Here is a 226,135-nt window from a genome sequence, read left to right on the forward strand (position 1 = left end):
GCTTTGTCCTCGACGTCCAACGCCAGAGCGCGAGCAATAATATCGCGACGCCGGACGGCACCGCCCAGTTGCGGTGCGTTGTCATCGCCGCGTGAGACGGCCCGTCATGGGCGACGGTGAAATACGCCTGAAAGCCAGCTGCGATAGTTGCAATGATCGCTAGCGCGCCGAAAGCGAGCATCCAGTCAGCTGCGGGGCGAAGCGTTTCACGCCATTTCCCTGACGGTGTAAACGACGCCAAGACATAAGAGATAAACGCCGTTATCGATAACGCATAGGCGAAATGAACAAGTATTGGATGGATGTTCGGTTCAATAATGTTTTCCATTTGAAGTCCCTCCCTAAAACCAAAGTCTCAAACCGGCGACAAACGAAACGCTCGACGGATCGCCGCCATCGGCGCGCACGAAATCGGCGGTCTCGCCAACGGATCGCGTCCAGTCGACGCCGATATAGGGCGCAAATTCGCGCTTGATTTCGTAGCGCAGGCGCGCGCCAAGCTCGGCCGTCGAAAGTCCGGAGCCGACGCCGTATTCGGCGGCATCCTGAATTGCGAAGTTCAGTTCCGTGCGCGGTTGCAAGATAAGACGCTGCGTCAGCATCAGCTCATATTCAGCTTCTATCCGCGCCGAAACGTCGCCGTCATCGCTTACAAAAAGGGCGGCGTCGACTTCGAACCAGTACGGCGCGAGGCCCTGCACGCCGAGGACGCCGAACGTGCGGTCGTCGCCTGGTAAGAAGTCGTGACGGACGCCGGCCTGAATATCAAAGTAGCGAGCGAAGGCGCGCGACCACAGCGCCTGAACCTCCGCTTCTTCAAAGGCGTCTTCCTCGAAGGCGTATTCGCCTTCGGATTTAAGCCACAGTTTGTTGCGGTCGCCGCCCCACCAGCCCTGTGCGTCCCACAGGAACAAGGGCTCGCCTTCATTGCTGCGATACTCAAGTCGGTCGCCCTGAACAAAGTACGTTTTCGACGCGCCATGTTCCTTTTGAACGGCGCGGCGCGCCGCCGCCATTTCCGCTGGGCCCCAATACTCGTCCGCAGCGGACCAGCCGCTTTGGGAATCGTTTGAGTTTTCGCTCTGCGCATAGGTCTGTGCGCCGGCAATGGTCACCGCAAATGCTGAGATGAGCGCTAGAGAGTTTTTCATGGAACGGAACATCAGTGTTTCCCTCCATGATTCATTTTCGAGTGGTCCGCGCCAGTATCATCACCGCTCTCATGGTCCATCGACCCATGATCTGACGCGTCATGCTTCATTTTCCTGTGGTCCATGGACTGGTGATCGCCGTCGCCGTGATCCATGCTGTCATGATCCATCGCCTTGTGATCGTCGCGTTCGTTCATCGCCATGCGTGGACGGACAGAGACGACCTGCATCATGCCGGCATGCATGTGGAAGAGCAGGTGACAGTGAAACGCCCAATCACCCAAATGCTCGGCTGTGACGTCAAAAGAGAGCTTATCGCCGGGTTTGACGTTGACAGTATGCTTGCGCGGCTTGTGATCGCTTTCGTCAACGACGAGATCGAAGAACATGCCGTGCAGATGAATCGGATGCGTCATCATTGTGTCGTTGACGAGCGTGACGCGCAGCCGTTCGCCTTCATGGAATACGATCGGATCGACCACATGGGAAAACTTTACGCCGTCGAACGACCACATGTAGCGTTCCATGTTGCCGGTCAGATGAATTTCCAGTTCCCGGCCGGGTTTGCGTTTGTCCGGGTTCGCTTCGAGGCTTTTTAACTGCGCGTAAGTCAGCGCGCGGTGCGGAACATCTTCAAGGCCGAGACCTGGTTCATTGAGACGGTTGGTCGGCGCCATGGCGACATTATCGACGCCGAAGCCGGTCTTGTGATTGTGCTCCTGCATCGCGTCGCCAAACATGTCATGGGACATGCCGGACATTCCGGTCATGCTCGCCATTTCAGCCTTTGGCGCGGCCGGCGATTCCATGTCGGCCATCGATCCATGGTCCATGGCGCTGTGATCCATCGAAGCAGCTCTCCCAGTACCGTGTCCCATCGAGCCGTGATCCATACCGCCCATGGATCCGTGACTCATCGCCGCCATGCCCATGTCTTTGTGGGTCAGGATCGGCCGCTCTCTTAAGAGCGGCGCCGATGCCCGCATGTCCGGCGATGGCGCTAGGGTCGCCACGGCCTGACCGAACCGATCGATTGCCTCAGCGACAATCGGAAAGGCGCGTTCGCGTTTCGGCTCGACAATGACGTCGTAGGTTTCTGCAACGCCGATCTGGAATTCGTCGGTGTCTACGGGCTGAACATTTAACCCGTCCGCTGCAACGACGGTCATCGGCAGGCCGGGAATCCGGAAGTTGAAGATCGTCATCGCCGACGCATTGATGATGCGCAAGCGAACGCGTTCGCCGACATTATAAATGGCGCTCCAGTTATCCGCGGTCGAATGCCCGTTGATCAAATAGGTGTAGACAGCGCCGGTGACGTCGGAAATGTCGGTGGCTGACATGCGCATCTGCGCCCACATGGAGCGGTCGGCAATGGTCGCGCCGAGCCCGTTCTTGCCCGCGTCCTGAACGAAATCGGCGAAAGTGCGTTCTTGGAAATTATAAATCTCGTTGTTCTTTTTAAGCTTCGCGAACACCTTGTGCGGGTGTTGGAAGAGCCAGTCGGACAGGACCAAGACATATTCGCGGTCGTACTGAACGGGATCAGAGCCCGCAGGATCGATGATCAGCGGGCCGTAGTGGCCCAACTGTTCCTGCAGGCCGGAATGGGAATGATACCAGTAGGTGCCGCTCTGGGGCAGGGCGAACTTGTACTCGAAAGTTTCGCCCGCCTTGATCCCCGGAAACGAAACGCCCGGCACGCCGTCCATGTAGAACGGCACAAGAAGCCCGTGCCAGTGAATCGACGTGTCTTCGTCCAGCGTATTCTTGACGCGCAGGGAAAGTTCCTCGCCCTCGCGAAAGCGCAAGAGCGGTCCCGGCAGTGTCCCGTTGATCGTAATGGCGTGCCCAGACCGACCACCGATACTGACGGCGCTGTGCCCAACGGTGAGGTCGAACGAATTGCCCGCCTGTTCAAAAATGCCCGTGTTGCCTGCATGAGCACTTTTCGCCCAGGCGGGAAGCAGTCCAGGAATGTTGGCGGCGACTCCCCCGGCAAATGTTGATTCCAAAAAACGTCTTCTGGTGAACACGGGGTGATCTCCATTTTTCAATTGTGCGAAAAGGCGGCCCGCCTTAAGAGCGCGGGCCGCTCGCAAGCTCATTGATGTCCCTTGTGCGCGTCTTCGCTTTTTTCATGGGCGGAGTGATCCATGCCCGGCATGTCGCCCATGCCTTCCATTTCGCAGGAGCGGCCTTCATCGGCCGCGGCTTTCATCGCAACGTCATGCATGTGCGTCATGCAGGCCTCGTGTACGCCATCCTCGACGTCGAGCGAGCACATTGCTGCAATCGAATAGGATTTGTCCTTTTCGGCTTTGAGCAGGAAATGAACGCGTTCGCCGGTTGCAAAGGCGCTCAAATCGATCGGCCTTAAGACGGCGAAGTCCATCTTCATTTCCGGCCATCCGAGCGATTCAATTGGCTCGTGGGTGACGTTTATTTTCGACTTCTGCACGTCCATCGCATTGATCACGCCTTCACCCATGGGCAGGCCGCAATGGTCCATGCTTGTCATCATGGAGCTATGGTCCATTTGCGTTTTCTCTTCTGCAGCGAACGCAGGCGACAGGGCCGCTCCTGCGAATATGGCTGCTGCAGTGGCGACTACGAATTTCGACATTGGTGTTTTTCCTTTCACGAACAGAATTCATTGTTAATTGGTTGGTTGGTTGAGGTTGGGACTGACGCGATAAAAATTGGCGACAGTTACCCAAACACCGCCGCCGTCTGACTCAGCCAAGACGGCCGGCGTACGTGCGCGACAGTGAGGACGCGCAGATAAAACTTCTAGACCAGAAGCCGGATTTTCAGGGAAACAGGGGTCGCGTTCGGCGGACCGCGCCACAAATTAGAGAACCGAGTAATTCTGTCTGCAAAAATATTACTGTTCCGCGCGGCGACTATGGCGCCAACCGCTTTTTCGATTGGCGGCGGCGCGAACGAAGCAGCTGTCTCCGCTTTTACTGATGCTTTGAAAAACTGCGCCGTTTTGCAGTGCTGACAATCGTGTTGATCAGGACCACAAGGCGCTGATTTTTTGGAGGTGCGCATGTGTTCGCCATGCTCGTCACCATGGCGAGCATGATCATCGTGAACTGAAGTAGCGTTGTGCTGGTGTTCCGCAACGGGCGCTGATTCAGCGATCATGCCGGCGCAGACACTGTGTCCCGCGCTGAGCAGGATTGCCAACGCCACAAAGAGGGCAGACTTTAATGCGCCAGTGATCACGCCTTGACCAACCTTTCTGACGCGACTATTTATACCCCCAAAGGGTATATGTCAATAACGGATGCTCATGTCTGATTCAGCCGCCATCATCAAACGTTTGAACCGTATCGAGGGCCAGGTTCGGGGCGTCGCCCGTATGGTCGAGGAAGATCGCTATTGCATTGACATCCTGCATCAGGTGCAGGCGATCAAATCGGCGTTATCACGGGCGGAAAGCGAAATCCTTAAAAACCACGCCCATCACTGCGTTGCCGAGGCTATAAAGACCGGCAGCGCCAAGGCGCAACAAGAGAAGTTTTCGGAACTGGTGGATTTATTTGAGAAAACAAAAAGGTAAAGGCGCAAAGAGTGACAGTCCCACGGGAGGGAAATGTGAAAGTATCTAATTTTAGGCGGCGAGCTAAAAGTCAGATGAAAAGTCAGATTCAGCGCAATCGAATTCTAATTCCGGGAGCCGCCTTAGCAACCGCAATTCTGAGCGTTTCCGCACACGCGCATCAGACGTTCCTGCTGCCGGATAAATTCAACTACCCGGAAGCGGAATCAGTCAGCGTTGCGCTGACGAGCGCTCTTGCCTTTCCCAATATGGAAAGCGGGCCGGCTGAGGATCGTATTGCGTATTATTCGGCCTCAATCCGCGAAGAAGGTATTAAAGACGTGTCGTTTGAAGAAGGCGAGACTGCGCTGACAATGCGGTTTGCGGCCGCGCGATCAGGCACCGCTGTTGTCGCCATCAGCAGCAAACCGCGCGCAGGCGAGATTCCGCCTAAAGATGTAGAACTCTACCTTGACGAAATAAAGGCGGAAAAAGGGGTCCGTGAAGCGTTTGACGCATTGCCCGGTTCGCCGCCGCTCCAGCGCAGCTACGCCAAACATGCAAAGACATTTCTCTGCATCGAGAAGTGCGACGATGCTGAGAATCACGCATCGCCGGTCGGTCAGAAGCTGGAGTTCATCGCAAAGGCAGACCGTTCATTTCAATTGCTGCTTGACGGTGAACCGCTCGCCGGCAAGCAAGTAACAATCTTTCCGTTCGATGGAGAAATGTCGTTAGTTGCGACCGATGAAGACGGCAAGATTCTTGTGCCCGATGCGCTGTCCGGCGTCATCATGTTATCGGCCGTCTGGATCACGCTGCCCGATGAACCCGACGGCGTCTATCATAGCGATTATGCGACCGTGACTGTCGATCTTGACCAGCTCCCATAGGCGCAAAGAATGACCGTTCAAAGGTGGATAGTACGCGTCCACAAATGGATCGCGTTGATTGTGGGATTGCAGATCGTCCTCTGGATCGCCGGCGGCTTTGTTATGAGCGCCATTCCAATCGAAATCGTGCGCGGCGAACACAAAATTGCGCAGCATCCGGTTGAGCCGTTTGACGTTGAAGAATTGCTTTCGCTTGGCGATGTGACAATGGCGGCCGAGGTTTCTGTTGTGAAATCCGCAGCGCTTGGCGAGATGTTGGGTCATCCCGTTTGGAGAATAGTCAGGCAAGATGATGGGCTCGCAATTATTGACGCCCGCAGCGGCGCGATTTTATCGCCTGTTGATGAATCGACAACGCGCGCGATCGCCGAACGCGACTACAATGGCGATGCAGAGATTCGATCTGCCGATTATGTTGAATTGCCGCCGACAGAGTACAACAAATCCGGCCCCGTCTGGCGCGTTCAATTCGATGATGACGACAAAACAACAATATATATCGATCCGCTGAAAGGCGAAGTGACTGCACGGCGTTCAGAAACCTGGCGTCTTTTCGACTTCTTTTGGAAACTGCATGTCATGGACTACGACGACGGTGCCGATTTCAATCATCCGTTGCTCATCACCGCCGCCGGCATGGCTATTTTCGTCTCGATATCCGGATTCATTTTGCTGATTATAAGAATGCGGCGGAGCTTCGCCCTATGGAGGCGCAACAGGAAAAAGGCCGCGCCCGCAGACGCCTGATCATTTCATCGATTTGGGCGGAAATCAGAATCCGACCGCCATCGGATCTCGCGGCTCGCCGTCGACAATGATTTCATAATGCAGGATCACCGCCTCCGCATTTCCGGTTTTGCCCGTTTTTCCGATAACGTCGCCCTGGCGCAGGTCGTGGCCGACATGCATCGAAGAAGCGAAAGTTGAAAGATGCGCGTAACGCGTTTTAACGCGGCTATTATGGCGTATTAAAAGCATTTTGCCGTAGCCGCCGGCGCTTCGGATTTCTTCGACGACGCCATCGCCAGCAGCGTACACTTCGTGAGGGTGGCCCGTGGACAGATCAATTCCATTGTGACGTCGCGGCCGATCATGGCGAAAGCCGAACCCTGATGAGAAACAGGCGCGCCGAACCGGCGCGCGCGCCAGTGAAACGCCAGTGACATTTGCGAAAGGACGATAATTGATTATGTGGCGCCCGCTGTCCGTCGGCGGTGCGTTATCAATGTGATCGCCTTTGCAAAGATGCAGCGTTGAAGCGAACTTGCTCGCGGCCATCGGCGTATCGGATTTTGGAGCGCCGACGGTTGGAGGCGTTGCGCACGCGCTCAAAGAAAACGCCGCCAGTATGGTCAAACGAAAACTGTAAAACGAGTAATCAGGCATTCCAAATACGTTTCAGACTGCCAACATCTTCAATCAAGACTATGGAATTCCTGAGGCGGCTGACGCATCAGAAGGCCGTTCTTTGCCCGTTCATTTTTCACATATGGGTGAGCGTAATTGCGAATTACTCTCGTTTCTGCCGGCAGGGGTTTGCCATTCTGCGCCGCATGCCCGTTGACCCGCGCGGCGCGCAGCCACAACAAGGGGGTTTTTACCTCTTGACTTTGCAAAGCACACTTTACAAAGGGTCGCCCTATTTAGAATTTATTCAGCCAGCGCATACATTATCTGCCCGATTGACAATCCGTCTAGGCGGGCAAATATTCAAGTTAATGCGGCTACTGCTGTTCATAACCCTGATGCTGTCGATGGCTGTCGCTCCGGCGGCGGCGCTCGCATCCTGCGTCTCCATGGGTTCCGATATGGAGATGGCGGAAATGATGTCAGATGACGCGCCAATGAAAATGGCCGGCATGATTCCGGACGATTGCGCGGATATGGATGGCGCGCCGCAACAATCACATGACGCCGGCTGTCTGGCCGCTTGCGCGCTTGTCTGCCCGGGCTTTTATTCAGTACCCGCCGTTTCGGTAGATCAAGAACCAGCTTTTCGCTTCGTGCAATATGCAATCCCGCGAATTGACCCTGGACTTGCAACACCGTCACATTTAGACCCGCCGCCTCCTCGAATCTGAGCATGCCCGCAATTTAGTGCGGACGTCGTCACCGTTTCCACGCCTTTGAGGCGCGGGGCGGTTGTTGAACGTGCTCAGATTTGAGAAATATCATGCTGAAGACTATTAGCGCGATGGCTGCGGCTATCGCTGGACTGGCGTTGGCGAATGCACACGCCGCCGGTCAGACGCTAGAGTTGAGCGAAGCGGTCGAGATCGCCGTTACGGCCGAAGATCCGGCCTACGCTCGGTTCGAGGTAAGGGCGGCGGCGCAAGAAGATCGCGCGGTTTCAGATTCGCAATTGCCGGACCCGACTTTGCGGACTGCGCTCGCAAATGTGCCAACCGATACATTCGCGTTCGGCCGGGAACCGATGACGCAGGCGCAAGTGGGGTTGCGTCAGGAAATACCGCGTGGGAGCACCTTGCGGCTCAATCGTGAAAAACGCGAAGGCGAGGCGGAGATCGAACGCATGCGCCGCGAGGCGACGGTGCGCAATGTCGCGTTCTCGGTGCGGCTCGCCTGGCTCGATAAATTTCATGCAGCGAAAGCGGAATCGCTTGTGGGGGAAAGCCGCAACGCCGTCAGCGAGCTCATCGACGCGCTGAGCGCGTCGTTTGCGCAGGGCAAGCTGACGAGTCAGGATGTGCTGCGCGCCGAACTTGAGCTTTCGCTTCTCGATGACAAGCTTGCCGAATTGCAACAACGTCGCGCGACCGCCGAAGGAGAGCTTTCCCGATTTATCGGCTCGAATGCTTCGCGCCCTTCACCGGATAATTTGCCGGCGTTCACATCGCCCGGAACCGTTGATGAAATCGAAGCCCGTCTCGTTCGTCATCCCATTGTGCGAGTGAGCGACGCCATGATCGGCGTTGAAGAAACAGATGTTGAACTCGCAAAGCAAGCCTACAAACCGGCCTGGGCGATCGAAGGCGGATATGGCGCCCGCGGCGCCGACCGGCCCGATTTCGCCAGCGTCGGGGTCAGCCTGACGATCCCGATATTCACGGGCAAGCGTCAGGACCGCGCCTTGTCGGCGGCCCGGAAGGACAAGTCCGCCGCGGAACTCGATCGCGCGACGACATTGCTCGATCTGAGGCGCGACCTTGTTCGCGCTTATGCCGACTGGACGCAATTGGATCGTCGCGTTGCGCTCTATGATGACGCTGTCATCACGCGCGCCAATGAAACGGCAGACGCCTCGGTTTCCGCCTATGGCGGCGGGCTAACGGATTTTCCGGAACTCATTCGCAGCCAGCTCGCCGAACTCGATGCGCAGCTGAAACGCCTCGAACTGCGCGTCGAACGCGCCAAGGCGTGGGCGCGGCTTTCCTATCTCGCAGGAGACGACCAATGACCAAATCTCGCATGATCATTATTTTATTGCTCGTAATTGGCGTATCAGGTGCATTCTTTCTGTTGCGGCAAGGCGGCGGCCATTCATCAATGGATATGGCGGACGGCGGCGAACGCAAGATCGCCTATTGGGTCGCGCCGATGGACCCGAACTACCGGCGCGATAAGCCCGGCAAGTCGCCGATGGGAATGGATCTCATTCCCGTCTATGAAGGCGAAGAAAACGGCGGCGGCCAACCGTCGCTGAAAATAAACCCCGCCGTCGTTCAGAATATTGGCGTCAAGACGGAGCGTGTCATGCGGGAGGATATGGTGCGCGACATCAATACGGTCGGCTCGATCATGATCGACGAGGAAGCGCGATCCGACATTCACGTTCGCGCTGAAGGCTGGATTGAAAAACTTCACGTTGAAACCGTTGGTGAGAAAGTAGATGCAGGCGATGTTCTTTTCGAACTGTACGCGCCGTCGCTTGTGGCGGCGCAGTCGGAATTTATCCAGGCGCAGAAGATCGGGCGGGCGCCGTTGATCGCGGCGGCGAGCGAACGGCTGACGGCGCTCGGCATGAGCGCCGATCAGATCGCAGATTTAAAGCGCACTCGGAAGCAAATGCGCCTGGTAGCGATGAAGGCGCCGCAGTCCGGCGTCGTCACCATGCTGAACGCCCGCGACGGCATGTATCTCAAGCCCAGCGATATGGCCATGCGGCTCGCCGACCTCTCGAATGTCTGGATCATCGCCGACGTGTTCGACACGGAGGCCGCCTGGGTGTCGGCCGGCGATCGCGCGGTCATGACCTTGCCGGCGTTTCCCGGCGAAACATGGGAAGGCGTAGTCGACTATGTCTATCCGACCGCGGAAAAGATGACGCGGACGGTGCAGGTGCGTTTGCGGTTTCCCAATCCTGACGACCGCTTGCGGCCGAACATGTTCTCCAATGTGACAATCGGCGCCGAGCCCAAACAAAACGTGCTGACCGTTCCGCAATCGGCGGTGATCCGGTCGAGCAGGGGCGATCGCGTCATCCTTGCGTTGGGCGAGGGACGCTTTCGCCCGGCAGCAGTCAAAACCGGCATGGAAAGCGGCGGCAAAGTCGAAGTGATTGCAGGTCTCGCGGAAGGCGAACGCGTTGTCGTCGAGAGCCAGTTTCTGATCGACTCCGAAGCGAGCCTCGATTCAGGATTATTGCGCATGGCGGCGCCCGACAAAGAAGAGAACGCGCCGATGGATATGGACGGGATGTCCATGTCGAGCATGAACATGCCGGCGGGTGACATGAAAGAGAGTGATGCCGTCGGCGCCGAAGGCCGTGTCGTTTCCGTCGACATGGACGCCAAGAGCGTCACCATCGATCATGAACCCGTCCCCGAAATCGGCTGGCCGTCGATGGTGATGGCGTTCAAGGCTTCGCCCGAAATCGACTTGATGAGTGTCAAAGCCGGCGAACCCGTACGCTTTGCTTTCCGCGAAACCGAAGCCGGTTATGAACTCGATATGCTCGAACCGATGCCGAAAGACGGCGAAATGGGAGACGAGCAATGATCTCCCGAATTATCCGCGGTTCGATAGAAAACCGTTTCCTCATCATCATCGGGGCGCTGTTTCTAGGCGTCGCCGGCGTCATTTCCTTGCGGTCGACGCCGCTTGACGCGATCCCCGATCTTTCTGACGTGCAGGTCATCATCAAGACCAGCTATCCGGGACAGGCGCCGCAGGTCGTCGAAGACCAGGTGACTTATCCGTTGGCGACAGCGATGCTCGCTGTGCCCGGCGCGAAAACCGTGCGCGGCTATTCCTTCTTCAACGATTCCTACGTTTACATCATATTCGAAGATGGAACCGATCTTTACTGGGCGCGCTCGCGCGTCCTCGAATATCTGAGCCAGGTCGCGCCGCAATTGCCCGATGCGGCAAAGCCTGCATTGGGGCCGGACGCCACCGGCGTCGGCTGGATCTATCAATATGCGCTCGTTGACAAAACGGGGCGGCGCAATCTTGCCGATTTGCGGTCGTTGCAGGACTGGTTCCTGAAATACGAGCTTCAGACCGTCGAAGGCGTTTCGGAAGTCGCCGCCATCGGCGGCATGGTCAAGCAATATCAGGTGGTCGTTGATCCGAACCGGTTGCGTTCCTTCGGCATACCATTAGCTGAGGTCCGCCGCGCCATCGAACGCGGCAATATGGAGTCCGGCGGGCGCGTTGTCGAAATGGCGGAGGCGGAATATATCGTCCGCGCCGGCGGCTATGTGGAATCCATCGGCGATCTTGAACGCATACCGCTGCGGGTGAACGACGCCGGTACGCCGATCCTGCTTCGCGATGTAGCGGAAGTGAGGCTCGGTCCCGAGCTGCGCCGCGGCGTCGGCGAACTCAATGGCGAAGGCGAAGCGGTTGGCGGCGTCATCATCATGCGCGCCGGCGGCAACGCCGAAGCGACAATCAAGCGCGTCAAAAAGAAACTCGAAACCTTGAAGGCGGGTTTGCCGGAAGGCGTTGAACTGGTAACGACCTATGACCGTTCAAAGCTGATCGAACGCGCCGTTGAGACATTGCAGGGCAAACTGCTCGAAGAATTCATCATTGTCGCTCTGGTCTGCGCGCTGTTTCTTTATCATTTGCGGTCCGCGCTCGTCGTCGTCATCAGTCTGCCGCTCGGCGTGCTTGCGGCGTTTATCGTCATGAACGCGCAGGGCATCACCGCCAACATCATGTCGCTCGGCGGCATCGCGATCGCCATCGGCGCCATGGTCGACGCGACAATTGTCATGATAGAGAACGTTCACAAGAAACTGGAAGAGAACGGCGAGGTTAAAGGCGCTGCGCGCTGGCGATTGATCGCCGACGCTTGCGTCGAAGTCGGACCGCCGCTCTTCTTCTCTCTCCTCATTATTACGCTGAGCTTTACGCCGATCTTCGCGCTGCAAGCGCAGGAGGGACGGTTGTTCTCGCCGCTCGCTTTTACCAAAACCTACGCCATGGCGGCGGCGACGATCCTGTCAGTGACCCTCGTACCGGTGCTGATCGGGTTGCTGGTCCGTGGCCGCATCGCCCCGGAGCATAAAAACCCGGTCAATCTTCTGCTCATGCGTGGATATCGACCAATTATCGGGCTGGCGCTGCGCCGCCCCTGGGCGACCATCGGCGCCGCCGCCTTGTTGATGGCGAGCATGGCGATCCCGGCGAGCCTCATCGGCGGCGAGTTCATGCCTGATCTCGATGAAGGCGATCTGCTGTATATGCCGAGCGCCTATCCGGGCATCTCCGCTGGAAAAGTCACCCAGGTCGTTCAGCAAACGAACAAGCTGATCAAGACCATTCCCGAAGTTGAGACCGTTTATGGCAAGGCGGGCAGGGCGGAGACGGCGACCGATCCCGCGCCACTGCCGATGATCGAGACCACGATCCAGTTGAAACCGCGCGACGAATGGCGTCCCGGCGTCACCATGGACTCGCTCAAGGCCGAATTGAATTCGCTCGTCGATGTGCCGAGCCTGACCAATGTCTGGATCATGCCGATCAAGAACCGGCTCGACATGCTGGCGACCGGGATCAAGACGCCGGTCGGCGTCAAGGTCGCCGGACCTGATCTCAACGTCATCGCAGAGGTTGGGCGCGACATCGAGAACGTACTGCAGGGCATCGACGGCACGGCGTCAGTTTACGCAGAGCGCGTGACCGGCGGGCGGTTCATCGATGTTGATATCAATCGCGAAGCGGCGGCGCGTTTCGGTCTCAATATCGCCGATGTCCAGGATATCGTGCGCACCGCGATCGGCGGCATGACCATCGGGCAGAGCGTCGAAGGTCTTGAACGCTATCCGATCAATCTCAGATATCCGCGCGATGTGCGCGATTCGCCAGCGCGTTTGCGCGAATTGCCGATCGTCACAGCGTCGGGCGCGGAGATTCCGCTCGGCCGCATCGCCGACATCCGCATCAATGAAGGACCGGCGATCATCCGCAGCGAGAATGCGCGGCTTAACGGCTGGATCTATGTGGACATCGCCGGGCGGGACATCGGCTCCTATGTCGAGGAGGCCCGGAATGTGGTTGCTGAAAACGTGGACTTGCCGGCGGGCTATTCCATCTCCTGGTCCGGACAGTACGAATACATGCAGCGCGCCAAGGAACGCTTCGCCTATGTCGGGCCCGGCATGCTGCTGATCATCATGCTGCTCTTGTTCTTGAATTTCAGAAATGTCTCGGATGTTGTGATCATTCTGGGAACGTTGCCCTTCGCCCTCGTCGGCGGGCTATGGCTGATGTTCTTACTTGGTTTCAACATGTCCGTCGCCGTCGCCGTCGGGTTCATCGCGCTCGCCGGCGTCGCCGTCGAAATCGGCGTATTGATGATCATGTATCTTAAGCAGGAAGTCGCGGCGGCGAATGCGACGGCGCGCGAGGAAGGCGCGCCGCTTGATGAGGCGCATTTTGCTGACGCTATCGCCAAGGGCGCGCTGCGGCGACTGCGGCCGATCATGATGACCTTCGCGGTCATCTTCGCAGGTCTCCTGCCGATCATGTACGGCCACGGCGCTGGCGGGGAAGTCATGCGCCGCATCGCGGCCCCGATGATCGGCGGCATCGTCAGCGCGACCGTGCTCGCCCTTGTCGTCATCCCGGCGGTTTACTTTCTGTGGAATCGACGGGCGTTGACGGCTTCATCAAAAGCGTCGTCGCTCCCGCGCGGTTTAGCGCCAGCCGAATAAATTCGTTTGGGCGAGCAAATAGATTATGGTCGCGCCTTAATGCTCATGCGCACAGAGCGTGTGATTGGAGAGAATTTCAATCACGCGGCAGTCTGAAATTTTGTCGACGCTGCATTCCTTGATCATCCGATTGAGCTCGCGTTCGAGCGATTTCAACCTCTTGATGCGTTGTCTGACATCTTCGGCGTGACGGCGCGCGATTTCATCAACGTCCGCGCAGGACCGGTTCTCATTTCTGGAGAGGGCGATCAGCTCACGGATCGCCTCCAACGGAAAGCCGAGATCGCGGGCATGGCGGATAAAGCGCATGCGTTCGACGGCTTTGGCGTCATAAATCCGCTGGCCGCCTTCGGACCGATCCGGCGGATCGATAAGGCCGATGCTCTCATAATAGCGGATCGTCGTGACCTTGACGTCCGAGGCTTTCGCCAGCCGGCCTATAGTCACGGGAATTTTTTCGGATTTCGGCATTTTTCCTCTTGAACCTACAGTTGCTGTAGACATTAGGTTAGGCCCAGCGGCAAAGCAATGGAGAGCCGGGATGGCCGGATGCGCGTGCGAGGACAATCAAATTGACGCCGATCAATTCGACGGCCGGTCGCCCGCATATAAGCGGGCGCTGATCGCGGTGATTGCGATCAACGCCGTAATGTTTTTGGTGGAAATGTCGGCTGGCTATCTTGGGAGTTCACAGGCGCTGAAAGCCGACGCTCTCGATTTCGCGGGCGATACCGCGACCTACGCCTTGAGCTTCGCGGTTATCGGCGCGGCGCTGCGCACGCGCGCAACGGCGGCGCTCATTAAAGGAGCCAGTCTTGGCTTGATGGCGCTGTTTGTCCTGACCACCACGGTTGCGAGCGCGTTCGGCGACGCTTCTCCTGTTGCGCCGGTGATGAGCGGCATCGGGTTTGCTGCGCTCGCTGCCAATGTCGCCAGCGTTTTCATTCTCCTTCGCTGGCGGGACGGCGACTCAAATGTCCGCTCCGTCTGGCTGTGCTCGCGCAACGACGCCATCGGCAATGTCGCCGTGATCGCCGCCGGCGCCGCCGTGTGGCTGACCGGATCGTTTTGGCCTGATTTGATTGTGGCGGCATTGCTTGCGAGCCTGTTCGCAAGATCAGCTTGCTCGATTATTGCGCAGTCGATGAAAGAACGCCGCGCGTCGCTGAACCTGGCCGAGGGGCGTGTTTGAGCATGGTGCGGGCGTTACTCATATTGGCGGCGGCCAATGCTTCGCTTTCCATACCGATGGCGATGCTGGTTAAACGGGACTTTTCGAAACGCGGTCGCGTCAGCATACCGATGGCGGTCTCGACCGGCGCCGCCATGCACGGCAATGCTTTGTTACTGCTCGCAATCGCGTGGTTCGATCGGGGTTCGCTTGGCGCCCCAAGTATTTTGACGAGCGCGGCTGGCGGATTTTTTGCGATTGCCGGGGCTGCGCTGATTTATCTGGGCCGGAGCGCCTATGCGGATTTTTCGAGAGTCTATGGCCTCAAGGAAGACGAACTTATTGACCGGGGCGTTTACCGCTGGTCGCGCAACCCGCAATATGTCGGATACGGCTTGTTCCTGGGTGGAGTGTCATTGGCCGCGCTTTCGGTTTGGGCGTTCGTGCTCACCCTGTCATTCGCGCTCTTCATTCATTGTTATATTGTATCGGTCGAAGAGCCGCATCTTCGGGCGGCCTTTGGAAAAGCCTATGAGTCGTATTTCGGCGGACCGCGCGATATGTCAGGCCGCCATCCGGTCGGCGCAACGATGTAAACGAAAAATTATAATGATTTGTCAGGAGTTTTACAGTAGGACGCATTTGAGATGATGTCATCCATTCGACATATGCACCGCGCCATTGCGGTATTGTTGATTGCGCTATGGGGCGCGGTTGGCATCGTCGCGCCTGCGCACGCGGCGGAAGAAGACATCCATCATGCGACGCAACACGACGCGGGCGAAGAGCGCGCCGCGACACAAGGCGAGCCGGCTGACGAAGGTTCCATCCATCCGGAGCACGCCGCGCATTGTCATTCCGGCGCATGTCATTTTCACGCCCTGTCTCGCGCCTCATTGGAGCCAGCGTCCCTGCTGCTCTTTGCAAGCAAGATCAGAGCGCCGGAAAACGGTGTCGTCCCCCAGGCTTCTCTTTCCTCATTATTCCGTCCTCCGCGAATCTGACTGATCGCGCGCCACTGCGCGCCCATCAGTAATTTTGATTCCAAGAGGACAATGACCAATGACCATCAGAATATGCGGGCTTGCGCTCGCCGCTTTTGCGGCGTGGGGGCTCGGCGCTGCGTCCGCGCAGGAGAACGCTGCTGAGCCTGGGCTGACGCTAGGGCAATTTCTTGAAGACGCCGCACGCAATCATCCAAGGCTCGAAGAAGCGCGCGCCGAGCTCGATGCGGCTGAAGCGCGCGGGCGCGCCAATTCGCGGCCGCTCTACAATCCCGAATTCGAGGGCGAATTTTCGGACAGCGAGGATCCAGCGAACGACACGCGCGCTATCGGTCTGTCGAAAGCCTTCGACATCACCAACAAGCGCGCGACGCGGGCGAAGGGCGCGCGCAGCGCCGTCGACGCCGCAAGCTTTACGTTTGAAGCGGAAAAGCGTGCGCTTTTCGCCGATCTCCTGACCGCGCTGGCGGATTACCAGGCCAGCAAACGCCTTTCCGATCTGGCGGCCGAGCGCGCCGACGTCGCGCGCGAGTTTTCTTCGATTGCTGACCGCCGCGCGGAAGCCGGTGATCTGTCGAAATCGGAGCGTCTTGCTGCGCAGCTGAGCTTTTCCCAGGCGATCGCCGAGCAAACGACCGCCCGGAGCGAGTTCTCCGAAGCGCGACAAGCTTTGACGGCGCTTGTGGGCGAAGTCATGCCGGCCTGGCCGGTTCTTCCTGACCCGCCGGCGGCGGCGCCGCCGCTCGATATGACGCTGGTCCGCCGCTTGCCTGAACTGCGCGCGGCGGAAGCGCGCGCCGACGCGCTGTCGGCCGAAATCCGTTTTGCGAAAAAAGCGCGCATTCCCGATCCGACTATCGGCGCCGCCTATGGACGCGAAGGAGACGCCGATTTCGCCGGCGTCCGATTGTCCGTACCCATTCCGGTTTTTGCGTCCGGACAGGCGGAAGTCGACGAGGCGCGCGCCGAACGCATCGCCGCCGAGCAAGCGATTCGCAATCAGCTGCGCAATGCCGAAGCACGGCTCGTCGAAGCCAACGGACGCTTCGCCGTCGCGGCGGGGACGTGGCGCGCGTGGATGCGCGACGGGTCGGATGTGCTTGGCGAGCAACGCCGCGTGCTCGATCAACTATGGCGGTCGGGCGACATCACGGCGGTCGAATATCTCGTGCAGCTCGATCAAACCTACAGCGCGGAACGCGCAGGAATTGAACTTCAAGGGTCTTTATGGCGCGCCTGGATCGATTGGCTCGATGCGTCAGGGACGCTCAATGAATGGATGGAGACTCTGTGATGCGTAACTTTCGAAAACTGAATTCTGGCCTTGGATTAGCGGTCATCGCCCTCGGGGCGCTGACAGTCGCAAGCTGCGGCGCATCGGATGCTGAACAAAAGCCAGCTTCAGCCGAGCAGTCGGAAGAGGGGCACGGCGAAGAAGGCGGCGGTCATATCGAAATGACGGCGGCGGAGCGGAGCGCCAAGGGGATCAAGTCCATTGCGCTCGGCAAGCGAAAACTGACCGGCGAGTTCATTGCGCCGGGCGAGGTGACGGCGAATCGCTACAAGACAGCGCAGGTCGCGCCGCGCATCAGCGCGCAGATTGTCGAGCGACATATCGTGCGCGGAGAGAAAGTCGAAGAAGGCGCGCCGCTGGTCACGCTTTCCAGCGTCGAAATGGCCGAAGCGCAAGGCGCGCTCATCATCAACGACAAAGAATGGCGCCGCGTCCGAAATCTCGGCCGGGACGTCGTTTCTGAAAAACGTTACGTTGAGGCGGAAGTCGCGCGCCAGCAGGCCCATGCCAAACTCCTCTCATTCGGCATGGCGGAACAGGAAGTCGCCGCGCTTCTGAAAACCGGCGACGCCAGCAAGGCGACAGGTCGCTTCGTTCTGTTCGCTCCTCAGTCCGGCACAGTCGTGCGCGACGATTTCACCCTGGGAGAGTTTGTCGATCCCGGCCGGGTGCTGGTCGAAATCAGCGACGAATCGACGGTCTGGGTTGAAGCGCGGCTGACCGCCGAACAGGCGCAAAGAATAGCCGTCGGCGCATCCGCGCGCGTAAAGTCCAGCGCGGGACACTGGGAAGAAGGCGAGGTCATTCAGCTCCAGCACGCGCTTGATGAAACGACGCGCACGTTGATGGCTCGCGTCGAGATCGGCAATGAAGACGATGATTTTCACGCCGGTCAATTCGTCGATGCAGCAATCGCCGCCGGCGCCGGCGATGAAATGCTGGCGTTGCCGGAACGCGCGGTCGTCCTGATGGACGGCGCGCCGACCGTCTTCCGTATCGAAGGCGATGAGATCGAACCCGTCAGTGTTGAAACCGGGACCGCCAGCGGCGGATGGATCGAAATCGCGTCTGGCGTCTCGGCAGGCGATGAGATCGTCACTGAACAAACCTTTCTCCTCAAATCGCTCATTCAAAAGACGAAAATGGGCGAAGGCCACGGGCATTAGGAGCGTGAACCATGTTGAATAAACTCGTTGAATTCTCGCTCCAGTATAAATTCCTGGTGCTCATCATCTTCGCCGTCGTCGGCTTTCTCGGCTGGCGCGCCGTCACAACGGTTCCCATCGACGCCTTCCCGGACGTCACGCCCGTGCAGGTCAACATCTACACGGAATCGCCGGGGCTCGCCGCCGAAGATGTCGAGCAATTGCTGACATTTCCCGTGGAGTCTGCGATGGCCGGACTTCCCGACGTATCGGAAATCCGTTCGGTCAGTCTCTTCGGCCTTTCCTATGTCGCCGTCTACTTCAAGGACAGCGTCGATATCTATTTCGCGCGCCGTCTCGTCATGGAGCGGCTTGCAGAAGTTCGCGACCGGATACCGGAAGGCTACGGCTCGCCGGAAATGGGTCCGAACGCTTCCGGCCTCGGACAGGTCTTCTGGTACACGCTCGAACGCGCTGACGAGTCCCTTAAGGGCGACATCAGCGATATGGATTTGAGAACGCTGCAGGACTGGAACGTGCGCCTCATCCTGCGCACGGCCGCCGGCGTCGACGACGTAATGTCCTGGGGCGGGCAGGAGCGCCAGTTCCAGGTTCAGATCGACCCTTTGCAACTCATCAAATATGAGCTCGGGTTTTCCGATGTCGTCGAAGCGCTTGACGCGAATAACCGGCAGGTCGGCGGGCAATATATCGATCAGGGGCCGGAGCAATATCTCGTTCGCGGCCTGGGTCTCGTCCGGGACGAAACCGATATCGGCAATATCGTCGTCAAGGTGAATGACGGCGCCCCCGTCTATGTTCGCGATGTTGCGAAAGTCGAACAGGCTCCGGCGCTGCGCTTCGGCGCGGTCACCCGCGATGGCGAAGAGGTCGTACTCGGCATGGCGCTCGCGCGCATCGGCGAGAACGCCAAGAATGTCGTCGACGCGGTGAAAGAAAAGGTCGAGACGGTCGAGGGCGCGCTGCCCGAAGGCGTCGTCATCAAACCGATTTACGACCGCACCGAGCTTGTGGAAAAGGCAGTTGGCACAGCGGAGAAAGCCCTCATTGAAGGGTCGATTCTCGTCGCCATCGTGCTGTTTCTGTTTCTCGGCGAAATCCGCTCCGCGCTGGTCGTGATCACGGCGCTGCCGCTCGCCATGCTGATCGCCTTTATTTTCATGGGCCAGGCGGGCCTCTCGGCTAATCTCATGTCGCTGGCGGGTCTCGCCATCGGCATCGGCATGATGGTCGACGGCGCCGTCGTCATGGTCGAAAACTCGTTTCGGATCATGGCGGAACGCAAGGAAGAGGGCGGCGAGGTCAACCGCACCGCCGCTGTTCTGCAGGCCGCGCGGGAAGTCGCAAATCCGATCGCGTTCGCAATCATGATCATCATCGTCGTCTTTTTGCCTTTGTTCAGCCTTGAAGGGCTCGAAGGCAAACTCTTCAAACCCATGGCGTTTAATATCAGCTTCGCCATGGCCGGTTCTTTAATCCTGACGCTGACCATCATTCCGGTTCTGGCGGCGATGATCCTGAAGCCCAAGGAAGAGCGCGACACCATGCTGATGCGCATCGTCAAGCGCGGTTATCTGCCCCTGATCGCCTGGTCACTCGACAACAAGCGCAAAGTAGGACTTGCCGCCGGCGGCCTCCTTGTCGCCAGCCTCGCGCTCTTTCCCTTCCTCGGCAAGGAATTCATGCCGCAATTGCAGGAAGGCTCGATCATGTGGCGGGTGACGTCAATCCCATCGACGTCGCTCGATCAGTCGATCGAGATTTCGAAGGAGATCGAACACGCACTTGGCGAGTTTCCCGAGGTAGAAACCACCATCGCCATGATCGGCCGGGCCGAAAAAGGCGAAACCGCCGACGTCAACTACATGGAAATCTACACGGCCTTGAAACCGCAAAGCGAATGGCCGCGCAAGCGGTCGGTCGCATCGCTCGCCGATGACATGCGCGAAAAGCTTGAAGAAACCGTGCCGACATCGGTCGTCGCCTTCACGCAGCCGATTCAGATGCGCGTTGAGGAGTTGATCTCCGGCGTGCGTGCGACGCTGGCCGCCAAAATCTACGGTCAGGATCTTGGCGAACTCGACCGGCTTAGCCAAGAAATTAAGGAGGCGATATCCGGCGTGCCGGGCGCGGCTGATCTTTCTCTCGAAGCCAATATCGGCAAGCCGCAAATCCGCATTCAGGTCGATCGCGCTGAACTCGCGCGCTACGGCATGAATGCTGACGACGTTCTCAATGTCGTGCGGACTGGCATCGGCGCTGAACCGGTAGGCACGCTCATTGACGGCGTCCGGCGATTCGACATTACGGCGCGTCTTCAAGATGCATCGAAAGCGTCCATGGAATCGATCCGCAATATTCCACTACAGACGGCGGACGGCGCGATCATTCCGCTCGGACGGGTTGCAACGGTCACGTCGGCGGAAGGCTATTCCTTCGTCCGCCGCGAACAGTTGCAGCGCTACGCCGTCATCCAGATGGATGTGCGCGGGCGCGATGTCGACGGCTTTGTCAAGGACGCCAACGACGTCATCGCGGCGAATGTGGATTTGCCGCCGGGCTACTGGATCGAATGGGGCGGCGCCTTTGAAAACCAGCAGCGCGCGCTTGCGAAACTCTCGTTGATTGTTCCGGCGACGATCTTTTTCATCTTCGTGCTGCTCTACACCGCATTCAACTCGGTGAAATACGCCGCGCTGATTATCGCAAACGTCCCCTTTGCAGCCAGCGGCGGGCTCTTCGCGCTCTTCGTCACCGGACAATATCTGTCCGTGCCGTCGGCGATCGGCTTCATCGCCGTCTTCGGCGTCGCCATGTTGAACGGCATCGTTCTGGTCAGTTTCATCAACGAACAGCGCGACGCCGGCTTCAGTGTTCGCGACGCCGTTCGGCGCGGCACCGAACTGCGCTTGCGGCCCGTGCTGATGACGGCGAGCGTCGCTATTCTCGGCCTTATACCGATGCTCTTGTCAACCGGCGTCGGGGCCGAGACGCAAAGGCCTCTGGCCTCTGTCGTCGTCGGCGGTTTGCTGACGTCGACAGCGCTGACGCTGATTCTCCTGCCGGTCATCTATGAGTGGATGGAAACGCGCGGCCGGAAATCTGAGCCGGCGCCGTCTCGGGGCGATCTCGACCTCGCCGACGCGCATGCAAAAGCAGCCGAATGAAAGGAAGCGCATCATGATTGAGATCAAGGCGTTCATTCATCGTAGCCGGGCGGCGAGCGTCGTTCGCGCCTTGCGCAAGGGCGGTTTCACGAACATGACCGCCGTCGATGTCAAAGGCATGGTCAAAGCGCTCGACGAAAAAGAACAGCAATATTCAACCGAGCTTGGCGATCGCGTGATCACCGAGGTGAAGCTGGAGCTTGTCTGCGAAGACGACCGGCTCTCCGAAGCCGCCGATCTGATACGCGCTAACGGGAAAACCGATATGGAGGAATCGGGATTCATTTATGTGAGCAAGATCACGGCCGCTATTCCGATCTAAGTCACTTGTATCTGGTCTCGCAGTTCGTCCTTGTCATTTCGAATTGCGAGCGGGCGATAGCGCTAACTTCCTGCGCGCGTAGTCGTCCGGCGTAACCAGAGGAGCCGCCGGGTTCGTCCCCCTAACCCGGCGGCTCCGCTTGCAACATACAGCTGCATTCGGTGTTCATAGTAGTATCGCTACGAAACACCTGGCCGCGCTGCAGGATTTCCAATTTACCCGGTGAGGGCATTTTTGATGAGTCAAAGCCATAATCATTCTCATGCCGCAGGAGGCGGCAACGAGAAGAAACTTGCGCTTGCCGTCATTTTGACTGGCGGGTTCATGCTTGCGGAAATCGCCGGCGGACTTATTTCCGGCTCGCTTGCCTTGCTCGCTGACGCCGGCCACATGCTCACCGATTTTGCGTCATTGGCTCTCGCCTGGCTCGCGTTGCGCATCGCACGCAGACCCGCCACCTGGAAGCGAAGCTACGGCTTTGACCGGTTTTCTGTGCTTGCGGCTTTCGTCAATGGGCTCGCTTTGTTTCTGATCGCGGTTTGGATTTGCTGGGAAGCCTACAATCGGCTTCGTGACCCGGGGGAGGTTCTTGGCGGGCTGATGTTCTGGGTCGCCTTAGCCGGCCTCGCCGTCAATATCGCGGCATTCTGGATCCTGTCTCGCGGAGAGAAGGGCAATCTGAATGTCCGCGCTGCGACGCTTCACGTCATGGGCGATCTTTTGGGGTCGGTAGGCGCTATCATTGCGTCGATCATCATTATGACGACGGGCTGGACGCCAGCGGATCCGCTCCTTTCCGTATTCGTCGCCCTTATCATCCTGCGGGCTGCGTGGCGCATCGTGAAGGAAAGCGCGCATATCCTTCTCGAAGGCGCGCCTGAACACCTTGACCGGCGCGAAATCGCCGCGGCGTTGACCCGCGAAGTTTCAGGCGTTGAGCGCGTCGATCACATCCATGCGTGGTCCATTACCGAGGAGCGTCCGATGATCACCATGGAGGTCGTGACGGCGGGCGACACAGATATGGACAACATACGGCGGGAAATTAAAGACTATTTACGAAAGAATTTCAGCGTCGATCATGCGACCGTGGAAATAAAACGCAATGACGTTGACTGCGTCGCAGTGAATTTCACCTGATAACCTATGATTGGCTCAGAACTTTGTCGAGTAGTTCGCTTTGAGCCCGATGCTTATCCGGGTTTTCCGCCATCAACTTTTTCAAGTTTAGAATTTTCCATTTTATCGCCGGCAGGTCACCCGCTTGCGGCAATCCGATAAGCGTGAAATCAGGTTCGCCCGCTTGCAGCGTGCGCAGGAGTTCGGCGGCGTTTCCATTGAGTCGCGTCTGGATGTCGCCGATCAGCCGTTTTCGCGCGGAGAGAAGAGCGTCGATATTGACCGGTTCAGCCGTCATGCCGGCGAACTCGCGCGCGAAGTCCTCAGCAATCTCCCTTTCATTAGGGGCGAGCAGTTCATGCATGGGGCGGCTGGAGCAGGCGGCGTAGACGAGAAAAACGCGGAAGAGATTGTCCGTGAGGCCTTCGTTTTCATAAAGAAGTTTGACGTCGAACAAATCCCGCGGGTGCTGGCGTTCAAGCGCCGCGTGCAGTTTTCCCGCGTAAAGATCATCGAACGCCAGAACATTTGTTGCAACAAATCCGAAGGCGTCCTCGACAGCGTCGGTGGTGCGCATCAGTCGCGGTTCGCCAATGACGCCACGCATCACGGGTGAAGTTTCAATTTTGACTGTAACGCCGTCTGCGCTTGCGAGTAAGCGTGTATCGCCGGCGCCGCCGCCGGCGATGCGCTTTGCGGTTACGCCCGGAAGTTTGCTGATCTGCGTCGTGAGCCGATTGAAAGCGTCGTCGATCGCTTTCAACGAAGTTGCGCGATCTTCAATGGGCAGATAGGCGAGATCGACATCAACGGAGAGGCGCGGCATGTCGCGATAGAATAGATTGATCGCCGTGCCGCCCTTGAGGGCGAAGGCGGATTCGGTCGAGACGACGGGCAGGAGGCGCATCAAGAGCCGCACCTGCGCGAGATAACTTTCACGGGCCATCGTCGGACTCATCGCTTTCCTTACCGTCTATCAGCTCTGGCGGTACGGTGATGTCGTAGCGCGGATGCAGTTGTCCGCCGTCTACGAGCGCGCGCGGGCCCGATCCGAGATCGAAATCCTCCGGGTCCAGATATTGTCTCCAAACGTGGTCGTGTTGATCGGCGAAGACGAAGAATAGGCGCTTTACTTTCACGCTGCGGCATTCCTTAAGCAGGCTTTCGAGAAGCCGCGGGCGCAGATTGACGAGGCTTTCAAACAGCATGTCGGCATTGTGAAAACTTTCGTTCGCCGGCAGTTCGTTCAGAAGTTCGAGGATCGCCCGTTCCGGCGTTGAGACGACGAGATCGTTCAATCGTCGGTGCGGCGGGGATGATTGTTTTTCGTCGTCTTTGCCGTCAAGGCCGGTCATGGCGCCGCTGAAGAGCGCGAGGCTTCGGGTTTCAAACAGGTCGGCGTTTGGCAGCCGCGCGAGCCAGGACGGCGCGTCGCCGTAAAGATATACCCGCCGCGGCGCGTCGCCGAGGGTGAGATAATGATCGAAGCCGTGGAGCGACAGAGCGGTGCGTCCGCCCACATGGACTTCGTAATCCATTATCCGTTGCAGGGAGAGAACGAGGCGGCGCCAGTCGCGGCCGCTACCGTCGCGGTGTATGTCAGGCCGGCGGTAAACGCCCCGGGCGAGCTTTTCGAGCCAACCGCGCTGCTCATATTGCAGGATCGATTTGCGGTCGATGCCGCGCGCGGTCAGCCAAGCGGCGTCGGCGACATAGCCGGGCGGCAGGTCGTCGAGCAGGGGCTTTAATCGTTCCTGACGTTGTTGGGTCATAGCCAATAAATTAGGATAAATTCAAAGTTTTGACAAGAGCCAAGTTTAGAAAAATCCTATCACAGGGGTTTAATACCAATAAAGTAGTAAATTATTAAAGCTATCCGCTCGCCACGCCTTCAAAGAGGAGCGGGCCTAGTGCGCGTCGTGTGACGCAGAAAAAGGCGAGAAAAGCCGCTGACCATCAGAGCCGGCAATCCGGTTTCAAAACATCACCCAAACAGGGCGCCACGCTCACGAGAACAAGGTCTTGATGATCGCGCAATCGGGCGTCCTGTTACGGCTGCAGCCTTTGGCGACCGTCGAAAGGGTGCGTTCGAGCTTTTTCAGGTCCGCTATCTTCGTGCGGATCATCTCCACATGCGTGGAGGTGATTTCAAAGACTTCCGCGCAAGTCGGTTTTCGATCCTCCAGCCCCAGGAGCGCGCGGATGTCATCGAGTGAAAACCCGAGTTCGCGTCCGCGCCGGATGAAGCAAAGCCGGTCGGCGAGGGCGCCGTCATACAGCCTGCGACCGCTTTCCGTCCGCGGCGGCGCCGGCATCAATCCGATTTTTTCGTAATAGCGGATGGTCTCGATCTTCACGCCGGTTTGATCGCTCAGCTTCCCGATTGTCAGATTAAATTGGTCCATCACCCTTGATCCTGTAGCGACTACAGAATTTACGATCAACGGCGTGACAGGTGAAGACCAAAACAAGACGAAAGCGCGCAGAAAAGGCGGATGGATCGCCGGCGGCGGGGCCCTTTCGGGGCTAGGAGCGTTCATCGGCGCGTCGTGTTGCATATTGCCGCTCATCCTGATCAATCTTGGCGTCAGCGCGGCGCTTGTCGGCAAGCTCGCTTTCTTTGCGCGGTTTCAACACTATTTCATGGACGCGGCGGTCGTTCTGCTCGCCGTGGCGATTGTCGCGGCGTTCTGGAAAGGGCGGCGGCCTGGCAAACGTGTTGTGATTACGCTCGCCCTTGCGGCGGCGCTTATAGTCGCCGCCTACGTCATGCCGTTCTATGAACCTCAATTGCTTCGCTGGGTGAATCAATGAGCGACGTCATCTCAAAATCGACCATCACCTGTCCTCTATGCAGACATCAGTCTACCGACGAAATGCCGACTGATGCATGTCAGTGGTTTTACGAATGCGAGGGGTGCGGCGCCGTCCTGAAACCGAAGCCGGGCGACTGCTGTGTGTATTGCTCTTATGGCGATGTGAAATGTCCGCCGATACAATTGGGAGCAGCGTGTTGTGGTTGATGAAACGAGAAATGATCACGCCGCGCGCGCACTTCCGTTCTTCTGGTCGTGGGGTCTGCCGCTGGCGATTTTGTTTTCAACGAACTTTATGAGCGGGCTTGTTCCTTTTCCGGTCATCATCATGATGATGAGCGGCTCGTTTTTCTGGATGGGTCTTGCGTGTGTATTAAACGCAACACGATGTCGAAGACGACATTGTTATTATTCCGGACCGATCTTTATCGCTGGCGGCGCCGGCGTCTTGCTGGTCGGCTTTGGGATCGTTTCGTTTGGCGCCGATGGGCTTATTATTATTGTATGGGGAACGCTCGCGCTCGCGCTCCTTACCTATCTGACCGAGCCGATCTTTGGAAAATATGTGAACTGAACGCCGTGGACATCGGGTCTCTTAGCGCATTTTAAGTGTTACGGCGGCCGCCTGACGGCGCCGGGCTCTAGGCGCGCCAATCATGGGTGATTGGCGGCCCGAAGCCGACAAATTCAAAAGATGAATTCGTCGTCTTCGCCGTGCCGGTGACGATCCCAGCCGCAGGCCCGCGCATCCGCGCGGGATAAGGACGCGAGGCTCCGCCCCGCGGCTTTTTAGACATTCCCCTCGGGACAGCGGGGGCGGCGGAACGGAAGACGGGGCGAATAGCGCCGGGCGGCCGCGCCGCAACCGCTTTGGCACTTAATCCGTCTTCGTTGTTTTTTTCATCCTACCAAACCGGTTGCGCCCCGGCCTCCTATGCCCGGCGCTGTTGCTCGCCCCGTTTCCGCCGCCCCCGCCGTCCCGGGGGAATTTGCGGGCGGGAAGGCAAGGAGCGAGCAGCCATGACATCACTTGAAACCGCAACCGATGCGCCCAGCCGCGCCGCCCAGCGAAAGAACGCGGCGAACACCGGCGCGAAGCCGCGCGCGCGTTCCGGCAAGAGAAAGCCGGGCGCCGATCTTTATACAGAGGTAACGGCGAAGATCGTGAAGGAACTGGAAGCCGGACGCTTTCCATGGGCGCAGCCTTGGGCAAACCGAGGCGAAGCGGCGACGATTGCCGCAGGCCTGCCGAAGAATGCTCAGACGGGCCGCGCCTATTCCGGCATCAACATTCTGTTGCTCTGGGGCGCCGCCATCGAAAACGGCTTTTCCGGCCAGACATGGCTGACCTTTCGTCAGGCGAAAGCGCTCGGCGGCTCAGTCATGAAGGGCGAGCGCGGCTCGATGGTCGTCTACGCTGACAAATTTATTCCGAAAGACGAGCAAGTCAGAGTCGAGAAAGAGGGCGGCGACGCCGCTTTCGTGCCTTTCCTCAAACGCTATACGGTCTTTAACGCCGCGCAATGCGAAGGGCTGCCGCCGGAACTGACGGCGGGCGCCAAGCCCCTGCCGGAATGCGATGCGATCCCGCGCGCGGAAAACCTTATCAAGGCGACCGGCGCCGATTTCCGGATCGGTGGCGACAGGGCGTTCTACGTGCCTTCACAGGATTTCATCCGCGTCCCGCCGCAACCGGCCTTCTTTGAACAGATCAATTATTATCGCACTTGCTTTCACGAGCTTGGCCACTGGACCGGCCACGCCTCGCGTTTGAACCGCGAATTCAAAGGCCGTTACGGATCGCACAGCTATGCAAGGGAAGAACTGGTCGCCGAACTGGCGAGCGCGTTTGTTTGCGCCTCGCTTTCCATCACGCCGACCGTGCGCCATGCAGATTATCTGGGCGCATGGCTTGAGGTTTTGAAAGAGGACAACCGCGCGATTTTCAACGCGGCCTCGCTCGCCTCCAAAGCGGCGGATTTCATTCTGGCCTTTGAAACGAATGCGCCTGCGGGATCGACGGCGATGACCGAGCGCAACCCATGAGCGCGCGTGACGAGAAGCCGGAAGCCGAAGAAACGGAGGCCGGAACGCAAACGCTGATGCGCGGCGTCGCGCCGATCACTTTGCGCGACCGGCTGGCGGTTCTCGCGGCGGCGCCCATGGCGCCCCGCACCGCGCAAAAAAGCTGCGACATGGGACTCTTCGACTTGGAATCCCGGCGCCAGATCGACCTTGTCGATGAATTGCGCCGTATCGACCGCGAGGCGGCGCGCAATCCCAAACCATCAGCAACAGGAGAATGAAAGATGGAATTGCAAACAATCCCGCTCGACCAATTGGCGGTCTCGGCGCTCAATATGAGGGCGTCGCGCAAAAAGCCATATCTCGACGATATATTGCCGTCGATCCGCGAACGCGGCGTATTGGTGCCGCTGCTCGTGCGTCCCAACGGGAAGGAAAATCATTTCGAAATCGTCGCCGGACGGCGGCGATTTCTGGCCTCGAAAGCAATCGCAATCGAGACCGGCGAGGCGCGCGATTTGCCTTGCAGGGTGCTTAGCCAGAGCGATGACGCCGCCGCCGTGGAGGCCTCGATTCTTGAAAACACCGCGCGCCTCGAACCCGACGAAATGCAGGAATTCGAGGCGTTCAAAAAATTGAATGACAAAGGCAAGAGCGTTGAGGAGATCGCCCGCATATTCGGGGTGACGGAACTCACCGTGAAGCGCCGCCTCGCATTGGCGAACCTCATTCCCGGCATCCGCAAGGCCTATGCAGAGGACGAGATCGACGGGGCCAGCATCACCGCGCTCACCCTCGCGAGCGTTGCAAAACAGCGCGAATGGTTCGAAATGTTCAAATCGGCGGACATGCGCGCGCCGCGTGGGCCCGCGTTAAAGCGCTGGCTGTTGGGCGGCGGCGAGATCGAAACCGGCGCCGCGCTCTTTTCATTGGAAGATTATGACGGCGACATTTTCGAGGATTTGTTTGGCGAGCGTTCGGTATTCGCTGACGCCGAGAAGTTTTGGGCCCGTCAGGAAGCCGCCATTGAGGCCGAGCGCGAGAAGCTGATTGGGAGCGGCTGGAGTAAGGTGACGATCCTGCCGCGCGGAGAGTTTTTCCATTCATGGGAGTACGATCAACGCCCCAAAAAGCAAGGCGGGGAAGTGTTCATCGAAGTGCGCCATTCCGGCGAAGTGGCGTTCATCAAGGGCTATGCGCCCCGGCGGAAAACCCACGCGGCGAAAGAAAAAGCGCGCGCCGAACGGCCCGAATGCTCAGCGCCTTTGGAGAATTATATGGACCTTCACCGCCACGCCGCCGCGCGCGCCGTACTCTTGAAACATTCTCAAATTGCGCTGCGTTTGCTTGCGGCGCATCTGATCGCGGGCGCGCCGAATATTCGCTGCCAGCCCGACAGACAGGCGACGCGGAAAGAGGAAACGGCGGCGAGCGTTGCGGCGTCGAAAGGACAAAAAACATTTGAGAAAGAGCGCGCCGAAATAGGCCAATTGCTCGATCTTGAAGAGCCGTCCTTTATCACGGGCGGCAATGAAGATGGCTGGCGATTGGCTTGCGTTTTCGCGAAAATGATGACGCTTTCGGACGCCGACATCGCCCGTATTCTGACTTTCGTCACGGCGGAAATCATCGCCGCCGGTCACGAGGCTGTGGACTGTCTCGCGGCGGTCATTCCTATCGATATCGCCGATTGGATGACGCCCGACGACGCGTTTTTCGAGCTTTTGCGCGACAAAAACATGACCAACGCCATGCTCGCCGACATTGCAGGCGATAGCGTTGCAAAGGCGAACAGCGATGCGACGGCGAAAGCCCAGAAAGCGATCATTCGCGACTGCCTCGACGGACGGAACGGGCGCGAAAAAACGCCGAACTGGCGTCCGCGCTGGCTGCAGTTTCCGGCGCTTTCCTATGGCGATACCGGAAAGCCCGGCGCAGTCAAACACGCCGAAAAAATCGCGCCGCTTTTTGCGGGCTAGGCGATCATGGGGCGGAGCGCATTTCGCGCTTCGCCTCGTCATTTTGGAACCTATGGCCGTGATATTCAGATCATCAAAATCACGCCTTCAATCAGCGCCGCCTTCAATTCGCGCGTTGCCGGTCCTGCGTTTCTAACGCCATTCGTCTCCCGCGATTTCGCTTGAGCGACGACAACCATTCCCGGCCTTTATCCAAGCGAAACTGAACGACGACCGGCCCGCCCGAAACCGGCGTTGGCGGATTTTTTCCTCTGGCTGCGCCATTCATCGCGAAACAAAAAATCCGCCCCCGCCGGTCCTCCGCTTCGCTTCGGCCCCCAAAAGTAAAAGAGGGGTTCAGGCGGCCCGGCGCGCCGTTCTCATCGTTTCGCGTCAGGCCGGGGAATGGTTCTCCGGCCAAGCAATAAGGAGACGAAAAGATGGCTCAATCACTTGGAACCGTAACGAAGCGCGAGAATGGCGGCTTTGAAGGCACGCTGGCGATGATGACCTTGAACACGAAGATCACAATCGTTCCCAACGAGGCGAAGGAAAACGAGCGCCAGCCCGATTTCCGCATATATGCTGCGCGCGGCAATGAGATCGGCGGCGGCTGGAACCGCGTCGGGAAAAACTCCGGCAAGCCTTATGTCTCGCTCACCTTCGCGCATCCGGCCTTTGGCGAGAAACGCGTTTTCGCGAATCTCGCCCGCGCCGCCGGACAGGAAGACGAGCGCGTGCTCGCCATTCTCTGGAATCCGCAAAACTAACGCGAGCTTCCACTGCAACAACGCCCCCGCGCGGAATTTCCGCGCGGGGGTTTTCATTATCCGGAACCGTTTCCGCATCGCAAATGAGTCGAATTCTCACCCTCGGATATTCGACTCTGGGCGCGCGCCCTTCGTCCGTTCATTGTGGCCTTCGTGGGATTGGTTGCACGACCTCCCGTTAAGCGGCGAGCAAGACGCTTCGCGGAAAGGCGATGGATGATGACCGGGACGCAAAAGAGCCCCGAAAGCCCGTTTCTCTATGCAGCGGAAGCGGCGCAATATTTGAGATTAAGCGAACGAACGCTCGAATATTACCGGATTTACGGCGGCGGCCCTGTCTATCGCAAACACGGCAACCGCATTCTCTATCATCGCGCCGATCTCGACGGCTGGTCGCAGGGACGCAAATACACGTCGACCGGCGGCGCCGGGGCGCCGGATCGCGACAGAGCGGCTGGGCAATCATGAAAACGGGCCGCAAGAAACCTTTCATCATCGGCGCTGTCGCGGTTGCTGCGCTCGGCGTTGCAAGCGCCGCCGAGTTTGCGCCGCGCTTCGTCTGGAACGCCAGCGCCAGCGCGCCCATTGGGCTTTATTCAGTATCGCGTGAGAGTCTTGAGCGCGGCGATTTCGTCATTGTAGCGCCGACGCCGCGCATGCAGGCGCTGATCGACGAACGCGGTTATCTGCCGCCGGCGACGCCGCTTTTGAAACGTGTCGCGGCCCGTTCCGGCGCTCGGATTTGCCGTAACGAAAACACTATTTCAATTGACGGCGCTGTTGTCGCCCATGCGTTGCTCCGCGATTCCGAGGGCCGCACGCTACCGGTCTGGAGCGGCTGCAAAACCCTCAAAGCCGATGAAATCTTTCTTCTCAATGATCACGCCCAGTCCCTGGATGGGCGGTATTTCGGGTCGACCAAAACCGCTCTCGTGATCGGCGTCGCGCGTCCCGTCTGGACGCGGGGCGAGCGGAACTAATTTCAGGAAATGGAATGAAGAGATGAGACGGGTACGGAAGAAGGCGTGGAGGGCAAGATTAAAGGGGCGGCGCCGCTATGCGGCTAAGCCCTTGTCTGCACATCTTTTTAGGCGGCGCCGTTTTGACGGTGGCGGCGCCAAAATGCGGCGGATGCGACATGCGCGCTGACAGTGATTTCCAGCCGCGTCTGGGGCGCATTCGCGCCCAGGGCGGCAAGGCCTCCAAGCGCTATCTGGCGCGGCTTTACGCGACCATGGAGAAAGCGCGGCCCGGCGTCTTCGCGCGGCGCGGCCGGACGCGTTTTATGGGCGCGCAGATCGGCCGCGGCGCCGGGCTCGGCGCGGCGTTCATTGCGAACGGGCGGGCGTTCGCTCGCCCTCACATGCGGCGCGCCGCCGTCAAGATCCGTTCGGTCCGCCTCGGCGCCAACGGCCTCGGCAAGGCGCGTGCGCATTTGCGGTATATCCAGCGCGACGGCGCCGAGCGAGATGGCGCGCCGGGCAAGCTCTACGGTCCGGATCGCGATCAAGCGGACGGCAAGGCGTTTTTGGAGGAAGGGCGCGGCGACCGCCATCAATTCCGGATCATCCTGTCGCCGGAAGACGCGGGGGAACTCGACGATCTCAACGGCTACACACGCGCCGTCATGGCGGCGGCGGAGCGCGATCTTGGCACGGGCCTCGACTGGGTTGCGGTCAACCATCACGACACCGACCACCCTCATGTTCATATCGTACTGCGCGGGCGCGACGATCAGGGCCGCGATCTCGTCATCGCGCGGGACTATATCACTCACGGGTTTCGCAAGCGCGCCGAGGAAATTGCGACGCTCGAATTGGGGCCGCGACGCGATCTCGATATCGCCCGCAGCCGCCACGCGGAAATCGACAAGGAGCGCTTCACGTCGCTCGACCGCAAGCTGTGTGCAGCGGCCATAGACGGCGTGGTGGCGCCGTCACGAGGGCGGACAGCTTATGAGCGATTTCAAACAAAGCTGCTTTTGGCGCGCCTCAGAACGCTCGAAAAGATGCGCCTCGCTGCGCGCGAAAAAGACGGCTGGCGGCTCGCGCCGGACCTCGAAGAAACGCTGCAGGAATCGGGCCGTCGCGGCGATATTATTCGCTCCATGGGCGCGGCCATGGGGCTGCAGTTCGAGCCCGCGAAATTGCGTGAGTTCGGAGTTGCAGGGTCGCCGCCGCGCATCGTCGGGCGCGTGGTCGGGGAAGGCGCTGCGGACGACGCGCACGACCGGCGCTTTTTGGCGCTCGACGGCGCCGATGGAAACCAATGGCATGTGGCCTTTGATGGCGCTCCCGGAACGGCGCCGCCCGAGGGCGCGATAGTCGAAGCCTCGCTGGCCCCAGCGGCGCCGCGCAAATCCGACCGCACCATCGCTGAAATCGCCGCGCTCTATGACGGGATGTATTCAGACGGATTGCACGCGCGCAACGATCCTTCCGCCAGCCCCGAATACCGCCTTGCCCACAAGCGCCGCCTTGAAGCGTTGCGGCGGGCCGGCATCGGCGAGCGCCTGGCCGATGGGACATGGCGCATTCCGGGTGATTTTGTTGAACGCACAGCGCAGTTTGAAGCGGCGAAGGCGCCAGCGCGGCTGCGGACATTGTCGTGGGTCGGGCTTGATGCGCTGACGACGGCGCCGGTGCGGACCTTTCTCGATGACGCCATAGAGAAGGGCGAAGACACTCACGGCGCGCTTGGGTTTGGCGGTGCAGTTCAGAAGGCGCTTGCGACGCGCCGCAACTGGCTTCTGGCGCAAGGATTGGCGCAGGAAAAAGAAAACGGCTTTTCCATCGATCAGGACAAGCTCGCGGCGCGCTGCGCCGCCGCCATGAATGCGCACGCTGAAACGCTTGGCCGGAAACTCGGAAAGACATTTATTCCAAGCGAAGATGGAGAGCCCATCAAGGGCCGCTTCACCGAGCGGCTTGATCTTCCAACTGGGCGTTTCGCGGTGCTCGAAAAATCGAAGGAGTTTACGCTGGTCCCGTGGCGGCCGGTCATGGAGGCGCGCAGGGGCCGGCTCATCGAGGGCGTCATGGAGCGCGGGCGCGTCAACTGGAATTTCGGGCGAACGCGCAGCGGACCGGGCCGCTAGGAGACAGTCATGCCGATCACAGAAATGTCATCTATTCGCCAGCGCGAAAAACACAAGTTTAACAGGAAAGCGGCGCACCTCGATTGGAGGTTCTGCTTCAGAATACTTGATCAAATCGCTTTCTTTTACAAAAATTTCCACAGTCTTGTTTCGGGCAGGGGGTAGCATGGTTCCTGCACCATTAAAGGATACCAAGCAGGCGATTATCGTCGCCTCCGACATTTTAAGGCCGCTTGCCGCGCCTGCCTCCGCAGCATTTTGGGGAGAGCGATTCAAGATGATTTATTGCGAGACCGGACGCGCGCTTATCGACCGGCTGCGCCGCAGGCCGTTCCACTGCGTGGTCATTCAGGATCAGCTGGAGGATTGCGACTGCTGGCGTCTTGCCAAGATCATCCGCTCAGGACGCTTTTGCGCCCCCGCTCTGCCGATAGTAGTTCTTCATCGAGGCGCCCCAAGCGCCGGGTTCGACGCCATCGCGAAAAGCCTGAACGCTGCAACGGCTTCGCTGTCCGAACCCGATGCGATCCCTCGCATCGTTCAGGCCGCGATCGATCAGCGGCGGCGGTCCAGCGTCCTGATCATTGAAGACGACCCGGACGCCGCCGAAACCGCCCGGCGCGCGCTCGACGCCGACTACAAGGTCCAAATCGCCGTCAATGGCGCGGACGGCCTCACGGCATGGAAAGAAAAGCGCCACGATCTTGTCCTGCTTGATCTCATGTTGCCGGCGTTGCCTGGAGAGGAAGTGCTCAAGGAAATTCTCGCTGTCAATCCGAAACAACCAGTCATCATTGTCACCGCGCACGCTTCGCAAAGCCGTCATTCAAACCTGATGCTGCTCGGCGCCAATGAGTTCGTTGAGAAACCATTCGACATCAATGTGCTTCGCGCGCTCTGTCGAAGCCTGTTTCAGGAAATGGCGCTGGCGCGCGCTGACAGGGAAATCGATGAAATGCGCGCCGCCGCGCGCGAGAACGCACATCGGGCGACCGCCGCATCAATCAGCTTGCGCCAGGGAAATACGTCCGGGGCTGCAATGCAGCTGGACGCCATGCTTGCCGGCGCGCCGCAAGATTTAACCGACGATGAATGGGTGGAGGTGTTGAATGACGTACAAGATAAATAATTCAAAGAAAGCAATTTCCGCAGCGTTTATGGCTTTGCTGCCTGGACAAGTGCTCGCGCAGGAAAATGACTTGGTCCAATCGCTTGGCGGGGATCAAATGTTCAGTTTGGCGGTCGGTTACGAGCAGCCGATCTCAGAAGCGCCAGCCGTCGCGACAGTAATAACTGCGAAGGACATTGAAGCGCTCGGCGCGACCAGAATAGAAGAAGTGCTTGCTACCGTAACCGGTTTGCACATATCAAAAAACCGGGCGCATGACAGCATATATGTAATTCGATCCATAGCGTCGGAAGTAAACCCACACGTTTTGGTTATGATCAACGGCGCACCCATCGGCGACGCCGTGCAGGGCGGCAGGCCGCTCGGTTGGACTTTACCAGTTCAAAATATCTCCCGCATTGAAATCGTACGGGGCCCGGGCTCAGCACTTTATGGCGCGGATGCTTTTGCCGGCACGATAAATATTATTACGAAGACTGCTCAGGAAATCGGACCTTTCTCGGTCGGCGCATTGGGTGGAAGTTTCAGCACCTATGGAGGCTGGATTCAAAGCGGAATAATTCGAGACGGATTTGAAGCGGCGCTTTCTTTCGAAGTGCAAACGACGAATGGCGACGATCCAATCGTGCAGGCCGACGTGCAGACTTTCCTCGACCAACTGTTTAGCACGAGCGCGTCATTAGCGCCTGGCGGCATTAGCCTTGGTAGAACCGATATCAACGCGCGAAGCGATTTTCGCTTTGGAGACAGCTTCACCTGGCGCGCCGCTTATCAGGGCATCATAGACGCCCAGAATGGCGCGGGCGTCGCATTCGCGCTCGATCCAATCGGCGAAAGAGATCTTCACCTGTTTTCTTCGGATATAACTTTCGAAACAGCCCTCACCGAGAATTTGGAGGTGATGGCAACGGCGAGCTTCTTCAGAGAGGATTTCAAGGCATTCTTTCAATCGAACCCGCCGGGCGCATTTGGCTTTTTTCCGGACGGCGTACTGAATCAAATCGATTTCGACCTCACGGAATATCGCGGGCGCGCCGAAATTCTGTATGCGCCAGGAAATGCTCACAAGCTAAAGGCTGGTTTCGGTGTTACATATCAAGAAGCCACGAATATTGTGGACAGCCGTAACTTTCTCCAAGGTCCCGGCGGGGTGTTATTGCCCGCGCCTGGTTTTCTCACAACGGATGAGCTTGGCGTGCTTCCGAACGCCTTTGCTGATTCGAGAACGAATGTATTCGGACTCTTGCAAGATGAATGGTCAGTGGCCCCGGACTGGACCGTGACGCTTGGCGTTCGGTTCGACCATTTCTCCAATTTCGGCTTGACGATCAACCCACGCGCATCTGTAGTTTGGAACGCAAATCCAACACTTACCGTCAAGGCGCTTTACGGAAGCGCATTCCGAGCGCCTACGTTTTTGGAGGAGACAGAGGGATCGGGACAAATCGCGAGAGGCAACCAGAACTTAGAGCCGGAAATGATAGATACGGCGGAAATCGTTTTGGAAAAGCGATGGTCGGACGCGTTCGAAACATCGGTTACAGGGTATGCCTATTGGACTAATGACTTGATCGAGGTCGTCTCTTCTCCAGTGACCGGGATACCGACTTTCGAAAACACGAGCGGCACACGAGGGGCCGGTTTTGAGCTCGATGGGCGATTGGAGATGAATGATAATGTGAGTGTGAGAACGAGCTATGCCTATCAAAGCGCTGAGCTTCGAGATTCAGGACAACGGGTTAGCGGCGTCCCGCAACACCTGTTATATGCTGAAGGACGCTGGATGATGACGTCCGAATGGTCAGGCCTGATAGGCGTCAAGTATGTCGGAAATCGTTCTCGTGCGGCATCAGACATCCGCCCGCCTATAAACGGATATATGCTCGCCAATTTGTCATTGGAATACAGACCACGGCAAATTACGGGTCTCTTTGTGCGGGTCGCTGCAACGAATTTGTTAGACAAGCGGGCTCTCGAACCCAGCCCGAATCTGATTTTTCCAACTGACGATATTCCCCTTGAAGGTCGAAAGATTATTGCTCGAATTGGAGTGTCTAGGTGAAGCGTACCAGCGAAAATACTAGGTCGTCATCAGAAAGAGACAGGCCATATTTTATAAAGGGCTGGCCATTCCTAGGCCAGCTTCCTGCTTTGGCGAATGATCTTATCGGATCGCTCAGAAGGTTTGCCGAGCGAGATGATCGGCCAGTTGAATTCAAAATAATGACTTCAAACGCCTGTTTGGTATCTTCGCCAGACGGCGTGAAAGAAGTCCTGACAAGAGGCGAGCCCGACTTTACGAAAGGGATTCTCACATTCTCAATGAAGGCGGCGTTTGGTGACTCGTTAGCGCTAGAAAATGGTGCTGAATGGCGTCGAAAACGCAAACTGCTGCAGCCGTTATTTTTGAAGAAATCAGTTCGGGCATGGCGTCCGATCATAAACTCAAATGTTGATTTGTTGGTTGAAAGATGGAGTCACAGAGGTGCAGAAGGTTCGGTCGTTAATATATCGACAGAGGCCAACCACCTTATTCTCGATATCATGACAACGATCATGTTTGGCGAAGATATGTCGTCGGAGCGTGCGCAGGCCGCTAGCGAAGCCGTGACCAGTATCAATGAGGCTTTGTTTGGTGTCTTCTGTCGAAGTTTTGTCCTAAGGGGCTCGTTTCAGAACTCAAAACTTGCGCAAGGCAAAAAATTTAGGAACGCCTTGAAAAAGTTTAACGACATAGTTGACCATTCTATCACAAGCAGCACCGCCCAAGCTACTTCAACTCTCATCGATCAATTCCGTTTGCTCAAGTCGTCAGATGGCGATCAATTAAGCGAGAAGGAAGTGCGCGATGAGGCGACAGCATTCTTTTTTGCCGGCTTAGAAACGACTGCAAATGCGTTAGTATGGGCATTCTATTATCTTGCGTCGCATCCGAACTTTGCGGACCGAATTGCTGCGGAGGCATCAGAACTTTCGGAATCGCACTTTCCGGATTTTGATGAGGCTGAGCGATTACCTTTCACGCATGCATTTGTAATGGAGACATTAAGATTGAAGCCGCCGGCCTACGCTTTGGAACGGCGCGCGTCCAGCGAAACGAAACCGGTTCAGGGATGCCCTCTGAGAAAGAATGCAACAGTTATACTTTCACCCGCGGTGACGCATAGGCAGACGGAGTATTGGGAGGAACCGGATAAATTCTGTCCGGATCGGTTTGAGTCGGGAAGTAAAAGTCCGCAGCACCAATTTGCGTTTTTTCCCTTTGGTGGCGGCGCGCGAAAGTGCATCGGTATGCATTTGGCGCTTATGGAATTGATAATGACAATTGCAAGATGCGCGCAGAAATTTGAGTTTAGACTGGTCGATGGTCAAACCGTGGGCGATAAAGTCGGCGTGACGCTTATGCCGGACAGAGATATTCAACTTATTTTGCGCCATAGGCGCCCATCTTAATTGGTAGCGGAATTTTAGCTGTAAATACCGACCCCGCACCAAGCTCACTGCGAACATCAATCTCGCCACCCATTAATTTTGCAAATTGTCGTGAGATAGCCAAGCCAAGCCCGGTTCCGCCAAATGCGCGACTGGCGCTCATATCGACCTGGCGGAAAGGTTCAAAGACAGAATCAATATCCTTTTCAGCGATACCGACGCCCGTGTCTTCGACTTCTAACAATAGCCGGTTGGGGCGACCTTTGCATCTGAGGTAAATCTCGCCATTGTGCGTAAACTTGCAGGCGTTCGTCATAAGGTTGAGCGCGATCTGCTGAAACTTATCGCGGTCAATCAAAACAGGCGCCGGACAGTCGATTTCAGCAGTGAACTTGTTGTTCCTTTCTGCAGCAAGCGGCAGGATCGACTTCTGGGCATCGTGAAGCAGTGCGCTGATGTCGGTTTCGACCAGATTAAGGTCGAACTTTCCTGCTTCTGCGCGGGCCAGATCAAGCATCTGGGTGATGCGGTTTAGGAGTTCATGCGCGCGTCCGAGAATATTTGAAAGTTGTTCGCGTGAGCGATGGGCGGCGTCGTCTTCGACGGCGAATTCCAGCTCTTCTAGCGTCAATTGCGTATAGCCGATTATCGCCTGTAAAGGCGTTTTCATTTCGTGGGTAACCGCGGCCATAATTTCGGACTTCTGCCGGTTGGCGGCAAACGCTGCATCGCGGGCGGTTTTTAGCTCCTGCGTTCGGATCGCTACTTCTGATTCTAGCGCAGCCTGGGATGTCTCGATCTCATCCATAAGCTGGTTATAGATCGCGGCGATTTCCTGAATCTCCTTGGATCCAAATATTCTGGCGCGCTTACGCGGCGCGTCACGCCCGCCATTCGACATCGTTGAACTTAGCGATCTCAATGGATCGGTCAGCACACGCATCTGGAAGGATAATAGTGCCAGGAATATGCCGGCGGCGGCTAACCCCGCTAAACCATTGATGACCCAGATTGTACGAATAGTTTCACGCACCGGCGATTTCGAGAACGCCAGCACAACTGAACCAAGATATTCCGCGTTGACCGATCCGTTATCTAAATCGTTGGGTTCTGGAGAGGACAGAACCGGCGCGGCGACAATCCAATACTCAGAGGACTCCCGTATATCTGTGAGATGACGGATTGGGTTGTCCGTGTCATTGATGGCGTGGCCATTGTTGTATCCTGCCAGCGTCTCGCCGTCGGCTCTAATCAGCCTCGCATCGTCGATATTGGGGAATGCGGTGATGCTCCCAATCGCCTCTTCCGCGACCGTCAAGTCTTCTACGAGAAACGCGAAGACAGAGCGTTCAGCGAATTGCTCGGTCTGCAGTCGGGCGTCAGTTATAGCATTGTCTCGGAGCTGACGTGAAATCAAAGTCGAGGTTATGGCCGTCAGCGTAATCGAGAATAAAATGATGCTGGCTCCGGCAGTGACGGAGAGTTGACGGCTAATTCGCATCTGGCGGAAGCGATTCAGCATCGTGCTCATCGCTCCCCCAGGATGAGATCAAAGGATCGCTCATCCTGCGCCGAGATGTTGACGTCCAAGTGATTTGCAATCCGCTTATTGACCGCAAATTTTACTGCGCCGAGCGGTTCGACCTCCGGGCGCGTGTTAGGATTCTCAGAAATTGCGATGGCTTGATCGGCAAGTTGGGCGCCCATCGCCTCAAGATCAGGATAAATAGCAATCAACGCTCCGCGACGCGCATGATCGATATTGTTGCTGATGATCGTAAAATTACGCCGCCAGCTCTCTTCCACGAGGCGTGGTAGATTGCTGTTTGAGACAAATGACGGGTTGGAAAGAAGCCACAGAACATCGGTTTCGGAGTTGCCGTATTTCAGGATATTCCAGTAGTGGTTTGAAGCTTCCGAGAGTGTCGTGGCTTCATGGGCGACGATTGTAATCCCGATAGATGCCGATATCGCTTTGGCGCGCTCAATGAGCCAACGGTCTTTTGAGGGATCGTAAACGACTATTATTCGCCGTTTTTCCGGCATAAGCGTCTTCAATCGGCTGAGCAGAAAGACGGGATCGGCGGTCAGGGAGACGCCGTCGCGGCTTCCCAGTCCCGGCTCAATATCAAGTCCGCCGACCACTTGGCGGATTTCCAGGCCGCTGTTTCGATAGGATTCGTCTGCTTGCCGGCCGAGCGTGAAAACAATCTCGGGCGCATCCGAAGAAATACCGTTTCGCATCGCTTGCGGCGATGCGAACGAATTTAGCCGGCGCTCTGTTATCGAAAGCGTCGGTTCCCGCGACCGAACGCCCATTTCAATGGCGTTAAATATCTCATCGAATGTGGGGTTTGGGGCGGGTCGAAGAATAACTGCTTCGACGGGGCGTTCTTGTTGCGCTCTGGCGTCTGGTGGGAAGAAGGCGCTAATTACCAGCGCAAGGAGGAGCGAGCCCGCAACAAGGCGGGTCAATGCGCGCCTTTCAACCGGCGCCGGCGTGCCGGCTTTCTCGCGTTCCCGCATCCCATGCCGTCCCGCTTACAAGTCACTCTTGTCGGTGATCTTTTTCTTTCGCCGAACCCGCTTCACATAGGCATCGAGGTCAACGCCCTGAATCATGCGCTTGAACCAGTACCGCTTCATCGTATTGTTGACACGACCTTCAAAAATTTCCGAGTCGCCGCGCATATGGGCCAGAAAAGCCCGCACGGTTCGCGCGCATAGGTCTTCCTGTACCGCATCAATCGATGCAGTTCCCTGGTTCCGGATTTTTTCGACTAGGCTTAAAACGCATTCCACAGGGTCCATTAATCCGTCGCGTTTGTTGCCTTTTTCCTGAGCTAGCTTTTCGAAGAACACCTCGTGCTTTGGATAGAGCGTCAGGCAAATCAATGCGCCCGCAACGACGCCAGTCTGAAAGATTTCTGCGCTCGGCATCGCCTTGTCGAGCAGAAGCAGTTCTTGACGGAATAAGCTGACCGCTCTTCGGAGATCGACCGGCGTTTCGTCTGACGCGACTCTAATTCTTCCGCGCAGCGCCAATGTAAAGGCCTGGACGAGGAGCCCATGCTTCAGGCGTCTGGAATTAAGGCTCATTTCATTTTCACGAAACGCCGCCTGTATGTCATCAAGGCGACTGATCGCAGAGCTGGCGGCGTGATGGGCCCGGTATAGATCGTAAAATTCACGTTCGGATTCAGGAAAATAAATCGTTGCGCGAACTGTCGCCGGCGCTGCGACAGCGCCATTGCGCCACAGTCCAGCCCGCACATGGCCGTCAAGCTTGTAAAGAGCGCCCTCCCATTTACATCCAACGACCTGCCGCAAGGTCTCGCGGAGGGAACCGCTTGCGTTTTTCATAAACGCCCAGTGCCCGTCAGTCGGCCCGGCGCTGTGACTTGGATGATCCAAAGCGCTTGTCCACACTGATGCCGGCAGTTCTAAGGTGGCTGGCGCACCGTTCCTGGTGGGCAGAATATCCGGCATCAAATCTATGTTACTCTTTTTGCGAAGATGATTAGTCATATTTTGTGCTCGGGCGGCAAGTTTATTCAATCTGGCCAGCAAAAAATGCAATAAAATCAAACTATTTCCTGCAAAGCAAAGGCCAGGAAAACCTATATCGCAATTATGCGTGATGTTCCACTGCCTTCCTCTTTCAGCGAAGCAAAAAATGCATTAACATTATCAACGGGAAAGCCAATTTGACGGGTTTAAGGCCTTGGGAACGTGGACAGAGCGGTTCAACAGGCGCTGCCGGTACATATGTCCCTCGCAAACGGCGAGGCGCGGACATCCGCGGGTTGGGCTTTCGAGTTCCTTCGGCGAAACCCCAAATTTATTTCTGCTGTAGAATCGAGAGAAAAGAGAACTCTTCCAAGCAAAGCCATAGGGGGTGTAACGGTTGTTGCGGTCGGCGAGGGGGAGTCGAGGGAAGGGTTTGGGGTTCTTTTTTGCGACCGTTGCGATCGTCCAATCGATAATACGATAGTCTTTTGGGAGCGCGATCTATCCGCAGATATTATAGACGCGCGAATTGTTAATTCGCCTGCCGATGAAACAGAAGACAATGTACTGAAGTTGGAGAAATTTAAGTGCGATAAAATTCTGCTGACCGGGCCAGATCAGACGCCACAATTGCTTCTTAAAACGGGTTCAAAGCAAATTCAGATAAATTGCATAGGCGGAGATTTTGTGAGTGTAGGGCAGGCGATTATTCCTCAAATTGCGCCTGACAGAAATATTGAACGCCAGTTGCTCGTAATGCGTCGATTGTTTCATCTGTACAGCGAGCGCGAGTTTGCAGAAACGCTCTTCAAGCCAGACGCCAAAGGCGCGCGCCTTGGCGAGGTTCTTACCGCGCTTGATCTTTGGCTTCGACAGACTCCGATGCGTGACATCGCGATCGCTCTGTATGGCGAACAGATCGTCACAGATGATTGGGCGCCGGAAGGCGGATATTTGATCGACCGCGTGAGGCGATCGATCCGGCGGGGGAGATTCATGATGGAAAAGGGATATCGTCAGCTGTTGGGATAGTCCTAAATAAGTTTTTCGGTATCCGGCTCTTCGGCGCCCCAGATTTCATGTTACGATTGGCAAATATATGGCATTGGCGCTCGTCAAGAGATGGGACCAACGCGAATCGCCTTCAGATCGCCCGATATGCGTGAATGTACTCTCCCAATGATGGTCAAAATCACTAATAATGCCGCCAATATTCTGAAATACTGATTCTGGGCGGAGACTTTCAATGTGGTGGCTTTTGATCATTGCTGGAGTGGCCTTGTTCTTTTTCTTCAATGGCCGGAAGAAGGCGACGGCCTCACGCCTGAAAAGTGCAGTGCCGCCACAGGCGGTAGCCTCGCCCCGGTTGCAAGCAACAACGCCGCCCCGGAAGTCCGCTTCCAATGGTCGTCCCATGGAATGGGTGCCGAAAGGTGACGCCGTCATCATCCAGGGCGTCAGAATTGAGGGAGGAATGATCTATGTGGGCGAACGCAATCGCCCGGGAGATTCAGACCGCATTCAGAACGCGCTGATCAATCCGTCCTTGTCAGCTTCTGGCTCCGCACGCGATCCCGGCGGAGACTCGATGCCGTATTGGCCATCTTACTCAGAGATCGAGCCGCGGGCTCGGCGAACGTATCTCGAATGGTTGGCGAGCGGGCGCGACGATCCTGAAATTGGCGTCGGTTATGTATTTTTGTACTTCTACGGCCTCGAATACCGGCTGTTCTTTGAACAGGTAGAGGCGCAGGCCGATGAAATTCTCGCTGAAGTAAAACGCCTTCTTTCAATTTACGGCGGCAATAATTCCTTCCGCGGCTATGCCGAGCGCTTACTCGATGCGGCGGGATTTTTGACGACAAAGCTTGACCAAAGACCCCCGGTCGAACCGCCAAGCTCTTCACTTTTCGAAATGCCGTATGACGTACGAGCATATCTTGGCCGAAAGGTGCTGGATGGCGAGAACCTCGACGCCGATGACGCCTTGCTCTGGATGGTCTCATCACCGGCCGTACAGCTTCGGACGCCTGCCATCCGATGTTTCGATGAGCTACGTGCGCTTTGGAATGTCAGGTTTGGCAAACGGTTTCCAAACGGAATAAAGGTCAAGCCTCCGAAAAAGAAACTGTCCTTGGATTACCGGGCTGCGAGTGGACGTTTTAACGCATCCATTTCGGGGAAAGGCGACGATCTGCCGGACGTTGGAGCGCTGACAGCGCCGGTGACCAAGTTGAATGGGCTTCTTGCCGAGTGCACCAGCGATCTTGATGCTTACAGCCGTTTGATTGGGCGTTCGCCGGAAGCGAAAGGCACGATCGACGCTGCAGCGTTACTTCCGGCTGACCTCATGGATGCGCCGTCTGCCAATCCGCTGAAGGAAATCGCGTCTGCAATTGCGGCGCGCCTGTCTGAAAAGAAATCAGGATGGATGCCGGTAAAATCATTGCTTGAGGCGATTGACCTGGAGGTCCCGGCAGGCGGCAAAATTCCTGCGGCCACGCTTAACAAGCTGGGAGCTGTGCTTGACAAGTTGGGATTGGGTTTCGAACCTGACCGGCGGCTGGGAAGCATGCCGCCGGGCCCCGACGACATCGTTGTCCTATTTGAATCGAAGAACGGGGTTATTGACGCCGATGGCGATTCTTATCGCGCGGCGAAGACGATAACGGAAATTTGCGCGCTTGCTGCTGGCGCGGATGGCGAGATCGCCCCGGAAGAGATTGAGCACATCAAGTCTGAAATCCTGTCTGTGCCGGGTCTTTCTGTTGACGAACGCCAGCGCCTTTTCGCTTACGCAAAAGCCCTGTGCCGCAATGCGCCTCGTCACCAGCCGATTTTACGGAAATTGTCCAAGGCTGACGAAGAGACAAGGAAGACGATAGCAAGATCGGCGATTGATGCGGTCCTCGCAGACGGCCGGGTAGAGGCTTCGGAAGTAAAATATGTCGAACAGCTCTTCCGTTCCCTCGGGTTTCCGGCGGAAGACGCCTACGCCGCCTTGCATCGGGGCGCCGCCGGTTCCGATGAGCCGATTGCGCTCAGGCCGGCGACGCGTGAACCCGGTGCGCCGGTGCCTCCTCCACCCGATATGGCGGCTGAGAGAGCAGCGTCAATCGATCGCCAGAAGATTGAGCGCATTACTAAAGAAACAGCGCAAGTCGCGGGTCTTCTCAGCGAGATATTTGCCAATGAAGACGAGGAAATTGTTCAGCCGCCCTCGAGAATTGCAGACAACATATTGTTGCGATTCGAAGGGCTGGATCAGCAGCATGGCAAATTGTTGAGTTTTCTGCTTGCGAATGGCGAACAGTCGCGCCCTTCCTTTGAAAGCGAAGCGAGGCGGCTGCAATTGCTCCCGGATGGCGCGATTGAGACCATCAATGAATGGGGCTTTGACGTTATTGGCGAGCCGGTTCTCGATGCAGTAGAAGACATTTGCGTTGTGAGCGACCTCGTTGAAGAAATTCAAACGCTGGAGAAAAGATGATGGCGAAGTCTCCGAAGATCCGCACACGGGAAAGGGACACGATTGTTCAGGCGCTAGCCGCTGGTGTTGTGCCGCGCATCGGGCTTCAGCACATTCAGGTCGGGCGGGCCGCAGAGCTGAACGCGCTTGTGCGCGATATAGACCGGATTGCCGACGACGGGTCCGCTGTGCGATTCATTATCGGCGAATACGGCGCCGGCAAGACATTCTTTTCAAACCTGGTGCGCTTGATTGCGCTTGAAAAGAAGCTGGTCACCGCGCATGCGGACCTTGCGCCGGATAGGCGCCTTCATGCGACCGGCGGGCAGGCGAGAACGCTCTATGCGGAGGCAGTCAAAAACCTCTCGACCCGCACTAATCCTGACGGGGGAGCATTGCAGAATATCCTCGAACGCTTCGTGACCGAATGCGTGCGACAGGGCGAAGCGCAACAAAAGCCAATCGAAAAGGTCATAGATGAAAGGCTGGCGGCGTTGCAGGACCTTGTAGGCGGTTATGATTTTGCAACTGTTGTTAAGGCCTATTGGCGGGGCAGCGAGACCGGCGACGATGTGCTGAAGGCAGGTGCCCTGAGGTGGCTGCGAGGTGAGTTTTCAACGAAAACAGAAGCACGACAGGCTGTCGGTGTCAGGACCATCATAGACGACGCCTCGATCTATGACGGCTTAAAGCTTCTCTCTGAGTTCGTGAGACTTGCAGGATATGGCGGATTGCTCATCGTATTCGACGAGATGGTCAATCTCTACAAACTCCAAAGCGCGCAAGCGAGAAAGCAGAACTACGAGCAAATCCTCAGAATGTTGAACGATATTCTTCAGGGGAACGTCGGCGGCATTGGTTTTCTTTTCGGCGGGACGCCTGAATTTTTGATGGACCCTCGCCGCGGCCTTTATAGTTATGAAGCCCTGCAATCAAGGCTTTCGGAGAATACGTTCGCCGTAGACGGTCTTGTCGACATGACGGGACCGATCATGCGGCTTCAAAGCCTGACCCCCGAAGAACTCTATGTGCTGCTCCAGAATCTGAGGCACGTGTATTCCGGCGGGAATGAAGAGGCGTATCTTATTCCGGATGAGGCGCTGGAGGCTTTTATGGAACATTGCAGCGAACACGTCGGGGAGGCTTATTTCCGGACGCCCAGAAATACGATCAAGGCCTTCGTTCACATGCTGGCGGTTTTAGAACAGAACCCGCAGACAGAATGGCGGGCGCTGCTCGGCGCTACGGAAATCGCTCCCGATGAGGAGGAGGAAGGGGTGGATGACACCGCATCGGATGGCGACGATGAGCTCACCTCCATCACCCTCTAAGGCGTTCGACCAGCTGCATCCGGAAGTCCAGCGATGGATCTGGGAGAAGAAGTGGCAGGCGCTTCGCGATATCCAGGATCGCGCAATCCCCGCCATCCTTGATGGTGAAGGGGATGTCCTGATTTCCGCCTCGACGGCGGCGGGAAAAACCGAAGCGGCCTTTCTGCCGATCCTGACGGCGATCAAGAACGAAGATGCGCCCGGACTCTCCGTATTGTGCGTCAGTCCTTTGAAGGCGCTGATCAACGACCAGTTTCAACGGCTGGATCTGCTTTGCGAGCGGATGGAGATTCCTGTCGTTCGCTGGCATGGCGACGCCCCCCAGGGAGCCAAGCAAAGAACTCTCAAGGAACCGCGCGGCGTCGCGATCATTACCCCTGAATCGATTGAAGCCCTGTTCGTTCGCAAACCCGCCGCTGCTCGAAAACTCTTTGGCAGCCTGCGTTTTGTTGTCATCGACGAACTACATGCATTTCTGCACGGGCCGCGAGGGCTTCATTTGTCGAGCCTGCTTACGCGTATAAACGAGCTAAACCAATCGAGGCCGCGTCGCATTGGCCTGTCAGCGACCATCGGCGATCTATCCGCTGCCGCTCGATGGATGAATTGGCGGCACCCGGAAGAGGTTTTCATCCTTGAATCTTCTGCTGAAAAGCGCGAGCTACAATTGCAAATCCGAGGCTATGAAGAATTACCGCCGGCTTCTTCCGCCAATGAGATGGATTTGGAGGACGACAAGCACTCGGTGATTGCCCGAATTGCCGAGCATATGTTCGAACGCCTTCGCGGGGAGAACAATCTTGTCTTCGGCGGCCGCCGCGTTGACGTAGAGGTGCTGGCCGACCGTCTTCGTCAACTATCGGAGGATGCCGCAGTGCCGAACGAATTTTTCGCACATCACGGCAGCATCTCTAAAGGACTTCGCGAAGATTTGGAGGCGCGTCTTCGCAGAGGCGATTTGCCGACGACGGCAGTGGCGACATCCACGCTGGAGCTTGGGATCGATCTTGGATCGGTAAAAAGCGTAGCGCAATATGGTGCGCCGAGATCAATCAGCTCCCTGAAACAACGATTGGGTCGGAGCGGACGCCGCGAAGGATCGCCGTCGATACTTCGCATCTATGCGAGTGAGAGGTTTATCCGCAAAGGGGATGATCCTATTGACCAGTTGCGGCTTGAGATCGTGCGGACGGTCGCTGCGGTTCGTTTGCTCATTCGCGACCAGCTTGAGCCGCCTGCTGCAGATAGCTCGACAGCAACCGTCATTCTTCACCAAACGCTTTCGGTCATAACTGAACGGGGCGGCGAACGCGCCAACAGGCTATATAAAGCGATTTGCGGCGCCGGGCCCTTGTCATCATTCTCCAGTCAAGATTATGCGCGGTTGTTGCGCCATATGGCCCATCCAGATGTCAAACTCATCGAGCAAGCGCCCGACGGCGCTGTCATGCTTGGCGAATTGGGTGAAAAGATTGTCGATAGCCGCACTTTCTATGCAATTTTTCCGACAGACCAGGAATGGCGTCTGGTTCACAAGGGGGAAGTGCTCGGGACGCTTCCCTTGAGCAATATTATCAGCGTCGGCGGCCTTATCTTGTTCGCCGGCCGAAGATGGCGCGTCGTCTCCGTCGATGATCCTGGCAAAGTGCTTGACGTTACGCCTCATAAATCGGCGCGCCTTCCGAAATTCGAATCTGCCTTTTCAGAATCAGTCAGCGACGAATTCGTTGCAGAAATGCGGACCGTGTTGCGTGGGGTAGATGAGCCTCCTTATCTTGATAAGGAGGGCTTGCGGCTGCTCGGCGAGGCGAGGGCGGCCTATCGGGAATTTGAACTCGACTCCGTCAGGATTCTGGGTGTTGGCAGAGACACGCATTTGTTCTTATGGCGTGGAACCGCGGTCACGAATGCATTCGCTATTGTCCTGCAAGCCGCTGGCCTCGAATGCGAACCGCATGATCTTGGTGTTACACTTCCAGAGACTGCCGGGGATGAGGCTAGGGCGATTGTTCAACAAATCTCGCACGCAGAGGACCTGACAGCTCAGGAATTATCTGGTTTCGTGGAGAATATCCGATCAGCTAAGTATGACGACCTGATCAGCGAAGAAATTCTGAGAAATGAGTGGCGAAAAAGGAATGAGCCCTACTGTGGTGAGATTTCTGAAGTTGCAAAAGGGCTGATTTAGGCGGCTGTGATGACAATCATCGTGCTAAGCTTAATCAGGAGGTACCGCGAAAGCCAAAGTTCGTCGTGCACATAAAACCGGATATTGTTTCGTTGTACACTGCGGTTTCATTGGACGCTGCGGGAGGGCGTCGAACCTGCGACGTGATGAGCAGATTTGAAGCCGTGACCCGTCCGGTTACAGATTTGTCTTTCAGTGGGGTCTCGCACAGCGACTGAGATTAGACATTGAAACGAAGACCAGCCACATAACCACGATGAGTGGATTGCTCGAAATCCCATTCGTAGACCGTTAGGTCCCTTATGGGCACTGATAGTTGAGCCAAGCAAAAGGCGAGCGCGTTTGGCCCGGCAAAATATAGATGTACTCTGCAGCACGACCCGGCTTTGCGTAGGATGTCTGTGCATTTATCGACTACGGCTTGGCTTATTGCGTACGCATGCGCCGGGCCGCTGACGAAACCTGGAGAGGGGCCATCCGTCGGGCGTACAGAGATCCGGCTCGCGTGTTGAAGCCCCTTTTTCTGCAAATCGAGGGCAACGCCTTCTGAAACATCCCGTGCAATTGAGACGTCGATAACAATATCACTTGTCGCTGAATCGGTCTGCGCCACAATTGAACACCCGTGCTCAACAGGCGACATCTGATCAGGGCAGAGTGTCCACATGCGTTTGGCGCCGGTTCGCTGCTCAAGGTCAATCAACTTGCCGCTTTTGATGCTGAGCGTTCGGCCGGCGGCGAACGCTATCGATACATGCGCGTCCAGGGCAATCTGTAAGTGATCTGATTGTCTTGCCGCGGCAGTGAGGAAAGAATTAATGCGAGGGCCAATCTGATACTGCCAATCGTCGATGTTCCGCACTTGCCGCCCATTAAAATGGCCGGTCAGGTCCAGAAGTCTATCTGTTCGAAGCGCCAGATCATCAAAATCATGAACAAAGGTTCGTATGCCGATTGACAATGGTTTCGGCACGCTCAGGAACAAGTCTTCTTGCCGACATAATGATTCGAGAAGCGTTATGTCGAATTTGCGATGGCCCTGCCCATACCAACGCCAAATGACTTCATCGTAGGTTGCGGCCGACTTTGATCGGTCAATCGGCTTTAGCCCGGCGGCACTTAATGAAAAATTCAAGTTTTCAATGAGCTCATCAATAGGAGGGCTGCCGGCGCGCAGGCGAAATTTGTCCAGCATTTTGCTCAAGGTTTCTTCTGAAACGCCAAGATGATCACACCATGCATTTCGTATAGCACCCATCTTGCCTGTAGGGCCCGTCCCGTCGAAAAGGCGATTAATCTGGAATTCCCTTTCCGAGTTGCCGATCAGTCCAATCAACGGATCACCGGTATGAAGCGACGCCGTCGTTGCGAGGTGAAACCGGTCGCTATCTTCGGCCGTTTCAATTGCATCGCGTAGACGCTCCAACAATGAGACTGAAGTCGCATTGATTGATCTCGGATCAATTAGATCGGCCCACCCGATGCCTTTCCCAATCACTTGCCATTTGCATTGGTAGTGGTCGCGATGGACTTTTCGTCCATTATAGTCCAATCGTTCGTGCCCGGGCCTAAATGTAACAACAACATCGTCAAATGCTTTAGGGCCGTCCTCAAAAGCGACGGTCTGAATCTCGCTATTTTCCCGGAGCAACGAGAGAGCTTTTAGCCAGAAGTAAAATGCTTGCCAGCGTCGCCCGGATTGGCTCGCGTCTAGAGAAGCCGCCATTGCGTCAACTCAGCGGGAAGTAGTCGCCGAGGAGGTCCCGCCAAGCACACAACGCATCTCCTTGTTTGCTCTGGCTTTCAAGCCGTGCTGCTCTTGCGGCCGCTTTGTCGGCGTTTCTTAACGCGTCTTGTGCGGTTATGAGTCTCGCTCCAGTCATTTGGTCGGAAACGGGCGGTCCGTATCCGGCAGGATCAGGCCACTCATTTACAATTGCATCGTGCGCGGCTGCAAAAAAACGGCGGACTTCGTCAGGAAAAGTGGTGAATGGTGGCTGGACAAGATCTAGCGCCATGACTTCGATTAGGAAGGAAGGTTTGATCGGTTTGCCTTGGGCACGGTTCCAAGCTTTCAACATTTTTACAAGTGGCACCCAATCGCCGCCCATTTCCTTATTCTTGTCGCTAGCCTTCTGTTTATGGATCTTGGGATCTGTCTTGATCCATTGCCCGAGATGTCGGTCCGGAATTTTGTATGCGCTGCCCGACGTAAATGCCGGCACTGCATCGATGGATAGGACTTTCCCGTCGTCGGCCGCTGTTGGAACCGCGCTGTCAAATTCGACCGTCACACATCGGCGATTGTCACCGTCAGGATCTACTGCCGATAAGCCATACGCGTCTGTCAGCGTCTTCTTAAAATCATCGAGAATTTCCGCAGGCGGTCGGTCAAGTCGATGGGTTTCATCCGATCCAAGAACGAAAAATATATCTACGTCCTTGAGGGGCTTGGTCTTCGTATGGCGACCGTAGGACCCGGTTAGAAAGCTCGTATCGACGTCAAAGTCTTCATCGATTGTTTCGCGCACATCTTTTTGACGTTTGCTCGCATCTTGTTGTTCGGTCGGACTGAGTTCCAGCCGGGACTTAAACTTTTTGAATGCGTCTGCGGTCGAAAGGGTCATTGATAGGTCCTAACCGAGGCCATAATGTCCCGCGTCGACAGAACCGTTCCCTGTGTTCGAGCGGTGAGCTGTGCCACTGAGCGCAAAGTTGTGTCGCTGACGCCATAAACTTTTGGCGCACCGCTCGCAACAATAAGGACAATGCGATAAGTGCAGTTGGCAGGCGGGCGCTTGGCCTTTAGTACGGATGTACGGAAGAACGCCTTGTCCACCCAGAGGTCTTCATCATCAGAATCGCCGTCATAGGCTATCGGAAAATCCCAACGGGCAACCGCGCTGTCGGATCCCGGTTTATAAAATTCGACGACTACTTCATTGAGGTGGCCCGAAATAAGCCAGGCTTGGGCGGCCTCGCTCACCCAATCGTTCCATGCATCCAGCAGTTTTTCGGTGCTCAGTCCATATTCGACAATCAGAATTCTGATCAGTGTTCGGAGCTTGTCCGCCACAAACACTGCTGTGTGCGTGCGGGTATAAGTTGAGGTAGAGACGTTCACGACCGTCATCAGGCCCTCACTTTCGACCAGTCGATAGCGATATCGCTAGCGCTCTTCGAAGTTGGCTCGTTCTTTGACGGTGCGCCTTTATTCTTGTCATACGCCTTGAAACGCGGTGAACGTTTGCCAAATAGCTCGTTAAGCCAGTCAATGTCAGCCTTGTCAGCCGGCACATCTACAGCCCAGTTTTCGCCCGCTGTCGGATTCCAGTCGATTGGATCGATGTCTGCGCCACGCTCGACTGCGTCTTGATAATATTCGAGATAGATTCGTAGCTGCGGCCCGTTACCGGAAAATATGATAGGATAATCCTTCGGGTGTTCGTCCGCTATGATGTCCTGCATGGTGCCGGCTGCGCCTACAAGCTGCTCCTTGTCGGTCGTGTCGTTTCCGGTGACCAACTCTACAATCTTTTCCCAGGTTTGCTTTGCCGATCGCTCGGGATGCGCGGCGATGTCGCGTCTGATTTTCATGCCGCTACCTTTTTAGCTTGGCGTCCGGCGTGGGCGCGCTTGATCGCGTGGCTCACTTGTTCAGCCGTCATTTTTCCTGGATTCATTGCTGTCGTCGGGGTTGAAGCCGCTGCCGCAATAAGCGCTTTGCGCAGTGCTCGTCCATCGAGGCCTTCCGCTTCGCTCGCAAATCGGGAGATGTGCGATTTAAGCCGATCGATGCCGCTCCACTTCGATCCGAACAAGTCAAGCGTTTCCTGAATGATCGCCTTGCGCGCTTCGGCCGTTGGCGGTCCCATTGTTTCGATCAAGTCGGCGCGCGACAGAAAGGCTCGGTCAACAGCGTCCGGATAGTTCGTGGTAGCGATCAGGAGTGCATTCGGCGCATGACGGGCGACATGATCTGCGCCCGCCAGCGCGGCATCCGTTGCTCGGTGCACATCCACTGGGTTGGCTTCCAGACTCATGCGCTGGCGGTCTGCTGCCAGGGTTTCAACCTCATCAAGCAAGACAATAAGTGCTTTGCCATTGGCGCGTTCTGGAATTGTTTGTGTAAAGAGTTTCGTCACTTCTTTTTGTGACTTGCCAAGGCTAGCGCTTGTCATTGCATGTGCATCGACCTGCATGAAGTTTACGGAATGCCCCGTCAGCGCTTCGGAAATCTTGTGAGCCAGTCCGCGGGCAAGTGTGGTTTTGCCAGTTCCGGGTTCGCCCGAAAGTACGATCAAGCCATGGATCGGCATTTGTTCAAACGTAAATGAGCGCCTGAGCGTGAGCGCAAGTAGGCTCTGGGCGATCAGCCGTTCCTTTTGGGCGGAATCGGTCTTGATTGTGTCCCACGCTGATTTAAACGTTGGGTTAGGCAATATCGCTTCGTCGACGATGACGCTCATGGCTAATACTCTATTTTTGGGATGGGGATAGACGGACGAGCAGGCTTCACCCGACAGACCCCAGCCACCACATATTTGGTGCCTCTATCACTTGAGCGCAAGATATAGCGCTCGTCAAGGAGAAGTTCGTAGTTTGTTCTGGTTCTGTGGCACCGCGGCGCAAATGGCTGCGGTTTTGGCGGCTTCACTTCAACTGAAATTGCTCGTTGAATTCTTGAAATTGTAACCTTCGTGAAGCATATTCTCTATGAACTGCTAAACGAAGGTAGCAAAATGCCAACGCCCCATACCCCGCCTCTGGCGGTTCGCCGGGCGCTAGAAAAGCTCGGCGATGACATATTTGACGCCCGGAAGCGGCGAAAACTCTCGGCTCAGGTGGTCGCGGAGCGCGCCCACACCTCCCGCAATACGTTGAAGCGGATTGAGGAAGGGGATCCCGCCGTCAGCATCGGCATCTACGCCTCGGTGCTCAACGCGCTCGGTCTCCTGCAGGGTGTAGCGGAGCTTGCTGACCCGGCGCGCGACAGGCTGGGGCTTGAACTTACGAGCCCATCGGCGAAACGACGAGCCGGAGAGCGTCGTGGGGAGGATAGATAATGGCCGATCCGGTGGAAGTACATATCAGCCTTCCTAACGGCACGCATCGGGTCGGGACGCTCTATCGCGCGCCGTCTCGCGACCGCGAGACGGTGAGTTTCCAATATCACGAAGGTTGGCTCGGAAATGATGAGCGCTTCGCTCTAGAACCGGCGCTCGCTGTTGGCAAAGGACGATTTTATCCGGACCAAGAACGGGAGATGTTCGGGGCGATCGGCGATTCCGCCCCTGACACATGGGGCCGCCAGCTCATGCGGCGGCGTGAGCGGCGCCGGGCGGAGGCCGAGGGACGTCCTGTCCGGACCCTCCATGAGACCGATTTTCTTCTGGGCGTTGCCGACATTTCGCGGCTCGGGGCGCTGCGCCTAAGACGCGAAGGCGAAGAAGAATTTCAGGCGCCAAACGAAGCGGGTGTGCCGGGCTTCATGATGTTGGGCCGCTTGCTCGAAAGCGCGGATCGGATTGAGCGCGGCGAGGAGACGGATGAAGACCTTCAGATGATCTTCGCGCCCGGCTCGTCTTTGGGCGGCGCACGCCCCAAGGCGTCCGTTAAGGACAATCAAGGAAGACTTGCTATCGCAAAGTTTCCCAAAGAGACGGACGAATACAGCGTCGAGGCTTGGGAACATATCGCACTCACATTGGCGAATGAGGCGGGGATCAAGTGCCCTGACCATGACCTCGTCCAGCTTGGCGGCAGGTCAGTGCTTCTTTCCTGGCGGTTTGACCGGGAAGGCGACGGGCGCATTCCATTCCTGTCTGCGTTGTCGATGCTGCAGCTGAAGGACGGCGACCGTTCCAGCTATCCGGAGATAATGGACGAACTGGCTCGCATCGGCGCTGGTGTGAAGAGCGATGCGCCCGAATTATTCCGCCGAATGGCATTTAACATCCTGATTTCCAATGTTGACGATCATTTGCGCAATCACGGATTCCTCTTTCGAGGAAAGAAGGGTTGGGCGTTATCGCCTGTCTATGACCTAAATCCCACGCCACAGGATTTGAAGCCGCGCGTTTTGACGACGAATATCAGTCCCGATGATGGAACGTGCTCTGTCGGGCTTGCCATCGAACAGGCGGAGTATTTCGGACTCAAAGCAGATCAGGCGACTAAAATTATAAGCGAGATCGGAGAAGCTGTCAGTCATTGGCGAGAGGTTGCTTCCCGCGCCGGTCAAACGAAAGCCCAGATTGATCGCATGCAGAGCGCTTTCGAACACGAGGATCTTACGAGGGCGAGGGCGCTTTCGAGCTGATGTTTTTCTATGTCGATGAAAGCGGAAACACAGGGTTGAACCTGTTCGATGCGGCGCAGCCGACTCTTTATTATGGCGTGCTCGGATGTGTTAAAAATCTCGACACGGCAGCGGAATCTCTATTGACGAAACTGCGTACGCGTCTCGGCGTTAAACGTTTGCATGCGAGCGAGCTCGGCGTGGGGCGATTGGCGGAGATCGCGGGCGACATTGCGGCTTTCAGCAAGAAGAATGACGTTAGGTTCTTTTTCTATAAGGTCGAGAAGCGCGATCATGCAGTCATCCTGTTTTTCGATCAGGTGTTTGATGCCGGCCTCAATGAAGCAGTAGCCTGGGCGCACTATTGGACGCCCATGCGCTATCCGTTGCTGTTCAAGGTCGCTTTTCTCTTTGACGAGGATTTGGCCCGTCGGGCTTGGGCCGCGCGCCGTGAGCAAAATCCTGACAGATGCGCCGTGCAATTGATAGAATTATGCGACGATCTTCTGGCGCGCATTCCGCTACTCCCCGATGCACGGTCGCGCACTCTTATTGGAGACGCGCTGACATGGGCGAAGGCGAATACGAGTGAAATCAGCTACGGATCCAGCAATCGCGAAACGACGCTTCAGATTTCCCCAAATCTTGTTGGCTTTCAACAGGTTCTGCAAGGGATCGCGATGCATACAGACAAGCGTGGCAGGAAGGCGCGCTGGATCACCGTCGATCGGCAAACTGAGTTCAATACAGCCCAAGATGAAATTGCAGATATCTACCGGAAATTGCGGGGTCATAAAACGTCCTTGGGACCAGGCATGCCGAAAGCGGATTGGAAGACAATGCCGGAAACGCCGCCTGTCTTTATGCCCGGCGACGAAAGCGCAGGTCTTGAACTCGTTGATGTGACCCTGTGGTGTGCGAAAAAACTGGAAGAGGGAAAAACACTGCCTGCCGAACTTCATGAGATGTTCTGGTCTCAGGCCCGTCGTGGTTACAGTGACGAAGTTTCATTTCGAGGGCTTGAGAAACGGTGGTCGTTTCTAGCTGATTTGCCATTGCCGGAAGGCGCCAAGCGCGAAGAGATTGAACGGCTTATCGACGAATTTGATCAGCGGAGACTCAATTCTATGGCCAAGCTATGAGTATCTGCAAAATGTAATGAAAATGCGATCATAGCTACCAGACCAATTTTTTCATATTCAAAGTAAGCATAACGAACTCGTGTCTGGTTTGACGCATTCGTCCCGCGTCCAAGGCTGAACCCGTATCATCCCTAACAATCCCTACATAAACGCGAGTGACTTTTTACGCTCAGTAAGTCGATGATTGATTCGCGAAACACCGCAGAGCGGTTGCGAGAATTCAATCATGACGCCGACAAAGATACTCATTGGTCAAGCGATAATCGTCTTTCTTATTGTCGGCGTCGCGATGTGGATTGCGACAGCTTATGTCGCCGGCGCGTTGGGGTTTGACCGTGCGCTAGGCGCGCCGTGGTTCGTCGCTTTCGACTTGCCCGTCTATTATCCCTGGCGGCTTTTTGAATGGTGGTACGCGTTCGAACCTTACGCGCCCGATGTGTTCATGCGCGGCGGAGGAATTGCAGCCTCCGGCGGAATGCTGGGCGCTGCCGCCGCGATAGCCGGTTCCGTTTGGCGTGCGCGCCAAACAAAAAATGTAACGACTTTCGGTTCTGCGCGATGGGCTCGCCGCCAAGACATCGCGCATGCCGGCCTTTTCGATGCCCGAGGCGTATTCTTGGGCAAATGGAAAGGCCGGTATCTGCGCCATGACGGCCCCGAACACGTCATGGCGTTCGCCCCGACCCGGTCCGGGAAGGGAGTGGGACTGGTTGTCCCGACGCTCCTCTCCTGGACCGGGAGTGCGGTCATTCACGATATCAAAGGCGAAAACTGGCAGTTGACCGCCGGCTGGCGCTCTAGATTTTCACATTGTCTTCTGTTCGATCCGACCAATCCGCTTTCAGCAAAATACAATCCCATGCTTGAGGTGCGCCGCGGCGACCAGGAGGTGCGCGATGTTCAGAACATAGCGGACATTCTTGTCGATCCGGAAGGATCGCTGGAACGCCGCAGCCATTGGGAAAAGACAGGCCACGCGCTTCTTGTCGGCGTCATCTTGCATGTTCTTTACGCAGAGAAAGAGAAGACCCTGGCGCGCGTTGCCGCTTTTTTATCCGACCCTTCGCGCAGCTTTGAACGCACGCTCAAAGTGATGATGATCACAAATCATCTCGGAACGGTCGAGGCGCCGAAGGTTCATCCGGTGGTGGCGCAAGCCGCGCGGGAGCTGCTCAATAAGTCAGAAAACGAACGTTCCGGCGTCTTATCGACGGCGATGAGCTTTCTAGGGCTTTACCGCGATCCTACCATCGCGCGCGTGACGAGCCGTTGCGACTGGAAGATCGACGATCTGATGAACGCTGAGCGGCCGGTCTCGCTTTATCTCGTTGTGCCGCCTTCCGACATATCGAGAACCAAGCCGTTGGTGCGTCTTATCTTGAATCAGATCGGTCGTCGGTTGACGGAGGAACTGGAGAGCAACGCTCGCGTGAGAGCGCATCGGTTGCTAATGATGCTTGACGAGTTTCCGGCGCTCGGGCGGCTCGACTTCTTCGAATCGGCGCTTGCTTTTATGGCCGGCTACGGCGTGCGCGCTTACCTGATCGCACAGTCGCTGAACCAAATCGAGAAAGCGTACGGCGCCAATAATTCCATATTGGACAATTGTCATGTGCGCATCGCCTTTGCGGCGAATGACGAACGCACAGCCAAGCGCATTTCGGACTCGCTTGGTACGGCGACGGAATTACGCGCCCAGAAAAACTACGCAGGCCACAGGCTCGCCCCATGGCTCGCACACGTCATGGTGTCGCGTCAGGAGACAGCACGTCCGTTGCTGACGCCCGGCGAAGTCATGCAGCTTCCGCCAAATGAAGCGATTGCGATGGTGTCGGGCATCGCGCCGATTCGCGGACAGAAACTTCAATACTTCCGGGATCAGAATTTCACCGCCCGTTGCCTCGCGCCGCCTGACATCAGAGCCGAAGATGATTTCTACACAGATTCGCCGAAGCCCCGTGATGACAATTGGTCCGGCATCGTCGCCAGGACGGATGCGCGCCTGAGCCAACCCTGGTTCGATATGGTCAAAGGCGAGGGCGAAAATGACGATGGCGGACACGCCATGCAGCATGAATTCGCCATGCCGATCCCGAACAAGTCCGACCCTGAATCGCTTGATCCATCACGATTAGAGAATGATGACGACGCTGCGCAAGCCAAGAAGCTTCAGGATATCGCGAGGGCGGCGACGCAGCGCGCGGCCGTCATGGATCGCCATCCCGACAGCATTACGCCGAGTTTTTAAGCCATGAAAAAAGCGAGACTGCAGGTTCGGTTGGGAGAAAAAGCGGAAACGCTCTTGTCGCGCGCCGCGGCAAGGCCCGGCGTCACCAAGGCGTCGATTGTGGAAGCGGCGATTGTCGAGCTTCTAAATCCCAAAGAAGATTCTCAGGAATATGCAGCGCTCATAAAACGGCTCGATAAGTTGACGCGAGCGATGGATCGTCTTGCCGATGACGCATCCGCGCAGACCGAAACGCTCGCACTCTACATTCTCTATTATCTCTGTATCACGCCGCCACTGCCGGAGCAAAACCGCGCAGCCGCGGAAGCGTTGGGTCAAAAGCGGTTCGAGCGGTTTATCTCGCAGGTCGGCGATCGCCTCATAGGACAGGAGCGATTTACCGACACGCTGCTCGAACATATGGGCTTGACCGCGGCGACGAGCGAACAGCGCGGGGAGGCGGTGCAATGACCAACGTTCAGGGACAACACCACACCGCGCGGGTCGCGTTTCGTCGGATTTCGATGCTCAAGACTGCATTTGGACCGGTTATCGCTTGTGCGCTTGACGATGATAGCGTGACCGAAATCATCGCCAATCCCGACGGCGCGTTGTGGATCGAGCGCGCCGGAATTGGTCGTGAACGAGCGGACGCGCCTATGGCTGCGGCTGATGTCGAGCGGATTATCCGTCTTGTCGCATCGGCTCTCGATACGGTCTGCGACCAGGAGCACCCGATTATCTCCGGAGAACTGCCGGGAACCGGCGAACGTTTTGAAGGCGTCCTGCCGCCAGTCTCAAACAACCCTGCGTTCACAATCCGAAAACCCTCGAAGATCGTCATTCCTCTCAATGATTATGTTGTTTCGGGAGTCATGACGCAACGCCAGGCGCAGGTTCTGAGATCAGCCGTGCGCATGCGGAGCAGCGTTCTAATCGCCGGCGGTACGGCGTCCGGCAAAACGACACTTGCCAACTCACTACTCGCCGAAATCGCAGAACACAATGAGCGGGTCGTCATTCTCGAAGACACGCGGGAGCTGCGATGCGAAGCGAAAGATTCGATCGCCTTACGCACGTCGCAACGCGTCACGCTTGAAGCACTTGTTCGTTCGACCATGCGGTTGCGACCGGATCGGATCATCGTCGGGGAGGTCCGCGGCGGCGAGGCGCTCGACCTCATGAAAGCCTGGAACACGGGCCATCCGGGCGGCATCGCAACTATTCATGCGAATTCAGCTGCCTTGGCGCTCGCACGTCTGGAGCAACTGATCGGAGAGCGGTCTCAAAGCGCATCGCAATCCTTAATTGCAGAAGCCGTCGATGTCGTCGCCTTCATCGAGAAGACGCAAGAAGGGCGTCGCGTCACCGAGATCATTCGCGTCACAGGGCATGACCGACAGCAAGGCTACATGCTGGAGCCAGCCGACGCGCCTGAACTTTTTATCGTCAATAACGGAGACCATTCATGATCGCTCGCAACTATTCTCGCGCCTTTCACCTGTCGGCGTTGCTTGCCGTCGCCCTGTTGTTCTTCAGCGGACATGCGCACGCTGCGGGATCCGGCATGCCGTGGGAAGCGCCATTGACGCAAATTCTCGCCTCGATTGAGGGACCTGTCGCGCGCATCGTCGCTGTCATCATTATTATTATCACCGGACTGTCGCTGGCATTCGGCGATACGTCCGGCGGATTCCGCCGCCTTATTCAGATCGTTTTCGGGCTCTCGATCGCATTCGCGGCGACGAGCTTCTTCCTCGCTTTTTTCTCCTTCGGCGGCGGCGCGCTGGTTTGAGGGGAAGACGATGATCGAAGGTTACTCCATCCCCATTCATCGCAGCCTTACGGAACCGCTCTTAATGGCGGGCGCGCCGCGCGGCATCGCCATCATCAACGGCACCATCGCCGCCGCCGTCGGTCTTGGCATGCAAATGTGGGCAGCCGGCATCGTGCTCGGACTGATCGGACACGCCGCCGCTGTTTACGCCGCGAAGAAAGACCCGAAGTTTCTCGAAGTGGGCGTCAAACATTTGAAGCATGGGCAATATCTCTCATGCTGAATCTCGCCGAATATCAAAAGCGTCCGAAGCGCCTTGCCGATTATCTTCCCTGGGCGGCGCTCGTCGCGCCGGGCGTCGTTCTGAATAAAGACGGCGCGCTGCAACGGACTATCCGTTTTCGCGGACCTGACCTCGAAAGCGCCAGCCCTGAAGAACTTCTTAGTTATACAGCGCGCATCAACAATGTTCTGCGCAGGCTACGATCAGGCTGGGTGCTGCATTTTGAAGCGGCCAGGGTTCCCGCGGCGGATTATCCGACGAGCGAATGGCCGTGCCCCTTGTCATTCCTCATCGACGAGGAGCGCCGTGCTGCGTTTGAGTCGACTGCGGAATATTATGAATGCGAATATTATCTCACCTTTGCTTATATGCCGCCGGCGGACAGGACGGCGCGAGCCGAGCGAGCCTTCCTAAAGCAAGATGAGCTTAAGAACCCGGACCATGCTGGCGATCGTCTTGGCTATTTTGTCCGGGAGACAGACAAAGCGATCGATCTCTTGGCGCTGGCGATGCCGGAATGCCGACCGCTTGATGATGACGAGACGCTTTCCTATCTACATGCGTGCGTTTCATCAAAACGGCACAATATCATCGGGCCGGAAACGCCTCTCTATCTTGATGCCCTGCTGGTCGATGAATCGCTCACAGGCGGTCTTGAACCAAAACTGGGTGAAGCGCATTTACGGGTGATTTCCGTTCTTGGATTCCCGCCGGCGAGCGAACCGGGTTTCTTGGACAGCCTCAACGCGCTCGCATTTCCGTATCGCTGGACAACGCGGTTTATCACTATGGACAAGGCGAGGGCGTCCGCCGAACTCGCCAAATACCGCCGCCAGTGGTTCGCCAAACGCAAATCCATCGCCGCAATCATCAAAGAGACGCTGTTCAATGAAGCCAGCGCACTCGTTGACACGGACGCGGACAATAAGACGGCGGATGCGGATGCGGCGTTGCAGGAACTCGGCGCCGACGACGTTTCTTTCGGGTTTCTAACGACAACGATTGTCGTACACGATCAGGAGCGGAGTGTCGTTGATCAACGCGTCCGGGAAATCGAACGCGTCTTGAACGAGCGCGGCTTCGTGACCATTCGCGAGTCGGTGAACGCCGTGGATGCATGGCTCGGCAGCCTGCCCGGACATCTCTACGCAAATATCCGTCAGCCGCTCATTCACACGTTAAACCTTGCGCATATCGCGCCATTGTCCTCCGTCTGGGCGGGGCCGGCGCGTAACGATCATCTGGACGGACCACCCCTGGCCCTGGCGACGACCCGCGGCCATACGCCGTTCCGGTTGTCGACGCATATTGGCGATGTCGGTCACACCCTGATCGTCGGGCCAACCGGCGCCGGGAAATCGGTGCTTCTGGCCTTCATCGCCGCGCAGTTTCACCGTTATGAGAATGCGCAAGTTTTCGCATTCGATAAAGGCCGCTCGATCCGCGCTGCATGTCTCGGTCTCGAAGGAATCGTCTATGATCTCGGGTCCAAGGCAGATCTTTCCTTCCAACCCTTGCGCGATCTTGATACGCCGGAAGACAAGGCGCGCGCCCAACGCTGGCTGCTCGGCTTGCTGGCGCAGGAAGGCGTGACGGTCGATCCTCCAATCAAAGAGGCGGTTTGGTCTGCGCTATCCAGTCTTGCCGCGGCGCCGACCGCCGAGCGCACGCTCACTGGCTTCTCACTCCTGGTCCAAGACCGGAGTCTTCGCAATGCGTTGAAGCCTTTCACCGTTGAAGGCGCATTCGGCGATCTCTTTGACGCAGATAATGAGGCGTTTTCGTTTTCAAATCTCGTTTGCTTCGAGATGGAGGAGCTCATGCGACAGCAGTCGGCTATCGCACCGGCGCTCACCTATCTCTTTGATCGACTGGAAGAACGGTTCAACGGAAATCCCACGCTGTTGTTGTTGGACGAAGCCTGGCTCTTTCTCGACAATCCAATGTTTTCAGGAAGAATCCGAGACTGGCTGAAGACGCTTCGCAAGAAGAATGTTTCTGTCATCTTTGCAACCCAGTCACTGAGCGACGTGCAAGCCTCCGCGATTGCGCCAGCTATTATAGAATCTTGCCCATCGCGAATATTTCTGCCCAATCCGCGGGCGCGAGAGTCGAGCATCTATTCGGCATATTCGAACTTTGGGCTGAACGACCGGCAAATCGACATCATCGCAAGCATGACGCCCAAGCAGGAGTATTATTACCAGTCTCCCGTTGGCAATCGGATTTTTGATCTTCGGTTGGGAGACATTGCGCTCGCTTTTTGCGGGGCGTCTTCGCCGCAGGATCACCAGCTCATGGACAAGTTACTACGCGAGGCGAGCGACGCGCCCTTTGCACAACAACTGCTTGCGGCGAAGGGGCTCGACTGGGCCGCCACTCTCTTGCCGGAACCATCATCATCGAAAGGAGAAAGAGAATGAAACGAAAAATGAAAACCGTTGTTTCAACGCTTGCGCTGGCGATCTCGGCAAGTATCGCGCAAGCGCCCGAGGCCAACGCCTTTATCCTGGGCGGGATCGTTTATGATCCGACGAACTACGCGCAGAACCTTCTGACAGCCGCGCGCACGCTTGAGATGATCAACAATCAAATCAAGCAGCTTACGAATGAAGCAGCGATGATCGCCAATCAGGCGAAAGAGCTGACACAGCTTCCCTATTCCGCAAAGGCGGCGTTGAAAGCGCGCCTTGTCGAGATCGACAAGTTGATAAAGACCGCCAACGGGCTCGCCTATGATGTCGCGACCATCGACGCCGCCTTCAAAACGCTCTTTCCTGAAGATTACTCGGCCTTTTCCAACCTCGCCATGGGCGCCGCCGCGAACGCTCACTGGAAAGAAGCGAGCAGGGCGCTGAATGACGCGCTCGTCATGCAGGCGAAGGTGGCGGAAACGATTGCACTTGATGTTTCGACGCTGGAAGAAATCGTAACTGAGAGCGAAACCGCCGTCGGCGGCCTGCAGGTGGAGCAGGCGGGAAACCAGCTGCTCGCGCTTCAAACGAAGCAATCCATGCAGACGGCGCAATTGCTGGCGGTTCAGTATCGCGCTGAGGCGCTTGATCGCGCGCGCCAGCTTCAAACGGAAGAGCGCGCCCGCATTCATCGCGGACGATTCCTCGGCGACGGTTCCGCTTACACGCCCTCTTAATCTACGAGCACGCCCGTAGAGTAGAGATGAAGCGCTTTATCACCTTACGGAGACAAGTTTCTCCATCCCCCTCTCCGAACCGGACGTGCAGGTTTCCAAGCATCCGGCTCTCCCTGCATGGGCGTTTGCGCGCCCATGGGTGGTCCTCAAATATGTTTGAGGCGTCGGAACGAGTCCTGGAAGTCATACATGCTGTCACGCTGTCTGGTCTTCCACTTCGCGTTCCATCCGTTCGGTTTCTCTATGCTCTGGTTCGGGTAACGCATCGTCCTTCCTTCAGTGAGGTGACGCAGGCGTTTGGGCTTTTCAGTCCATTGCCGCCGTTTACCCGGAGCGCTGAGATGATAGCGTCGTCGCAGCACTGGCCACGATGCGTTTCCGTGCTTCATCTTCAGCCAGCGCCCGACGCGCTGCCATATCCAAAAGTCGAGACGGCTGAACTCCCGATAAGCGCCAGTGGCGTAGCGGTAATAGTTCCTCCATCCCAACAGGATTGGATTAAGTCTATCGATGACGTTGGCGAGCGACCATCCCGTAGGGATGCTCTTCACCAGACTCTTGATCGTGTAACGCAGGTCGTTCAGCTTGCTCTTCGGAATGAAGAGTTTGCCGACTTGGGGGCGTCGCCCGTGTTTGTTTGGGCGAGCCGCCTTTTCCTGCACCACCCGATAGCCAAGGAAGTCGAAGCCCTCCCTGACATCGGTGATCTTCGTCTTTTCCATCGACAACTCCATGCGAAGTTCCTTCTTCAGGAACTCCGCCAGCGCGCGCTTTTCAGCTTCCGCTTGCTCCCTCGCGCCTTCGACGAGAACGACAAAGTCGTCCGCGTACCGAACCATGTAAAACACCGGCCTGCCTCGTCGGTGGTCTCTGACCCGTCGAGCGGCGGCGTTTATACTTGGTTCGCGAGGTCGCATGGACCATCGTCCGTACCGCTCGTCGATGGCTGTCAAATAGATATTCGACAGCATCGGCGAGATGATCCCGCCTTGCGGCGAGCCTGTGACGGAATGACGAACGGTCCCTTCGACCATCACGCCGGCTTTCAGGAAAGCGAGGATCAGCTTCAGCACCTTGCGGTCGTTGATGCGCCGTCGCACGCGCTCCATCATGACATGATGATCGATGGCGTCGAAACACCCCTTGATGTCGCCTTCGATAACGTAGCGGTAGACCGAAGGTCCACGCTTTGTCGGGTGAAGGCATTTCTGGATTCTCTCCAGAGCATCATGAGCGTTTCTTCCTCTTCGGAATCCGAACGAGGTCGGATAAAAATCCGCCTCGAAGACGGGCTCCAAGATCAGCTTCAAAGCCATTTGCACCAGACGGTCGGTCAGCGTCGGAATGCCGAGCGGCCGGAACTCTCCGGGCTTGCCGGGCTTCGGGATAAGCCGTTGCCTGACAGGTTCCGGGCGATAAGTTCCGTCGCGGAGACGTCCTCGAATGTCATCGAGGAGTCCCGCTGCGCCGCCGGGGCGCTGTTCGACCGAACGCCGCGTCATCCCGTCCGTTCCCGGTGTTTGGCTGCCGCTATTGCGGGCGAGCCGTCGCCAGGCTTCGTTCAGGGTTCTGCGGTCGCAAACGAGATTGAACAGATCAGCGAACACCTTGTTAGGGTCTTCGCTGCTCCACCGATACAGCTTGCGTTGCATGTCGAGGACGAACGACGTATTCACATCGCCGGTCATGACCCTTCCTCCTGCTTGCTTGCCGTATCCACTGCCTCCCTTCGCCATGTGGACGGCTTTCCCGTCCCCGGACTACTACGAAGGCTCCGCCCCTCGTCATCGCGGTCGCTGGTCGCTTCAGCCATCCGGCGTCGGAACGCACCGGAAGCGATCACAAGGTTCTTAGGTTCCGCAACTGATCTCTCGCCTGCTTTAGGCGCCGACTTTACCCCGTGTGGAATCCGGCCCCGGCGCCACGCAAACCCACGCCGGGGCTGGCGCGCAGCGAACTGCGCGCCTCCAGTCCGTACATCCATACTACAGACCAACGCTCCACAGACTGGCGGCTTGCGCCGCAAATGTCCCCGCCCACTTCCGAGTTGGCGAGTGTTAAGAGGTAACGAGGCTTCCACCATCGGTTCGGTTTCCCTCGCCATGACAGGCTCGCTGGCCGGACCAGCCACGAGATCGGAAGTTCCCGTCTGTCCGGCTTTGATGGGTTCTGCTGATTTATGGCGAACCGAAAGCACTCGGCTTGCCTCACCCATCTGCTCATCGCCGCATATTGCGTCATGCGGCGTGCAAGGTTTCTCACCTTGCGAGATCAGTAACGACTTTAAAATCAAAGCACTCCTTTCTTTGACTAGGACCTAACGCACATGGACGACCTTAACGTCATCGACGATTTCACCAGCACGTTTATTGCTTACATTGATAGTGGCTTTGGACTGCTTGCCGGTGACGTCGGTTTTCTGACCGCTGTCCTGATTGGCATTGATGTCGTCCTTGCGGGGTTGTTCTGGGCGTTTGCCGGCGAGCAGAACGTCCTGGGTCAATTTGTCAAAAAAGTGCTTTATGTCGGCGCGTTCGCTTTCATCATTAACAATTTCGCGTTGCTCGCGAATATCATCTTTTCGTCTTTTGCTGGGCTCGGCCTTGTGGCGACGGGAACGTCGCTTACCGCAGCGGACCTTCTAAAGCCGGGTTTTGTTGCGGCGACGGGATATGACGCGGCTTATCCGCTTCTGGAGGAAGCCAATTCGCTGATCGGTTTCCCGAGTTTCTTCACCAACTTCGTCACGATCATGATCATTTTGCTGTCATGGGTGATCGTACTCTTCGCGTTCTTTATTCTCGCCATTCAGCTTTTTGTCACAATCATTGAATTCAAGCTGACGACGCTTGCGGGATTTGTCCTCGTTCCCTTCGCGCTCTGGAACAAGACATCATTTCTGGCGGAGCGGGTGCTGGGCAATGTTGTCGCGTCCGGCGTCAAGCTCATGGTTCTCGCCATTATCATCGGCATCGGCTCGACGATATTCGGATCGGTCACGTCTACGTTTACGCCTGGGTCCGTCACTCTTGAGCAGGCCGCGTCAACGATACTCGGTTCTCTTTCGTTATTGGCGCTTGGTATTTTCGGACCTGGGATCGCGACGGGGCTCGTCGCCGGCGCGCCGCAACTCGGCGCAGGCGCAGCGGTTGCTACGGCTGCGGGCACTGGCGCGGCGGTGATTGGGGCAGGCGCGCTTGCGGCGTCTGGCGCCCGTGCGAGCGTCGCGGCCGGTCAATCGGCTGTGCGCGCCGGAGCGTCCATGGCCGGCGGCGCGAGCGCTGCTTACTCTCTAGGTCGCGTCGGGTCCGGCGAAAGCGGATGGCGTTCAACCGCCGCTGGCGTCGGCGCTGTCGCTCAGGCGGGCGCTGCTGGAGTTGCGGACCGCGCTCGCAGTTCCGTATCGCGCGCAATGGGCTCGCCGGGCGAAGCCTTTCGGTCCGGCGCGCGGCGCGCATTTACGTCAACCGGCGGATCAATCAACCAGGCGCTTTCGGCGGCGAAAGACGTACCCGGCGTGAAAGACGCAGCGGCAAATAACGCGCCGGATTGGGCGCAACGCATGCGCCGCGAGCAGGGATTGCGGGACGCGAGCCTGACGGCGACGCACATGATCGCTTCGGGAGACCGTCCGGGTTCAGGCGATGCGCCAAAACTTCGACAGGATGAGGACTGAGATGATGTTCAAGCGCGCTTCCGTAAAATACGGCGAAACCCCGGCGCCGGAGACTCCCTACCAACGCGCGCAAGCGATCTGGGATGAGCGGATCGGGTCCTCGCGCGCACAGGCAGCGAACTGGAGATTGGCGGCATTCGGATCGTTGATAATTGCATTGTCAGCAGTCGGCGGGCTCTTATGGCGATCGACGCAATCGATTGTGACGCCTTATGTCGTCGAGGTAGACGCGGCAGGGACAGTCCGCGCCATCGGCCCGGCGACTGAAACATACAAACCGAAAGATGCGCAGATCGCCCATCACATCGCGAATTTTATCCGCAATGTGCGCTCCATTTCGATTGACCCCGTGGTGGTCCGCGAAAACTGGCTGAAGGCTTATGACTTCGCCACGGATCGCGGCGCCGTCGCATTAAATGATTACGCGCGAGCGAATGATCCTTTCGCCGAAATCGGCCGTCGCAGCGTCAATGTGGAAGTGACCAGCGTGGTGCGCGCTAGCGATAATAGCTTCGAAGTGCGCTGGATAGAAAAGACTTACACCAACGGCCAGTTTGAGAGACAGGAGCGGTTTACCGCCCATATCACGGTTGTCCTGTCGCCGCCGCGTACAGCGGAAGCGATCCATAAAAACCCGCTCGGAATTTACGTTCACGGAATCAACTGGTCGAAGGACCTCTCATGAGGAGGCTTGGTATGAGGCGTTTATTATTAGCTGCGAGCGTCGCCGGATTAGCTGGGTGCGAAACGGCGACGTTTGAGGCGCCGCTTGATCCTGCGCCAATGAAGCCCGCGCGAGAGATCGCCTTTGGCGCGGACGAACCAGTACGCGAGATTGTCGAGACCGCAAGGCCTTATCCTTTACCTGGACAATTGAAACCGAAAGAGGAACCCGCGCCGCCGCCATCGCTCGCCCCTTTCGAACGGATCGACGCCGCAAACGACCGCGCCAAGGTGGAGCCCGACCTCGACCGGTTTTTCAATGCCGTACAGGTCTATCCCTTCATGGACGGCGCCCTTTATAGACTTTATGCGGCGCCGGAGCAGGTGACGGATATCGCGCTGGAGCCAGGCGAAATTCTCAATTCGGTTTCCGCTGGCGATACGGTTCGCTGGATTGTCGGCGATACGACCAGCGGCGGGCCTTATGGAAATAATGGCGGCGAGCGCGTGCATATTCTCGTAAAGCCTATTGCGCCGGACCTGAAAACGAATCTTGTCATCACCACGGACCGTCGCGCCTATCACCTCGAAATGCGCTCGTTTCGCGAAACCTACATGGCCGCGATTTCCTGGACCTATCCGCAGGACCAGTTCAAACGCCGCCGTGACGAGAACGAACAGTTGCGCAAGCGCGACGAAATGATCGTCGCTGCAGGCGTATCGCCTGGCGATTTGCAGTTTCGATATGAAATCGAAGGCGACAAACCCCATTGGCGTCCCGTCCGCGTTTTCGATGACGGGCGACAGGTGTTCATTCAGTTCCCTGAGAACATATCGCAAGGTGAAGCGCCGCCGCTATTCGTTCTCGGACGCAAAGGCGATCCTGAACTCGTCAATTACAGAATGCGCGGCAACTACTATGTCGTCGATCGTCTCTTTGCGGCTGCTGAATTGCGTCTCGGCGGGAAGAAACAGGATGTCGTCCGGATTGTAAGAACCGACCTGAAGAGGCGGTCGTGACCGAACGTGAAAAAGTAGACCCATCGACGCTCGAACTGCGGCCCAGCCCGCGGCCCGTCACGCGACTTAACAAGAACGCGCTGATGCTGGCGGCTGGCGGAGCGGCGCTACTCATCTTCGCCGCAACAAGCATTGCGTTGAAACCGCCGCGTGCGGCGAGCGATGCGCGCCCTCAAGAGCTGTACAATGTGGATACGAAGCCGACCGCCGAAGGGCTGGAGGCTTTGCCGGCGAGTTACGCCGATATTCGCCCGTCGCTTGGCGACCCGTTGCCTGGCGATCTTGGCGCAGCGCTTCTTCGCGCACAGCAGGCGGCGCAAGGCTCGGACCAGTCGGGAATAGACCTCTCGGCGCCTCCGCCCGTCGCGCCGTTTCGGAATTCACCCGAGGCTGATGCGGCGAGGGAGGCAGCGCTCAGGGAAGCGCAAATGGCCGCCGATGCGCGAGAGGCGGGGGTGTTCTTCCAATTATCGACTCCCGCAGTCCAGGCGATCAGCAGAGAAAGCGCGCCGGAACGCGTGTCGCCTTTTGATATTGCATCAGCCTTTCAAGGCGCCGCAGCGACGCCGGCGCCGTTCGGCAGCGAACGGGAAAACGATCCGAGCCGACAGTTCCGCAAACTTCAGTTTCTGGAGGGTGATCTCGATTCCGCAACTGACATCAGCCATCGTCTCGACGACCCGGAAACGCCGTTCGAAGTTATGGCCGGTTCGATTATCCCGGCAAGCCTGATCACGGGCGTCAATTCTGACTTGCCGGGAACGGTCGTTGCGCAGGTCACGCAAAATGTTTACGACACAGTGAGCGGCCAATATGTGTTGATCCCTCAAGGCGCTAAAATTATCGGCCGGTACGACAGCGTCATCGCGTTTGGGCAGTCCCGAGCTCTTTTGGTCTGGTCACGAATAATCTATCCGGACGGCGCATCCATCGTCATCGAAAACATGCCGGCGAGCGACGTATCCGGTTACGCCGGTCTCGCCGACAAGGTGGACTTTCATACATTCCGCTTGCTGAAAGGCATCGTCCTTTCAACGCTGCTCGGCGTCGGAACGGAATTGTCTTTCGGCGACTCTGAAAGCGATCTGGTTGAGGCGCTCAGAGAGTCCGCGCAGTCATCCGCTAATCAGGCCGGCCAAAGAATTATCCAGAGAAATCTCGACATCCAGCCGACAATCAGGATCAGGCCAGGATGGCCGTTCCGCATCATCGTTCACAAGGATCTCGTCCTTCGCCCGTATCAAGAAGAAGGAGCGATTCGATGAGTCTTAAGCTCGGCCCGATTCCTGAACGCGCTCCGATCAAGCTCAACATATCGCTCGCGCCTCCCGTTCACGAAGCGCTTGTCGATTATGCGGCGCTTCACGAGCGCGCCTATGGCGCGAAGGCGTCGATCCCGGAAGTTGCGGCCCTGATGATCGAAAACTTCTTGGAAAGCGACCGGTCCTTTCGGCGCGCGCGCAAAACCCTTCATCAACCCGTGAAAACAAAGGAGACTTCAAAATGAGCGTAATCGGCACATTTTCGAAAAGCCAGGATGGATACGCCGGAACAATTCGAACCATGACGATCAATGTGAAAGCGAAAATCGTCGCCAACGACAAGAACGGCAATGACAAAGCGCCGGATTTTCGAATTATCGCCGGTGGTGCAGAGCTTGGCGCCGCCTGGCGTTCGAACAGCTCCGGTGAGGACAAGAAGTCGTTTCTGAGCGTTGAACTCGATGATCCGAGTTTTGCAGCTCCCGTCCGCGCGGCGTTTTTTGAGAATGCGGACGACGGGACCGGCGCTCTGGTTTGGAGTCGCAATCGATAAATTTTAAGTTGGTAAGGTGGCGTAGATCGATGAAAACTCCAAGACGGCAGTTGCTTAATTCAGGTTTGGGAGACGCCAACCGCTCGCCCCTTCCTCGGGCTCGTAAATTTCCTAAGCCGGAATTGATTCGCAGAACAATGGATGAATGGCAGCCGCACTACGCACACAGGCTGACACAGGAAGACGCCCGGGAGATCGTCGATAACGCCGTTGGCTTTTTTCGGATTCTTCGAGAATGGAAAATTGCGGAACAGAAGGCGCAAGCAGGACATTCGAAGCACAATTAGAAAATGTGCGGCCCTTCAATGAAGCGCGTTCTGTTCTAATTGCGGCCAACCGGTTGATTGGCCCGCAATTTTCCCAAAGTTGATTCGTCGAACACTTTAGGAACAAGCCATTCGCACCGAGCCCGAATGATGCTAGAGAATCTATATTTCTCGTGAAGCGGAACGGACGGACCAATGGCCTCTCGAAACTGGGGAAAAACGCAATCAAAGCAGCAAACTGCGCCGCGCGCCGTAGTTTATGCACGCGTTTCCTCTAAAGAGCAGGAAAAAGAAGGGTTTTCGATTCCCGCGCAGTTGAAGCTCTTAAGCGAATACGCGGCGATAAACGGTATTCGCGTGGCTGAAGAATTTGTCGATGTTGAAACGGCCAAGAAAAGCGGCCGCACGCATTTCGACAAAATGATGACTTATCTGCGTCGCCATCCGACTGTGCGCGTTTTGTTGGTCGAGAAAACGGACCGCCTTTATCGGAATCTAAAGGATTGGGTGACCGTCGACGATTTGGACGTCGAGATCCATTTTGTAAAAGAGGGAACGGTTCTTTCCTACGACTCGCGGTCGTCCGAAAAATTCATGCACGGCATCAAAGTTTTGATGGCCAAGAATTACATCGACAATCTTTCGGAGGAAACCCGGAAAGGAATGCTGGAAAAGGCGGAACAGGGGATTTGGCCATCCTGCGCCCCGCTGGGCTATCACAATACCGACGGACCGAATGGGAAGAAGATAATCGAAGTCGATCCCGTCGCTGGACCGCTCATTGCCAAAATGTTTGAATGGTATGCAACGGGCCGTTACTCACTTCGGCAGCTTGGCGTTAAAGCACGCTCTCACGGGTTGACGTTTCGGAAGAGCGGCCAACCTGTAACCAACAGCACCATTCATAAAATTCTCCGCAATCGAATTTATACGGGCGAGTTCGATTGGAAAGGGAAGCGATATCAGGGCAGCCATGAGCCACTCGTAACCAGTGAATTGTGGGCGCGCGTCCAGGGCGTATTGGATGGAAGACACACATCCAAGCTGCGGGGATCATCCGCGCATGACTTCGCCTTCACCGGGCTGATAACCTGCGGCCATTGCGGCTGCGCCATGGTCGGAGAGCTGAAAAAGAAAAAATATGTCTACTACCATTGCACCGGGTTTAAGGGGAAATGCGGCGAGCCCTATACGCGTGAAGAGGTGTTGGAGGAAAAATTCACTTCATATTTGCGTAAGCTCCGGTTCGATGACGACGTTTTTGAGTGGGTGAGCCGGGCCCTTAAGGACAGCTGCGCTGACGAGAAGCGCGAGCATGCCGAGGCTATCGCTAGGCTTGAGAAGGAGCGAAATCGGCTGCAGCAGCGAATTGACGCCATGTATATCGATAAGCTCGACGGGCGGGTGTCAGAAGAGTTTTATGACCGAATGCGGACCCAGTGGCGTGACGAGCAGGCGCGTTGTGCGAAGGACATCGAGCGTCATGAAATGGCTGACGATTCCTACATGGACGAGGGTATCGAACTGTTGAAATTGGCGAAGGACGCCCATCGTCTGTTCGAAAAACAGTCGGCAAAAGAGAAGTCGAGGATGCTGAATTTCTTACTTTCGAACTGCACCTGGGCGCACGGAGAATTGAACGCAGAATTCCAGCAACCTTTTGATTCTCTTGCGGAAACGGCAATGATTGCAGCGCAAGCCTCGGCACCGAAAATGGGCGATTCGGCTCGTTTTGAGAAATGGCTCCCCGAACTGGACTCGAACCAGTGACCCGCTGATTAACAGTCAGCTGCTCTACCAACTGAGCTATCGGGGACCGCCTATAAGAAGCGGCGATATAGCAAAGGCGAGAGGCATAATCCACACCCTTTTTGCCGCGCGCGAATTTTTTTATCAGCAAGGAATGGAAAAAGCGTTACGAAGCTGAGACGGCCGCGTTTGGGGGAAACGCGGCCGGTACTCACTGTCGTGGGGTATGGTGGGGTATCTTCTCGGGAGAAGACAAGAATTAAGGTCTCATCAAGATATTAACATAAGGTTAACGTCCCGCCGAAGACGACGTCCATATTATTCGGCTGGCCCCCATAACGGATTTTCACGTTGTTTTCGGTCGAGATCCGGCCGGCGTCCATCATCGTCATGTGATTCGGCGTAGTCGCTTTCGGCTGACGCGCCGTCGCCAAGCGCAGGCTGTTTTTCGCCGCTCCACGCCCAGCGGTAGAACCGCGCGATATCGGCCCCGACGGCGTACATGGCGGGTACGAAAATCAGGGTCACGAATGTGGCGAAGAAAACCCCGAAGGCAAGGGCGACGATCGTCGGTTTCAGAAACTGGGCGTCGGTCGAGCGCTCGAACATGATAGGCAAAAGGCCGACAAATGTTGTCACCGAGGTCAGCATAATCGGGCGGAAACGGCCCACGCCGGCTTTCACAAGCGCTGAAAATGCGCCTTCGCCTTCGCCGCGCAGCCTGTTCACCCGGTCGATCAGCACCAGGTTATCATTAACGACAACACCAGCTGCCGCGCCGACGCCAAAGAATGAAAAGAGCGCAAAGTCGAGACCGAATAAAAAGTGACCGAATGCGGCGCCCATATAGCCAAACGGAATGGCCGTCATGATCAGGGCTGGCTGCCAGTAAGAGCCAAACGCAATCGCCAGCAACATATACATGGCGAAAAGAGCCACAGCGTAAAGGGCAAGAAAATCGCTCATGAATTCGGCTTGTTCCTCGGCGTCGCCGCGTTGGACGAGAGAAGCGTTTGGATGACGGCGTTTCCACTCCGGAATAAATTCCTGATTGTAGTTTTGCATGATTTGCGCGCGATCCGTGCCTTCACGCAGTTCAGCCGTAATGCGCGCTGACCGCTGGCGGTCGCGCCGGTCAATGCGCTTGAAACTCGGCGCAAACTTTGCGTCCGCCACCGCAGTGAGCGGCACTTCGCGCCCGTCGGGAGTACGAATACGCATCTGGTCAATGGTCGTCAGCGATTCTCGCGCCGACTTCGGGTAGCGCACCATGACGCGAACATCCTGGCCTTCACGGGGGAGACGCTGGACTTCTTCGCCATAAAACGCCTGGCGCACCTGCCGGGAGACTTCGGCGAGCGTTAGGCCGAAGCGCTCGGCGCCGGGTTTTAACTCGATTTGCAGCTCGGGCGTGGCTGATTGCAAATTGTTACGCACGTCAAAAACACCGGGCAGCGTGCGCAGGTAGGTTTGCACATCGACCGTTGCGAGACGCAATTCTTCCAATTCGTCCGCCTGAACGCCAAATGAAAGGTCAGGTCCGCCTTCGTTCTGGGTAAAGCCTATATTTATTTCCTCGGCGTCGGGAATGGGCCCCAGTTCGTCACGGAACATTTCCGCGACGTCTTTTGTGGACTGCTTTCGTTTGCCGGCTTCGATAATCGTCATATAGGCGGTGACTTCGCCCTCATCAGCGGCGATATAAATCGACTCGATAAAATCTATGTCATCGACTTTGCCCAGTTTTTCTTTCAGATTGGCGCCGGCGCGGGAAACCTCGTCGTAAATCTGCTCGGTTCGCGTGAAAGCCGATCCTTCGGGTAATCGCACGTTGAGTGAGATGAACGTGCCTTGAATTTCAGGCATGAATTTAAACGAAATCCAGCCTTGCGCGAGCAGCGCAACGGCAATCGCGAATGCGCCGAAAAAACCGACAACGGTAAAATACCGGAATTTCAATGCCGTTCGAATGATTGGTCTGTAGACTGTGTCTGCAACCTTGAGAATGCCTTCTGAAAACCCGCGTTGCAGTTGATAATAAACGCCGGATTTGTTTTGCGGCTTCATGTGAGACAGGTGCGCCGGCAAAATCAAGAACGCTTCAACCAGCGAGAACGTCAACGCGTAAATGATTGTCAGGCTGATCTGGCGGGTGAATTGCGCAGCGCCGCCGCCGATAAACAGCCATGGCGAAAACGCGATCATGGTTGTGATAACCGCAAAGAAGACCGGTTTCATGACAAGCTGTGTGCCAAGAATCGAGGCGTCAGGGCCAGTTCTGCCTTCTTCAACTTCGTTATGTATGCTTTCGCCGACAATAATGGCGTCGTCCACCACAACGCCGATAACAAGCAAAAAGCCGAAAATCGAAAGGAAGTTGAGCGACACGCCAGTCATCGGCATGAAGATGAAGGCGCCCGCGAATGATACAGCGATGCCGATTGCAGTCCAGAAAGCAACGGCGGGACGCAAAAACAACATTAAAATGATGAGTACCAGGATCAAACCGACGACGGCGTTGGATGCAACAAGACTCAACTGACCGTTAAACGGTTCGGCGGCGTCAAACCATATGTAAATTTGCGCTTCGCCTTCCAGTTCTTTGTTTTTTTCCTCGACCCATTCTGTCACTGCCGCTGAAAGTTGCGTGACATTAGATGTCTCAGGCGATTGAACAGCGAGTGTGATTGACGGCTTACCGTTAAGCGTGCGTATCTGCCGGCGGTCCTCGAAGCCGTCTACCACATTTGCGACATCCATCACCCGAATGACAGAACCGTCGGGGTTCTGCCGCACGACAATGCGTTCAAATTCTTCTTCCGTATCCGCGAGCGCGCGCGCGGCGATCTGGAGATTGCCGGTTTCCGTGCGCACCTGGCCGCCAGCGAGATTTAACGATGAACCCCTGATCGCCTGTGAAACATCGTCGAAAGTCAGGTTATAGCGGCGCAGCGCTTCTTCGGAGACTTCAATGGAAACTTCTTCTTGCGCGTCTCCCCAGAGATTGACGAGCGGAGAGCCGTTCGGAAGCTGTGAGAGTTCGTCGCGCAGGTCTCTGGCGAGCCGGTTTAGCTCGCGCTTGGGCAAATCGCCATATAGCCCCATAAAGACGCCGGGGCTGCGGTTTTGCCACTGGGATACGACAGGAGGAAAAGAATCGCGCGGCAGATTCGAAACGCCGTCTACGCGGTTTTTGACTTCATTTAGAAATCGCGTTGTGTCGATGTTATCATCGCCCTCGACATTCAGGGTTGCTCTGCCTTCACGGGCGGTAGAATCGATATGAACGACACCGTCGACATTGGCGAGCGCCTCTTCGATCCTCAATATGATTTGTTCTTCAACTTCCTGCGGTGAAGCGCCCGGCCAGGCCACGTTGATGGACGCGCCGGTGAACGTCGCCGACGGATCAAGCTCGCGTTCGAGATTCATGAAAGCGATGGCGCCCGCGACAAAACAGGCGACCATCAAGAGGTTTGCTGCAACAGCGTTGCGCGTCCACCAGGATACAATTCCGGTCACAGACTATCTCCCGACGTGTTTTGCGCGGTCGCGTTAGCGGAGGGCGGCGTCTCATCGTCTTCGTTAAGCGTTGGTGAAATCGCATCCGGGTCAGCAGGCGAAACCTTGTCGCCGTCATCGGCGCCGCGGAGCGGCGAAGTGACAATGCGGTCGCCGGGCGACACGCCGCTGGCGAGGGTTATGGTGTCGCGATCGGCCGAAACGATGCTTACGGTGCGCGCCTCAATCGTATCGTCCTCAAGTATCCGGTAAACCGTATCGCGTCCGTAAAGCGCGGATCTGGGTAACACGATCGCATTGTCATACGGCTTTCCTTCGATGGCGGCGTCGACGAAGAGGCCCATGGCCAGCGGCGTGCCGTCCTGCGCTGCGCCTTCGCCGTAGGGGTCGTCAACAACGGCGATCGCGAAGACCTGACGTGTCGCTGCGTCAATGGCGCCTTCTGTCCGGGCGATCCGGCCTTTCCATTCGTGATTTTCATTGGCGATGAACGCGGTCATGATCACGTCAGGGCCGGGGTTGTCGGAGGTTTCCACAAAAGCAAACGGCAGCCCGAGCTTCGCCAGATCATTATCCGTCAAGGCCAGACGGATTTCGGCGATGTCGGTTGAGAATATCCGGCCAAGCTGCGCGCCCGGCGATACGAACTGACCAACGCCGGCAATGCGCTCGCGTACACGGCCTTCGAACGGCGCGCGAATGTTTGTTCTCTCAAGGTTGAGACGGGCGGCCTGAAGCTCCGCCTGTGCGGCTTCAAAATTGGCGCGCGCCTGCGCAAGCTGGGGGATCCGCAGCGTCAACTCGGACGGCTCATCGCCTGAGCCGAGTTCGTCAAAGTCACGGCGGGCAAGCGCGGCTTCCGCTTCTTCCATACGCAGCGCCTGTTCGGCCTGCGCCACTCTGGCGCGGGCGCCCGCGGCGGCGGCGCGATATTCAGCGTCTTCGATTTTGATGAGGATATCGCCTTCGTCGAAAGCGCCGCCGTTCACAAAATTATCAGATGTCGAAATAACGCGGCCTGAAACCTGTGCGGTGAGGTTAATATCCGTACGCGGCCGAACTTCGCCTTGCGCGCTGACGTCAAGCGTCACGGATTGCGATTCGGCTGTAGTGTAAAAAACCGTGGGCGGCGCAATTTCCGGCGCCTGGCGTTCCAGGTTGGGGCGCAAGGACCCCATAAGGAAAATGAGTGCGATTATGCCGACGATGCCGCCGACAGTGCCTATCAATGTGAAAAACTTGCGAAACATGATTGCTATTTAGTCCCCGTATCTACGGCGGAAAGCGCCGCTAGCTTGTCTTGCGTCAGGAAGTCCCCGCCGATCGCAAGATAAAGCTGAACGCGATTGGAAACGCGTTGTTGTTGCGCCTGAATAAACTGGCTTTCCGATGAAATGCGGCGCGTCTGCGCGTCCAGCAGGTTAAAAATCGTTGCAGCGCCGCTGTTGTAGCGCCGTTCCGTCAATTCCTCCGCCGCCGCTGCTTCTTCATAGGCGAGACGCAAGGCGTCCTCACGTGCGGCCAGAAGGGTTTCGGCGGCCAGCGTATTCTCCGCTTCTTCGTAAGCTGTCAGCACAGTCTGCGCGTAGCTGTAGAGCGAGCTTTGCGCTGCTGCGCGGGCGCGTTTGGAATTCGCCAGCAGTCTGCCGCCCTGGAACAGAGGTTGAAAAAGGCCGCTTGCGATATTGCCGGCAAGACGCTCAGGATCAATCAAGTCCGCCAGTTGCGGTCCGGACGTGTTGATCTGTGACGACAAAGTCAACTGCGGCAGCATTTGTTTACGGGCTGCCCGCGCGCGCAATCCTGCAGCTTCCATTCTTGCTTCAGCCGCAATGAGGTCCGGACGCCGCGCCAGCAAATCGCCGGGCGCGCCGGCGCCGGCCAATGCCGGCAATTCGGGTAGACTTTCCGCCGCTTCAAGCTCGGCCGCAGGGTAGCGTCCCAGCAATACTTCAAGACGTCGCGAGGCTTCCAGTTCCAGCCGCTGGCGCAGCGCCAGGTTGGCCTGGCTGGAGCCTAAAGCCGATCGCGACAGGCGAACATCGAGGCTGGAAGAAACGCCGCGTTCATAGCGCCTTTCGGTGACGCGCAAGTTGCGCTCGCGCGCCTGCGTGTCGCGTTCAGCAAGCTCTCGTTGCTGGCGCGCTTCAATCAGCGCAAACCACGCCTGCGAGACGCGCGCGCCAATCGAAAGCCGCGCCGCTTCCAGATCGGCGTATGCGGCTGCGGCGTCCTTATATGCAGCGCGGGTCTGATCAGTCAGACGGCCCCAGACATCGAGCTCCCAATTGATCTGTGCGCCGATTGAAAAATTGTTGATGTAAAGACGCCGGTCGGGAAGGTCCTGTTCCGCAATTCCGTCGCCGTCGAGATCAAGACCGTCGAGGCGGCCGTCATTGTTAGAGTCAACGCCAAACTGGTCTTCCAGATCACCGGCCGACAAACCGCTCAAATCGGCGTTGCCGCCCCCGCCGGCTTGCGCAGCCGCTGTCGGGTCGGTGACAATGGCGTTGCGGCTTGCATTCGCGCTGGCGTTTAACGTCGGAAGCATGTCCGCGCGAGCAATGCGGGAGTTGGCCCGCGCCTGTTCAAGATTGGCGGCGGCGGCGAGAAAATCGTTATTATGGGATACGGCTTCATCGATCAGGCCGCGCAGTACCGTATCGTCGAATGCGGCAACCCAGTCGCCGGTCGGGGCGTTTGCGAAACGCTCGTCGGCTGTCCAGGATTCCGGCGGCTCCGGAAGCTGACTGTTGAGCAGTTCCTCGTCCACCGTGGCGCATGACGCCGTCATCACTGCAATTAGAGCTACGCCCCCGAATCGCATCCGGCTTCTCCTTTTCTTTAGCGGCGCCAGGCCAAATACGGGCCTTGCATCTTCATTATTATTATTCATTGTTACGATCTTACCTGACTTTTATCCGGCGCCGCCGCAAGGCTTAAGCGGCGGACAGTTGCGCGAATGCGGCGAATGGGGCGTTTCACGCCTTCATTATGAAAGAAACAGGACCAGAAGTCGTTAAAACTTTAATGACTAAATAAACGCAGATTCATCGGGCGCCAGTGTCAATTCTGAAAAAAAAGAAACTATTTCAAGGTGTTGTATGGAGGCCACGGCCGGAATCGAACCGGCGTACACGGCTTTGCAGGCCGCTGCGTCACCACTCCGCCACGTGGCCGGGAATTGAACCGCACAAAAATACAGGCGGTTCAGGAGGGAGCGGACCTCATAGCGCGGGCAAATCCTGCGGTCAAAGGCGAAATTAACCGGCGCTGAACTGCCGCGCGGGGCTCATGTTCCAGTGCGTTGCGCACCGACCCGGCCAGTTGTATGCCGGTCCCGTACTTAGTCGATTTTTGAGAGATCCAGATGGATTTTAAGATAGCGCGCCAGCGCATGGTGGATAGTCAGGTTCGTCCGAACGACGTAACGGATTTGCGAATTCAATCTGCGATGGAAACGATCCCTCGCGAGATATTCCTTCCTGTGGAGTTCAGGCCTCAGGCCTATGTTGAGCGCGAGATTGCTTATGCTCCCGGCCGGTCTTTGATTACGCCGCGAGATTTCAGCAAGCTCGCCGCCGCCGCCGATCCTCAGCCGCATGATCTCACGCTGAACGCCGTATGCGGCTCAGGTTATTCCACCGCCGTTCTGGCCAGTCTGGTGGAAATGGTGGTCGCCGTTGAAAGTGATGAGGCGATTGGCGCGGCGGCGCAGGAACATTTAACCGCGCTCGATATTAACAATGCCGCCGTTATCGCCGGTGATAGTTACAAAGGTGAAGCTGGTCAGGGCCCGTACGACCTGATTTTCATTGATATGGCGATCGAAAAAAAGCCGGCCGCATTGCTGGACCAGCTCAAGGACGGTGGCCGGCTGGCGGCGATTTTGCGCGAGAACGGGGTCTCAAGCGGCGTTATCTTCCGGCGGAACGGCGATGTGTTTTCCTGCACGAAAAAGTTCGATGCTTCCGCAAAGACCGTGCCCGATGGCTTCGGAACGGAAAAAGCGTTCGTTTTTTAACAGGATCTTCACGCTCTAAGCTGTGGAATCGTCTTGAACAAAGTGATTTGACGCTCAGATTGCGCATAAGCGCTTTCAAAGCGTCTTCGTAAGTTGCGAGAGAATGGGCAAGGGGCTTTCCGTGCGAGTTTCAATGTGTCTGGCGCTTGTCGCTTTTATTACGGCGCCGGCGTCATCATCGGCGGAGACGTTGAAAGACGCCTTGGCGCTTGCTTATGAAACAAATCCCACCATTCGCGCAGAGCGGGCGCGGCTTCGCGCCACGAAAGAAGCAAGGGCGCAAGCCTGGGCCGGCGCACTGCCGCAGATTTCCGCATCCGGCGCATATTCAAAAGTCGACACCATGCAGAGTTCGTCGTTTTCGGGCACGCCGCAGGTTTCAGAAAGCAAGCTGGATACGCTGACCGCAGGCGTTTCGGCGGAACAGCCCGTATTTACAGGCTTTAGAAATTTCAACGCGATCAAACAGGCAGGCGCGCGCATACGCGCCGGCGGCGCGCAGCTGGTCGGCACCGAACAGCAGGTGCTCAGCGATGTCGCCAGCGCGTATTTTAATGTTCAGCGCAATATGGCCGTGTACGAATTGCGTAAACAAAACGTCACAGTACTGATCCGTCAACAGGATATGGCGTCGGCGCGTTTCGAAGTTGGAGAAATCACGAGAACCGATGTCGCCCAGGCCGATGCGCGATTGGCGGAATCGCGTGCGCGCCTGTCGTCGTCGCAAGGCGAGCTTGCGGTCGCCCGTGCGGCCTATGCGCAGCTGGTTGGCAGAACGCCCGGTGATCTTGAGCCCGTAGAGACGCTGCCGGAATTGCCTGAAACACTTGAGGCTGCGCAGGCGATTGCGTTTGAATACGCGCCGACTTTAGTAGCCACCCGTGAGCAGGCGGAAGTGTCGCGAAGGCAAGTCAAAATTGCGCGCGGCGCGATTTTGCCGTCGGTATCGCTGACGGCTGGATATCAATATGCGGAAGAACCCAGTTTCTTTGTGGATAACAGCGAAGAATTCAGTTTCGGCGCCAGGGCTAGCGTTCCCTTATTTCTCGGCGGCGCCAATTTTTCGCGCATTCGAGAAGCCAAGGCGCTGCATACAAGCGACCGCGCCCGTCTCGTAGAAGCCGAGAGGCTTGTCGAGGCGCAAACCATTTCCGCCTGGGAGCGCCTTGTGACGGCCCGTGCTGTGGCGGTCTCGGCTCAAGCCTCCGTCGATGCAAACAATTTGGCCCTGGAAGGCGTAAGGCAGGAAGCGCTTGTGGGAACGCGAACGACACTGGATGTGTTGAACGCCGAGCAGGAACTGTTGAATGCGGAAGTTACTCTGATTAACGCTCTGCGCGACACGCAGACAGCCGCATTTGGGCTTCTGGCCGCGATAGGCGTCCTAACGCCTGACGCCATTGGAATTGATGTTGAGAGCGGTGAAGACCGCCTCAAACTGTATGAGCATTAAGATTCAGGTAAGGAAAGCCTTGATAAGTGTGGCGAAGCGGCTGAAAACAGACTGGGAGCGGTGATTTTCCGCCTGTCCTGAGCTATTGTCGCCCGATATTAGGGATCGTTGGATACATGGAAAACGCTCAACCTGAACCGAGCATGGAAGAAATCCTCGCGTCTATCCGAAAGATCATTTCGGAAGATGAGGAGGATCAAAGCGCGCCCGAGGCGGTGCCTCCCGCCGCGTCGCCAAAGCCTGCGCCCGCGCCGGTCGAAATGCAAAACGAAGAGCCGCTTGAAGAGCCCAAAGATCATACTGAGGAGCCCATGCCGCTGACCTCTCCAAAGCCTGTTGAAGCAATGGAGCCGGCCCCGGAGACTGCGTCGGCGAGGGATGATTCGATGAAACATGAATTGGCCGCCGCGATGCAAGACGAGGGCGAAGAAGAGATTCTCGACAAAACCACTGCCGAGGTCGCCTCGCAGGCTTTCAGGAATCTGTCACAGTCGGTGCGCGTATCCGAAGGTCCGGGCAAAACGCTCGAAGACATTGTCACCGAAATGCTGCGCCCCATGGTCAAGGAATGGCTGGATGCAAACCTGCCGGCGATTGTTGAAGAAAAAGTCGAAGAGGAAGTGCAACGGGTCGCTCGCCGCCGGCGATAGGCAGTTTTTTCCTTATGCGAATGAAGCCGGCTTTCGAGCCGGCTTTTTTGTAGGTTGCAAATGAAAAACAACTATCCGGAAACCAGAACAATAGATCAGATCGATGAGATGTTTGGCGTTAAGGTGGCGGACCCATTTCGCTGGCTTGAAGCGGATATCCGTGAAGATGCTGACGTTGCGGCATGGGTAGCCGCACAAAACGAAATAACGTCGGAATATCTGAATACGCTTGAATGTCGCGCGGGCATTCAACAGCGCCTGAAAACACTCTGGAATTATGAAAAATTCACACTGCCGGTGAAACGCCAATCGCGAATTTTTTTCGGCCATAACAGCGGATTGCAAAACCAGTTTTCTCTGTTTGTACAGGATAATGAGGATGAACCGCGCCTGCTGCTGGATCCAAACGGCTGGTCGGAAGACGGCGCCGCCGCGCTTGCTGATTACAAGCCGGCGCCGGACGGCGGACTTGTCGCCTATCAGGTGCAGGAAAGCGGTTCTGACTGGCGGACGATCAGGATCATCAATGCCGGCAGCGGCGAAAATCTTCCGGACACGCTCGATGGCGTAAAATTTTCAGGCGTTTCCTGGGCGAAGGACGGTTCGGGCTTTTTCTATTCGCGTTATCCGCAACCGGAAGACGGTGAAGCGCATCAGGCGATCAATCACAACCAGGCGGTTTATTTTCATCACATCGGCGACGATCAATCGAAAGACCGGAAGGTTTACGCGCGACCCGATTTTCCCGAACACGGGTTTGCCGCTACGGTTTCCAGCGACGGCGAAACCCTCGTTATTACCGTGTGGAAGGGAACCGACGACAAGTATGAAGTCGTTCTGATCGATCTTGCGAAGCCGTCTTTAGAACCCGTTGCGCTCGTGAAAGGGTTCGAAACGGCGATTTCGTATATAGCCACAGCTGAGGGGCGTCATTATTTCTTGACTGACAAGAATGCCCAGAAAGGCCGTATCGTTTCAACGCCGGTGAGTCATCCCGGTTCGGAATGGGCCGAAGTTGTAGCGGAGACAGACAGCGCTATCGCCGCAGCGAATATCGTCGGGAACCGCCTTTTTATTCACTATATGGAAGACGTAAAATCCGCCGTGCGGATGTACGCTCTCGACGGCGCGCCCATAGGCGAGGTCGCGCTGCCTGGTATTGGCGCGGCGGGGGGCTTTACCGGGGAGCCCGGCGACGCGGAAACGTTTTTCAGTTTCGAAAGTTTTAATCAGCCGCCGACCTTATACCGCTTGCATGTTGCAACCGGCGAGCGCGAAGTCTTCAGGCGGCCGGACGCGCCTTTCGATCCGGCGCTGTACACCGTGCGGCAGGTTTTTTACCCAACAAGGGATGGAACCTCGATCCCCATGTTCCTCGCGCATCGCAAGGATATTGATCTATCGCGCGGGGCGCCCACGCTGCTTTACGGCTATGGCGGGTTTAATGTTTCTGTGCCGCCGGCGTTCAGCGTCACCCGGTTGCAATGGATGGAGATGGGCGGCGTTTATGCGTCCGTCAATCTGCGCGGCGGCGGCGAATACGGCAAGGCGTGGCATGATGCCGGGCGGCTCTTGAACAAGCAGAATGTCTTCGATGATTTCATCGCCGCCGGCGAATATCTGATCGGCGAGGGGGTGACGTCGAAAGAGCAACTCGCAGCTTTCGGCGGATCAAACGGCGGCCTCCTTGTGGGCGCAGTGGTCAATCAGCGTCCTGACCTCTTCGCCGCAGCGATCCCCGCCGTGGGTGTTATGGATATGTTGCGTTTTCATCAATTCACTGCGGGGCGGTTCTGGATTGACGATTACGGAAACCCTGACGAGGAGACGCATTTCGCCAATCTTCACGCCTATTCGCCTTACCATAATATCCAGAGCGGGCGGGATTACCCGGCGATCCTGGTGACGACGGCCGATACTGACGACCGTGTGGTGCCGGGTCACAGCTTTAAATACGCCGCCGCCCTGCAGGCGGCTGACATCGGCGATGCGCCGCATCTCATCCGGGTGGAGACCCGGGCGGGCCATGGCGCGGGCAAACCGACCGGCAAAATCATTGAAGAATACGCCGATATGTGGGCGTTTCTGGCCGAGCATACAGGTCTTGCGCCGCAACTCGGCTAGGATGGAAACAGGTTGTGGATTTGGCGTTCGCCGGATAAACCGGCGTTTCGCATCCGCAACAAGAGCACTGTCAACGACCAAGGCCGCCATGCTTGAGAAGAATTTCGATTTTCAGTCCGCCGAAAAGCGCATTTATGACGCTTGGGAGACATCCGGCGCCTTCAAACCGTCCGACGAGGGCGAGGCCTATTCAATCGTCATCCCGCCGCCGAATGTCACCGGCTCGCTGCATATGGGTCATGCGCTGAACAATACGTTGCAGGATATTTTGTGCCGGTTCGAACGCATGCGCGGCAAGTCGGTGCTGTGGCAGCCGGGCACGGACCATGCGGGCATCGCCACGCAAATGGTGGTTGAGCGACAGCTCATGGAAAACCAGGAGCCGTCGCGCCGGGAGATGGGCCGCGAGAAATTCGTCGAGCGCGTCTGGAAATGGAAAGAGGAATCCGGCGGTCAGATCATTAATCAGTTGAAGCGGCTCGGCGCCACGTGCGACTGGTCGCGCGAGCGCTTCACCATGGATGAAGGACTTTCCAAAGCCGTCATCAAGGTGTTCGTTCAACTGTGCCGGGAAGGCCTTATCTATCGCGACAAGCGGCTCGTGAACTGGGACCCGAAATTCGAAACGGCGATCTCCGACCTTGAAGTGGAAAATATCGAAGTCGACGGCCATTTCTGGCATTTCAAATATCCGCTGGAAAATGGCGAGACATACGAGTTTCCCGTCGCTCATGACGAAGAGGGCAATCCGACGGAATGGGAAACGCGCGATTACATTTCCATCGCGACGACGCGGCCTGAAACCATGCTCGGCGATGGCGCGGTTGCGGTGCACCCGTCAGACAAACGCTATGCGCCGATTGTGGGCAAACGCTGCCTGTTGCCGCTGGCGGAACGCTATATTCCGATCATCACGGACGAATATCCCGATCCGGCATTCGGCTCCGGCGCTGTGAAGATCACCGGCGCGCACGACTTTAACGACTACCAGGTGGCCAGACGCAACGACATCCAGATGTATGTGCTGTTCGATACAAAAGCGCGCATGGTGAATGAAAAACATGTGCCGGAAAAATATCGCGGGATGGACCGGTTCGAGGCGCGAAAAGCTGTAGTCGAAGACATTGATGCGCGCGGTCTGCTCATTCAGGTTGAAGACAAGAAGATCATGCAGCCTTTCGGCGACCGTTCGAATGTTGTCATTGAGCCGATGCTGACGGATCAGTGGTATGTGAATGCGGAAGAGCTCGCCAAGCCCGCCATCATGGCCGTTGAAGTCGGCGACACAAAATTTATTCCGGAAAACTGGACCAAGACGTATTTCCAGTGGATGCGCAATATCGAGCCGTGGTGCGTTTCCCGCCAGCTCTGGTGGGGGCACCGCATCCCGGCGTGGTATGGGCCCGACGGCTCGATTTTTGTGGCGGAATCCGAAGCGGAAGCCAACAAAGATGCGATCGCGCATTATGTGGCGGACGGAACAATTACTACCGAGGAAGCCAACAAGATACTGAAAGACGCTGACGAAAAGGGAGAAGCCATTCATCTGTTGCGGCGAGACCCTGACGTTCTTGATACATGGTTTTCATCCGCCTTGTGGCCGTTTTCAACGCTGGGTTGGCCAGATGACACTTCGGAACTCAAAAAGTTTTACCCGACATCCACGCTGGTGACGGCGCACGACATCATTTTTTTCTGGGTGGCGCGGATGATGATGGACGGGCTTCACTTCATGAAGGAAGTGCCGTTCAGGGATGTCTACATCCACGCACTGGTCCTCGACGAAAAGGGCCAGAAGATGTCGAAGTCGAAAGGCAACGTCATCGACCCGCTTGTCCTGATCGATAAATACGGCGCCGATGCGCTGCGCTTTACGCTCGCCGCGCAGGCGGCGCAGGGGCGTAATATTCGCCTGTCGGAACAGCGCGTTGAAGGCTACCGCAATTTTTCAACCAAGCTTTGGAACGCCGCGCGCTTTTGCGAAATGAACGAGTGCAGGCCGGATGCTTCTTTCGATCCGGCGAAAGCGGCGTCCACTATCAACCAGTGGATCGTTCATGAAGCGAATGTGTGCGCCGCCGCGGTGACGCGCGAGATCGAGGCGTTCCGTTTTAACGACGCTGCGGGCGCGATCTATAAATTCACATGGAATGTTTTCTGCGACTGGTATCTTGAACTCGCCAAGCCGACCCTTTTGAGTGACGATGAGGCGGCGAAAAAAGAAACGCGGGCCGCTGCGGCTTGGGCGCTCGACCGAATTCTGGCGCTTTTGCACCCCTTCATGCCGTTCGTCACGGAAGAGTTATGGGGCGCCTTTTCAAAAAGGGATGCGCTCATCGCCAGTGATTGGCCCGCCCACGACGCCAGCCTTGTCAATGAAAGCGCGGCCAGCGAAGTCAACTGGACGGTGGATCTGATCACGGGCGTCCGCTCCGTTCGTCAGGAAATGAACGTGCCGGCGGCGGCGAAAATCCCGCTGGTTTTTATGGGCGGGGACGCGGACGATAAAAAGCGTCTTCAGGAAAATGATGAAGTTCTGAAACGGCTGGCCCGGCTTTCGGAAATTACGACTGATGACGCCGCGCCGAAAGGCGCTGTGCAGATTGTGCACGGGGGCGGTGTCGCTGCGCTTCCCGTGGCTGACTTTATCGATATCGCGGCGGAAAAATCCCGTCTTGAAAAAGAAAAAGCGAAAATTGAAAAAGAAATCGCCGGCATCGACAAGAAACTCGCCAACAAGAATTTTGTCGAACGCGCGCCGAAAGACGTCGTTGAAGAACAGCACGTCCGCCGCGCGGATTATGCAGCCCAGATTGAAAAGCTGGAAGGTGCGCTGGCGCGGCTGAAAGGTCTTTAAAGCGAGGTATCGGCGGCTGTAAACGCGATGCGCGGGTCGTTAATCGAGATGGTTTCATTCAACTCGTAAATGTTTTCATATCCGTAGCCGTAAAGATTGATGAATGTCGGTATGTTAAGCGCCAGCTCGACCCGCTTTTTCAACACAGGTTCAATATTGTCCGTAAAATTATTATTGCAATAAATCAGGATGCGGCGATTTTTATCGCCAAGCAAATTATCGAGTTTGCCTTGTGTAAAATCAGCAAATGCAAGATTGATTGCGCCGTCTATATGTCCCGCCGCATAGGCGTCTGCTGATCGCGCATCGAGAATGATTGTATCTTTCTCCTGGGAAAATTGCAGAAATGTATCGAGCGAAATAAGCCGTTCCGATCTGACGGGCGCCAATTCTTCAACCAGCATTGAAAACCCCTGATAATCTACCGCGCTATTTTCCATTTGCCGGGGCTCACTGGCGAGACTTGCGCTTAGCAAGAGGAAAAAAGCTGCTGCCGCAGCGCAAGTGTTTTTTATCATTTCTTATCTCCCGCGAACGATCGTTGCAGCGGTCACGGTGCGCGAAAAATGCGGCGGAAATTTGCCGGCGCTTTTAACCAAACGCCACCGCTGCTATGGGCGGCAAAAAAGCGCTTTGCAGCGACCAGCGCTCGCCGCCATCGTCGCTCGTCCACAGATTGCCGGTGGTGGACCCCATGACGAGGCGTTCGCCGGTTTCATCCACATCGAGGGCGTGGCGGTAAATGAGATCGTAGCTGTCCTCGCGCGGTAATCCGCTATCTTTTGCGGTGAAGGAACCGGCGCCGTCAGTCGTTTTGTTGACGACCAGTTTTGCATCAACCGGCACACGGCATTCATCCTTTACACCTGGCACAAGCCACGCCGTATCGGGATCGTTTGGATGAGAGGAGACAGCAAATCCGAATACAGCAGGCGGAATATTCTTGATCTCGGAAAAAGTCTCGCCTGCGTCGCGAGACAGGAATACGCCATTGTGATGCTGGCACCAGATGGTGTCCGGGTTGCTCGCGCACATGGCGAGACGGTGCGGGTCTTGCGTATTCAGCTCTTCTGACTGTTCCGGCGGCGTATAATCGGACCGCAGGCCCTTGCCGGTGAGCCGCCATTCCTCGCCGCCGTCGTCGCTCTTCCAGACGCCGCCGCAGGAAATGCCGAGCGTCAGTTTTTTTGCATCTCGGGGATCGACAAGAACGGAATGGATGCCCGGCTTATCAAAACCGCCGCCGAACCAGCCCTCGCGTTCCGGCCGGCGCCAGAGGGATTCGTTGAGCGACCAGCTTTCGCCCCTGTTTGCGCTTTTGAAGAGCGCGCCGGGAATCGTTCCCGCCCAGAGGACGCCGGGTTCGCTAGCGCCGCCCGCCTCAAGCGTCCAGATCATCTCGACGGACGGCGCCTCGTCATTGTTGTTTTCCTCTTTCGGAAAGGCGGGGGGGGCCAGTTCTTTCCAGGCGGCGCCGTCATCATCGGACCGGTGCAGCTTGCAGCCGAAATGGCCGAGATTGAGAGCCGCATAAAGTGCGCCGTCACGGCGGTCCTTCAGTACGGCGCTTACCGGTTCGCCGAGAAAGGCTGGCGTCCCGGTTTTCCAGCCGTCGCCGTCCCGCCGGTATGTAAAAAGACCTTTGCGCGTTGCCGCGTAAAAAACATCAGCCATGTTTTCCTCCGCTTTAGCCCCCCGAAAGAGCCTGGAAGACGAATACCTGATCTTCCTCCGCCACCGGATCGCTGAGGCGCGCCCGGTCCGAGATCATGTCGCCATTGATGAAAATGTTGACGTGCTTTCTGAGACGGCCCTGGTCGTCCAGCAGATAGGATTGCAATGGCGCGTTTTCTTCAAAGACCGATTCAAGCACGGCGCGCACGGTTTCGCCCGGCGCTCTTCTAGGCGGGCAGGGCAGGTGTTTCTGTAAATTATCGGTGAACTCGATACGCGCCATAGCCGCCGCCTCCTTGCGATTGCCTAGCGTCTCAATATTCGAACCTGGCGCGGCAGGGAGTCAATATGCCGGTTAGCTCGTCTCCGCCAGAAATGAAAGCTGCGTCACCATGGCGTTGCGCGCCTCGGCGTCGCGGTCAGTGAGTTTTGTCGGATAGTCGCCGGTGAAACAGTGATCTGTAAACGCCGGCGCCGATTGATCGCGCTTGCCCTTGCGGAAAGCCTTGTAGAGGCCATCCAGCGACAAAAACGCCAGGCTGTCCGCGCCGATCATTTTTCGAATGTCCTCGATGGAATGATCCACGGCGATCAGTTCTTCATAAGACGGCGTGTTGATGCCGTAAAAGTCCGGGTGCAGAATTGGCGGGCAGGCGACGCGCATATGCACTTCCCGGGCGCCCGCATTCCGCAGCATTTCAGTAATCTTGCGCGAGGTCGTACCGCGCACAATGGAATCGTCGATGAGAACAACCCGCTTGCCCTCTATCAGCCCCCGGTTCGGCGAATGCTTGCGCTTGACGCCGGCTTCGCGGATTTTCTGTTCCGGCTCGATGAATGTGCGCCCGATATGATGGCTGCGGATCAGCGCCATTTCATAGGGCAGGCCGGTTTTCTGCGCATAGCCGATGGCGGCGGGTACGCCGGAATCGGGAATGGGCGACACCAGATCGGCCTCGCAGGGCGCCTCCTTGGCGAGCCGCTCGCCAAGTCTTTTGCGCAGTTCGTAAACACTTTCTCCGTCTACGATGGAGTTTGGTTTTGCAAAATAAATCAGCTCGAAAATACAGGGGCGCGCCTGCGCCTGAGCGGGAAAAATCTGCCGGCTTTCAATTGTTCCATCCGCCTTGCAGACCACCACTTCGCCCGGCTTGATATCGCGAACGAATTCGGCGCCGATGATATCGAGGGCGCAGGTTTCAGACGCGAGTATCGGCGCGCCTTGTAAATCACCGAGCACAAGCGGGCGAATGCCTACAGGATCGCGGGCGCCGATCAGGCCTTCGGGCGTTAACACCGTAAGCGCGTAGGCGCCTTCAATCTGTTTCAGGGCTTCGATCAGTTTGTCCGTAACGGACAGATATTGTGAACGGGCGGTCAATTGCAGAAAAATTTCTGAATCCGATGTCGATTGAAAAATACAGCCGCGGCGAACGAGGTCTGCGCGCAGGGTTTTCGAATTCGTCAAATTACCATTGTGGGCGATAGCAACGCCGGTCTGGTCCAGGTCGGCGTAAAGCGGCTGCACATTGCGCAGCACGGTTTCTCCTTGCGTTGAATAACGCGTATGGCCGATTGCGCAGTCGCCTTTCAGGCCGCCGAGCGTCGCCGCATCAGAGAAATTATCGGAGACAAGACCCAGAAAACGCTCATTGTGAAAATGCTTGCCGTCAAAACTGGCGATGCCCGCCGCTTCCTGGCCGCGGTGCTGTAGGGCGTGCAGCCCCAGCGCCGTCAGCGCCGCTGCATCCTTCGTCCCGATCACGCCGAAGACGCCGCATTCCTCTATCAGCTTGGGCGGACCGACAACGGCTTCCAGCGCCGCCTTGTGAGCCCGAAAGCCCGGACCTTCTGCTTTGAGAAATCTGGCGGCGCGTTGGGTGAAACTCATGGCGGCGTCCTGATCCTCTGCGGGTAAGGTCACTGAGGCGTTTCCTCTTGGATAATGTCTGCGATCGGATCGAGTTCTTCTTCTTCGATCCCGGATGCGTCGCTCGCTTCCGGGGACGTCGCCGCAATTGTCGGATCTGTTGTGGTGACCGTTGTGACGATTTCATTCAGACCGTTGCGGTCGCTGCGATCATATCCGCTGATCGCCGCGTCCACATCGTCTTCCGGCGACTGTTTGACGGGCGCGTCAAGGTCTGCGGCGTCCGGCGTGAAGCCTTCGAACCAGTTCGCCATGCCAGCGGCGATGGGTTGGGTCATGGCGGTTCTGACGCCATCTGGCTGACTGGCTTCATCCAGATAATATGTATATCCGAGATAGCCGAGGCCGATCAGCACGAGACCGCGAAAAAAACCAAAAGCCCCGCCGCCAATCCTGTCGGCGAGACGGGCGCGACCTTCCAGCGGGATGCGCTTCAGGCCGAGATGCAGGCCAATATGCGCCGCGAGAAAAAACACCGCGACAAGAACGGCTACAATAAAAGCAGTGCCAAAAAAGCTGCCGTCCTGACCGGTGACAGCGAGGATCGGTTCGATCAGCAAAAGCGTTAAACCGCCCGCGATCGCTAACGCTAAAAGTGTTGAAAGTTCGCGCAAACCGCCGCGCAAGACTGCAAACGCGGTTGAAAGACCGACAACCACGATAAACAGGAGATCAAACATTACAAAGCCTGCCTAAACAATGCGCCCGCGCACAGCCAATTCAACCCAATCGAACCTAGACTGAGTCGCCGCTTCTCCCCGCCGGTCTTTCCTAGCCTTGATAGCAGGATATCTCAACAGTTTTGCCGCTTTAATCGCGCGCCCAGGCGACAAGATCGGCAAGGGTCGAGGCTTGGGATATTTTCAGGGCGTCATTGGCTGCGCCAGCGGGCGCCAGCGCCCCGGAAAAGCCAAGTTTGCGGGCTTCTTTCAGGCGCGCTTCCGTCTGGTTAACGGGCCGAACGGCGCCCGACAGCGCCACCTCACCGAACACGACCCTGTCATGGGGAAGGGGCGTATCGAACAGCGAGGAACACAGCGCGGCGGCGGCTGCGAGATCCGCGGCCGGCTCGCCGATCCGAAGGCCGCCCGCAACGTTGAGAAAAACATCATGCCGACCGAAATCTAGCCCGGCGCGCGCGTCGAGCACCGCCAGCAGCATTGAAAGCCGCGCGCTGTCCCATCCGACCACTGCGCGGCGCGGCGCGGCGAGCGTCGAGGGAGAGACCAGCGCCTGGATTTCCACCAGCACCGGGCGCGTGCCTTCTATGCCGGCAAACACGGCTGCGCCGGAAACATCGCGGTCCACGCTGGTCAAAAACAGTTCCGACGGATTGGCGACTTCTTTCAGACCGGCGCCGGACATTTCAAAGACGCCGATTTCATGGGCCGCGCCGAAGCGGTTTTTCACTGCACGCAAAATGCGAAAATCGCGTCCCTGTTCGCTTTCGAAATACATCACGGCGTCGACCATGTGCTCGACGACGCGCGGGCCTGCAATCTGCCCGTCCTTCGTGACATGGCCGACAAGCAGGAGAATGGCGCCGGAAGATTTTGCAAAGCGCACAAGCTCCTGCGCGCAGGAGCGCACCTGCGTGACCGTGCCCGGCGCTGCGGGCAGGGCGTCGGACCATAGCGTCTGAATGGAATCGATGATGACAACGTCGGGCTTCTCGCTTTTCAGCGTCGACAGAATGTCGCGCAGCGCTGTGGCGGAGGCGAGATTGACGGGCGCCGTTTCCGCCTCAAGGCGTTTGGCGCGCAGGCGGATTTGCGAGGCGGATTCCTCGCCGGAGATATAGGCGACATTGGCGCCCCCGCGCGCCAGTCCCGCAGCGATCTGCAGGAGCAGCGTGGATTTGCCGACGCCGGGATCGCCGCCGATCAGCAGCGCTGAGCCGGACGCCAGTCCGCCGCCGCAGGCACGGTCAAACTCGGCGTTGCCCGTAAGCAGACGCGGAATATCTTCGGACGCGCCGGAGAGCGAGGTGAAATCGAGTTTTTTGGCTTTTGATTTTGCCGGCGCCGCGCTCAAGGAACCAGGCGGACCGGCCTCGGACGCCTCTAGCTCAATCGTGTTCCATTCGCCGCAGGCCTCGCAGCGCCCGGCCCATTTACCGTAAATGGCGCCGCAGGACTGGCAGACATATGTGTCGTTATTTTTGGCCAATAGTGTTTCCTCTTGAGATTGTTTGGTACGTTCGACGCTGCGGCGCAAGTGTAGAGTTTCATCGCCACATCGCTTCAATCTGCTATGATCAGCGCATGAGCGACATCAATTCAAAAAACCCCTACCTGAATGGCCTGTACGCGCCGATTAAAGACGAAGTGAGCGCGGACGACTTGCCTGTGACAGGCGAGATTCCGCGCGATCTTCATGGCGCTTATTTCAGGAACGGGCCCAACCCGGCAGCCCCGCCGCGCGGTATGCATCACTGGTTTGACGGCGATGGCATGCTGCACGGGATATGGTTCGAAAACGGCAAGGCGCGCTATCGCAACCGTTATGTGCAAACACAGGACCTGTCAGCAAACGGCGCATCGCCTCTTGGCGGCATTTTCGAGCCGTCCCGCGATGCGCCAGACCGCAAAGTCAGTTACCGTGATACGGCGAATACGGATGTTGTCTTTCATAACGGCAAGCTTCTGGCGCTCTGGTATATTTCAGGTCAGCCCGTGGCGGTGGACGCGCAAACGCTGGAAACCATTCGCACCGAGACATTTTCAGGAAAGCTGCCGCGGAATATCTCGGCGCATTCCAAGGTTGATCCCGAAACAGGTGAGCTCGTCTTTTTCGATTATGCTTTATACGAGCCGAAAATGTGGACCGGCACGGTCTCGGCCGCCGGCGAACTCACCCACTTTCAGGAAATTCAGCTTCCGGGCCCGCGCCTGCCGCACGATATGGGGATGACGGAAAACTATGTTGTCCTGCATGACCTGCCGGTGGTTTTTTCAGACAGCGCCATCCGCAACCGGATGTGGCAAATCCATGTGGCGGATCAGCCCACGCGATTTGGCGTTGCGCCGCGAAAAGGCGGCGATCCCAAATGGTTCGACTTCCCGACATGCTATATCTATCACGTCATCAATTGCTGGGAAGAAGGCGACGAAGTCGTCATGGCCGCGTGTAAAATGGTCGAAAACGGTTTTCAGCCGGACAGCAAATACGGGCCCTACGCCGCCATGGCGGATGTTCTCGCTTTGCGTGCGCAACCGTTTATGTGGCGTATGAATATGAAAACGGGTGCGGGGCGCGAAGAGCAGATCGACGATGCTCTTTCCGAATTTCCGGTTGTGAATAACGCTTTCGCCGGGCGCAAAACCAGATATTCCTACCACGTTATTTTCGATGATTGCATTGAGCAGCGGTTTTCCGGAATACTGAAATATGATCTGGAAACCGGCGCGAGCGAACGGCACGATTTTTCCGGCGGCGTGTTTGGGTCTGAGCCGGCATTCGCCCCGCGCCTCAATTCAGTCAGCGAAGACGACGGCTATCTTATTACTTTCACGCATGATCTGAATGGTCAGTCCGAAGCGCATGTCATTGACGCACGCAACATGAAAGCGGAACCGGTTGCGCGCATCAAGCTGCCCCAGCGCGCGCCGCTCGGCTTTCACGGCGTATGGGCTCAGGGCGTTTAACGGCCTGTTATTCGGCGGCGAGTTGCTCGTTCGATTGCGATTCTTCCACCGGACGTTCGGCTTTGGCGGCGTTGCGCCGGCGCCACGCACGCTTCCAGCTTTTCGGCCAGAAATGCGTTGGGTACGGAACAACAGTGCGTTTCAGGAACGATTTACGCTTGCGGGGTTCTTCTGTTGCGTTCGCGGCGTCCGATTCATTTAGATCGCCGATAAGCGTATTTGTCGTATGTTCCGGTTCAGCGTCATGTTCCGTGTTGTCCGCCGCCGATGATTTTTGAATAGGCGAATTTTCAGGCGCAAGCGACGCCATCGCCCGCTCAACTGTGCTGAGCTGGGCGTTGCCGGACTGAGGCAGGTCAGTCTCGTCATCTTCCTCAGGTGGTTCAGCGTCTGCGGTCAATGCTGGCTCTTGTTCGGTCTCTTGCGCCGCCGTTGGTATGTTTAACCCTGCGGGCGCTATTGTTTCGTCCGGCGTTCCCGGAAGGGCCGGGGCCCCAACGCGAATGCCCGGTTGAAAATAAGCCGAACTCGCGCCCACTGAAAGCGTCACCGGTTTTGACATGCCGCCGGAATAGTCGCTTCTGGCGATTTTTGTCTGCGGCGCCCCTGGCGCTGGTGTTTTCGTTTCCGCCGCAACCGTGCGTTGCGGGCCGGCGATTTCATCCGTTGAGAATAAAATAGGCGTTCCTTCGCGCTTTTCGGCCGGTTTCACCGTTGAATTATCCTCTTGAGGTGCGGCGTCTTCCACCTCCTGTGCGGGGTTGGCGTGAATTTCCGGCTTGAACGCCGCGCTGAGACGTTCCTGCAATTCGCGGGGCGCGCTTGCGCCGGGAAGGGCCGATTGCTCATCGCGAACGTCTTCGGCCTTGTCGGCTGCTTTGGCTTTGGCCCGTTCGATTGCGGCAGTCTTGCGGGCGGCGCGGGCTCTGGCGCGTTTCGCCAGAATCAAGGCTTTTGCTTTTTCCCGTGCTTTTGCTTTTTTGTCGGCCTCTGTTTCCGCTTCGACATTATCAGCTTGGGTTTTGGGCTCTTCTGCCGGGTCTGGTTCTTCAACGTGATCGAACTGCGCCACGCGCTCGTTCAGCCGTTCAATGAGCGCATCTTCATTGTCCTGGGCCGTCGCCGGCGTATTTTCTTTTGATTGCGATTGCGTCGTCGGCAAAGACGGCGCCTCGGTGCGGAACAGCGCAGCGATGTTTTCAGCGCTTAACGGCTCAAGCTCCAGCAATTCGCGCACTTCGTTGATCCGGTGCGGCCGGAAATCCCTTAAGTCGCCGACCTTGCCTAAATGATTGCCCTGGGCCGCCGTAAAGCCGAGCCCGCGCAGGGCTGCCAGCGAAGCCTGATCTTCGACGCCTACAGCGGTGATGGCGGCGTTAGCCTCGCTGGCGACGTCAAGTAGATCGGCAATTGCGGAAAGCCCTGGTCCCCGCACGGTGCGCGCAAAGCGCAAAATCGCCGAGCCGCCGGTCTTGATCTCATCAAACGGAAAGGGGTCCAGCGACCGCAACAGATCATTGGCTCTGCCGCGCACTTCAATCGCAAGACGCGCGCCCGTCTCGGACAAACGTTTGAAATGTTCCGACGCTTTTTCCATCGGCATATCGACGGGCGGCATCGGACATTCCAGCGTGATCAGGTCAGCGGGAAACTCATGATCGCGCAACAGCTTCACAAAATGCGATGCGAACGCGTCGTCGCTGAGATCACTGAGCGCCAGATTGACGGAAAGCCCGGGAGGGAAGGGTCCGCGCCAGCCCGTGTAAGAGGCGATCGCATTGGCGAGCACGTAGCGCGTAAGCTCGCTCATGCGCCCCTGACTTTCAAAAAATGAAATAAATGCGCCCGGCGGCAACAAGCCCAGATTTGGATGCCGCCAGCGCACGAAGGATTCAACGCGTGCTAAAGCGCCGTTGCCCAAATCAAAAATTGGTTGAAAAAGGACCTCAAAGTCCTTGTTTTTCAACGCATTATCTATATCGACATTGGAAAGTCGAACCGCTTGTGCGCCCATCCGAAAGCCCTTCCGTCAGCCGATCCGGCCGCGCCCCCGTGTTTAACATTCCGTCCATCATCCGTGGCGCGGGTTAATTCTCGCTGAACAGAACCGGGGAGTCCTAATTAAAGACACCATGCGGCGATTCACGCGCCAGCGTAAACAGTTCATTAGTACTGATTTTTTGCAAACCGAATCACGGCGGCGTCAATAATCAAATTGTTCACGCAAAATTCGCTCGTCAAGGGATTGGCCGCGATCGAACAATAAGGTCATGGCGATATCGCGGCTTTCGCGCACTTCGACTTTCACAACATCCCGGACTTCCTGATTGTCGGCGACAGCGGAAACGGGACGTTTCTCGCTTTCTAGCGCTTCGAAAACAACGACGGCGTCATGAGGAAGTATGGCGCCGCGCCACCGCCGCGGCCGAAACGCGCTGATCGGGGTCAGCGCCAGCATCTGCGCGCTGATCGGCAGGATCGGACCATGCGCCGAGAGGTTGTATGCGGTGGAGCCCGCCGGCGTCGCGAGCAGGACGCCGTCGCATGTCAGCGAATCCATGCGCACTTTCCCGTTGACTGAGATGCGTACGCGCGCCGATTGCCGGGTTTCGCGAAACAGCGAAACCTCGTTGATGGCCATGGCGGTTTCCGTTTTGCCTTCAATCGTCGTCGCTTTCATTTCCAGGGGATGAATCATGGTGGCTTCGGTATCGCCAATACGCTCGATAAGACCGTCAATTGACGCATCGTTCATCATGAAGCCGATGGTGCCCCGGTTGATGCCGTAAATCGGTTTGCCGGCGGTCATGTGCGAGCGCAGGACATCAAGCATAAATCCATCGCCGCCGACAGCGACGATCACATCGCAATCATCGATTTCATGATTGCCGTATTTATTCTTGATGTCGTTTGCGGCCTCTTTTGCGGTGGCCTTTTCGCTGGCGAATACGCTGAGGCGCACGCTGGACACATCACGAAACGGTTCCCGCCCGGAATCATTGGAACTTAACTCTTGCCCATGGGTTCGAGTTATGTTCCGGTTCCGTACTCGATGACCAAAAAGTTTCATTGACGCCATGCCTCTTGATCTACCTGATGCTCACGCAGCCGTAACTATACGGGATTGTTTTATCCGCGTCAGGGGCGATAGCGAAACGCTTGTCCAGCCATTGAGCCCTGAAGATTGTATGATCCAGTCGATGGAGGAGGCGAGCCCTGCGAAATGGAATCTCGCCCATACGAGCTGGTTTTTCGAAACATTCATACTAAAGCCTCATGCGCCGGCGTACCGACCCTATCACGATGACTTCAGCTATTTGTTTAATTCCTATTACAATCAGATCGGCGACCGGCACCCGCGCGCTGATCGGGGGCTGCTTTCCCGGCCCTCGCTTGAGAATGTCATGGCCTACCGGCGCCATGTGACCGAAGCGGTGGTTCACCTGACCGACACAGGCAATCGTGAAATTCTGGAGAAAATTGCGCCGTTGCTCATCATGGGCTGTGCGCACGAACAACAGCATCAGGAACTGCTGCTCACAGATTTGCAGCATGGCTTATATCAAAATCCGCTATTGCCAGCCGTTTATGAATGGCCCGGTGATGTTAAAGATTCGGCGCCGGCGCTCGCCTGGCGTCAAATGGAAGGCGGGGTCTGCGATATCGGATGGAACGGCGATGGATTTGCGTTTGATAACGAAGAGCCGCGCCACAAGGTATATCTTCATCCATTTGAACTCGCCAACAGAGCCGTGACCAATGCGGAATTCATGGAGTTCATGGAAGACGGCGGTTATGAAGAGCCGAAACACTGGCTTTCCGACGCTTGGGACGCCGTCAATGCGGAAGGCTGGCGTGCGCCGCAATACTGGCGAAAAGCTGACGATGGCTGGCGGCAATATACGTTGTTCGGAGAGCGGCCCGTGAACCCTGATGCGCCGGTCTGTCATATCAGTTTTTATGAGGCGGATGCGTACGCCAGTTGGGCGGGCGCGCGGCTGCCGACAGAATTTGAGTGGGAGGCGGCGGCGTCGCTTTTTCCACTGGAGGGACGGTTTCTTGAGAACGGCAAGTTGAAATCTCCGGCGCCGGCCGCCGGCGACGCGCGTCTGCTGCAGCTTTTTGGCGATGTGTGGGAATGGACGGCGTCTCCATATGTCGCCTATCCCGGCTACGCGCCGCCCGCCGGCGCAGTCGGCGAATATAATGGCAAATTCATGTCCGGTCAGATGGTGTTAAAAGGCGGATCATGCGCAACTCCCGCAGGGCATGTGCGCGTGAGCTACCGGAATTTCTTTCCGCCGTCCGCGAGATGGCAGTTTTCCGGTTTCCGTCTCGCGAGGGACTGCACGTAACCAACTGCGCTTCGCCGATGCAATTCGCCGCCCAGACGTTTATCCTGTAGGCAAGAAACACCGGAGGATCAAAACATGAGCGCTGACGGCCACGCAAATGACGCTTTGGGACAATCGCCGGGTTTTGCGGTTCCCGACCCGGTCAGCCTGCCTTCTATAAAAGGCAAAATCAGCGATGAAGAATGGCGCCTGCGATGCGATCTCGCCGCCACTTACCGGCTGACCGCCCTTTACGGCTGGGACGATATGATTTTCACGCATATTTCGGTGCGGTGCCCTGACGAGGGCGGCAAGCCTCGCTTTCTGATTAATCCGTATGGGGTGTTTTTTGATGAAATGACGGCGTCGAGCCTGCTGAAAATAGATGTCGACGGCAATAAAGTTGATGAAAGCCCGTATTTCGCGAATGCGGCGGGTTTTACAATTCACTCTGCGCTGCACATGGCGCGCGATGACGCCCATGCCGTCCTGCATCTGCATTCGCCTTACGGCGTCGCTGTCTCAGCCCAACAGGGCGGATTGAAACGCTATACGCAATTTTCCATGATCGTTCATGATGACCTTGCGTATCATGACTACGAAGGGATCGCGACGGACCTCGATGAGCGTGAACGACTGGTAAAGGATCTTGGCAACCACAATTTTTTCATGCTGCGCAATCACGGGACATTAACCGTCGGCGCCAATTGCGCTACGGCGTTTTTGCGCATGTATTTTCTGGAACAGGCGTGCAAGACGCAAATCCTTGCACAATCGGATACCAAGGAGCCGCTGGAAGAGGCGCCGGCCATGGGGGCTAAAGTGCTGCAGCAGGGCGCGCCCGCATTTGTTCCGGGCCTTGGCGACAATCTCGCCTGGCCGGGACTGATCAGAAAACTGAATCGGGAAAACCCGGGTTACGATATTTAGTCGGCGTCAGGGTTCAGGGTTTTCAGATATGCGATGAGCGCTGCGCGTTTTGCCGCGTCCCGCTGGCCGATATACGCCATGCGGTTGCCGCGCATGAACCCTTGCGGATTTTCTATAAAAGCGTCGAGGTTATCGTCGCTCCAGAGAACGCCGGATTGCGCCATGGCCCGCGAATAGGCAAAGCCGTCTTGCTTGCCGGCTTCTGCGCCTACGATACCGAAAAGATTGGGGCCGACGCGGTGCGCTTCGCCGTTATTCACTGTATGGCAAACGGCGCACTCATTAAATTGCCGGCGGCCCTGATCGGCCATTGAAACGGTTTGCGTCTGATCGCCGGCGGCGTTCGCCCGCGCGTTCGCCGCGCCATCGCCTGCGCTTGACGCGTCCTGGCTGCATCCGGAGAGGACGAGAATGGCGGCGCAGAGATACATTTTGTTCATTTCGGCTTCTGTCCCCCGAATTTTGCGAATTCGCTTTATAAGCCTCTAGTCAATGCGCGCGCAATCCGTTAAGAGGCCCGCCTTGGCCAGCCCCTATAGCTCAGCTGGTAGAGCAACTGATTTGTAATCAGTAGGTCCGCGGTTCGAGTCCGTGTGGGGGCACCAGCCAAACCAAAAAGCGGGCCCCGAAGCGGCCCGCTTTGTGATTAAAATCCCGTTCTTATGACTGCGCCATTGAACGAAGCATCCAGGCTGTCTTTTCATGCGTTTGAATGCGTACGGTTAAAAGGTCGGCGCTGGCGGCGTCGCCGGATTCCTCCGCCGTCGATAAACCATCGCGGGCGCGCTTGATCAGCGTTTCATGATCAGACAATAATCGCTTCACCATATTGTCCGCGGAAGGCGGCTTGGTGTCCGCGTTATCAATATCAGAAAGGTCGGCGAACTGTTTGCCGCTGGTTGGCGCGAAAACGCCCAATGCGCGTACGCGCTCTGCGATTTCATCCAGCGCATCCCACATCTCGCGATACTGTTCCTCGAACATCACGTGTAACGTATGGAACTGCGGTCCCGTAACATTCCAGTGATAGGCGTGCGTTTTCATGTAAAGAGAATAGGTGTCCGCCAATGTCGCATTCAGCGCCTCAGCGACGGCGTTTCGTGCATTTTCCGCCAGACCAATATCAACGCTCGACATAGTTACAATCTCCTCTTTCAGTGTTGTTTCATAGAATAGATAGGGCGCGCGCGCCCTTCAATCAAATTGATAATGACGATGAGTTTGTTCAAAATAATCGATAGCGCTAAGCCAGCGATTCTGCGAACCGTTTTATCCTCGCCCCTGCCTCGCGAAGATCATGCTCAGCCGCCGCATAGGAGACTCTGAAGAATGGCGACAGGCCAAAAGCCGCGCCGAATACGGCGGCGACGCCTTCGGCCTTCAATAGTTCAAGGACAAAATCTTCGTCATTTTTTATGACGGCGCCGGAGGGCGTTTTTTTGTTTATAAGACCAGCGCAGGACGGATAGACGTAGAAAGCACCCTCAGGTCTGGCGCAGTTTATACCTTCGACCTCGTTCAGCATTTTCACCACCATGTCGCGCCGGGATTTGAAAGCGGCGTTGCGATCCGCAAGAAAAGACTGATCGCCATCGAGCGCGGCAACGCTCGCCCATTGACTGATCGAGCATGGGTTGGAAGTCGACTGCGACATGATTTTCGCCATCGCTTTAATCAAGCCTTGCGGGCCGCCGGCAAAACCGATCCGCCATCCGGTCATAGCGTAAGCTTTGGATACGCCGTTGACCGTCAGCGTGCGATCAAGAAGGCCTGGTTCAATTTGTGCTGGCGTGGTGAATTTGAAATCATCATAGATAATATGTTCGTAAATATCGTCCGTCATCACCCAGACATGCGGATGTTTCAATAAAACATCCGTAAGCGCCTTAATTTCGCCGCGTGTATAGGCTGCGCCGGTTGGATTTGAAGGGGAGTTGAAGATAAACCATTTTGTACGCGGCGTTATTGCATTTTCAAGTGCGGCTGGCGTCAGTTTGAAATTGGAATCTGCGTCAGTCTTCACGATGATCGGCGTCCCGCCTGCAAGCAATGTCATGTCAGGATAAGAAACCCAGAAGGGGGCGGGAACGATCACTTCATCGCCGGGATTTATCGTTGCAAGAAGGGCGTTAAAAATAATCGCCTTGCCGCCCGGCGCCACCGAAATTTGAGAGACGTCATATGTCAGATTGTTGTCACGGTTGAATTTCGCAGCGATGGCGTCTTTCAGTTCAGGCATGCCGTCGACGGCGGTGTATTTGGTTTTACCATCGCGAATGGCCTTGACGGCGGCGTCTTTCACAAAATCAGGGGTGTCGAAATCGGGCTCGCCGGCGCTGAGCGAAATAACATCGCGCCCTGCAGCTTTCAGTTCGGCCGCTTTTTGCGTCACCGCCATGGTTGGCGACGGCTTGATCCGGGAAACCGCCAGTGAAGATGTAAATTCGCGCATGAGGCGCGCTCCAGCTTCTTTAGATGGCTATGTGTACTCTTTTGCTGCGCCGCAACCAACTGATTTTCTTGGCGCCGGCTAAATCGCCATGACGCGAGTGAATGCTGCGGAATTCGTCGGCAACGCGAAGAACTGAAAATTGAAATATCCTGCCGATAAGTTATAATGCATTGTTTATATTGGAAATTTTTAATCTTTGTGGAAAAAATATTCCGGCGTTTTCGTAGATTTTTTGGTTTGCTCTTCTCCCGTGATGTGATTTCATACGCCTCAGCGGGGGCAACATAGGAGAGCCTATGATTGCGGAATTGCAGACCGCAATTTCACAAGTTCCGAGTAGAAAGGCGCGGCTGAACGGTTTGACGCAAGTTGAAAGCGTCAGGGTGAAAGTCGAGCGCGCGGCGTTGCTGTTTCGCGGCGCGCCCGTCGCTATAGCGGCCAGCGCGCTGAACGGCGTCATTGCAACGGCTGTCGCGTGGGCAAGCGTTGACCGTACCGTCATGCTGGCCTGGCTCGGCGTTATCATGACGATTGCGCTACTGCGCGGCGTTCTCTGGCTGCGGTTCAAAATGGGGGGCGTTTCCGCCCGAAACCTGTCGCGCTTTGCAAAATTGCATGTTGCTTTCATGGCGATCAACGGCGCCGCCTGGGGCGCGCTTGCGCCGATCTTTGCCTTGCAAGGGTTTATCGGGCACGCATTCCTGGCCTTCGTCATCGCCGGCATGACGGCTGCTTCGATTGTTTCCGCGGGCGCTTCCTGGCGCGCCGTGCTGGCTTTCAATATTCCGGCGCTTGCTCCTTTAGCTGTGACCTATGCCCTCACGGCCGGCGCAAACGGGGCCGCGATTGCAGCGGTAGTAGTCCTCTACGGTATAGGCACGGCGTATCTGGCGTTGTCGATACAGCGGATGATCGACCGGTCGATTCTTTTGCACACGAAAAATGACAAGTTGCTGGCGGTTCTGCGCCGCCGCATAGACGATACGCATACGGCAGAACAGCGCTTTCGCGCGCTTGTGGAGTCCTCGCTTGATATTACCCTTATCTTTTCGCCGGAAGGGAAAATCGTTTACGCCAGTCCTTCCGCAGAGCGTGCGTTTGGCGCTCCCATCGGGCTCTTGATAGGCAAGACGACGAAAGAAATTGTCCATCCTGACGACATGCCGTTTTTCAGGGCGGTTGGTGAGAAATCCCTGTCACAACTAGGCGAAGTCAAACCTTTGCCGCATGTCTGCATGCGCGGTTCGGCGGAAGGCGAATATGTAGCGCTCGCCGGTCGATTGACCAATATGCTTTACGTGCCCGGCGTCGAGGGCTTTGTGTTCAGCGGCGGACGCCTTGAAGGCGAATATGCGCGGCGGCATATTCACGCGGCGGAATAGTATTCACCAGAGCGCTTGCGTCTCGTTCGAACTATCGGCAATAGCTGGTGTTACCCTCATGAGCGTTTGCCGGAGATTTTCCATTTGACGCCAACCAAAGTATCGCCCGGAATGCCGGCAAAGAAAACGAAACGAAAGCCGCGTTTGCGCATTGGCTGGCGGGAATGGACCTCGCTTCCCGATTTGAACGTGGAAAACATAAACGCGAAAATCGATACGGGTGCGAAAACGTCGGCAATCCATGCTTTTCGCATTCGGGAGATTGACCTTGAAGGCGAGCCGCATGTGGAATTTTTTCTGCATCCGGTGCAACGCCGCAAACGACCGGAGGTTTATTGCTGTGCGCCGATTGCAGACCGGCGCGTGATCAGAAGTTCAAACGGCCAGGAAGAGGAACGCTATGTCATCTCCACACGATTGCGTATGGGACCGCGCACCTGGAAAATCGATTTGACCCTGACGAACCGGGACGCCATGGGCTTTCGTATGCTGATTGGCCGCGACGCGCTGCGTCGCAAATTTTTGATCGATCCGGGGGCTTCATATCTTCTCGACAAGAATAATGTGAAAGGAGAGCCGCAATGAAACTGGCTCTGATGTGCCGAAACGCTGAATTATACTCACACAAACGGATCGTAGAGGCGGCGGAGGCGCGCGGTCATGAAATCGATGTGATTGATCATCTGCGTTGCTATATCAATATCACGTCCCACCGGCCGACAGTGCGCTATCGGGGAGAAGAGCTTGCGTATTTCGATTGCGTGATTCCGCGCATCGGCGCATCCGTCACATTTTACGGCACCGCCGTGTTGCGGCAATTCGAAATGATGGGCGTTTATCCGGTCAACGAATCCGTGGCGATCAGCCGTTCGCGCGACAAGCTGCGTTCATTGCAGCTATTGGCGCGCAAGGGGATCGGTCTGCCTGTAACAGTTTTCGCCCATCGCACCAGCCGGGCGGAAGAAATTCTCGACATGATTGGGGGCGCGCCCGTTGTGATCAAATTGCTGGAAGGTACGCAAGGCATTGGCGTCGTGCTCGGTGAAACGCAAAAAGGCGCGGAATCGATTATTCAGGCGTTTGGCGGCGTCAACACCAACATCCTTGTTCAGGAATTTATTAAAGAGGCCGGCGGCGAGGATATCCGCTCTATCGTGGTCGGTGAAAAAGTCGTCGCCTCAATGAAACGCAAAGGTAAGGAAGGCGATTTCCGCTCGAACATCCATCGCGGCGGCACTGCTGAGAAAATCAAGATTACGCCCGAAGAGCGCTCGACGGCTGTGCGTGCAGCGCGCGCCATGGGCCTGAATTTTTGCGGGGTTGATTTGCTGCGTTCAAATCACGGTCCGGTGGTGATGGAGGTGAATTCATCGCCCGGCCTTGAAGGCATTGAAAAAGCGACCGGCGTAGATGTCGCCGGGCTGCTTGTTGATTTCATCGAGAAAAACGCGAAATACGGAAAAACCAAGACCAAGGGCAAGGGCTGATTGCCCGAGTTTGAATGTTGCGCCTTACCGCACATTCTCACTCACCCGGATGGGTGATTTCCCTATTTTCCGGCGCCCGTCTCTTGATGCGGCGTAAAGGCCATGCTGCTCTTTTCCTTCAAACAAGGGAGCGGTCATATGCAAAAAGTCGACGGTATCGGCGGGTTCTTTTTCAGATCGAAAGACCCCGAAAATCTTGCAAAATGGTATGAAGACAATCTGGGCGTTCAACTCGTGCCCGGCGATTATGATACGCCCGCCTGGCGCACGAACGCCGGAACCACGGTATTTGCGCCGTTCAAGGAGGATACCGCCTATTTCGGCGATATGAAAAACCAGTGGATGATCAATTTTCGCGTAAAGGATCTTGCGGCCATGGCGGCGCAACTCGAAAAGGCCGGCGTCAAAGTAGAAATCGATCCTGAAGAATACCCGAATGGGCGTTTTGCAAAGTTGAACGATCCGGAAGGCAACCCGATCCAGTTATGGCAGCCGGGCGGCTGCGATCCGCATTAGTCGAACAAGCTGGAAACGGATTCCTCATTGGCGATCCGCCGGATGGCCTCCGCCAGTAACGTCGCGATCGAAACCTGCTCGATTTTTGGACACTCGGCGACGCCGGGCCGCGCTTCAATGGAATCGGTTACCAGAAGGCGCGTCATCGCTTCAGACGCCATGATACGCTTTTCTGCGTGGTCAGAGAGGACGCCGTGCGTGATGCAGGCGGCGACGCTTTTCGCGCCTTTTTGCATCAGGGCTTCAGCGGCGTTGCAAAGCGTGCCGCCGGAATCGACAATGTCGTCGAAGATAACGCAATGGCGGTCTTTAACATCGCCGATAATATTCATCACTTCTGAAAGGCCAGGGCCTTCGCGGCGCTTGTCGACGATGGCGAGCGGCCGGTCTTTCAGACGTTTCGCCAGCGCCCGCGCGCGCACAACGCCGCCGACATCGGGCGACACTACAGTCACCTGTTCGATATCGCCATTGTAAATCTCACGAATACGGCGGTCGAATTCCTTGACGGCGTAAAGATTGTCCGTGGGAATGTCGAAAAAGCCCTGAATTTGCCCGGCGTGCAGATCGACCGTCAGCACACGGTCGGCGCCGGCGGTGGTGATCAGGTTGGCGACGAGCTTTGCGGAGATTGGCGTTCTCGGACCGGCTTTGCGGTCCTGCCGCGCATAGCCGAAATAGGGGAGTACGGCCGTTATCCGGCTGGCGGAGGCGCGGCTGAGCGCATCCTGCGTGATGAGCAATTCCATCAGATTGTCATTCGCCGGCTGCGATGTGGACTGGATGACAAAAACATCCTCGCCGCGCACATTTTCCTGAATTTCAACAAAGACCTCGCCATCCTTGAAGGTCTTGATTTCAGCCTTGGCGAGCGAGGTGCCGAGTCTTTCGCAAATGGCTTCGCTTAACCGGCGATTGGAATTTCCGGCGATCAGTTTCATGACATCCGTCCCCTAAAACCCCGCGACAGCAAAGGTTTCATGACGGTTTCTTGACGGTTGCGCAACCCGAAAAACCTGCGTTTTTATTTTCACGTTGCTTTCAGGGCGATAGCCGAAAGATTGCGGCCGTAATCTGAAAGATTATCGCGGCGCATCGCGCGATAGCTGAAAAACCGATTCGCATTGGCGAGCGTGCACAGCCCAATGTCGTCCACATTGTTGACGCCGCATGTGGAAAGCCGCCACAGGCCGAATGAGACGAGATCAAACTGGCGCTTATCCTCAGTTGCGCCAGGCGCAAAAAACCGTTCTGCGTCAGGATATTTGCCGAGAAAATTATCCACCAGGTCGAGCCCGACTTCAAAATTCGGCTGGCGCAGACAGGGACCGACAGCGGCGCGAATGTTTTCAGGTTTCGCGCCGAGTTCCTGCATTTTCGCCACGGTGTTTTCAAGAACGCCGGCGAGCGCGCCGCGCCAGCCCGCATGAGCGGCGCCGATAATGCGGGCGCTGGCGTCTATGAACAAAAAGGGCATGCAATCTGCTGCGAGAACGCCGATAGCCAGATCCGGCGTACTGGTCACCAGGCCGTCAACTTTAGCAGCGTGTTCATTCCAGGGCTCTTCGACGACCATCACATCCGCAGAATGCGTCTGATAGCCGGTAAGCAAAAATCTCTCGTCAACGCCGAGCGCGCCTGCACACAAAACCCGGTTTTTCCGAACTGCGGCAGGATCGTCGCCAGAACCCGGCCCCGTGTTGAGGCTGTCATAGGGCGCATTCGAAACGCCGCCGTCCCGCGTGAAAAAGCCGTGCATGACGGCCGGCAGGTCCAGCGCAGGCGAAACCAGAAAGGGCGGCGTCATCGCCGTCATGATTCAAATCCGGCAGGGGTCGGCAAACCGGACGATGAAAGACAAAGGACCTTGAAGATTTCACCCATGGCCTGCGGCGCCGCGATGCGCGCGGCGCCTGCGCGCACCTCTTGCGCCGTTGCTTCGTCTTTGCCTTTGCACAGTGTTTCAACGCGCAATGGCAGGCCGAGCCGGTCAAGAAAGCGGCCCTGCGTTACCGGCCCATGCGCATTGACGCCGGACTCGATCGCAATTTTTGCAAGCGATTCGAAATCCACATGCGCCGTCAGGTCGGCCCGGCCGGGCGAGGCGAGCGGCGCCCAGTATTCATGGTCGCGCACGGCCTGTAGCGTATCGCCAAAGCCGCGCTCCATATGGCCGTAATCGATTATCAGCGCGTGTCCGCCATGCTCGTTTAATGTGTCGCAAATTTCGCTGGCGAAAGTCTGGATCGGATGCGAGATTTCGAAAATATCGCCCACATCGCTTTGCGTAATCTCCGGCAACTGAAATTCGGGCGGCGGCGGCGTTGAAGCCAGCGTAAAGGCGAGGCCGGTTTCAGCTTCATTGAGGCCGATGAGACGCTCGCGCCAGCCGGACTTGATCCGCTCAAATTGGCGAATGGGCAGGCAATCGAAAAATTCGTTGGCCACAATCAGCGACGGTCCCGGCGAGATATCTGCATATTCATCGGCCCAAAGGGGTTTCGCCTCGGTGGCTTTCAGCCGCTTTTGCTGTTCCAGCCGCAGCCGTCCGGATGTCTCCAAGAGCCAGACCTGCGCCGCCTTGCCGAAACCCGGCCGCGAACGCGCCGCGCGCAAAATGTCCTCCATCAGGACGCCGCGGCCTGGCCCCAACTCGATCAGATTGAAACTTTCAGGCGCGCCCATGGCCTGCCAGGCTTCAACCAGCCACAAGCCGATCAGTTCTCCAAAAATCTGGCTGATTTCCGGCGCCGTCGTGAAGTCGCCTTTTTCGCCGATAGGGTTTTGCCGCATGTAATACCCTTCATGCGGATGGCCGAGAGCGTCGGACATGTAATCGGCTATGGTGATCGGACCTTTCAGTTTGATCAGGTCGATCAGGCGTTCTTCCAGCGGCGTTGTTTGTGCTGCGCCGGTCTCGCTCATGAAGCCGCCTTTTTATTCGCAGACGTTGGCGCCGTACGTGTGCGCCATATCAACCAGAGCCCCAGCGCCAGCATGGGCGCCGAAAGCATCATGCCCATGGTCAGGCCTAGCGGGAAGTCCGGCAAATGTGCGTCAGGTTCACGGAAATTTTCAACGAAGATGCGCGACGCCGCATAGCCCGCGATAAAAAGCCCGATGGCGGCGCCGGGGCGTTTCAATAACCCGAAGGAATGAGTGGCGATACGGATGACAATGAAGAGAAGTATGCCTTCCAGCGCCGCCTCATAGAGCTGGCTTGGGTGACGGGGCAGGCGGTCCGGATCGGTCGGGAACACCATGGACCAGGGGCCGTCCCATGGGCGGCCGTAAAGTTCGGCGTTGATGAAGTTGGCGATGCGTCCGAAAAACAATCCGATCGGGGCGGCGCAGGCGAAAAGGTCCCCCAAAGAAAGCGGATTGAGATTGTGTTTGCGCGAAAAGAAATAACCGACGAGCGTCACGCCGATCAGCCCGCCGTGAAAAGACATGCCCCCGTTCCACATCATCAGCGCCGGCGGGAAGGGAAGGAAGCCGAGTATCGGCTCCCAGGGCGCCAGCAGAATAGACGGCTCATAAAACAAGACATAACCAAGCCTGCCGCCCGCCATGACGCCGATCGCCACCCAGAAAATGACGTCGTCAAGCAGCGCCCGCGTGATCGGCGCGCCGTCCTTGCCCCAGATTGACGCATTCTTGAGCAGTCGCGTCAGATACCACCAGCCCGCCGCCAGGCCGCCAATGTAAGCGAGCGAATACCAGCGGATCGGCAAGGGACCCAATTGCACGGCCACAGGGTCGATATTGGGATAGGGAAGGCTCATGGCGGTCTCTATTACGGAAATTGCGGTGGTCGTGCGTCTCAATAGCGCGCTTTGACGCCCCTGTCGCCCCGCCGCCAGCGCTCCTATATTCAATACAGATGAGGAGTTCGATGATGCAGACCCAGAGCGCTATTTTTGACGAGATCGCCAAATTGATGACCGAAGCCGCAGGCGCCGCCGACGGCGTGCGCCGGGAAGCGGAAACCGTTTTCAAAAGCCGGCTGCAATCGCTGCTTGCCGATATGGACCTTGTGACGCGTGAAGAGTTCGAGGTTGTGCGCGATATGGCGCGCGCCGCCCGTGAAGAAAACGAATCACTGAAAGCGCGCCTCGACGCGCTTGAAAATCGTTAACGTCCACAGGCTGTTGCGGAAAACCAGTTCAATCGAATCATTTCTCGCCGCTCCGAATCGCCGCGTCATGCTGCGTGCAAGCGGCTGAGAAAAGTCGCGCTAACCGGGAAACAAGGGGCGCCGATGTCGATCGAGCTTATCCGCAAACCAAAACAGAGTGAAAACCCATTGCGCGTATTGGAAACCGCAGCCGCCGGGCTTGAGTTTGAAATCGAGCGCGCGGGTGAAAATGAGCTGCATGTGATGCTGCCGGGCGTATGGCGGGACATCGGTCTCTGGTTCACATGGCGCCCGGAGCTTTCCACGCTGCAAATGGGCGCGCCGCTGGATCTGAAAGCGCCGGTCGGCCGGATCGACGAAGCGAGCCGTCTGGTGGTGATGGTCAATGAACGCCTGTGGATCGGACATTTCGATTTGTGGGCGGACGATCATTCGATCGTTTACCGGAACGCATCGCTCTTACCGGCGGAAGGCGGCATAGACGACGCGCAGGGCGAAGCGCTGATCCGAGCGGCGAGCGAAGCCGTCGACCGATTTTATCCGGCGTTCAATTTCCTGATATGGGGCGGCAAGTCGCCGGATGAAGCGCTGCAGGCGTCGCTGTTCGAGACCGCCGGCAACGCGTAACAACATTTTGCAACCGCTTCGGTGTTTCCAATAAGCGCTCGCCGCGCTATCTCTAATGGATGACCAACAAACCTTCTGTCGCGCTGATCGGCGCCGGTTCCATGGGCGGCGCGCTGATGAAAGGCTGGCTCGCCGCCGGCACAATTGACGCGTCGCGTTCCGCTGTTTTCGATCCCGGCGTCAACGACGACATGAATGCGCTCTGTGAAAAGCACGGCGTCGGCGTCAATCCTGACATCAAATCCGGTTTTGACGCTGTCGTCATCGCCGTTAAACCGCAAATGGCGGACAGCGCGCTGCCGGCATATGCGCCGCTGGCGCAAAACGCCATCGCGATTTCCGTGATGGCTGGAACCAGCATCGCGAAAGCCGCCACAGCGCTCGGCGGCGCTGCGCAAGTTGCGCGCGCCATGCCGAACCTTCCCGCCGCGATCGGCCGGGGCGTTTCCGGACTTTATGCGCCGGAGACGATCAATGAAGAAGGGCGAGACCTTATCGAAAAGTTGATGCGCGCCGCAGGCGACGTGGTCTGGGTGGAGAGCGAAAAAGATATTGACGCCGTAACCGCGGTTTCCGGCTCCGGTCCCGCCTATTTCTTTTTGCTGACGGAGGCGCTGGCCGATGCAGGAGAGGCCGCAGGTCTCGACAGGAGTGCTGCGGCGTCACTGGCCCGCGCAACGCTCGCCGGCGCCGGGGCGCTGATCGATGTGGAAACCCGCTCGCCGTCGCAGATGCGCAAGGCCGTGACGTCGCCCGGCGGCACGACCGAGGCGGCGCTGCAAATTCTTGATGGCGAAGACGGCGCGTTGCGCAAGCTTGTAAAAGAGGCTGTCGCCGCTGCGGCTCGGCGGGCGGCGGAACTGACAAAATAAACCTAGATCGGCAGTCTGATGGTGGCTTTCAGTCCGCCATAGGCTGACGCCGCGAGGTTGACGTCGCCGCCATGCGAGCGGGCGACGTCGCGCACGATTGTCAGCCCCATGCCGACGCCTGTTTCATTCTGGTTACGCGCTTCGTCAAGCCTGACAAACGGTTTGAAGACACCGTCACGGCGTTCCGCTTCGATGCCGGGCCCGTCATCTTCAACCAGAATTTCGATGTAACGGTCTGTGCGTTTTGCTGAAATCCATACATGATCAGCATACCGAAGGCCGTTATTCACAAGATTGCCGACTGCGCGCTTCAATGCGCTACGCCGCGCGGTCATGGAAACGCCAGCAGGCGCAGTTACATGTAATTTGTGTCCCGCTCGTTCTACGTCGCTTTGAATCTCCCTGATAAGTTCGCCGACGCGGACGGGTTCAGGGTCTTCGTCAGCGGCTTCGTTGCGGGCGAAATCGAGATAGGCTTCGACCATCTTTTCCATTTCCAGCACGTCTTTGTGCAGCGCCGCGACGTCTTCGTTTTCAGGCTGTATCGCGAGCGCCAGTTTGATCCGCGTGAGCGGCGTTCTGAGGTCGTGACTGACGCCCGCCAGCATCGCCGTTCGCTGCTCAAGGTGCCGTTTAATACGCTCGCGCATGGCGATGAAGGCGTAACCGGCTTTTCTGACTTCTGTCGCGCCGGTCGGCCGGTAATCGGGAGAATCCCGGCCCCGGCCAAAGGCTTCGGCGGCGGAGGCGAGGCGCAGGATAGACCGCACCTGGTTACGCATGAAAATAATGGCTGTCGCCCCCAAAAGAACGGATGTCGCAATCAGCCAGAATAAAAAAATCGGACCTGTCGTGGCGAAAACGCGATCGCGCCGGGCGAGAAAAATCAATGCGCCGTCGGTCAGCTGAACGCGTATCTCCACATCGTTCGGCCAGCTCTGGGTGTTCAGCCAATAGGGTTGTTCAAGCGCCCGTTGCAAACGCTTGTCCAGCGTGGCGTTATAGACGTTGAACAGCGCCAGCCGGTTGTCTTGAGGGATCTGCGTATCCGGCGCGTGTCGCACACGGATGGACAGATCATTCAGCGCATTGGCGGTGATGTTATCGCGTTCCGCATCGGAATTTGCGTTTTCATAAAGGCGCGTCACCAGCGCAATCTGGCCTGCGACATTTTCAGACAGGTTGGCGGTGACGAGGTCCCAATGGCGGGCGAAAAAAATATAGGTGACGACCGATTGCGTTATAAAAATCGGCAAAATAACGATGAGCAGAATCCGCGCATACAAACTTTTCGGAAAATAGCGGCGTATCATTTTAGTCGGCCATCAATGCGTAGCCGACGCCGCGTACCGTTTGCAGAAAAATCGGCGCGCGGGGGTCTTCCTCTATTTTTTTGCGCAGCCGCGTCACTTGCACATCGACTGAGCGTTCCATGCCGGCTTCGGATTGCTCGGCCAGCGCTTCACGGCTGATCGCTTCGCGCGGCTTTTGCGCCAGCGCGCGTAACAGATGCGTTTCTCCGGCTGTCAGGCGCACAAGTTCTCCGTTTTTGCGCAGCTCGCCGCGGCCTATGGCAAATGTGCAATCGCCGAAACTGATTTCCTTGTTGGAAAGCTGTACCGGACGCGACCTGCGCAGCAGATTATTCGCGCGCAGCAAAAGCTCGCGGGGTTCAAACGGCTTTGACAAATAGTCATCAGCGCCAGCCTCAAGTCCTTCAATGCGGTCTTCGGGCTGGCCTTTCGCCGTCAAGAGGAGAACCGGAACGTTGGACGCGGCGCGAACGAATTTCGTCAGCGAATAGCCGGACTCGCCGGGCATCATCACATCGAAAATAAAAAGATCGAAATCAAACGAGTTCATGAGCGCGCGCGCCTCCGCCGCATTGGCGGCGACTGAGGTTCGGTAAGTATTTTCGTTCAAATAGCGCTTTAATAACGTGCGGATACGGTCGTCGTCGTCAACGACCAGAATATGCGAGGCGTCGTCTTTTGTCTTTGGTGTTTTCATCGCTTTCCAAATTACTCGAGACTGCCGGCGCGCAGCAACCCTGCCGCCTGACGCACATATAATGCGCCTGTCCAGAATGTCAGAACCGCCGCAAGCCACAAAAAGCCGCTCGCTGCAGACCGCAGGCTTTCACCGACAATCCCTGTAGGCGCGGCGGCGAGCATGAGTCCCGCCGCGACCAGTTGTGTCGTCGTTTTCCACTTCGCTAACATGCTTACCGGCAGTGAGCCGCCGCGCGCGCCCAGCGCTTCGCGAAGACCGCTGACGAGTAATTCGCGCAGCACGATTATCAGAACGGCGATCACGCCAAATCCATGAATGACGCCGTTGCGCGTCAGCAGGATCAGCGCCGCAGCCACCAGCAGTTTGTCGGCCAGCGGGTCTAACGCCGCACCGAGCGCGGAGGTCTCGCCGCGCGCACGGGCGACGCGGCCGTCAATAAAATCGCTCAACGAGGCGATAATGAAAACAACCAGCGCCGCTTTTAAATTCCAGGCCGCGTTAGTGAGAAAAAACGCGGTAAAGGGAATGATCAGCAAAATGCGGGCGAGCGTGATAATATTGGCCATCCCGGCAGTTTAGGCTGCGCCGCCCGAGGTGGCCAGCCGCGCCGGCTAGCCTTTCCCGCCGTCATCGCCCCACAAGCGCTTCCACCAGGGCTCCGGCTGCGGCGGACTGAAATTTTGCGACCCATCGTTCATTTTTTTGCGAATGTCTTCAATTTCCCAGCCCGTCAGGTTGGCCAGCGTCTGGGCTTCTTTTTCAAACCGTTCGGGCAGGTTGGCGCGGTAAACTTCCGCAGCTTCACAAGTCGCATCGCCTTTGTAGGGGTGCCGCAAGACATAGCGCCCCTGAAAGTTTGATTTGTCGCCGGTCTCCTTGAACACCAGATCCTCCGGAAAAGTCTGGGCGTCATAAGAGACATGCAGACGCGTCACATAGACATCCTGCGCCTGCGGGCCGGGCCGGCGCGGCTGGACGGCGCCGCCTGAACCGTTTTCCAGCCAGTAAACGCCGAGTTCGCGCAACTCCTGCGCGGAAAGCGGATCGGCCGCACATGGATCGCACCAGTTCATATTCCAGGCGTATTCCATAAAGACCGCGCGGCCGTTTTCTTTTTCGACCTGCTCCTGAAACATAGATTTATAAAAATCGCCGAACTCGTTTTTCACATAAACGGGAATATCCATCCCTGTGGGCAGGTTTACGGTGCGGTAATTCGTGGTTTCGATGCGGCCGGAACGCGTCAGCCCGAACACGAACAATTCCTGCTTCCCGTCCGCGTTCACGGTGCCGAGCCGGATCGGCAACTGAAATTTTGGCGACTCAAATGCGATCTGCAACGGGCGCAGATATTTCAATCCTGTCTGCGCCTGTTCCTCCAGATTGACCTTCGCGACGAAGAATTTCGTATTCTGTTTGATATAACTGCCAAGCGTCGCTTCCGCGTCTTCAGGAAGCTTATAGCCGTTAGCGACAAGCCACTGGGCGAGGCCGTCAGACTGTGCGGCGGAGAGAATCTGGATGTCATATTCGCCGACGGTGTATTCAGCTTCGATCGTAACGCCGAGGCTGTCGGCCCGCGAACCGGTGACGGTGATTTCTTCTTCAATGGCTGACGCATTCTGGGCCATCTCGCGATACTTGTATTGCGTGCATGGATCTTCATCGAAATATTCAACGAGTCGCGGCGACGTATAGGCGTCAAGATGATCGATGATGGCGTTGTCGGTGACGTGTATCTGTTCTTCCTGCAACACGACCGGCACGGGGATGACCATGGCGAATTCTTTTAAATCGCCCTGATAATCGTTCGCCATGGTGATAACCGTGCGGTTGTTGTCGCGCATGATCGCGACTTTGGATGCTTTGTTGAAAAGTTTCGTGTCCGCCTTGGCGACGTAAAACCCGCAAAACGCCACCGCGCCGCCGGTAAGCGTGATGGCCGCGGTTGCGGACGCAGCGGCGAAGAGGGTTTTCTTGAGCGTTCTGTGCATGTGAAACTCCTTGAGCGTTATTCAGCAGGGAATGGGGGCAGGACGGGCTTTTCTGACCGGTTGGCGAAAGGCTTAAGGTCTGGCGCTCGCGATACGCGATCGCCCCATTGGTATTGAGGCGCGGGGTTGAGCCATTCGAGAACCGGCCGGACGAGGCATATGATGGCGAGCGAATAAAACAATCCGTCTGCAATGTAGAAATGATACGTCAGCACATACGCCGCTAGCGCTGCGCCTGCGGAAAAGACCATCCGGGCAAGCGGCCCGTCCGGCGTCGTCTTCGGGTCGGATATCATGAAGAATGCGAACAGAATCAGCGCGCCATTCTGAAGGCGCAACAGCGGTATCGCCAGCGGATCACCAAGCCAGATCGCCCGAGCGAAAATCAATGCGGCGAAGACGCCGAGAAAAATGAGCGGTACGTCAAAACGCGCGGCGCGATAGGTCACGAACAGTCCTGCGCCGGCGAGCAGCATGGCGAACCATAGTGCTGTGCCCCATTGTCCCGGCGTCGTCCAGGCGGTGTCCAGCATTGGCCCCTCGGAAAGCAATAAAAGCGCGACAATGCCCGCATTCGCCGGATTGAATATGTGTTTGTTGTTGATACGGAACATGAACTTCGAGCCGACGCCGATGAGAGCGGCGATAATAAGCGGCGTCACGCCGTCAGCGCGCAGCAATAAGGACAGCGACAATGTAGTGACGAGGGCGCTGCGCGGATCAAAGCGTGCGGCGGTCATGAACGATCCGAGAAACTGCGCGAAAAGCGCGGCGGCGGCGATGCTGGCGATTTGAATTGGTGTGATCGCAAAGGCGCGCATGGCGATCCCAAAAGTCAGAACCGCCGCCAGTGTCGCGATCTGATAATGACGAGGATCTTTGAAGATGGATCGCGTAAGCAATGTCTTCCCTGACTTCGGATTTTAGCGCGAAAGGCAGTAACAGAGATTTCGTTTCTGCTGTATTCAAGCCATTGAGTGCGGCCGAAAAAGGGCGCCGGCGCGTTCAATTTTTGGTTTGTTCTAATGAAAGGTTTGAGGGTTTTCGATATCCGAAGAACGGGCGCTTACGCCAAATCGCGACGGTCTTCTTCGTTCAGATAACCGAAGTAGCTTATCCATGGCGTGATTTTATCCATATGCGGGCGCAGGGCGTCCTGATAATTCAACCAGAAATATGCGCTCTGTTGGTCTATCGGGTTATAAACCTGCCGGTAGCTTGGCGTCAGGACATTAAGATTGATAATGTTGTTATCCATTCGTTGAAAATAATCAGTTCTCCAATCAAGCCCGATAAATGCCGCAAGTCTTGACATTGCATTGGGCGTATTTTCTACAAACGCCTCGTAATACACATAATGAAAAGCGATTGGAGAACGCTCTGTAAAAACCCGCCAGAGCGACATCATATTATGATACAAATTCGCTGTATCCTCTAACGTATAGAAATTTGAAACAGCATGATTGGGTTGAAAATGATTTTTAAAACTACTGAAAATTGCGTCGCAAGGAAGGCGTAAACAAAAAATGAATTTTGCACCGGGAAATACATGGTGTAACTGCGCCGCGTGAATAATATTGAACGGCATTTTGTCAATTATGACTTCGCTATTTTTATCGGCGCCTTCCGCATAACAATTGTTGAAATACTCTGTTTGCAACTCGCGCCGCTTATCTGTCGTCAGGTGAGGGAACAGCTCGCCATTTCTATTTACCGCTGAGAGTGAATTCAGCAACTGATTTGAAACGGGTCTCTCATCAAGGACGCTGATATCAGGATGTCCACTGAGGACTTTATTGAGCAGTGTGTTGCCGGAACGCGGGAAGCCGATAAGAAATACAGGCCCGTTTCTTTCTCGATCAGCATGAATGGTATTATCAAAGTTATCGAAAGCCTTTCTGATACGCTTGATTTCATTGAGGTAGGTCAACTTGTTGAACTGTTCCGCCTCGGTGGTGGCGGCGCGGGCTGAATTCGCCAATCCGTATTCACGCAAGGCGCCGGTAAAATCGGATGTTTTCTCCCGGCTTGCGCCGAGTAGGTAATGAATTTCAGCACGATCAATAATAGCAATGTTGCTCGAAGTTCGTAAAACACGATCTAATTTGTCGATAACATCAGAATATTTTCGCCGTCTATAATCCAGACGCGCTTTTGCAATTGTAGACTTAATCATTGTCCTGATGTCATCGGGAATTATTTCATAAAACGCTTCCGCATCGTCCAGCTTGTTCTGCAATTCTAGGACTGAAATTTTCAGCATATAGGCGTCGATAGATGATCCATCCATTTCCAACGTTTCATCCGCCGAGGCTAATGCCTGATCCAATCGACCAGACCTTATAAACAAGAGCGCCAAATTATTTCGCGGCGGTGAGAATCTTGGCAGACGCTGAATGGCCTTGCGGAAATAGAGTTCGGCCGACTCGTGTTGACCCGTCAGGGCTAGGGCGTTGCCAAGATTATTTAAGCCGATTGCATCGTCCGGATTGAGATCCACAGCTTTTTTTGTATATCGAATGGCCTTGTCGATTTTGTTGGCGGCTAAATGCAATGAGCCGATATTACTGTAGGCAGGCGAAAATAATGGATTTAGCTTCACCGCCTTTTTGAAATATCGCAGAGCTGGCTCAAGCTTGCCCTGCTGCTGCATTATCACGCCCATAACATTATGAAGCTCTGCGGAGTCCGGCGTGGACTTTAAAAAGATCCGCGTATTTTCTGCGGCGAGATCCAAATTTCCTTGATTTATGAGCTCGATTAACTCGTCGATTGCGGCGCTCACGAACTAGGCCTCCCTCGCCAGGCCCCGGACAAACGCCTACAGTCTGCGACAATCGACAAATTCATAAACTCACCTTCTGCTGGGATCTCCAGCAGTTGCTGACGCTGTTCAAAGTCGCGCCCGGTGAGTGTTGCGACTGATTTTCTCTATCGGAGACTGGAAACGCCGCCTAGCGGAGAAAACGATCCTGCGATAAAGCGAAGCTAAAACAGGACAAACCGTTTAGGGCGATGCAACCGCGCCATCGCGTATTATGGCCCGTGAAAATGATCGTAAATCTTTTGCGCAAGCGCTGCGGAAACGCCTTCCACCGCTTGCAGGTCTTGCGGTTTGGCGCGCGCGATTTCCTTTGCTGAGCCAAAATGGTTCAACAGGGCGCGTTTGCGTTTCGCGCCGATGCCGGAGATTGCGTCGAGCGGGTTGGCGGCGATCGCTTTTTTGCGCTTAGCGCGGTGCGCGCCGATCGCGAAGCGGTGGGCTTCGTCGCGCAGGCGCTGCAAAACAAACAGACCCGGATCGCGTGGAGGCAGCGTGAATGGCTCTCGGCCCGGCATGACGATCTGTTCGCCGCTGGCGCCCATGGTCCGGTCTATTCGCTTGGCGCCGCTTTCGGTCTCGCGCCGGCCCTTGGCGACGCCGATAATCGCGACGCCTTCCGCTTCCGGATCGACGCCGATTTCTTTCAATGCGTCGAGGACAACGCTTAGCTGACCTTTGCCGCCGTCGATAATCACGAGATCCGGCCGCTCCGCGTTCTCATCTTTCATCAGACGGGCGAAACGGCGGGTAATCACTTCGCGCATCATGCCGAAATCATCGCCCGGCGCGAGGCTTTCAGTCTTGATATTGAATTTGCGGTACTGGTTTTTGACAAAACCTTCCGGCCCGGCGACGATCATCGCGCCAACGGCGTTCGCGCCTTGAATATGAGAATTGTCATAAACCTCGATGCGCTCAGGCGGCGCCTCCAGCCCCAAAATATCGGCCAGTTGACGCAGGCTTTTTTGCTGGCTGGCGGATTCGGCCATCTTGCGGGAGAGCGATTCGCGCGCGTTCATGACCGCCGCTTTGACAAGCTCGCGTTTTTCACCGCGCCGGGGTTCCGTGATTGTGATCTTGCGCTCTGTCTTCAACGACAATGCTTCGGACAGCAGCGCAGCCTGCGGCGGTGTTTGCGATACAAGTATCAGTTTCGGCGGATCGCGTGAATCGTAAAACTGCGCAATAAAAGCATCTAAAATCGCCGCCGTCTCATCTTCTTTGTCATGTTTGGGGAAGTAAGCATGATTGCCCCAGTTCTGGCCGCCGCGAAAGAAAAACACCTGCACGCAGGACTGTCCGCCTTCGGAATGAATGGCGAAGACATCCGCCTCCGATACGCCGCCGGGGTTTATATCCTGCGTTCCCTGAATATAAGAAAGGGCGCGAATTCGGTCACGCAAAGAGGCGGCGCGTTCAAAATCTAGATCGGCTGACGCCTGTTCCATCTGACCCGAGAGCATGCGTTGTATTTTGGCGTTCTCGCCTGAGAGGAACGTTTTCGCCTCATCCACGAGTTCGCGATAATGATCTTCACTGACAAGGCCGACGCAAGGGGCCGAGCAGCGCTTGATCTGGTGCAACAGGCAGGGGCGTGTGCGCCCCTCGTAAACACTGTCGGAACACGAACGCAACAAAAACGCCTTTTGCAAGGTGTTCAGCGTCCGGTTTACGGCGCCGGCGGAAGCGAAAGGCCCGTAATAGACGCCCTTGCGTTTTTGCGCCCCGCGATGTTTCAGAATTTGCGGCGCTTCATGATCTTCTGCAACGAGGATGAACGGAAAGGATTTATCGTCGCGCAAAATAACATTGTAGCGCGGCTTTAGTTGTTTGATGAGGTTGGCTTCCAGCAACAGCGCTTCTGTTTCGGTCGCCGTGACGACAAATTCCATCGTCGCCGTTTCTGAGATCATCCGCATGATGCGGTTGGAGTGTCCGCCCGCCTTGGCGTATGAGGAAACGCGCGCCTTGAGACTTTTCGCCTTGCCGACATAAAGAACGTCGTTTTTCGCATTGATCATCCTGTATACGCCGGGTTTGGCGGGCAGACGCTTGACATGGTCGGCGATGAGCGAAGCGCCGGCAAGCGCGCCGTCCTGGCTGTCTGAGATATGCGTCTGCGAGGTCATATCGTATTGGTTAACCGGGTGTTCATGATCAGGGGCGTATTTTACATTGAGCTAAGCATGGGTGCGCCAGAGGTCAAATGTCAGAAGAGCTGAAAAGCAAATCGGACATTTCTATCGTCCTTTTCTTTTTCACCGCGCTTGCCGTTTTCGGGATCGCAGGGGGCGGTTTTGTCGTGCACGACTACGCCAGAGCGCGCGCCAGCATTTCATGGCCTGCCGTTGAAGGCGTCGTTCTCAGCCAACTCGAACCGCAGCAGTCCGGTCTGAGATATGTATATTCCATAGACGGCCGCAGCCATGAATCGACCCGGGAGAGGGTTCTTCTCGCCAGGTTTTTTCATATGTCGACGCCGGACTATAGGCCTGGCGAATCCGTGACGGTCTATGTGAATCCGGCAAATCATTCCTATGCGGTGTTGCAGCCGGGAGGGGCTGGCGCGGCGTTCGTTTTCTTTTCGGTTCTCAGCGGCGTCGCTGTTTTCTTCGGGCTTGGCGGCGTTGTCTGGACGTTGTCGCGCGGCGGGGATGGAAACTTTATCATCGCCCGGGACACCGCCTGAACGGTCTACTTTGTTCTTGTAATTTCAACCCCGGCAGCCGCAGCTTCCGGTATGGCGTTCGGTTTGGTGATCCGCACGGTTACCGCGTGCACCATTGGATGCGAGAGCGCGAGATCGGCGACGCGTTCGGCCAGCGTTTCGACAAGCTTGATGTGGCCCTCGGCGAGAATGGCTTTGACGCCTTCGGTCATGCGATCGTAACAGACCACATCCTCCAGCCTGTCGCTCACCGGATTTGAGGGCTCCACCACATCAAGATCCAGATCAATCCCAACTGGCTGGGCGACGCCCTGTTCCTTGTCATAAGCGCCGATAAAAGCGTCAAGCACGAGCCCATGCACGAAGACGCGCCGGCGGGGCGCATTCGCGGTTCGCGGCAGCGGCGTAATTTCGGGCGGTGTTTTTTGCTGCGCCATAATTTATTCTTCCAGCAATACGTCAGGCGTGCGCCAGGCCAGGTGCTGGCCGCCGTCAACGGCGATCATCTGTCCTGTCACCGCGCTGGCGTCAATGAGGTAAGCCATCGCAGCACAGATATCTTCAGGCGATGCGCCGCGGCCGAGAATTGTCGCAGCATTCTGGCGCTCCCAATCATCGTCAGACTGCCGCGCATTTTTAAGGGTGGGGCCGGGACCAATGGCGTTGACGCGAACGCCGCTGGGGCCAAGCGCCTGCGCAAGCGTTACCGTCAATGTACTGAGCGCTGCTTTCGATAGCGTATAGGATAAAAATTGCGGTGTCAGTTTCAGAACGCGTTGGTCCGTGATGTTGATGATCAGATTATCGGCGTCGGCTTGCGCCTGGCTTGCAAAATCCTGAGCCAGTTTCAGCGGCGCCCGTAAATTTGTCTCAATATGCGCGTCCCAGCTTTTGCGGGTCATGCTCTGCACATCGTCGTATTCAAAGACGGAAGCGGAGTTGATGAGCAGGGTGAGGGGCCCAAGCGCACCGGCGGCTTGTTGAATTAATGCCGCCGTTTCAGCTTCGACAGACAAATCGGCTTTGACGACGAAAGCTTTTCGCCCGCGCTCTTGGATTAATCCGGCAACCGCGTCCGCTTCGGGCTTTGAAGTGTGGTAATGTACGCCGACATTGTAGCCTTTATCGGCGAGCGCAATCGCAAGCGCGCGACCAATGCGTTTTCCGGCGCCAGTCACCAGCGCGTTCTTCATGATCTAAAGCCCTCCGGCGAGCTTTGTCAGCAACAGGATGAAACCGATATAGCCGGCGAAAAATATTCCGCCTGTCAGGCGGCCGATATTGCGCCGGGTCAGTACATAAACGCCAAGCGCGATGGTGGCGATGATCATGATCGGAATATCAACGCGCATCGACTCCGGGTCGAAAACGGCGGTGCCGGCAAGACCGGCGGCGCCGCCAACGGCGAGCAGATTAAATATATTCGAGCCGATAACGCCGCCGATGGCGACATCGGATTTTTTATGAAACGCTGCGGCGATAACAGTGGCGAGTTCCGGCAGCGACGTGCCGAACGCAATAATGGTCAGCCCGATCAGTTCTTCGCGCACGCCCAGTCCCGCCGCCAGCGTGGCGCCGTTGGAGACCAGAAGATGCGCGCCTAAAGGAAGACCGATCAGCCCGGCGATAAGAAAGCCGATTGTTTTCGCTGTAACGCCGCCGGCCGCCTGATATTCCTCCACCTCGTCGATAACTGGATCGTTCGCCTTGCCGGTGCTGGCGCGCACCCACATATAGGCGACATAAAAAACTATGCCTGCGAACAGGCCGGCGCCGATGGACGTATTGATATATCCGGGGCCATACGCGGCGGCCACGAAGACCGCAGTGGCCGCTAGCATGAAAGCTGCGTGCCGGCGCAGCCCCAAAACATGCGTGGTGATCGGATAAATCAAAGCCGGCAGGCCGAGAACCAGAAAAATATTGGCGATATTCGAGCCAATGATATTGCCAAGCGCGATGCCGTCATTACCGGACAGGACGGCCTGGATCGAAACCACCATTTCCGGCGCGGATGTACCGAACGCGACGATCGTAAGGCTGACGACAAGAGCAGGCACCTTTAACGCGGCGGCAAGCCCCACCGCGCCCCGCACCAGTAAATCGCCGGCGATCAGCAAAACGCCAAGACCTAAAATGAGGAACGCAATTTGCTGGTAAAGCACGGGGATCATGAAAGCGCCTTTGCCGTTATGCCTGTAGCGTCAAACGCCGTTTCGGGACGTTGTTTTTTCGGGGAATAACGATTTGGGGATATAGGAAACTGCAATGCGCGTTAAATCCAGCCCCCGAAAATATTTTACAAATACAGGCCTTTCAGCCTGCTCCAGTGATCGAACACGCGGTGCGCGTCAATCGACGCTGCCTTTTTCGAGCAAATTCAGCACGGAAAAAACAATAATAAAAACAACGATCAAGGAAACTGCGACCCATCCTGGACTCATCTCGAAACCCCTCAAAATTTGAAATCGAAGGTCCTTATAGAGGCGCCCGGATGCATCGTCACCCGCCAGCGACAAGGAAAATGGCGGTTTTAAATGAAAGCGCCTCAAATTTTGGAAAAACTGGAGCGTCTGCGCAAACCGGTTTTTCATTCTGAAGGGCTTAGCGTCGCCCATCAGGAAAAGGGCGGGCGATATGCAAATCGAAGTGCTGGATAAACCGGTAAGGGTCACAGAGCGCCGGTTGACGGAACGCATCAGGCTGAAATGGGCGAGACTGGCGGACGGGCGAATCCCTTCGCTGCGCGAAGTGGAAGATCTCAATCTGGGGCTCGACCGGGAATATTGCTTTGCGGTGGATCTGCGCCTTTCCGACATCCTGCCGTATTTCATTTTTATGGGCGAGCAGCTGTCCCGTTACGCCGCCCTTTATCCGATGGATGACCCGCATCGTGAAAAAACGCTGCTGGACACCGCGATTGCCAAAATGGATGAAGCGGCCCTTACCCGGCAGCCTGTAACATACAGCGCGATAACGCGGCTCAGCGCAGGCAAGCGGATCGGGTTTCGAAGCATTTTGCTGCCGGTCTCTGAGGACGGCCTTTATGTTAGCCATATCTTTGGCGCGGCGAAGGGAAAAGGGCTCTAAACGTGGCGGCGCGTACTGGGCATGGTTACCGGCCGCCTCAAATTTTATGTAAATTGCAGGGCGGGAAAAAATCGTCAGCTTACGAACCTGTCCTATTGTTCAGATATATTAAAAAGGCTGGAGATGCGGGGCGGGAATGCTGAGCGACGTTGCGGAACTTTTTGGAGAAAATGCAGTTGCGCCCGCAGCTGACAGACGCTTGACCCGGCGTCTGGTTGACGTTTGGGCGCGCTCTGCGCGCGGCCAGTTCCCGAGCTGGGACGCGCTGCAGGAGGCCGATCTCGGCGAAGACTGGGACTGGGCGTTTGTCGTCGATCTGGAAAAAAGCATTGGCTTTCCGTATTTCATATTTGTCGGCGAACGTCTGGCGCGTCTTTCGGATATTTACCTAAGCGGCGAAGACGACTGGACCCTGACGGTGCTCGATAAAGCGACAGCGGATGTATACGCCGCGGTTGCGGGAGAGGCGCCGCATTTCCGTGACGATACGCTTGTCTTGTGTGACGGCCGGCGCTTGCTGTTCCGCGCTGTTACTGCGCCGCTGGCCGCTGACGGCTCTACAATCAGCCATGTTATCGGCGTTGCAAGCGGGCGTCTCGCCAGCGAGATTGAGCCAGGCTTGAATCTCGTCACCTCCTGACTTTACCCCCCTATAGCGCCTGCGGGCGGATTTTCTTGAACGGCGCCAGTCTGGCGACTAGGCTCGCGCCAATTCAATAGCGCGCCGTGCCTGCGCGATGACAGCGGGTGAGATGCGCTCGCCGCGGGGCGGTGAAATCCCGGCTGTGCTGCGCGGCGAATTGCAACAAATCGATAATAGGGAACGGGATTGATAATTTCGTCAATGAGGTCATGAACATGCCGCAATGGCAATCGCCGAATCGCTCGACCGTGACTCCGATCATCATGGTGAAAGACGCGATAAAGACAATTGAGTTCGTCAAAGATGTTTTTGGCGCAGAATTGGTGGGAAAGCCGCTGATGCGCGGCGATGGTTCGCTCTGGAACGCCGAAGTCAGGATTGGCGACACGAATATTATGTTCAATGCGCCGCCGGAAGGTCATGAAATTCCGGCGTTCATTTACGTACACGTGCCGGACGCGGATGCGGTCTTCGCCAATGCCGTGAAGCGCGGGGCCGAGCCGATTATGAAGCCAGAGGAACAGTTTTACGGAGAATATGACGGCGGTTTCAAAGACGCACAGGGAAACATCTGGTGGGTGTCGACCCATCGCAAGGTCATGCCGGCAGGGGAAATTGAAGCAGCGGCGCGGGCTTTCGAAAAACGTATGGAGACGCGGGACGAATGAATAACAAAACCGGCCGATGCCTGTGCGGCGCGATCGAATATTCGTTTGAAGCCGACCGAAACGACGTCATCGTTTGTCATTGCAGCCAATGCCGGCAATGGAGCGGGCATTTATGGGCGTCGGTCAATGCGCCTCTCGAGGGGCTGTCTGTAACAAGCGGAAAGGACAAGCTGGCGTGGTTCCGAGCTTCCGGGTCGGCGCGCCGGGGTTTTTGTAAAGATTGCGGCTCGGCGCTGTTCTGGCACGGCGACAGGCATGAAAACCGCAAGCACCGGATCGCCATCGCCGCCGGTACGGTAGACGCGCCGACCGGGTTTTATCTGGCGGAGCATATTTTCATGGACGACAAAGGCGACTACTACGAACCGGACAATGACGCTGTAAAAACATCGCAACCATAAAGGGCAGGGGTTTGTTTTTTGGGATCGAAGCATCCGACGTGACGCATATGAGCGCCTGGCTATTGTTTGGCCTGCTTTTTTTGTCGCCGTTTTTGCAGGAGGATTTCGGGGTTATTCTGGCTGCCGCGGCGTCGCTTGCCGGGGCCGCGCCCGCGCCATTTTTGATTGGCGCTATTCTGACCGGCCTTGTAGCGTCTGACGCCTGGAAATACTGGATGGGACGCCTCGCCCGCCGCTACGACTGGGCCCATAGATTTGCAGAAAAACCGGGCGTCTCGGTTGCGGGCGATCTCATCCGCCGGGAATTTCTGCAAACGATGCTGACGGCGCGCTTCGTACCGGGAACGCGCATCCCCACCTATATCGCGGCGGGTTTTTTCAAGGCCGATTATCTAAAATATATTCTGACGCTGATGTTCACCGCCTCGCTCTATATTGCGGTCGTATTCACCCTCTTTCATTCCGTCGGCGCCGTCGCCGGCGAAGAAGCGATTGTCTGGCTGCCCGCGATCGCCATCGGCATCCTTGTTTCTTACATCATTTTCCGATGGCTGAATCATAGGCGCAAGAATGAAGGCGTAATGACGCCGCTTTCAAAAGAGCTGGATCATCCGATGCCCGACATGCCGGGGTTCGAGGGAAACCCGCTGGAGACCGATGATGACGACGATACGGCTGCGAAGGGCGGCGGATAGTGAGCGCTGCTGCAACGGTCGAGATGGATCAATGCTGGCAGGCGGCGCGCGACGACACGCCCGGTGCAAACAAGGTCGCTCATTTTAATAACGCCGGCGCAGCATTGCAGCCTCAGCCTGTTATCGACGCGCAAAAAAATCACATTGATCTCGAAAGTGAAATCGGCGGCTATGACGCTGCGCGCCAGGCTGCGCAGGAAATAGAAAATGTCTATCGGCATGTGGGCGCCGTTATAGGCGCAGCGCCGCAAAATATTGCACTGACCTCTAGCGCCACGGACGCTTATGCGCGCGCGCTGTCATCCATACCGATTCAGCGCGGCGACGTCATCATTTCGGATTGGAGCGAATACGCTTCGAACCAGATACAGTTTCTATCGCTGGCGCGCCGGTTCGGCGTAGAGATCGTACCCGCGCCGCAACGCGCCGGCGGTGGAACGGATATTGACGGGCTGGAAGATCTTGTCGTCAGCCGAAAACCGAAACTTGTCGCCGCAGTGCATGTGAATACAAGCAGCGGCTTCGTGGAAGACGCAGCGGCGATCGGCGAGGTGTGCCGGCGCCGGGATGTTCTCTATCTTCTCGACGGTTGCCAGTCCTTTGGCCAGATGCCGGTTGATGTTCAAAAAATCGGCTGCGATTTTTTCAGCGCCGCGTCGCGAAAATTCCTGCGGGGCCCGCGCGGCGCCGGTATGCTGTATGTTTCCGAAAAAGTGCTGAACGACGGCATGGAGCCTTTGTTTATCGACCTGCGGGGAGCTGTCCTGGAAAGCGCGCATCATTACAAGCCCCGCGAAGATGCGAAAAAGTTCGAGGAGTGGGAGCATTCTTACGCTGCCCAATTGGGTTTTGGCGCCGCCGCGCACTATGCGCGTGAGATCGGGCTTGAGAAAATTGAGCGCCGTTTGTCGGTTTTAAGCGGCGATATCCGCGCAAAAATCGCGGAACTTGACGGGTGGCGTGTTTGTGATGAGAACACGCCATTATGCGCCATTATTCCTGTCAGCGCGCCGGAACTGGACGGCGAGCGCATACAGGCAATGCTTGCCGCAGAGGGCGTGAACACCAATTACACGCCCGCGGCGTGGGCGCCGATGGATGAAGGCGTCAGGAAGGCGGGATGGGCGATCCGTATCTCGCCGCATTATTATAATTCGCCTGAGGATATTGATCGCCTGTTTGATGCGCTGTCGGCCGCATCTGAAAAAGCCCGCGCCGATTAAAACAGACCGAAGGAGTGCGAGGTATGACCGGTCAGGTAATTTTCGAAAAAACCGGCGACTGGGGCGTTATCACGCTCAATAATGCAAAAGCGTTAAATGCGCTCAGCCTGGACATGGTGAAAGCCATGCGTGGTCAATTGCATGACTGGTCGGGCGATCAATCGGTGAAAGCGGTAATGGTGAAAGGCGCCGGTGAGAAATCCTTTTGCGCGGGCGCGGATATTCGCTGGCTGCACGATACGGCGCGGGACGATCCTGCTTATGCGTCCGGATTCTTTCGCGAAGAATATGCAAACAACGCCCTGATCTACCATTACTCAAAACCTTATGTCGCGCTCGTTAACGGCATCGTTATGGGCGGCGGCGTTGGAATATCTGTACACGGAGACTTTTCCATCGCCGGCGACGCCACGCTTTTCGCCATGCCGGAAACCGCGATCGGTCTTTTTCCGGATGTTGGCGGGGGCCATTTCATGCCGCATATGCATGACGGGCTTGGTCTTTATTACGCTTTGACCGGTGCGCGCGCCAAAGCCGCCGATTGCATGGCGGCTGGGATTTTCACGCACTATGCGACGGGCGATAAGTATGATGAGCTGGAGCGGACGCTTCTAAAAACGCCGCTCGGAAATCATGCGCACGCTGACATAGAAACCATTCTGGACACCTATGCGGGCGATCCCGGCCATGCGGCGGTCAATGACATCAGGGCCGATGTCGCGCGCCTCTTCCAGGGCAGGGACTCCTTCGCAGCGCTGATGACCGCGCTTGAAAACGATGACAGCCAATTTGCAAAGGATACGCTGAAAACCCTGTCAGCAATGTCGCCGACATCACTGTTGTTGACTTTTGAGCAGATGAAGCGCGGACACAATCTCGATTTTGGCGATGTGATGAAAATGGAATTCCGTATCGCCCGCCGGGTGATGCAAGGCCATGATTTTTTTGAAGGCGTACGCGCGTTGATTATCGACAAAGACAGGAACCCGAAATGGTCGCCGGCGAATCTCGCCGAAATCGAACAAAACGACATCCTGAAATATTTTGAACCGCTCGGGAAAGAAGAGTTGATGCTGCCGTAGCGGAAAGAAACAACATGGAGGAAAATCTCATGCCGACCGTTGTTGTCACAGGCGCTAATCGCGGGATTGGTCTGGAATGTGTTAAACAATACGCCGCCGACGGGTGGAAGGTTCACGCTTTATGCCGCCGGCCCGAAAAAGCCGCTGAACTTGAAGCCGTGAGCGGCGCTGTTGAAATTCATGCGGCCGATGTCATGCAGCATGCTTCGATAAACGAAACCGCGAACGGGATTACAGATCCGGTGGATGTCTTGATCGCCAATGCCGGCGTGCATGGAAAAGCGGCCGGGGAATTCGGCGCTCTCGAATATGATGTGTGGCGCAGTGTTATTGAAACGAATGTTTTTGGCGCAGTCGCCACCGCCGAAGCTTTCGCGCAGCATGTTAAAAAGGCGAAGGGAAAAATTGCTTTCATTTCATCGAAAATGGGGTCGATCGGGGACGCTTCCGGCGGCGGCATGGCGTACCGCACGTCGAAAACTGCGCTGAATATGGCCGCAAAAGTCATCGCCGCCGCTCTCGCCGGGGATGACATCGCGGTTGCGCCGTTCCATCCCGGCTGGGTTGAGACCGATATGGGCGGGCCAAACGCCCTGATCGATACTGGCGAAAGCGTCAGCGGCTTGCGCAATCTGATCGGCGAGATGACCGTCACGGCTTCGCCGAAATTTCTGTCCTATGACGGCGCGGAAATTGAGTGGTGAAAACCGGACGTAAATACTCTCGGCTATTGCAGCCATATCCGGCGGCGTAATTGTTCCGGCGTTTATTTCGGCGTTTCGTCCGCACCGGCGCTCGGAACGATAAACTGAAGGCCGGCCTCGACGTCATCCTGCCAGACAACGCGCGCTTTCTTTACGATCCCGGATTGCTCAAAGCGCAACACGACTATTTTGGGCAAAGGGTGCGTGCCTTCGATATGCACATTCGCGCCGGTTTCGCTGATGTCGCGAATGACGCAGCGCGCGAAGTTGGATTTTGATAGGTAAAGTTTTCCCGGCCGGAAGACCTGACTGCGCTCGGCGCGCTCCGGCCGCTCCCGCCCTTTCAGGACAGGAATGCGCACATCCTTAACGTCTGACGTCGTGCTTGAAATCGACGCCAGCCGGTTCGCAATATGCTCCTTTTGCTTTTTCTTCACCTACAACACCAACGGCCGCCGCCGAAAAAATTCCCGGCGGACGCAAAAGCCTAACAAAATCAGAATGCATTAGTACTAAATGCGCGCTTTAAAATTCGTTAGGTTTTTCGCCCGTAGGCCGAAATTTATCAGGCCGGGGGCTGGCTTTTCAGGAGCCGCGTAGCCATTTTGCCCTGATGCCGCCGGAAACCGAAGAAGATCAGCCATCTGCGCCGACCCCTTTCGGGCGCTCCATCGCCCGGATGTTTTCTGTCCTCTTGCGGCCAGAGCTCAAAAAATGGCGTTTTCGGATTGGCCTTGCCTTCGCGATCACCGTGGCGGCGAAGGGCCTTTCCGTTGTGGCGCCCGTATTCATGGGCGAGGGCGTTAACCATTTGCTGGACGGCGATGATTCGAATGTCGCCGCGGCGGGCGGCGCTTTTGTCATGTTTTTCGTCCTGTTTGCAGCGGCGCGGTTTTCCGCCAGCGCTTTGCCGGCAATCCGCGACGGATTTTTCTCGGCGGTAACGCAGGATGCGCAACGGGTCGTTGCGGTAGACGCTTTCCGTCATGCGCAAAATCTGGACCTTCAGTTTCACTTGACCCGCCGTTCCGGCGCACTCAACCGGATCATCGAACGCGGCGCCGGGGCGATGGAATATCTGTTCCGGTTTCTTGCGTTCAATATCGGGCCGACGCTGGTGGAGCTTGCGTTCGCGGCGGTCGTGCTTGCGGTTATGTATGGCGTTCAGTTTTCGATCGCCGCCATCGTTACGGTCGCGGTTTACGGCGTCTTCACGATCATCGTTACGGAGTGGCGCAACAAGCAGCGTCGCGCGTTCAACAAGGTTGACACGCAACTGCGCGGCATCGCCCTCGATACGCTGGCGAATTTTGAAACCGTAAAATCCTTTGCGGCGGAAAATCGCGAAGCGGACCGCTACGATTCCGCGATGCGCGATTACAATTATCATTATGTCAAAATCATGCAGTCCCTGTCGGCTTTGAACGCCGGTCAGGAACTGATTATGACCGGCGGTTTGCTTGCGGTGGCGATCATGGCCGGCTACGGCGCCGTCAACGGCTCCATGCAGGCCGGGGATGTAACCGCGATCATTCTGATGCTGATCAATATTTATCGGCCGCTGAATATTCTTGGCTGGGCGTGGCGGGAAATCAAACAGGGCACTGTGGACGTCGAAAAGCTTTACGATCTGATGGATCGGCGCGCTCTCGTTGAAGACGCCGCCAATGCAAGACCTTTTGAGGCGGACGCCGGCGCCATTCGTTTTGACGAGGTCTCGTTCGCCCATGAAGGCCGTGCAAGAGGGCTTTCGGATGTCAGCTTCGACGTTCCAGGCGGTGCCTTCGTGGGTATCGTCGGGCCGTCCGGCGCAGGAAAATCAACCATACTGAAGCTTCTGTTCCGGTTTTATGACCCGGAGAGCGGCCGGATTTCAGTGGACGGCCAGGATGTGCGCGATGTCAGGCAAAATTCTTTACGCGCCGCGCTGGGGCTGGTCCCGCAGGAGGTCGTGCTTTTCAACGATTCATTACGGTTTAACCTCGGCTATGCGCGACCGGACGCCAGCGACGAGGACATCATGCAGGCTGCGGAACGCGCACAGCTTGGCGCCTTTATCCGCACGTTGCCTGACGGACTGGACACGCGCGTCGGTGAGCGCGGCCTGAAGCTTTCAGGCGGAGAAAAACAGCGCGTCGGCGTTGCGCGCGCCGTCCTGCTCGATCCGTTGATTCTCATTCTGGATGAGGCGACGTCATCGCTTGATTCAACAACCGAGAGAGAGGTACAGGCGGCTCTCAAGGAAGCCGCCCGCGGCCGGACCACGATTGCGGTAGCGCACCGTCTTTCAACAATTTCCGCCGCAGACGTCATACTGGTGTTTGACGAAGGCAGGATTGTGGAGCGTGGAACTCATGACGCCCTTATTGCCATGGACGGGGTTTACGCAAGCCTGTGGCGCCGGCAGATTGGCGAGAGCGCGCAATTCGATACGATGATGGAAACGGTTTAGGCGCCTGCTGCGGACTGTGCGTCGCCGCCGGCAGTCCATTGCGACAAAACAGCCTTTAGCACATCCTGTTTGACAGGTTTTGGTATATAGTCGTCCATGCCGGCGTCGAGACATTTTTGCCTGTCTTCACGCAAGGCATGCGCCGTAACGCCGATAATCGGAACGGACAGGCTGTCCGAGCGCTGAATTTTTCGAATGCGACCGGTTGCTTCTTCGCCGTCCATTTCCGGCATCGACATATCCATCAAAACGATATCGGGTCTGTTATCCTGATATTTCTCAACAGCCGTTTTGCCGTTAGCCGCGAGCGTGACGTTGCAGCCCAGATTTTCCAGCATGGTTTTGATCACCATCTGATTGACGATGTTGTCTTCCGCCACCAGAACGCGCAAAGCGGATCCATCCTGCGTAAATGCGCACTGGCGCGAAGCCGGATCACGCTCAACTTTTTGCGTTTTGGCGCGCAACTGGGCGACAGCGCCGTCATTGAGCGCTGTCAGGATGGAATCCAGTAATAATGAAGATCTGGCCGGCTTTACCAGATAGGCGGAAAAGAGATTGCCAGAGAGACCACCGGGGTCGCCTTTGCGCCCGGCCGAGGTCAGCAGGATCAAGGGCGTCGCCGCCGTTGCGGCGTCCTGCTTGATCATGCCGGCAAGTTCGACGCCGTCGGCGCCCGGCATTTGAAAATCCAGGATTGCGATGGAATAAGGGCTGCCGGCGCCTGCGCGCGTGCGCATTAACCTGAAAGCCTGAGCGGCGTTTTGGGCGACATCCGCATCAAGCCCCCAGGATGCAAACTGTTCTTTTAAAATCCTGCAGTTGACAGGATTATCATCGACGATAAGCGCGCATTTGCCCGCAAACGAGAATGCAGATTTTGTATGTGTTCGCCGCGCCTCTTCGTCAATCGCCAGGGGCAAGCTGACTGTGAATCTGGAGCCTTTGCCGGATTCACTTTCTACACGGATTGTTCCGCCCATGGCCTCAATCATCTTTTTGCTTATGGCGAGACCGAGGCCCGCGCCATTATGCTTGCGTGCGGAAGATCCGTCCACCTGCTCGAACTCTTCAAAAATCGCCTTCAGTTTCTCTTCAGGTATGCCGCACCCTGTGTCGGCAACGCTGATTTCGACTTCCGCAATCTCGCCGCGCGGCACGCCGCTGACTTCCAGCAGAATATGCCCATGTTCTGTGAATTTAAACGCGTTGCCCACCAGATTTGTAACAACCTGACGCACACGCCCGATATCGCCGATGAAATGCGTGTCCAGCTCTGGCGAAACACGCACCATGAATTCAAGATTTTTTTCCTGCGTGGGCACCGCGAGCAATGCGGCGACGTCTTCGATGCAATCGCGCAAGTTAAACGGCTCGTTCACCAGACGCAGTTTGCCAGCCTCCAGCCGTGAAAAGTCGAGTATGTCGTTGATGATTTTCAAAAGCGCGTCGCCGGAACTGACGATAACCTTCGCCATGTCTTTTTGTTTTTTGTCGAGTTCCGTTTCCAGCAACAATGAAGCCATTCCGATAACGCCATTCATGGGCGTGCGAATTTCATGGCTCATATTCGCCAGGAACTCTGACTTGGCGCGATTGGCGGCGACCGCTTCATCTTTTGAAGCGTGCAGTTGTTGCGATAACGCGCGCAATTCATCTTCTCGAATCTGCGCCTGGGTAATATCGCGATAGGTTATGACGCGGCCGCCATTGGGCCGAATGCGAACGCTTTCTTCGATGATCACGCCGTCTTTCTGGCGACGGATTGCGCGAAAATCATTTTCCTTTTTTATTTTTTGATCGCAGTCCGCAAAATATTCATCAACGGAGGAATATTCGTACATGCCATGATCAATCCCCAATTGCAGTAATTTTCGTATATCGTTGCCAACCGCCCATACGTCTCGCGGCAAACCGGACATGCGCCAGGTCAATTCATTGAGCTCGATGATCGTCGCGTCATCCTCATCAAGGACGACCATCCCATGCGCCATGGACTCCAGCACCTCTCTCATGAGGTTCGATTGTTTCTTGATGTCCGCTGTTCTTTTCTGGACGGTTTCTTCCAGATGCGCGTTGACGTCTTCAAGCTGACGCAACGCGTCGGTTGCTTTTAGTTCCGCAGTCACGCGTTTGGTAACGTCACGCCCGGTCCCCCGGTATCCGCGAAACGCGCCGTTTTCATCGAAAACCGGCCTTGCGCTGCGTTCCAGCCAGAAGGATACGCCGTCGTTGTTTTTTATATAGGAGATGAAATGCTGTAACGGTTCGCGGCGCTCAAGCTTTTCGCGGAACTCAGCCCAGTTCGTGTGCTCACAGTCTTCGCCAGTCACGCTCATGGGTTTTCCCAGGAATTGCGAATGATCGAGACCCGTAATTGACCATGCGCGATCCGAAATATGCGTATAGCGAAGCTCTGCATCGACCTCCCATATCCAGTCGCCGGCTGTTTCGGAGAAATCCCGGTACCGCGCCTCGCTTTCCCGGAGGAGTTTTTCGGCCTCAACCTCGCGGGTGATATCTCGCGACCATCCGACATAGCCGGCGAAGACGCCTTCCGCATTGAATTGCGGCATACCGCTCGCGGATATGGTCAGCGTTTCCCCGTCACGCGTGATCATGACGTAGCGGACATCTTTGATGGGGCGCTGTTTTTTGAATGCGTCTGCGAAAGCCTGGGCCGCGTGGTTGTTGTCGCCGCCGGTCAAAAGGCTTACAGCCTGCTCGCCAATGAATGGTTTTGCGGACGCGCCGCTGATAGTTTCAAAATTGGGCGAGACGTAGGATAAATTTCCAACCGCATCGATTTCCCAGGCCCAGTCCGATGCGGATTCGATAAACTGGCGAAAACGCTGCGTCACCCGGCTGGCGCTTTTCCTGATTTCTTCTCTCTTCAGCGAAAGTTCGGCCAGTGCTTCACCGTTGCGCGTAATATAGAAATGGCAAATCACAATAGATAGAAACAGGATGCCTGCGTACATCACCAGCGTTGCATCGGATGAAAACAAAGTGCTGACTGCGAATGGCGCAATGCAAAGCGCCATCGGAATTGTAGGCAGACGTGGAATGGCGGAAATCCCCATGGCGCCGCCGACGCCGCAGAAAAGACACCAAAGCGCAAGCAGCATATGGTGTTCGCGATCGGCGAACTGGGTCATGCCGATTGCAATCGTGCAGCACAGGAGCGCATTCAGCGACGCCAGCGGCAGAACGAGGCCGTATGTATGAAACCGTTTCCGCGGCGCTTCGAAGCGGTCAATGTCGAGACGCAAAAGGGCGAGCGCAAAAATAATTTGCAGGGCCGCGAATGTGCACATAAACGACAGCCAGAACCCGTCTGCTTTTCCGATGAAGCTATAGGCGGTGAAAAGGGTCGCCCCTGCAACGCCAAAAAGGACACGCGGCAGTTGAAGTTTGATTTCCCTCAACTGGCGATCCACGACGACGTCAGGCGCGCTGGCGGCGGCAAAATAGCGCTGTGAGATTCCTTTCAGAATCTTTTTCATCAAACCGATTCTCCGGCGTATTCACGCGCCAGCATCGGTCTATATGGTTAAAGCCGGGTTAGATTTGCGGCGTTCCGCCCTTGGGGACGGGCGGTTTTCGGCGCACTCGCTCTGCAAACAGCAATAGTTAATAATTAGCTATTACAAGCGCATGACCGATAAAACGCCAATGAGGCTCGAAACGATGTTTACATCGCCAGCGACGCGCAAGGAATTTGAAGGCGTTTCCGCCTTTTATCAAACTGACATTCACCCCTATTTGCAGCAGAAAGAAGACGTCAGGCAGCAAGCGGTAATGCAGGCCGGACTGATTATTATTGGCGCATGCGTTGCGTGCGCTGCTGCAATCCGGTTCGGCCCGTTCGGTGAAGCCAATATTCAGATCGGTTTTATCGTCGCCATGATCGGCCTTGCCGCCGCCGGGTGGCGCGTCAACAAAACCAGAAGCGATATTACGCACGGGCTCCTCGAGCGGCTATCCGGGTTCTTGAACCTTGCCTATACGCGCACGCTGTCCCGGCCAGATTACTGGCCGGATTTCGACAGGCTGAAGCTGCTGCCGAATTTCAACCGCGAAAGCTGGGAAGATGAAATTCGCGGGGCGAGACACGGCGCGGATTTCATTCTGTGCGAAGCGCATCTGAAATATAAAAGCTCCGGCAAGAACAGCAGTACGCGCACGGTCTTCCATGGACAGCTGATGGTTATTGACTATCACCGGAAGTTTTTGGGCGAGACCGTCGTAAAGCGCGACGCCGGTGTTTTTAACCGTTTGATGAAACCGGGAAAACAGTTTCAGCGCGTTGGCCTGGCGTCGCCGCGATTTGAAAAAATCTTCGAAGCCTGGTCCACAGACCAGGTGGAAGCGCGCGAACTTCTTGACCCTATCGTCCTCGAACGTTTTGCCGAACTGGACCGCCTTTTCAAAGGCGCGAAACTGCGGGCTGCGTTCTCCGGCGGCGCGCTGTTTCTGGCGCTTGAGACCGGTGACAAATTGAATATGGGTTCGATGTTTAAGCCTTTGAACGGCGCCGGCCGGGTTGAAAATATTCTTCGCGAGTTCGACCTTGTGTATGATTTGATCGATATATTGCTGAAACGCATCGACGGGCGCATGGACGGCGCTTTCACTGTCGATGCGGTGCGCGAGGCGTAAGCGGGGTATTCAGGCGCGCGCCGGCGCGCGGGGAGAAGGCTCTTCCCGCTCCACGACGACGGTGCGTTCAGCGGACCGGGCGTCGGTGACCATCCGGCGGAACGCGACCGGATTGGCCATGGGATGGGTTCGAATTTCGCCTTCGCCAGTGCCTGAAACTTCGATCACGCCAAACCCGAAGATGCGCCCCCAAAATCCCTGATGCAATTCGATTTGCTCAACGGTGGAAACGCCAAGCTCAATCGTTTCACGGTGAAAAAGCCCTTTTTTGTAAACAACGCGCCGGCTCGTCAGCGCCGCCTCGGTGGTTTTGAAATGAACGAGCATCAGCACCCAGATGATTATGCCCACGATAAAAACGCCGAGAAAAATCAGCGCGCCCCACGCCGCCACATGATATGGCCAAGGAAAGCGCGCCATCATCAAGACTTCTTCATTCGATCCTAAGCTGGATTTGACATAAGACATGCGCATTCCTCGCAAGGCGTAAAAGCTGCTGTAGCGCAAACACCCTGCGCGTGGTTTGGTTTCACCGCATCGCGCAAGCGCCGCAGACGCAAATAAAAGGGCTGCGCGCCCCTGGAGCGCTGCAACCCTTTGATATGCCTGGCGGATCGGACCCGCCAGGGTACAACCTCAGACCTGGAATCAGGCTGGCGGCGCCGGCGGCGTCGTAGGAGGCGTTGTCGGGGCGGCGGGACCTTGCGGGCCTTCGCCATACTGGTTCGGCCCGTCAGACGGCTTGGTCAGGAATATCAACGCAATGACGAGATTGACCAGCGGAATAAACATCAAGATCACCCAGAGCGCCGGTTTGCCGATATCGTGAAACCGGCGAATCATCACCGCGACATTGGGTACGATCAGCGCCACCCAGTAAATGAAGCCAAGCAGGCCGCCCATGCCCAGTGTGCGGCTGACGGCTGCGACGACGATGTACCCGACCACATAGGCGAGCACCCACCACCAGAATTCGGGCCGGCCTGAACGGCCGTCAAAATTGGCGTAATTGCCAAGCACGGTTTTCACCGCCTGCTGAATATCCATGAGGGCTCTCCCTTGCGTGTCAAAATCGCAAGTGAGTCTACTCGCATTCGTTTTGGGTTCAAGGTCCGCTCAGCGCACCAGGGTAAGGCGTTCCGCGGCCCGCGTGACGCCGGTGTAAAGCCAGCGCGCGCCATGTTCGCGGAACATGAAGCTTTCATCGAAAAGGACGAGATTGTCCCATTGGGACCCTTGCGCCTTGTGCACCGTGAGGGCGTAGCCATAGTCGAATTCATCGGCGCCCTTGCGCTGCAGCCACGGAACGTTTTCAGGCCCGTCAATGAAAAAATCACGGGGTACGGAAACGGTCACCGCCTTGCCGCCTTCCTCCGGCCGAACGGCGAAACGCACGCGTTTGCCCTTCGGTTTCATATTGCGGTCAACGGTCCAGATGCCGCCGTTGAGGAGTCCCTTTTTTTTATTATTACGCAGGCAGACAAGTTTTTCGCCCGCTTCCGGCTTTTGACCGGTAAAATTGTGAAGTTCGCGCAGCCGGTCATTATACCTTTTGCGCGTGCGGTTGGCGCCGACTAGAATCTGGTCGGCGTCCATGATCGCTTCCGTGGTGATTTCCTTGCGCGAGAGGAGCCGGCATTCATCGGATTGCTCGTCAAACGGTTCGCCCCGGCGGATCGCCATGGACAGCCGGATGATCGGGTTGTCCGCCGCCTGGCGATGAATGTCCGTGAGCATGAAATCCGGTTCGCCTTCGGTGAAGAACCCGCCGCCCTTGACCGGCGGCAATTGCGCCGGATCGCCGAGCACCAGCACGGGCTTGTCGAAAGAAAGAAGGTCTCTGCCCAATTCTTCGTCGACCATGGAGCATTCATCAATGATGATCAGGTCCGCATCGGCGGCGGGCGCATCGTGACGAATGGCGAATTGCGGTTCGTCGCCTTCCTCTCCGCCGGCCGGGCGATAGATCAGCGAGTGAATGGTGGTTGCGCCGTAGCATCCCTTTTGCCGCATGACATGCGCGGCCTTGCCAGTGAAAGCCGCAAAGGCGACGTCGCCGCCGGCGTTTTCCGCAATGTGCCTCGCCAGCGTTGTTTTGCCGGCGCCGGCGTATCCGAAAAGCCGGAAGACCTGCGCCTCGCCGGCCTTGCGCCAGCGCTCGACCGCGACAAGCGCGTCATCCTGTTCGGGGGACCATTTCATGAGAGGCTTATTGAACGCACGCCCGCTTCATCGCAAGTCCCGGCAAATGGTATTTTGGCGCCAGGGGGTCAACGCTTCGTCGATATTGGCGTTCCGCTATGTTTTCCTATCGGATATATTCTTTGTGTCGGCTTACAGTCTCCCTTTATTTTTTCATGCAGAAGGAAACCCGGCGCATGACTTTCATTCGAAACAGCATCGCACTCGCAATCGTTTTCGCCATATCAGGCCTCGTGTCTTCCGGGGCCGTCCCGCAAGCCGTTGCGCAGACCGTCGCATCCAGCGAAAACGCGGAGTATTCCCGTCTCGAACAGGACAATAAAGAAACAATCGAAGCGCTGTTCGCCGCGTTCAACGCTCATGATATTGACGCGCTTGCCGCGCTTTATTCGGAAAAAGCGAAACTGATCTCGCCGGATTTCGCTGCGCCCCGGACCGGTCCCGACGGCGTTCGCAAGACCTATGGCGATCTGTTTTCAATGTTCCCAAATATCCGCGACGATGTGCAAACGATTATCGTGGACGGCGACAGGGCGGCGGCGGAGTTCGTTTCCTATCTGGGCGTTAACGGTCCGGACGGCGCTGAAATCAGCGTACCCATAGCGACATTCTTCGTTATTGAAGACGGCAAGATCGTGCGCGACACGACCTACTACGATGTTCAGTAGGCATATTTTTTGAAACCCAACAAGGATAGCTTCAAATCAATTTAATTCATTGTACGAGGATACTAATTTAGGAGCACCACCGACTGGCGAGATCGACAATTTATCTAAGTTGCCGAGTGATAGCTGGCCTTCTGGTGTAACTTTCTATGTTCGTGTTCTTGGATATTTATCGCCTAGAGGTGAATATGGTCATTTGGGCAACTCGAAAAAACAATTAACCGTCAAACATTTTTATTCGGTACGTCTTCCCACAGAACAAGATATTGAATCGTGCAAATGACGTCCTAACGCAACTCCACCCACGCCGGCACGTGGTCTGACGGTTTTTCCTTGCCGCGTTCGGCGCGGTCGACGCCCGCATCCTTGAAGCGGTCGGCGGCCTGCGGGCTCATCAGCAGATGATCGATGCGGATACCGTGATCTTTCGTCCAGGCGCCGCGCTGATAGTCCCAGAACGTGTAGCAGGGCGCCGTGGGCTGCGCCTGCCGGACGGCGTCGGTCAGACCGAGATATAAAATCTCGCGGAACGCCCCGCGCGTCTGCGGCAGAAACAGCGCATCGTCGGCCCAGGCGGCGGGATCGTGCACATCCTCCGCTTGCGGAATAACATTGTAATCGCCGGCGAGAACGAACGCCTCTTCCTGTTCCAGGAGTTTTTGCGCGCGCTTTTTCAGGCGCTTCATCCATTTCAGCTTATAGTCGTATTTCGGCCCCGGCGCGGGGTTGCCGTTCGGCAGATAGAGGCCGCCGACGCGCACGGGCCCGGCGTCATCCGGCGTTACCAGCGCCTCGATATAGCGGGCCTGCTCGTCGTCCTTGTCGCCCGGCAGGCCGCGCATGACGTCCTCCACGGGAAATTTCGATAGCAGCGCCACGCCGTTGTAAGTCTTCTGGCCGTGAACCTCGACATTATAGCCGCGATCTTCAAACTCGAGCGCCGGGAATTTTTCATCGATGCATTTGATTTCCTGCAGGACGGCGACATCCGGTTTCGCGGCGTCAAACCATTCGAGGATGCGGGGCAGGCGCGCGTTGATGGAATTGACGTTAAAGGTCGCGATTTTCATAAAAATAACTTTATTCCGGGAGTAATGAGGTTTGTCATGCATAAAGACGCCGCGGCGCCGCCCGGTGAGCCAAAAAAGCCCGCTGCGACAGGCTGCGATAGGGTGATTTCGCGCTGCGGCTTCATCGTGAATTCGCTTCCGCTTTTTCTTTCACGCGGGAGAGCGCAGCTTTCAGGTAGCCGGGCCAGAACAGCTTGACAAAAAACCAGAGCACGCCTTCAGCCGCAAGGCTTGTGGGCGTGAATGCGTAGGTCCAGTCGATTTTCGTCCGCTCTGCGCTCGATTGGGTAAAATGCCAGTCGGCGCGCGCGCCCTTGACCAGCGGGGCCATCGCGCCTTTGAAATTCGTCAGACGATAACCGAAGGTTTGCGGCGGGGTAAAGGCGATCAATTCTTCGTCCACGGATGAGTTGTCGGAGAGGGTGTGACGGCGCTTGTCGCCAATTTTTTCCCAGGGGGCGTCATGTCCTTCCACATTGCGGATGCCGGGCATGGGCCCGTGCGCCTTTATCAATTCGCGCGCGTCCATGCTGACGGCTGCGTCGAAAACGTCGCTGGCCGGGGCGTTAACGGTTTCGCAAACGGAAATCTGAACGGGCATAGGGCGTCCTTGCTAGCCGAATTCAGCCGATAACCCAATGCGCGCGGAAAGAAAAGCGTCCGCAGCGGCGCTAGACCCGGTCGTTGAGTCCCTTGACGCCGGATGATTCGGCGCAGTGGTCGCAGCAATAATAAACGCCGTCCGCCTCGAGCCCGTGTCCGATGATCCGGCAATCGCAGTGCGCGCAGGTCGGCGCAAGTTTCTGAATGGCGCACTCAAAGCTGTCGAACGTAAAGGTTTCGCCGGCTTTCGTGACATCGAACGATTTGTCGTATGTATTTCCGCAAGTGACGCAGGTTCCCATGACGATCTCCTTTCACCTTGGCGAACAAAAGGAGCGGGCCGGCGGTTCCGTAAACCTGGCTCAGTCCGTCAGGAAAGTCGCGAATTCCTCGACCGGCGCGCGCGAAGAGCGCAATTTGTTGACCGCCGCCGTCTTGTCGGCGTAACCGAGCGCCATGCCGCAATAAAGCTGCTGGTTTTCAGGCAGACGAAGGAATGCGGATACGGTTTTTGCGCGCGCCGTCCATGATTCCTGCATGCAGGTGGCGAGGCCGCGTTCTTCCGCGACGAGCGCGATCGACTGCATGAGCATGCCGAGATGCGCCCACTGGCCCTTGTCAAAGCGCCGGTTCAGGGAAAAGAACAGGCCCACGGGCGCATCGAAGAATTCATAATTTTTTGCAAATCGCGCGAGCCGGCCCATCTTGTTCTCGCGGGCGATGCCGAGGAATTCGTACATCTCCTCGCCCAGCTGATAGCGCCGCGTGCGCCATGGGTCTTCGAGTTTGGGCGGATAAATGTCGATTTCAGACTCGTCCGCAGACGGATCTTCCGTAATGGCTTTCCCGACGATCTCCACCAGCCTGTCGCGCGCAGGCCCCATGACCACATCCACGCGCCAGGGCTGGAGGTTGCCGCCGGACGGCGCCCAGCGCGCAATGTCGAGAATGTCGCGGACTTCGTCTTCGCTCACCGGCGTGTCGAGAAAGGCGCGGGTGGAAATACGGGCTTTCAGGATATCTTCAACAGTCATTGTTCTCATAAAGTTGTCATCGCCGGGCTTGTCCCGGTGATCCGGAATTACATATCGTAAAGTGTCTGGCTAGCCGGGTCACGCCCGGCCATGACATAGAGGGCGAAAACAAGAATTGACAATGACCGGCCACAGTGAATCAGCAGAATAAAAATCACTTCATGCTCGCCGCGACGATCGCCATGCTGGCGGCGACGGCGTTTCTGATCGCGCGCAATGAGCAGTTCATTTTCCGCGACGAGGGCCGGCTGGAGGTGGTGCGCGATCAGGCGGACCCGCAAACGTTGATTTTCAAATGGCGCAGTCCCGTTCAGGTTCCCATGGCGCGCCGCTACGCCGAGGCCTATGAGAAATGGAAGGGCGAGGGGGATCGCATCATTCTCGATCTGCACTCGCCTGGCGGCGCCGTTGGCGAGGGCGAGCAGGTGATCCGCGTGATCGAGCGGATGAAACGCACCCATAGGGTCGATACCCGGGTGGGGCGCGGCTATAAATGCTATTCCATGTGCGTCCCGGTCTTCCTCACCGGCGAGGAGCGCTATGCGGGCGCCAATGCGCTGTTCATGTTTCACGAGCCGAGTTTGCGCGATTTCTACACAGAGGAGGAGGTGCGCCAGCCGGCCTTCGAAAAGGCGCGCGCGACGCAGCGCTTCGTTGATCGCTATTTCGTCAATTCGCCGATTAACGCAGCGTGGCTCGAAGGCTTGCTGGCCGAATGGCGGGGGCGCGACGTCTTCAAATCCGCGCGGGAGCTGGTGGATGAGGAGGCGGGTATCGTGACGGTGTTGGAGTAAAGGAAAATACAAGTCTTTCCCATGTCGTAAAAATACATCTCTAGTTTGCCTTTATATTATCGACACGTTGGATATTTTTGGTAAGGTGCGTTTGGGGAAGTGAGGGTATTCGGGGCAATAATCATGAAATATATATTGTTATTGGCGGCATGGCTGTCTGTGTCAGCGTGCGCGACTGTCGTGCGGGGCACGAAAGATACGGCGAAATTTGAAAGCGCGCCTGAAGGCGCCATGGTCACAACGGAATCGCAGAGTGAAGACATGCTTGGCCCGTTCACATGCGTGGCGCCTTGTGAACTAGAACTAAAACGAAATCGCACATGGAAGGTCGATTTCGAGCTCGAAGGATACAAACCGGTATCGGCATTGCTGAAGCCTGTCGTGACTGGCGGAGGTGTCGCCGCCGGCGTTGGAAACGCATTGCTTGGCGGCATTGTTGGAGTTGGCATTGACGCCGGAACAGGCGCGAATATGGATTTGAGGCCAAATCCGATGGTGGCGCAACTAGCGCCCGTTGATTCAGACGTGGAATCGACTGTCGTTGATGCGGAACTCTACGTGGAAGAGTCGCCAATCGACGGTGACGATTCAGAGGTGGGAGAAAAATCGTCCGGAAACGGAGAGCTTAAGGACGGGCATATGGAACCGGAAACCGGCGGCGATGCGGAAATTGATGCTTCGCAGCATGATGAAGCGCCGCCGTCGTCTGAAACTTTGAGCTCAGACGACTTGATGACTGACGTGAGCGCAAGTGCTGAAAGTTATCGATATAAGCCGGGCGAAGTGGCGCCGAATGATAAAGTTGCGAATGATCTCAACCGGCAGCAGCTTGAATCCGCGATAAAGCAGCATAGCGATCAATAAAAAACGCCGGGCTTATAAAGGTCCGGCGTTTTGAACCAGGCAAAGCAAAAAGCCTAAAGCGAAAAACTCGTGCCGCAGCCGCAGCTTGCCGTGGCGTTCGGATTGTTGATCTTGAACGCCGCGCCGATAAGTTCGTCGGAGAAATCGATTTCCGATCCGGCCATGTAGTCGACCGAGACGCTATCCACGAGCACCGAATAGCCTTCCGCATTAAGGACGAGGTCATCGTCCTCGCGCTCGCTGACGATGTCGAACTGGTACTGAAATCCGGAGCAGCCGCCGCCCTCCACCGCGACGCGCAGCATGGCGCCTTGCGGTTCTTTCGACAGGATCGCGGCGATGCGCTTTGCGGCGCGGGCCGACACGGTGACGGGGGTCTTTTCAGCGACAGTCATAAATAAACACGGCTTTTTTGCTCACTGGCCTCTAACTAGTGCTTTTCGCGCGCAATTTCGAGGCCCTGGCGGAGCGGAACGCCGCCCGCCGGTCGAAATATCGTCGAATTCGCCTATATCGGCTGGTAATATACGGTAAATCGGCGGAAACAGGTGGCTCTGGCGTCCGACGAGAAAGGCCTTATGAACTTCAACCATTTCGAGAAGAACCTTTTCCGGATCACCCGCCTGTTCACGCTGATCGCCGTGGCGGCCTCGCTCGGCGGCGCGCTTCTCATGTTCTATATCGGCGCTGAGAGCACTTACGCGGCTTTCGCCCAGCAGTTCACGCCCGCGCCTGAGCCCGTTGAGGGTCTGCCTGAAGACGAATCCACCGTCGTCAGCCTCATGGTCGCGCTCGACAATTTCCTCATCGGCGTGGTGCTTTTGTTTTTCTCCTACGGGGTTTACGGGCTTTTCGTCAGGCCGGATTTCAACTCGCGCGATCTCGGCCTGCCCGAATGGCTGCATGTTGAACAGATCGGCCAGCTCAAACAGACCATCGCCGAGGTGATCATCGTCGTTCTGTTCGTTCTGTTTCTGCGGGTGGCGCTGCAGACCTTTCAGGGCGGCGCGCCGAGCCCGACTTTCGAAAGCATGGCGTGGTTTCTGTTATTGCCTGTTTCGATTCTTCTGCTGGCGGCGGCCTTGCGGCTCGTTGAACTGCATCCCAAGCAACGGGGCGCGAATCCGGTCGCGAATCCGGTCAGGCAAGACGCATATGAAATCACATCCGAACCGGTGAAAAGGGCGGGTGAGCGGACGGAATAGAGGCCGGACAATGGGCGTGCATGAAAAACCGATAAGCGATGCGGGCGCGCGCGCGAATGCGCCAATGGCCTTTCCGGGGCCGCTCGCCCCTTATGCGGCGCGGGCGGAGGAAACCCGCGGGCGGCTCGTCACCGAAGCGGAAAGTTCGATCCGCACGCCGTTTCAGCGCGACCGCGACAGGGTTATTCATTCCGTTGCGTTTCGCCGCCTGAAGCATAAAACCCAGGTTTTCATTTCCCATGAAGGCGATCATTACCGCACGCGGCTGACCCATTCGCTGGAGGTGGCGCAGATTGCGCGCACGCTGGCGCGCGCACTGCAACTCGATGAAGATCTGGCCGAATGCGTGGCGCTCGCTCACGACCTCGGCCATCCGCCTTTCGGGCATACGGGCGAGGATGTTCTGGTGGAGTGCATGAAGCCTTACAATGGCTTTGATCACAATGCGCAAACCCTGAGACTTCTGACCAAACTTGAACACAGGCATGCGGCGTTTTCCGGCCTCAATCTGACATGGGAAACCCTGGAAGGCGTCGTTAAGCACAATGGCCCGTTGACCGGGGCGCTGGCGGCGAAAGACGAAGCCTTGCCCGCCGCCATTGTGGAATATGCGCAAAGCCACGATCTCTGGCTCGACACGTTCCCTTCGCTGGAGGCGCAGGCCGGCGCCATCGCGGACGACATCGCTTATAATAATCACGATGTGGATGACGGGCTTCGGGCGGGCCTGTTTGATTTCGAGGAAGCGCGGGACCTGCCGCTGATCGGTCCGGCGCTGAAAGCGGCCGAGACCCGTTATCCGGCGGCGCCGCGCGATGTCCTGATTGCTGAAGCGGTCTCGGACCTCATCGGCGCCATGGTTGAGGACGTACTCGGCGAATCGCGAAAACGTCTGGCGGCGTTGAAGCCTGAAAACGCCGACGCCGTGCGCCGCGCCGGCCGCGCCATGGTTGCGTTTTCCCCAGGCATGGAGAGCGATCTCGACGGCCTCAGAGCCTTTCTTCACGCCAATATGTACCGGCATCACAAGATAAACCGCGCCCGCAGCCAGGCCAGGCGAATTGTTAAATCTCTGTTCGATTTGTTCTTTACCGAACCGGAGACATTGCCGCCGGAATGGCGCGAGCGTTATGAGGGCGCCGATGAGGCGCGCCGCGAAGCCATATTGGCGCGAATCGTCTGTGACTATATCGCCGGGATGACCGACCGTTACGCCATGCGCGAATATCGCCGCCTTTTTGGCGTCGAATTTGATGGCTAACGTTCCGCGAATCTGCGCATCGGTGCTACAATAGACGCCTGACAACGATTCGCTGGACAGGGCCGGACGGAAAATTTAGGGCGTAGTCGGATGTTTGCCTGAAGCTTCGGCGCCGGAAAGCAGACGACCAGAACGCTGACGACCAGAACGCAGACGACAAGACGAAGCGGGCGAAAATACCAAGACGGCGCGCCGCAAGGATTTGAACAGGACGGGCGCTTGCCAAGGAGCGGTTATCGATGACCAACGTAGCTGAACAGACAACGGAAGAACCATACGAAGAAGAAGAGTATCAGGAGTACGACGAATTTGACGAAGACGACGAGGACCGGGGCCTGTCCGGCTTCGCGGTTCTGATCATGGGCATCATCATGATCGGCGCCTTCGTCTCGGTCGTCTGGATCGCCTACAAGCAGGGCATGAAAGTCGGCGGCGATACGTCGATTGAAGCGCCTTATGTGGCCGCGGACCCTGATCCGATCAAAATCGAAACCACCGAGAACGGCGCGGCGGTTGAAGACCGGGAAGTCTACGACGCGCTCGACGGACAAAACGATGCGCCTGTGACAACGCTCGCGGAGGGACCGGAAGAGCCCGTCAACCGCACGCCTGAAGACACGATCGGCTCGATCGCCGCTGAAGCCGAAGCGGCCGCCGCCGATATGAGCGGCGAGGTCGAGGATCGCCTTGCGGACCTTGAAGCGCAGGACGACGCCGTGCTTGGCGACGCTGGCGACGCAGCCGCCGATGAACCGGTCGCTGACGATCCGGCGCCGGAGACCACGAGTGTTGCGTCCAATGTACGGCCCGCCTCCCGTAATAATGGGTCGTCTTCGGAAACGTCATCGCCAGCCGCCTCGCCGGCTTCAGCAACGGCGTCATCGACGGCGGGCGCGCTTTCCGGCGCCTATGTCGTGCAGGTCGGCGCTTTCCGCTCCAACGACGAAGCCATGGCGCAATGGGGCCGCATCCAGAATAATCTCGGTGATTATGTCGACGGCAAATCGCCGGATGTGGAGCGCGCCGACCTTGGCGACCGCGGCGTTTATCACCGATTGCGTATCGGGCCGTTTGCGTCGTCCGACGCGGCGAAGACATATTGCGCCGGCCTGAAGGAGCGCGGTCAGGACTGTCTGATCAAGGCGAACTAGGGTCACTCTGGCCCCTCCCGGCAGCGTCCTTCGAGACGTAAAATTCCTTCACCCTCAGAAGGCGCGAATGCGCCGTCTCGAATGGCGAAGGAATTTTTGCTCCGCATGACGCAAGCGCCGGGGCGAACGGCAACGAACTGGACGGTAAGCACGTGCCCACGGCTGCGATCTTTGACTGCGAGGGCCCGCGCCTTTCGGCGGAAGAAAAAGCGTTTTTTAAAGACGCCGATCCCTGGGGCTTTATTCTCTTCGCGCGACATTGCGAGGATGCGGACGCGATACGCGCCCATTGCGACGAGTTGCGCGACTGCGTCGGACGCGACGACGCGCCGATTCTCATTGATCAGGAGGGCGGGCGCGTTGCGCGGATGAAGCCGCCTGTCTTTCCGGCTCATCCCGCGCCGGCGGTCTTCGGCGAATTATGGAAGCTCGATCCCGAAAAAGCGAATGAAGCAGCAAAGCTGAACGGCTACTTGCTGGGGCGGCTCGTTTCCGATTCCGGTGTCACCGTCAATTGCGTCCCCATGCTGGACGTGCCGCAAAAAGACGCCGACGCGCAAGTTATCGGCGACCGCGCCTACGCCAAATGGCCCGATGTTATCGCCGCGCTCGGCGAAGCAACCATGGACGGGTTGATGGAAGGCGGCGCGCTGCCCGTGATAAAACATCTGCCGGGCCATGGGCGTTCGCTCTGCGACAGCCACCACGAACTGCCGCGGGTCTGCAATTCGCAACGCGACCTTAACAGCGTCGACTTCCAGCCTTTCAAATCACTGCGCCATGCGCGGATGGGCATGACCGCGCATATCGTCTACGAGACTTATGACGCGGAACGGCCCGCGACCCTGTCGCCGGTGATCGTCAATGACGTTATTCGCGGCGAGATCGGTTTTGACGGTCTTCTCTTTACGGACGATCTGAAAATGAAGGCGCTTGGCGGGGCGCTTTCGGACCGGATTACGGGTGCTTATGACGCGGGCTGCGATATTGCGCTCAACTGTAATTTTTCCATGGATGAAAAGAAACAAAGCGCGGCGGCCCTGCGTCCGCTTGAGGGCAAATCCGCCAAACGCGCGGCTGCGGCGCTGGGGCAGATGCGGACTGTTGACAGGGGCGATACGCGCGAGGCTTATGAGCGGCTTAATGCGCTGATTAAACCGGCGCTTGTATAAATTTTCATCAGGGCGATATTGCCGATAGGCGCAATACAGAATCGGCCCTAAAGTGGCGCGCATGGCGGATGGTGAAACGATTATCTTGGCGGCAGGCATGAGCGACGACGCATTTGATGCGCCGGTGCGCGTTACCGCAGATGCGGACGACTCCATCGATGCGCTGATCGTCAATATCGAGGGTTACGAAGGTCCGCTCGACGTGCTGCTCGATCTGGCGCGCCGCCAGAAAGTCGACATCCGCAAGATTTCCATGGTGGCGCTGGTCGATCAGTATCTTCTGTTTGTCGACGCCGCCAAGGAACGCAATCTTGAGCTGGCCGCAGACTATCTGGTGATGGCCTCGTGGCTCGCCTATCTCAAATCCAAATTATTGCTGCCGGCGATAGATGATGACGGCGACGAGCCCACCGCCGATGAAATGGCGGCGCGTCTTGCGTTCCAGCTTCAGCGGCTGGAAGCCATGCGCAAGGCGGTGGAGGATCTGCAGGGCCTGCCGCAAGAAGGCGCCGACTTTTTCACGCGCGGCGCGCCTGAAGGCGTACGCGTCACGCAAAAGCCGGACTGGCAGGCGGACCTGATCGATCTGCTAAAGGCCTACGCGACGCAGCGTATCGCCGCCGTTGACCGCGAATATCATCTGGAGCCGCCGGCGGTGTTTTCCGTTGAGGCCGCGCGGATGCGTCTGGAACGCATCCTCGGCGCCATCCCCGACTGGACGGAATTGCGCGCGCTGTCGCGCAACGCCGACGTGGATGCGCCCGACGTTTCCGTGCTGGCCAGTTCTTTCAATGCGGCGCTGGAATTCGCAAAGGCGGGACGCATCGATTTGCGCCAGCTTGGCGCATTCGAGCCGATTTATATAAAAGCCCGTCAGTCTACGGATGAAGAGGGAAGCGCATGATGGAATCGGATGCCGGACGGGATTTCAGAAATCTCGATGCGCGCGGCGCTCAAGAGGCGCTGGCGGATGAATTAAGCGATGAAACAGAAGTGGCGAGTGTGACAGACGGACAAGACGATATCGAAACCGGCGGCGAAGACACGCAAAGCGCCGCTGACCCTGACATAACTGCAGCGGGCGATGACGCAGCCGGCGATTCCGAAGACGGCGCCCCGGCGGGGAGCGAACCTGCGGACAGCCAGGCGGCGGCGGTCGAGTGGGACGAAGAGGACATGGTCGAGCACACGCGCATGCTCGAAGCGCTGTTATTCGCAGCCGCAGAACCGCTGGACAGGAAAAGCATCGCCGACCGGCTGCCGGCGGGCGCTGATATTGCGGCGCTGATCGAGCGGCTGAAAACGCACTATGAGGGCCGCGGGGTTGAAATCGCGGCTGTTGACGGGAAATGGCGCTTTGTCACGGCGGCCGATGTGGCGCATGTGCTGCGCAAGGAGAAGACGACGCAGCGCAAGCTGTCGCGCGCCGCGCTGGAGACGCTGGCGATCATCGCCTACCACCAGCCCTGCACCCGCGCCGACATCGAGGATGTGCGCGGCGTTCAGGTGGCGAAGGGCTCGCTCGACCAGCTCCTTGAAATCGGCTGGGTGAAAATGCGCGGCAAGCGCCGCGACGTTCCGGGCCGGCCGACCCTTTACGGGACAACGCAGAGCTTTCTTGAGCATTTCGGGCTTGAGACGGTCACAGACCTGCCGGGCCTTGCAGATCTGAAAGCGGCGGGCATGCTCGACGCTCGTCTGCCGCCGGGTTTCGCCGTGCCGTCGCCCGTCGACAGCGATGATGACGACGATGGCGGCGAAGACGGCGAATCCGGCGAGTTCGCGCAGGATTTTCTGGATGAGGAAGCCGACGAAACCGCCGGAGCGTAAGGACTGCGCATTCGCCGTTTGCTTCCCGGAGCCCGGCGCATTACGTATAGCCTCAAGTAATCGTTGGAGACGCGCGACATGGGCGCAATCGGACCCTGGCAAATTGTCATTATTCTTGTGCTGGCGCTGCTTCTGTTCGGCGGCGGCGGAAAGATTTCTTCCCTTATGGGCGATTTCGCCAAGGGGATTAAGTCGTTCCGCAAGGGCCTGCAGGAAGACGATAAATCCCTCGACGATCGCAGCGATGAGGCGACGGACGTAACGCCGACCGCCGAACCCGTCGCGGAAAAAGAAAAAACCCGCGCGAAATAATCGCCGTCGGCGACGACTGGCCAACAGGATTGGGCTGACATGAGCCTCATGCCGCAATTCGGGTTTTTCGAGCTGATGCTCATCGCCGTGGTGGCGCTGATTGTCGTCGGCCCTAAGGATTTGCCGAAACTGATGCGGTCGGCCGGGCGGATGGCGGCCAAGGCCAGAAAGCTCGCCGGCGAATTCACCGCTGCGTTCGATCAGATGGCGCGTGAAGCCGATATGGAAGATTTGCGCAAGGAAATCGACGATCTGAAAAAGAACAATCCCGTCGCCGACGCCAAGCGCGCTTTCGATGAAACAACAGCGCCCATCGACAGCGAGTTGCGCAAGGAAGCGCGCGAGCTGAACGAGGCGGTGAACAAATCCATCGGCGATGCGCCTCAAGACGCAAAAGAGTCCGCCGATGAAAAACCGGATGCTGCGCCGGAACCGGATTCTGCGCCGGAAAAAGGCGAGGCGGCGCGCTCGTGAGCGAAGTCCAGAAGAAAAAAACGCCGTCTGAGGAAGATGAGCTGCAAGCCTCGTCCGCGCCGCTCCTGGATCATCTGACGGAGCTGCGCAGCCGGATCATCGTTTCGCTTGCCGCGATCGCTGTGGGTTTTGCGATCTGTTTTGCGTTTTCCGTGCCGCTCTATGAGTTTCTGGTGATCCCGTTCAAGAACGCTGTGCTCGCCGCCGGGGCCGAACCCACTTTATATTTCGCGCCGCTCGAATTCTTTTTCACGCGCGTGCGCCTTGCAGTCCTCGGCGGTATCGTTCTGGCGTTTCCTGTCGTCGCCTATCAGATCTATATGTTCGTCTCGCCGGGACTTTACCGCCGCGAGCGCAAGGCGGCGCTTCCGTTTATCGCGGCGATGCCGGTGCTATTCAGCGCCGGCGCTGCGCTCGTCTATTTCGTGATGATGCCGTTCGTCATGGCGTTCGCCGTGGGCATGGAGCAGCAACCGGCCGGCGCCAGCGGGGTCAAGATCGAGCTTTTGACCCGCGTCGGCGATTATCTGTCGCTGTTAACGACGCTGATCATGGCGTTCGGTTTTGCGTTTCAGTTGCCTGTATTCCTGACGCTGCTGGCGCGGGCGGGACTCGTCACGGCCGATTTTCTGAAACGCAACCGCAAGGTGGCGATTGTCGTCATTTTTGTCATGGCCGCTTTTTTGACGCCGCCGGACCCGTTCAGCCAGATGGTGCTGGGCCTGTCGATTATCGCGCTTTATGAGATTTCAGTGTTCTGCGTGAAGCTGGCCGAGCAAAAGGCGAAGGAAGCGTCCGAAGAAGCGGCGGCTTGATGATGACAAATTCCTCTCCTTGGCTGGGGGAGGCGACGCTGCTTCTGGACCGTTGCAGAAAACCCCGCTACACCGCGCTCCATGTTTGATATCAAATGGATCCGTGAAAATCCTGAACGCTTTGACGCCGGTCTTGCGCGCCGCGGCCTGCCGCCCCGCGCCGGGGAAATTCTCATTCTCGATGAGGAGGCGCGCAAATTTACGCACGCCCTGAATGAGTTGCAGGAACGCCGCAACGCCGCGTCGAAAAAAATCGGTCAGGCGAAAGCCAAAGGCGACGAGGACGAATTCAACCGTCTGCGCGAAGAAGTCGACAGCATCAAAAACCAGATGCCCACCGCGGAAGCCGAGCAGAAAAAAAAGCAGGACGCGATCCGCGATATTTTATCGGGCCTGCCGAACATTCCCGCAGATGATGTACCGGAAGGCGAGGACGAAGCGGCGAATGTCGAAATCCGTAAAGGGGGCGAGCCTAAACGTCTGAATGACGCGAAAGAGCATTTCGATATTGGCGAGTCCCTCGGCCAGATGGATTTCGAGACCGCTGCGAAAATGTCCGGCTCGCGTTTCGTGTTGCTGAAAGGCCAGCTGGCAAGGCTGGAGCGCGCCATCGCCAGCTTCATGCTTGATCTGCATACGGGCGAGTTTGGCTACACCGAATGCCAGCCGCCGCTGCTGGTCAAGGACGATGCGCTGTACGGCACCGGGCAGTTGCCGAAATTTTCAGAAGATCTGTTCAAAACGGGCGACGATCACTGGCTCATCCCCACGGCGGAAGTCTCGCTCACCAATATCGTCAGCGGCGATATTCTGTCGGAAGAAGAATTGCCATTGCGGTTCACCGCCTGGACGCCGTGTTTCCGGTCCGAAGCCGGCGCGGCGGGGCGCGATACGCGCGGCATGATCCGCCTGCACCAGTTTTCGAAAGTCGAGCTTGTGTCGGTCACGACGCCGGACCAGTCGGACGCCGAGCATGAGCGGATGACCGAATGCGCCGAAGAAGTCCTGAAACGTCTCGACCTCGCCTACCGCACCATGATCCTTTCCACAGGCGATATGGGTTTCGGCGCGCGCAAGACCTATGACATCGAGGTCTGGCTGCCTGGTCAGGCGCAATATCGCGAGATTTCATCCTGTTCCAACTGCGGCGACTTTCAGGCGCGGCGCATGAATACGCGCTGCCGCCCGAAAGGCGAAAAGCAGACGCAATTCGTGCATACGCTGAACGGCTCGGGTCTCGCCGTCGGGCGCACCCTCGTCGCCATTCTTGAAAATTATCAGCAGGCGGATGGATCGGTCGCCGTGCCGGATGCGCTGAAGCCCTATATGGGCGGCGCCGAACGCATCGAAGCGGCGTCGTAACCGCCTATGTTGCAAAAGCATCCGCTCATCCGCGCGGCGCTGGAACGCGCGCGCGGCGAACTTGGCGCGCTGGCGGCGCTGACGGTGGCGGCTCTCGGGCTATTGGTCTTCGCCGAAATCGCCGACGAAATGGGGGAAGGCGACAGCCACGGTTTCGATGAGTCCATCTTGCTGGCGTTGCGCTCCCCGGCGGATACGAACGATCCGATCGGGCCCGGCTGGGTGGAGCTTGGCGTCGCCGATATCACTGCGCTTGGCGGCTACATCGTGTTGACGCTGCTGGTCTCAAGCGTCGTCGGCTATCTTCTGATCAGGAACAAATGGAAAAACGCGCTGATTGTCGCCGGCGCTTCCATCAGCGGCGTTTTTCTCAGCGAAGCGCTGAAAGTGCAGTTCGGCCGGCCGCGTCCTGAGCTTGTGCCGCAACTCACTGAAGTGCATTCATTGAGTTTCCCGAGCGGTCACGCCATGCTGTCGGCGGTGATCTATCTGACGCTCGGCGCCTTGCTGGCGCGGTTCCACGAACGCCGCCGCGAGCGCGCGCTGATCATGTTTTATGCGGTGCTGGTGACGATCATGATCGGCGCGAGCCGTGTTTATCTGGGCGTTCATTGGCCAACCGACGTGCTGGCCGGCTGGGCGCTGGGCGCGGCATGGGCGGCGCTGTGGTGGCTTGTGGCCTGGCGTCTGGCGCGTTCCGGCCAGAAAGAGAATTAAGGCTGTATATGCGTATTCTTTGTTCCAACGACGACGGCGTTCATGCGCGCGGGCTTGAAAGCCTTGAAAAAATCGCGCGCGCACTATCCGATGATGTCTGGGTTGTCGCTCCGCAGGAGGAACAGTCCGGCGCCGCGCGCGCGCTGACGCTCGCGCATCCCTTGCGTTTCCGCCAGTATGACGAAAGACGCTTTTCTGTTTCCGGCACGCCCAGCGACGCAGTGGTGATGGGCGTGACCCGCATCATGGGAGACAAAAAGCCCGACCTCATTCTTTCCGGCGTCAACAACGGTCAGAATCTCGCCGAGGATGTGACGGTTTCCGGCACGATCGCAGCGGCGTTCCAGGGCATGTCGCTGGGCGTGCCCTCCATCGCTCTGTCGCTTTCGCGGCTGGAGCGGCATAACGCCAGATGGGAAACACCCGAAGCGCACGGTGCGCAGATCGTGCGCGATCTTTTAAAAGCCGGCTGGCCGAGCGACGTTGTCGTCAATGTGAATTTTCCGGACTGCGCGCCCGACGATGTCGCGGGCGTCGAAGTCACGCGCCAGGGCCATCGCGACGCGTTTCAGCTCTTCGCCGAAGAACGGCAGGATCTGCGGGGCGGCACTTATTACTGGTACGGTCACACAGGCGCACGCTCCAATCCGCCGGAAGGGACGGACTTGCGCGCGGTTTATGACGGAAAAATCTCCATCACGCCGCTGCATCTGGCGCTGACCCATGAAGACTCTTTCGCGTCGCTCACGAAAGCGCTGATGAAATCTTAACAATCTTTACCATTCTTAACGACTTGTTAACCAAAGAAGTCAAACGTCGCATCGAATCGGCGGTATTCAAGTTTTGAGGAGGGGCGATGAAAAGCGTACGCGCGGCGTTGCTAGCCAGTTCTATTTTTGCAGTCGCGGCTTGCGGTTCTCATAACCAGGCGCCGGTCGTCTATGGCGGCGGCCCGGACAGCACAACACGCATCTACCATTCTGCGGACGAGATTTATCGCGAACAGCGCATGGCCCGGCAAACTTCGGCGCGCACCCGCGCGGCGGAGTATCAAGAGCCCGTCTATCAGCCGCCGGTCCGGCAGACCGCCGCGGCAAGACCTGCGCAACTGACGCCGGTGTCGGCTGTCTATCTGGACGAGCCGCAAAAAGCCCGGACTGTTTCCGTGCAGCCGCACCCGCATAAGGCCAAGGGCTATATCGAAGTGCGGCGCGGCGATACGGTCTACGCCATTGCGCGGCGGTTTTCCGTCGCGCCTGACGCGATTATTAAGGCGAATGATCTGAAAGCGCCTTACGCGCTGCAGGTCGGTCAGGCGCTGAAATTGCCGTCAGGCTCCACGGTCATGGCGGCGGATGCGCCAACACGGCGCGTGGCGGCGAAAGATCAGCTCTATTCAGTCCAGCGCGGCGATACGCTCTATTCTATCTCGAAACGGGCCGGCGTAAGCGTCGGCGATATCGCATCCGCGAACCGTCTGCGTGCGCCTTACAATCTCGATATCGGTCAGCGTCTCTTAATTCCGCAGGCCCCGGTGGGCGCGCTCCGGGTCGCAAAAGCCGACCCCAAATCCGAACCTGCAAGAGCGGCGGAGCCTGAGACGAAAGACGTCGCCGAAATCGCGCGCAATGTCGCCTATACGCCGCAGCCGGCGACGTCATCAAAAACGATGTTTGACTGGCCCGTGCGCGGCAGGATCATTTCAGAATACGGCTCCGGCAATCTTGGCCGGCGCAATGACGGCGTCAACATCGCCGCGCCGGTCGGCGCGCCGGTGCGCGCGGCGGCGGACGGCCAGGTTGTTTATCGCGGCGCTGAGCTGGAAGGTTTCGGCAACCTTCTTCTCGTCAAACACGCAGATGGGTTTGTCACCGCCTACGCCCATAACGACACCATGCTGGTGAAAAAAGGCGATCAGATTCGTAAAGGGCAGGTGATCGCGAAAGTCGGTCAGACCGGCGCCGTGACGACGCCGCAACTGCATTTTGAAATCCGCCAGGAGCTGCAAACCGTCGATCCGGTTGCGCTTCTGGGCAATCCATAACAACCGCTGCGAAAGCGGGGAGGGTGAAGCGCGTTCAGTAAAGAGTATCAGTATAAAGAAGAAACTATGTAGCGTACTTCAAAGCGGGCCTTCGCGCCCGCTTTTTTCTTAGCCGATTTTTCCGGGCCGGCTGGCGATCAGACGGCGCGCCAGAAATTCCGGCGTGGCGTCGAGGACGCCTTCGGAGATAAACGCGGTCTCTGAGAAATGCGCGAGCGCCAGTCCCGCCTCGAACGCCGCCCTTAGCCCCGCGCCAACGCGTTTGGTGGCGTCGAACTTCGTCAAGATACAGCGTTTGACGCCGATCTCCTTAAACGCCAGCGCCCAGTCGACATATTCGTCAGCGTCGCCGCTGGCGGGCAGGACAAGCACCGGCTCGGCGTCGGCCGCTTCGCGATAGCTGCGCAGCGCCGCAACGTCGCCGCTGTCATAAGGGCTGACGCCCGGCGTATCGAAAATAACCGCGCCGGTGGGCCGGTGGCTGCGTAAAATCTGCGCCACATCCAGGGGGCTTTCGGCGATGAAATATTCCGCGCCAAGCGCGTCCCCATAGGCCCGGATCTGATCGACGGCGCCGGCGCGGCCCACATCGGCCGTGATCATGAACGCCTTTGCGCCCTGTCCTTGCGCCAGCGCGGCGAGTTTGGCGCCGCTGGAGGTTTTGCCAGCGCCCGTCGGGCCTACCAGCATCACCGGATTGGAGGGCGCGAGCGACAGGGGCGCAAAAGTAAACGCCTTGCTGAAGGCCGTCTCCAGCCGGTAGAGATCTTCATCGATATCGGAATGGCGCGCGCCCTCGATGAGCGCGGCGAGCAGCGCCTCGCCGACGCCGTGCGGCGCCAGGATTTCCGCCATGGCGCGCACAGTGGCGTTGCTCATATCCAGCGATTTTCTGGATTTCCCGCCGGTGAGCGAACTCGACAGCTTCGACAGGGCGTCGGCTGAAAACTTGGTTTCAATGGTTTCGTTCAGACGGGCCCCGGCGCCCATCTTGAACGGGCCTTCATCGACCGCGTCTCTCGCCGCGCCGGCGAAGCTCGCTTTGGGCGCGGGCTGGGGCGCGGCGGGCGCCGCCTTGTCGGACGCGGTCACTTCCACGTCGCCGCTCGGCAGTTCCCGCACGGAAACAATCGTGGCCTGCTCGCCAAGGGCTCTTCGCGCTTTGTTTTTCGCCGCGTCAAGATCCGAGGCGATGAATTTCATCATATGAACACAACCGACGGTATTGGGCCTGCCGCCAGCGAGGGGGCGCTGGCTTTCGGCGTTCGTCTTGCCTACCTCGGGCGATGGTAACGGTTTTCAGTCCCGCATGCCAGCCGGGCGGAAATTCCGGCCGGTTCGGGCGCCGGATAAGAAAAACCCGCCGGACTGGCCGGCGGGGCATCGAAATAACCGAAAAGTTGGAGGGGTTATCGGTATTGCTGCACGCGGGTTGCGCGCAAGCCCGGCAGGCCGAACTGATCGATTGCCTTTTGCCAGGATAAAAATTCTTCAACCGTGAGCGTGTAGCGGTCACAGGCTTCTTCAAGGGTCAACAGGCCCCCGCGCACGGCGGCCACGACTTCCGCTTTTCTGCGAATGACCCAACGCTTCGTGGTTGGCGGCGGGAGATCCCGTAAGGTGAGCGGCGTGCCGTCCGGTCCGATGACGTAAGCGTCGGAATTTACGGGCGGCGCGGCATTGTCAGCAGCGACAGTCATCAAAGTACAAGTCCCCATATACGCAACTATGTTCTGACGCAGATTAGGCGCACCGCTTTTAAAAAACGGCTAAACATCATGGTAAAAGCTTCTCTAAGTGGTTGATTATTCGTGAAAATTAAAGCTCGAACCTGTACAGGTTCGAAACAATTTTATCTTTAGTGGCTCATTTCGATATAATTGGCGCGCGCGCCGCGCTTTTCCCGGAAATATATCCAGCCCAACACCATCAGCCTTTGCGCCCCCCGGCCCAGCGTGCGCGTCAAAAAACTTTGGGTTTAGCAGCTAAGGAACGCCGTTTTATGCGAAAGCGCATTGCGCGGCATGCGCACTGAGGCTGCCCGGCGCACAACGAACGTATCAAAACAGGACAAGCGCGGCCGGATACGCCGGAAAACTGAAAGTTAATGTCAAATACGGACTTTTCAAAATAATTGAATGCGTCGGCTACTTAAAAATGATGCGTGCTGACGCTGAATATACGCCATTCGCGACCCTAAAACAAAAAACGCACCGGCCGCTACAGACGCAGCCGGTGCTGATTTGTATTCATTGGATGGTCGGAAGTGTCTTACGCGCGTTTTTTGCGCGTGGTTTTTTTCTTTTTCACCGTACGGCGTTTTTTCGTCGCCGCCGTTCCCAGCCCAATGTCTTTGGCAAACTGAGAGCGTCTTTTAGCGTAATTCGGCGCCACCATGGGATAATCCGCAGGCAGGCCCCATTTGCGCCGGTATTCTTCAGGAGACAAATTATAATGCGTCCGCAGGTAGCGCTTTAGCATTTTTAATTTCTTGCCGTCTTCGAGGCATATAACGAAATCGGGTGTGACTGACTTGTTGATCGGCACAGCCGGTTCGCGATTACTGATGAAAGCCGCGCCTTCTTCAGCAAGACCGGAAACAGCCGTATAAACATCGTGTAAAAGTGCGGGAAGCTCTTCTGTTTTAACCGAGTTGTTTCCGACATAGGCCGCGACGATGTCGCTGGCCAGATGGATCGCACTGACTGCTTCAGGCGAGTCCGGTTTTTTTGTTGCCATTCTGGTCTACTCCATATCGACCGGCCCCGTGCGTCCGCAGTTTAACGAACAACTGGTTCTCCCGTCGCAATTCAACTTTACGCACAATTGTACGCATTTGGCACCAGCCCGCCGAAGGCGGTAGCGGTGAATCGGTTTATTTTCAAGCTTTATTGACGTGAAGTTTAAGATAATTATGGCGAATCGGACTTCAACTTATGATGATTTACCAGGATTTTCTTTTGTCGATTCTTTATCAGAAAAACTAACAGACCAGTTAGGACGACCGCACTATTTATTCGCCAAAACAAGCTTCGTTGCCGCACCCGGCGCTTGCGCCTATATGTCGGCCGGGTTTGAAGCGCGGCCGTTCCGCGCTACGCCTGCGCCGCCGCTGGAATTGTAAGGAGACGTCTTGATGAGCGCTGTGGACGAATATCAATCGCCGGAAGGATTTTTTCAGGATTCGCTGGCGCAGGCCGATAATGATCTTTTCGGCGCCATGCAGCGCGAATTAAAGCGTCAGCAGGAGCAGATCGAACTTATCGCGTCTGAAAATATCGTCTCGCGCGCAGTGCTGGAAGCGGCCGGTTCGGTGCTGACGAACAAATACGCCGAAGGCTATCCGGGGCGGCGCTATTATGGCGGCTGCGAGTTTGTCGATGAGGTTGAGGAACTCGCTATCGCGCGCGCCAGAAAGCTCTTTGATTGCGAAGAGGCTATCGTGCAGCCGCATTCCGGCAGTCAGGCCAACCAAAGCGTTTTCATGGCGGTCATGAAACCTGGCGATACGTTTTTAGGCATGGATCTGGCGTCCGGCGGTCACCTGACGCATGGCGGCGCCGCCAACCAATCCGGCAAATGGTTCAATGCTGTTTCCTATGGCGTGCGAAAAGACGATCATCTGATTGACTTCGATGAGCTCGAAAGTCTGGCCAAAGAGCACAAGCCCAAAGTTATTATCGCCGGCGGCAGCGCCTATTCGCGCATTATCGATTTCAAACGGTTTCGCGAGATCGCCGATTCTGTCGGCGCGGTTTTCATGGTCGACATGGCGCATTTCGCCGGTCTTGTGGCGGGCGGCGTTTATCCCAATCCCATGGAGCATGCGCATGTGGTGACGACGACGACGCACAAGACGCTGCGCGGACCGCGCGGCGGGCTGGTGCTGACCAATGACAAGGCGCTCGCCAAAAAAATCCGTTCGGCGTTGTTTCCCGGCATTCAGGGCGGTCCGCTGATGCATATCGTGGCCGCCAAGGCGGCGGCGTTCGGCGAAGCGTTGCAGCCGGAATTTCGCAGCTATGCGCGCGCCGTCGTTGAAAATGCGCAGGCGCTGGCCGCCGCGCTGGTCGAGGCTGGTTACGCCGTCATATCCGGCGGCACAGATTCGCATCTGGCGCTGGTGGATTTGCGCCCCAAAGGCGTCAAGGGCAATGCTGCTGAAGAAAGTCTGGAGCGCGCCGGCATCACCTGCAATAAAAACGGGGTGCCGTTCGATCCTGAAAAATTCACGGTGACGTCGGGGCTGCGCGTCGGCTCGCCGGCGGGTACGACGCGCGGATTCGGCGCCGCTGAATTCCGGGAGATCGGCGCGATGATGGCTGAAGTGCTGGATGCGCTGGCGGAGAAAGGCGAGCCCAGCGCCGATGCCGAAGCGGCTGTCGGCGCGCGCGTCAAAGATTTGACAGCGCGCTTTCCAATTTACAATTGATCGGCGCCGCAAAAAGGCGGGGAAGAGAATATGCGTTGTCCTTTTTGCGGAAGCGATGAAACACAGGTCAAGGACTCCCGGCCCGCAGAGGATGGCGCGTCTGTCCGCCGCCGGCGCGAATGTTCGGCTTGCGGCGGCCGGTTCACGACATTTGAACGGGTGCAACTGCGCGAATTGATCGTTTTGAAAAGCACCGGCAAACGCGCGCCCTTTGACCGCGACAAGCTGATGCGGTCTGTTCTGATTGCTCTGCGCAAGCGCGAGTTCGAGCCTGAACGTGTTGAACAGATGGTTTCCGGCATAGTACGCCGGCTTGAAGCGACTGGCGAAAGCGAGATTGAGTCCAAAAAGATCGGGGAGCTAGTCATGGAAGGGCTCGCAAAGCTCGATGACGTCGCTTATGTGCGGTATGCATCCGTTTATAAAAACTTCCGGGAAGCCAAAGACTTTGAGCAGTTTTTGGGCGGTATGGATGAAGCAGACCATGAGTGAGGCAAGCGCAATGGCGCCCGCAGACAGCGGCCATCCGAAGACTGGCAAAGAAAACGCGCCGTCGCGCTCCGCGGCGCGGCTCGCCGCCGTGCAGGCGCTCTACCAGATGGAAAGCGCCGGGCAGGGCGTGGAAGCGACCATTCGCGAATTCAAGGATCACCGCCTCGGCGCCGAGCTTGAGGGCGAGCGCATTCACGCGGCGGATGCTGCGTTCTTCTCCGATATTTTGCGCGGCGCGGTGGAGACGCAGGCGCGCCTCGATCCTTATCTGCAGCGCCAGCTTTCCACCGGCTGGCGGCTTTCGCGCCTTGACGCAACCGTGCGGGCGATCCTGCGCGCCGGCCTTTACGAACTGATCCGCCGGCCTGACGTGCCCTATAAGGTTGTGATCAACGAATATGTCGACATCGCCAATGCTTTTTTCGAAGACGACGAACCCGGTTTCGTCAATGCGATTCTCGATGCAGCCGCAAAGGAAGCGCGCGATGACGAAATGCGCGTATAAGCTGCAAAGCCTTTATGGGTGAATTCGATATTATACGCGAGATTTTTGCGCCGCTCGCGGCGGATGCGCCGGAAGCGTTTGACCTGACAGACGATGCCGCCCTGTTGCAGCGCCAGGATTATGTCGTCACGAAAGATCTGATGGTCGCCGGCGTTCATTTCCTGCCGAAAGATCCGCTTGACCTCGTTGCGCGCAAGCTTATCCGCGCGAACCTTTCCGACCTCGCCGCGAAAGGCGCCAAACCTGTCGGGTATTTTCTCGGATGCGTGTGGCCTGCGAATGCGAAACGCGAACAGATAGAACTGTTCGCACAAGGATTGAAGGAAGATCAGGAAACATTCCGCATTTCGCTATTTGGCGGGGATACGACGGCGCATAATTTGAAGACCGCGCCGCTGACATTGTCGGCGACGTTTTTCGGCACGCCGCCGAAACAGGGCGTGACGCGCCGCAACGGCGGCTTGCTAGGCGATGATTTATACGTATCAGGAACAATTGGCGATTCCGGCCTTGGCCTGGCGGCGCTGAAGAAAGAGTTCAAGTTCACCACCGTGGACAAGGCCTCGCTTGTCTCGCGCTATCAACTGCCCGAGCCGCGCCTGACGCTGGGAACAGCGATCGCCGGCCTCGCAACGGCGGCGATCGACGTGTCTGACGGCCTGCTGGCCGACGCGGGTCATCTGGCGGAAATGAGCGGATTGCGCGCAGCGATCGACGCCGTGGCGGTGCCGAGATCCGCCGCAGCCGGCGCATGGATCGCGGCGCAGGATAATCGCTGGCGTGCGCTGGCGGCGCTGGCGACGTCGGGCGACGATTACGAAATACTGTTCGCCGCGCCGCCGGCCATGCGCCGGTCCGTTACCGTCGCCGCCAAAGCGTCGCGTACGGACGTCACGCGGATCGGCACGCTGACCCGCGGCGCCGGCGTTGGTCTTTTAAACGAGAGCGGCGCGGAAATCGCCGCGCCGGCGTCCGGTTACGATCATTTCAAAAAGTAGAAACGGCGTTCTTACTGGCCGGGGGTCGGGCCTTCTTCGCCGATCGCCGCCGGCAGCGCGCCCACATTGCCGAGAAGCTGCTCCCAGAAGTTGAGCGTCTTGCCGCGTGTCGGGGTTTCCCGGGAAACCGTGCGGATTTCTTCGCCGTCCGCAAGATCGTACTCATCGATTTCCGTAACAGAGCCATCTTCATCGAATTTGATCGCGACGACCCTGCGTGCATTTGTGCGGGGCTTGAAAAAGGCGCGGGTTTGCGTGGTGGAGTAGAGATAGTACCAGGCGTTGCGGTCGAAAACGCCAATCATCGACGGCTCGCCATATTTCGCGAGAATAGAGTCTTTCGTGTCGAAACCGGCTTCCGCCGTCAGATCCTGCTGGTCGCGCTCCAGAACATAGCCATGACTGGACCGCACGGAAACGCAGGCCTGAAGGCTGGCGAAAACAAGGGCGAGGAGGAGAATTCTCATCATAACGCTTTCTCTATACTCAGCGGCGGCTGTTCAACGCCAAGACGCTCGATCTTTGCGCCGGGCTTTACGCCGGGGGGCGCGGAAGGTCTTGATCCGGCGGGCCGGGCGGCATAATTGGCCTTTCGATACCAGCGATTGCAATTTGTCGCAAATCCTTTGGATCGCGCTTTAATCCGCGCGGGGGACGCCAGGCATGTTGAAAGCCTTTTTCAGAAAAAACCCCGCTCTGGAAGCCGGCGGGGCGCTTTACGCAAAAGCCGTCGAACAGGCGCGGCTTGAACGCTTTTACACCGATCATGGCGTGCCCGACACCGCCGAAGGGCGCTTTGAGATGGTGGCGCTGCATGTCTACCTGTTGATGCGCCGGTTGAAGGCGAGCGATGGCGACGACGCCAGGCGGCGCAAGGACGTCAGCCAGTGCCTGTTCGATACGATGTTTCAGAATATGGACGATTCGCTGCGTGAAATGGGCGTGGGCGATCTGGCGGTGGCGCGAAAAATCAGGGCGCTGGCGGAGAATTTTTACGGCCGCCTCGGCGCGTATGAAGCGGCCCTGAAAACGGATGCGCCGGTTAGCGCGCTCGCGGAAGCCTTATCGCGCAATGTCTATGAGGAAAAAGCCGCGCCGCAGGCGCATGCGCTGGCGCAATATGTAATCCGCGCCGACGGCGCGCTCGCCGGCCAGCCGCTGAACAGAATTGCAGGCGGGATCGCGCTTTTTCCTGAGCCGGAAGAGGTGAAAAGCTGAACATGTCCGATACGCGAAAGCCGGAATTATCACACGAAATCGACATAACCGCGCTGCCGCGTCACGGCAGATCGGCGCAACTTCGCGCGGATGAAAATGCGCGCCTTGATATTGCCCGCAGGCTTGGCGTGATTGCGGTGAACAAGCTGGAGGGCGACCTCAATATTACGGCGTCGTCAGCGGAAATTTTAGTCGCGGGCGCGCTGAACGCGTCGCTGACGCGCGAATGCGTCGCCAGCCTTGAAGAGATGACGGAAGAGATCAGCGAGACTTTTGAAGTCTCATTCCTGCGCGGCGGCGAATATGGTTTTGCGGCGGGGGGCGCCGCAGACGAGAGCGCCTGGGACGGCGAGACGACGCCGCCTGAAATTCATGAAGGCGATGTCTTCGATCTCGGCGAATTTCTGGTCCAGCAACTGGCGCTGGCGATGGACCCGTTTCCCCGCAAAGCCGACGCTACGAGCCTGGCGGAAGTCTATGGCGGCGGCGGCAGCGTTTCCCCGTTTGCCGAATTGGGGGAAAAATTGAAAAAAAGCGACCAAAATCAATAGTTTTACCTTCGTCATACTTGTCCTATATGATTTGTCTGCGTTTCGTTGCATGACGCGCCGGGCGCTCATATTCTGCGCCGCACGCGCGAACCGGCCATGAACAGCGCGGGCGGGCATGAGGAGTTAGCAGGTTGAACAAGCACGCGGCCAACGGTCAGGGAACGGTGCTGGCGATCGACGCGATGGGCGGCGACGCCGGACCCGAGGCTGTGATTGACGGCGCGGCTTACGCCGTGCGCCAGGGCGTGAAAGCGCGCTTTGTTTTTTTTGGCGACGAGACGAAACTTCGCCCGCTGGTCAGCGCGGCCCGCGAACTTGCCGGCTCGGAAATTCGTCACGCGCAGAACGCCGTCGCCATGACCGACAAGCCCATGCATGTTTTGCGGCGCGGACGCGATACCTCCATGTGGCTGTCGATCGCCGCGGTTGAAGCCGGTGACGCGCAGGCGGTCGTCTCCGGCGGCAATACGGGCGCGTTGATGGCTGTCGCCCGCAAGCAGCTCGGCATGATCGAAGGCATTGACCGGCCGGCTGTGACGGCCCTGTGGCCGACGCCGCGCGGGCGTACTGTCGTGCTTGACGTGGGCGCGAATGTTGAAGCGGACGAAGACCTGCTTGTGCAGTTCGCCATTATGGGAGAGGCGTTTTTCCGTTCACTGATGAAAGTGGAAAAGCCGACCGTCGGCCTTTTAAATGTCGGCGCCGAAGATCTGAAAGGCCATGAACTGATCCGCACCGCGGCGCGCGTTCTTCGCGAGGCTGATCCCGACATGGCCTTCAAGGGGTTTGTGGAAGGCAATGACATATCGAAAGGCACGGTCGACGTTGTCGTGACGGACGGATTTACCGGCAATATCGCGCTCAAATCCGCGGAAGGCGCCGCACGCCTGCTGGGTCAGTGGATGAAGGAAACCCTGACGGGTACGTTAAACGCCAAGCTGGGCGCCTTGATGATGGCGCCGGGGCTTCGAAAACTGAAGGACCGGATCGATCCTTCTTCGAATAACGGGGGAGTTTTTCTCGGCGTTAACGGCGTCGTTGTGAAAAGTCATGGCGGCTCGGACGCGCGCGGCGTCGCCAGCGCAATCAAGATGGCGGCGAGCCTCGCCAAACGGCCGTTCCATGAGGAAGTGACAACGACGGTCAAGGCGGTCATGAAGCGGCGCGAGGAGTTGTCCGAAAAACTAACCGAAGATATGAATGTAAAAGCGGCGGTGGTATGAGTTTTAAAGCGGTTCTGCGAGGTTGCGGCGCTTTTCTTCCTGAAAAAGTTCTCACAAACGATGATCTGTCAAAGCGCGTGGATACGAGCGATGAATGGATTCGCGAACGCACAGGCATTCGCGAACGTCACGTTGCGTCTGAAGGCGAACTCACCTCCGATCTTGCCGCCCATGCCGCGCGCGCGGCGTTGAAAGACGCCGGTCTTACCGCCGACGACATCGATCTGATTATCGTGGCGACGACGACGCCGGACCTTACATTTCCTTCCACCGCGGCGATTGTGCAGGCGAAAATCGGCGCCGGCGCGGGCGCGGCGTTCGATATTCAGGCGGTGTGCACCGGCTTTGTCTACGCCCTTTCGACGGCGGAAAAATTTCTCTGCGCCGGTCAGCACAAGCGCGCGCTTGTCATCGGGGCGGAAACATTTTCGCGCATTCTCGACTGGGAGGATCGCGGTACATGCGTTCTGTTCGGCGACGGCGCGGGCGCATTCGTTCTGGAAGCGCAGGAAGAAAGCGAAGCGGGCGATCGCGGCGTCATGGCGAGTTTTCTGCGCTGCGACGGCCGCCTGGTGGACCTGCTTTATGTGGACGGCGGCGTTTCCGCGACGCAATCCACCGGATATGTGCGCATGCAGGGCAATAAAGTATTTCGCGAGGCGGTGACGCGCATTTCGCAGGCGATGGTCGCCGTGTGCGAAGAGGCCAATGTGCCTGTTACCGACATTGACTGGTTCGTGCCGCATCAGGCGAATGAGCGGATCATTCAGGGCGTGGTGAAAAAGCTGGACCTGCGCAACGATCAGGTGATTTCCACCATTGCGGGCCAGGGCAACACCTCCGCCGCTTCCATACCGCTCGCCTATTGCGCGGGCGTCGCCGATGGCCGCATCAAAAAAGGCGACCTTGTGCTGTTTGAGGCGATGGGCGGCGGCCTGACCTGGGGCGCGGCCTTGATGCGCGTCTAGGTTTTACGCCTAACTTACTGAAAAATAGGCAACATATTGCACGGCCTTATTGACCGGGGGGGCGGTCCGACGTTAACCTTGCAAACCGTTGGGATCGATATGCCGGAAGGGCGAGCATGACGGGAAAAACAATCACGCGAGCTGACCTGACTGACGCGGTTTACCGCTCGCTGGGGATTTCGCGAAACGAATCGGCGGCGTTCGTTGAACGCATTCTCGACGAGGTCTCGGGTACGCTCGAAAAGGGCGAAACGGTGAAAGTGTCGTCATTCGGCACGTTCTCGGTCCGGGATAAAAAACTCCGTATGGGGCGCAACCCCAAAACCGGCGAGGAAGTGCCGATCGCGCCGCGCCGCGTCATTACGTTCCGCGCCTCCCATGTGTTAAAAGACCAGATTAATGCGAGCCACCGTCAGACTGACGCGGCTGAATAAATTTCATCAGGGGCGCGCCCCACACATAAAGCGGTGTATATGTCCGTCGCGAAATCCGCCGATGCCTTCCGAACCATCTCAGAAGCGGCCAGGGAACTGGACGTGCCGCAGCATGTGCTGCGCCATTGGGAGGAAGTGTTCGGGCAGGTCAGGCCCATGCGGCGCGCCGGCGGGCGGCGGTATTACCGCCCGCTGGACATCGACCTGTTACGCGGCATCCGGGTTCTGCTCTACGACCAGCGCTACACGACCAAGGGCGTGCAGAAGATTTTCAAGGACGAGGGCGTTAAATATGTCTCGGAGCTCGGCCGCCGCGCCGCTGCTGGGGAGTCGATCGACGTGCGGCCGATTATCGACGATGAAGACGCGCCCGCGCCGGCTGAAGAAGACGTTCTGGAACTTGGCGCTGATGCCGCCGTAAAATCGGCTTCGCTGGCGCCGGAAATCCGGCGCACCCTGAAAGCGCTGCTTTCCCGGCTCGAAACCGTGCAGGACGCGCTGGACGAAGCGACCCTGGCGCTGGAGGCGATTGACGCCGACGATGACGGGCGCATGCCGCAAAAGGCGCACGGCGCCGCGGCGGAGTAAACTTTTCTTATTGAGCGTTCATTCGCTTTGCGCGCCGATGCGTTGGCCAAGCCAGCCATTGATCGCGTCCAAGACTTCGTCAGAGAGCGTATTCTCAAGCGCCGCATATTCTGCGGGCGACCCGGTTTTCGCGGATTGCATCAAATGGTTGACGTCCGGAAAAATGCGCACGGTTACGTCGCGGCCTGGCGCGCGCGCCAGATAGTTTTCTATCGCCGCCAGATGCTGTTCCGGCGGCGCAACCGGATCAAGTTCGCCGCCGATAGCCAGAACAGGCGTGTCGATCGCCATGTAAACGGGCGCCGGATCGAAATGAACGTTTGATTGATACCAAGGGCCTAACAGCATCTCCACGCGGCCCTCAACCGTTTTGGGAACGAAGGAATAAGGCGGAATTAACGCGGCGCCGGGGCCCTCCAGAAACTCTGTAAGACGCGCGCGCGTTTCCGGCGAAGCAGGGTCGCTCGCGACGATGTCGATATAGTCATCGAAAAGCTTGCGATACTGGTCGGCGCGCTGGCCCGTGACGCCCGAAAGTTCCAGCGTTTTCTCGAGCTGCAGCGCGAGCGCGTCCCGTCCCGTCAGTCCCGGCGCCGATAGCAAAATGGCAAAGCGCGCTTCGCCGATCGCGTTGACCGCCATGGCGGCGACGGCGGCGCCTTCGCTGATCCCGATGAAACCGATCCGCGCGGGATCTATCCGCGGATCGCGGGAAATCGCCTCGTAGATTGAAACGGCGTCATCGCGCAGCGTCTCCCAGCTCGCCTCGAAATAATCGCCAGTCGAGCCGCCGGCGCCCCGGTCGTCAAAACGCGCCGCCGCAACGCCGTTCCGCGCCAGCGCGTCCGCCATGACGGCGAAGCTTCGATGGCCTGCAAAATGCTGATCGCGATCATTCGGCCCGGCCACGGATAACAAAATTGCCGCCGGCGCTGGCGTATCGCCTTCCGGAAGGGTCAGGGTTCCGGCCAGCGTCACGCCGCCTGTTTCAACTTTCATCTCTTCCACCGTGTACGGAAATGGCGGCCGGGGCGTTTGCGGCTTTTCCGTCGCGGCGCTGAACGGATTGAAAAACACGAACGCCGCGCCGGCGGCGATGACGAGAATGAAAGTCACACTGGGTGCAATTCGCAACATCGGTTATCTCTCTTCCGGCGTAAAAACAAAAGCTTCAGTGATCGTGGCGTCAAGCGCGGCGGCGATGCGATAGGCGAGGGTGATGCTCGGGTCATGCTTGCCGTTCTCGATCGTATTGATCGCCTGGCGGGAAACGTTTACGGCCTTGGCCAGTTCGGCCTGTGACCATTTCTTACGCGCACGCAATTCGCGCAGATGATTTATGACCGCGCGCGCCATGACAAAAATCCGTATACGATTAGAAATACAACGATGGCGGCTGTCCATGTTTCCACAGCCGCCAGTGAAAATGCGTGCGCGAGATAGGAAACCAGCGTCGCGATCAGCGCGCTGACGGCGCCGGAGATCAGCGCCATTCTCTTTTTAACTTCATCCCGGGTGGCGATATGCGCGCCCACGAGCGTGAACAACCCGACAAGACAGAGAAGCGCCAGCATGCGGGCGGTCTCAACAGAAAAAGGCGCATCATACGCGCCGCGCGCCGCCAGACTGGCGCTGGCGAATCCGGCATATAGCGCCAGAAAACCGGCGACCCATCTCATCTTCATCCCTCCGCTAAATGTCACGGCGAGGGATATCGCATATGTTTGACAATATGTCAAGAATACACGACATTAAGTCATAAATACTGGATTTATGGCGATCCGCTGCCGGCGGGGCCTCAATTTTTGAAATTCGGGTTTTTTTTTGCGCGCGCGTCACTATAGTCCGCGCTCTTGCGGTGGCGCTTGCGCCTTTCACGCATGAGGTCGGAGCGTAGCGCAGCCTGGTAGCGCACTTGACTGGGGGTCAAGGGGTCGTGGGTTCAAATCCCGCCGCTCCGACCATTTAAAACAATAGCTTATCATTTTCTCGTAAAGCGTTTTTGGGTTCCGGGGCGGGTTCATCAGACGAGCACAAATGAAGACCGCCGCCGACACCGGCCCTTACCGCGGCGGCGACAGCATTTTTTTGAAAAATTCCGTACACGCATAAGGCGAGCGCGCTGCGGAAAAATACATCAGATCCGATGAAAATCGCAAAATTTCCCAGTGTTGGTGGATAGTTATCCACGGGGTGCGCGGGCGGGTTTATGATGCCTTTCATGAAGTTGGATTTGGCAATCAGCACGATCGCGGTCTTGGGCGTTGCACAAAAAGAGTGTGCAGCCGCGCCCGGCGGCCGTTTAAAAATGTTGTACAAAAGTTGTGGCGAAGTTGTGCAAGATCTGGCTGCACGCCTTGAAACAAGCGGGATGGACGCGGCGCGGAGCGCGGGGTTGTACAACTTTTCGTCAGGCCGCCGGCGCAGCGCGCGCAATAATCGCCCTCGCATCGACGTCCGGCGCTATTGCGCCGTAGACGAAGGATTTATGCGCCGGATCAAGTCGCGCCTTGCAAAACCCGTCAAAAACATAGTCCGGGGCGGAGGCGTGCAGCGCGGCGGCCTGAAGCGCCAGCGCCATCGCCTCGGCGAAGGTCCGCGCGGTTCCCTCGTTCAGGGCGCCGGGTTTGAACCATCTGTCGAGCCCGGCCAGATGCGCGTCAAGATGCGCATTGGCGCCGCGCGCAGCCGCGATTTCCGCACGAACGGCCTCAAGGCTTTCCGGTTCGCGGCCGAGCGCGCGCAGGATATCCAGCGCGATCACATTGCCGGACCCCTCCCAGATGGCGTTCAGCGGCGATTGGCGAAACAGGCGCGGCATCGGTCCTTCTTCCACAAAGCCTGCGCCGCCATGGCATTCAAGCGCCTCGTAAACGGCGCCGGGCTGGCGCTTGCAGACCCAGTATTTGGCGATGGGCGTCGCCATGCGCATGAATGCCGCCTCGGTTTCGTCATTGGCCGCGGCGTCGAAGCTGCGCGCAATACGAAAGGCGAGGGCGGCCGCCGCTTCCGCTTCCAGCGCGAGGTCGGCGAGGACGTTCGCCATGGCCGGCTGGTCGATGAGCTTTTTCTGAAACGCCGTGCGGTGTTGCGCATGCCAGAGCGCTTGCGCCACGGCCGCGCGCATGCCCCCGGCGGAACCGGCGATGCAGTCAAGGCGCGTATGCTGCACCATGTCGATAATGGTTCTGACGCCGCGGCCTTCCTCGCCGATGCGGCGCGCGTAAGCGCCGTGATATTCGATTTCGGACGAGGCGTTGGAGCGGTCGCCAAGTTTGTCTTTCAGCCGCATGATATGAAAGGCGTTGCGCGCGCCGTCCGCGCGCGAAGGCGCGCCGTTAGTCAATTGATCGCCTTCGCGATCGGGGCGCCAGCGCGGGACGAGAAAACAGGTCACGCCCGCTTCCGTCTGCGCAAGCGTCAGAAAGGCGTCGCACATGGGCGCGGAACAGAACCATTTGTGCCCGGTCAGCTCATATTCGTCACCGCCGATATGCGTGGCGAGCGTCGTGTTGGCGCGAATATCGGAGCCGCCCTGCTTTTCCGTCATAGCCATGCCCATGGTGGCGGCTTTTTTATCAGCAGCCGGAATAAATCGCGGATCGTAGGCTTGCGCCGTGATGCGCGGTCCCCATTCTCTGGCGAGATCGGGGGCATGGCGCAGCGCCGGAAAGGCGGCGTAGGTCATGGTCATGGGGCAGCCGACGCCGGCTTCGGTCCCCGCCTGCAAATAGACCATGGCCGCATGCGCGGCGTGGCCGCCCTCTTTCGCCGTCCAGGCGATGGAGGCGTAGCCGGCCGAAAGGCCGAGATCCATCAACTGATGATAGGCGGGGTGAAACTCCACCTCGTCGAGACGGTGGCCATAGCGGTCGAAGCTTTTCAGTTGCGGCGGGTTTTTGTTGGCCTGACGCGCCCATTCTGCGACCTCGGCCGAGCCGCAGCGCGCGCCGAATTCAGAAAGATGCGCCGCGTGGCAAGCCCCGCCGTTTTTTTCGACAGCGGTTTTCAGCGCGGCGTCGGTTTCATAGAGATTGATGTTTTCAAACGGCGGCGGCTGGTTCGCCACATCATGGGTTTCAAGATTTGCGCTGGGGCGAAAATGGGTCATGCGTGTGACCTTACACCAGCTCGAGGCGTGCGGAAACGAATGAACTCAGTGATAAAAATAGGAAAAGGGGCGGGGAAAACGTTGGTTCGGCGCACGCAGGCTCAACTGAACATAAAATCGTCTTCATGGAGATCGGCGACCACGACGTTCTGCAACACCAGCATGTCGCCTCCGCCAAAATCGATCGTCGTATCCGCGCCGTCGTCGCTCGCTGCTGCGATGACTTCGGCGAAACTATCGAACGCCATTCCGAAACCGGAAAGTGAGATTACGTCTTGCGTGCCGCCTCCCGCTGTGAAGTCGGTTATCGTGTCTTCGTCGTCGCCGGCGCGGAATTCAAAAACATCATCGCCGGTTCCGCCAGTGAGGGTGTCTGTATCGTTGCCGCCGCCTAAGGTGTCGGAATCTGACCCTCCGTTAAGCGTGTCCTTGTCATCGCCGCCGAATAGAAAGTCACTGCCGGAATCGCCACGCAGAAAATCGTCGGCGCCTGAACCGTATAAAGAATCATCTCCCCCGCCGCCTTCTAGAATGTCGTTTGCATTTCCGCCGTATAATCTATCGTTTCCATCACCGCCGAAAAGCGTATCGGGCGCATTTTGACCCGCCAGCGTGTCATTACCTTCTTCGCCATAGAGCGTGTCAGATGCATTCCCGCCCGCAAGAAAATCATTTCCAGCGCCGCCTATGAGTAAATCGAAGCCCTTTTCGCCGCTCAAGACGTCATGGCCGGCAAAACCTGAAATTGTATCGTTGCCGAATTCACCGATTAGCGTATCGGCGCCGGCGCCGCCTTTTAACATTATATCTGCGGTTAACAGAAAGTCGTCCGCGTGTAAGTCGGCCAGTGTTACATCTTCAAGCGTTAGTGAATCGCCGCCGCCGAAATCGATGACAACATTTGCACCATCCTGCGCTGCAGCCGCAAAAATCTCCGCAAACGTATCAAACGCAGACCCCAGCCTCACAGCGATCCTGTCGACGGTATTCACGCCCGCGTTAAACCCTGTGACAACGTCGCTGTCATTACCAAGATCGAAATTGAATAAATCATTCCCGGCGCCGCCCGCGAGCAGATCCGCGCCCGCGCCGCCAGAGATCGTATCATTGCCGCTAGCGCCCCAGATACTGTCATTGTCCTCGCCGCCGGTCATCAAATCAGCGCCGCCGGCGCCGCGTATAATGTCATCGCCGCTGTCCCCTGCGAGCGTGTCTGATCCATCAAGGCCGTATAGCCGGTCTGCCCCCGCTTCTCCTTTGAGGAGGTTGTCGCCGCTATCTCCCGACAGCGTGTCTCTTCCCTGTGTGCCTATAATGTTCTCAATGCTCACAAGTTCGGCAAGCAGAACGGGCCCGGCAGTAAACACACGATTTACCGGCGAAAGATCGATATGCAATATTGTATTTAATGAAGAAAAGTCGACAGTATCGTTGCCCGCGCCGCCGTCCAGCGTATCTAGTCCGTTTTGCATTACAAAACTGCTGGAGAGCGTGTCGTCACCGGTTCCCCCAAACAGGAGATCGTTATTTTCGCCGGCAATCAGGCGATCATTCCCGGCGCCGCCCATGAGGGTATCATTTGCAAGACCGCCATCGAGAACATCTGCGCCAAAGCCGCCGATTAGAAGGTCCTCGCCGCCATCACCCAAAAGGGTGTCATCACCGTCGTCGCCATGCAGTTCGTCGCCGCCGCCGCCGCCCCGAATGAAATCATTGTCTCCAGCGCCATATAAAGTATCAAACTCGCCAAGGCCGTTTATCGTATCGTCGCCGCCAAGCCCGTCGATCGTGTCGTTTCCGGCAGTTCCGTCGAGGCTGTCAGCGCTTTGCGTTGGCGTCATCATGAGGGTCCCGATTTCTGAATTTCAAGTAAAGCAGAAGTGAAAGGCTATGGCCATGAAATACTGATTGGCAAATGGCGCATTTTACGCGCCCGGATCGATTACGATCAAAGATTGCAATTCTTCAATCGCCGGCGCCACATCATCGAACGGCACCTTGATGGTGGTCATGCCCATCGCTTTGGCGGGCTTCAGATTTACGCCAAGGTCGTCAAGAAAAATGCAAGCCTGCGGCGGCGCGCTCAGCGCTTCGCACATCATTTCGTAAATGCGCGGCTCGGGTTTCCTGACGCCCGCTTTCGCCGATTCAATAATATGATCGAAATTGGCGTGAATGCTTTCAATCGTCTCGCGCTTTTCGCTCGGCGCCAGCATGCCGCGCGAATCTATTCTGGGCAGGTTGTTGGTGATGCAGCCGGTTTTATAACCGGCCTTTTTCACCGCCGCGAGCGCATCAATCATGGCGTGATTGAAGGTGAGCGACAACAGATCGACCAGCGTACGCCCGCGGATTTCAAAACCCGCGGCCCGGCTCTCCTCGGCGAACGCCGCGTCAAACGCATCGATATCGATTTCCGCCCGCTCGAACCGCGCCCAGGCGTTATCATTGATGTTGGTTTTGATGACGGCGCCGATGAAGCGTTCCGGCAGATTGTTTTCGCGTTCGAAAACAGCGAAATTCTGCACAGGCGATGTCGTAAAGACGCCCCCGAAATCGAAGATGACAGCTTCAAACTTCACGCGGGTTCAGGCTTTCGGTCTTGCAGGCCGCACATAAGAGAAGGGCAGGGCTTCATCCGTGAACACTTCGCCTTGCGGTGTGTAATGGCCCGGATGATCGAAAACGCCGATCAGGAGGTGGGTTTCGCCGGGCCATTTATCGCTGGCGTAGGAAAGCGGCGTACCGCAAGCCTGACAAAACCCGCGTTGCACGCCAGGCGAGCTTGCAAAAAATTGAGGGCGCCCCGCCGTCCACGCGACCTTCGGCGCTTCGAACCCGACCCATGTGGAATAAACAGCGCCCGTCGCCTTGCGGCAGGCGGCGCAATGACAGTTGCCGACGAATTTCGGCGCGCCGTTCGCTTCGAAGCGAACCGCGCCGCATTGGCAGCCGCCCCGGTGGATATCACGCGCGCCGGCCATCATTCCATTCCGAGCTCTTTCATATATTCCGCATCTTTTTCGAGCGCGCTTTTAAAGCCGGGCCGGGACGTCAGGCGTTCAGTGTACGATATAAAAGGTTCGATCTTTTCAATCGCGCCGAACATCAGGGCGAAATTGAGCGTCGAGCCGAACACCACATCGGCGGCGGTGAATTTCTCACCCAGTAAAAACGGCCCGTCGGAGAGCGCGATTTTTACCGCGTGCAAAACATCTTTTTCCGAACCATATCCGACGGACGATGTGTTCTCGCGCTTAATATCGGCGAACTTGTCCAGCATCATCGGCTCGATGCAGCTTGGCGCAAAGAACATCCACCGGAAATACGCGCCGCGCTTGGCCTCGTTGGCCGCCGGCGCCAGCCCGGCCTGCGGAAACGCGTCAGCAAGATATGCGCAGATGGCGGCGACTTCCGTCACGGCGACGCCGTTATGAACCAGCGCCGGAATTTTACCCATGGGGTTGATCTTCAGATAATCCTGCGACTTTTGCGCGCCCGCTTTCATATCGATCAGTTTGATGTCGCAGACGTCGCCGAGCTCTTCGTTCATCCATGCGGTTGTGGCGCCGCGTGTCTGCGGCGTGTGATAAAGTACCGGTTTGGCCATCGGGCGTTCCTTTTTCTACCGTGTAAAAGTCTAGCGCGCGCGCCGCGCTTCGTACAAAGAAATTGCAGCCGCGTTCGATACGTTGAGGCTTTCCATGCCCGGTTCAATCGGGATGCGAAAAAGGCCGTCGCATGTTTCGCCGACAAGCTGGCGAAGCCCCGCGCCTTCCGCGCCCATGACGAGCGCCAGCGGCGCGGCTGGCAGGGCGGTGATATCGTCCTGCGCCTCGCCGGCGAGACCGGCGCAGAAATAGCCAAGCCCCTGCAAGCCTTCCATGGCTCGCGCGATATTGACGACGCGCACGCACGGTATGGTTTCCACAGCGCCGGCTGCGGCCTTGGCGAGCGCGCCGGAGAGCGGCGGCGTCTTGCGGTCCTGCACGATGACGGCGCGCGCCCCGAACGCGGCGGCGGACCGGAACAGCGCGCCAATATTCTGCGGGTCCGTGATCTGGTCGAGAATAACCACCGGACGGCCAGGCTCGGCGGGCGCGCAGGCGTCTTTCAGACGGGCCCGGGGCAATTCATCCACTTGCGCGGCAAGTCCCTGATGCACGGCGCCCGCATGAAGCAGGCGGTCAATCGCGTCCGGGCGGGCGTCCTCCAGCCGCGCCAGGGCGTTCGCATCGGCGCCGTTCTTTTCCAGCCAGTCCCGCGCATTTTTGGTGGCCGCAACGCGGCGGATCCGGCGCGCCGGGTTGGCGAGGGCCGCCGCCACGGCGTGCCGCCCGTAAAGCCAGACCGGCTGATGCGGCCCCGGGCGTGCGCCTGGGCCGTCCCTGCTGCTAGCCGGTCCGCCAGCCGGCCTTGCGCGCGGCGCGCCGGATTTTCCTTGTCTGGAATGGTTCATGACTATCGCCTAGCCGTTTCTTTTCATTCGGGAAACAACAAATCGGAGAATGCGCCCGCCGGACCGGTTGCGAACCCGGTTCGGCGCGGTTATAGACGCCGTTCTCCCGGCGAGGGCGCGGGCGCGGGCGCGCCAATATCTTCGCCGCAAGCCGCTGGCCGGACCAATTCGGTTCCGCTTCCGGCGCCTCGTGGAGGGGTGGGAGAGTGGTTAAATCCAGCAGACTGTAAATCTGCCCGCTTATGCGTACGCTGGTTCGAATCCAGCCCCCTCCACCATATTGAATTTATTTAATAAATTTACTTTATCCCCAAAATTATTGATACTGTTAAAGGCCTTAGTTACTTATAAATTACTTACGACTTCGGCGGACTTGGGCGGATAGCGCCGGACGGTGACGGAATTTTTTGAAAGCGAGCGGTTGAAATAGGGCGCTCACTGATTACTTAACGATCACCACGGCGAGGTGGCTGCGTAATCGAGTCATAGATGCGCGGCTGTGGGCTGCGCCCGTGAGCTATTTTTGAATCCTGCCTTTGGCGACGCCGCCGGATCGTGACCGCAGAACCGGCGAGATAAGACAACAGGCTCAACCGCTCCTGCTAGGGGCGAGAGAGTCCTATGTCTGAACAACATCCTTTCTCTAAGCTTCTAAGTCGCAAGCAAGTCGCAGACCTTCTCTGCCTCCATCCGAAAACTGTCGATAAATGGTGCAAGTCGCGCAGTCGAAACTTCCCAAAACCTGTGATGCGCTGGGGCCGCTCTCCGATGTGGAGCGAGGCTGAAATCGAAAAATGGCTTGAAGAGCTTATCGCGCAGGCGAACCAATGACTGGTGCCGCGAGCGAAAGTCTCAAGTGGTTTGAAGCTGCATTCGTGGCGTATGCTGATGAGCGTGATGGACCGGATGCGTTGATGTTAGAAACAATGCTGCGCGTCATGCGTGCGCCGGAGGATGAAATCTTCATATCGCCGAATCCGATGGCGGCGACGCGGGTATTGCCAATGGGCGCGCCACGCATACGCCGCGCGCGTGATCTAATGTTGAAAAAAGGGCGCCTAGTTCAAACCCATAAAGGTGGGTCTGGCCCCGGCGACGCAGATCGGTTCCGATTTCAGGAAAGCGTAGCGGTAGGTAAAAAACTTGGCGATCCCATCTATTCAGATACGGAACGAAACCCCATTTATAGAGCTTCAGACGGGAACCCTTCGTTGTAAGGGTTTTAAACTCAAACCCCAATTGGAACCGAAAGGACAAAAAAATGCCGGAATTTATGACTCTCGATGATATTGCGATAGAACTAGGAACAACATTGGGAACAGTACAAGATCGAATAAAAGTCGGAAATGATAATAAAAAATTTGAGATCGAAATTTTCGACGTAGAGCGTTCGGAATCAGGAATAAAGAAAAAATATGAAGCGATCAGTATCAAAGATGTTGTGACGCTTTACAAAGAAGAAAATTGGCAGCTTCCCAAGGCGTGGAAGGCGACGGCAACGTCCGGCAGAGGAAACTCAATGAACTGAATATAACAATTCGCAAAAAATATTCGAGCGTGTGATAGTACGCTTACATATCTATAAGAAACGTGTTAAGATCATCTGTATACAAATAATAAATTGACTAAGTGCAATGAAAGATTCAAGACTTCTCCTAAAGGAGAAGATATACAATGATGTTTCACATATTGAACCGCGCATCGTTCGCCTAACCGAGAAGCAAAAAGCTCAAGTTATTCACGCTGCGTTTGATGCAGTTTGCACGCTGGCTGCAATGCGAGAATATAAGGCCGCCAAGGTTTTATTAGAGTCCCTTCGTGGAAAAATGAACGATGTACAAAACAACAAAGACAAATATTTTCGACGTAACCGCAAACAATTTTGAAAAATTCTGTGTTTTCTTGATGGGGCCGCCTCAAGAAAAAAAAGAATGGACTCGGTTCGGCTGGAAGGGCGGCAATCCGAATGACCTTCGCGGCGCCGTTACTGTGAATTTTGCTAAGCGCCGATGGGCCGACCATTCACAGCGCCCGGCGAAAGTTGACTCGATTGATCGCAATTACGGCCTAATCGAATTTGTCACACATATTAAGCGCTGCACGCCGCGAGAAGCGACGCTGATAATAAAAGAATTTGTTGAGGTTGAATGCAAAGCGCATGGCTAGGGAAAATTGGCTTATGCCGGGCTGGACGATATCAGAAAACTTAAATGATCTTGCAATCGATTGGCTACTAGACGGCTGGGTTGAGCGCGGGGAACTGACTCTTATTGTTGGCGGTGAAGGAGTCGGCAAAACTCGATTGCTTAATGCGCTCGCAGGATATGGCGCTGTGCCAGAAGCCAGGTTTGAAGGCTTACAGAAATCAAAGCCGATAAAGACGCTCTTCTTTGCGCCGGAAGGTGAGGCGAGCATAAAAAGGCATCGGCTTGCGCTAATTCATCACTACGGACCGGATGCTCGCGAACACATTCGGCAGAATATCCATTATGTAAATCTTCAAAAATTGCCAGAACCGTTTGAGCTTCATAATGCGAGTGGCAAATCGATAATTCAAGATTGCCTTCATCGTCTTTCGTATGAGCATGAAGTTGAAATTGATTTGATTGTCTTAGATTCTATTTCGATGACGACAAGCGGCGAACAATTGAATCCGGCCATAGTCTATCCGGCGCTCGACAATCTCAAAACTATTTGTGCGGAACAGAACATCGGCGGAATTGTCGCGCATCATAAAAATAGAGCCGGATCAATGGAAGGTTCCTCTATGTATCGTAGGCCGCCGACAATCATTCGCGAGATAGACGGAACGGCATTAAGCAAAGTGTACACAATCAAAGAGACAAAATGTCGTGATGGCGTTCCAAATTGGAGAAAAGAATACAAGATTGAACCTGTTAAAATCGCGGGAAAATATGTGTCTGGTGTCGCTACAATTACCGCTTTTAAGTCCACAAAAGAGAAGGCGAAGCAAGCGCCTGTTAAAGTGACAGGAAAGGCTCCAGATAAACGTTCAAATGGATTTCGCGTGCACAACTATGCGCTGGAGAATGGCTATGAGAAGCTAAAATTAGACGATCTAGAGCGGGTTGCGAAAATGGCAGGCGCTGTGACAGATGGTAAGTCTCTAAACAGCGGACAGATTAAACGGATAGTCGATAGCTTAGTTAGTGCAAACTGGAATTTAGAAGGCGATTATTTAGTTCTTGTAGGGGGCTAACACTTAAACACTTACACCCTTAAAAAGGGGTGTATATGTGTTATCTGTGTGTTGCTTATCTTTCCCTGATCCCTACGGGGTTAGAATAGCGGGTGATAGGTGAAGGAATAAGGTATCTATACCGATAATACGTAGGCTTGATATTTTAAGATACCAACGCGGCAAGCTTCCAAATCTAATTGTCATTCTGATACAGCGAGCTTTGCGGCTGTCACCGAAACCTCGCTGTAAGCCATAAGGCTCAAATTATCTTAAGAAGCTTGGTGAAATTAGAATATGATAACAGGCGATAGTTGGCGTAATGCGGACACTGACAAGAATATAAACCGCTAGATAGGTTCAATCAAAACTTCTTTCCGCTATTCCTACTAATGGATTGTTGAAGAGCAAAGCATATAGATACGTAAACAGATAATCAGTAAAAAACGAATAAGTAAGCGATAAGTAAGAATCAGCAAATTCAATAGGTTACAGCACAGAATCCAGATTGTGAATCTGTCGGATTACGCAACCGGCGCCACCCAAAAACGATACTCACTAGCGGCGCCTCCGACTACTCGCTCTATTTTATAACAAAGGAATTACTACAATGAATAAACCAAAATTTGACGGCGTTTTCTGGTATTCACATGGCTATATGCCACAGCCGGAAGCGTACAAGAATTCAAACAGCGAAATCTCCAAAAAGGTATTTGAAAAGCAAGGCGCGGCAAGGGCTACACTTGAACAGCTAGAGAAGTTTGAGAATGAGCAAGCCAAGGATTTATCGAGGCCAATTCAAAGCAGAAAACAGCTAGTAGCAAATTTTGCACGCCAGCAAAGCGCTGAATTAAGCAATGAGCTATTGCAACTTCAAACAGACTACACAAAGCAGATAGGCCGTTATCTCGCCAAGCTGGAAGCAGCATATCAACCAGATTCGCCAGCCTTAGAGCAAAGACGCGCATCGATAAGACGCGACTTAGCGACATTAGATCGCGTTGAACGCGATAAGCGAATTCGTGCCGCATTAAATAACAATGAGCAAGATGTTATCGCGGCAATAGCGACAAGTCCGCAAAATGATAAGACTTGCACCACCTATCAATATTCGGAAGCGCGAAAAGCCTTTGATGAAAATACACTAGGCCATGAAGCAGCGACTTACCATGATCTAACAGTCGGCTTGTACGTTCTAGAAGAGGTTACTCATAATCTTGACGCTGATGTGAACAGACACTTCATACGGCCCGCTATTGTCAAACAAGAGAATGAAGACGCCGCTATGAAAGAATATTTCGCAAAGCAATAGGGTGGCGTCATGTCCTGTAAAATATGTGAAGCCGGAAAGGCGGACGCTGTAAACGTTTTATTTGCGCAAGGTGTAAGCTTCGCCAAGATCGCGGCGTTATCGGGATTTTCTATACAGAATTTACGTACACATCGTACGAAACACTATGACGAAAAAGCATATGAAAGGCTTGAAGGTCTTGATGCGGATTACGGCAACACGATCATAAGCGAGCTTAAGCTTATGCTGGATCGTGTGAGGAAAGAAGAACCGGAAGCCTTCGATCTGCAACTTAAAATCATAGCGGAAATTCAAAAAGCGCTGCGCTGGCAAACAAATAACAGCGAAGCACGGCTTCTCAAGGGTTCATTAGACGAAAAAGCAAAGTCAGAAGCCCAAATTAGAGCGCTGATTGCCAAAATTATTGAGGCGACTTCCGACTATCCGCAAGCGCAGAAGCAAATCAGAAACGCAATTAGGGAATTCAGTATGTAATTTCATGCCGCTTAATAATGACGTTTTGAGTCGCTTAGATCGCGGCTTGAATCCAACTTTCATATTCGAAGAAAATAATCTCACAGCACTACCATATCAGATTGAGCTTTTAGAATGCGTCGCTGATACATGGCTGGTTCTTGCAAGTCGCCGCGCCGGTAAATCGACTACTGTAGCCGCTCTTGCCGCTCATACGGCGCTAAGCCTGCCGGATCAGTCGATACTGGTTTGTTTGCCAACGGAAGCGCAAGCCGAAATCATAATCAGGATGGCTAAGAATCTTATTGTCGGTGCCGGACTTGGCAGCGAATGCAAGCCTTTTCGGAAGCTTCTCATTGAAGGTAAGAACAGCTCCAGAATTGAAGGCCTTTCAACTCATAATCCGAATAATCTTCGCTCGCGTGGCGCAACGATGCTGATTTTCGATGAGTCGCAAAATATCAGCGATGAGGCGGCTAACGTAGTGTTGCCGATGATCTCGAATGTAGACCGGCCAAAGCTTATCTGTATCGGCACGCCGGGGCCGAAACGCTGGTTTTATCGCTTATGGAAAGACGAAAGCGAAGAGGCGAGGCGGATTAAACTACCGGCAACAAAGATTCCGTTTATCAATCAAAAGACGCTGGATCGCCAAAAGTCTATCATGACGAATAATGCCTTCGAGGCGGAGTTTAATGTGAATTGGGACTCAGCTGAAGGTAGCGTTTTCAGCACTGAAATACTCAATCAAACATTTAAATCGTGTGGCCGCTTATTCGCGGATTCATAATGCATGTTATTAAAACAAGAAAGCTCATATTCAGAATGGTTAGATGATACGGCAAGACGCGAAGGCATAGAGGCAATTCGTGAGTCGTTGCCAGTACGCTACTCTTATTCTATCGGCGCTGATATCGGTAAAAGCCTAGATCGATCTGTTTTGACAACAATCGAAACCGAAACAACCGACAAAGCGACTAATCACTACATTCGAGATATTAGAGCGCTTCCAAAGAACACAAATTTTGTCACACAGGCAGAAATGATAGCGGAGTTTATGCAAAGGCCTAATTTCACATATTGGCCAGCGCAGTTAGTCTTGGACGGTTCCGGCATTGGCGCCGTGGTTAGCGACATACTCAGAACTGAATACGATCTAAATTTCAAAAAGGTCGTTATTACGTCCGGCGAAAAGCGCTATTCAAGAAACTGGCTTATCAACACGTTGAGAAAATGGTTTGAGAAGCCAAGCTTTCACATATCCGATCAAATTAGAGGCGCTAAAGAGCTACGCGATGAATTAGAAGCCATAACAAGCGAGCAAAGGCCAAGCGGTTTAGTTTATTTAGGTGGAAAGCATGATGATTACGTGCTTTCAGCGGCGTTGGCTGTCAGTAACTTGGAAAACAAGGTAGCGTTGACTGGCGGTTCAACGGATATATTTTTTTCGGATGTTTTCAAGGCTTAACAATTACAATATACAATCCAGATACAGGAAGGATTGTTATGATAAAAAGCCCAAGCGATGACTTAATTCATTCAACCGTTCTTATATCAACTAAGAATTCACAAGGCCAGTGCGGAAGCGGAACAGGCTTCTTAGTTCAATGGCCTCTCGATGATGAAAAACAATATTGCCTACTGATTACAAACCGGCACGTAGTGAAGGATGCGGAGCAGGTTCAATTTGAAGTAATAGGTACTAGATATGAAGATGGAGTACCTTATCCAGATTTATCCAAAGTATACAATTATAATCTGAATACAGCAAAAGATACGTGGTGGTTTCACCCGAATGAAGACATCGACCTTGCCGCATTTCCGTTTGGAAAGGTAATTAACTCTATAGTCGCTGAAGGCGAGACGCCATATGTACGAGTGCTTGCTAGCGATCTAATTCCAAACGATCAGCAATTTGGCGAATTAGATGCGGTCGAGTCTGTTGCTATGATCGGGTATCCAATCGGGCTAATGGATAGAAAAAATAGGTTACCCGTTTTCAGAACGGGAGTAACAGCGACTCCCGTATATCACGATTATAACGGTAAAAATGAGTTCTTAATTGATTGCGCATGTTTTCCGGGGTCAAGCGGGTCGCCAGTTTTTTTATATAATCAAGGATCGTATTTTGACAAAACAAAAAGCAAATTTTTGTTTGCAAGCTTAAGGGTTCGTCTTCTTGGGGTATTGTACGCGGGTCCCCAGCTTGCTTTGAATGGCGAGATTCACGTCGAACCAATTCCAATGACGCGTATTATCACTAAGACTAATATTATGATCAATTTAGGGAACTGTATTCGCGCCGATGCATTGAAAGATCTGGCAGAATACGCAATGAGTACTGATAATACGGTTTGATATAAAAAACCCGCCTCGGGCTGATGCATATTACCGAGACGGGCCGTCGCCATAGTAGGCGCCTTATGGAGAGCAGGCGGCATGGATTAGTCCGCCCATACTAGTATTCTAACATATATTCAGTATACGGTCAAATGTTTCGCGATTGATCCAATTCTGCCAATCTGGCGCGCATAATCGCTATTTCCTCGTTGGATAGCTTGTTTAGCAAAGCCTCTTTTTCCTTCGATAGCTTCACACCGTCCGGCGCTTTTTTGTACTTTTCCGGCTCTACAATCTTGAGAATTTGAGACTCTAGCCTTGCAAATAATACCTTCTTGCGTGGTATGCGTTGCTGAGTCGAATAAGCCTTCCGTTGTGCTTTGCCGCCGCTGATATCATGGCCTAACAGCAAATCTTGATCGTCAGTTGTCCAGTCATAATGATATTCGTCTTCCATGATCTGAACGGCTGTATCGCGAAAATCATGGAATCGCCAATCAAACGGCCAGTGATCTTCTCGCTTTCCGCTAGGTGCTTCATATTTCATGCCGCGCGCCGCGAATTCTTTCGACAGGTAAGGCTTATCCAAAATGATATGATCGATATGGCGCATTAAGTGATCGTGATTGCTCTTTTTGCCTCGCGAGCTTGGAAATACATAATCGCAGTCCTTAAGGCGTGGCGTCGATTTGAGTAAATCCGCAACGGCGGGCATTAGCGGCATGATGAAATCATTGTCGCGTTTACGATCTTCAGCGTCGAATTTGATAAGGCCGCGCCTCCAATCGATGTTGCTCCATTTTAGGGTTTCTAATTCATTCCGCCGTCGCGCCGTTAAGAGTAAGGCGCTAACTAGGTTTTTCTCAATCAGGTTTATTTTCTCCGTAGCATCCCAAATCGCTTTTAGCTGATCTGGTTCGAGCGGATTATTGCGAACCAATTCTTTGCTACGAAATTCTAGCGGCGGTGTTTTCGGAAGCATTAGGTCTTGATGAAGGCCGCAATGCCGATGCAGGTAGTTAAACATCGAATTGACGTAGGAGCGGGTGAGGCGGGCTGAGTGCTTGCTCCGATTTACGGCAATTCGCACGAAACAATCTGAGACGGTTTGAAAATCCAATTCGCCCGGATAAGCGTCTCCAAAGGCCTTTTTATCAGCCGTCACCATATCCGCAGGTAATGGCGTGGCCAGAAAGCGCGATATGTAGCTTCTTCTGTCTGCCGATGTCTTTAAATTCGAGTGCGCCGCTATGAGGTCGTAATATTCATCCGCCCATACTCGGAGCGGCTTTTTCGCCTGCTCTTTTCGTCGATCATCCGCTACCGATTGCGCGCGAGTCTTCGTGCTTGAAGCTTTGGCAAGCGCTTTAGCGCGATCAAGGGCGTCATCCAAAGCGTTATCATTGATGAGTTTTGTATCATGCGGAATTTTCAGAAGCGTTTCATAGCCCATATAGCCGCGTGATCTGAGGAGCACATTGGCGCGCAATAGTATCGAGTCGCCGGACTCTGTCACAATGAGAGGCGTTTTGACTGCGCCGTCGCGGAAGACGCGAAACCGGTTTTTGATTTTGATCGTTTCGCCTCTCTTTTTGCGTTTCAAAATTTCGTCCCTCAGCGCTTCCAAATTCTGCGCAGTCAAGGCGATTGGCGGCAGGCTCTTACGGCCCTTTTTTGTCATCGAATCGATCTTTCAGTTACTTCCGATATTTACTTACTAGCCTTCAATATGGGGCCGAGTCGGTCTGGAGTCGAGTCCAAAATGGCCGCTCATAAGTAACTGGTCTGAGTTACTTATTTTTACTCATTCAGGCCAGAATATCGTTCAAAAACAGTGATTAATGGCCGTGTGGCTTCCGGGGCAAGAAGGCTAAATTCTTGTGATTTCATAGGAGCTTAGCGGAGTAGGGCGGACTAGGACTCCTTTCGACGAATTACTTATCGGGGACTGTAAATCTGCCCGCTTATGCGTACGCTGGTTCGAATCCAGCCCCCTCCACCACTGCCGGCCTCGCATTCTATTGCTTTTCTATCGTCCCCGGCGGTCCGGCCTTCGTTGGGACGGCCTGACCGTGCGGCGCGCAGTCGCGTGCGAAAAGGCCGGGGCGCGACATTTCTTCGTCCAAGCACAAAACTCATATTTGACGCAACAGGCGCGCTTCGGCATGCCTTTGTTTTCGATAGCCAGCGGCGGAATATTATGAAAATCGGCACCAGAGCGAGCGCAATGGCCATCGCGCAGACGACGGAAATCGTGGCGCAATTGAAAAAGGCGGCGCCGGGCGTTCAAGCGGAAATCGTGAAATTCAAACCGCGCGGTGATCGGGACCAGATATCCAGACTTGACCGTCATGGCGGCAAGGGCGGCGCATTTGTTGCTGAACTGAGAGACGCGGTTCGTCAGGGAACGCTGCAGGCGGCGATGCATTCCCTAAAAGACGTTCCGGGCGATGAGGAATGCCACGGACTTGTCCTTGGCGCTTATCTCAAACGCGAACAGGTTGAGGATACGCTTGTATTACGTTCCGATCATTCGCTGGAGGCTTTTGAAAAGGCACGCGGCGCCGGCTATAAAATCGGCACCAATTCTGTTCGCCGCGGCGCTTTTCTGAAAAAGCTGTATCCGGCATGCGATATTATTCATTATCGCGGCGCCGCCAATACGCGTATTCAAAAACTTGAAGATAAGGCGCTGCAAAAACTGCCCGGCGGCGGCGCGGTGGGGCCTGCCGATGGTCTTGTCATGGCCCGCTGCGGGCTGGAGCGCGTCGGCCTTGCGCAGAATATTTCAAAAATCTTTTCGGCCGCCGAAATGCTGCCTGCTATCGGGCAGGGAATCGTGACGGCGGAGTGCGCTCGAACGGACTGGGAAAGCCGTAAATTGCTGGCGCAGATCGATGATGCTGAAACCAGGATATGCGCGCTGGCGGAAAGGGAAGTGCTGTGGGTGTTGAACGGCCATTGCAATACGCCGATTGCAGGCCGCGCGGAAATTTCAGACAGTGTCCTTAGACTTCGCGCGGCGGTTCTCAGTCTTGATGGAAAAACAAACATCGAAACGTCGCTCGAAGGCGATCCGCTGCGCCCTCGGGAGCTGGGCCGGGAAGCGGGACTGGCGCTGTTGAATAAAGGCGCGGCAAAGCTGATTGCCGAAGCGAACCAGTGATGCAGCTATGCTCTGCTTTCGATGCGTCGTCCCGAGTTGTGTTTTTCGTGTCTTTTGATTTTTACAAGGCCTTATACGGAACTGCATGCGCTTAAAATATGTTAACAACTGTCACGATCTTTGCGCATGTGCAACGCATCGTGCGGCTATATGTAAAGCGTTAATGCGGCGTCAGTTGCAATGGTGGTAAATTCCGCTAGACATGCTCTTATGTTCCTGTTTCAGGACGAATTTTCAGGCGCCCGGCAAGAATGGGACGCCATGATTGGGGCCGCCGTAGAATTTCGGCGGACACTGCATGCGAATCCGGAACTGAGCTGGCGCGAGCATAAAACGGCGGCGGCCATACGCAGCGCGCTTGATGCGCTGCAAATCCCCTGGCGCGCTTGCGCTGAAACCGGAACCATCGGTTTATTAGCCCCGCATGCCGCCGGACGGCGCATTGCATTGCGCGCCGATATTGACGCGCTGCCGATTGATGAAAAAAGCGGACGCGAATGGTCATCGCAAAATGACGGCGTCATGCACGCCTGCGGTCATGATGGTCACGCCGCGTCGCTCATGGCGACGGCGGTCTGGCTGAAACAGTTCGAGGATCAATTACCGGGTCCCGTCAGTCTTCTTTATCAGCCTGCGGAAGAAGGCGGGCATGGCGCGAAACGCATGATCGAGGACGGCGCGCTTGAGGCTGTGGACGTTATTTTCGGATGGCATAACTGGCCAGCCATCCCGTTCGGAAAGGCGGTCTGTCCGGACGGCGCCGTTATGGCGGGCAATGGTACATTTCGCATCACGCTGGCTGGAAAAGGCGGCCATGCGAGCCAGCCGGAAGCCTGCCGCGATCCGGTTCTCGCGGCTTCGGCCGTGACGCTCGCGCTGCAGCAGATCGTCAGCCGGCGGATGGCGCCGCAAAGCGCAATCGTTGTCAGCGTGACCTCCATAAATGCGCCCGGCGGCGATACAATTATTCCGGAAACTGCGACGCTTGGCGGCGGCATCCGGCTCGCGCGCGCCGGCGACCGGGAAGTCGTCAACGCCCTTATCAGCGACATTGCGGAAAAAACCGCTGCAACCTATGGCGTGATCGCCAGCGTCGAACATTTTCCGCGTTACGATGCGACGGTGAATGAGCCGGCGGCCGCGTCGCAGATGCGCGCCGCGCTCAAAGCTGAACTTGGCGTCGATTGGACAAGCGCCGAGACGCCGCTCCCGATCATGGCGTCTGAAGATTTCAGCTACTATCTTAAAGAAAAGCCCGGCGCCTTCGCGCTTATCGGCGCCGGCGATGGCGACCCCCATCATCATGTATCGTGTCACAATCCTGAATATGATTTTAACGATCGCCTGATACCGGTCGTTGCAAAGCTCTTTGCCCGACTCGCCGGTTTGCCGGAACAAGCGATACCGCATGCAGATACAAGTAACGGCGCTCTTTCATGACGCGAGGGTAACTGAACAGTAAGGAGACGATAATGGACGTTTTTGAGCAATGGGAATCCGAAGTGCGCGGATATTGCCGTACTTTTCCGACGGTTTTTAAGTCGGCTTCGAATGCGCGTCAGGTCGACGAAAATGACAAGTCCTATATCGACTTTTTTGGCGGCGCGGGCGTCCTGAATTTCGGACACAACAATACGCGCATGAAAAAAGCGCTGATTGAGTTTATCGAATCGGACGGGCCTGCACACAGCCTGGACATGTCCACTAGCGTCAAACGCGAATTCATTCAGGCGTTCGTCGATACGGTTATGAAACCGCGCAAGATGAATTACAAATTGCAGTTTACCGGCCCCACCGGGACAAACGCCGTTGAGGCCGCGCTGAAGCTGGCGCGCCGCGTTTCGGGGCGGCGTTCGGTGATTGCTTTTACGCACGGCTTTCACGGAATGACGCTCGGTTCTCTCGCCTGCACGGCGAATGAATATTTCCGTAACGCCGCGGGCGTGCCGCTAGAGCATGTCATGCGTCTGCCCTTTGGCCGCTCGCTGGAAGGTTTGTCGGATGCATTTGCGGATCCGTCGTCCGGTTACGAGAAACCTGCGGCGATCCTTGTGGAAACAATTCAGGCTGAGGGGGGCGTCAATGTCGCTTCCGCCGAATGGCTGAAAGAGCTACGCCAGTTTGCAAAAGATGCAGGCGCGCTTTTTATTATTGACGACATTCAGGCCGGGTGCGGGCGCACCGGCGACTATTTCAGTTTTGACGGCATGGATCTCGATCCGGATATTGTCTGCCTAGCAAAAGGCATTGGCGGTTTTGGCACGCCCTTGGCGATGAACATGATCAAACCCGAACACGATAAGCATTGGTCGCCGGGCGAACATACCGGAACCTTCAGGGGGCAGGGCTTTTCTTTCGTGGCGGGCCGCGAGGCGCTGCGCTATTTCGAAAACGATGCGTTTTTGAAGGAGGTCAAAACCAAAGGCGCGCATATGGCCAAGCGTTTACAATCGATTGCTGACGAGCACGCGTCGCATAAATTCGAGGTGCGCGGCCGCGGCATGATACAAGGGCTCGATACGCACAATCCGGATCTTGCGAAAAAGGCCGTATCCCTTTGTTTTGAGAATGGCTTGTTAATTGGCGGTTGCGGCCCCGGCGGCAGGGTTTTGAAACTGATCCCGCCGCTGACAATTTCTGATGACGACCTGAACGAAGGCGTCGATATTCTCGCCAGTTCGATCAGTAAAATTGTGGGGGCGTCATGAAAAATCGCGACGATATGACGTTTCCGATGGAGGAATATGAGCGCCGCTTGTCGGATTTGCGCATGCGTATGCGCGAGCGACTGCTTGATGCTGTGATTATTTCCGATCCTGAAAACATAATGTATCTCACTGATTATCAGACGACGGGTTATTCTTTCTTTCAGGCGTTGATTGTGCCGCTCGACGGCGAGTGCTTCATGATCACCCGGAACATGGAAGAATCAAATGTGCATGCGCGCACATGGGTGGAGAAAACCCGTCCGTACCCAGATAATGGTGATGCGATTCAGCGGCTGGTGGAATGTCTGCGGGAATTCGGCTTGTGGAAAGCCACTATCGGTTATGAACGCAACAGTTATTTTCTTCCGGCCTATCAGCAGGACCGGTTCCGAACGGCGTTCACGAGCGGCCATCTGATCGACTGCTTTGGTATTGTCGAAGAAGGCCGGGTCTGTAAGTCGCCTGCGGAAATCGACATAATGAAAAAAGCCGCCGCCGCGACCGAGGCCGGTATGCGTGCAGCCTATGACATCATCGAGCCCGGCGTGACGGAAAACGAAATCGGCGCTGCAATCAGCAACGCCATGTTCCGCGCCGGCGGCGAGCCTCCCGCTGTCATGCCCTATGTGACGTCTGGGCCGCGTTCGATGATCGGTCACGCCACATGGGAAGGGCGCACAGTCAAACCCGGGGATCATGTTTTCCTGGAAATTGGCGGCTGCTACAGGCGTTATCACACCGCCATGATGCGCACCGTTGTGCTCAATGAACTATCCCCCGCGATGGAAGTCGCAGAATGGAGAATGATGGAAGCGCTGCGCCAGGTCGAAGCGGCTATACGACCGGGCCTGACTGTTTCCGATGCTGACAATATCGTGCGCGACATTATCAATAGCGGCGATCACGGCGGGCACTTGATTACGCGTTCCGGTTATTCAATTGGCATCGCCTTCCCACCGAGTTGGGATGAGGGCTATATTCTCAGCCTCATGCAAGGTGATTCCCAAACGCTGAAAGAGGGCATGACTTTTCACATCATTCCGTGGATATGGGGCGTCGAAGGCGACAAGACGGTCGGCATCTCGGACACTATTCATGTCACAGCGACCGGCTGCGAATCATTTTTTACAATGGACCGCGAGTTTGTCGTGCGGCCGAATAGTAGCGCCGCCGGATCCAATATTCACTCAATTTCCGATAATCCGCAAAATGCAACAGCGTCCAACGATTAGGTCATGATGTTAACTGTCACCAATCCAGCAACCGGAAAAGTGGTTCGCGAAGTCGAAGCGGCCAGCGACGAGACTGTCGAGCGTAAACTTGCAGCAGCGCAACGCGCTTTTCTGGACTGGCGCAATGTTTCATATACAGACCGTGCGGCGGTCGTGAAAGCGGTGGCGGACGACATGCGCCAGCGCGTTGAAGACCTCGCACCGTTAATGACGGAAGAAATGGGCAAGCCCATTCGTGAGGCGAGAGCCGAAGTTGAGAAGGCGGCATGGTGCGCCGAGCACTACGCTGAGCATGCGGAGCAATATCTGGCGCCGCAAAGTCTGCCGTCTGACGCTGCAAACAGTTATGTTCAGCATTTGCCGATTGGACCGGTGCTTGGCGTCCTTCCGTGGAATGCGCCATTCTGGTTGGCTTTTCGTTTTTGCGCCCCCGCGCTGATGGCGGGAAACACATGCCTGATGAAACATGATCCGCATGTCCCCGGCTGTGCGCAGGCGATTGCAGATGTGTTTGTACGCGCCGGTGCGCCCGGCGGATTGTTTGACGCGCTGCTGCTTGAAACAGAGCGTGTTGAGCCGGTGATCCGCGATAAGCGCATAAGGGCTGTCTCGTTTACGGGTTCGTCGAAAGGCGGCGCCGCCGTCGCCTCGATCGCAGCAAGCGAAATCAAACCTGCGGTGCTGGAATTGGGCGGGTCGGACCCTGGCATCATACTCGCCGACGCCGATCTTGAGAAAGCGGCGGAGATTTTGAAAATCTCGCGGATTATCAACGCCGGGCAATCATGTATTGCTGCAAAACGGCTGATTGTCGAAGCGCCGGTGTATGATGACATGGTCGCGCTATTGAAGGAAAAGTTTGCGTCGTTAAAGGTGGGCGATCCGGCGCTGGAAGAGACTGACGTCGGTCCCATCGCTCGTGAAAATTTGCGGGCTGAGCTTCATCGACAAGTGGAAACAAGCGTCAAACAGGGCGCCCGCCTGTTGATGGGCGGCGAAATCAATTCCGGTCCCGGTTATTTTTATCCGGTTACGCTGCTCGCCGATGTAGAGCCGGGTATGTGTGCGTTTACCGAAGAAACCTTTGGTCCGGTCGGCGTCGTGATACGCGCTGAAAATGAAGCGCATGCGCTTGAGCTGGCAAACGACAGCGAATACGGCCTGGCGGCGAGCGTATGGTCGAGCGCGGACCGCGGCGAAGCGCTCGCCAAGAAAATTGAGGCCGGACAAGTTGCGGTTAACGGCATTGTAAAAACCGATCCGCGATTACCGAGCGGCGGAATAAAGAAATCAGGCTATGGGCGCGAGCTTGGACCGCATGGCATTCATGAATTTGTCAACGCGCAGCAGGTCTGGGTCGGGCCGGTTCGCGACTAGCGATGAAATTTTTGCTCGTAATAGGAATTGCCTGGCGCTGTCATTTAATCGTAAAGTTGAATTGTACTGAGAAATAAGCAACGGACGAACTTATGCGCACATTTTTTGTTTTTATAAAATGCAAACTCGGCAGGGCGTACGACGTGGCGGCAAATGTCGTGGAAAATGTCGATCCGTGTCCGTCAATATTCTCGATTTCCGGCGAATATGATCTGATTGCGCATTTCAGTGTGGACAATAATCTCGATATTGGCCGGTTTGTGAATGAGACTTTGCATCAGGTTCAGGATATCGTCGATACAAAAACAATAATTGCGTTCAACACATTTTCAAAAGATCAGGGGTTTGATGGAGACGATGGTTGAACCCTATTCAGCCCTTATCTCTATTCGGCCCTTGTATAGTGACGACGGTTGGGGCGCGCTTTTCTCGCCTGTTCCAGGGCCTTTTCATTTACTTTTTCCGCTTCCCGGTAAAGCTGGTATTCGCCGGACTTTAGCGGCTCCGGCCACCCAAGCGGGCGCCCGGCGATTTCTTTTACGCCGTAATGGCCGGCGGCGGCTCTCGTAAAAAACGGGTGATTGAGATGCGGCCGTCCAAGGGCGCAAAGGTCGGCGCGTGACGCCGCAATAATCATGTTGATTTGCTCGGGCAGTGTTATATCGCCGACGGCAATCGTCGGTATGCCAACCGTTTGTTTGATGAATTCAGCAAAAGGGGTTTGCCACATGCGTCCGTAAACCGGCTTCTGCCAGGGCGCCGTCTGTCCGGAGGAGGCGTGGATAATATCAACGCCGGCGTCCTTGAAGGCCTGCGCGATGATCTGCAGATCATCGAGCGTCATGCCGCCTTCGACCCAGTCGCTTGAGGAAAGGCGCACGGACATAGGGCGGTCTTCCGGCCAGACGGCGCGCAGCGCTTCGAAAACTTCAAGCGGGTAGCGTGCGCGGGCAAGCGCCCCTCCGCCATATTTATCCCGTCTGTGGTTTGTCACCGGCGAAAGAAAACTCGCCAATAAATAGCCATGCGCGCAATGCAGTTCCAGCATGTCAAAACCGGCTCGCGCGCCGCGTTTGGCCGCAGCAACAAAGTCTTCAATCACGGCGTCCATTTTTGCGCGATCCATTTCGACGGGCGTCCGGGAGACGCCGTCAAAATAGGGAAGCGGCGACGCCGAATAAATCGGCCAGGCGCCGTCTTCCAGCGGTATATCCATGCGGTGTTTTTCATCAGCTTGAGGCGTCTTCGTTGCGCCCTTCCGGCCCGCATGGCCTAATTGCAAAGCAAGTTTTGCGGGCGTCGATGTGTGCGTAAAATCGACAATGCGTTTCCAGTCTTGCTCTTGCCGGTCGCTCCACAGCCCCGTGCAGCCGGGCGTAATACGCGCATCTGGGGTTGGGCAGGTCATTTCCACGAATACGAGACCAGCGCCGCCGCGTGCAAAATTTGTGTAATGAGATTCATGCCAATCGGTAATATCGCCGTCCATGGCGGAATATTGCGCCATGGGCGCAACCGCAACGCGGTTTGCAACCGTCATACCGCGCAAGGTAAAAGGCGTGAACATCGGCGTAGGGCGACCTGACCGCACCGACGGACCGCCATTCAGTTCGTATCGATCGTAGAATTCCGTCTCAACCTTATTGAGGAAATCATTATCGCGGAGTTTGATGTTATCCCAAGTGAGAGACTTCGCGCGCGACATGAGCGAAAACACAAACTCATACCGCGCTTTACTCCAATGAAGATCCATATCTTCAAACCATCGCAATGAAACTTGCGCGTTGTGCTGCGTTATTTCCACAGGCGTACGGCGTTCTTTCTCATACACTGCGAAGGCTGCGCCAGCGGCGGGCGCATAGTCGACAATGGCGTCCGAGAGCGCAGATGCGCATTCCATAGCGAGTTTTGTTCCGGACCCGATTGACCAATGCGCCGTTGCTTTCGCATCGCCCAACAGCACCATATTGTTGTAGCTCCACTTGGCGCAGGTGATCGTCGGAAAATTCCGCCATAGGGATTTGTTGGTGATAAAGTGATGGCCCTGCAGATCTTCTTTAAATACCTTTTCAAGAAACCGCGCGCTTTCAGTTTCATCCATGCGATCAAGTCCGCTTGCCGCCCAGCATTCAGGCGTTGTCTCGATAACCCATGTGGAGCGCCCTTGCTCATATTGGTACGTATGGGCGCAAAATAGCCCATGCGCTGTTTTCCGGAAAAAGAAAGTGAAAGCGTCGAGCGGGCGTTCTGATCCCATCCAGCAGAACTTGTTTCGCGTCTCGGCGGCGTTAGCGCCAAATTCCTCAGCGTATTTTTCCCGAATGGGACTGTTCACGCCTTCCGCAACGACAATAACGTCTGAATCTGAAAATCTTTCTTCTATTATTTCAGGCGAAACTCTTTCAGAAAAATGTAGCCCGACCCCGAGCGCAGCGCAGCGGTTTTGTAAAAGCTGCAGCAGCGTTTTGCGCGAACAGCCGGCAAAGCCGTTACCGCCGACAATCGTTCGCGCGCCCTTGTGTTCAACGGCGATATCCGTCCAGTAAGCGAAATTATCTCTGATTGCGTCATAGGATTCAGGATCTGCGCTCAAAAATTCATCAAGTGTTTCGTCAGAAAAAACCACGCCAAAACCGAACGTATCGTCGGCGCGGTTTTGCTCATAAACGTCGATGTCGCAATCGGGCAATCGCTTTTTTGTAAGCAGGGCGAAATAGAGTCCGCCGGGTCCCCCGCCGATAACAGTAATTTTCATGAAGCCGCCACCCCCGCATCATTCATGAGGAACGACCGCCGTGGTTTCAATTTCAATCTTCGCTTTTGGCTCTACGAACCTCGACACTTCTATTACAGACATGCAGGGAAAGACCTTGCCAAAGATATCGCGCCACGCGGCGCCGATCTCTGTGAGGCTACTGCTGTATTCCGTACAGGACGACACATAACAGGTCATTCTCACAATATGCTCAGGCCGCGCGCCGCCTTCCTTCAGTATTGCCTTGATGTTTGAAAGCGCCTGACGAAATTGCCCGGCCAGGGTTTCTTCTACGAATTCTTCTTTCGCGTTCCAGCCGACCACACCTGCGGTGAACACCATGCGACCTTCTGCGGAGACGCCGTTTGCATAGCCCTTTGGGCGCGGCCAGCCTTTCGGTTGCAAGACCCGTCTCATGTCATCTCCTTGGGCTTTTTCAGAATTTGTCGTGCGATGACGAGCTTTTGCACTTCCGACGCGCCTTCATAGATCCGCAAGGCCCGGATGTCGCGATAAAGCTCTTCTACTTTGACGCCCTTTTTTACGCCAAGCCCGCCAAACATCTGCACCGCTTTATCGATGACTGTCTGTGCGCGATCGGTTGCATAAAGCTTCGCCATAGCCGCTTCTTTAGTAACGCGGCGCTTTTGCACATCTTTGATCCAGGCGGAGCGGTAAATCAGCAATGCAGATGCATCGATATCAAGCGCCATTTCAGCGAGGCGTTCCTGCGCGATCGGCATGTTGGCAAGTGTGGAGCCGAACATTTCCCGGTTCACCGCGCGGTCCGTCGCTTCGTCAAGCGCGCGCCGGGCGAGCCCGAGTGCTGCTGCGCCGACGGTTGTACGGAAGACATCGAGAGTCGCCAGCGCGATTTTAAATCCTTCGCCTTCCGCGCCAATGCGCGCGGAAGCGGGAATTTGCGCTCCCTCAAAATTAAGCCGCGCCAGCGGATGAGGGGCGATAACGTCTATGCGTTCCGCGATAGACAAACCGGGGTTGTCAGCATCTATGACGACGGCCGTGACGCCGCGCGCGCCCTCGCCGGTGCGTGCAAAGAGCGTATAAAAATCCGCGATACCGCCGTTTGAAATCCATGTTTTTTCGCCGTCGGCTGCATATCCGTCTGTGGTAGGACGCAATGTCATGCTCATTGCGGCAGCGTCCGACCCTGCGTCGGGTTCGGACAAGGCGAAAGCGGCGATTTTTTCTCCGGTAACAACTCTTGGAAGATACGCGGCTTTGAGGTCTTCCGAACCGAAAAGACTGATGGCGCCGGAACCAAGTCCCTGCATGGCGAAGGCAAAGTCGGCGAGACCGGAATGACGCGCCAGGGTTTCACGGATCAGGGCGAGCGACCGCACGTCCAGTGTCTCTCGTGCGCCGCCGTAAGACGCGGGCGCGCAATATTTAAGCCAGCCGCCTTCTCCAAGCGCGCTGACAAGCTTGCGGCATGTATCGTCAACATTTTCGTGGGCGCCAGGCGCATCAATAATGGCTGGAAGGGTTGCGGCGGACCATGCATCGAGTTCAATTGCGAGCTCTCGATGAAACGCTTCGAAGAATGGCCAGTCGAGAAAATCGCAGTCGGCCATCTAATCACCCTCAAAGACAGGTTTTTCCTTTGCGATGAACGCATTATAAGCGCGGTGAAAGTCTTTCGTTTGCATACAGATCGCCTGCGCCTGCGCTTCCGCTTCAATCGCCATATCAATACTCATGCTCCATTCCATGTTCAGCTGGTTCTTGGTAATGCCGTTGGCGAACGTCGGTCCGCTCGCCAGCTTTGCGGCCATTTTCATGGCGTGCGCTTCCAGCTCGTCTACCGGCAGAACAGCGTTAAAGAACCCCCAGTCCAGCCCTTCCTGCGCGCTGAAACTGCGCCCGAAAAATAATAGCTCACTGGCGCGGCCCTGACCGATTATACGCGGCAGCATGGCGCATGCGCCCATATCGCACCCCGCCAGCCCCACGCGGTTGAATAAAAATGCAGTCTTGGCGTCCGGCGCAGCGTAACGAATATCAGACGCCATGGAGATAATGGCGCCGGCGCCAACGCTGACCCCGTCAACGGCGGCGATTATTGGCTGCGGACAATTTCTCATGGCTTTGACGAGATCGCCGGTCATGCGTGTAAAGTCGAGAAGACCCGCCATATTCTTCTCAGTCAGTGGTCCGATGATATCGTGAACATCGCCGCCAGAGCAAAAATTACCGCCTTCACTGCCAAAGACAATCGCCTTGACGTCTTGCGTATACACAAGAGCACGAAACATGTCGCGCAGTTCTGCATAGGATTCAAATGTGAGGGGGTTTTTGCGCTCAGGACGATTGAGCGCCACGCGCGCAACGCTATCTTTGTATGACCAGAGGAAATGTTTCGGAGAAAAATTTTCAGGATTCATTGTGCGCCTTTATGCATGCTGGTTCTATCTCATCGCATTGTTTCGCCGCCGTCGATGGCGATGGCCTGGCCGTTAATCGTGCGCGCCGCGTTACTGGCAAGCCAAAGGGCCGTTTCAGCGATTTCAGCCGGATCGACAAGGCGGCTCATGGGCTGGTCTTTTAACAGCAATGCGGCGGCTTCCTCTGACGTGCGATCTGTTTTCCCGGTAATCCTGCTGACGGATTGTTCAAACATCGGCGTGTCCGTAAAGCCCGGGCAGATCGCATTTGCCGTGACCCCGGTTTTGGCGAGCTCAAGCGCGAGTGTTTTGATAAGACCAAGGACACCGTGTTTGGATGCGACATAGGCGCTGGAATAATGATATGGCTTTATAGAAGCGGTGGATGCGATCGCAATAATCCGTCCCCAGTTATTTTCGACCATTGCGGGCGCAAAAGCGCGCGCGCATAAAAATACGCCTGTGAGATTGGCGGCAAGGACGGCGTTCCAGTCTTGAAGCGAAGTCTTCACGAACGGCGCCGTTGCCGCGATGCCGGCGTTCGCGATGAGTATATCAACGGGTTTTATCGTCGCCGCAGTCTCAGCAACAGCATTTTCATCTGTAACGTCCATGATTGCATAGGAAAATCCTGTATCCTTCAAACGATTTTCATTACGCCCGCTAATGGTGACGTCATGCCCGGCGCCGGCGAAAGCGCGCGCCACAGCAAGGCCGATGCCGGAACCGCCCCCCGTTATAAAGATATGTTTTTTTTGCGTGTTCATTCGGTTCACAGATTATGCCGTTGATTGATCTTTCAATTTGTATCTCTGCAATTTTCCCGTATGCGTTTTTGGCAGCTCTTTTACAAATTCAATTTCCCGCGGATATTTGTAGGGCGCTATCAGGCATTTGACATGCTCTTGTAATTCCCGTGTCTTCGCAGCGACATTATCGCAGTCATTGGCAAGAACAATAAATGCTTTGCAAATCTGACCTCGTTTTTCATCGGCGACGCCGACAACGGCGGTTTCTTCGATATCTGGATGAGACAGCAAGGCGTTTTCAACTTCTGGCGCGGCGATATTATACCCTGACGAAATGATCATGTCGTCGCTGCGAGAGACATACCAGAAATAGCCGTCTTCATCCTTCCGGAACAGATCTCCTGTGAGATTCCAGCCTTCTTTGACATAATCTGTTTGCCTTTTATCCGCGAGGTAGCGGCAGCCTGTGGGGCCGCGCACGGCAAGGCGGCCGATTTCTCCGTCAGGAACAATATTCATATTTTCATCTACAATCTGTGCAGCATATCCCGGCACAACCTGTCCTGTAGAGCCCGGTCTGACGGCGGCGCCGGATGCTGAAATAAAAATATGAATCATCTCTGTAGCGCCGATGCCGTCGATCAGGCGTATATCCGTAAGTTCATGCCAGCCTTCTGAAATTGCCCGCGGCAAATGTTCTCCGGCGGAAACGCATGTATGCAGATTGGCGAAATGCGAAGAGGGCAGGCTCAACATCCCGCGATATGCAGTGGGCGCGGTAAAGAGGGTCGTTACGCGATGACGTTCAAGCGCTTCAAGCAATGGTTCAACCCCGGGTCCGCTTGTTATAGCGCTCGCGGCGCCGCAGGCGGCTGGAAATACGACAGAGGCGCCGAGGCCAAAAGTGAATGCAAAAGGCGGCGTCGCGCAAAACACATCATCGGATTTCGGTTGTACCGTATGGCGAGAAAACGTTTCAGCCATGGCAAGAATGTCGCGATGAAAATGAACGCAACCCTTCGGCATGCCTGTTGTGCCGGATGTAAATGCGATTAGGGCCGGATCATCGCTTGCGGTGGGCGCAGGTTCAACAAAGCTCCTCAACGCCTTAAGTCTTGTTTCCAACGCGCCGCCATCGTTGTAATATTCCGTAGCGCGAATAAACGCCGACTTTTCAGCGGCGCTGTCATAGTCGTCCGCGAGCCGGCTATCAACGAATGCATGGCTTATTTCGGCTTTATTGATAATGGTCAGCAATTCGGAGGGTCGTAGTAGCGGCATTGTAGTTACAGCAACGCCTCCGGCGCGCACAACGCCCCACCAGATAGCCAAAAGCATTGCTGAATTCAGCCCGTGGATCATAACCCTGTTGCCGGGGACGAAACCCGCTTGCGTTTTCAGGAAGTCGGCGATTTGACACGCCCGCATCAGGAGATCGTTATAACTCCAGCGCCCGTTATTCCATAAAACTGCGTCTTTATCGCCATGGCCGGCGGCGACGGCGCGATCTAACAATATGGAAGCATTTAACCGCTCGGGGAATTTAAGTTCAGGGCGATCGAACAGGAATGTCGGCTGTAGCGCCGGTTCGGGGATATTGTCGCGAACGAAGCTATCCTCATGTGCCGTTCGGGGAATATTCATATTATCATTGTGCGTTGCGAAAAGATTGACCGGGAACCAAACTTCGTATGAACAATGGCATGTTCTCAAACGATTTTCGAGAGCCCGAACTTTCGGCCACGTCAACCGCGAAAGGCAAGCAAATGAGCATGGATCCGGACAGTTTTGAGTTGTTGCTGTCAACAGTAAAGCGGTTTGTGGAGAATCGATTACGTCCACTCGAAGAAGAGGTTGATCGCACCGATTCCATGCCGTCCGAAATCGTCAGTGAAATGCGCGATCTTGGATTGTTTGGATTGACCATCGGTGAAGACTATGGCGGTCTCGGCCTGAATATGGAGGAAGAGTGCCGGTTTGTTTTTGAAATGGGACGAACTTCGCCTGCATTCCGGTCCGTTTTCGGCACAAATCTCGGTATCGGTTCGCAGGCCATCGTGTTTGGCGGTACGGATGAACAAAAGCAGCTATATCTGCCAAAGCTCGCCTCCGGCGAGATTGTCGGCTCATTTGCATTGACGGAACCGGATGTCGGGTCCGACGCTATCGCGGTGCAAACCAGAGCCGATAAGGATGGTGACGACTATATTCTAAATGGCGTTAAACGTTACATCACCAATGCGCCGCGCGCTCAACTATACACCGTGATGGCGCGAACTGCGCCGGAGAGAAAAGCCGATTCGATTTCCTGTTTTCTTATCAACGCTGACAATCCGGGCATTAAACTTGGCAAGCCGGATAAAAAGATGGGTCAGCATGGCACCACGACTTGCGATATTATTTTTGACGATTGCCGGGTCCCGAAAGGCGCCTTGCTCGGCGGCGTTGAAGGCAATGGTTTCCGCACGGCGATGAAGGTGCTCGACAAGGGCCGTTTGCATATTTCAGCGCTTTGTGTCGGCGTAGCGGACCGGTTAATCGAGGAAATGGTTTCATTCACGACGAACAGAAAACAATTCGGCCAGCAAGTTTCGGACTTTCAATTAGTTCAGGCGATGATTGCGGATAGTCAGACGGAAATGCTCGCCGCCAGGGCCCTTGTCCTTGAGACGGCGCGCCGTCGCGACGCAGGTGAACGCGTTGTGCTTGACGTAGCGGCGACAAAACTCTTTGCATCCGAAATGGCGGGCCGTGTGGCCGACCGGGCTGTTCAGGTACACGGCGGCGCAGGCTATATGTCGGACTACGCCGTGGAACGCTTATACCGCGATGTCCGGCTTTTCCGAATCTATGAAGGCACATCGCAAATTCAGCAACTTATTGTTGCACGCGAAACGATAAAAAAGTTTTCCTCTCAATAGCAAGCTAATAAATTATGTCGGGTTATCCGACTGATTGTCTCCCTAATAAGTTCAGGATAGGATGAAATTACCGAACAGGAGTGTTTTCATGCGTATGAACAAACTGACCGTTATAAGTGCAATAGCAAGTATGCTGTTTCTCTCGGCATTTGTCCAAGCTCCTGCAGGTTACACTGAAGTTTACAATGACGCCACAAACGTCAATTTAGGCGGACGCTGGGTTGTTGCTGATATCGCATTATACGCAGATACGCCGCAGACAAATCAAATCAGTCTGGCGCTTGTCACTGACGTTACAAAATTCATTGAGCAAACGGAACAGGATCTGGAGAACTGGATTGCAACGCATCAAGACCGTTGTGGTGAACGATGGGGCGCCGGAGATCCGGAAATCTCGTTTCCGGGCGATTCCATCCGTTTTGTTTTGGAGCTGGAATATGAGCTCTGGAATTGCGGTCTTCGCGGGAGAGGGGAACCGCGTCGCATGGCGCGAGAAGCCGGGCGCATTGATGTTACCCTTGACCCTTATATCGAAAATGGAAAATTGCAGGCGCGGCTTGGCGCCTTTTCTGTAGACGACCGAGAAGGCATATCCAGATATCTGCCGCTCGAATTCGTTGCGCAACGGGTTATCGATTCCGAGCTGGCGAACCTCAACAAGAACCGAAAATTTTATCGCGCGCCAAACCCGCTTTATACCGAAGGGTTTGAGTATGAATCTTTAGAAGCAGAAATACAGACGGATAGTAATGTTGTCATCACTGCGCGATATGGTGCGGCCGGGGGCCTCGCGAAACTTGACCGGGTTGTGGAAGCGATCGGCGCCGAGGGCATAACGCAATAGCCGATCAGCTTGCTGACCAGAACGTATCGTCCGCGCATATTTTTGCTGTCTACATTGCACGAAGCTTCTTCATGATATTATCGAACCGTTTTTTGACGGCGTCGCGCTTGACGTGCTTGCCATCGCGCACAACATGGCGGCCGGCAGACCAGACGTCCGATACGTTCTCATCATCTTTTGCGAATATCCACTCATCCAGCAAGGTGTCACCGCTGTGCGTTTGCGGCGAAAAATATGCAGCATTCAATGCCGTCAGGTCCGCCAAATAACCAGCCTGAATGCGACCGCTTTTGCGGCCCAGCGCCTGTGCGCCGCCAGCTGCGGCATCCTCATACAAACAACGACCACAGGATCGGGTTGCATCAGCAATTACATTGCGCCTTCTATGTGTAAGGCGCTGACTGTATTCCAGCATTCGCAATTCTTCAGACAGTGAAATGCGCAAGTTGGAATCTGATCCGACGCCGTACTTACCGCCCGCCGCCAGATAATCAGGTGCGTTAAAAACACCGTCGCCGAGATTTGCTTCCGTAATTGGACACAGGCCGGCGATGGCGTCGGATTTTGCAAGCTCAAACACTTCGCCTTGAGACATGTGCGTTGCATGCACCAGACACCAGCGTTCGTTTACAGAGATATTGTCCAATAGCCAGCGCACCGGCCAGGCCCCCAAGGCTGCTTCCACCTCTTCGATTTCTTTTGTCTGTTCCGCAATATGTATATGAAGGGGTGCGGCGCCGGCCAATTTTTCAGATAAGAAAAGCCCTTTTTGATCCACCGCGCGTAAGGAATGCGGCGCTACGCCAAGTACGAAGTCGTCAGGACAGGCTTTTAACGCCGCTTTTATATTTTCATGGATAAGCGCAAAGTTTTCTAAACTATTGCCAAACCGCAACTGTCCGCCTTGCAATTGACGGTCATCCAGACCGCCTCGCATATAAAGCACCGGCAGGTGCGTGAGGCCAATGCCCGTCTCTATCGCTGCTGATAGAATGCGCAGACTTAATTCGGCTGGATTATCGTATTGAACGCCGGCATGTTGATGGTGGAGATAATGAAATTCTCCGACCGAGGCATAGCCAGCTTCCAGCATTTCCATCTGCACCTGGGCGGCGATTGCTTCGATATCTTCCGGGCCCAGTATTTCAAGAAACCGGTACATCACGTCGCGCCAGCTCCAGAAGTCATCGTTTTGAGCGGAGCCGCGGTGTTCGGTTAAACCAGCCATAGCCCGCTGAAAACTATGACTGTGTAGATTAGCCGGCGCCGGAAGCAGGACGTCAACATTGATTGCTCCATTCGAAGCGCCGTCGCCAATGCTATCGATGTAACCGCTGGCGTCTACGACAAGATGACTGTTTTCGCGCCAGCCCATATCCGTAAGCATCCATTGCGCATGAATGATTTGATACGTCACGTCTTGCCGCTCCCTGTCGTTGTGTCTTATGCCTTAGTATCACGTAATACTTTTTAGATGCGAGCTTTGGGATAGTAAATCGAATGAAACCGGTCACAGTCATTCGCGGGCGTAGCCCTGTTATTCTGGGGCAGCCGCATAGCGGCGTATTCATTCCGCACGATATAGAAATGAAATTGAACGACCGGGGCCGCGCACGTGTTGATACAGACTGGCATGTTGACCGGCTTTATGACGGACTGCTTGATGACGCGACGGTCGTTCGCGCCGAGTTTCATCGATACGTCATAGACGCAAATCGCGACCCGTCCGGAAAATCTTTATACCCTGGCCAGAACACGACAGGGCTAGTCCCGCTTGTATCATTTGAGAATACGCCGATCTGGAATGAAGCGCCGCCGGAACATGAAATCGAGATGCGCCGCAGCTTATTTCATGCTCCTTATCATTCAGCGCTATCGGAGGAAATTGAACGCGTAAAGGCGCTTCATGGCGTCGCCGTTTTGTATGATTGTCATTCCATCCGTTCGGAACTTCCGTTTCTGTTTGATGGGCGCCTGCCGGACCTCAATGTCGGCGATAATAACGGCGCGACCTGCGCTGCAGCGCTGACTGAAACGATCGATATGCTTTGCGCGCGTCAAAAACGATATTCTCATGTGGTGAATGGCAGGTTTCGCGGCGGATGGACTACACGTCATTATGGCGAGCCGGATAATAACGTTCACGCGGTGCAGATGGAGCTGGCGCAACAGAATTATCTGAAAACCGAGTGCGCGCCATTTGAATATGACGAGACAAAAGCGTCGCACCTTCGCTCGTTTCTGCAAATAATATTGCAAAACATTGAACAAATGGCTTTGCACGGTCTGCTTTGAATCTGCGAGTGTGCAGGGATATTTTTTGTCCGTTCGAAATCATTTATATTGAACAGACCATAATACAATGAGGAGCGGGTGATGACGGGACCCCTTGCAGGCGTTCGCATAATTGAATTTACCGGAATTGGTCCCGGTCCCTTTTGCGGCATGATGCTTGCCGATCATGGGGCCGAAGTTATCCGGATTGATCGTCCCGGCGGTTTTATGTTACCCGGTGACCCGTTAGCCCGATCTCGAAAATCCATTGCGATTGATACAAAAAAACCGGAAGGTGCGGCGCTTGCCCGCGAGATTGTCAAAACTGCTGATGGTTTGATTGAAGGCTATCGGCCAGGCGTGATGGAGCGGCTGGGGCTGGGCCCGCAAATTCTGCATAAAGATAATCCCAAACTCGTCTATGGGCGCATGACGGGCTGGGGACAAAACGGGCCGTACGCCAGCGCAGCTGGTCACGATATTAATTACATAGCGTTGAGCGGCGCGCTGCACGGATGCGGGCGCAAGAACGACAAACCAACGCCCCCCGTCAATTACCTTGGTGACTTTGGTGGCGGCGCAATGATGCTTGCATTCGGTATGGTCAGCGCAATTCTCGCCGTTAAAAACGGTGCAAAGGGCCAGGTGATAGATTGCGCCATGACTGACGGATCAGCGCTGTTAACAGCGATGACTTATGGGCTCAAAGCAGCCGGTCAATGGCGGGACAAGCGCGGCGTAAACCTGCTGGATACTGGTGCGCATTTTTACGATACTTATGAGACAAAAGACGGAAAGTGGATTTCAATCGGCGCGCTGGAGCCGCAATTTTATGCGTTGCTTCGCGAAAAACTCAACCTCGCGGAGGATAAGGCGTTCGACGCTCAACTTGATCAATCGAAATGGGATTTGTTGAAGCAAAAATTGACAGAGATATTCAAAACACAAACACGAGATGACTGGTGCGCGCTCTTGGAAAATACGGATGTCTGTTTTGCGCCAGTGCTTTCCATGGAAGAGGCGCCATTACATCCGCATAACGTCAGCCGTGGCGCGTTTATCACTGTTGACGGCGTGACGCAGCCAGGTCCAGCGCCGCGTTATTCAGATTCAAAAAACGATCATCCAACCCCGGCACCGGATGTCGGCGCTGACGCTGTAGAAATTTTATCGATGATTGGAAGGCGCGAAGACGAAGACAAGCTGCGCCAGGCCGGCGTGATCATCTGATTTACTGGTAGAGTACTCCCGGCAGCCACGTAGCGATATTAGGGTAAAGCGCTAAAACGCCAAGCGCCAGCAACTGAATGAATATATATGGTATCGCCCCGCGGTATATTTCAGCGGTTTTCACTTCCGGCGGCGCCACGCCGCGCAGATAGAACAATGCAAACCCAAAAGGCGGCGTTAAAAAGGACGTTTGCAGGTTGATCGCCATCATGACGCCCAGCCAGATCGGGTCGAGGCCCATCATTAACAGCGGCGGTCCCACAAGCGGCACGACAACAAGCGTTATCTCGATAAAATCGAGAAAAAAGCCTAGGATGAACATGACCAGCATCACAGTAATGACAGCGCCGGTGACCCCGCCCGGCGTCGCCGCCAACGCTGCGTGAACCGTCTCGTCGCCGCCCAGGCCGCGAAAGATGAGTGAAAATAACGCGGCGCCGATCAGTATGGTGAAGACCATCGTCGTAACGCGCGCCGTCTGGTCAAGGATTGGCGCCAGCGTTTTCTGCCGGCGCAGTTGCACAAGGCTGGCGACCACGCCCCACGGCGTCAAAGCAAACAGGAACATGGCCGCAATCACGCCGGCCGATTCTAGCGGCTGCGCATTCTCCCGGCCGATACGCAGATCAAGCATGCCCGAAAGCACCACCAGCCCGGCAATGGCGAATGCGGTAACGTAAATAGGCAGTCTTCCTGATAACAAAGATCCTTTCGGCGCCATGCGTGCGCCGGCGATCAGCATCGCGCCGATGACGCCGACGCTCGCGGCTTCGGTCGGCGTTGCCGCGCCGGCGAGAATAGAGCCAAGGACTGCGATTATCAGCAATAGCGGCGGCGGAAGCACTTTTAATGCATCGAGCCAGACCGTTCTGACGTCGCCGCGTTCAATGGCGGGAATGGCGGGCGCTTTCTGGGGTTGGGTGACAGCGACAAAAACTTGCCAGAGCAGATACATCCCGACAAGCATCAATCCCGGCAATAATGCGCCCGCGAAAAGGTCGCCCACGGATATAGTTTCCGGCGCAAACACGCCTTGCTCCAGCTGCGCTTTTTGATACGCGTTGGATATCACATCGCCAAGCAGAATCAGCACAATGGATGGCGGAATGATCTGGCCCAATGTGCCCGCTGCAGCGATGGAGCCGGCCGAAAAAGCCTGGTCGTAGCCGCGCCTCAACATGGTGGGCAGGCTAAGCAAACCCATCGTTACGACGGTCGCCCCGACAATCCCCGTGGACGCCGCAAGCAGAGCCCCGACAACTGTCACCGAAAGCCCCAGCCCGCCGCGCAACGAACCGAAAAGTTTCGCCATCGCTTCCAGCAACTCTTCCGCGATTTTCGATTTTTCTAAAATGACGCCCATAAAAATGAACATCGGCACAGCGATCAGGGTTGTATTGACCACCGCCCCGAAAACGCGTTGAGGGAAGGGACGTAAAAATGAAATATCGAAAACGCCGAAAACCATGCCCAGAATGGCGAAGAGAAGCGCCGTTCCTGCGAGACTGAACGCCACGGGGTATCCCGCCATTAGAAGCGCGCACAGAAAGACGACCATGGCGATGTCCAGCCATCCGGCGAACCAGCAACCGCAGACCGCGATATCCCCAATGGCGAAATCCATCACGCGCGCTCCTTTAGGACCGCGCCGGCGCGTAAGGCAATCGAGAATCCTGCTATCGCCAGCAACATGGCGAAGGCAGGTATGAAGGATTTGATAATGAACACCGCCTGAATGCCGGAAGATTCATTCGAGCCTTCGCCAACGGCCCAACTGTTTCCCACATAAGGCGCTGCGGTCCATAATAATAACAGGCAAACCGGGAAAAGAAAAAGATAGGTTCCGAGAAAGTCGACCAGCGCCTTTCGTTTTGGAGAGGCTTCGCGATAAATAATATCGACACGCACGTGATCGTTCGTGAGTAGCGCATACCCCGCCGCCAGCAGGAACACGGCGCCATGCATGTAAGTAATGGACTCCTGCATGAAGATGTAATTGAGTCCAAAAACATAGCGCAACACAACGACGGCGAACTGCACCAGCGCCATAAACAGCAATAGCCACATTACAATCTGCGCTGTTATGCGTGTTACGGCTTCCAGCGCAGGTCTTATGGCTACAGCAAAATTTGCAACGCCGCCTGAGATGATGACAATCGCTATGAACAAAAGGCAGACGCCGGCGAATTTCATGAGTTGAACGCTCGAAGGCGTCAGCGACAACACCGGTGTAAATGCAGAAAACAAGACGCCGGCTAATATTGAAACAACAATCAAGACCAGCCAGGCCGTCGTTGCGTTCAGCCGGTTTCCTCCGGCGTAAACAGCCAGCGGTATCAACATTGATGGAAAAACAACGCCTGCGGCGAGCCAATTCAAAATATCGCCGGTCAGCTCAAGCATTGCTAGAGTGAAAAGATTTCGCGGCGGATATTCATGTAAGGCTCATCGGAAATTCCGCTCCATGCTTGCGATCTTGCGAGCGAAGTTTTGTAACTTTCGAAAATGCGTCCGGTAATGTCATCGGTCTGCGCTGTTTCCTCGAGTACGTTTTTGGATTCGCGGGCGAGGGCGCGCATCACATCGTCCGGCATTTGGCGGAGTTGAACGCCATGATCAGTGACCAGTTGTTCAAGCGCAACGGCGTTGTGGTGAATATATTCAGCGATGGAAAGGTGGTTTGCCCGGTGGCACGCCCCTTCGATAATGGATTTTTCCTGCAGCGTCATGCCTTCCCACAAATCCAGATTCACACCGACGCCGAGCTGCGCGCCTGGTTCGTGAAAACCGGGCCAGTAATAATATTTTGCTTCGCGATATAAGCCGAAAGCAATATCGTTCCATGGTCCGACCCATTCTGTCGCGTCAATGGCGCCGGACTGCAGCGCCTGATAAATTTCACCGCCCGAAATGGCGACGGCAGAGGCGCCTATGCGGCGCAGCACCTCCCCGCCCAGGCCGGGCATGCGTATCTTCAACCCACGCATGTCTTCCAGGGAATTTATTTCCCGTTTGAACCAGCCGCCCATTTGATGGCCCGTATTGCCGGCGGCGAAGGGTTTGATATTGAAGCGGCTCGATAATTCATCCCATAATTCCTGCCCGCCGCCAAATTCCGTCCACGCCATAATTTCATTGGCGGTCATGCCAAACGGAACCGCTGTGAAATAGGCGAATGCCGGAGACTTTCCCACCCAATAATATTCTGCGCCATGATAAAGATCAGCCGCACCATTAGCGACAGCGTCAAAACTTTCAAAAGCGCCGACAAGCTCGCCCGCTGCGAAAACCCGCACGCGCAAGGCGCCGCCTGACATTTCCGTGATGAATTGCGCCGTGCGCTCGGCCATTGTTCCAAGGCCGGGAAAGTCTTTGGGCCAAGTGGTCACCATTTTCAATTCGCGCGATTCAATGGAACCGGGAATGGCGGCGCCGCCGGCCGGAACACCGCATTCACACCCCGTTGCAAGACCGGCCGCGCCTATGGCGCCGCCTTTTAGAAATTGCCGCCTTTTTATCATCCGCCCCTGTTTGTATTTACTTTTTTAGTTGTTGTCTTGGTCGCGTTCGATCACCTGAATTTCAACATCGCTTTCGCCGGTGGCTGCGCGTTCGCGCTGCTTGGCGGCGCGCCACCGTTCATAAGCATCTTCTTTTTCTGACCGGCTGCGCGCCGCGCCAATTGCTTTATCCGTAGCCAATGACGAACCGTCGCCGCTCGCGCCCGTCGCGTAACAACGCGTCTCGTTGCTGTAACAACGCTGGATACAGGCGGAGCGCGCCGGGCCGTTTTCAATATCGGTGCAAGCGGTTTGACACTGGTTATGCTCCCCGACACAACGGTCTTCGGCATAGCCAAACGGCGCTGACGTACATGCTGGCATGATTAAGGCCGCTGCGGCGACAAGCAAAACTTTCAAGGTGCTGCTCCCTGCTGAAACAATGATCCCCGCATGCAGCAAAAAGATACACTGTCTCGCCTGTCAGCGCAAAGATTAACTAATGGAACAGGCGTCAGGAGCGCGTGGATGCGCCCATACGGGACCAGCCCCGCGTTCCCAATGTCTCTAACGGCTGGAACTGTTTTTTATAATCCATCTTGCCGGATCCGTTCACCCAGTAGCCAAGATAGACGTAAGGGAGTCCAAGCTCTTGAGCGAAAGAGACATGATCCAGGATCATGTATCGTCCAAGTCCTCTGGCGCTCTCCTCCGGTTCAAAAAAGCTGTACACCATGGACAGCCCGTCCGTCAGGCGGTCGGTCAGCGCCGCGGCGATGAGGCGCTCTTCCCGGGAATGCCTGTCGCGAACGAGATATTCGATGATCACGGTATCGACACTCGTTTCTTCAACCATTGACGCATAATCAAGTACAGTCATGTCCGCCATCCCGCCATCGCTATGCCGCGTGTCGAGGTAGGCGCGAAGCATGGAGAATTGCTCACTGGTGGCGCTGGGTGCGCGTAAGCGGCGGATGACATCGGCGTTTTTAGCAATCGTTCTTTTGCGAGAACGCGAAATATCGAACTCATCTACGACGATGCGAACCGGCACGCATGCGCTGCATGCTTCGCAGGCTGGCAGGTAAATCAGATTTTGCGACCGGCGGAACCCGCGTCGCGTCAGCAATGAATTTGTAGCCGACGCCGTTTCTCCAGAGAGGTAGGAGAAAATTTTCCGCTCGCGACGGCCTTTCAGATAAGGGCAGGGCGCCGGCGCCGTGATGTAGAATTCACCGCCTTCAAGCCCGAACCGCCGTGCAAAATCTTCGTTACTCATGTTGTCCGTTCTAACAACAAAACCTTAGCGGGCGATTATCAATCCCGCAATGAATCCCTGAATCCGTTCTCATCGCGTGTCAATTCAACTCAAAGTAGAACGGCGCGACGAAGGTATAGACCGCCCACAGGAGTAAAATGAGCGGTCCGCCGACGACCAGAAAATCCTTAAATTTGTAATGACCCGGCGTCATCACCAGCAGGTTTGTCTGATATGCAATCGGTGTTGCAAATGAGCAGTTTGAACCGAAAATGACTGTTAAGACCAGTGCATGCTCATCCATGCCGACTTGTTGAGCGGCTGCGACGGCTACGGGTGTGAAAAGAACGGCGGTGGCGTTGTTGGACAATACATTCGTCATCGCCGCGCACATGATGAAAAACGCCGACATCAGCACCATAGGTCCGAAACTGCCGGCGCTGGAAGCGAGCGCATCGCCGAGAAAGGCGGCGCCGCCCGTGCGTTCAAGCGCGGCCCCCATGGCCAGTGAAGCGCCGATCAAGAGGTATATGCGCCGGTCCACTGCGCGCGCCGCCTGACGGACATTCAAACATCCTGTCGCCACCATCGCCGTCGCGCCGACAATCGCCGATACGGCGATGGGAACGAGCCCGGTTGCCGTAAAACCGATCACGCCGGCGAAAATCAGCGCCGCAATGCGAGCATTTCGCTGGTCGGGCAAATTTTGCATGGAATATTCCAGCAACAGGATATCGCGGTCGGAGCGCAAGGCGCGGATATCTTTCAGGTCGCCAAGAATGAGCAATACATCGCCGGCTTCGAGACGTATTGTGTTCATCTGCGTTCGTATCATGCGGCTTCGCCGCTCAATGCCGAGAATGACGCAGTTGGTTTGTGCGTGAAAACCGATTTGAGCGACCGAACGGCCGATCAGGCGAGAGCCGGGAGCGACGATCGCTTCAACAAGCGTTAACTGGGTTGAGCGTTGGACCGATCCGTCTTCATCGTCGGCGATCGAGGTTTCCGCCATCAATCCCTCGAGCATATCGGGGTTCGACTTCAGCAGCGATGTCAAGGATGAACGCGTCGCCGCGACAATCACCACATCCCCTGCGCGGAAGGCGAAATCTTCAAAAGGCGGCAGGATCGCCCGCTCGCGCCGCTGAACCATGCGAACGGTGATATCCGGCAAATCGACAAAAAGTCCCGCCACCGGCCCTTTGCCGATCAGCGGGTGGCCGCGATTGATTTCAATCTGCGCAATAAAATGTTTGCCTTCGCGTTCTGTCACGCCCGGCTGATTTGGGTTGTCGCGCTTGGGCAACAACCAGCGTCCCGCCGTCGCCATATAGACTATGCCAGCGCTGGCGAGGATGAGCCCCATAGGCGTCAATTCAAAAAAGCCGATTTCGCCGCCGGTCGTCGCCCGGTAGGACTGCGCCGCCAGTAGGTTTGTGGATGAACCGATCAATGTCGTCATCCCGCCAAGGATGGAAAGATACGAAAGCGGCATCATAAAGCGGGATACGCGGATTTTGCTCTGTTGCGCGATCGCCGCCATGATGGGAATAAACATCACCACCACGGGCGTGTTGTTCAGAAACGCGCTGACCACCATGATAAAAAGAAAAACAAGTCCGGTGACCAGCAACGGCCATTTATCAAATGCGCGCAACAGATATTCCGTAGGATGTTCAAGCGCGCCCGCCTGAAACATTCCCTGTCCGATAATAAGCAAACCTAAAATGGCGAATAGCGCGGGACTGGCGAAGCCCGAGAGTAATATTTCCGTCGATAGCAGGTTGGTTCCGTCGCCGCTTTCCATTGGCGCGGCCAGGAACAGGATAAGCAGCGCGACGATTGCGCCGGCGGAGACAAGCTCCAAGGGCAGACGATCGGCGGTGTAAAATACGATCGTCACGGCGATAATGGCGAGCGTCGCCCACATCTGCCAGGGTGCTGCGAGAAAGGTTTCCATCATGTCAGATTGTCTTTAACCGGCCCTGTTGTGAACCATCCATTGATATAAAAGCCGTCTAAAGCTTTGTATTTTCGCAATTTAATGCTAACGCCACAACCTTAGTACGATTTTCTGAATGGCGGAAATGGTCCGTATTTGGCGGGAAAGCAATATCTATGACCGATAAATACAGGCCCTTAAAGGATGCATTTGGCCGTTTCGCCACCGGAATTGCCGTGGCCGCCTGCCGCACCGCGGAGGGCAATATAAATGCGATCACTATCAACTCCTTTGCGTCCGTCTCCCTCGAACCGGCGCTTTTATTATGGTGTCTTGAAAACCGGGCGTCGACATATAGCGCCTTTATGGCCGCCGACGCTTATTCCGTAAATGTATTGCGTGCAGATCAGCAGGACGTATCCGACTATTATGCAGGGTTTTTAAAAGACCCGATTGGCGAGGAAAAATTCCAATCCTGGGTTACGGGCGCTCCCGTCATGAAGGACAGGCTAGCTGCGTTTGATTGCAAAATTTTCAACCGCCATGATGCGGGGGATCATGTAATACTCGTCGGGGAAGTTGTTCGCTTTGAAAGCGGCGAGGGCGAGCCGCTGGTGTATTACGCCAGTCAGTATTATCAGGGAACAAAGTAAGATGCAGCGGCTCGCTTTTCTTGGTCTAGGCGTCATGGGTTATCCCATGGCGGGACATCTTTTAAAAAGCGGTCACAGTACAATTGTTTATAATCGCACAGCGACAAAAGCCGAGCAGTGGGCGTCGGAATTTCAAGGCGAGATAGCCCTGAGCGTTGTTGATGCGGTAAAGGGCGCCGATATCGTTTTCGCCTGCCTTGGCGATGATCCGGATGTTGCGGCTGTCATAGAAGAAGCTGTGGAGGGGTTGCAGCGGGGCGCGCTTTTTGTTGATCATACAACTGCATCGCCGTCGCTTGCGCGGCGGCTACATGCTCAATTATCCGAACTTGATGTCGGCTTCGTTGATGCGCCTGTTTCGGGCGGTCAGGCGGGCGCTGAAAATGGAAAACTTTCCATCATGTGCGGCGGCGAAAATGCGCATGTCGCGAAAGCAAGACCGATCATGGAGAGTTACGCAGCGCGGATCGTGCATATCGGGCCGCCCGGCCACGGCCAGCTATGCAAGTCGGTCAACCAGATCTGTATCGCGGGCGTGCTGCAAGGATTGTCAGAGGGCGTTCATTTCGCGGCTCGGGCCGGCCTCGATATCGATAAAGTGCTCGAAGCGATTTCCGGCGGCGCCGCACAAAGCTGGCAACTGGAAAACCGCGCGAAAACCATGGCCGCAGACGAGTTTGATTTTGGTTTTGCAGTCGACTGGATGCGCAAGGATTTGCGAATTGCGCTGAACGAAGCCCGTGAAAATGGATCACGCCTTCCTTTAACCGCGCTTGTCGATCAGTTTTACGCTGATGTGCAGGCTATGGATGGTGGAAGATGGGATACGTCCAGCCTGATTCGCCGGTTAAATGATATTGACTAAAGTTAACGCGCATCATCAGGTTGTGCGCGGAAAAACCATATGTTCAGCTCTTCATTATTCACAGAATCGAAAGCATGATCGTCGATCTTGCGCGCCAGAATGCTTGGCAACGGCCCAAACTTATTTTTTGCGATGGCAAGTATTGAGATGGTTAGAGTATTGCAATGAACGCCACTTTTTTAAAATCCGCGATTTTCGCCGGTGCAATGGTTTCGATCACATCCGGAACCGTCCACGCCTCCGCATTTGTACTGAACACGCAAAGCGCGAAAGCCCTCGGGTCGGCGACGGCGGGCGCGCAAGCGTCAAAAGCGACGCCGGGAAACGCCTATTTCAATCCTGCGTCGATTGTGGGTGTAAAAAATATCGAAAGTTCTTTTTCCATCATCGGCGTGATTGCCGACACATCCTACAAGGATGCGTCGGGCAGGCTTTTCGGCGCTGTGCCCGTCACGGGAGATACGGCCGGAGAGAATGTCGTCGATGACGCCGTTTTTCCATCCGGCGCGGCATCCGTGAAATTGAACGATTACCTGTATGCGGGACTAACTGCGTATGCGCCAGTCGGATTTAGCACATCCTACAGCGATACATCCATAATACGCTATCACGGTACGCTTTCGAAAGTCGTATCCGGATCAATCTCGCCGATACTCGGTATTGATCTGGGGGGCGGCTGGTCAATTGCGGGCGGGCCGCGGCTGCAATATCTGGATATTGAAATCGACGGCGCCATCGATGCGGCGGGAATTGAATCCGCTTTGCTGATGACCGCTACACCGCCTGGCGCACAGGATGTTTTTTTCGATCTTGGCGGCGATGACTGGGCTTTGGGCTACGCCGTAGGGTTGCAGGGCGATCTCACCGACAGAATTCATTTCGGCTTCAGTTTTACATCCAAAGTCGACCACCGCGCGCGGGGGCAGGCGCAATTTGATCTTGATGGTTCGGCCGCGGGGCAAAATCTTTTTGCAACAGTCGGATTATTTCAGGACACCGGTTTTTCAATGGATTTATCGACTCCCGCCATTATCCAGGCTGGCGTCGTGGCGGATGTAACGCCAGAAATAAGATTGCTTGCCTCGGTCGTGCAGACGCGCTGGGACAGTCTTGGCGAACTGGCCGCTGAATTCGACAATCCGGCCCAGCCAACAGAAGTTACAACGCAGAACTGGAGCAATGCGTGGTCAGGCGCGGTAGGCGCGGAGTTTGATTTATCCCAGAACGACACCATCCGTTTCGGGGTGATGCTTGAGGAAGACCCGGTCAACGCGAACTTTTCAACGGCGCGTATTCCGGGCGCAAGCCGTGTGTACCTCGCCGCCGGCTATTCGAGAGACTTGTCCGATAAAGCCTCGTTGCACCTGTCAGCCTCATACATCAACAATAACGATCAGCAGATCAATCATAACCCGGCTCTGCCCGAAAACCTGTTTCGCGGATCGCTGCAGGCCGATGGTCATTTTAATATCCTGGCGGTTAGCGTTGGGCTGGACTGGCGTTTCTAACACTCTCTTCAAAAAGCTGGCCTCTGCTACTGATCATTGCTGCAATTCTGGCGATGTGCAAAATACAAGTTGCATTTAGCCTGGGAGTTAGCGCATGGGGCCCGTTCAAACAGCCAAGCCCGACTGGAAGACGGATGATCTGGAGCTTTTTGAGAATGAAGCTTTCAAGTTTTTCTCCCGGGAGCTGACGCCGCATGTCGAAAAATGGCGCGACCAGGGATGTGTTGACCGCTGGGCGTGGACCAAGACCGGGGAGGCGGGACTTTTGTGCATGTCAATGCCTGAAGAATACGGCGGCGCCGGCGGAACATTCGCGCACGAACAGGTTTTCATGGAGCAGCAGATACGCGCCGGCGTTGAAGGGTTTGGCGCGGGCTTGCATAATTGCATTGTCGCCCCCTACATTCTTCATTACGGCACGGAAGAACAAAAAAAACGATGGCTGCCGCGCATGGCGTCAGGCGAGCTTGTGGGCGCAATCGCCATGAGCGAACCCGGCACGGGTTCCGATCTGCAATCTGTACGTACAACTGCTTTGCAGGAAGGCAATCAATATGTGGTGAATGGACAAAAAACATTCATCACTAACGGTCAGACGGCGAACCTTATTATTATCGTATGCAAGACGGACCCCAAAGAAGGCGCAAAAGGCGTTTCCTTAATGGTTGTGGAAACGGACGGCGCCGACGGCTTCGAACGCGGGCGAAATCTTAAAAAACTTGGCCATAAGGCGCAGGACACGTCCGAATTATTTTTCAACGATGTAAAAATACCGACTGAAAACTTGCTTGGCACTGAAGAAGGGCAGGGATTTTACCAGCTCATGCAGCAATTGCCTCAGGAGCGCCATCAGATAGCGGTGCAGGGCATGGCGGTCATCGAACGGGCGCTGAAGTTGACCATTGAATATGTCAAAGACCGGCAGGCTTTCGGCCGTCCGATCATGTCTTTTCAAAATACGCAATTCAAACTGGCTGAGTGTAAAGCGCGCGCAACAATGGCCCGCGTTTTCGTGGATTATTGCACCGGGCAGCTGATTGACGGGAAACTCGACGCGGTTACGGCGTCCATGTCAAAAATGCTGCTTTCCGATCTGGAAAACGAAATTGTTGACGAATGCCTCCAGCTTTTTGGCGGCTACGGCTATATGGATGAATATCCCATCAGCCGGATGTATACCGATGCGCGCGTTCAGCGGATTTATGGCGGCACAAACGAGATCATGAAGCTGTTGATTGCGCGATCCTTGTAGTCCGGCTTGTGCTGAACTAGAAATGGACGGCTTGCGGGAAAGCATTGAATCGGCGCTAAAATCCCCTCATGGATACCGCCGCGGTCTTCGCCGCTCTCAATATAATCGGCCTGTTCGTATTCGCCGTTTCCGGCGCGCTGACGGCGCTGCGCAACGATATGGATATTTTCGGCGTCGCCATGATAGCGTTCGTTACCGGCGTCGGCGGCGGCACTATCCGTGATATTATGCTTGGCTCTTTTCCGGTCTGGTGGATAGCCGCCCCGTCTGCGGTGTTTATCTGCCTTTCGGGCGCTGCTGCGGCGACTCTTGCCCAGCCCCTGATTGTCTCCCGTTTGAAAGCGCTCATCTGGGCTGACGCTGTCGGTCTTGCAGTGTTTTCGGTGCTTGGCGCACAGGCGGCGCTGGCGGCGGATGCGCCGGCGATCATCGCCGTCTTCATGGGCGCCGTGACCGCAACTTTCGGCGGCGTTGTCCGCGATGTTTTGCTGAATGAGCCGCCGCTTATTTTAAAGCAGGACATTTACGCGACCGCCGCACTCCTCGGCGCCGGCGTCTATGTGGGCTTGCTCACGCTCGGACTGGGCTCTAGCCCGTCCGCGATCGCCGCAGCGTTAACGACCTTCGCCATTAGGGCCGCGGCCATCATCTTTGACATTCCGTCGCCAAAATTTGCGCGTGCACGCAAAAACGAGCTGGAATGACGCATGACCAAAGGCCCCTTGCACAGGCTGCGTTTTTCGCTATCTAGGGAGGCTCCGGTCCCCGGGGCCAGCGGGTATAGCACAATGGTAGTGCAGCAGCCTTCCAAGCTGAATATGCGGGTTCGATTCCCGCTACCCGCTCCAGAACACCATTAATCCCAGTCAAAGTCCCCGGAGGTGAGCTATGGCAATCGGCGGCCAGCGGCCTACCCTTGGAGTCAAAAACGCCCACGGAAAGACAACGAACGCACCGATCCGGCCAACGATGCCGGCGCGCGGGACGACAATCGCCTTTCGCTCCCGGTCGATCTCGTCGGCCCGATGCAAAAGCGGCTTTGGAAGCAATTCATTGCGCCCGCCCACTGGCTCACGAAGTTCGACACGCCGAGGGCTTACATGTGGGTTGTTCTTCAATCAGACTTCTGGCTGATCTGAAAGCGTTCAACGCGGCGATGATCTCTCAACTACGCACGCTCGGCAGCGAGCTTAGACCCTTCCTCGCGCGCACGCATGGGGAAGAAAGTCATCAAAACGCCGGTCGAGACCGAGGGCGACGAGTTTTTTACTTAGTAACCAACTAGCCCATCGCTGAAGTCCCGAAAAATCCTCAAGGCACGCTGGCGCGACTGTGCTGAGGATGAGGAAGAAGAAACTCCGTTGGATAAATATCAACAAGCAGCTATCACTCTGGCTTGGGGAGTAAGGATGAGAGCGCGTCTCTCAGCGCGGGGATTTCATCATTCCCAAGCATGCGGACAAACCAAGTCTTGAATTCGGCAACATTTTGTTTTCGCATTAGGCTAGAAGTTTTTGCGACAATACCTTTATGAGAAAATAAGGATAGCAACTTGGACAAGTCAGATTGTCGTACAGCTTCTATAATCAAGCTTTTCCGCTCTTCTACTATGCTCTCAACCGATAAACCCTCGATGGCTTCGTTTAGTTTCGGAGCGATATCTGATGGATCACTAATTCCGCTTAAGTCTATTTTCTTGAGCTTGTGATCGATTCGGCGTGCAACATGCTCACAAAGAAACTCCGACAATACCTTATCATCGTTAGCGAACGAAGAAATCCACTCCAGCAAAGCGGACTGGCGTTCTTGAAGTTCTGCACTGGGAAGTTTATCGATTTGGGCTATGGCGGCCAACACCTTCGGATGTGCATATAAATTTTCAATTTCGCAAACAGGCAGGCAATAAATTCCGCGTTCTTGAAAATACTCTATATCGGAAGGGCTATAGCTATCAGCATCAATCAAGCCGGCACAATGTACGCGTGTCAGTTGTGGATTGCGTCTAAAGCTTGCTACCGCATGAATTATTTCTGTGCACGAATTACGCGGTAATACTGTCCATTCCTTATAGATGCGCCTATAGATCGCATAATCGGAGGTGTTAGACTGGCTTCCTTCGATCAGCAGTATTGGTCGCCTGCTTCCTAAAATTAGTGCGAGAGTTTCTTCGCTGAACCACTCATCTTCGTTTAGTTCTTCAACGTCCCACGTTGCGCCTGGGGTAAAGCTTTTTGCAACATACTTCTTTCCTTGCCGACCTGATACAAATTCGATGTCGTGGGATATTACTAAGAAATAACAGTCGTCTCTAAGTGATTCGACTTCATCCCAAAGTTTACCATGTACGGAACGATGAATATGTAGCTCAGGCTCGTCAATTATTATTAGAGTCCCTGGTCGAGCGCATAAGACTTGTCCCAAAAGATAGAAAGTGGCACGTTCACCATCGCTAAGTTCGGATGCCTCGTAGCGGGCTTGATCATTATTTTCTTCGTTAGTAACTGGTACTGCAAAGATTTTGTCCGCATTAAATTCCAACTTACGATGAGGATGTACAGCTTTCCAAGCGGCAACAAGTTTTGTCATTCTACTCGGAGGTGGAGGGGTGCCGGGCTGCTTCTTACACAAATCATAATAAGCAGTAGTCACGTTTAGGTGGTCGGCAAACAGCGTCTGAATCAATGCGTCGAAATCATTTAAGATTCTTGTTACTTCACCTCTGCCCCATCTTTGTGCACTCCGAATTTCAGGATTGACAGTTCTTGCATGGCCACCAACCAGCACGTTTTCGGCAACCTCTTGGCTTGTCTTTGGGAGTTCCAGATTGAGAAACAGATTTCGCTGAGCAGAGATGCGATGAGCTGACATACCAAGATTTTTTTCAAGATATGCGGCTAATCGGGATTTTCCGCTCCCATTTGCGCCAACGATGAAGGCCGTCTGACCTTCTTCTAGTTCAATCGGAAGGCTTCCATGAGCCAAAGGGATGTCTATTTTCATCATAGGAACAAATTGAATTATGAGTTGGCCGAAAGTCAATCGACAATTCGAAAACTGAGATAGTAAGAGATGTCTACCACGAATATGAAATCCGCTCTCGACGTGAATGGCCTCTTCATACCTCACTTGCACTTATTCAAAGCTCTAAGGCAGTATGTTTCGCCAGTTTACTTTAGCAATGATGAGGTCGAGGCCGCCCCTAGATTCGCAGCAATTGGTTCATCAATAAATTTGCACTACCGCAGTCGGTTTTTCCAAGTCACCTGCCGTCACGTAGCGGAGGATCAAACACGGGACTACTTCTCCATTGGTCAAAACTATTATGACCCTGCGCTCGGATGGCGATTTCAAAGTACGAAAAGGATTTACGGAAAGGGAGATACGCCGCGCAAAGTGGATACGCCCGGCGAGGATATGCTTATCGCGGAATTTGAAGAGTTGCCTGAGGCAGCCAAGCGCAATTTTCTCAAGATTGAAGACAACTTCTTTATGGACGAAGGAAATCAGAGACAGGTCAGGACAGTGGAATGCTTCATCGTGGGATTCCCCAGCCAATCGGTCATGCCTGAATGGGGTGAGGTAAGTGACGACAAGCTAGAACTACTTTCATGGAAGCTTGCCCCCGCTTTTAAAGGAGATGCGTTTTATCGTGATCGAGATGGCTTTGATGATGACCAGCTAATTCCAATGGAACTGCCTGATGGGTTTGGAGAAATTGACCCGAATGGATTGAGCGGCTGCCCTTGCTTTCATGTGTATGTATTAAATGACGGAAGATTTCGTTTCGGGCTTAACGGAATTGTGGTGGCTGCAAATCGAGAGTTGGGAAAAATTGGTCTACTGCCCGCCCGCGCTCTCCGCCTTCGATTTGAAGATCTATTTGCTAAATGAAAACTTTAGCGGGAACGTTAAATTGGGCTGACTTCTGCCCCCTAATCCCCAACTCGAAAGTCGCACAAAGGGCGCACGGTGAAAGCCAAAATTTTTTTCCATATATAACAAGTACTTACGGAAAAGCATGGAGGGCGTTACCCGCTCCAGAAAATCAAAAAAAGACCAGTGTGTTGAAGATAACACCCGGTCAAACATGAGTTCTCGCCTGATATGTTGGGCGTCGTGCGCGCAATCGACTGATGTGACCGGCGCGACTGCGTACGGGTTTTGGGATGGCTGCCCTCAAAATTCTTCTGTGTCGATTTCTTTCTGGGTGCCTGGCGGATAGCGCCCGCCGCTGACGGTTTTTTCGTTTAACAGTTCGTCAAGTCGCGCAACGACATCTTTCGAGAGTACGACATGGCTGGCGCCAATGTTTTCTTCCAGATGGACTTGCGAGGTTGTTCCCGGAATCGGAATGATGTGTTCGCTTTGCTGCAACAGCCAGGCGAGCGCGAGCTGCGAGGGGGTGCAATCAGCCTCTTTTGCAAGCCGCCGGTATTCGGGCAAAAGTTTTTGATTTTCAGAAAAATGCGGTTCGTTGAAACGCGGCATGGCGCGGCGTATGTCTTTCTCCGCAAAATCCTCCGGAATAATGTCAGCGCTTGTCAGAAACCCGCGCGCCAGCGGCGAGAAAGCAATAAACGCCGCGCCGATTTCTTTAGCGGCGTCAAGCGCGCCGATTTCCACATTGCGCGACCAGAGTGAATATTCTGATTGCACCGCTGCAATAGGGTGTTCACCATGCGCATTGCGAATTGTTTCTGCCGAAACTTCCGACAGGCCGATATCGCGCACTTTGCCTGCTTCAACCATACGGGCCAATTCACCAACGCTTTCTTCAATCGGTATTTCGTTCAGCTTGTCGTAACGATGAAGATAATAGAGGTCGATGGTATCCGTCTGTAAACGCTGGAGGGATTCGTCGATGGTCTTTCGCAGCGTTTCCGGCCGTCCGTCTATAACGCGTTTGCCGTCAACGCCGGTCATGCCGCATTTCGACGAAAGGTGGATTTTGTTGCGGACGGATTTGAGCGCCGGTCCGACCAGCGCTTCGTTTTTGCCGAAGCCATAGAGCGCAGCGGAATCGAAATGCGTGACGCCGAGATCCACGGCGCGATGAAGGACCTTTATCGCGTCTTCCGGCGCAGGCGGGACGCCGTAAGCGTGGCTCAAATTCATGCAGCCGAGGCCGATTTCAGCGACCTCGAATTGACCGATCTTTCGCGTTTTCATGTCGGACCGCTTAACCTTGCGCGTTCAGTTTTTCTTCAAGCTGGTTCAGCACATCGTAGCAGGCGAGGACCTGCCCGACGCTGGAATTTGGCTCGCGCCCTTCTTTGATAGCGGCAAAGAATTCACGGTCCTGTAATTCAATGCCGTTCATGGAGACATCTACATTCGACACATTTATCGGCTCTTCGCGGCCGTCAACGAGATCGTCATACCGGGCGATATAGGTGCCGTTGTCGCAGATATAGCGGAAGAACGTACCGAGCGGCCCGTCATTGTTAAACGACAGCGATAGCGTGAGGATTTTTCCTGTTTCAGTTTTGAGCTGGATCGACATATCCATGGCGATGCCAAGTTCTGGATGGGTCGGTCCCTGGATTGCGTTTGCGACAACAACTTTTTCGCCGGTCTGATATTGAAATAAATCAACTGTGTGCGCCGCGTGATGCCAGAGCAGGTGATCGGTCCAGGACCGCGGCTCTCCTTTAGCGTTGATGTTCTTGCGGCGGAAGAAATATGTCTCAACATCCATCTGCTGAATCGTTAGTTCGCCCGCCTTGATTTTATTGTGCACCCATTGATGGCTGGGGTTGAACCGCCGCGTGTGGCCGACCATGCAAACACGACCGGTCTCTTTTTGTTTGTTTGCTACCGACTGCGCGTCGCTCCATGAGTCGGCGAGGGGTATTTCAACTTGCACATGCTTGCCCGCGTCCATGCACTGTATCGCTTGTTCGGCGTGCATCTGGGTCGGGGTACACAAAATCGCAGCGTCCACGCCAGGCTGGGCAAGGGCTTCGCTGAGGTCTGTTGCGGCGTGCGGAACGCCATACTCGTCCGCAACCTTTTGCGTGGGTTCGAGCCTGCGGCCGACGACTGACACAACCTCGACGCCGTCAATATTCTTGATGCCGTCCAGATGTTTCAGCCCGAAAGCGCCGGCGCCGGCGAGGACTACCTTGATTGTCATAGGATAAACTCTCCTTTCGTTATGAAGCCGGTTCAAGAACGATATGTCCGACCGCCGTATTCGAAGCGGGCACGTGATAATGCCGGTGCAGTGCTTTCGGGCTCGCTCCAAGCGCGCCGGCCATAATCAGCCACATCACCATTTCGATGCCTTCTGATCCGGTTTCGCGCAGATACTCAATATGCGGAATATTTCGTAGGCGCTCGTGGTCTTTCGAGAGATCGTCAAGGAAGCGCTGATCCCATTCTGCATTGATGAGACCTGCCCGCGGCCCCTGCAGCTGATGGCTCATGCCGCCAGTGCCCCAGACGTGCACATTTAATTCTTCTTCATAGCTTTCGATAGCGCGTCTGATCGCTTTGCCCAGATTGTAGCAGCGATTACCGGTCGGCGGCGGGTAGGTAACGACATTGACCGCCAATGGAACGATTTTGCAAGGCCACGCGTCCGGCTGGCCGAACATCAACGATAGAGGAACGGTAAGACCATGATCGACATTCATTTTGTTAATGATGGTCATATCGAATTCATCAAGGATGCACGATTGTGCAACGTGCCAGGCGAAATCAGCGTCATTCTTTACCAAGGGAACCGGTCGCGGCCCCCAACCTTCATCGGCAGGTGTAAAGGTGTCCGCGCAACCGATGGCAAAGGTCGGTATTAAATTCATGTCGAATGCGGAGGCATGGTCATTATAAACAAGCACGATGACGTCTGGCTTGTTTTCCGGCTTAGCGATCCAGTCTTTTGTCCATTCATAGCCAGCGTAGATCGGCTTGAAATATGGATCATCCATTTTCTTCTGATCAATCCCGACGCCAAGCAGCGGGACATGACTGGTGGCGATGCCGGCGGTTATGCGCGCCATATCATTTTTTCTCCCTGATCGAGCGAACGCCGTCTGGCGATCTGCCGCCTGAATTCATCATCTCTTTGTATTCTTCAACGCTCATGCCGGTCATCGTTGAAACCGCCTGCACGAAGGACAGTCCGTCAGTCGAAAATATTTTGGCGAGAAAATAGATATTACCGCCGAGATCGAGCAAGCGATTGTAGTCGCGCGCCAGTACGGCAGCTTTTTGCTCATCAGTCATCGGCCAATCATTGAGATATTTTTTTTCGTCCGTCTTCCAGCGATCGCGGTTTTCTTTGCTCATCAGGCTCATGGCAAACTGATTGAGCCAGTATCCTTGACGGGCGCGCGACGTCGTAAACACGCGCGTTCCGGGGATATCTTCGAGCTCCGCGAGATAATCGCGTACAGATTTTTGCATGTTCAGCTTTCCTCCGGCCAGTAAAGGCGCATCGGATTATCGACGAGCAGCTTATGTTGAAGCTCTTTTGTCCGTGCGATGCGGGGAATCATATCCACCAGCCATGCGTCGTCCGGCATGTGGCTTTTTAGATTGGGATGCGGCCAGTCGGTGCCCCACAAAACCCGGTCGGGAAAGTCCTCGACGACCTTTGATGCGAAGGGCGCGAAATCATCATAACTCGGCGGGCCTGAAACCGATAACCGTTCCGGGCAGGTGACTTTCGACCAGACATGATCATTGTGGCTCATGAGTTTCAGGAAAAGAGAAAACTCGGGTCCCTCCAGAGATTTGGTTAGATTGGGGCGGCCCATGTGATCGACGACAACGGTCGTATCGATTGAGGAAATAAAATCAAACAGGTCCGGAAGATCCGGTGCTTCGAAATAGATGACGATGTGCCAGCCGTATTTGTTGATCCTCTTTACAAGCCCGGCGAGGGCCTCCGGCGCAATAGGATCGACGAGGCGTTTGACAAAGTTGAACCGAATGCCTTTAACGCCGCCATCATTGAGCGCATCCAGTTCCTCATCGGTCACTGACGGTTTTACCGACGCGACGCCCTTCGCGTTGCCATTGGCGTGTACAATGGCGTCAAGCGTCGCGCGATTATCGGCGCCATGACAGGTCGCTTGCACCAGCACATTGCGTGAAAAGCCGAGATGATCGCGCAAAGCAAAAAGCTGGTCTTTCGACGCGTCGCATGGCGTGTATTTGCGTTCCGGCGCGAAGGGGAATTCGGCGCCCGGACCGAAAACATGACAATGGGCGTCAACCGCGCCGGGCGGCGGCTTATAGGACGGCGTTGAGGGATTGGCGCGCCAGTCAAGCCAGCCTTCGGTTTTCTGGAACGCCGCGCTCATGAGGCCCGCTCCCTCAGGATGCGGTCAAGGCGCGGATAGACGCGCCGTGCATTGCCTTCGAAGACCTTTTGTTTGTCTGCGTCTGAGATATCGAGATTATCGACATAGCGCTTGGTGTCGTCGAAATATTGCCCCGTCTGCGGATCGATGCCGCGCACGGCGCCAATCATTTCCGAGCCGAAGAGAATATTGTCGACGTCGATCACATCAAAGAGAAGATCGATGCCCGGCTGGTGATAAACGCAAGTGTCGAAATAGACGTTCTTCATAACGTGGCCGTCCAGCGAGGGCTGTTTCAGCATGTCGGCAAGGCCGCGATAGCGTCCCCAATGATAGGGAACAGCGCCGCCGCCATGGGGGATGATGAGTTTGAGGTCAGGAAAGTCCTTGAACAGATTCCCCTGGATGAATTGCATGAAAGCGTTGGTGTCCGCGGCGATGTAGTAAGAGCCCGTGGCGTGAAAAGCCGGATTGCATGAGCCCGATACGTGGATCATCGCCGGAACTTCAAGTTCTACGATTTTTTCGTAAATTGGATACCAGTATTTGTCTGTGAGCGGCGGCGCCGTCCAATGACCGCCTGAAGGATCGGGATTCAAATTCACGCCGACGAAGTCCAGTTCCGTAACGACCCGTTCCAATTCTTCGATGGCGTCGTCAAGCGGCGCATCGGGGCGCTGCGGCAGCATGCCGACGCCGATGAAACTGTCAGGGAAAAGTTCGGTGACTTTGTGAATGAGATCGTTGCAGGCGCGGGACCAGTCGATGGCGGTTTCGCGATCGCCCACATGCGGCTCCATGGCGGATGCGCGCGGGCTGAATAGTGTCATGTCGCCGCCGCGTTCTTTTAAGAGTTTCAGCTGATTGTTTTCGATAATCTCGGCGATTTCATCATCGGCCATGCCGGGAAGCGGCGGGCGCGGCAGAGACGTATCTTCAATCCGTGATTTTTGCGCGGCGCGAAAATCCGTATGCGCTTTGGGAACAAGTGTCTGATGACCATGACAGTCGATAATCATCGGGTCATCTCCAATTTTTTGTTCTTTTTTGCGGCTTGCGTGTGAATGACGGCGAGCAATTGATCCAGTTCATCAACAGCGCCATCCATATCAAGACTTGCAGCATAGGCCTGGCGCATAACCGTCGCGTTCGCCATCCAAGGATCAATACCGGCGTCGGCGACCGTGCGCGCGGCTTCCTGCATCTCCTCCGCGCGCCGGGTCCCGTGTTGCAGCGTACGCGAAATCATATAGCGTGCGTGTTCGCGCCAGTTCGGATGCGGGAACAGATTCTCAAGCGATGCGATGACGTCGTCTTCAACGCCGTAATGTCGGGCGGCGAGTAGCGACTCCGAGATCAGCGCTTCCATTCCCTTGATCACCACGCTGCGGCAGAGTTTCGCTGCCGCGGTTTTGCCTTGGATTGCTGAATAGAACTTGGCGTCTGAAAAGCCGAAATCGGCGGCGACGCTTTCGAATTCGCGCGCGTGCCGTCCGCCGAGAAGAATGGGCGCGGCAAGGCGCTTTGGCTCAATCGGAGACATAACCGACGCTTCGATGTAGCGCCCCCCGGCTTGTTCGATCGCCGCGGAGGCTTTCGCTTTGGCGGCTGGCGATGCAGAGTTCAAATCAAAATACCAGGCGCCCTTTTTAAGCGCGGCGCTAGCCGCTTGCGCCGCCGCAACTGTCGAAGCCGCTGTCACTGCGGAAATCGCAATGTCCGCATCGATTACACAAGCGCTTGTTGACGCTGTTTTTCGAGCCGCGCTGTTGGCGATCGCTTTGGACGGTGATGAGTGGCCATCATCGAACTTAATGTCGAAAGCGGCGA

At 56.2% G+C, this 226,135-nt stretch carries 221 protein-coding genes and 6 tRNA genes (2 of these 227 cut by a window edge); 131 read left to right on the forward strand and 96 right to left on the reverse strand.

Annotated elements, in window-relative coordinates; all coding sequences use genetic code 11:
* From ACQK2Q_RS02815 to ACQK2Q_RS02835, 5 genes are all read right to left on the reverse strand, one after another.
* Positions 1-328, reverse strand: the 5' portion of a protein-coding gene (locus ACQK2Q_RS02815; RefSeq protein WP_425408236.1) for a DUF2231 domain-containing protein. The gene continues 731 nt to the left of window position 1, outside the view; 328 of the gene's 1,059 nt are visible here — the first part of the coding sequence; it begins with the start codon at positions 326-328; its stop codon lies beyond the left edge, outside the window.
* Between the two features lie 13 nt (positions 329-341).
* The gene (locus ACQK2Q_RS02820) at positions 342-1,163 is read right to left on the reverse strand and encodes a copper resistance protein B (RefSeq protein ID WP_425408237.1); all 822 of its coding nucleotides are present in this window, start codon (positions 1,161-1,163) and stop codon (positions 342-344) included.
* Entirely contained in the window at positions 1,163-3,187 is a 2,025-nt protein-coding gene (locus ACQK2Q_RS02825; protein WP_425408238.1) for a copper resistance system multicopper oxidase, read from the reverse strand. The genes ACQK2Q_RS02820 and ACQK2Q_RS02825 overlap by 1 nt, the downstream gene beginning before the upstream one ends.
* A 68-nt stretch (positions 3,188-3,255) precedes the next feature.
* Complete coding sequence (locus tag ACQK2Q_RS02830; RefSeq protein ID WP_425408239.1) at positions 3,256-3,777, reverse strand: copper-binding protein; 522 nt, start codon at positions 3,775-3,777, stop codon at positions 3,256-3,258.
* A gap of 167 nt (positions 3,778-3,944) precedes the next feature.
* Positions 3,945-4,385, reverse strand: a complete 441-nt coding sequence (locus tag ACQK2Q_RS02835; RefSeq protein ID WP_425408240.1) for a hypothetical protein — start codon at positions 4,383-4,385, stop codon at positions 3,945-3,947.
* A 67-nt stretch (positions 4,386-4,452) separates the two neighbouring features.
* Here ACQK2Q_RS02835 and ACQK2Q_RS02840 point away from each other — a divergent pair, with 67 nt between their 5' ends.
* The 3 genes from ACQK2Q_RS02840 (at position 4,453) to ACQK2Q_RS02850 (ending at position 6,341) form a co-directional block, all read left to right on the forward strand.
* Positions 4,453-4,722 (forward strand): metal-sensitive transcriptional regulator, encoded by a 270-nt coding sequence (locus ACQK2Q_RS02840; RefSeq protein ID WP_425408241.1) that lies wholly within the window; start codon positions 4,453-4,455, stop codon positions 4,720-4,722.
* 74 nt (positions 4,723-4,796) lie between these two features.
* A complete protein-coding gene (locus tag ACQK2Q_RS02845; protein ID WP_425408242.1) occupies positions 4,797-5,594 on the forward strand; it encodes a DUF4198 domain-containing protein in 798 nt (265 codons plus the stop codon).
* A gap of 9 nt (positions 5,595-5,603) precedes the next feature.
* Positions 5,604-6,341, forward strand: coding sequence for a PepSY domain-containing protein (locus ACQK2Q_RS02850; RefSeq protein ID WP_425408243.1), 738 nt, complete (start codon positions 5,604-5,606; stop codon positions 6,339-6,341).
* Positions 6,342-6,365: 24 nt separating this feature from the next.
* Here the strand turns inward: ACQK2Q_RS02850 and ACQK2Q_RS02855 are convergent, their stop codons facing one another.
* On the reverse strand, positions 6,366-6,980 hold the full coding sequence (locus ACQK2Q_RS02855; RefSeq protein WP_425408244.1) for a M23 family metallopeptidase: 615 nt from the start codon (positions 6,978-6,980) through the stop codon (positions 6,366-6,368).
* Positions 6,981-7,021: 41 nt separating this feature from the next.
* Here ACQK2Q_RS02855 and ACQK2Q_RS02860 point away from each other — a divergent pair, with 41 nt between their 5' ends.
* The 4 genes from ACQK2Q_RS02860 (at position 7,022) to ACQK2Q_RS02875 (ending at position 13,720) form a co-directional block, all read left to right on the forward strand.
* Positions 7,022-7,675 (forward strand): hypothetical protein, encoded by a 654-nt coding sequence (locus ACQK2Q_RS02860; protein WP_425408245.1) that lies wholly within the window; start codon positions 7,022-7,024, stop codon positions 7,673-7,675.
* A gap of 92 nt (positions 7,676-7,767) precedes the next feature.
* Entirely contained in the window at positions 7,768-9,012 is a 1,245-nt protein-coding gene (locus tag ACQK2Q_RS02865) for a TolC family protein (RefSeq protein ID WP_425408246.1), read from the forward strand.
* Entirely contained in the window at positions 9,009-10,553 is a 1,545-nt protein-coding gene (locus ACQK2Q_RS02870) for an efflux RND transporter periplasmic adaptor subunit (RefSeq protein ID WP_425408247.1), read from the forward strand. The genes ACQK2Q_RS02865 and ACQK2Q_RS02870 overlap by 4 nt, the downstream gene beginning before the upstream one ends.
* Positions 10,550-13,720: an efflux RND transporter permease subunit gene (locus ACQK2Q_RS02875; RefSeq protein ID WP_425408248.1), complete on the forward strand. Its 3,171-nt coding sequence runs from the start codon at positions 10,550-10,552 to the stop codon at positions 13,718-13,720. The genes ACQK2Q_RS02870 and ACQK2Q_RS02875 overlap by 4 nt, the downstream gene beginning before the upstream one ends.
* 36 nt (positions 13,721-13,756) lie before the next feature.
* Here ACQK2Q_RS02875 and ACQK2Q_RS02880 read toward each other — a convergent pair whose 3' ends face one another.
* Entirely contained in the window at positions 13,757-14,191 is a 435-nt protein-coding gene (locus ACQK2Q_RS02880; protein WP_379881079.1) for a MerR family transcriptional regulator, read from the reverse strand.
* Between the two features lie 70 nt (positions 14,192-14,261).
* Between ACQK2Q_RS02880 and ACQK2Q_RS02885 the strand changes: the two genes are divergently transcribed.
* The 8 genes from ACQK2Q_RS02885 (at position 14,262) to ACQK2Q_RS02920 (ending at position 22,984) form a co-directional block, all read left to right on the forward strand.
* Positions 14,262-14,912 carry a cation transporter gene (locus ACQK2Q_RS02885; protein WP_425408249.1) on the forward strand — a complete coding sequence of 217 codons (651 nt, stop codon included), beginning with the start codon at positions 14,262-14,264 and terminating at the stop codon, positions 14,910-14,912.
* 2 nt (positions 14,913-14,914) lie between these two features.
* Positions 14,915-15,487 (forward strand): methyltransferase family protein, encoded by a 573-nt coding sequence (locus ACQK2Q_RS02890; protein WP_425408250.1) that lies wholly within the window; start codon positions 14,915-14,917, stop codon positions 15,485-15,487.
* Positions 15,488-15,538: 51 nt separating this feature from the next.
* Entirely contained in the window at positions 15,539-15,895 is a 357-nt protein-coding gene (locus ACQK2Q_RS02895) for a hypothetical protein (protein WP_425408251.1), read from the forward strand.
* A gap of 58 nt (positions 15,896-15,953) precedes the next feature.
* On the forward strand, positions 15,954-17,189 hold the full coding sequence (locus ACQK2Q_RS02900) for a TolC family protein (protein ID WP_425408252.1): 1,236 nt from the start codon (positions 15,954-15,956) through the stop codon (positions 17,187-17,189).
* Positions 17,189-18,355, forward strand: a complete 1,167-nt coding sequence (locus ACQK2Q_RS02905; protein ID WP_425408253.1) for an efflux RND transporter periplasmic adaptor subunit — start codon at positions 17,189-17,191, stop codon at positions 18,353-18,355. The genes ACQK2Q_RS02900 and ACQK2Q_RS02905 overlap by 1 nt, the downstream gene beginning before the upstream one ends.
* A gap of 11 nt (positions 18,356-18,366) precedes the next feature.
* Positions 18,367-21,522 carry an efflux RND transporter permease subunit gene (locus ACQK2Q_RS02910; RefSeq protein WP_425408254.1) on the forward strand — a complete coding sequence of 1,052 codons (3,156 nt, stop codon included), beginning with the start codon at positions 18,367-18,369 and terminating at the stop codon, positions 21,520-21,522.
* A 13-nt stretch (positions 21,523-21,535) separates the two neighbouring features.
* Positions 21,536-21,844 (forward strand): P-II family nitrogen regulator, encoded by a 309-nt coding sequence (locus tag ACQK2Q_RS02915; RefSeq protein ID WP_274493828.1) that lies wholly within the window; start codon positions 21,536-21,538, stop codon positions 21,842-21,844.
* A 237-nt stretch (positions 21,845-22,081) separates the two neighbouring features.
* Positions 22,082-22,984, forward strand: a complete 903-nt coding sequence (locus ACQK2Q_RS02920; RefSeq protein WP_425408255.1) for a cation diffusion facilitator family transporter — start codon at positions 22,082-22,084, stop codon at positions 22,982-22,984.
* 4 nt (positions 22,985-22,988) lie between these two features.
* Here the strand turns inward: ACQK2Q_RS02920 and ACQK2Q_RS02925 are convergent, their stop codons facing one another.
* The 3 genes from ACQK2Q_RS02925 to ACQK2Q_RS02935 form a co-directional block, all read right to left on the reverse strand.
* A complete protein-coding gene (locus tag ACQK2Q_RS02925) occupies positions 22,989-23,909 on the reverse strand; it encodes a nucleotidyl transferase AbiEii/AbiGii toxin family protein (protein WP_425408256.1) in 921 nt (306 codons plus the stop codon).
* Positions 23,899-24,735: a type IV toxin-antitoxin system AbiEi family antitoxin domain-containing protein gene (locus ACQK2Q_RS02930; RefSeq protein WP_425408257.1), complete on the reverse strand. Its 837-nt coding sequence runs from the start codon at positions 24,733-24,735 to the stop codon at positions 23,899-23,901. Before ACQK2Q_RS02930 ends, ACQK2Q_RS02925 begins: the two co-directional genes overlap by 11 nt.
* Before the next feature lie 234 nt (positions 24,736-24,969).
* On the reverse strand, positions 24,970-25,368 hold the full coding sequence (locus tag ACQK2Q_RS02935; protein WP_425408258.1) for a MerR family transcriptional regulator: 399 nt from the start codon (positions 25,366-25,368) through the stop codon (positions 24,970-24,972).
* A gap of 43 nt (positions 25,369-25,411) precedes the next feature.
* Between ACQK2Q_RS02935 and ACQK2Q_RS02940 the strand changes: the two genes are divergently transcribed.
* The 13 genes from ACQK2Q_RS02940 to ACQK2Q_RS03000 all read left to right on the forward strand — a co-directional run bounded on the left by ACQK2Q_RS02940 (position 25,412) and on the right by ACQK2Q_RS03000 (position 38,211).
* A complete protein-coding gene (locus tag ACQK2Q_RS02940; protein WP_425408259.1) occupies positions 25,412-25,777 on the forward strand; it encodes a mercuric transporter MerT family protein in 366 nt (121 codons plus the stop codon).
* Positions 25,774-25,986: a GDCCVxC domain-containing (seleno)protein gene (locus ACQK2Q_RS02945; protein WP_425408260.1), complete on the forward strand. Its 213-nt coding sequence runs from the start codon at positions 25,774-25,776 to the stop codon at positions 25,984-25,986. Before ACQK2Q_RS02940 ends, ACQK2Q_RS02945 begins: the two co-directional genes overlap by 4 nt.
* Entirely contained in the window at positions 25,979-26,353 is a 375-nt protein-coding gene (locus ACQK2Q_RS02950) for a hypothetical protein (RefSeq protein ID WP_425408261.1), read from the forward strand. The genes ACQK2Q_RS02945 and ACQK2Q_RS02950 overlap by 8 nt, the downstream gene beginning before the upstream one ends.
* Positions 26,354-26,799: 446 nt before the next feature.
* Positions 26,800-27,825, forward strand: a complete 1,026-nt coding sequence (locus tag ACQK2Q_RS02955; RefSeq protein WP_425408262.1) for an ArdC family protein — start codon at positions 26,800-26,802, stop codon at positions 27,823-27,825.
* Entirely contained in the window at positions 27,822-28,085 is a 264-nt protein-coding gene (locus ACQK2Q_RS02960) for a hypothetical protein (RefSeq protein WP_425408263.1), read from the forward strand. Before ACQK2Q_RS02955 ends, ACQK2Q_RS02960 begins: the two co-directional genes overlap by 4 nt.
* A 3-nt stretch (positions 28,086-28,088) precedes the next feature.
* Positions 28,089-29,783 (forward strand): ParB/RepB/Spo0J family partition protein, encoded by a 1,695-nt coding sequence (locus ACQK2Q_RS02965; RefSeq protein ID WP_425408264.1) that lies wholly within the window; start codon positions 28,089-28,091, stop codon positions 29,781-29,783.
* Between the two features lie 419 nt (positions 29,784-30,202).
* Positions 30,203-30,532: a DUF736 domain-containing protein gene (locus ACQK2Q_RS02970; RefSeq protein WP_425408265.1), complete on the forward strand. Its 330-nt coding sequence runs from the start codon at positions 30,203-30,205 to the stop codon at positions 30,530-30,532.
* Positions 30,533-30,751: 219 nt separating this feature from the next.
* A complete protein-coding gene (locus ACQK2Q_RS02975; RefSeq protein WP_425408266.1) occupies positions 30,752-31,000 on the forward strand; it encodes a helix-turn-helix domain-containing protein in 249 nt (82 codons plus the stop codon).
* Entirely contained in the window at positions 30,997-31,512 is a 516-nt protein-coding gene (locus ACQK2Q_RS02980) for a S26 family signal peptidase (RefSeq protein ID WP_425408267.1), read from the forward strand. The genes ACQK2Q_RS02975 and ACQK2Q_RS02980 overlap by 4 nt, the downstream gene beginning before the upstream one ends.
* Before the next feature lie 158 nt (positions 31,513-31,670).
* Complete coding sequence (locus ACQK2Q_RS02985; RefSeq protein ID WP_425408268.1) at positions 31,671-33,629, forward strand: DUF3363 domain-containing protein; 1,959 nt, start codon at positions 31,671-31,673, stop codon at positions 33,627-33,629.
* Between the two features lie 166 nt (positions 33,630-33,795).
* The gene (locus ACQK2Q_RS02990) at positions 33,796-34,758 is read left to right on the forward strand and encodes a response regulator (protein WP_425408269.1); all 963 of its coding nucleotides are present in this window, start codon (positions 33,796-33,798) and stop codon (positions 34,756-34,758) included.
* Complete coding sequence (locus ACQK2Q_RS02995; RefSeq protein WP_425408270.1) at positions 34,739-36,820, forward strand: TonB-dependent receptor plug domain-containing protein; 2,082 nt, start codon at positions 34,739-34,741, stop codon at positions 36,818-36,820. The genes ACQK2Q_RS02990 and ACQK2Q_RS02995 overlap by 20 nt, the downstream gene beginning before the upstream one ends.
* The gene (locus ACQK2Q_RS03000) at positions 36,817-38,211 is read left to right on the forward strand and encodes a cytochrome P450 (protein ID WP_425408271.1); all 1,395 of its coding nucleotides are present in this window, start codon (positions 36,817-36,819) and stop codon (positions 38,209-38,211) included. The genes ACQK2Q_RS02995 and ACQK2Q_RS03000 overlap by 4 nt, the downstream gene beginning before the upstream one ends.
* Here ACQK2Q_RS03000 and ACQK2Q_RS03005 read toward each other — a convergent pair.
* The 3 genes from ACQK2Q_RS03005 to ACQK2Q_RS03015 are packed head-to-tail and all read right to left on the reverse strand — an operon-like array spanning position 38,183 to position 41,679.
* The gene (locus ACQK2Q_RS03005) at positions 38,183-39,721 is read right to left on the reverse strand and encodes a sensor histidine kinase (protein WP_425408272.1); all 1,539 of its coding nucleotides are present in this window, start codon (positions 39,719-39,721) and stop codon (positions 38,183-38,185) included. The genes ACQK2Q_RS03000 and ACQK2Q_RS03005 overlap by 29 nt on opposite strands.
* Positions 39,718-40,716, reverse strand: coding sequence for an ABC transporter substrate binding protein (locus ACQK2Q_RS03010; RefSeq protein WP_425408273.1), 999 nt, complete (start codon positions 40,714-40,716; stop codon positions 39,718-39,720). The genes ACQK2Q_RS03005 and ACQK2Q_RS03010 overlap by 4 nt, the downstream gene beginning before the upstream one ends.
* 15 nt (positions 40,717-40,731) lie before the next feature.
* The gene (locus tag ACQK2Q_RS03015) at positions 40,732-41,679 is read right to left on the reverse strand and encodes a hypothetical protein (RefSeq protein ID WP_425408274.1); all 948 of its coding nucleotides are present in this window, start codon (positions 41,677-41,679) and stop codon (positions 40,732-40,734) included.
* A gap of 243 nt (positions 41,680-41,922) precedes the next feature.
* Here ACQK2Q_RS03015 and ACQK2Q_RS03020 point away from each other — a divergent pair, with 243 nt between their 5' ends.
* The gene (locus ACQK2Q_RS03020) at positions 41,923-42,732 is read left to right on the forward strand and encodes a DNA -binding domain-containing protein (RefSeq protein ID WP_425408275.1); all 810 of its coding nucleotides are present in this window, start codon (positions 41,923-41,925) and stop codon (positions 42,730-42,732) included.
* Between the two features lie 45 nt (positions 42,733-42,777).
* On the opposite strand, the gene ACQK2Q_RS03025 is transcribed toward ACQK2Q_RS03020, so the two are convergent.
* Positions 42,778-43,116 carry a hypothetical protein gene (locus tag ACQK2Q_RS03025; protein WP_425408276.1) on the reverse strand — a complete coding sequence of 113 codons (339 nt, stop codon included), beginning with the start codon at positions 43,114-43,116 and terminating at the stop codon, positions 42,778-42,780.
* On the opposite strand from ACQK2Q_RS03025, the gene ACQK2Q_RS03030 reads away from it, so the two are divergent.
* Genes ACQK2Q_RS03030 through ACQK2Q_RS03040 form a run of 3 tightly spaced genes read left to right on the forward strand, consistent with a single transcriptional unit; the run spans position 43,115 to position 48,688 of the window.
* Positions 43,115-45,190: a TerB N-terminal domain-containing protein gene (locus tag ACQK2Q_RS03030; RefSeq protein ID WP_425408277.1), complete on the forward strand. Its 2,076-nt coding sequence runs from the start codon at positions 43,115-43,117 to the stop codon at positions 45,188-45,190. The two genes, ACQK2Q_RS03025 and ACQK2Q_RS03030, sit on opposite strands and share 2 nt — an antisense overlap.
* Entirely contained in the window at positions 45,190-46,500 is a 1,311-nt protein-coding gene (locus ACQK2Q_RS03035; RefSeq protein WP_425408278.1) for an ATP-binding protein, read from the forward strand. The genes ACQK2Q_RS03030 and ACQK2Q_RS03035 overlap by 1 nt, the downstream gene beginning before the upstream one ends.
* Positions 46,475-48,688: a DEAD/DEAH box helicase gene (locus ACQK2Q_RS03040; protein ID WP_425408279.1), complete on the forward strand. Its 2,214-nt coding sequence runs from the start codon at positions 46,475-46,477 to the stop codon at positions 48,686-48,688. Before ACQK2Q_RS03035 ends, ACQK2Q_RS03040 begins: the two co-directional genes overlap by 26 nt.
* A 220-nt stretch (positions 48,689-48,908) precedes the next feature.
* On the opposite strand, the gene ACQK2Q_RS03045 is transcribed toward ACQK2Q_RS03040, so the two are convergent.
* From ACQK2Q_RS03045 to ACQK2Q_RS03065, 5 genes are read right to left on the reverse strand one after another with little or no spacing between them, the layout of a single operon-like run.
* Positions 48,909-50,414: an SAVED domain-containing protein gene (locus ACQK2Q_RS03045; protein ID WP_425408280.1), complete on the reverse strand. Its 1,506-nt coding sequence runs from the start codon at positions 50,412-50,414 to the stop codon at positions 48,909-48,911.
* A gap of 4 nt (positions 50,415-50,418) precedes the next feature.
* Positions 50,419-51,315: a CBASS oligonucleotide cyclase gene (locus ACQK2Q_RS03050; RefSeq protein WP_425408281.1), complete on the reverse strand. Its 897-nt coding sequence runs from the start codon at positions 51,313-51,315 to the stop codon at positions 50,419-50,421.
* Positions 51,312-51,821: a hypothetical protein gene (locus ACQK2Q_RS03055; protein ID WP_425408282.1), complete on the reverse strand. Its 510-nt coding sequence runs from the start codon at positions 51,819-51,821 to the stop codon at positions 51,312-51,314. Before ACQK2Q_RS03055 ends, ACQK2Q_RS03050 begins: the two co-directional genes overlap by 4 nt.
* On the reverse strand, positions 51,821-52,285 hold the full coding sequence (locus tag ACQK2Q_RS03060) for a hypothetical protein (RefSeq protein ID WP_425408283.1): 465 nt from the start codon (positions 52,283-52,285) through the stop codon (positions 51,821-51,823). Before ACQK2Q_RS03060 ends, ACQK2Q_RS03055 begins: the two co-directional genes overlap by 1 nt.
* Positions 52,282-53,157 (reverse strand): AAA family ATPase, encoded by an 876-nt coding sequence (locus ACQK2Q_RS03065; protein WP_425408284.1) that lies wholly within the window; start codon positions 53,155-53,157, stop codon positions 52,282-52,284. Before ACQK2Q_RS03065 ends, ACQK2Q_RS03060 begins: the two co-directional genes overlap by 4 nt.
* Positions 53,158-53,430: 273 nt before the next feature.
* Between ACQK2Q_RS03065 and ACQK2Q_RS03070 the strand changes: the two genes are divergently transcribed.
* The 10 genes from ACQK2Q_RS03070 (at position 53,431) to trbJ (ending at position 63,569) form a co-directional block, all read left to right on the forward strand.
* Positions 53,431-53,754, forward strand: coding sequence for a helix-turn-helix domain-containing protein (locus tag ACQK2Q_RS03070; protein WP_425408285.1), 324 nt, complete (start codon positions 53,431-53,433; stop codon positions 53,752-53,754).
* Complete coding sequence (locus tag ACQK2Q_RS03075) at positions 53,754-55,010, forward strand: type II toxin-antitoxin system HipA family toxin (protein ID WP_425408286.1); 1,257 nt, start codon at positions 53,754-53,756, stop codon at positions 55,008-55,010. The genes ACQK2Q_RS03070 and ACQK2Q_RS03075 overlap by 1 nt, the downstream gene beginning before the upstream one ends.
* A complete protein-coding gene (locus ACQK2Q_RS03080) occupies positions 55,010-56,131 on the forward strand; it encodes a DUF3800 domain-containing protein (protein ID WP_425408287.1) in 1,122 nt (373 codons plus the stop codon). Before ACQK2Q_RS03075 ends, ACQK2Q_RS03080 begins: the two co-directional genes overlap by 1 nt.
* A gap of 226 nt (positions 56,132-56,357) precedes the next feature.
* Entirely contained in the window at positions 56,358-58,379 is a 2,022-nt protein-coding gene (locus tag ACQK2Q_RS03085; RefSeq protein WP_425408288.1) for a conjugal transfer protein TraG, read from the forward strand.
* A 3-nt stretch (positions 58,380-58,382) separates the two neighbouring features.
* Positions 58,383-58,829 carry a CopG family transcriptional regulator gene (locus ACQK2Q_RS03090; protein WP_425408289.1) on the forward strand — a complete coding sequence of 149 codons (447 nt, stop codon included), beginning with the start codon at positions 58,383-58,385 and terminating at the stop codon, positions 58,827-58,829.
* Positions 58,826-59,830, forward strand: a complete 1,005-nt coding sequence (gene trbB / locus ACQK2Q_RS03095) for a P-type conjugative transfer ATPase TrbB (RefSeq protein WP_425408290.1) — start codon at positions 58,826-58,828, stop codon at positions 59,828-59,830. The genes ACQK2Q_RS03090 and trbB overlap by 4 nt, the downstream gene beginning before the upstream one ends.
* Positions 59,827-60,153: a TrbC/VirB2 family protein gene (locus ACQK2Q_RS03100; protein ID WP_425408291.1), complete on the forward strand. Its 327-nt coding sequence runs from the start codon at positions 59,827-59,829 to the stop codon at positions 60,151-60,153. Before trbB ends, ACQK2Q_RS03100 begins: the two co-directional genes overlap by 4 nt.
* 10 nt (positions 60,154-60,163) lie before the next feature.
* Positions 60,164-60,418, forward strand: a complete 255-nt coding sequence (locus tag ACQK2Q_RS03105) for a VirB3 family type IV secretion system protein (RefSeq protein WP_425408292.1) — start codon at positions 60,164-60,166, stop codon at positions 60,416-60,418.
* Positions 60,412-62,841 (forward strand): conjugal transfer protein TrbE, encoded by a 2,430-nt coding sequence (gene trbE / locus ACQK2Q_RS03110; RefSeq protein ID WP_425408293.1) that lies wholly within the window; start codon positions 60,412-60,414, stop codon positions 62,839-62,841. Before ACQK2Q_RS03105 ends, trbE begins: the two co-directional genes overlap by 7 nt.
* Positions 62,838-63,569, forward strand: coding sequence for a P-type conjugative transfer protein TrbJ (gene trbJ, locus ACQK2Q_RS03115; protein ID WP_425408294.1), 732 nt, complete (start codon positions 62,838-62,840; stop codon positions 63,567-63,569). The genes trbE and trbJ overlap by 4 nt, the downstream gene beginning before the upstream one ends.
* A 146-nt stretch (positions 63,570-63,715) precedes the next feature.
* Here the strand turns inward: trbJ and ltrA are convergent, their stop codons facing one another.
* Complete coding sequence (gene ltrA / locus ACQK2Q_RS03120) at positions 63,716-65,257, reverse strand: group II intron reverse transcriptase/maturase (RefSeq protein ID WP_425408295.1); 1,542 nt, start codon at positions 65,255-65,257, stop codon at positions 63,716-63,718.
* Positions 65,258-65,895: 638 nt separating this feature from the next.
* On the opposite strand from ltrA, the gene trbL reads away from it, so the two are divergent.
* The 8 genes from trbL to ACQK2Q_RS03160 all read left to right on the forward strand — a co-directional run bounded on the left by trbL (position 65,896) and on the right by ACQK2Q_RS03160 (position 72,779).
* Positions 65,896-67,245, forward strand: coding sequence for a P-type conjugative transfer protein TrbL (gene trbL / locus ACQK2Q_RS03125; RefSeq protein ID WP_425408296.1), 1,350 nt, complete (start codon positions 65,896-65,898; stop codon positions 67,243-67,245).
* Between the two features lies 1 nt (position 67,246).
* Positions 67,247-67,930 carry a conjugal transfer protein TrbF gene (trbF, locus tag ACQK2Q_RS03130; RefSeq protein ID WP_425408297.1) on the forward strand — a complete coding sequence of 228 codons (684 nt, stop codon included), beginning with the start codon at positions 67,247-67,249 and terminating at the stop codon, positions 67,928-67,930.
* Between the two features lie 11 nt (positions 67,931-67,941).
* Entirely contained in the window at positions 67,942-68,928 is a 987-nt protein-coding gene (trbG, locus tag ACQK2Q_RS03135; protein WP_425408298.1) for a P-type conjugative transfer protein TrbG, read from the forward strand.
* The gene (locus ACQK2Q_RS03140; protein ID WP_425408299.1) at positions 68,925-70,193 is read left to right on the forward strand and encodes a TrbI/VirB10 family protein; all 1,269 of its coding nucleotides are present in this window, start codon (positions 68,925-68,927) and stop codon (positions 70,191-70,193) included. The genes trbG and ACQK2Q_RS03140 overlap by 4 nt, the downstream gene beginning before the upstream one ends.
* Positions 70,190-70,435, forward strand: a complete 246-nt coding sequence (locus ACQK2Q_RS03145; protein WP_375204045.1) for a DUF2274 domain-containing protein — start codon at positions 70,190-70,192, stop codon at positions 70,433-70,435. The genes ACQK2Q_RS03140 and ACQK2Q_RS03145 overlap by 4 nt, the downstream gene beginning before the upstream one ends.
* Positions 70,432-70,743 (forward strand): DUF736 domain-containing protein, encoded by a 312-nt coding sequence (locus tag ACQK2Q_RS03150; RefSeq protein ID WP_425408300.1) that lies wholly within the window; start codon positions 70,432-70,434, stop codon positions 70,741-70,743. Before ACQK2Q_RS03145 ends, ACQK2Q_RS03150 begins: the two co-directional genes overlap by 4 nt.
* A gap of 29 nt (positions 70,744-70,772) precedes the next feature.
* Positions 70,773-71,030 carry a hypothetical protein gene (locus ACQK2Q_RS03155; protein WP_425408301.1) on the forward strand — a complete coding sequence of 86 codons (258 nt, stop codon included), beginning with the start codon at positions 70,773-70,775 and terminating at the stop codon, positions 71,028-71,030.
* Between the two features lie 174 nt (positions 71,031-71,204).
* Positions 71,205-72,779 (forward strand): recombinase family protein, encoded by a 1,575-nt coding sequence (locus ACQK2Q_RS03160; protein ID WP_425408302.1) that lies wholly within the window; start codon positions 71,205-71,207, stop codon positions 72,777-72,779.
* On the opposite strand, the gene ACQK2Q_RS03165 is transcribed toward ACQK2Q_RS03160, so the two are convergent.
* The 5 genes from ACQK2Q_RS03165 to ACQK2Q_RS03185 all read right to left on the reverse strand — a co-directional run bounded on the left by ACQK2Q_RS03165 (position 72,750) and on the right by ACQK2Q_RS03185 (position 79,459).
* Positions 72,750-72,825, reverse strand: a tRNA-Asn gene (locus ACQK2Q_RS03165). The genes ACQK2Q_RS03160 and ACQK2Q_RS03165 overlap by 30 nt on opposite strands.
* Before the next feature lie 251 nt (positions 72,826-73,076).
* Positions 73,077-76,280, reverse strand: a complete 3,204-nt coding sequence (locus tag ACQK2Q_RS03170; RefSeq protein ID WP_425408303.1) for an efflux RND transporter permease subunit — start codon at positions 76,278-76,280, stop codon at positions 73,077-73,079.
* On the reverse strand, positions 76,277-77,530 hold the full coding sequence (locus ACQK2Q_RS03175; protein ID WP_425408304.1) for an efflux RND transporter periplasmic adaptor subunit: 1,254 nt from the start codon (positions 77,528-77,530) through the stop codon (positions 76,277-76,279). The genes ACQK2Q_RS03170 and ACQK2Q_RS03175 overlap by 4 nt, the downstream gene beginning before the upstream one ends.
* Positions 77,531-77,535: 5 nt before the next feature.
* Positions 77,536-79,107, reverse strand: a complete 1,572-nt coding sequence (locus ACQK2Q_RS03180; RefSeq protein ID WP_425408305.1) for an efflux transporter outer membrane subunit — start codon at positions 79,105-79,107, stop codon at positions 77,536-77,538.
* 278 nt (positions 79,108-79,385) lie between these two features.
* Positions 79,386-79,459: transfer RNA gene (locus ACQK2Q_RS03185), tRNA-Cys, on the reverse strand.
* A 191-nt stretch (positions 79,460-79,650) separates the two neighbouring features.
* Here ACQK2Q_RS03185 and ACQK2Q_RS03190 point away from each other — a divergent pair.
* The 5 genes from ACQK2Q_RS03190 to ACQK2Q_RS03210 all read left to right on the forward strand — a co-directional run bounded on the left by ACQK2Q_RS03190 (position 79,651) and on the right by ACQK2Q_RS03210 (position 87,388).
* Complete coding sequence (locus ACQK2Q_RS03190; protein ID WP_425408306.1) at positions 79,651-80,304, forward strand: protein-L-isoaspartate O-methyltransferase family protein; 654 nt, start codon at positions 79,651-79,653, stop codon at positions 80,302-80,304.
* Between the two features lie 121 nt (positions 80,305-80,425).
* Positions 80,426-81,757 carry a TolC family outer membrane protein gene (locus tag ACQK2Q_RS03195; RefSeq protein ID WP_425408307.1) on the forward strand — a complete coding sequence of 444 codons (1,332 nt, stop codon included), beginning with the start codon at positions 80,426-80,428 and terminating at the stop codon, positions 81,755-81,757.
* Between the two features lie 116 nt (positions 81,758-81,873).
* Complete coding sequence (locus ACQK2Q_RS03200) at positions 81,874-82,407, forward strand: DUF2497 domain-containing protein (RefSeq protein WP_425408308.1); 534 nt, start codon at positions 81,874-81,876, stop codon at positions 82,405-82,407.
* A gap of 60 nt (positions 82,408-82,467) precedes the next feature.
* The gene (locus ACQK2Q_RS03205; RefSeq protein ID WP_425408309.1) at positions 82,468-84,531 is read left to right on the forward strand and encodes a prolyl oligopeptidase family serine peptidase; all 2,064 of its coding nucleotides are present in this window, start codon (positions 82,468-82,470) and stop codon (positions 84,529-84,531) included.
* Positions 84,532-84,619: 88 nt separating this feature from the next.
* Positions 84,620-87,388 carry a valine--tRNA ligase gene (locus ACQK2Q_RS03210; protein ID WP_425408310.1) on the forward strand — a complete coding sequence of 923 codons (2,769 nt, stop codon included), beginning with the start codon at positions 84,620-84,622 and terminating at the stop codon, positions 87,386-87,388.
* On the opposite strand, the gene ACQK2Q_RS03215 is transcribed toward ACQK2Q_RS03210, so the two are convergent.
* The 6 genes from ACQK2Q_RS03215 to radA all read right to left on the reverse strand — a co-directional run bounded on the left by ACQK2Q_RS03215 (position 87,385) and on the right by radA (position 93,161).
* Positions 87,385-87,828, reverse strand: coding sequence for a rhodanese-like domain-containing protein (locus ACQK2Q_RS03215; protein WP_425408311.1), 444 nt, complete (start codon positions 87,826-87,828; stop codon positions 87,385-87,387). The genes ACQK2Q_RS03210 and ACQK2Q_RS03215 overlap by 4 nt on opposite strands.
* A gap of 151 nt (positions 87,829-87,979) precedes the next feature.
* Entirely contained in the window at positions 87,980-89,062 is a 1,083-nt protein-coding gene (locus ACQK2Q_RS03220; RefSeq protein WP_425408312.1) for a WD40/YVTN/BNR-like repeat-containing protein, read from the reverse strand.
* Between the two features lie 13 nt (positions 89,063-89,075).
* On the reverse strand, positions 89,076-89,345 hold the full coding sequence (locus ACQK2Q_RS03225; RefSeq protein ID WP_425408313.1) for a MoaD/ThiS family protein: 270 nt from the start codon (positions 89,343-89,345) through the stop codon (positions 89,076-89,078).
* A 72-nt stretch (positions 89,346-89,417) separates the two neighbouring features.
* Positions 89,418-90,953: an amidophosphoribosyltransferase gene (gene purF / locus ACQK2Q_RS03230; RefSeq protein WP_425411110.1), complete on the reverse strand. Its 1,536-nt coding sequence runs from the start codon at positions 90,951-90,953 to the stop codon at positions 89,418-89,420.
* Between the two features lie 29 nt (positions 90,954-90,982).
* On the reverse strand, positions 90,983-91,672 hold the full coding sequence (locus ACQK2Q_RS03235; RefSeq protein WP_425408314.1) for a CvpA family protein: 690 nt from the start codon (positions 91,670-91,672) through the stop codon (positions 90,983-90,985).
* A gap of 130 nt (positions 91,673-91,802) precedes the next feature.
* Entirely contained in the window at positions 91,803-93,161 is a 1,359-nt protein-coding gene (gene radA / locus ACQK2Q_RS03240; RefSeq protein ID WP_425408315.1) for a DNA repair protein RadA, read from the reverse strand.
* A 95-nt stretch (positions 93,162-93,256) separates the two neighbouring features.
* Between radA and ACQK2Q_RS03245 the strand changes: the two genes are divergently transcribed.
* On the forward strand, positions 93,257-94,639 hold the full coding sequence (locus ACQK2Q_RS03245; protein WP_425408316.1) for a carotenoid oxygenase family protein: 1,383 nt from the start codon (positions 93,257-93,259) through the stop codon (positions 94,637-94,639).
* A gap of 7 nt (positions 94,640-94,646) precedes the next feature.
* Here ACQK2Q_RS03245 and ACQK2Q_RS03250 read toward each other — a convergent pair whose 3' ends face one another.
* Together ACQK2Q_RS03250 and ACQK2Q_RS03255 are read right to left on the reverse strand one after the other, a co-directional pair.
* Entirely contained in the window at positions 94,647-96,653 is a 2,007-nt protein-coding gene (locus ACQK2Q_RS03250) for an EAL domain-containing protein (RefSeq protein ID WP_425408317.1), read from the reverse strand.
* A gap of 189 nt (positions 96,654-96,842) precedes the next feature.
* Positions 96,843-97,610, reverse strand: coding sequence for an NAD kinase (locus ACQK2Q_RS03255; protein ID WP_425408318.1), 768 nt, complete (start codon positions 97,608-97,610; stop codon positions 96,843-96,845).
* A gap of 106 nt (positions 97,611-97,716) precedes the next feature.
* Between ACQK2Q_RS03255 and egtB the strand changes: the two genes are divergently transcribed.
* Positions 97,717-98,994, forward strand: a complete 1,278-nt coding sequence (egtB, locus tag ACQK2Q_RS03260; RefSeq protein ID WP_425408319.1) for an ergothioneine biosynthesis protein EgtB — start codon at positions 97,717-97,719, stop codon at positions 98,992-98,994.
* Positions 98,995-99,069: 75 nt separating this feature from the next.
* Positions 99,070-99,903, forward strand: a complete 834-nt coding sequence (locus ACQK2Q_RS03265; protein ID WP_425408320.1) for a class II aldolase/adducin family protein — start codon at positions 99,070-99,072, stop codon at positions 99,901-99,903.
* On the opposite strand, the gene ACQK2Q_RS03270 is transcribed toward ACQK2Q_RS03265, so the two are convergent.
* Complete coding sequence (locus ACQK2Q_RS03270; RefSeq protein ID WP_425408321.1) at positions 99,900-100,343, reverse strand: c-type cytochrome; 444 nt, start codon at positions 100,341-100,343, stop codon at positions 99,900-99,902. The two genes, ACQK2Q_RS03265 and ACQK2Q_RS03270, sit on opposite strands and share 4 nt — an antisense overlap.
* Positions 100,344-100,432: 89 nt before the next feature.
* Here ACQK2Q_RS03270 and ACQK2Q_RS03275 point away from each other — a divergent pair.
* Positions 100,433-100,508 (forward strand) — tRNA-Thr (locus tag ACQK2Q_RS03275).
* Between the two features lie 55 nt (positions 100,509-100,563).
* Here the strand turns inward: ACQK2Q_RS03275 and ACQK2Q_RS03280 are convergent.
* Complete coding sequence (locus ACQK2Q_RS03280) at positions 100,564-101,040, reverse strand: Dps family protein (protein ID WP_425408322.1); 477 nt, start codon at positions 101,038-101,040, stop codon at positions 100,564-100,566.
* A gap of 106 nt (positions 101,041-101,146) precedes the next feature.
* Positions 101,147-102,355 (reverse strand): pyridoxal phosphate-dependent aminotransferase, encoded by a 1,209-nt coding sequence (locus ACQK2Q_RS03285; protein WP_425408323.1) that lies wholly within the window; start codon positions 102,353-102,355, stop codon positions 101,147-101,149.
* Between the two features lie 296 nt (positions 102,356-102,651).
* Here ACQK2Q_RS03285 and ACQK2Q_RS03290 point away from each other — a divergent pair, with 296 nt between their 5' ends.
* From ACQK2Q_RS03290 to ACQK2Q_RS03305, 4 genes are all read left to right on the forward strand, one after another.
* Positions 102,652-103,737 carry a PAS domain-containing protein gene (locus tag ACQK2Q_RS03290; RefSeq protein WP_425408324.1) on the forward strand — a complete coding sequence of 362 codons (1,086 nt, stop codon included), beginning with the start codon at positions 102,652-102,654 and terminating at the stop codon, positions 103,735-103,737.
* A 111-nt stretch (positions 103,738-103,848) separates the two neighbouring features.
* On the forward strand, positions 103,849-104,322 hold the full coding sequence (locus tag ACQK2Q_RS03295) for an ATP-dependent zinc protease (protein WP_425408325.1): 474 nt from the start codon (positions 103,849-103,851) through the stop codon (positions 104,320-104,322).
* Positions 104,319-105,224: a 30S ribosomal protein S6--L-glutamate ligase gene (gene rimK / locus ACQK2Q_RS03300; RefSeq protein WP_425408326.1), complete on the forward strand. Its 906-nt coding sequence runs from the start codon at positions 104,319-104,321 to the stop codon at positions 105,222-105,224. The genes ACQK2Q_RS03295 and rimK overlap by 4 nt, the downstream gene beginning before the upstream one ends.
* Before the next feature lie 138 nt (positions 105,225-105,362).
* Complete coding sequence (locus tag ACQK2Q_RS03305) at positions 105,363-105,740, forward strand: VOC family protein (protein ID WP_425408327.1); 378 nt, start codon at positions 105,363-105,365, stop codon at positions 105,738-105,740.
* Here ACQK2Q_RS03305 and ACQK2Q_RS03310 read toward each other — a convergent pair.
* The 4 genes from ACQK2Q_RS03310 to lgt form a co-directional block, all read right to left on the reverse strand.
* Positions 105,737-106,681, reverse strand: a complete 945-nt coding sequence (locus tag ACQK2Q_RS03310; protein ID WP_425408328.1) for a ribose-phosphate pyrophosphokinase — start codon at positions 106,679-106,681, stop codon at positions 105,737-105,739. The two genes, ACQK2Q_RS03305 and ACQK2Q_RS03310, sit on opposite strands and share 4 nt — an antisense overlap.
* A gap of 89 nt (positions 106,682-106,770) precedes the next feature.
* A complete protein-coding gene (gene pgeF / locus ACQK2Q_RS03315; protein WP_425408329.1) occupies positions 106,771-107,556 on the reverse strand; it encodes a peptidoglycan editing factor PgeF in 786 nt (261 codons plus the stop codon).
* Positions 107,553-108,665: a class I SAM-dependent methyltransferase gene (locus ACQK2Q_RS03320; RefSeq protein ID WP_425408330.1), complete on the reverse strand. Its 1,113-nt coding sequence runs from the start codon at positions 108,663-108,665 to the stop codon at positions 107,553-107,555. Before ACQK2Q_RS03320 ends, pgeF begins: the two co-directional genes overlap by 4 nt.
* Positions 108,662-109,525, reverse strand: coding sequence for a prolipoprotein diacylglyceryl transferase (gene lgt / locus ACQK2Q_RS03325; protein WP_425408331.1), 864 nt, complete (start codon positions 109,523-109,525; stop codon positions 108,662-108,664). The genes ACQK2Q_RS03320 and lgt overlap by 4 nt, the downstream gene beginning before the upstream one ends.
* Positions 109,526-109,635: 110 nt before the next feature.
* Between lgt and ACQK2Q_RS03330 the strand changes: the two genes are divergently transcribed.
* The 3 genes from ACQK2Q_RS03330 to proC all read left to right on the forward strand — a co-directional run bounded on the left by ACQK2Q_RS03330 (position 109,636) and on the right by proC (position 111,377).
* Positions 109,636-109,878, forward strand: a complete 243-nt coding sequence (locus ACQK2Q_RS03330; protein ID WP_425408332.1) for an accessory factor UbiK family protein — start codon at positions 109,636-109,638, stop codon at positions 109,876-109,878.
* Between the two features lie 123 nt (positions 109,879-110,001).
* Entirely contained in the window at positions 110,002-110,505 is a 504-nt protein-coding gene (locus ACQK2Q_RS03335; protein ID WP_425408333.1) for a YbjN domain-containing protein, read from the forward strand.
* A 59-nt stretch (positions 110,506-110,564) separates the two neighbouring features.
* A complete protein-coding gene (gene proC, locus ACQK2Q_RS03340; protein ID WP_425408334.1) occupies positions 110,565-111,377 on the forward strand; it encodes a pyrroline-5-carboxylate reductase in 813 nt (270 codons plus the stop codon).
* Between the two features lie 2 nt (positions 111,378-111,379).
* On the opposite strand, the gene ACQK2Q_RS03345 is transcribed toward proC, so the two are convergent.
* From ACQK2Q_RS03345 to uvrC, 7 genes are all read right to left on the reverse strand, one after another.
* On the reverse strand, positions 111,380-112,690 hold the full coding sequence (locus ACQK2Q_RS03345; RefSeq protein ID WP_425408335.1) for an ATP-binding protein: 1,311 nt from the start codon (positions 112,688-112,690) through the stop codon (positions 111,380-111,382).
* Between the two features lies 1 nt (position 112,691).
* Positions 112,692-113,387, reverse strand: coding sequence for a response regulator (locus ACQK2Q_RS03350; protein WP_425408336.1), 696 nt, complete (start codon positions 113,385-113,387; stop codon positions 112,692-112,694).
* Between the two features lie 11 nt (positions 113,388-113,398).
* Positions 113,399-113,956 carry a CDP-diacylglycerol--glycerol-3-phosphate 3-phosphatidyltransferase gene (gene pgsA, locus ACQK2Q_RS03355; RefSeq protein ID WP_425408337.1) on the reverse strand — a complete coding sequence of 186 codons (558 nt, stop codon included), beginning with the start codon at positions 113,954-113,956 and terminating at the stop codon, positions 113,399-113,401.
* Between the two features lie 45 nt (positions 113,957-114,001).
* Positions 114,002-115,384, reverse strand: coding sequence for a DUF2330 domain-containing protein (locus ACQK2Q_RS03360; RefSeq protein WP_425408338.1), 1,383 nt, complete (start codon positions 115,382-115,384; stop codon positions 114,002-114,004).
* Positions 115,385-115,401: 17 nt separating this feature from the next.
* A complete protein-coding gene (locus ACQK2Q_RS03365) occupies positions 115,402-116,286 on the reverse strand; it encodes an RnfABCDGE type electron transport complex subunit D (RefSeq protein WP_425408339.1) in 885 nt (294 codons plus the stop codon).
* 164 nt (positions 116,287-116,450) lie between these two features.
* A complete protein-coding gene (locus ACQK2Q_RS03370; RefSeq protein ID WP_425408340.1) occupies positions 116,451-118,169 on the reverse strand; it encodes a tetratricopeptide repeat-containing sulfotransferase family protein in 1,719 nt (572 codons plus the stop codon).
* A gap of 251 nt (positions 118,170-118,420) precedes the next feature.
* Entirely contained in the window at positions 118,421-120,337 is a 1,917-nt protein-coding gene (gene uvrC, locus ACQK2Q_RS03375) for an excinuclease ABC subunit UvrC (protein WP_425408341.1), read from the reverse strand.
* A gap of 77 nt (positions 120,338-120,414) precedes the next feature.
* Here uvrC and ACQK2Q_RS03380 point away from each other — a divergent pair, with 77 nt between their 5' ends.
* Positions 120,415-120,897 carry a DUF3592 domain-containing protein gene (locus ACQK2Q_RS03380; RefSeq protein ID WP_425408342.1) on the forward strand — a complete coding sequence of 161 codons (483 nt, stop codon included), beginning with the start codon at positions 120,415-120,417 and terminating at the stop codon, positions 120,895-120,897.
* Between the two features lie 5 nt (positions 120,898-120,902).
* Here the strand turns inward: ACQK2Q_RS03380 and folB are convergent, their stop codons facing one another.
* From folB to ACQK2Q_RS03395, 3 genes are read right to left on the reverse strand one after another with little or no spacing between them, the layout of a single operon-like run.
* Positions 120,903-121,313: a dihydroneopterin aldolase gene (gene folB, locus ACQK2Q_RS03385; RefSeq protein ID WP_425408343.1), complete on the reverse strand. Its 411-nt coding sequence runs from the start codon at positions 121,311-121,313 to the stop codon at positions 120,903-120,905.
* 3 nt (positions 121,314-121,316) lie between these two features.
* Positions 121,317-122,069: an SDR family oxidoreductase gene (locus ACQK2Q_RS03390; protein ID WP_425408344.1), complete on the reverse strand. Its 753-nt coding sequence runs from the start codon at positions 122,067-122,069 to the stop codon at positions 121,317-121,319.
* Positions 122,070-122,072: 3 nt separating this feature from the next.
* Positions 122,073-123,050 (reverse strand): calcium/sodium antiporter, encoded by a 978-nt coding sequence (locus ACQK2Q_RS03395; protein WP_425408345.1) that lies wholly within the window; start codon positions 123,048-123,050, stop codon positions 122,073-122,075.
* A gap of 463 nt (positions 123,051-123,513) precedes the next feature.
* On the opposite strand from ACQK2Q_RS03395, the gene ACQK2Q_RS03400 reads away from it, so the two are divergent.
* The 8 genes from ACQK2Q_RS03400 (at position 123,514) to ACQK2Q_RS03435 (ending at position 129,382) form a co-directional block, all read left to right on the forward strand.
* On the forward strand, positions 123,514-123,966 hold the full coding sequence (locus ACQK2Q_RS03400) for a hypothetical protein (RefSeq protein ID WP_425408346.1): 453 nt from the start codon (positions 123,514-123,516) through the stop codon (positions 123,964-123,966).
* Positions 123,967-124,102: 136 nt separating this feature from the next.
* Positions 124,103-124,606: a hypothetical protein gene (locus ACQK2Q_RS03405; protein ID WP_425408347.1), complete on the forward strand. Its 504-nt coding sequence runs from the start codon at positions 124,103-124,105 to the stop codon at positions 124,604-124,606.
* A 218-nt stretch (positions 124,607-124,824) separates the two neighbouring features.
* Positions 124,825-125,277, forward strand: a complete 453-nt coding sequence (locus ACQK2Q_RS03410; protein WP_425408348.1) for a VOC family protein — start codon at positions 124,825-124,827, stop codon at positions 125,275-125,277.
* Entirely contained in the window at positions 125,274-125,678 is a 405-nt protein-coding gene (locus ACQK2Q_RS03415) for a GFA family protein (RefSeq protein WP_425408349.1), read from the forward strand. The genes ACQK2Q_RS03410 and ACQK2Q_RS03415 overlap by 4 nt, the downstream gene beginning before the upstream one ends.
* Positions 125,679-125,689: 11 nt before the next feature.
* The gene (locus ACQK2Q_RS03420) at positions 125,690-126,373 is read left to right on the forward strand and encodes a DedA family protein (protein ID WP_425408350.1); all 684 of its coding nucleotides are present in this window, start codon (positions 125,690-125,692) and stop codon (positions 126,371-126,373) included.
* On the forward strand, positions 126,373-127,596 hold the full coding sequence (locus ACQK2Q_RS03425; RefSeq protein ID WP_425408351.1) for an aminotransferase class V-fold PLP-dependent enzyme: 1,224 nt from the start codon (positions 126,373-126,375) through the stop codon (positions 127,594-127,596). Before ACQK2Q_RS03420 ends, ACQK2Q_RS03425 begins: the two co-directional genes overlap by 1 nt.
* Positions 127,597-127,619: 23 nt before the next feature.
* Positions 127,620-128,678, forward strand: a complete 1,059-nt coding sequence (locus ACQK2Q_RS03430; RefSeq protein ID WP_425408352.1) for an enoyl-CoA hydratase/isomerase family protein — start codon at positions 127,620-127,622, stop codon at positions 128,676-128,678.
* Between the two features lie 29 nt (positions 128,679-128,707).
* Positions 128,708-129,382 carry an SDR family oxidoreductase gene (locus ACQK2Q_RS03435; RefSeq protein ID WP_425408353.1) on the forward strand — a complete coding sequence of 225 codons (675 nt, stop codon included), beginning with the start codon at positions 128,708-128,710 and terminating at the stop codon, positions 129,380-129,382.
* 62 nt (positions 129,383-129,444) lie between these two features.
* Here the strand turns inward: ACQK2Q_RS03435 and ACQK2Q_RS03440 are convergent, their stop codons facing one another.
* The gene (locus ACQK2Q_RS03440) at positions 129,445-129,819 is read right to left on the reverse strand and encodes a PilZ domain-containing protein (RefSeq protein WP_425408354.1); all 375 of its coding nucleotides are present in this window, start codon (positions 129,817-129,819) and stop codon (positions 129,445-129,447) included.
* Positions 129,820-129,995: 176 nt separating this feature from the next.
* Here ACQK2Q_RS03440 and ACQK2Q_RS03445 point away from each other — a divergent pair, with 176 nt between their 5' ends.
* Positions 129,996-131,834, forward strand: coding sequence for an ABCB family ABC transporter ATP-binding protein/permease (locus ACQK2Q_RS03445; protein WP_425408355.1), 1,839 nt, complete (start codon positions 129,996-129,998; stop codon positions 131,832-131,834).
* Here the strand turns inward: ACQK2Q_RS03445 and ACQK2Q_RS03450 are convergent.
* The gene (locus tag ACQK2Q_RS03450) at positions 131,831-135,340 is read right to left on the reverse strand and encodes a response regulator (RefSeq protein WP_425408356.1); all 3,510 of its coding nucleotides are present in this window, start codon (positions 135,338-135,340) and stop codon (positions 131,831-131,833) included. The genes ACQK2Q_RS03445 and ACQK2Q_RS03450 overlap by 4 nt on opposite strands.
* Positions 135,341-135,524: 184 nt before the next feature.
* Between ACQK2Q_RS03450 and ACQK2Q_RS03455 the strand changes: the two genes are divergently transcribed.
* Positions 135,525-136,496 (forward strand): DUF3137 domain-containing protein, encoded by a 972-nt coding sequence (locus ACQK2Q_RS03455; protein WP_425408357.1) that lies wholly within the window; start codon positions 135,525-135,527, stop codon positions 136,494-136,496.
* 9 nt (positions 136,497-136,505) lie between these two features.
* Here the strand turns inward: ACQK2Q_RS03455 and ACQK2Q_RS03460 are convergent, their stop codons facing one another.
* The 3 genes from ACQK2Q_RS03460 to ACQK2Q_RS03470 form a co-directional block, all read right to left on the reverse strand.
* Positions 136,506-136,964 carry a PH domain-containing protein gene (locus ACQK2Q_RS03460; protein ID WP_425408358.1) on the reverse strand — a complete coding sequence of 153 codons (459 nt, stop codon included), beginning with the start codon at positions 136,962-136,964 and terminating at the stop codon, positions 136,506-136,508.
* A 180-nt stretch (positions 136,965-137,144) separates the two neighbouring features.
* Positions 137,145-137,543, reverse strand: coding sequence for a DUF805 domain-containing protein (locus ACQK2Q_RS03465; protein WP_425408359.1), 399 nt, complete (start codon positions 137,541-137,543; stop codon positions 137,145-137,147).
* A gap of 69 nt (positions 137,544-137,612) precedes the next feature.
* The gene (locus ACQK2Q_RS03470) at positions 137,613-138,698 is read right to left on the reverse strand and encodes an ATP-dependent DNA helicase (RefSeq protein ID WP_425408360.1); all 1,086 of its coding nucleotides are present in this window, start codon (positions 138,696-138,698) and stop codon (positions 137,613-137,615) included.
* Between the two features lie 176 nt (positions 138,699-138,874).
* Here ACQK2Q_RS03470 and ACQK2Q_RS03475 point away from each other — a divergent pair, with 176 nt between their 5' ends.
* Positions 138,875-139,366 (forward strand): nuclear transport factor 2 family protein, encoded by a 492-nt coding sequence (locus ACQK2Q_RS03475; RefSeq protein ID WP_425408361.1) that lies wholly within the window; start codon positions 138,875-138,877, stop codon positions 139,364-139,366.
* A gap of 284 nt (positions 139,367-139,650) precedes the next feature.
* On the opposite strand, the gene xth is transcribed toward ACQK2Q_RS03475, so the two are convergent.
* From xth to ACQK2Q_RS03495, 4 genes are all read right to left on the reverse strand, one after another.
* Complete coding sequence (xth, locus tag ACQK2Q_RS03480; RefSeq protein WP_425408362.1) at positions 139,651-140,433, reverse strand: exodeoxyribonuclease III; 783 nt, start codon at positions 140,431-140,433, stop codon at positions 139,651-139,653.
* Between the two features lie 121 nt (positions 140,434-140,554).
* Complete coding sequence (locus ACQK2Q_RS03485; RefSeq protein WP_425408363.1) at positions 140,555-141,034, reverse strand: SRPBCC family protein; 480 nt, start codon at positions 141,032-141,034, stop codon at positions 140,555-140,557.
* A gap of 70 nt (positions 141,035-141,104) precedes the next feature.
* Positions 141,105-141,338 carry a hypothetical protein gene (locus tag ACQK2Q_RS03490; RefSeq protein WP_425408364.1) on the reverse strand — a complete coding sequence of 78 codons (234 nt, stop codon included), beginning with the start codon at positions 141,336-141,338 and terminating at the stop codon, positions 141,105-141,107.
* Between the two features lie 60 nt (positions 141,339-141,398).
* Positions 141,399-142,079 carry a nitroreductase gene (locus ACQK2Q_RS03495; protein ID WP_425408365.1) on the reverse strand — a complete coding sequence of 227 codons (681 nt, stop codon included), beginning with the start codon at positions 142,077-142,079 and terminating at the stop codon, positions 141,399-141,401.
* Between the two features lie 125 nt (positions 142,080-142,204).
* Here ACQK2Q_RS03495 and ACQK2Q_RS03500 point away from each other — a divergent pair, with 125 nt between their 5' ends.
* Together ACQK2Q_RS03500 and ACQK2Q_RS03505 are read left to right on the forward strand one after the other, a co-directional pair.
* Positions 142,205-142,864: an ATP-dependent Clp protease proteolytic subunit gene (locus ACQK2Q_RS03500; protein ID WP_425408366.1), complete on the forward strand. Its 660-nt coding sequence runs from the start codon at positions 142,205-142,207 to the stop codon at positions 142,862-142,864.
* A gap of 123 nt (positions 142,865-142,987) precedes the next feature.
* Positions 142,988-143,728 (forward strand): hypothetical protein, encoded by a 741-nt coding sequence (locus ACQK2Q_RS03505; protein WP_425408367.1) that lies wholly within the window; start codon positions 142,988-142,990, stop codon positions 143,726-143,728.
* Positions 143,729-143,781: 53 nt separating this feature from the next.
* Here the strand turns inward: ACQK2Q_RS03505 and erpA are convergent, their stop codons facing one another.
* The gene (gene erpA, locus ACQK2Q_RS03510; RefSeq protein ID WP_425408368.1) at positions 143,782-144,123 is read right to left on the reverse strand and encodes an iron-sulfur cluster insertion protein ErpA; all 342 of its coding nucleotides are present in this window, start codon (positions 144,121-144,123) and stop codon (positions 143,782-143,784) included.
* A gap of 183 nt (positions 144,124-144,306) precedes the next feature.
* On the opposite strand from erpA, the gene ACQK2Q_RS03515 reads away from it, so the two are divergent.
* From ACQK2Q_RS03515 to ACQK2Q_RS03575, 13 genes are all read left to right on the forward strand, one after another.
* The gene (locus ACQK2Q_RS03515) at positions 144,307-144,933 is read left to right on the forward strand and encodes a YqhA family protein (protein ID WP_425408369.1); all 627 of its coding nucleotides are present in this window, start codon (positions 144,307-144,309) and stop codon (positions 144,931-144,933) included.
* Between the two features lie 64 nt (positions 144,934-144,997).
* On the forward strand, positions 144,998-146,194 hold the full coding sequence (locus ACQK2Q_RS03520; RefSeq protein WP_425411111.1) for a deoxyguanosinetriphosphate triphosphohydrolase: 1,197 nt from the start codon (positions 144,998-145,000) through the stop codon (positions 146,192-146,194).
* A 239-nt stretch (positions 146,195-146,433) separates the two neighbouring features.
* On the forward strand, positions 146,434-147,345 hold the full coding sequence (locus ACQK2Q_RS03525) for an SPOR domain-containing protein (protein ID WP_425408370.1): 912 nt from the start codon (positions 146,434-146,436) through the stop codon (positions 147,343-147,345).
* Between the two features lie 152 nt (positions 147,346-147,497).
* Positions 147,498-148,517 carry a beta-N-acetylhexosaminidase gene (gene nagZ / locus ACQK2Q_RS03530; protein WP_425408371.1) on the forward strand — a complete coding sequence of 340 codons (1,020 nt, stop codon included), beginning with the start codon at positions 147,498-147,500 and terminating at the stop codon, positions 148,515-148,517.
* 61 nt (positions 148,518-148,578) lie between these two features.
* The gene (locus tag ACQK2Q_RS03535; protein ID WP_425408372.1) at positions 148,579-149,421 is read left to right on the forward strand and encodes a segregation and condensation protein A; all 843 of its coding nucleotides are present in this window, start codon (positions 148,579-148,581) and stop codon (positions 149,419-149,421) included.
* Positions 149,418-150,347 carry an SMC-Scp complex subunit ScpB gene (scpB, locus tag ACQK2Q_RS03540; RefSeq protein WP_425408373.1) on the forward strand — a complete coding sequence of 310 codons (930 nt, stop codon included), beginning with the start codon at positions 149,418-149,420 and terminating at the stop codon, positions 150,345-150,347. The genes ACQK2Q_RS03535 and scpB overlap by 4 nt, the downstream gene beginning before the upstream one ends.
* Before the next feature lie 78 nt (positions 150,348-150,425).
* Entirely contained in the window at positions 150,426-150,659 is a 234-nt protein-coding gene (gene tatA / locus ACQK2Q_RS03545) for a twin-arginine translocase TatA/TatE family subunit (protein WP_425408374.1), read from the forward strand.
* A 39-nt stretch (positions 150,660-150,698) separates the two neighbouring features.
* A complete protein-coding gene (tatB, locus tag ACQK2Q_RS03550; protein WP_425408375.1) occupies positions 150,699-151,133 on the forward strand; it encodes a Sec-independent protein translocase protein TatB in 435 nt (144 codons plus the stop codon).
* Complete coding sequence (gene tatC, locus ACQK2Q_RS03555; RefSeq protein ID WP_425408376.1) at positions 151,130-151,948, forward strand: twin-arginine translocase subunit TatC; 819 nt, start codon at positions 151,130-151,132, stop codon at positions 151,946-151,948. Before tatB ends, tatC begins: the two co-directional genes overlap by 4 nt.
* Positions 151,949-152,029: 81 nt before the next feature.
* A complete protein-coding gene (serS, locus tag ACQK2Q_RS03560; RefSeq protein ID WP_425408377.1) occupies positions 152,030-153,310 on the forward strand; it encodes a serine--tRNA ligase in 1,281 nt (426 codons plus the stop codon).
* A gap of 6 nt (positions 153,311-153,316) precedes the next feature.
* Positions 153,317-154,027: a phosphatase PAP2 family protein gene (locus tag ACQK2Q_RS03565; RefSeq protein ID WP_425408378.1), complete on the forward strand. Its 711-nt coding sequence runs from the start codon at positions 153,317-153,319 to the stop codon at positions 154,025-154,027.
* An 8-nt stretch (positions 154,028-154,035) separates the two neighbouring features.
* Positions 154,036-154,797: a 5'/3'-nucleotidase SurE gene (surE, locus tag ACQK2Q_RS03570; protein ID WP_425408379.1), complete on the forward strand. Its 762-nt coding sequence runs from the start codon at positions 154,036-154,038 to the stop codon at positions 154,795-154,797.
* Between the two features lie 86 nt (positions 154,798-154,883).
* The gene (locus ACQK2Q_RS03575) at positions 154,884-156,071 is read left to right on the forward strand and encodes a peptidoglycan DD-metalloendopeptidase family protein (RefSeq protein ID WP_425408380.1); all 1,188 of its coding nucleotides are present in this window, start codon (positions 154,884-154,886) and stop codon (positions 156,069-156,071) included.
* Positions 156,072-156,179: 108 nt separating this feature from the next.
* Here ACQK2Q_RS03575 and ACQK2Q_RS03580 read toward each other — a convergent pair whose 3' ends face one another.
* The 3 genes from ACQK2Q_RS03580 to ACQK2Q_RS03590 form a co-directional block, all read right to left on the reverse strand.
* Positions 156,180-157,277, reverse strand: a complete 1,098-nt coding sequence (locus tag ACQK2Q_RS03580) for a hypothetical protein (protein WP_425408381.1) — start codon at positions 157,275-157,277, stop codon at positions 156,180-156,182.
* 203 nt (positions 157,278-157,480) lie between these two features.
* Positions 157,481-157,771, reverse strand: coding sequence for a DUF1153 domain-containing protein (locus ACQK2Q_RS03585; protein WP_425408382.1), 291 nt, complete (start codon positions 157,769-157,771; stop codon positions 157,481-157,483).
* Positions 157,772-158,342: 571 nt separating this feature from the next.
* Positions 158,343-158,810, reverse strand: coding sequence for a MucR family transcriptional regulator (locus ACQK2Q_RS03590; protein ID WP_425408383.1), 468 nt, complete (start codon positions 158,808-158,810; stop codon positions 158,343-158,345).
* Positions 158,811-159,207: 397 nt separating this feature from the next.
* On the opposite strand from ACQK2Q_RS03590, the gene glyA reads away from it, so the two are divergent.
* From glyA to thiL, 4 genes are read left to right on the forward strand one after another with little or no spacing between them, the layout of a single operon-like run.
* Positions 159,208-160,503, forward strand: a complete 1,296-nt coding sequence (gene glyA, locus ACQK2Q_RS03595) for a serine hydroxymethyltransferase (protein WP_425408384.1) — start codon at positions 159,208-159,210, stop codon at positions 160,501-160,503.
* A 30-nt stretch (positions 160,504-160,533) separates the two neighbouring features.
* Complete coding sequence (gene nrdR / locus ACQK2Q_RS03600; RefSeq protein ID WP_425408385.1) at positions 160,534-160,995, forward strand: transcriptional regulator NrdR; 462 nt, start codon at positions 160,534-160,536, stop codon at positions 160,993-160,995.
* Between the two features lie 10 nt (positions 160,996-161,005).
* Positions 161,006-161,500 (forward strand): transcription antitermination factor NusB, encoded by a 495-nt coding sequence (gene nusB / locus ACQK2Q_RS03605; RefSeq protein WP_425411112.1) that lies wholly within the window; start codon positions 161,006-161,008, stop codon positions 161,498-161,500.
* A gap of 14 nt (positions 161,501-161,514) precedes the next feature.
* Positions 161,515-162,498, forward strand: coding sequence for a thiamine-phosphate kinase (gene thiL / locus ACQK2Q_RS03610; protein WP_425408386.1), 984 nt, complete (start codon positions 161,515-161,517; stop codon positions 162,496-162,498).
* Positions 162,499-162,509: 11 nt separating this feature from the next.
* Here thiL and ACQK2Q_RS03615 read toward each other — a convergent pair whose 3' ends face one another.
* Positions 162,510-162,968 carry an outer membrane protein assembly factor BamE gene (locus tag ACQK2Q_RS03615; protein WP_425408387.1) on the reverse strand — a complete coding sequence of 153 codons (459 nt, stop codon included), beginning with the start codon at positions 162,966-162,968 and terminating at the stop codon, positions 162,510-162,512.
* A 193-nt stretch (positions 162,969-163,161) separates the two neighbouring features.
* On the opposite strand from ACQK2Q_RS03615, the gene ACQK2Q_RS03620 reads away from it, so the two are divergent.
* The 6 genes from ACQK2Q_RS03620 (at position 163,162) to ACQK2Q_RS03645 (ending at position 167,480) form a co-directional block, all read left to right on the forward strand.
* Positions 163,162-163,716, forward strand: coding sequence for a ubiquinol-cytochrome C chaperone family protein (locus ACQK2Q_RS03620; RefSeq protein ID WP_425408388.1), 555 nt, complete (start codon positions 163,162-163,164; stop codon positions 163,714-163,716).
* 2 nt (positions 163,717-163,718) lie between these two features.
* Positions 163,719-164,267, forward strand: a complete 549-nt coding sequence (locus tag ACQK2Q_RS03625) for a YceD family protein (protein WP_425408389.1) — start codon at positions 163,719-163,721, stop codon at positions 164,265-164,267.
* Between the two features lie 131 nt (positions 164,268-164,398).
* The gene (gene plsX / locus ACQK2Q_RS03630; protein WP_425408390.1) at positions 164,399-165,490 is read left to right on the forward strand and encodes a phosphate acyltransferase PlsX; all 1,092 of its coding nucleotides are present in this window, start codon (positions 164,399-164,401) and stop codon (positions 165,488-165,490) included.
* On the forward strand, positions 165,487-166,458 hold the full coding sequence (locus ACQK2Q_RS03635; protein WP_425408391.1) for a beta-ketoacyl-ACP synthase III: 972 nt from the start codon (positions 165,487-165,489) through the stop codon (positions 166,456-166,458). Before plsX ends, ACQK2Q_RS03635 begins: the two co-directional genes overlap by 4 nt.
* Positions 166,459-166,574: 116 nt before the next feature.
* The gene (locus ACQK2Q_RS03640) at positions 166,575-166,892 is read left to right on the forward strand and encodes an integration host factor subunit alpha (RefSeq protein WP_425408392.1); all 318 of its coding nucleotides are present in this window, start codon (positions 166,575-166,577) and stop codon (positions 166,890-166,892) included.
* Between the two features lie 39 nt (positions 166,893-166,931).
* Positions 166,932-167,480, forward strand: a complete 549-nt coding sequence (locus ACQK2Q_RS03645) for a MerR family transcriptional regulator (protein WP_425408393.1) — start codon at positions 166,932-166,934, stop codon at positions 167,478-167,480.
* Between the two features lie 18 nt (positions 167,481-167,498).
* Here ACQK2Q_RS03645 and ACQK2Q_RS03650 read toward each other — a convergent pair whose 3' ends face one another.
* Genes ACQK2Q_RS03650 through ACQK2Q_RS03660 form a run of 3 tightly spaced genes read right to left on the reverse strand, consistent with a single transcriptional unit; the run spans position 167,499 to position 169,159 of the window.
* Complete coding sequence (locus tag ACQK2Q_RS03650; RefSeq protein WP_425408394.1) at positions 167,499-168,617, reverse strand: alpha/beta hydrolase family protein; 1,119 nt, start codon at positions 168,615-168,617, stop codon at positions 167,499-167,501.
* A gap of 3 nt (positions 168,618-168,620) precedes the next feature.
* Complete coding sequence (locus ACQK2Q_RS03655) at positions 168,621-168,836, reverse strand: helix-turn-helix transcriptional regulator (protein ID WP_425408395.1); 216 nt, start codon at positions 168,834-168,836, stop codon at positions 168,621-168,623.
* Positions 168,818-169,159, reverse strand: coding sequence for a hypothetical protein (locus tag ACQK2Q_RS03660; protein WP_425408396.1), 342 nt, complete (start codon positions 169,157-169,159; stop codon positions 168,818-168,820). Before ACQK2Q_RS03660 ends, ACQK2Q_RS03655 begins: the two co-directional genes overlap by 19 nt.
* Before the next feature lie 208 nt (positions 169,160-169,367).
* On the opposite strand from ACQK2Q_RS03660, the gene ACQK2Q_RS03665 reads away from it, so the two are divergent.
* A tRNA-Pro gene (locus ACQK2Q_RS03665) sits at positions 169,368-169,444 on the forward strand.
* A 1-nt stretch (position 169,445) separates the two neighbouring features.
* Here the strand turns inward: ACQK2Q_RS03665 and ACQK2Q_RS03670 are convergent.
* The 7 genes from ACQK2Q_RS03670 to rlmB form a co-directional block, all read right to left on the reverse strand.
* A complete protein-coding gene (locus tag ACQK2Q_RS03670) occupies positions 169,446-169,916 on the reverse strand; it encodes a hypothetical protein (protein WP_425408397.1) in 471 nt (156 codons plus the stop codon).
* Positions 169,891-171,591 (reverse strand): acyl-CoA dehydrogenase family protein, encoded by a 1,701-nt coding sequence (locus tag ACQK2Q_RS03675; protein ID WP_425408398.1) that lies wholly within the window; start codon positions 171,589-171,591, stop codon positions 169,891-169,893. The genes ACQK2Q_RS03670 and ACQK2Q_RS03675 overlap by 26 nt, the downstream gene beginning before the upstream one ends.
* Before the next feature lie 101 nt (positions 171,592-171,692).
* A complete protein-coding gene (locus ACQK2Q_RS03680; RefSeq protein ID WP_425408399.1) occupies positions 171,693-173,435 on the reverse strand; it encodes a calcium-binding protein in 1,743 nt (580 codons plus the stop codon).
* Positions 173,436-173,516: 81 nt separating this feature from the next.
* A complete protein-coding gene (locus ACQK2Q_RS03685) occupies positions 173,517-174,173 on the reverse strand; it encodes an HAD-IA family hydrolase (protein WP_425408400.1) in 657 nt (218 codons plus the stop codon).
* A 6-nt stretch (positions 174,174-174,179) separates the two neighbouring features.
* Positions 174,180-174,575: a GFA family protein gene (locus tag ACQK2Q_RS03690; RefSeq protein WP_425408401.1), complete on the reverse strand. Its 396-nt coding sequence runs from the start codon at positions 174,573-174,575 to the stop codon at positions 174,180-174,182.
* Complete coding sequence (locus tag ACQK2Q_RS03695) at positions 174,575-175,201, reverse strand: glutathione S-transferase family protein (RefSeq protein WP_425408402.1); 627 nt, start codon at positions 175,199-175,201, stop codon at positions 174,575-174,577. The genes ACQK2Q_RS03690 and ACQK2Q_RS03695 overlap by 1 nt, the downstream gene beginning before the upstream one ends.
* Before the next feature lie 30 nt (positions 175,202-175,231).
* Positions 175,232-176,050 carry a 23S rRNA (guanosine(2251)-2'-O)-methyltransferase RlmB gene (gene rlmB, locus ACQK2Q_RS03700; RefSeq protein ID WP_425408403.1) on the reverse strand — a complete coding sequence of 273 codons (819 nt, stop codon included), beginning with the start codon at positions 176,048-176,050 and terminating at the stop codon, positions 175,232-175,234.
* A gap of 192 nt (positions 176,051-176,242) precedes the next feature.
* On the opposite strand from rlmB, the gene ACQK2Q_RS03705 reads away from it, so the two are divergent.
* From ACQK2Q_RS03705 to ACQK2Q_RS03750, 10 genes are all read left to right on the forward strand, one after another.
* Positions 176,243-176,328: transfer RNA gene (locus ACQK2Q_RS03705), tRNA-Tyr, on the forward strand.
* 343 nt (positions 176,329-176,671) lie between these two features.
* Complete coding sequence (locus ACQK2Q_RS03710) at positions 176,672-176,881, forward strand: helix-turn-helix transcriptional regulator (RefSeq protein WP_425408404.1); 210 nt, start codon at positions 176,672-176,674, stop codon at positions 176,879-176,881.
* A 430-nt stretch (positions 176,882-177,311) separates the two neighbouring features.
* Entirely contained in the window at positions 177,312-177,578 is a 267-nt protein-coding gene (locus ACQK2Q_RS03715; RefSeq protein WP_425408405.1) for a hypothetical protein, read from the forward strand.
* A gap of 106 nt (positions 177,579-177,684) precedes the next feature.
* Positions 177,685-177,936 carry a hypothetical protein gene (locus ACQK2Q_RS03720; protein ID WP_425408406.1) on the forward strand — a complete coding sequence of 84 codons (252 nt, stop codon included), beginning with the start codon at positions 177,685-177,687 and terminating at the stop codon, positions 177,934-177,936.
* A gap of 293 nt (positions 177,937-178,229) precedes the next feature.
* Positions 178,230-179,270, forward strand: coding sequence for an AAA family ATPase (locus ACQK2Q_RS03725; RefSeq protein WP_425408407.1), 1,041 nt, complete (start codon positions 178,230-178,232; stop codon positions 179,268-179,270).
* A gap of 589 nt (positions 179,271-179,859) precedes the next feature.
* Positions 179,860-180,561, forward strand: coding sequence for a hypothetical protein (locus ACQK2Q_RS03730; protein WP_425408408.1), 702 nt, complete (start codon positions 179,860-179,862; stop codon positions 180,559-180,561).
* 9 nt (positions 180,562-180,570) lie between these two features.
* Positions 180,571-181,035: a hypothetical protein gene (locus ACQK2Q_RS03735; RefSeq protein ID WP_425408409.1), complete on the forward strand. Its 465-nt coding sequence runs from the start codon at positions 180,571-180,573 to the stop codon at positions 181,033-181,035.
* A 4-nt stretch (positions 181,036-181,039) separates the two neighbouring features.
* Positions 181,040-181,804: a terminase large subunit domain-containing protein gene (locus ACQK2Q_RS03740; protein ID WP_425408410.1), complete on the forward strand. Its 765-nt coding sequence runs from the start codon at positions 181,040-181,042 to the stop codon at positions 181,802-181,804.
* A gap of 3 nt (positions 181,805-181,807) precedes the next feature.
* Positions 181,808-182,482, forward strand: coding sequence for a hypothetical protein (locus ACQK2Q_RS03745; protein ID WP_425408411.1), 675 nt, complete (start codon positions 181,808-181,810; stop codon positions 182,480-182,482).
* Positions 182,483-182,520: 38 nt separating this feature from the next.
* Positions 182,521-183,372, forward strand: a complete 852-nt coding sequence (locus ACQK2Q_RS03750) for a S1 family peptidase (RefSeq protein WP_425408412.1) — start codon at positions 182,521-182,523, stop codon at positions 183,370-183,372.
* A gap of 130 nt (positions 183,373-183,502) precedes the next feature.
* Here ACQK2Q_RS03750 and ACQK2Q_RS03755 read toward each other — a convergent pair whose 3' ends face one another.
* Positions 183,503-185,035 (reverse strand): tyrosine-type recombinase/integrase, encoded by a 1,533-nt coding sequence (locus ACQK2Q_RS03755; protein ID WP_425408413.1) that lies wholly within the window; start codon positions 185,033-185,035, stop codon positions 183,503-183,505.
* A gap of 519 nt (positions 185,036-185,554) precedes the next feature.
* On the opposite strand from ACQK2Q_RS03755, the gene hemC reads away from it, so the two are divergent.
* The 6 genes from hemC (at position 185,555) to ACQK2Q_RS03785 (ending at position 192,202) form a co-directional block, all read left to right on the forward strand.
* Positions 185,555-186,520: a hydroxymethylbilane synthase gene (gene hemC, locus ACQK2Q_RS03760; RefSeq protein WP_425408414.1), complete on the forward strand. Its 966-nt coding sequence runs from the start codon at positions 185,555-185,557 to the stop codon at positions 186,518-186,520.
* A gap of 210 nt (positions 186,521-186,730) precedes the next feature.
* The gene (doeB2, locus tag ACQK2Q_RS03765; RefSeq protein WP_425408415.1) at positions 186,731-187,960 is read left to right on the forward strand and encodes a N(2)-acetyl-L-2,4-diaminobutanoate deacetylase DoeB2; all 1,230 of its coding nucleotides are present in this window, start codon (positions 186,731-186,733) and stop codon (positions 187,958-187,960) included.
* A gap of 32 nt (positions 187,961-187,992) precedes the next feature.
* Entirely contained in the window at positions 187,993-189,228 is a 1,236-nt protein-coding gene (locus tag ACQK2Q_RS03770; RefSeq protein ID WP_425408416.1) for an aspartate aminotransferase family protein, read from the forward strand.
* Complete coding sequence (doeA, locus tag ACQK2Q_RS03775; RefSeq protein WP_425408417.1) at positions 189,225-190,460, forward strand: ectoine hydrolase; 1,236 nt, start codon at positions 189,225-189,227, stop codon at positions 190,458-190,460. Before ACQK2Q_RS03770 ends, doeA begins: the two co-directional genes overlap by 4 nt.
* 6 nt (positions 190,461-190,466) lie before the next feature.
* Entirely contained in the window at positions 190,467-191,837 is a 1,371-nt protein-coding gene (locus ACQK2Q_RS03780) for an NAD-dependent succinate-semialdehyde dehydrogenase (protein ID WP_425411113.1), read from the forward strand.
* Positions 191,838-191,929: 92 nt separating this feature from the next.
* Entirely contained in the window at positions 191,930-192,202 is a 273-nt protein-coding gene (locus ACQK2Q_RS03785; protein WP_425408418.1) for an Lrp/AsnC ligand binding domain-containing protein, read from the forward strand.
* Between the two features lie 20 nt (positions 192,203-192,222).
* Here the strand turns inward: ACQK2Q_RS03785 and ACQK2Q_RS03790 are convergent, their stop codons facing one another.
* The 6 genes from ACQK2Q_RS03790 to ACQK2Q_RS03815 are packed head-to-tail and all read right to left on the reverse strand — an operon-like array spanning position 192,223 to position 199,390.
* Positions 192,223-194,592, reverse strand: coding sequence for a bifunctional salicylyl-CoA 5-hydroxylase/oxidoreductase (locus ACQK2Q_RS03790; RefSeq protein ID WP_425408419.1), 2,370 nt, complete (start codon positions 194,590-194,592; stop codon positions 192,223-192,225).
* Positions 194,593-194,610: 18 nt separating this feature from the next.
* Positions 194,611-195,009: a RidA family protein gene (locus ACQK2Q_RS03795; RefSeq protein ID WP_425408420.1), complete on the reverse strand. Its 399-nt coding sequence runs from the start codon at positions 195,007-195,009 to the stop codon at positions 194,611-194,613.
* Positions 195,006-196,187 (reverse strand): acyl-CoA dehydrogenase family protein, encoded by a 1,182-nt coding sequence (locus ACQK2Q_RS03800; protein ID WP_425408421.1) that lies wholly within the window; start codon positions 196,185-196,187, stop codon positions 195,006-195,008. The genes ACQK2Q_RS03795 and ACQK2Q_RS03800 overlap by 4 nt, the downstream gene beginning before the upstream one ends.
* Positions 196,188-196,997 (reverse strand): enoyl-CoA hydratase family protein, encoded by an 810-nt coding sequence (locus tag ACQK2Q_RS03805; RefSeq protein WP_425408422.1) that lies wholly within the window; start codon positions 196,995-196,997, stop codon positions 196,188-196,190.
* Positions 196,998-197,026: 29 nt separating this feature from the next.
* Positions 197,027-197,764: an SDR family NAD(P)-dependent oxidoreductase gene (locus tag ACQK2Q_RS03810; protein ID WP_425408423.1), complete on the reverse strand. Its 738-nt coding sequence runs from the start codon at positions 197,762-197,764 to the stop codon at positions 197,027-197,029.
* 12 nt (positions 197,765-197,776) lie between these two features.
* Positions 197,777-199,390 (reverse strand): AMP-binding protein, encoded by a 1,614-nt coding sequence (locus ACQK2Q_RS03815; protein ID WP_425408424.1) that lies wholly within the window; start codon positions 199,388-199,390, stop codon positions 197,777-197,779.
* 122 nt (positions 199,391-199,512) lie between these two features.
* On the opposite strand from ACQK2Q_RS03815, the gene ACQK2Q_RS03820 reads away from it, so the two are divergent.
* Entirely contained in the window at positions 199,513-200,667 is a 1,155-nt protein-coding gene (locus ACQK2Q_RS03820) for an acyl-CoA dehydrogenase family protein (RefSeq protein ID WP_425408425.1), read from the forward strand.
* Between the two features lie 88 nt (positions 200,668-200,755).
* On the forward strand, positions 200,756-201,511 hold the full coding sequence (locus ACQK2Q_RS03825) for a hypothetical protein (protein ID WP_425408426.1): 756 nt from the start codon (positions 200,756-200,758) through the stop codon (positions 201,509-201,511).
* 49 nt (positions 201,512-201,560) lie between these two features.
* Here ACQK2Q_RS03825 and ACQK2Q_RS03830 read toward each other — a convergent pair whose 3' ends face one another.
* A complete protein-coding gene (locus ACQK2Q_RS03830; RefSeq protein ID WP_425408427.1) occupies positions 201,561-202,928 on the reverse strand; it encodes a formimidoylglutamate deiminase in 1,368 nt (455 codons plus the stop codon).
* An 83-nt stretch (positions 202,929-203,011) separates the two neighbouring features.
* Here ACQK2Q_RS03830 and hutG point away from each other — a divergent pair, with 83 nt between their 5' ends.
* Together hutG and ACQK2Q_RS03840 are read left to right on the forward strand one after the other, a co-directional pair.
* Entirely contained in the window at positions 203,012-203,806 is a 795-nt protein-coding gene (hutG, locus tag ACQK2Q_RS03835; protein WP_425408428.1) for an N-formylglutamate deformylase, read from the forward strand.
* An 81-nt stretch (positions 203,807-203,887) separates the two neighbouring features.
* Positions 203,888-205,015: a CaiB/BaiF CoA transferase family protein gene (locus tag ACQK2Q_RS03840; protein ID WP_425408429.1), complete on the forward strand. Its 1,128-nt coding sequence runs from the start codon at positions 203,888-203,890 to the stop codon at positions 205,013-205,015.
* A 1-nt stretch (position 205,016) separates the two neighbouring features.
* On the opposite strand, the gene ACQK2Q_RS03845 is transcribed toward ACQK2Q_RS03840, so the two are convergent.
* The 6 genes from ACQK2Q_RS03845 to ACQK2Q_RS03870 form a co-directional block, all read right to left on the reverse strand.
* The gene (locus ACQK2Q_RS03845) at positions 205,017-206,639 is read right to left on the reverse strand and encodes a TRAP transporter large permease (RefSeq protein WP_425408430.1); all 1,623 of its coding nucleotides are present in this window, start codon (positions 206,637-206,639) and stop codon (positions 205,017-205,019) included.
* Positions 206,639-207,418 (reverse strand): TRAP transporter small permease subunit, encoded by a 780-nt coding sequence (locus ACQK2Q_RS03850; RefSeq protein WP_425408431.1) that lies wholly within the window; start codon positions 207,416-207,418, stop codon positions 206,639-206,641. The genes ACQK2Q_RS03845 and ACQK2Q_RS03850 overlap by 1 nt, the downstream gene beginning before the upstream one ends.
* 2 nt (positions 207,419-207,420) lie before the next feature.
* Positions 207,421-208,533, reverse strand: a complete 1,113-nt coding sequence (locus ACQK2Q_RS03855; RefSeq protein WP_425411114.1) for a TRAP transporter substrate-binding protein — start codon at positions 208,531-208,533, stop codon at positions 207,421-207,423.
* A 27-nt stretch (positions 208,534-208,560) separates the two neighbouring features.
* Positions 208,561-208,935, reverse strand: coding sequence for a hypothetical protein (locus tag ACQK2Q_RS03860; RefSeq protein ID WP_425408432.1), 375 nt, complete (start codon positions 208,933-208,935; stop codon positions 208,561-208,563).
* Positions 208,936-209,029: 94 nt separating this feature from the next.
* A complete protein-coding gene (locus tag ACQK2Q_RS03865; RefSeq protein WP_425408433.1) occupies positions 209,030-209,794 on the reverse strand; it encodes an arginyltransferase in 765 nt (254 codons plus the stop codon).
* A gap of 79 nt (positions 209,795-209,873) precedes the next feature.
* Positions 209,874-211,736, reverse strand: a complete 1,863-nt coding sequence (locus ACQK2Q_RS03870) for an SLC13 family permease (protein ID WP_425408434.1) — start codon at positions 211,734-211,736, stop codon at positions 209,874-209,876.
* Between the two features lie 155 nt (positions 211,737-211,891).
* Between ACQK2Q_RS03870 and ACQK2Q_RS03875 the strand changes: the two genes are divergently transcribed.
* The 6 genes from ACQK2Q_RS03875 (at position 211,892) to ACQK2Q_RS03900 (ending at position 216,841) form a co-directional block, all read left to right on the forward strand.
* The gene (locus tag ACQK2Q_RS03875; RefSeq protein WP_425408435.1) at positions 211,892-212,368 is read left to right on the forward strand and encodes a flavin reductase family protein; all 477 of its coding nucleotides are present in this window, start codon (positions 211,892-211,894) and stop codon (positions 212,366-212,368) included.
* A 1-nt stretch (position 212,369) separates the two neighbouring features.
* On the forward strand, positions 212,370-213,233 hold the full coding sequence (locus ACQK2Q_RS03880) for an NAD(P)-dependent oxidoreductase (protein WP_425408436.1): 864 nt from the start codon (positions 212,370-212,372) through the stop codon (positions 213,231-213,233).
* Between the two features lie 164 nt (positions 213,234-213,397).
* Positions 213,398-214,741, forward strand: coding sequence for an OmpP1/FadL family transporter (locus ACQK2Q_RS03885; RefSeq protein WP_425408437.1), 1,344 nt, complete (start codon positions 213,398-213,400; stop codon positions 214,739-214,741).
* A gap of 94 nt (positions 214,742-214,835) precedes the next feature.
* Positions 214,836-215,993 carry an acyl-CoA dehydrogenase family protein gene (locus ACQK2Q_RS03890; RefSeq protein WP_425408438.1) on the forward strand — a complete coding sequence of 386 codons (1,158 nt, stop codon included), beginning with the start codon at positions 214,836-214,838 and terminating at the stop codon, positions 215,991-215,993.
* A 68-nt stretch (positions 215,994-216,061) separates the two neighbouring features.
* Positions 216,062-216,697, forward strand: a complete 636-nt coding sequence (locus tag ACQK2Q_RS03895) for a trimeric intracellular cation channel family protein (protein WP_425408439.1) — start codon at positions 216,062-216,064, stop codon at positions 216,695-216,697.
* Positions 216,698-216,767: 70 nt separating this feature from the next.
* Positions 216,768-216,841, forward strand: a tRNA-Gly gene (locus ACQK2Q_RS03900).
* Between the two features lie 538 nt (positions 216,842-217,379).
* Here ACQK2Q_RS03900 and ACQK2Q_RS03905 read toward each other — a convergent pair.
* On the reverse strand, positions 217,380-218,996 hold the full coding sequence (locus tag ACQK2Q_RS03905) for an AAA family ATPase (protein WP_425408440.1): 1,617 nt from the start codon (positions 218,994-218,996) through the stop codon (positions 217,380-217,382).
* A 66-nt stretch (positions 218,997-219,062) separates the two neighbouring features.
* Here ACQK2Q_RS03905 and ACQK2Q_RS03910 point away from each other — a divergent pair, with 66 nt between their 5' ends.
* Complete coding sequence (locus ACQK2Q_RS03910) at positions 219,063-219,884, forward strand: hypothetical protein (protein ID WP_425408441.1); 822 nt, start codon at positions 219,063-219,065, stop codon at positions 219,882-219,884.
* Between the two features lie 285 nt (positions 219,885-220,169).
* On the opposite strand, the gene ACQK2Q_RS03915 is transcribed toward ACQK2Q_RS03910, so the two are convergent.
* The 7 genes in view from ACQK2Q_RS03915 to ACQK2Q_RS03945 are tightly spaced (at most 25 nt apart) and all read right to left on the reverse strand, a layout consistent with a single transcriptional unit that may run on beyond the window.
* Positions 220,170-221,162 carry an aldo/keto reductase gene (locus ACQK2Q_RS03915; RefSeq protein WP_425408442.1) on the reverse strand — a complete coding sequence of 331 codons (993 nt, stop codon included), beginning with the start codon at positions 221,160-221,162 and terminating at the stop codon, positions 220,170-220,172.
* Positions 221,163-221,172: 10 nt separating this feature from the next.
* Complete coding sequence (locus tag ACQK2Q_RS03920; RefSeq protein ID WP_425411115.1) at positions 221,173-222,123, reverse strand: Gfo/Idh/MocA family oxidoreductase; 951 nt, start codon at positions 222,121-222,123, stop codon at positions 221,173-221,175.
* A gap of 25 nt (positions 222,124-222,148) precedes the next feature.
* Positions 222,149-222,997, reverse strand: a complete 849-nt coding sequence (locus ACQK2Q_RS03925) for a class III extradiol dioxygenase subunit beta (RefSeq protein WP_425408443.1) — start codon at positions 222,995-222,997, stop codon at positions 222,149-222,151.
* 1 nt (position 222,998) lies between these two features.
* Positions 222,999-223,403, reverse strand: a complete 405-nt coding sequence (gene ligA / locus ACQK2Q_RS03930) for a protocatechuate 4,5-dioxygenase subunit alpha (RefSeq protein WP_425408444.1) — start codon at positions 223,401-223,403, stop codon at positions 222,999-223,001.
* Between the two features lie 2 nt (positions 223,404-223,405).
* The gene (locus ACQK2Q_RS03935) at positions 223,406-224,305 is read right to left on the reverse strand and encodes an amidohydrolase family protein (protein WP_425408445.1); all 900 of its coding nucleotides are present in this window, start codon (positions 224,303-224,305) and stop codon (positions 223,406-223,408) included.
* Entirely contained in the window at positions 224,302-225,324 is a 1,023-nt protein-coding gene (locus ACQK2Q_RS03940; protein WP_425408446.1) for an amidohydrolase family protein, read from the reverse strand. Before ACQK2Q_RS03940 ends, ACQK2Q_RS03935 begins: the two co-directional genes overlap by 4 nt.
* Positions 225,321-226,135, reverse strand: partial view of a DUF1932 domain-containing protein gene (locus ACQK2Q_RS03945; protein ID WP_425408447.1) — the 3' portion only. It continues 88 nt past the right edge of the window; the window shows 815 of its 903 coding nt (coding positions 89-903); the start codon falls outside the window, past its right edge — the gene reads right to left on this strand; its stop codon occupies positions 225,321-225,323. Before ACQK2Q_RS03945 ends, ACQK2Q_RS03940 begins: the two co-directional genes overlap by 4 nt.

The organism is Hyphococcus sp., from assembly GCF_965228385.1.
In the GTDB taxonomy this organism is placed as follows: domain Bacteria; phylum Pseudomonadota; class Alphaproteobacteria; order Caulobacterales; family Parvularculaceae; genus Hyphococcus.

Excerpts from the sequence above, each read along its gene's own strand:
- ACQK2Q_RS03785 (WP_425408418.1), top strand. The coding sequence starts at position 191,930 with ATGCGCACATTTTTTGTTTTTATAAAATGCAAACTCGGCAGGGCGTAC.
- ACQK2Q_RS03625 (WP_425408389.1), top strand. The coding sequence starts at position 163,719 with ATGTCCGATACGCGAAAGCCGGAATTATCACACGAAATCGACATAACC.
- ACQK2Q_RS03890 (WP_425408438.1), top strand. The coding sequence starts at position 214,836 with ATGGGGCCCGTTCAAACAGCCAAGCCCGACTGGAAGACGGATGATCTG.
- ACQK2Q_RS03455 (WP_425408357.1), top strand. The coding sequence starts at position 135,525 with ATGTTTACATCGCCAGCGACGCGCAAGGAATTTGAAGGCGTTTCCGCC.
- ACQK2Q_RS03360 (WP_425408338.1), bottom strand. The coding sequence starts at position 115,384 with ATGCACAGAACGCTCAAGAAAACCCTCTTCGCCGCTGCGTCCGCAACC.
- ACQK2Q_RS03350 (WP_425408336.1), bottom strand. The coding sequence starts at position 113,387 with ATGAAAACACCAAAGACAAAAGACGACGCCTCGCATATTCTGGTCGTT.
- ACQK2Q_RS03310 (WP_425408328.1), bottom strand. The coding sequence starts at position 106,681 with ATGAAACTGATCGCCGGAAATTCCAATCGCCGGTTAAGCGAAGCCATT.
- ACQK2Q_RS03795 (WP_425408420.1), bottom strand. The coding sequence starts at position 195,009 with ATGAGACGGGTCTTGCAACCGAAAGGCTGGCCGCGCCCAAAGGGCTAT.
- scpB (WP_425408373.1), top strand. The coding sequence starts at position 149,418 with ATGATGGAATCGGATGCCGGACGGGATTTCAGAAATCTCGATGCGCGC.
- ACQK2Q_RS03590 (WP_425408383.1), bottom strand. The coding sequence starts at position 158,810 with ATGGCAACAAAAAAACCGGACTCGCCTGAAGCAGTCAGTGCGATCCAT.
- ACQK2Q_RS03005 (WP_425408272.1), bottom strand. The coding sequence starts at position 39,721 with ATGAGCACGATGCTGAATCGCTTCCGCCAGATGCGAATTAGCCGTCAA.
- ACQK2Q_RS03535 (WP_425408372.1), top strand. The coding sequence starts at position 148,579 with ATGGCGGATGGTGAAACGATTATCTTGGCGGCAGGCATGAGCGACGAC.
- purF (WP_425411110.1), bottom strand. The coding sequence starts at position 90,953 with ATGAGTTTCACCCAACGCGCCGCCAGATTTCTCAAAGCAGAAGGTCCG.
- ACQK2Q_RS03395 (WP_425408345.1), bottom strand. The coding sequence starts at position 123,050 with ATGATCCCCGTGCTTTACCAGCAAATTGCGTTCCTCATTTTAGGTCTT.
- ACQK2Q_RS03585 (WP_425408382.1), bottom strand. The coding sequence starts at position 157,771 with ATGACTGTCGCTGCTGACAATGCCGCGCCGCCCGTAAATTCCGACGCT.
- ACQK2Q_RS02875 (WP_425408248.1), top strand. The coding sequence starts at position 10,550 with ATGATCTCCCGAATTATCCGCGGTTCGATAGAAAACCGTTTCCTCATC.
- ACQK2Q_RS03035 (WP_425408278.1), top strand. The coding sequence starts at position 45,190 with ATGGCGAAGTCTCCGAAGATCCGCACACGGGAAAGGGACACGATTGTT.
- ACQK2Q_RS03335 (WP_425408333.1), top strand. The coding sequence starts at position 110,002 with ATGTCGATCGAGCTTATCCGCAAACCAAAACAGAGTGAAAACCCATTG.
- ACQK2Q_RS03885 (WP_425408437.1), top strand. The coding sequence starts at position 213,398 with ATGAACGCCACTTTTTTAAAATCCGCGATTTTCGCCGGTGCAATGGTT.
- ACQK2Q_RS03850 (WP_425408431.1), bottom strand. The coding sequence starts at position 207,418 with ATGCTTGAGCTGACCGGCGATATTTTGAATTGGCTCGCCGCAGGCGTT.
- trbG (WP_425408298.1), top strand. The coding sequence starts at position 67,942 with ATGAGGCGTTTATTATTAGCTGCGAGCGTCGCCGGATTAGCTGGGTGC.
- ACQK2Q_RS03285 (WP_425408323.1), bottom strand. The coding sequence starts at position 102,355 with ATGCGCGAATTTACATCTTCACTGGCGGTTTCCCGGATCAAGCCGTCG.
- pgeF (WP_425408329.1), bottom strand. The coding sequence starts at position 107,556 with ATGACGGCGATGACGCCGCCCTTTCTGGTTTCGCCTGCGCTGGACCTG.
- ACQK2Q_RS02860 (WP_425408245.1), top strand. The coding sequence starts at position 7,022 with ATGGAATTCCTGAGGCGGCTGACGCATCAGAAGGCCGTTCTTTGCCCG.
- ACQK2Q_RS03265 (WP_425408320.1), top strand. The coding sequence starts at position 99,070 with ATGAGCGCTGACGGCCACGCAAATGACGCTTTGGGACAATCGCCGGGT.
- proC (WP_425408334.1), top strand. The coding sequence starts at position 110,565 with ATGACCAACAAACCTTCTGTCGCGCTGATCGGCGCCGGTTCCATGGGC.
- ACQK2Q_RS03250 (WP_425408317.1), bottom strand. The coding sequence starts at position 96,653 with ATGGGCGCACAAGCGGTTCGACTTTCCAATGTCGATATAGATAATGCG.
- ACQK2Q_RS02830 (WP_425408239.1), bottom strand. The coding sequence starts at position 3,777 with ATGTCGAAATTCGTAGTCGCCACTGCAGCAGCCATATTCGCAGGAGCG.
- ACQK2Q_RS03330 (WP_425408332.1), top strand. The coding sequence starts at position 109,636 with ATGATGCAGACCCAGAGCGCTATTTTTGACGAGATCGCCAAATTGATG.
- ACQK2Q_RS03750 (WP_425408412.1), top strand. The coding sequence starts at position 182,521 with ATGATAAAAAGCCCAAGCGATGACTTAATTCATTCAACCGTTCTTATA.
- ACQK2Q_RS03175 (WP_425408304.1), bottom strand. The coding sequence starts at position 77,530 with ATGTTTCGCAAGTTTTTCACATTGATAGGCACTGTCGGCGGCATCGTC.
- ACQK2Q_RS03405 (WP_425408347.1), top strand. The coding sequence starts at position 124,103 with ATGCTGAGCGACGTTGCGGAACTTTTTGGAGAAAATGCAGTTGCGCCC.
- ACQK2Q_RS03865 (WP_425408433.1), bottom strand. The coding sequence starts at position 209,794 with ATGAGTAACGAAGATTTTGCACGGCGGTTCGGGCTTGAAGGCGGTGAA.
- ACQK2Q_RS03735 (WP_425408409.1), top strand. The coding sequence starts at position 180,571 with ATGTCCTGTAAAATATGTGAAGCCGGAAAGGCGGACGCTGTAAACGTT.
- ACQK2Q_RS03010 (WP_425408273.1), bottom strand. The coding sequence starts at position 40,716 with ATGCGGGAACGCGAGAAAGCCGGCACGCCGGCGCCGGTTGAAAGGCGC.
- ACQK2Q_RS03575 (WP_425408380.1), top strand. The coding sequence starts at position 154,884 with ATGAAAAGCGTACGCGCGGCGTTGCTAGCCAGTTCTATTTTTGCAGTC.
- ACQK2Q_RS03205 (WP_425408309.1), top strand. The coding sequence starts at position 82,468 with ATGAAAAACAACTATCCGGAAACCAGAACAATAGATCAGATCGATGAG.
- ACQK2Q_RS03190 (WP_425408306.1), top strand. The coding sequence starts at position 79,651 with ATGGATTTTAAGATAGCGCGCCAGCGCATGGTGGATAGTCAGGTTCGT.
- ACQK2Q_RS03710 (WP_425408404.1), top strand. The coding sequence starts at position 176,672 with ATGTCTGAACAACATCCTTTCTCTAAGCTTCTAAGTCGCAAGCAAGTC.
- hemC (WP_425408414.1), top strand. The coding sequence starts at position 185,555 with ATGAAAATCGGCACCAGAGCGAGCGCAATGGCCATCGCGCAGACGACG.
- ACQK2Q_RS03235 (WP_425408314.1), bottom strand. The coding sequence starts at position 91,672 with ATGTTTGATCTCCTGTTTATCGTGGTTGTCGGTCTTTCAACCGCGTTT.
- ACQK2Q_RS03055 (WP_425408282.1), bottom strand. The coding sequence starts at position 51,821 with ATGACGGTCGTGAACGTCTCTACCTCAACTTATACCCGCACGCACACA.
- ACQK2Q_RS03410 (WP_425408348.1), top strand. The coding sequence starts at position 124,825 with ATGCCGCAATGGCAATCGCCGAATCGCTCGACCGTGACTCCGATCATC.
- ACQK2Q_RS03060 (WP_425408283.1), bottom strand. The coding sequence starts at position 52,285 with ATGAAAATCAGACGCGACATCGCCGCGCATCCCGAGCGATCGGCAAAG.
- ACQK2Q_RS03845 (WP_425408430.1), bottom strand. The coding sequence starts at position 206,639 with ATGGATTTCGCCATTGGGGATATCGCGGTCTGCGGTTGCTGGTTCGCC.
- ACQK2Q_RS03450 (WP_425408356.1), bottom strand. The coding sequence starts at position 135,340 with ATGAAAAAGATTCTGAAAGGAATCTCACAGCGCTATTTTGCCGCCGCC.
- ACQK2Q_RS02985 (WP_425408268.1), top strand. The coding sequence starts at position 31,671 with ATGCGCGCTGACAGTGATTTCCAGCCGCGTCTGGGGCGCATTCGCGCC.
- ACQK2Q_RS02850 (WP_425408243.1), top strand. The coding sequence starts at position 5,604 with ATGACCGTTCAAAGGTGGATAGTACGCGTCCACAAATGGATCGCGTTG.
- ACQK2Q_RS03295 (WP_425408325.1), top strand. The coding sequence starts at position 103,849 with ATGCCGGCAAAGAAAACGAAACGAAAGCCGCGTTTGCGCATTGGCTGG.
- lgt (WP_425408331.1), bottom strand. The coding sequence starts at position 109,525 with ATGAGCCTTCCCTATCCCAATATCGACCCTGTGGCCGTGCAATTGGGT.
- ACQK2Q_RS02965 (WP_425408264.1), top strand. The coding sequence starts at position 28,089 with ATGGAATTGCAAACAATCCCGCTCGACCAATTGGCGGTCTCGGCGCTC.
- ACQK2Q_RS03655 (WP_425408395.1), bottom strand. The coding sequence starts at position 168,836 with ATGGCGCGCGCGGTCATAAATCATCTGCGCGAATTGCGTGCGCGTAAG.
- surE (WP_425408379.1), top strand. The coding sequence starts at position 154,036 with ATGCGTATTCTTTGTTCCAACGACGACGGCGTTCATGCGCGCGGGCTT.
- ACQK2Q_RS03090 (WP_425408289.1), top strand. The coding sequence starts at position 58,383 with ATGAAAAAAGCGAGACTGCAGGTTCGGTTGGGAGAAAAAGCGGAAACG.
- ACQK2Q_RS03940 (WP_425408446.1), bottom strand. The coding sequence starts at position 225,324 with ATGATTATCGACTGTCATGGTCATCAGACACTTGTTCCCAAAGCGCAT.
- ACQK2Q_RS02885 (WP_425408249.1), top strand. The coding sequence starts at position 14,262 with ATGGCCGGATGCGCGTGCGAGGACAATCAAATTGACGCCGATCAATTC.
- tatB (WP_425408375.1), top strand. The coding sequence starts at position 150,699 with ATGAGCCTCATGCCGCAATTCGGGTTTTTCGAGCTGATGCTCATCGCC.
- ACQK2Q_RS03390 (WP_425408344.1), bottom strand. The coding sequence starts at position 122,069 with ATGAAGAACGCGCTGGTGACTGGCGCCGGAAAACGCATTGGTCGCGCG.
- ACQK2Q_RS03305 (WP_425408327.1), top strand. The coding sequence starts at position 105,363 with ATGCAAAAAGTCGACGGTATCGGCGGGTTCTTTTTCAGATCGAAAGAC.
- egtB (WP_425408319.1), top strand. The coding sequence starts at position 97,717 with ATGCCTCTTGATCTACCTGATGCTCACGCAGCCGTAACTATACGGGAT.
- ACQK2Q_RS03045 (WP_425408280.1), bottom strand. The coding sequence starts at position 50,414 with ATGGCGGCTTCTCTAGACGCGAGCCAATCCGGGCGACGCTGGCAAGCA.
- ACQK2Q_RS02870 (WP_425408247.1), top strand. The coding sequence starts at position 9,009 with ATGACCAAATCTCGCATGATCATTATTTTATTGCTCGTAATTGGCGTA.
- ACQK2Q_RS03875 (WP_425408435.1), top strand. The coding sequence starts at position 211,892 with ATGACCGATAAATACAGGCCCTTAAAGGATGCATTTGGCCGTTTCGCC.
- ACQK2Q_RS03145 (WP_375204045.1), top strand. The coding sequence starts at position 70,190 with ATGAGTCTTAAGCTCGGCCCGATTCCTGAACGCGCTCCGATCAAGCTC.
- ACQK2Q_RS03635 (WP_425408391.1), top strand. The coding sequence starts at position 165,487 with ATGAGTTTTAAAGCGGTTCTGCGAGGTTGCGGCGCTTTTCTTCCTGAA.
- ACQK2Q_RS03245 (WP_425408316.1), top strand. The coding sequence starts at position 93,257 with ATGAGCGACATCAATTCAAAAAACCCCTACCTGAATGGCCTGTACGCG.
- ACQK2Q_RS03460 (WP_425408358.1), bottom strand. The coding sequence starts at position 136,964 with ATGTCTTATGTCAAATCCAGCTTAGGATCGAATGAAGAAGTCTTGATG.
- ltrA (WP_425408295.1), bottom strand. The coding sequence starts at position 65,257 with ATGACCGGCGATGTGAATACGTCGTTCGTCCTCGACATGCAACGCAAG.
- ACQK2Q_RS03525 (WP_425408370.1), top strand. The coding sequence starts at position 146,434 with ATGACCAACGTAGCTGAACAGACAACGGAAGAACCATACGAAGAAGAA.
- ACQK2Q_RS03270 (WP_425408321.1), bottom strand. The coding sequence starts at position 100,343 with ATGAACAAAATGTATCTCTGCGCCGCCATTCTCGTCCTCTCCGGATGC.
- trbE (WP_425408293.1), top strand. The coding sequence starts at position 60,412 with ATGCTGAATCTCGCCGAATATCAAAAGCGTCCGAAGCGCCTTGCCGAT.
- ACQK2Q_RS03025 (WP_425408276.1), bottom strand. The coding sequence starts at position 43,116 with ATGGGACGACCATTGGAAGCGGACTTCCGGGGCGGCGTTGTTGCTTGC.
- ACQK2Q_RS03580 (WP_425408381.1), bottom strand. The coding sequence starts at position 157,277 with ATGATGAAATTCATCGCCTCGGATCTTGACGCGGCGAAAAACAAAGCG.
- ACQK2Q_RS03490 (WP_425408364.1), bottom strand. The coding sequence starts at position 141,338 with ATGGGAACCTGCGTCACTTGCGGAAATACATACGACAAATCGTTCGAT.
- ACQK2Q_RS03445 (WP_425408355.1), top strand. The coding sequence starts at position 129,996 with ATGCCGCCGGAAACCGAAGAAGATCAGCCATCTGCGCCGACCCCTTTC.
- ACQK2Q_RS03435 (WP_425408353.1), top strand. The coding sequence starts at position 128,708 with ATGCCGACCGTTGTTGTCACAGGCGCTAATCGCGGGATTGGTCTGGAA.
- ACQK2Q_RS03935 (WP_425408445.1), bottom strand. The coding sequence starts at position 224,305 with ATGAGCGCGGCGTTCCAGAAAACCGAAGGCTGGCTTGACTGGCGCGCC.
- ACQK2Q_RS02995 (WP_425408270.1), top strand. The coding sequence starts at position 34,739 with ATGACGTACAAGATAAATAATTCAAAGAAAGCAATTTCCGCAGCGTTT.
- pgsA (WP_425408337.1), bottom strand. The coding sequence starts at position 113,956 with ATGGCCAATATTATCACGCTCGCCCGCATTTTGCTGATCATTCCCTTT.
- doeA (WP_425408417.1), top strand. The coding sequence starts at position 189,225 with ATGAAAAATCGCGACGATATGACGTTTCCGATGGAGGAATATGAGCGC.
- ACQK2Q_RS03160 (WP_425408302.1), top strand. The coding sequence starts at position 71,205 with ATGGCCTCTCGAAACTGGGGAAAAACGCAATCAAAGCAGCAAACTGCG.
- ACQK2Q_RS02865 (WP_425408246.1), top strand. The coding sequence starts at position 7,768 with ATGCTGAAGACTATTAGCGCGATGGCTGCGGCTATCGCTGGACTGGCG.
- ACQK2Q_RS03895 (WP_425408439.1), top strand. The coding sequence starts at position 216,062 with ATGGATACCGCCGCGGTCTTCGCCGCTCTCAATATAATCGGCCTGTTC.
- ACQK2Q_RS03470 (WP_425408360.1), bottom strand. The coding sequence starts at position 138,698 with ATGAAATGGTCCCCCGAACAGGATGACGCGCTTGTCGCGGTCGAGCGC.
- ACQK2Q_RS03725 (WP_425408407.1), top strand. The coding sequence starts at position 178,230 with ATGCCGGGCTGGACGATATCAGAAAACTTAAATGATCTTGCAATCGAT.
- ACQK2Q_RS02990 (WP_425408269.1), top strand. The coding sequence starts at position 33,796 with ATGGTTCCTGCACCATTAAAGGATACCAAGCAGGCGATTATCGTCGCC.
- ACQK2Q_RS03485 (WP_425408363.1), bottom strand. The coding sequence starts at position 141,034 with ATGCCCGTTCAGATTTCCGTTTGCGAAACCGTTAACGCCCCGGCCAGC.
- hutG (WP_425408428.1), top strand. The coding sequence starts at position 203,012 with ATGAAACCGGTCACAGTCATTCGCGGGCGTAGCCCTGTTATTCTGGGG.
- ACQK2Q_RS02880 (WP_379881079.1), bottom strand. The coding sequence starts at position 14,191 with ATGCCGAAATCCGAAAAAATTCCCGTGACTATAGGCCGGCTGGCGAAA.
- ACQK2Q_RS03815 (WP_425408424.1), bottom strand. The coding sequence starts at position 199,390 with ATGAATATTCCCCGAACGGCACATGAGGATAGCTTCGTTCGCGACAAT.
- trbF (WP_425408297.1), top strand. The coding sequence starts at position 67,247 with ATGATGTTCAAGCGCGCTTCCGTAAAATACGGCGAAACCCCGGCGCCG.
- ACQK2Q_RS03085 (WP_425408288.1), top strand. The coding sequence starts at position 56,358 with ATGACGCCGACAAAGATACTCATTGGTCAAGCGATAATCGTCTTTCTT.
- ACQK2Q_RS02910 (WP_425408254.1), top strand. The coding sequence starts at position 18,367 with ATGTTGAATAAACTCGTTGAATTCTCGCTCCAGTATAAATTCCTGGTG.
- ACQK2Q_RS03380 (WP_425408342.1), top strand. The coding sequence starts at position 120,415 with ATGTCAGAAGAGCTGAAAAGCAAATCGGACATTTCTATCGTCCTTTTC.
- ACQK2Q_RS03430 (WP_425408352.1), top strand. The coding sequence starts at position 127,620 with ATGACCGGTCAGGTAATTTTCGAAAAAACCGGCGACTGGGGCGTTATC.
- ACQK2Q_RS03105 (WP_425408292.1), top strand. The coding sequence starts at position 60,164 with ATGATCGAAGGTTACTCCATCCCCATTCATCGCAGCCTTACGGAACCG.
- ACQK2Q_RS03870 (WP_425408434.1), bottom strand. The coding sequence starts at position 211,736 with ATGATGGAAACCTTTCTCGCAGCACCCTGGCAGATGTGGGCGACGCTC.
- ACQK2Q_RS03015 (WP_425408274.1), bottom strand. The coding sequence starts at position 41,679 with ATGCCGGATATTCTGCCCACCAGGAACGGTGCGCCAGCCACCTTAGAA.
- ACQK2Q_RS02840 (WP_425408241.1), top strand. The coding sequence starts at position 4,453 with ATGTCTGATTCAGCCGCCATCATCAAACGTTTGAACCGTATCGAGGGC.
- ACQK2Q_RS02945 (WP_425408260.1), top strand. The coding sequence starts at position 25,774 with ATGAGCGACGTCATCTCAAAATCGACCATCACCTGTCCTCTATGCAGA.
- ACQK2Q_RS02845 (WP_425408242.1), top strand. The coding sequence starts at position 4,797 with ATGAAAAGTCAGATTCAGCGCAATCGAATTCTAATTCCGGGAGCCGCC.
- ACQK2Q_RS03080 (WP_425408287.1), top strand. The coding sequence starts at position 55,010 with ATGTTTTTCTATGTCGATGAAAGCGGAAACACAGGGTTGAACCTGTTC.
- folB (WP_425408343.1), bottom strand. The coding sequence starts at position 121,313 with ATGGCGCAGCAAAAAACACCGCCCGAAATTACGCCGCTGCCGCGAACC.
- erpA (WP_425408368.1), bottom strand. The coding sequence starts at position 144,123 with ATGACTGTCGCTGAAAAGACCCCCGTCACCGTGTCGGCCCGCGCCGCA.
- serS (WP_425408377.1), top strand. The coding sequence starts at position 152,030 with ATGTTTGATATCAAATGGATCCGTGAAAATCCTGAACGCTTTGACGCC.
- ACQK2Q_RS03030 (WP_425408277.1), top strand. The coding sequence starts at position 43,115 with ATGGAATGGGTGCCGAAAGGTGACGCCGTCATCATCCAGGGCGTCAGA.
- trbL (WP_425408296.1), top strand. The coding sequence starts at position 65,896 with ATGGACGACCTTAACGTCATCGACGATTTCACCAGCACGTTTATTGCT.
- ACQK2Q_RS03905 (WP_425408440.1), bottom strand. The coding sequence starts at position 218,996 with ATGATGAAAATAGACATCCCTTTGGCTCATGGAAGCCTTCCGATTGAA.
- ACQK2Q_RS02930 (WP_425408257.1), bottom strand. The coding sequence starts at position 24,735 with ATGACCCAACAACGTCAGGAACGATTAAAGCCCCTGCTCGACGACCTG.
- ACQK2Q_RS03745 (WP_425408411.1), top strand. The coding sequence starts at position 181,808 with ATGTTATTAAAACAAGAAAGCTCATATTCAGAATGGTTAGATGATACG.
- ACQK2Q_RS03925 (WP_425408443.1), bottom strand. The coding sequence starts at position 222,997 with ATGGCGCGCATAACCGCCGGCATCGCCACCAGTCATGTCCCGCTGCTT.
- ACQK2Q_RS03465 (WP_425408359.1), bottom strand. The coding sequence starts at position 137,543 with ATGGATATTCAGCAGGCGGTGAAAACCGTGCTTGGCAATTACGCCAAT.
- ACQK2Q_RS03040 (WP_425408279.1), top strand. The coding sequence starts at position 46,475 with ATGAGCTCACCTCCATCACCCTCTAAGGCGTTCGACCAGCTGCATCCG.
- ligA (WP_425408444.1), bottom strand. The coding sequence starts at position 223,403 with ATGCAAAAATCTGTACGCGATTATCTCGCGGAGCTCGAAGATATCCCC.
- ACQK2Q_RS03505 (WP_425408367.1), top strand. The coding sequence starts at position 142,988 with ATGAAATATATATTGTTATTGGCGGCATGGCTGTCTGTGTCAGCGTGC.
- ACQK2Q_RS03150 (WP_425408300.1), top strand. The coding sequence starts at position 70,432 with ATGAGCGTAATCGGCACATTTTCGAAAAGCCAGGATGGATACGCCGGA.
- ACQK2Q_RS02935 (WP_425408258.1), bottom strand. The coding sequence starts at position 25,368 with ATGGACCAATTTAATCTGACAATCGGGAAGCTGAGCGATCAAACCGGC.
- ACQK2Q_RS03770 (WP_425408416.1), top strand. The coding sequence starts at position 187,993 with ATGGACGTTTTTGAGCAATGGGAATCCGAAGTGCGCGGATATTGCCGT.
- ACQK2Q_RS03565 (WP_425408378.1), top strand. The coding sequence starts at position 153,317 with ATGTTGCAAAAGCATCCGCTCATCCGCGCGGCGCTGGAACGCGCGCGC.
- ACQK2Q_RS03915 (WP_425408442.1), bottom strand. The coding sequence starts at position 221,162 with ATGAAAACGCGAAAGATCGGTCAATTCGAGGTCGCTGAAATCGGCCTC.
- glyA (WP_425408384.1), top strand. The coding sequence starts at position 159,208 with ATGAGCGCTGTGGACGAATATCAATCGCCGGAAGGATTTTTTCAGGAT.
- ACQK2Q_RS03695 (WP_425408402.1), bottom strand. The coding sequence starts at position 175,201 with ATGGCCAAACCGGTACTTTATCACACGCCGCAGACACGCGGCGCCACA.
- ACQK2Q_RS03800 (WP_425408421.1), bottom strand. The coding sequence starts at position 196,187 with ATGGCCGACTGCGATTTTCTCGACTGGCCATTCTTCGAAGCGTTTCAT.
- thiL (WP_425408386.1), top strand. The coding sequence starts at position 161,515 with ATGGGTGAATTCGATATTATACGCGAGATTTTTGCGCCGCTCGCGGCG.
- ACQK2Q_RS03065 (WP_425408284.1), bottom strand. The coding sequence starts at position 53,157 with ATGAGCGTCATCGTCGACGAAGCGATATTGCCTAACCCAACGTTTAAA.
- ACQK2Q_RS03650 (WP_425408394.1), bottom strand. The coding sequence starts at position 168,617 with ATGTTGCGAATTGCACCCAGTGTGACTTTCATTCTCGTCATCGCCGCC.
- nusB (WP_425411112.1), top strand. The coding sequence starts at position 161,006 with ATGGCGCCCGCAGACAGCGGCCATCCGAAGACTGGCAAAGAAAACGCG.
- ACQK2Q_RS03615 (WP_425408387.1), bottom strand. The coding sequence starts at position 162,968 with ATGATGAGAATTCTCCTCCTCGCCCTTGTTTTCGCCAGCCTTCAGGCC.
- ACQK2Q_RS03515 (WP_425408369.1), top strand. The coding sequence starts at position 144,307 with ATGAACTTCAACCATTTCGAGAAGAACCTTTTCCGGATCACCCGCCTG.
- ACQK2Q_RS03645 (WP_425408393.1), top strand. The coding sequence starts at position 166,932 with ATGTCCGTCGCGAAATCCGCCGATGCCTTCCGAACCATCTCAGAAGCG.
- ACQK2Q_RS03220 (WP_425408312.1), bottom strand. The coding sequence starts at position 89,062 with ATGGCTGATGTTTTTTACGCGGCAACGCGCAAAGGTCTTTTTACATAC.
- ACQK2Q_RS03880 (WP_425408436.1), top strand. The coding sequence starts at position 212,370 with ATGCAGCGGCTCGCTTTTCTTGGTCTAGGCGTCATGGGTTATCCCATG.
- ACQK2Q_RS03805 (WP_425408422.1), bottom strand. The coding sequence starts at position 196,997 with ATGAATCCTGAAAATTTTTCTCCGAAACATTTCCTCTGGTCATACAAA.
- ACQK2Q_RS03290 (WP_425408324.1), top strand. The coding sequence starts at position 102,652 with ATGATTGCGGAATTGCAGACCGCAATTTCACAAGTTCCGAGTAGAAAG.
- ACQK2Q_RS02820 (WP_425408237.1), bottom strand. The coding sequence starts at position 1,163 with ATGTTCCGTTCCATGAAAAACTCTCTAGCGCTCATCTCAGCATTTGCG.
- ACQK2Q_RS03495 (WP_425408365.1), bottom strand. The coding sequence starts at position 142,079 with ATGAGAACAATGACTGTTGAAGATATCCTGAAAGCCCGTATTTCCACC.
- ACQK2Q_RS03200 (WP_425408308.1), top strand. The coding sequence starts at position 81,874 with ATGGAAAACGCTCAACCTGAACCGAGCATGGAAGAAATCCTCGCGTCT.
- ACQK2Q_RS03910 (WP_425408441.1), top strand. The coding sequence starts at position 219,063 with ATGTCTACCACGAATATGAAATCCGCTCTCGACGTGAATGGCCTCTTC.
- ACQK2Q_RS03660 (WP_425408396.1), bottom strand. The coding sequence starts at position 169,159 with ATGAGATGGGTCGCCGGTTTTCTGGCGCTATATGCCGGATTCGCCAGC.
- ACQK2Q_RS03790 (WP_425408419.1), bottom strand. The coding sequence starts at position 194,592 with ATGAAAATTACTGTTATCGGCGGGGGACCCGGCGGACTCTATTTCGCC.
- tatA (WP_425408374.1), top strand. The coding sequence starts at position 150,426 with ATGGGCGCAATCGGACCCTGGCAAATTGTCATTATTCTTGTGCTGGCG.
- ACQK2Q_RS03810 (WP_425408423.1), bottom strand. The coding sequence starts at position 197,764 with ATGAACACGCAAAAAAAACATATCTTTATAACGGGGGGCGGTTCCGGC.
- trbB (WP_425408290.1), top strand. The coding sequence starts at position 58,826 with ATGACCAACGTTCAGGGACAACACCACACCGCGCGGGTCGCGTTTCGT.
- ACQK2Q_RS03475 (WP_425408361.1), top strand. The coding sequence starts at position 138,875 with ATGACTTTCATTCGAAACAGCATCGCACTCGCAATCGTTTTCGCCATA.
- ACQK2Q_RS03400 (WP_425408346.1), top strand. The coding sequence starts at position 123,514 with ATGCAAATCGAAGTGCTGGATAAACCGGTAAGGGTCACAGAGCGCCGG.
- ACQK2Q_RS02955 (WP_425408262.1), top strand. The coding sequence starts at position 26,800 with ATGACATCACTTGAAACCGCAACCGATGCGCCCAGCCGCGCCGCCCAG.
- nrdR (WP_425408385.1), top strand. The coding sequence starts at position 160,534 with ATGCGTTGTCCTTTTTGCGGAAGCGATGAAACACAGGTCAAGGACTCC.
- ACQK2Q_RS02900 (WP_425408252.1), top strand. The coding sequence starts at position 15,954 with ATGACCATCAGAATATGCGGGCTTGCGCTCGCCGCTTTTGCGGCGTGG.
- rimK (WP_425408326.1), top strand. The coding sequence starts at position 104,319 with ATGAAACTGGCTCTGATGTGCCGAAACGCTGAATTATACTCACACAAA.
- uvrC (WP_425408341.1), bottom strand. The coding sequence starts at position 120,337 with ATGACCTCGCAGACGCATATCTCAGACAGCCAGGACGGCGCGCTTGCC.
- ACQK2Q_RS03225 (WP_425408313.1), bottom strand. The coding sequence starts at position 89,345 with ATGGCGCGTATCGAGTTCACCGATAATTTACAGAAACACCTGCCCTGC.
- ACQK2Q_RS03620 (WP_425408388.1), top strand. The coding sequence starts at position 163,162 with ATGTTGAAAGCCTTTTTCAGAAAAAACCCCGCTCTGGAAGCCGGCGGG.
- doeB2 (WP_425408415.1), top strand. The coding sequence starts at position 186,731 with ATGTTCCTGTTTCAGGACGAATTTTCAGGCGCCCGGCAAGAATGGGAC.
- ACQK2Q_RS03415 (WP_425408349.1), top strand. The coding sequence starts at position 125,274 with ATGAATAACAAAACCGGCCGATGCCTGTGCGGCGCGATCGAATATTCG.
- ACQK2Q_RS03680 (WP_425408399.1), bottom strand. The coding sequence starts at position 173,435 with ATGATGACGCCAACGCAAAGCGCTGACAGCCTCGACGGAACTGCCGGA.
- ACQK2Q_RS03715 (WP_425408405.1), top strand. The coding sequence starts at position 177,312 with ATGCCGGAATTTATGACTCTCGATGATATTGCGATAGAACTAGGAACA.
- ACQK2Q_RS02890 (WP_425408250.1), top strand. The coding sequence starts at position 14,915 with ATGGTGCGGGCGTTACTCATATTGGCGGCGGCCAATGCTTCGCTTTCC.
- ACQK2Q_RS02970 (WP_425408265.1), top strand. The coding sequence starts at position 30,203 with ATGGCTCAATCACTTGGAACCGTAACGAAGCGCGAGAATGGCGGCTTT.
- ACQK2Q_RS02960 (WP_425408263.1), top strand. The coding sequence starts at position 27,822 with ATGAGCGCGCGTGACGAGAAGCCGGAAGCCGAAGAAACGGAGGCCGGA.
- xth (WP_425408362.1), bottom strand. The coding sequence starts at position 140,433 with ATGAAAATCGCGACCTTTAACGTCAATTCCATCAACGCGCGCCTGCCC.
- trbJ (WP_425408294.1), top strand. The coding sequence starts at position 62,838 with ATGAAACGAAAAATGAAAACCGTTGTTTCAACGCTTGCGCTGGCGATC.
- ACQK2Q_RS03840 (WP_425408429.1), top strand. The coding sequence starts at position 203,888 with ATGACGGGACCCCTTGCAGGCGTTCGCATAATTGAATTTACCGGAATT.
- ACQK2Q_RS03320 (WP_425408330.1), bottom strand. The coding sequence starts at position 108,665 with ATGAGCGAGACCGGCGCAGCACAAACAACGCCGCTGGAAGAACGCCTG.
- ACQK2Q_RS02920 (WP_425408255.1), top strand. The coding sequence starts at position 22,082 with ATGAGTCAAAGCCATAATCATTCTCATGCCGCAGGAGGCGGCAACGAG.
- ACQK2Q_RS03210 (WP_425408310.1), top strand. The coding sequence starts at position 84,620 with ATGCTTGAGAAGAATTTCGATTTTCAGTCCGCCGAAAAGCGCATTTAT.
- ACQK2Q_RS03075 (WP_425408286.1), top strand. The coding sequence starts at position 53,754 with ATGGCCGATCCGGTGGAAGTACATATCAGCCTTCCTAACGGCACGCAT.
- ACQK2Q_RS03640 (WP_425408392.1), top strand. The coding sequence starts at position 166,575 with ATGACGGGAAAAACAATCACGCGAGCTGACCTGACTGACGCGGTTTAC.
- ACQK2Q_RS03100 (WP_425408291.1), top strand. The coding sequence starts at position 59,827 with ATGATCGCTCGCAACTATTCTCGCGCCTTTCACCTGTCGGCGTTGCTT.
- ACQK2Q_RS03520 (WP_425411111.1), top strand. The coding sequence starts at position 144,998 with ATGGCCTTTCCGGGGCCGCTCGCCCCTTATGCGGCGCGGGCGGAGGAA.
- ACQK2Q_RS03780 (WP_425411113.1), top strand. The coding sequence starts at position 190,467 with ATGTTAACTGTCACCAATCCAGCAACCGGAAAAGTGGTTCGCGAAGTC.
- ACQK2Q_RS03755 (WP_425408413.1), bottom strand. The coding sequence starts at position 185,035 with ATGACAAAAAAGGGCCGTAAGAGCCTGCCGCCAATCGCCTTGACTGCG.
- ACQK2Q_RS03215 (WP_425408311.1), bottom strand. The coding sequence starts at position 87,828 with ATGGAAAATAGCGCGGTAGATTATCAGGGGTTTTCAATGCTGGTTGAA.
- ACQK2Q_RS03180 (WP_425408305.1), bottom strand. The coding sequence starts at position 79,107 with ATGCGATTCGGGGGCGTAGCTCTAATTGCAGTGATGACGGCGTCATGC.
- ACQK2Q_RS02855 (WP_425408244.1), bottom strand. The coding sequence starts at position 6,980 with ATGCCTGATTACTCGTTTTACAGTTTTCGTTTGACCATACTGGCGGCG.
- ACQK2Q_RS02895 (WP_425408251.1), top strand. The coding sequence starts at position 15,539 with ATGATGTCATCCATTCGACATATGCACCGCGCCATTGCGGTATTGTTG.
- ACQK2Q_RS03345 (WP_425408335.1), bottom strand. The coding sequence starts at position 112,690 with ATGATACGCCGCTATTTTCCGAAAAGTTTGTATGCGCGGATTCTGCTC.
- ACQK2Q_RS02905 (WP_425408253.1), top strand. The coding sequence starts at position 17,189 with ATGCGTAACTTTCGAAAACTGAATTCTGGCCTTGGATTAGCGGTCATC.
- ACQK2Q_RS02980 (WP_425408267.1), top strand. The coding sequence starts at position 30,997 with ATGAAAACGGGCCGCAAGAAACCTTTCATCATCGGCGCTGTCGCGGTT.
- ACQK2Q_RS03730 (WP_425408408.1), top strand. The coding sequence starts at position 179,860 with ATGAATAAACCAAAATTTGACGGCGTTTTCTGGTATTCACATGGCTAT.
- ACQK2Q_RS02915 (WP_274493828.1), top strand. The coding sequence starts at position 21,536 with ATGATTGAGATCAAGGCGTTCATTCATCGTAGCCGGGCGGCGAGCGTC.
- ACQK2Q_RS03825 (WP_425408426.1), top strand. The coding sequence starts at position 200,756 with ATGCGTATGAACAAACTGACCGTTATAAGTGCAATAGCAAGTATGCTG.
- ACQK2Q_RS03740 (WP_425408410.1), top strand. The coding sequence starts at position 181,040 with ATGCCGCTTAATAATGACGTTTTGAGTCGCTTAGATCGCGGCTTGAAT.
- ACQK2Q_RS03820 (WP_425408425.1), top strand. The coding sequence starts at position 199,513 with ATGAGCATGGATCCGGACAGTTTTGAGTTGTTGCTGTCAACAGTAAAG.
- ACQK2Q_RS02975 (WP_425408266.1), top strand. The coding sequence starts at position 30,752 with ATGACCGGGACGCAAAAGAGCCCCGAAAGCCCGTTTCTCTATGCAGCG.
- ACQK2Q_RS02925 (WP_425408256.1), bottom strand. The coding sequence starts at position 23,909 with ATGGCCCGTGAAAGTTATCTCGCGCAGGTGCGGCTCTTGATGCGCCTC.
- ACQK2Q_RS03675 (WP_425408398.1), bottom strand. The coding sequence starts at position 171,591 with ATGACCCATTTTCGCCCCAGCGCAAATCTTGAAACCCATGATGTGGCG.
- ACQK2Q_RS03050 (WP_425408281.1), bottom strand. The coding sequence starts at position 51,315 with ATGACCCTTTCGACCGCAGACGCATTCAAAAAGTTTAAGTCCCGGCTG.
- ACQK2Q_RS03070 (WP_425408285.1), top strand. The coding sequence starts at position 53,431 with ATGCCAACGCCCCATACCCCGCCTCTGGCGGTTCGCCGGGCGCTAGAA.
- ACQK2Q_RS03720 (WP_425408406.1), top strand. The coding sequence starts at position 177,685 with ATGAAAGATTCAAGACTTCTCCTAAAGGAGAAGATATACAATGATGTT.
- ACQK2Q_RS03280 (WP_425408322.1), bottom strand. The coding sequence starts at position 101,040 with ATGTCGAGCGTTGATATTGGTCTGGCGGAAAATGCACGAAACGCCGTC.
- ACQK2Q_RS03690 (WP_425408401.1), bottom strand. The coding sequence starts at position 174,575 with ATGGCCGGCGCGCGTGATATCCACCGGGGCGGCTGCCAATGCGGCGCG.
- ACQK2Q_RS03155 (WP_425408301.1), top strand. The coding sequence starts at position 70,773 with ATGAAAACTCCAAGACGGCAGTTGCTTAATTCAGGTTTGGGAGACGCC.
- rlmB (WP_425408403.1), bottom strand. The coding sequence starts at position 176,050 with ATGAACCATTCCAGACAAGGAAAATCCGGCGCGCCGCGCGCAAGGCCG.